At 67.6% G+C, this 229953-nt stretch carries 210 protein-coding genes, 2 pseudogenes and 1 riboswitch (2 of these 213 only partly in view); of the genes and pseudogenes, 105 read left to right on the forward strand and 107 right to left on the reverse strand.

Going from position 1 to position 229953, the window contains the following annotated elements:
- Positions 1–325 carry the 5' portion of an AraC family transcriptional regulator gene (locus tag AK36_RS08830; protein WP_045578294.1) on the reverse strand. Its footprint begins 488 nt before the window's first position, so 325 of the gene's 813 nt are visible here — the first part of the coding sequence; its start codon is at positions 323–325; its stop codon lies off the left edge, out of view.
- Positions 326–443: 118 nt separating this feature from the next.
- On the opposite strand from AK36_RS08830, the gene AK36_RS08835 reads away from it, so the two are divergent.
- The gene (locus AK36_RS08835) at positions 444–1103 is read left to right on the forward strand and encodes a glutathione S-transferase family protein (protein WP_045578295.1); all 660 of its coding nucleotides are present in this window, start codon (positions 444–446) and stop codon (positions 1101–1103) included.
- A gap of 203 nt (positions 1104–1306) precedes the next feature.
- A complete protein-coding gene (locus AK36_RS08840) occupies positions 1307–2791 on the forward strand; it encodes an aminotransferase class V-fold PLP-dependent enzyme (RefSeq protein WP_045578296.1) in 1485 nt (494 codons plus the stop codon).
- 89 nt (positions 2792–2880) lie between these two features.
- Here the strand turns inward: AK36_RS08840 and glyA are convergent, their stop codons facing one another.
- From glyA to AK36_RS08860, 3 genes are all read right to left on the reverse strand, one after another.
- Positions 2881–4128, reverse strand: a complete 1248-nt coding sequence (gene glyA, locus AK36_RS08845; RefSeq protein ID WP_045578297.1) for a serine hydroxymethyltransferase — start codon at positions 4126–4128, stop codon at positions 2881–2883.
- A 536-nt stretch (positions 4129–4664) separates the two neighbouring features.
- The gene (locus AK36_RS08855) at positions 4665–5096 is read right to left on the reverse strand and encodes a 2-oxoglutarate dehydrogenase (RefSeq protein WP_224383355.1); all 432 of its coding nucleotides are present in this window, start codon (positions 5094–5096) and stop codon (positions 4665–4667) included.
- 57 nt (positions 5097–5153) lie between these two features.
- Positions 5154–7013, reverse strand: a complete 1860-nt coding sequence (locus tag AK36_RS08860) for a S10 family serine carboxypeptidase-like protein (protein ID WP_045578300.1) — start codon at positions 7011–7013, stop codon at positions 5154–5156.
- A 248-nt stretch (positions 7014–7261) separates the two neighbouring features.
- On the opposite strand from AK36_RS08860, the gene AK36_RS32780 reads away from it, so the two are divergent.
- Positions 7262–7501 (forward strand): hypothetical protein, encoded by a 240-nt coding sequence (locus tag AK36_RS32780; RefSeq protein ID WP_124260295.1) that lies wholly within the window; start codon positions 7262–7264, stop codon positions 7499–7501.
- A 260-nt stretch (positions 7502–7761) separates the two neighbouring features.
- Here the strand turns inward: AK36_RS32780 and AK36_RS08865 are convergent, their stop codons facing one another.
- Positions 7762–9573 (reverse strand): ExeM/NucH family extracellular endonuclease, encoded by a 1812-nt coding sequence (locus AK36_RS08865; RefSeq protein WP_045578301.1) that lies wholly within the window; start codon positions 9571–9573, stop codon positions 7762–7764.
- Between the two features lie 216 nt (positions 9574–9789).
- Positions 9790–9925: riboswitch (yybP-ykoY riboswitch) on the forward strand.
- Positions 9926–10067: 142 nt separating this feature from the next.
- On the opposite strand from AK36_RS08865, the gene AK36_RS08870 reads away from it, so the two are divergent.
- Positions 10068–11078 carry a sodium:calcium antiporter gene (locus AK36_RS08870; RefSeq protein ID WP_034193685.1) on the forward strand — a complete coding sequence of 337 codons (1011 nt, stop codon included), beginning with the start codon at positions 10068–10070 and terminating at the stop codon, positions 11076–11078.
- A 43-nt stretch (positions 11079–11121) separates the two neighbouring features.
- Here AK36_RS08870 and AK36_RS08875 read toward each other — a convergent pair whose 3' ends face one another.
- Positions 11122–11760, reverse strand: a complete 639-nt coding sequence (locus AK36_RS08875; protein WP_045578302.1) for a glutathione S-transferase C-terminal domain-containing protein — start codon at positions 11758–11760, stop codon at positions 11122–11124.
- A 141-nt stretch (positions 11761–11901) separates the two neighbouring features.
- Here AK36_RS08875 and AK36_RS08880 point away from each other — a divergent pair, with 141 nt between their 5' ends.
- The 4 genes from AK36_RS08880 to AK36_RS08895 all read left to right on the forward strand — a co-directional run bounded on the left by AK36_RS08880 (position 11902) and on the right by AK36_RS08895 (position 15722).
- On the forward strand, positions 11902–12231 hold the full coding sequence (locus AK36_RS08880; protein WP_041494052.1) for a winged helix-turn-helix transcriptional regulator: 330 nt from the start codon (positions 11902–11904) through the stop codon (positions 12229–12231).
- Between the two features lie 46 nt (positions 12232–12277).
- The gene (locus AK36_RS08885) at positions 12278–12646 is read left to right on the forward strand and encodes a hypothetical protein (RefSeq protein WP_011881280.1); all 369 of its coding nucleotides are present in this window, start codon (positions 12278–12280) and stop codon (positions 12644–12646) included.
- A 223-nt stretch (positions 12647–12869) separates the two neighbouring features.
- Positions 12870–14261: an MFS transporter gene (locus AK36_RS08890; RefSeq protein WP_045578303.1), complete on the forward strand. Its 1392-nt coding sequence runs from the start codon at positions 12870–12872 to the stop codon at positions 14259–14261.
- 576 nt (positions 14262–14837) lie between these two features.
- Complete coding sequence (locus tag AK36_RS08895) at positions 14838–15722, forward strand: helix-turn-helix transcriptional regulator (protein ID WP_045578304.1); 885 nt, start codon at positions 14838–14840, stop codon at positions 15720–15722.
- Between the two features lie 40 nt (positions 15723–15762).
- Here AK36_RS08895 and AK36_RS08900 read toward each other — a convergent pair whose 3' ends face one another.
- On the reverse strand, positions 15763–15963 hold the full coding sequence (locus AK36_RS08900) for a hypothetical protein (RefSeq protein WP_034193691.1): 201 nt from the start codon (positions 15961–15963) through the stop codon (positions 15763–15765).
- A gap of 30 nt (positions 15964–15993) precedes the next feature.
- Entirely contained in the window at positions 15994–17313 is a 1320-nt protein-coding gene (locus AK36_RS08905) for a DUF3422 family protein (RefSeq protein WP_041494256.1), read from the reverse strand.
- Between the two features lie 160 nt (positions 17314–17473).
- Between AK36_RS08905 and AK36_RS08910 the strand changes: the two genes are divergently transcribed.
- Positions 17474–18349: a LysR family transcriptional regulator gene (locus AK36_RS08910; protein WP_011881275.1), complete on the forward strand. Its 876-nt coding sequence runs from the start codon at positions 17474–17476 to the stop codon at positions 18347–18349.
- Positions 18350–18379: 30 nt separating this feature from the next.
- Here the strand turns inward: AK36_RS08910 and AK36_RS08915 are convergent, their stop codons facing one another.
- The 4 genes from AK36_RS08915 to AK36_RS08930 all read right to left on the reverse strand — a co-directional run bounded on the left by AK36_RS08915 (position 18380) and on the right by AK36_RS08930 (position 22750).
- Positions 18380–18946: a hypothetical protein gene (locus tag AK36_RS08915; protein ID WP_014724365.1), complete on the reverse strand. Its 567-nt coding sequence runs from the start codon at positions 18944–18946 to the stop codon at positions 18380–18382.
- Positions 18947–19078: 132 nt separating this feature from the next.
- Complete coding sequence (locus AK36_RS34725; protein WP_174479782.1) at positions 19079–19567, reverse strand: hypothetical protein; 489 nt, start codon at positions 19565–19567, stop codon at positions 19079–19081.
- A gap of 594 nt (positions 19568–20161) precedes the next feature.
- Positions 20162–21883, reverse strand: coding sequence for a ubiquinone-dependent pyruvate dehydrogenase (gene poxB, locus AK36_RS08925; protein WP_045578306.1), 1722 nt, complete (start codon positions 21881–21883; stop codon positions 20162–20164).
- A gap of 366 nt (positions 21884–22249) precedes the next feature.
- Positions 22250–22750, reverse strand: coding sequence for an Lrp/AsnC family transcriptional regulator (locus AK36_RS08930; protein ID WP_011881271.1), 501 nt, complete (start codon positions 22748–22750; stop codon positions 22250–22252).
- A gap of 188 nt (positions 22751–22938) precedes the next feature.
- On the opposite strand from AK36_RS08930, the gene AK36_RS08935 reads away from it, so the two are divergent.
- Positions 22939–23955 (forward strand): 1-aminocyclopropane-1-carboxylate deaminase, encoded by a 1017-nt coding sequence (locus AK36_RS08935; protein WP_011881270.1) that lies wholly within the window; start codon positions 22939–22941, stop codon positions 23953–23955.
- 54 nt (positions 23956–24009) lie between these two features.
- On the opposite strand, the gene AK36_RS08940 is transcribed toward AK36_RS08935, so the two are convergent.
- The 4 genes from AK36_RS08940 to AK36_RS08955 form a co-directional block, all read right to left on the reverse strand.
- The gene (locus tag AK36_RS08940; RefSeq protein ID WP_045578307.1) at positions 24010–27390 is read right to left on the reverse strand and encodes an ATP-binding protein; all 3381 of its coding nucleotides are present in this window, start codon (positions 27388–27390) and stop codon (positions 24010–24012) included.
- Positions 27391–27483: 93 nt separating this feature from the next.
- Complete coding sequence (locus AK36_RS08945; RefSeq protein WP_011881268.1) at positions 27484–28158, reverse strand: response regulator; 675 nt, start codon at positions 28156–28158, stop codon at positions 27484–27486.
- A 334-nt stretch (positions 28159–28492) separates the two neighbouring features.
- Positions 28493–28681 (reverse strand): hypothetical protein, encoded by a 189-nt coding sequence (locus tag AK36_RS08950; RefSeq protein WP_085954502.1) that lies wholly within the window; start codon positions 28679–28681, stop codon positions 28493–28495.
- Between the two features lie 116 nt (positions 28682–28797).
- Entirely contained in the window at positions 28798–31863 is a 3066-nt protein-coding gene (locus AK36_RS08955; RefSeq protein ID WP_034193695.1) for an ATP-binding protein, read from the reverse strand.
- A gap of 638 nt (positions 31864–32501) precedes the next feature.
- Between AK36_RS08955 and AK36_RS08960 the strand changes: the two genes are divergently transcribed.
- From AK36_RS08960 to atsR, 3 genes are read left to right on the forward strand one after another with little or no spacing between them, the layout of a single operon-like run.
- Positions 32502–33377, forward strand: coding sequence for a response regulator (locus tag AK36_RS08960; RefSeq protein WP_014724356.1), 876 nt, complete (start codon positions 32502–32504; stop codon positions 33375–33377).
- A 48-nt stretch (positions 33378–33425) separates the two neighbouring features.
- On the forward strand, positions 33426–33926 hold the full coding sequence (locus AK36_RS08965) for a putative pterin-binding protein (RefSeq protein WP_045578308.1): 501 nt from the start codon (positions 33426–33428) through the stop codon (positions 33924–33926).
- Between the two features lie 9 nt (positions 33927–33935).
- Positions 33936–35750 carry a hybrid sensor histidine kinase/response regulator AtsR gene (gene atsR / locus AK36_RS08970; RefSeq protein ID WP_045578309.1) on the forward strand — a complete coding sequence of 605 codons (1815 nt, stop codon included), beginning with the start codon at positions 33936–33938 and terminating at the stop codon, positions 35748–35750.
- Between the two features lie 17 nt (positions 35751–35767).
- Here the strand turns inward: atsR and AK36_RS08975 are convergent, their stop codons facing one another.
- Positions 35768–36187, reverse strand: a complete 420-nt coding sequence (locus AK36_RS08975) for a secondary thiamine-phosphate synthase enzyme YjbQ (RefSeq protein WP_014724354.1) — start codon at positions 36185–36187, stop codon at positions 35768–35770.
- Between the two features lie 10 nt (positions 36188–36197).
- A complete protein-coding gene (locus AK36_RS08980; protein ID WP_011881262.1) occupies positions 36198–36524 on the reverse strand; it encodes a thioredoxin family protein in 327 nt (108 codons plus the stop codon).
- Between the two features lie 253 nt (positions 36525–36777).
- Between AK36_RS08980 and AK36_RS08985 the strand changes: the two genes are divergently transcribed.
- Entirely contained in the window at positions 36778–37110 is a 333-nt protein-coding gene (locus AK36_RS08985) for a DUF2322 family protein (protein ID WP_011881261.1), read from the forward strand.
- Between the two features lie 115 nt (positions 37111–37225).
- Here the strand turns inward: AK36_RS08985 and AK36_RS08990 are convergent, their stop codons facing one another.
- Positions 37226–37795: a hypothetical protein gene (locus AK36_RS08990; RefSeq protein ID WP_045578476.1), complete on the reverse strand. Its 570-nt coding sequence runs from the start codon at positions 37793–37795 to the stop codon at positions 37226–37228.
- Positions 37796–37982: 187 nt separating this feature from the next.
- Positions 37983–38441: an Lrp/AsnC family transcriptional regulator gene (locus AK36_RS08995; protein WP_009691375.1), complete on the reverse strand. Its 459-nt coding sequence runs from the start codon at positions 38439–38441 to the stop codon at positions 37983–37985.
- A 126-nt stretch (positions 38442–38567) separates the two neighbouring features.
- Between AK36_RS08995 and AK36_RS09000 the strand changes: the two genes are divergently transcribed.
- Both AK36_RS09000 and AK36_RS09005 read left to right on the forward strand, forming a co-directional pair.
- The gene (locus tag AK36_RS09000; protein ID WP_045578310.1) at positions 38568–39305 is read left to right on the forward strand and encodes an AzlC family ABC transporter permease; all 738 of its coding nucleotides are present in this window, start codon (positions 38568–38570) and stop codon (positions 39303–39305) included.
- Positions 39295–39597: an AzlD family protein gene (locus tag AK36_RS09005; protein ID WP_011881257.1), complete on the forward strand. Its 303-nt coding sequence runs from the start codon at positions 39295–39297 to the stop codon at positions 39595–39597. Before AK36_RS09000 ends, AK36_RS09005 begins: the two co-directional genes overlap by 11 nt.
- 159 nt (positions 39598–39756) lie before the next feature.
- Here the strand turns inward: AK36_RS09005 and AK36_RS09010 are convergent, their stop codons facing one another.
- Together AK36_RS09010 and AK36_RS09015 are read right to left on the reverse strand one after the other, a co-directional pair.
- Positions 39757–40578: an SDR family NAD(P)-dependent oxidoreductase gene (locus AK36_RS09010; RefSeq protein ID WP_045578311.1), complete on the reverse strand. Its 822-nt coding sequence runs from the start codon at positions 40576–40578 to the stop codon at positions 39757–39759.
- 69 nt (positions 40579–40647) lie between these two features.
- Positions 40648–41115 carry a cupin domain-containing protein gene (locus AK36_RS09015; protein ID WP_011881255.1) on the reverse strand — a complete coding sequence of 156 codons (468 nt, stop codon included), beginning with the start codon at positions 41113–41115 and terminating at the stop codon, positions 40648–40650.
- A gap of 297 nt (positions 41116–41412) precedes the next feature.
- Here AK36_RS09015 and AK36_RS09020 point away from each other — a divergent pair, with 297 nt between their 5' ends.
- The 3 genes from AK36_RS09020 to AK36_RS09030 all read left to right on the forward strand — a co-directional run bounded on the left by AK36_RS09020 (position 41413) and on the right by AK36_RS09030 (position 44116).
- Positions 41413–41889, forward strand: coding sequence for a GNAT family N-acetyltransferase (locus tag AK36_RS09020; protein WP_045578312.1), 477 nt, complete (start codon positions 41413–41415; stop codon positions 41887–41889).
- Positions 41890–42060: 171 nt separating this feature from the next.
- The gene (locus AK36_RS09025; RefSeq protein ID WP_045578313.1) at positions 42061–43074 is read left to right on the forward strand and encodes a hypothetical protein; all 1014 of its coding nucleotides are present in this window, start codon (positions 42061–42063) and stop codon (positions 43072–43074) included.
- Between the two features lie 232 nt (positions 43075–43306).
- A complete protein-coding gene (locus AK36_RS09030; protein WP_034193703.1) occupies positions 43307–44116 on the forward strand; it encodes a TlpA family protein disulfide reductase in 810 nt (269 codons plus the stop codon).
- An 18-nt stretch (positions 44117–44134) separates the two neighbouring features.
- Here AK36_RS09030 and AK36_RS09035 read toward each other — a convergent pair whose 3' ends face one another.
- Positions 44135–44539 (reverse strand): hypothetical protein, encoded by a 405-nt coding sequence (locus AK36_RS09035; RefSeq protein WP_034193777.1) that lies wholly within the window; start codon positions 44537–44539, stop codon positions 44135–44137.
- Between the two features lie 294 nt (positions 44540–44833).
- On the opposite strand from AK36_RS09035, the gene AK36_RS09040 reads away from it, so the two are divergent.
- Complete coding sequence (locus AK36_RS09040) at positions 44834–45709, forward strand: mechanosensitive ion channel family protein (protein WP_011881249.1); 876 nt, start codon at positions 44834–44836, stop codon at positions 45707–45709.
- Between the two features lie 179 nt (positions 45710–45888).
- On the opposite strand, the gene AK36_RS09045 is transcribed toward AK36_RS09040, so the two are convergent.
- Positions 45889–46926, reverse strand: coding sequence for a histone deacetylase family protein (locus AK36_RS09045; protein ID WP_045578314.1), 1038 nt, complete (start codon positions 46924–46926; stop codon positions 45889–45891).
- 124 nt (positions 46927–47050) lie between these two features.
- Between AK36_RS09045 and AK36_RS09050 the strand changes: the two genes are divergently transcribed.
- The 4 genes from AK36_RS09050 to dbpA all read left to right on the forward strand — a co-directional run bounded on the left by AK36_RS09050 (position 47051) and on the right by dbpA (position 49770).
- Positions 47051–47539 carry an Lrp/AsnC family transcriptional regulator gene (locus AK36_RS09050; protein WP_011881247.1) on the forward strand — a complete coding sequence of 163 codons (489 nt, stop codon included), beginning with the start codon at positions 47051–47053 and terminating at the stop codon, positions 47537–47539.
- 60 nt (positions 47540–47599) lie between these two features.
- Complete coding sequence (locus AK36_RS09055; protein ID WP_045578315.1) at positions 47600–47920, forward strand: hypothetical protein; 321 nt, start codon at positions 47600–47602, stop codon at positions 47918–47920.
- Positions 47921–48178: 258 nt separating this feature from the next.
- Entirely contained in the window at positions 48179–48376 is a 198-nt protein-coding gene (locus AK36_RS09060; protein ID WP_011881245.1) for a hypothetical protein, read from the forward strand.
- Positions 48373–49770: an ATP-dependent RNA helicase DbpA gene (gene dbpA / locus AK36_RS09065; protein ID WP_014724345.1), complete on the forward strand. Its 1398-nt coding sequence runs from the start codon at positions 48373–48375 to the stop codon at positions 49768–49770. The genes AK36_RS09060 and dbpA overlap by 4 nt, the downstream gene beginning before the upstream one ends.
- Before the next feature lie 39 nt (positions 49771–49809).
- On the opposite strand, the gene AK36_RS09070 is transcribed toward dbpA, so the two are convergent.
- Positions 49810–50634, reverse strand: a complete 825-nt coding sequence (locus AK36_RS09070) for a phosphate/phosphite/phosphonate ABC transporter substrate-binding protein (protein ID WP_034193706.1) — start codon at positions 50632–50634, stop codon at positions 49810–49812.
- A gap of 151 nt (positions 50635–50785) precedes the next feature.
- Positions 50786–50926 (reverse strand): hypothetical protein, encoded by a 141-nt coding sequence (locus tag AK36_RS33705; RefSeq protein ID WP_155121953.1) that lies wholly within the window; start codon positions 50924–50926, stop codon positions 50786–50788.
- 13 nt (positions 50927–50939) lie between these two features.
- On the opposite strand from AK36_RS33705, the gene AK36_RS09075 reads away from it, so the two are divergent.
- Positions 50940–51965: a fatty acid desaturase gene (locus AK36_RS09075; RefSeq protein ID WP_011881242.1), complete on the forward strand. Its 1026-nt coding sequence runs from the start codon at positions 50940–50942 to the stop codon at positions 51963–51965.
- Here the strand turns inward: AK36_RS09075 and AK36_RS32785 are convergent.
- Positions 51955–52176 carry a hypothetical protein gene (locus tag AK36_RS32785; RefSeq protein ID WP_124259667.1) on the reverse strand — a complete coding sequence of 74 codons (222 nt, stop codon included), beginning with the start codon at positions 52174–52176 and terminating at the stop codon, positions 51955–51957. The two genes, AK36_RS09075 and AK36_RS32785, sit on opposite strands and share 11 nt — an antisense overlap.
- Positions 52177–52223: 47 nt before the next feature.
- Between AK36_RS32785 and AK36_RS09080 the strand changes: the two genes are divergently transcribed.
- Positions 52224–53426 carry a benzoate/H(+) symporter BenE family transporter gene (locus tag AK36_RS09080; RefSeq protein ID WP_034193707.1) on the forward strand — a complete coding sequence of 401 codons (1203 nt, stop codon included), beginning with the start codon at positions 52224–52226 and terminating at the stop codon, positions 53424–53426.
- A 32-nt stretch (positions 53427–53458) separates the two neighbouring features.
- Here AK36_RS09080 and AK36_RS09085 read toward each other — a convergent pair whose 3' ends face one another.
- Positions 53459–54346, reverse strand: coding sequence for an NmrA family NAD(P)-binding protein (locus AK36_RS09085; RefSeq protein ID WP_045578316.1), 888 nt, complete (start codon positions 54344–54346; stop codon positions 53459–53461).
- A 221-nt stretch (positions 54347–54567) separates the two neighbouring features.
- Positions 54568–55443 carry an AraC family transcriptional regulator gene (locus AK36_RS09090; RefSeq protein ID WP_045578317.1) on the reverse strand — a complete coding sequence of 292 codons (876 nt, stop codon included), beginning with the start codon at positions 55441–55443 and terminating at the stop codon, positions 54568–54570.
- A 192-nt stretch (positions 55444–55635) separates the two neighbouring features.
- Between AK36_RS09090 and AK36_RS30860 the strand changes: the two genes are divergently transcribed.
- Positions 55636–55833 (forward strand): hypothetical protein, encoded by a 198-nt coding sequence (locus AK36_RS30860; protein WP_080938654.1) that lies wholly within the window; start codon positions 55636–55638, stop codon positions 55831–55833.
- Between the two features lie 49 nt (positions 55834–55882).
- Here the strand turns inward: AK36_RS30860 and AK36_RS09095 are convergent, their stop codons facing one another.
- Positions 55883–56845, reverse strand: coding sequence for a LysR family transcriptional regulator (locus AK36_RS09095; protein WP_011881237.1), 963 nt, complete (start codon positions 56843–56845; stop codon positions 55883–55885).
- 100 nt (positions 56846–56945) lie between these two features.
- On the opposite strand from AK36_RS09095, the gene AK36_RS09100 reads away from it, so the two are divergent.
- The 16 genes and pseudogenes from AK36_RS09100 to AK36_RS09170 all read left to right on the forward strand — a co-directional run bounded on the left by AK36_RS09100 (position 56946) and on the right by AK36_RS09170 (position 75738).
- A complete protein-coding gene (locus tag AK36_RS09100) occupies positions 56946–58304 on the forward strand; it encodes an NAD(P)/FAD-dependent oxidoreductase (protein WP_034193711.1) in 1359 nt (452 codons plus the stop codon).
- A gap of 317 nt (positions 58305–58621) precedes the next feature.
- Positions 58622–59056, forward strand: a complete 435-nt coding sequence (locus AK36_RS09105) for an HAD family hydrolase (protein WP_011881235.1) — start codon at positions 58622–58624, stop codon at positions 59054–59056.
- A 276-nt stretch (positions 59057–59332) separates the two neighbouring features.
- A pseudogene (locus tag AK36_RS34235) lies at positions 59333–59505 on the forward strand (histidine-type phosphatase); the annotation flags it as partial.
- A gap of 97 nt (positions 59506–59602) precedes the next feature.
- Complete coding sequence (locus AK36_RS09110) at positions 59603–59893, forward strand: hypothetical protein (RefSeq protein WP_011881233.1); 291 nt, start codon at positions 59603–59605, stop codon at positions 59891–59893.
- 445 nt (positions 59894–60338) lie between these two features.
- Positions 60339–61985, forward strand: coding sequence for an EAL domain-containing protein (locus AK36_RS09115; RefSeq protein ID WP_080938630.1), 1647 nt, complete (start codon positions 60339–60341; stop codon positions 61983–61985).
- Positions 61986–62196: 211 nt separating this feature from the next.
- Entirely contained in the window at positions 62197–63789 is a 1593-nt protein-coding gene (locus AK36_RS09120; RefSeq protein ID WP_034193713.1) for a PAS domain-containing hybrid sensor histidine kinase/response regulator, read from the forward strand.
- A 131-nt stretch (positions 63790–63920) separates the two neighbouring features.
- Entirely contained in the window at positions 63921–66287 is a 2367-nt protein-coding gene (locus AK36_RS09125; RefSeq protein WP_045578319.1) for a DNA polymerase II, read from the forward strand.
- Between the two features lie 478 nt (positions 66288–66765).
- On the forward strand, positions 66766–68832 hold the full coding sequence (locus AK36_RS09130) for an FUSC family protein (RefSeq protein ID WP_045578320.1): 2067 nt from the start codon (positions 66766–66768) through the stop codon (positions 68830–68832).
- A complete protein-coding gene (locus AK36_RS09135) occupies positions 68829–69053 on the forward strand; it encodes a DUF1656 domain-containing protein (protein ID WP_011881228.1) in 225 nt (74 codons plus the stop codon). The genes AK36_RS09130 and AK36_RS09135 overlap by 4 nt, the downstream gene beginning before the upstream one ends.
- A 2-nt stretch (positions 69054–69055) precedes the next feature.
- Positions 69056–69955 (forward strand): efflux RND transporter periplasmic adaptor subunit, encoded by a 900-nt coding sequence (locus tag AK36_RS09140; RefSeq protein ID WP_014724331.1) that lies wholly within the window; start codon positions 69056–69058, stop codon positions 69953–69955.
- Positions 69949–71361, forward strand: a complete 1413-nt coding sequence (locus AK36_RS09145) for an efflux transporter outer membrane subunit (RefSeq protein WP_045578321.1) — start codon at positions 69949–69951, stop codon at positions 71359–71361. The genes AK36_RS09140 and AK36_RS09145 overlap by 7 nt, the downstream gene beginning before the upstream one ends.
- Positions 71358–72395, forward strand: coding sequence for a transcriptional regulator CynR (cynR, locus tag AK36_RS09150; RefSeq protein ID WP_045578322.1), 1038 nt, complete (start codon positions 71358–71360; stop codon positions 72393–72395). The genes AK36_RS09145 and cynR overlap by 4 nt, the downstream gene beginning before the upstream one ends.
- A gap of 384 nt (positions 72396–72779) precedes the next feature.
- Entirely contained in the window at positions 72780–73094 is a 315-nt protein-coding gene (locus AK36_RS09155; protein WP_034193718.1) for a hypothetical protein, read from the forward strand.
- 37 nt (positions 73095–73131) lie between these two features.
- Positions 73132–74094: a LysR family transcriptional regulator gene (locus AK36_RS09160; protein ID WP_014724326.1), complete on the forward strand. Its 963-nt coding sequence runs from the start codon at positions 73132–73134 to the stop codon at positions 74092–74094.
- Between the two features lie 90 nt (positions 74095–74184).
- On the forward strand, positions 74185–74499 hold the full coding sequence (locus AK36_RS09165) for a DUF4148 domain-containing protein (protein ID WP_014724325.1): 315 nt from the start codon (positions 74185–74187) through the stop codon (positions 74497–74499).
- A gap of 135 nt (positions 74500–74634) precedes the next feature.
- A complete protein-coding gene (locus AK36_RS09170; protein ID WP_011881222.1) occupies positions 74635–75738 on the forward strand; it encodes a J domain-containing protein in 1104 nt (367 codons plus the stop codon).
- 41 nt (positions 75739–75779) lie between these two features.
- On the opposite strand, the gene AK36_RS09175 is transcribed toward AK36_RS09170, so the two are convergent.
- From AK36_RS09175 to AK36_RS09195, 5 genes are all read right to left on the reverse strand, one after another.
- Positions 75780–76685, reverse strand: a complete 906-nt coding sequence (locus AK36_RS09175; RefSeq protein ID WP_045578323.1) for a LysR family transcriptional regulator — start codon at positions 76683–76685, stop codon at positions 75780–75782.
- Positions 76686–76807: 122 nt separating this feature from the next.
- On the reverse strand, positions 76808–78052 hold the full coding sequence (locus AK36_RS09180; RefSeq protein ID WP_045578324.1) for an acyl-CoA dehydrogenase family protein: 1245 nt from the start codon (positions 78050–78052) through the stop codon (positions 76808–76810).
- Positions 78053–78124: 72 nt separating this feature from the next.
- A complete protein-coding gene (locus tag AK36_RS09185; protein WP_011881219.1) occupies positions 78125–78889 on the reverse strand; it encodes an SDR family oxidoreductase in 765 nt (254 codons plus the stop codon).
- Positions 78890–78947: 58 nt separating this feature from the next.
- Positions 78948–79979 (reverse strand): phosphotransferase, encoded by a 1032-nt coding sequence (locus AK36_RS09190; protein WP_045578477.1) that lies wholly within the window; start codon positions 79977–79979, stop codon positions 78948–78950.
- A 20-nt stretch (positions 79980–79999) separates the two neighbouring features.
- The gene (locus AK36_RS09195; RefSeq protein ID WP_014724320.1) at positions 80000–80674 is read right to left on the reverse strand and encodes a histidine phosphatase family protein; all 675 of its coding nucleotides are present in this window, start codon (positions 80672–80674) and stop codon (positions 80000–80002) included.
- Between the two features lie 200 nt (positions 80675–80874).
- Here AK36_RS09195 and AK36_RS30865 point away from each other — a divergent pair, with 200 nt between their 5' ends.
- Positions 80875–81030, forward strand: a complete 156-nt coding sequence (locus AK36_RS30865; RefSeq protein ID WP_011881216.1) for a DUF3309 family protein — start codon at positions 80875–80877, stop codon at positions 81028–81030.
- A gap of 128 nt (positions 81031–81158) precedes the next feature.
- Here AK36_RS30865 and AK36_RS09205 read toward each other — a convergent pair whose 3' ends face one another.
- The 5 genes from AK36_RS09205 to AK36_RS09225 form a co-directional block, all read right to left on the reverse strand.
- Positions 81159–83093, reverse strand: a complete 1935-nt coding sequence (locus tag AK36_RS09205) for an SMP-30/gluconolactonase/LRE family protein (RefSeq protein ID WP_045578325.1) — start codon at positions 83091–83093, stop codon at positions 81159–81161.
- A gap of 331 nt (positions 83094–83424) precedes the next feature.
- Positions 83425–84630: an MFS transporter gene (locus tag AK36_RS09210; RefSeq protein ID WP_045578326.1), complete on the reverse strand. Its 1206-nt coding sequence runs from the start codon at positions 84628–84630 to the stop codon at positions 83425–83427.
- 7 nt (positions 84631–84637) lie between these two features.
- Positions 84638–84829: a DUF1289 domain-containing protein gene (locus tag AK36_RS09215; protein WP_034193724.1), complete on the reverse strand. Its 192-nt coding sequence runs from the start codon at positions 84827–84829 to the stop codon at positions 84638–84640.
- Positions 84826–86124: a CDF family Co(II)/Ni(II) efflux transporter DmeF gene (dmeF, locus tag AK36_RS09220; RefSeq protein ID WP_011881212.1), complete on the reverse strand. Its 1299-nt coding sequence runs from the start codon at positions 86122–86124 to the stop codon at positions 84826–84828. Before dmeF ends, AK36_RS09215 begins: the two co-directional genes overlap by 4 nt.
- A gap of 11 nt (positions 86125–86135) precedes the next feature.
- Entirely contained in the window at positions 86136–86408 is a 273-nt protein-coding gene (locus AK36_RS09225; RefSeq protein WP_011881211.1) for a metal/formaldehyde-sensitive transcriptional repressor, read from the reverse strand.
- Positions 86409–86580: 172 nt separating this feature from the next.
- Here AK36_RS09225 and AK36_RS09230 point away from each other — a divergent pair, with 172 nt between their 5' ends.
- Complete coding sequence (locus tag AK36_RS09230; protein WP_045578327.1) at positions 86581–87558, forward strand: chromate resistance protein ChrB domain-containing protein; 978 nt, start codon at positions 86581–86583, stop codon at positions 87556–87558.
- Complete coding sequence (locus AK36_RS09235) at positions 87555–88733, forward strand: chromate transporter (RefSeq protein ID WP_014724314.1); 1179 nt, start codon at positions 87555–87557, stop codon at positions 88731–88733. Before AK36_RS09230 ends, AK36_RS09235 begins: the two co-directional genes overlap by 4 nt.
- Positions 88734–88855: 122 nt before the next feature.
- Here the strand turns inward: AK36_RS09235 and AK36_RS09240 are convergent, their stop codons facing one another.
- From AK36_RS09240 to AK36_RS32790, 3 genes are all read right to left on the reverse strand, one after another.
- Positions 88856–89176, reverse strand: coding sequence for a DUF4148 domain-containing protein (locus AK36_RS09240; RefSeq protein ID WP_045578328.1), 321 nt, complete (start codon positions 89174–89176; stop codon positions 88856–88858).
- Between the two features lie 213 nt (positions 89177–89389).
- A complete protein-coding gene (locus AK36_RS09245) occupies positions 89390–89848 on the reverse strand; it encodes an MEKHLA domain-containing protein (RefSeq protein WP_014724313.1) in 459 nt (152 codons plus the stop codon).
- 218 nt (positions 89849–90066) lie between these two features.
- Positions 90067–90489, reverse strand: a complete 423-nt coding sequence (locus AK36_RS32790) for a hypothetical protein (RefSeq protein ID WP_144410635.1) — start codon at positions 90487–90489, stop codon at positions 90067–90069.
- A gap of 371 nt (positions 90490–90860) precedes the next feature.
- Here AK36_RS32790 and AK36_RS09255 point away from each other — a divergent pair, with 371 nt between their 5' ends.
- From AK36_RS09255 to AK36_RS09270, 4 genes are all read left to right on the forward strand, one after another.
- Complete coding sequence (locus AK36_RS09255) at positions 90861–92795, forward strand: glycosyl transferase family protein (protein ID WP_045578329.1); 1935 nt, start codon at positions 90861–90863, stop codon at positions 92793–92795.
- A gap of 1 nt (position 92796) precedes the next feature.
- Positions 92797–94782: an NfrA family protein gene (locus tag AK36_RS09260; RefSeq protein ID WP_045578330.1), complete on the forward strand. Its 1986-nt coding sequence runs from the start codon at positions 92797–92799 to the stop codon at positions 94780–94782.
- A 50-nt stretch (positions 94783–94832) separates the two neighbouring features.
- Positions 94833–96053, forward strand: coding sequence for a non-hydrolyzing UDP-N-acetylglucosamine 2-epimerase (wecB, locus tag AK36_RS09265; RefSeq protein WP_045578331.1), 1221 nt, complete (start codon positions 94833–94835; stop codon positions 96051–96053).
- A 207-nt stretch (positions 96054–96260) separates the two neighbouring features.
- Positions 96261–96878: an outer membrane lipoprotein gene (locus tag AK36_RS09270; RefSeq protein WP_011881202.1), complete on the forward strand. Its 618-nt coding sequence runs from the start codon at positions 96261–96263 to the stop codon at positions 96876–96878.
- 151 nt (positions 96879–97029) lie between these two features.
- On the opposite strand, the gene AK36_RS09275 is transcribed toward AK36_RS09270, so the two are convergent.
- Positions 97030–97944, reverse strand: a complete 915-nt coding sequence (locus AK36_RS09275; protein ID WP_045578332.1) for a LysR family transcriptional regulator — start codon at positions 97942–97944, stop codon at positions 97030–97032.
- Between the two features lie 254 nt (positions 97945–98198).
- Between AK36_RS09275 and AK36_RS09280 the strand changes: the two genes are divergently transcribed.
- The 7 genes from AK36_RS09280 (at position 98199) to AK36_RS09310 (ending at position 105039) form a co-directional block, all read left to right on the forward strand.
- A complete protein-coding gene (locus AK36_RS09280) occupies positions 98199–98981 on the forward strand; it encodes a 5-oxoprolinase subunit PxpA (RefSeq protein ID WP_045578333.1) in 783 nt (260 codons plus the stop codon).
- A gap of 16 nt (positions 98982–98997) precedes the next feature.
- Complete coding sequence (locus tag AK36_RS09285) at positions 98998–99240, forward strand: acetyl-CoA carboxylase (RefSeq protein WP_045578478.1); 243 nt, start codon at positions 98998–99000, stop codon at positions 99238–99240.
- Between the two features lie 4 nt (positions 99241–99244).
- Positions 99245–100708, forward strand: coding sequence for an acetyl-CoA carboxylase biotin carboxylase subunit (locus tag AK36_RS09290; RefSeq protein ID WP_045578334.1), 1464 nt, complete (start codon positions 99245–99247; stop codon positions 100706–100708).
- Positions 100705–101580: a 5-oxoprolinase subunit B family protein gene (locus AK36_RS09295; protein ID WP_045578335.1), complete on the forward strand. Its 876-nt coding sequence runs from the start codon at positions 100705–100707 to the stop codon at positions 101578–101580. Before AK36_RS09290 ends, AK36_RS09295 begins: the two co-directional genes overlap by 4 nt.
- Complete coding sequence (locus AK36_RS09300) at positions 101570–102565, forward strand: 5-oxoprolinase subunit C family protein (protein ID WP_045578336.1); 996 nt, start codon at positions 101570–101572, stop codon at positions 102563–102565. Before AK36_RS09295 ends, AK36_RS09300 begins: the two co-directional genes overlap by 11 nt.
- Positions 102566–102759: 194 nt before the next feature.
- Entirely contained in the window at positions 102760–104115 is a 1356-nt protein-coding gene (locus AK36_RS09305) for a purine-cytosine permease family protein (protein WP_011881195.1), read from the forward strand.
- 417 nt (positions 104116–104532) lie between these two features.
- The gene (locus AK36_RS09310; RefSeq protein ID WP_045578337.1) at positions 104533–105039 is read left to right on the forward strand and encodes a GNAT family N-acetyltransferase; all 507 of its coding nucleotides are present in this window, start codon (positions 104533–104535) and stop codon (positions 105037–105039) included.
- 65 nt (positions 105040–105104) lie between these two features.
- Here AK36_RS09310 and AK36_RS09315 read toward each other — a convergent pair whose 3' ends face one another.
- Positions 105105–107099, reverse strand: coding sequence for a glycoside hydrolase family 28 protein (locus AK36_RS09315; RefSeq protein ID WP_045578338.1), 1995 nt, complete (start codon positions 107097–107099; stop codon positions 105105–105107).
- Between the two features lie 488 nt (positions 107100–107587).
- Between AK36_RS09315 and AK36_RS09320 the strand changes: the two genes are divergently transcribed.
- Positions 107588–108946, forward strand: a complete 1359-nt coding sequence (locus tag AK36_RS09320; protein ID WP_045578339.1) for an aspartate aminotransferase family protein — start codon at positions 107588–107590, stop codon at positions 108944–108946.
- Positions 108947–109180: 234 nt separating this feature from the next.
- On the opposite strand, the gene AK36_RS09325 is transcribed toward AK36_RS09320, so the two are convergent.
- From AK36_RS09325 to AK36_RS09345, 5 genes are all read right to left on the reverse strand, one after another.
- The gene (locus AK36_RS09325) at positions 109181–109798 is read right to left on the reverse strand and encodes a 3'-5' exonuclease (RefSeq protein ID WP_011881191.1); all 618 of its coding nucleotides are present in this window, start codon (positions 109796–109798) and stop codon (positions 109181–109183) included.
- A gap of 213 nt (positions 109799–110011) precedes the next feature.
- Positions 110012–111736, reverse strand: a complete 1725-nt coding sequence (locus tag AK36_RS09330) for a tannase/feruloyl esterase family alpha/beta hydrolase (RefSeq protein ID WP_105856880.1) — start codon at positions 111734–111736, stop codon at positions 110012–110014.
- A gap of 28 nt (positions 111737–111764) precedes the next feature.
- Positions 111765–112904, reverse strand: coding sequence for a porin (locus tag AK36_RS09335; protein ID WP_011881189.1), 1140 nt, complete (start codon positions 112902–112904; stop codon positions 111765–111767).
- Between the two features lie 67 nt (positions 112905–112971).
- A complete protein-coding gene (mhpT, locus tag AK36_RS09340) occupies positions 112972–114177 on the reverse strand; it encodes a 3-(3-hydroxy-phenyl)propionate transporter MhpT (protein WP_011881188.1) in 1206 nt (401 codons plus the stop codon).
- A 415-nt stretch (positions 114178–114592) separates the two neighbouring features.
- Entirely contained in the window at positions 114593–115087 is a 495-nt protein-coding gene (locus tag AK36_RS09345) for a MarR family winged helix-turn-helix transcriptional regulator (protein ID WP_011881187.1), read from the reverse strand.
- Between the two features lie 71 nt (positions 115088–115158).
- On the opposite strand from AK36_RS09345, the pseudogene AK36_RS34245 reads away from it, so the two are divergent.
- A pseudogene (locus AK36_RS34245) lies at positions 115159–115314 on the forward strand (RNA polymerase subunit sigma-24); the annotation flags it as partial.
- A 283-nt stretch (positions 115315–115597) separates the two neighbouring features.
- Here the strand turns inward: AK36_RS34245 and AK36_RS09350 are convergent.
- The 4 genes from AK36_RS09350 to AK36_RS09365 form a co-directional block, all read right to left on the reverse strand.
- Positions 115598–117358 carry an acyl-CoA dehydrogenase family protein gene (locus tag AK36_RS09350; RefSeq protein WP_045578341.1) on the reverse strand — a complete coding sequence of 587 codons (1761 nt, stop codon included), beginning with the start codon at positions 117356–117358 and terminating at the stop codon, positions 115598–115600.
- 10 nt (positions 117359–117368) lie between these two features.
- The gene (locus tag AK36_RS09355) at positions 117369–119273 is read right to left on the reverse strand and encodes a feruloyl-CoA synthase (RefSeq protein WP_045578342.1); all 1905 of its coding nucleotides are present in this window, start codon (positions 119271–119273) and stop codon (positions 117369–117371) included.
- 99 nt (positions 119274–119372) lie between these two features.
- On the reverse strand, positions 119373–120824 hold the full coding sequence (locus AK36_RS09360) for an aldehyde dehydrogenase (RefSeq protein ID WP_034193741.1): 1452 nt from the start codon (positions 120822–120824) through the stop codon (positions 119373–119375).
- Positions 120825–120857: 33 nt separating this feature from the next.
- Complete coding sequence (locus tag AK36_RS09365; RefSeq protein ID WP_011881183.1) at positions 120858–121685, reverse strand: p-hydroxycinnamoyl CoA hydratase/lyase; 828 nt, start codon at positions 121683–121685, stop codon at positions 120858–120860.
- 169 nt (positions 121686–121854) lie between these two features.
- Between AK36_RS09365 and AK36_RS09370 the strand changes: the two genes are divergently transcribed.
- On the forward strand, positions 121855–122748 hold the full coding sequence (locus AK36_RS09370; protein WP_011881182.1) for a 4-hydroxyphenyl-beta-ketoacyl-CoA hydrolase: 894 nt from the start codon (positions 121855–121857) through the stop codon (positions 122746–122748).
- Between the two features lie 25 nt (positions 122749–122773).
- Here the strand turns inward: AK36_RS09370 and AK36_RS09375 are convergent, their stop codons facing one another.
- From AK36_RS09375 to AK36_RS09410, 8 genes are all read right to left on the reverse strand, one after another.
- Positions 122774–123676, reverse strand: coding sequence for an SMP-30/gluconolactonase/LRE family protein (locus tag AK36_RS09375; RefSeq protein ID WP_045578343.1), 903 nt, complete (start codon positions 123674–123676; stop codon positions 122774–122776).
- Between the two features lie 51 nt (positions 123677–123727).
- On the reverse strand, positions 123728–124753 hold the full coding sequence (gene araH / locus AK36_RS09380) for an L-arabinose ABC transporter permease AraH (RefSeq protein WP_045578344.1): 1026 nt from the start codon (positions 124751–124753) through the stop codon (positions 123728–123730).
- A gap of 93 nt (positions 124754–124846) precedes the next feature.
- Positions 124847–126409: an L-arabinose ABC transporter ATP-binding protein AraG gene (araG, locus tag AK36_RS09385; RefSeq protein ID WP_011881179.1), complete on the reverse strand. Its 1563-nt coding sequence runs from the start codon at positions 126407–126409 to the stop codon at positions 124847–124849.
- Between the two features lie 20 nt (positions 126410–126429).
- Positions 126430–127434 carry an arabinose ABC transporter substrate-binding protein gene (locus tag AK36_RS09390; RefSeq protein ID WP_014724284.1) on the reverse strand — a complete coding sequence of 335 codons (1005 nt, stop codon included), beginning with the start codon at positions 127432–127434 and terminating at the stop codon, positions 126430–126432.
- Between the two features lie 80 nt (positions 127435–127514).
- Positions 127515–128444 (reverse strand): Gfo/Idh/MocA family protein, encoded by a 930-nt coding sequence (locus AK36_RS09395; protein ID WP_011881177.1) that lies wholly within the window; start codon positions 128442–128444, stop codon positions 127515–127517.
- A gap of 24 nt (positions 128445–128468) precedes the next feature.
- Complete coding sequence (locus tag AK36_RS09400; protein ID WP_014724283.1) at positions 128469–129398, reverse strand: dihydrodipicolinate synthase family protein; 930 nt, start codon at positions 129396–129398, stop codon at positions 128469–128471.
- Positions 129399–129448: 50 nt separating this feature from the next.
- Positions 129449–130807 (reverse strand): MFS transporter, encoded by a 1359-nt coding sequence (locus AK36_RS09405; RefSeq protein WP_014724282.1) that lies wholly within the window; start codon positions 130805–130807, stop codon positions 129449–129451.
- Positions 130808–130962: 155 nt separating this feature from the next.
- The gene (locus AK36_RS09410; protein ID WP_045578345.1) at positions 130963–132714 is read right to left on the reverse strand and encodes an IlvD/Edd family dehydratase; all 1752 of its coding nucleotides are present in this window, start codon (positions 132712–132714) and stop codon (positions 130963–130965) included.
- Positions 132715–132828: 114 nt separating this feature from the next.
- Between AK36_RS09410 and AK36_RS09415 the strand changes: the two genes are divergently transcribed.
- Positions 132829–133779: a LysR family transcriptional regulator gene (locus tag AK36_RS09415; RefSeq protein ID WP_014724281.1), complete on the forward strand. Its 951-nt coding sequence runs from the start codon at positions 132829–132831 to the stop codon at positions 133777–133779.
- Positions 133780–133871: 92 nt separating this feature from the next.
- Here the strand turns inward: AK36_RS09415 and AK36_RS09420 are convergent, their stop codons facing one another.
- Positions 133872–134348, reverse strand: coding sequence for an OsmC family protein (locus AK36_RS09420; protein ID WP_045578479.1), 477 nt, complete (start codon positions 134346–134348; stop codon positions 133872–133874).
- Between the two features lie 424 nt (positions 134349–134772).
- The gene (locus AK36_RS09425) at positions 134773–135807 is read right to left on the reverse strand and encodes a LacI family DNA-binding transcriptional regulator (RefSeq protein WP_045578346.1); all 1035 of its coding nucleotides are present in this window, start codon (positions 135805–135807) and stop codon (positions 134773–134775) included.
- A gap of 190 nt (positions 135808–135997) precedes the next feature.
- Here AK36_RS09425 and AK36_RS09430 point away from each other — a divergent pair, with 190 nt between their 5' ends.
- Genes AK36_RS09430 through AK36_RS09450 form a run of 5 tightly spaced genes read left to right on the forward strand, consistent with a single transcriptional unit; the run spans position 135998 to position 142340 of the window.
- Complete coding sequence (locus AK36_RS09430) at positions 135998–137146, forward strand: ABC transporter ATP-binding protein (protein ID WP_045578347.1); 1149 nt, start codon at positions 135998–136000, stop codon at positions 137144–137146.
- Between the two features lie 9 nt (positions 137147–137155).
- Positions 137156–139135: a beta-galactosidase gene (locus tag AK36_RS09435; RefSeq protein ID WP_045578348.1), complete on the forward strand. Its 1980-nt coding sequence runs from the start codon at positions 137156–137158 to the stop codon at positions 139133–139135.
- 58 nt (positions 139136–139193) lie between these two features.
- Entirely contained in the window at positions 139194–140453 is a 1260-nt protein-coding gene (locus AK36_RS09440; RefSeq protein ID WP_014724276.1) for an ABC transporter substrate-binding protein, read from the forward strand.
- 58 nt (positions 140454–140511) lie between these two features.
- A complete protein-coding gene (locus AK36_RS09445; protein WP_014724275.1) occupies positions 140512–141468 on the forward strand; it encodes a carbohydrate ABC transporter permease in 957 nt (318 codons plus the stop codon).
- A 20-nt stretch (positions 141469–141488) separates the two neighbouring features.
- Positions 141489–142340, forward strand: a complete 852-nt coding sequence (locus tag AK36_RS09450) for a carbohydrate ABC transporter permease (RefSeq protein WP_011881166.1) — start codon at positions 141489–141491, stop codon at positions 142338–142340.
- A gap of 305 nt (positions 142341–142645) precedes the next feature.
- Here AK36_RS09450 and AK36_RS09455 read toward each other — a convergent pair whose 3' ends face one another.
- From AK36_RS09455 to AK36_RS09470, 4 genes are all read right to left on the reverse strand, one after another.
- Complete coding sequence (locus tag AK36_RS09455; protein ID WP_144410636.1) at positions 142646–143326, reverse strand: hypothetical protein; 681 nt, start codon at positions 143324–143326, stop codon at positions 142646–142648.
- Positions 143327–143728: 402 nt separating this feature from the next.
- Positions 143729–143917 (reverse strand): hypothetical protein, encoded by a 189-nt coding sequence (locus tag AK36_RS09460; protein ID WP_014724274.1) that lies wholly within the window; start codon positions 143915–143917, stop codon positions 143729–143731.
- Positions 143918–144093: 176 nt separating this feature from the next.
- The gene (locus AK36_RS09465; protein ID WP_045578350.1) at positions 144094–145545 is read right to left on the reverse strand and encodes a DEAD/DEAH box helicase; all 1452 of its coding nucleotides are present in this window, start codon (positions 145543–145545) and stop codon (positions 144094–144096) included.
- A gap of 69 nt (positions 145546–145614) precedes the next feature.
- A complete protein-coding gene (locus tag AK36_RS09470) occupies positions 145615–147096 on the reverse strand; it encodes a nitronate monooxygenase (RefSeq protein ID WP_045578351.1) in 1482 nt (493 codons plus the stop codon).
- A 608-nt stretch (positions 147097–147704) separates the two neighbouring features.
- Between AK36_RS09470 and AK36_RS30880 the strand changes: the two genes are divergently transcribed.
- From AK36_RS30880 to AK36_RS09490, 5 genes are all read left to right on the forward strand, one after another.
- The gene (locus AK36_RS30880) at positions 147705–147917 is read left to right on the forward strand and encodes a heme-binding protein (RefSeq protein ID WP_011881160.1); all 213 of its coding nucleotides are present in this window, start codon (positions 147705–147707) and stop codon (positions 147915–147917) included.
- Positions 147914–150088, forward strand: coding sequence for a malate synthase G (locus AK36_RS09475; RefSeq protein ID WP_011881159.1), 2175 nt, complete (start codon positions 147914–147916; stop codon positions 150086–150088). The genes AK36_RS30880 and AK36_RS09475 overlap by 4 nt, the downstream gene beginning before the upstream one ends.
- Positions 150089–150532: 444 nt before the next feature.
- Positions 150533–152095 (forward strand): sensor domain-containing diguanylate cyclase, encoded by a 1563-nt coding sequence (locus AK36_RS09480; RefSeq protein WP_045578352.1) that lies wholly within the window; start codon positions 150533–150535, stop codon positions 152093–152095.
- 116 nt (positions 152096–152211) lie between these two features.
- On the forward strand, positions 152212–153594 hold the full coding sequence (locus tag AK36_RS09485) for a cache domain-containing protein (protein WP_034193757.1): 1383 nt from the start codon (positions 152212–152214) through the stop codon (positions 153592–153594).
- A gap of 32 nt (positions 153595–153626) precedes the next feature.
- Positions 153627–154271 (forward strand): response regulator, encoded by a 645-nt coding sequence (locus AK36_RS09490; protein WP_011881156.1) that lies wholly within the window; start codon positions 153627–153629, stop codon positions 154269–154271.
- A gap of 253 nt (positions 154272–154524) precedes the next feature.
- Here the strand turns inward: AK36_RS09490 and AK36_RS09495 are convergent, their stop codons facing one another.
- On the reverse strand, positions 154525–155121 hold the full coding sequence (locus AK36_RS09495) for an MlaC/ttg2D family ABC transporter substrate-binding protein (RefSeq protein ID WP_011881155.1): 597 nt from the start codon (positions 155119–155121) through the stop codon (positions 154525–154527).
- A 328-nt stretch (positions 155122–155449) separates the two neighbouring features.
- Here AK36_RS09495 and hpnN point away from each other — a divergent pair, with 328 nt between their 5' ends.
- Both hpnN and AK36_RS09505 read left to right on the forward strand, forming a co-directional pair.
- Positions 155450–158083, forward strand: coding sequence for a hopanoid transporter HpnN (hpnN, locus tag AK36_RS09500; RefSeq protein ID WP_045578353.1), 2634 nt, complete (start codon positions 155450–155452; stop codon positions 158081–158083).
- Positions 158076–159143 (forward strand): MlaA family lipoprotein, encoded by a 1068-nt coding sequence (locus AK36_RS09505; protein WP_045578354.1) that lies wholly within the window; start codon positions 158076–158078, stop codon positions 159141–159143. The genes hpnN and AK36_RS09505 overlap by 8 nt, the downstream gene beginning before the upstream one ends.
- A gap of 234 nt (positions 159144–159377) precedes the next feature.
- On the opposite strand, the gene AK36_RS09510 is transcribed toward AK36_RS09505, so the two are convergent.
- From AK36_RS09510 to AK36_RS09535, 6 genes are all read right to left on the reverse strand, one after another.
- Complete coding sequence (locus tag AK36_RS09510) at positions 159378–160541, reverse strand: GGDEF domain-containing protein (protein WP_045578355.1); 1164 nt, start codon at positions 160539–160541, stop codon at positions 159378–159380.
- 187 nt (positions 160542–160728) lie between these two features.
- Entirely contained in the window at positions 160729–161436 is a 708-nt protein-coding gene (locus AK36_RS09515) for a phosphorylase (protein WP_011881151.1), read from the reverse strand.
- A gap of 3 nt (positions 161437–161439) precedes the next feature.
- Positions 161440–163413: a squalene--hopene cyclase gene (gene shc, locus AK36_RS09520; RefSeq protein ID WP_014724264.1), complete on the reverse strand. Its 1974-nt coding sequence runs from the start codon at positions 163411–163413 to the stop codon at positions 161440–161442.
- Positions 163414–163428: 15 nt separating this feature from the next.
- Positions 163429–164685: a hydroxysqualene dehydroxylase HpnE gene (hpnE, locus tag AK36_RS09525; RefSeq protein WP_045578356.1), complete on the reverse strand. Its 1257-nt coding sequence runs from the start codon at positions 164683–164685 to the stop codon at positions 163429–163431.
- Positions 164686–164689: 4 nt separating this feature from the next.
- Complete coding sequence (gene hpnD, locus AK36_RS09530; RefSeq protein WP_045578481.1) at positions 164690–165538, reverse strand: presqualene diphosphate synthase HpnD; 849 nt, start codon at positions 165536–165538, stop codon at positions 164690–164692.
- Between the two features lie 251 nt (positions 165539–165789).
- Positions 165790–166122 carry a hypothetical protein gene (locus AK36_RS09535; RefSeq protein WP_011881147.1) on the reverse strand — a complete coding sequence of 111 codons (333 nt, stop codon included), beginning with the start codon at positions 166120–166122 and terminating at the stop codon, positions 165790–165792.
- Between the two features lie 211 nt (positions 166123–166333).
- Here AK36_RS09535 and AK36_RS09540 point away from each other — a divergent pair, with 211 nt between their 5' ends.
- Positions 166334–167218 (forward strand): alpha/beta fold hydrolase, encoded by an 885-nt coding sequence (locus AK36_RS09540; protein ID WP_045578357.1) that lies wholly within the window; start codon positions 166334–166336, stop codon positions 167216–167218.
- A 22-nt stretch (positions 167219–167240) separates the two neighbouring features.
- On the opposite strand, the gene AK36_RS09545 is transcribed toward AK36_RS09540, so the two are convergent.
- From AK36_RS09545 to AK36_RS09555, 3 genes are read right to left on the reverse strand one after another with little or no spacing between them, the layout of a single operon-like run.
- Complete coding sequence (locus AK36_RS09545) at positions 167241–168182, reverse strand: GGDEF domain-containing protein (RefSeq protein WP_011881145.1); 942 nt, start codon at positions 168180–168182, stop codon at positions 167241–167243.
- Complete coding sequence (locus AK36_RS09550; RefSeq protein WP_011881144.1) at positions 168179–168805, reverse strand: chemotaxis protein CheC; 627 nt, start codon at positions 168803–168805, stop codon at positions 168179–168181. The genes AK36_RS09545 and AK36_RS09550 overlap by 4 nt, the downstream gene beginning before the upstream one ends.
- Entirely contained in the window at positions 168798–169166 is a 369-nt protein-coding gene (locus tag AK36_RS09555; protein ID WP_011881143.1) for a response regulator, read from the reverse strand. The genes AK36_RS09550 and AK36_RS09555 overlap by 8 nt, the downstream gene beginning before the upstream one ends.
- Positions 169167–169634: 468 nt before the next feature.
- On the opposite strand from AK36_RS09555, the gene AK36_RS09560 reads away from it, so the two are divergent.
- Positions 169635–171881, forward strand: coding sequence for a hybrid sensor histidine kinase/response regulator (locus AK36_RS09560; protein ID WP_045578358.1), 2247 nt, complete (start codon positions 169635–169637; stop codon positions 171879–171881).
- 56 nt (positions 171882–171937) lie between these two features.
- On the opposite strand, the gene AK36_RS09565 is transcribed toward AK36_RS09560, so the two are convergent.
- Entirely contained in the window at positions 171938–172492 is a 555-nt protein-coding gene (locus AK36_RS09565; protein WP_011881141.1) for an NADPH-dependent FMN reductase, read from the reverse strand.
- Positions 172493–172853: 361 nt separating this feature from the next.
- Here AK36_RS09565 and AK36_RS09570 point away from each other — a divergent pair, with 361 nt between their 5' ends.
- Both AK36_RS09570 and AK36_RS30895 read left to right on the forward strand, forming a co-directional pair.
- Positions 172854–173450, forward strand: coding sequence for an RNA polymerase factor sigma-70 (locus tag AK36_RS09570; protein WP_011881140.1), 597 nt, complete (start codon positions 172854–172856; stop codon positions 173448–173450).
- Positions 173431–173640 carry a zf-HC2 domain-containing protein gene (locus AK36_RS30895; RefSeq protein ID WP_011881139.1) on the forward strand — a complete coding sequence of 70 codons (210 nt, stop codon included), beginning with the start codon at positions 173431–173433 and terminating at the stop codon, positions 173638–173640. The genes AK36_RS09570 and AK36_RS30895 overlap by 20 nt, the downstream gene beginning before the upstream one ends.
- Positions 173641–173821: 181 nt before the next feature.
- Here the strand turns inward: AK36_RS30895 and arsC are convergent, their stop codons facing one another.
- The gene (gene arsC, locus AK36_RS09575; RefSeq protein WP_014724258.1) at positions 173822–174178 is read right to left on the reverse strand and encodes an arsenate reductase (glutaredoxin); all 357 of its coding nucleotides are present in this window, start codon (positions 174176–174178) and stop codon (positions 173822–173824) included.
- Between the two features lie 1064 nt (positions 174179–175242).
- Here arsC and parA point away from each other — a divergent pair.
- Both parA and AK36_RS09585 read left to right on the forward strand, forming a co-directional pair.
- Entirely contained in the window at positions 175243–175905 is a 663-nt protein-coding gene (gene parA / locus AK36_RS09580; RefSeq protein WP_011881137.1) for a ParA family partition ATPase, read from the forward strand.
- A 23-nt stretch (positions 175906–175928) separates the two neighbouring features.
- Positions 175929–176990, forward strand: a complete 1062-nt coding sequence (locus tag AK36_RS09585) for a ParB/RepB/Spo0J family partition protein (protein ID WP_014724257.1) — start codon at positions 175929–175931, stop codon at positions 176988–176990.
- Between the two features lie 95 nt (positions 176991–177085).
- Here the strand turns inward: AK36_RS09585 and AK36_RS09590 are convergent, their stop codons facing one another.
- The gene (locus AK36_RS09590) at positions 177086–178450 is read right to left on the reverse strand and encodes a replication initiation protein (RefSeq protein WP_011881135.1); all 1365 of its coding nucleotides are present in this window, start codon (positions 178448–178450) and stop codon (positions 177086–177088) included.
- A gap of 1800 nt (positions 178451–180250) precedes the next feature.
- On the opposite strand from AK36_RS09590, the gene AK36_RS09595 reads away from it, so the two are divergent.
- Entirely contained in the window at positions 180251–181432 is a 1182-nt protein-coding gene (locus tag AK36_RS09595) for a DNA-binding protein (RefSeq protein ID WP_045578359.1), read from the forward strand.
- A 140-nt stretch (positions 181433–181572) separates the two neighbouring features.
- Here AK36_RS09595 and AK36_RS09600 read toward each other — a convergent pair whose 3' ends face one another.
- The 3 genes from AK36_RS09600 to AK36_RS09610 all read right to left on the reverse strand — a co-directional run bounded on the left by AK36_RS09600 (position 181573) and on the right by AK36_RS09610 (position 183803).
- Positions 181573–182586, reverse strand: coding sequence for a tyrosine-type recombinase/integrase (locus tag AK36_RS09600; protein WP_041494038.1), 1014 nt, complete (start codon positions 182584–182586; stop codon positions 181573–181575).
- 100 nt (positions 182587–182686) lie between these two features.
- On the reverse strand, positions 182687–183064 hold the full coding sequence (locus AK36_RS09605; RefSeq protein ID WP_011881132.1) for a DUF2471 family protein: 378 nt from the start codon (positions 183062–183064) through the stop codon (positions 182687–182689).
- Between the two features lie 127 nt (positions 183065–183191).
- Complete coding sequence (locus AK36_RS09610) at positions 183192–183803, reverse strand: helix-turn-helix domain-containing protein (protein WP_011881131.1); 612 nt, start codon at positions 183801–183803, stop codon at positions 183192–183194.
- Positions 183804–183963: 160 nt separating this feature from the next.
- On the opposite strand from AK36_RS09610, the gene AK36_RS09615 reads away from it, so the two are divergent.
- The 4 genes from AK36_RS09615 (at position 183964) to AK36_RS09630 (ending at position 188078) form a co-directional block, all read left to right on the forward strand.
- A complete protein-coding gene (locus AK36_RS09615) occupies positions 183964–185163 on the forward strand; it encodes a glycine C-acetyltransferase (protein ID WP_011881130.1) in 1200 nt (399 codons plus the stop codon).
- A gap of 13 nt (positions 185164–185176) precedes the next feature.
- Positions 185177–186205 carry an L-threonine 3-dehydrogenase gene (gene tdh / locus AK36_RS09620; RefSeq protein WP_011881129.1) on the forward strand — a complete coding sequence of 343 codons (1029 nt, stop codon included), beginning with the start codon at positions 185177–185179 and terminating at the stop codon, positions 186203–186205.
- A 719-nt stretch (positions 186206–186924) separates the two neighbouring features.
- The gene (locus AK36_RS09625) at positions 186925–187539 is read left to right on the forward strand and encodes a TetR/AcrR family transcriptional regulator (RefSeq protein WP_045578360.1); all 615 of its coding nucleotides are present in this window, start codon (positions 186925–186927) and stop codon (positions 187537–187539) included.
- A gap of 59 nt (positions 187540–187598) precedes the next feature.
- Positions 187599–188078, forward strand: coding sequence for a nuclear transport factor 2 family protein (locus tag AK36_RS09630; protein ID WP_045578361.1), 480 nt, complete (start codon positions 187599–187601; stop codon positions 188076–188078).
- Positions 188079–188370: 292 nt separating this feature from the next.
- Here AK36_RS09630 and AK36_RS09635 read toward each other — a convergent pair whose 3' ends face one another.
- Entirely contained in the window at positions 188371–189456 is a 1086-nt protein-coding gene (locus AK36_RS09635; RefSeq protein WP_034193772.1) for a tartrate dehydrogenase, read from the reverse strand.
- Between the two features lie 118 nt (positions 189457–189574).
- On the opposite strand from AK36_RS09635, the gene AK36_RS09640 reads away from it, so the two are divergent.
- The gene (locus tag AK36_RS09640) at positions 189575–190498 is read left to right on the forward strand and encodes a LysR substrate-binding domain-containing protein (protein WP_011881125.1); all 924 of its coding nucleotides are present in this window, start codon (positions 189575–189577) and stop codon (positions 190496–190498) included.
- Between the two features lie 216 nt (positions 190499–190714).
- Here the strand turns inward: AK36_RS09640 and argC are convergent, their stop codons facing one another.
- Positions 190715–191662, reverse strand: a complete 948-nt coding sequence (gene argC / locus AK36_RS09645; protein WP_011881124.1) for an N-acetyl-gamma-glutamyl-phosphate reductase — start codon at positions 191660–191662, stop codon at positions 190715–190717.
- 118 nt (positions 191663–191780) lie between these two features.
- Here argC and AK36_RS09650 point away from each other — a divergent pair, with 118 nt between their 5' ends.
- Positions 191781–192665: a LysR family transcriptional regulator gene (locus AK36_RS09650; RefSeq protein WP_011881123.1), complete on the forward strand. Its 885-nt coding sequence runs from the start codon at positions 191781–191783 to the stop codon at positions 192663–192665.
- Between the two features lie 64 nt (positions 192666–192729).
- Here AK36_RS09650 and AK36_RS09655 read toward each other — a convergent pair whose 3' ends face one another.
- From AK36_RS09655 to AK36_RS09670, 4 genes are all read right to left on the reverse strand, one after another.
- Positions 192730–193194: a hypothetical protein gene (locus AK36_RS09655; RefSeq protein WP_011881122.1), complete on the reverse strand. Its 465-nt coding sequence runs from the start codon at positions 193192–193194 to the stop codon at positions 192730–192732.
- A 57-nt stretch (positions 193195–193251) separates the two neighbouring features.
- A complete protein-coding gene (locus AK36_RS09660) occupies positions 193252–194469 on the reverse strand; it encodes a DUF3734 domain-containing protein (protein ID WP_014724249.1) in 1218 nt (405 codons plus the stop codon).
- Positions 194470–194599: 130 nt separating this feature from the next.
- The gene (locus AK36_RS09665) at positions 194600–195385 is read right to left on the reverse strand and encodes a 3-hydroxybutyrate dehydrogenase (RefSeq protein ID WP_011881120.1); all 786 of its coding nucleotides are present in this window, start codon (positions 195383–195385) and stop codon (positions 194600–194602) included.
- Positions 195386–195438: 53 nt separating this feature from the next.
- Positions 195439–196179, reverse strand: a complete 741-nt coding sequence (locus AK36_RS09670; protein ID WP_011881119.1) for an acetoacetate decarboxylase — start codon at positions 196177–196179, stop codon at positions 195439–195441.
- 435 nt (positions 196180–196614) lie between these two features.
- On the opposite strand from AK36_RS09670, the gene AK36_RS09675 reads away from it, so the two are divergent.
- Positions 196615–197196 (forward strand): undecaprenyl-diphosphatase, encoded by a 582-nt coding sequence (locus tag AK36_RS09675; protein ID WP_011881118.1) that lies wholly within the window; start codon positions 196615–196617, stop codon positions 197194–197196.
- A gap of 37 nt (positions 197197–197233) precedes the next feature.
- Here AK36_RS09675 and AK36_RS09680 read toward each other — a convergent pair whose 3' ends face one another.
- From AK36_RS09680 to AK36_RS09690, 3 genes are all read right to left on the reverse strand, one after another.
- Positions 197234–197458: a hypothetical protein gene (locus AK36_RS09680; RefSeq protein WP_045578482.1), complete on the reverse strand. Its 225-nt coding sequence runs from the start codon at positions 197456–197458 to the stop codon at positions 197234–197236.
- A gap of 117 nt (positions 197459–197575) precedes the next feature.
- On the reverse strand, positions 197576–198409 hold the full coding sequence (locus AK36_RS09685) for a siderophore-interacting protein (RefSeq protein WP_174479783.1): 834 nt from the start codon (positions 198407–198409) through the stop codon (positions 197576–197578).
- Between the two features lie 37 nt (positions 198410–198446).
- A complete protein-coding gene (locus AK36_RS09690) occupies positions 198447–199157 on the reverse strand; it encodes a PadR family transcriptional regulator (protein WP_034193433.1) in 711 nt (236 codons plus the stop codon).
- A 659-nt stretch (positions 199158–199816) separates the two neighbouring features.
- Here AK36_RS09690 and AK36_RS09695 point away from each other — a divergent pair.
- The 10 genes from AK36_RS09695 to AK36_RS09735 all read left to right on the forward strand — a co-directional run bounded on the left by AK36_RS09695 (position 199817) and on the right by AK36_RS09735 (position 210436).
- Complete coding sequence (locus AK36_RS09695; protein ID WP_011881114.1) at positions 199817–200329, forward strand: fimbrial protein; 513 nt, start codon at positions 199817–199819, stop codon at positions 200327–200329.
- 64 nt (positions 200330–200393) lie between these two features.
- Positions 200394–202871, forward strand: a complete 2478-nt coding sequence (locus AK36_RS09700) for a fimbria/pilus outer membrane usher protein (protein ID WP_045578362.1) — start codon at positions 200394–200396, stop codon at positions 202869–202871.
- Positions 202872–203609, forward strand: coding sequence for a fimbrial biogenesis chaperone (locus AK36_RS09705; RefSeq protein ID WP_045578363.1), 738 nt, complete (start codon positions 202872–202874; stop codon positions 203607–203609).
- On the forward strand, positions 203606–204643 hold the full coding sequence (locus AK36_RS09710; protein ID WP_011881111.1) for a fimbrial protein: 1038 nt from the start codon (positions 203606–203608) through the stop codon (positions 204641–204643). The genes AK36_RS09705 and AK36_RS09710 overlap by 4 nt, the downstream gene beginning before the upstream one ends.
- Before the next feature lie 414 nt (positions 204644–205057).
- Entirely contained in the window at positions 205058–206209 is a 1152-nt protein-coding gene (locus AK36_RS09715; protein WP_045578364.1) for a TDT family transporter, read from the forward strand.
- 104 nt (positions 206210–206313) lie between these two features.
- Positions 206314–207300, forward strand: coding sequence for a malate dehydrogenase (locus AK36_RS09720; protein ID WP_014724237.1), 987 nt, complete (start codon positions 206314–206316; stop codon positions 207298–207300).
- A gap of 61 nt (positions 207301–207361) precedes the next feature.
- Positions 207362–208168 carry a substrate-binding domain-containing protein gene (locus AK36_RS09725; protein WP_196480895.1) on the forward strand — a complete coding sequence of 269 codons (807 nt, stop codon included), beginning with the start codon at positions 207362–207364 and terminating at the stop codon, positions 208166–208168.
- Between the two features lie 82 nt (positions 208169–208250).
- Positions 208251–208433, forward strand: a complete 183-nt coding sequence (locus AK36_RS32795; protein WP_144410637.1) for a hypothetical protein — start codon at positions 208251–208253, stop codon at positions 208431–208433.
- Between the two features lie 505 nt (positions 208434–208938).
- Entirely contained in the window at positions 208939–209889 is a 951-nt protein-coding gene (locus tag AK36_RS09730; protein WP_045578365.1) for a helix-turn-helix domain-containing protein, read from the forward strand.
- Positions 209876–210436, forward strand: coding sequence for a DUF3331 domain-containing protein (locus tag AK36_RS09735; RefSeq protein ID WP_106919412.1), 561 nt, complete (start codon positions 209876–209878; stop codon positions 210434–210436). Before AK36_RS09730 ends, AK36_RS09735 begins: the two co-directional genes overlap by 14 nt.
- A 119-nt stretch (positions 210437–210555) precedes the next feature.
- On the opposite strand, the gene AK36_RS09740 is transcribed toward AK36_RS09735, so the two are convergent.
- From AK36_RS09740 to AK36_RS09765, 6 genes are all read right to left on the reverse strand, one after another.
- Complete coding sequence (locus AK36_RS09740; protein WP_011881104.1) at positions 210556–211464, reverse strand: LysR family transcriptional regulator; 909 nt, start codon at positions 211462–211464, stop codon at positions 210556–210558.
- Positions 211465–211560: 96 nt separating this feature from the next.
- On the reverse strand, positions 211561–211905 hold the full coding sequence (locus tag AK36_RS09745) for a DUF4148 domain-containing protein (protein WP_034193428.1): 345 nt from the start codon (positions 211903–211905) through the stop codon (positions 211561–211563).
- Positions 211906–212010: 105 nt separating this feature from the next.
- Complete coding sequence (locus AK36_RS09750) at positions 212011–213000, reverse strand: cytochrome d ubiquinol oxidase subunit II (RefSeq protein ID WP_011881102.1); 990 nt, start codon at positions 212998–213000, stop codon at positions 212011–212013.
- Between the two features lie 54 nt (positions 213001–213054).
- The gene (locus AK36_RS09755; RefSeq protein WP_045578366.1) at positions 213055–214449 is read right to left on the reverse strand and encodes a cytochrome ubiquinol oxidase subunit I; all 1395 of its coding nucleotides are present in this window, start codon (positions 214447–214449) and stop codon (positions 213055–213057) included.
- Positions 214439–216787: an FdhF/YdeP family oxidoreductase gene (locus AK36_RS09760; protein ID WP_045578367.1), complete on the reverse strand. Its 2349-nt coding sequence runs from the start codon at positions 216785–216787 to the stop codon at positions 214439–214441. The genes AK36_RS09755 and AK36_RS09760 overlap by 11 nt, the downstream gene beginning before the upstream one ends.
- A gap of 126 nt (positions 216788–216913) precedes the next feature.
- On the reverse strand, positions 216914–217267 hold the full coding sequence (locus AK36_RS09765) for a hypothetical protein (protein WP_045578368.1): 354 nt from the start codon (positions 217265–217267) through the stop codon (positions 216914–216916).
- A gap of 129 nt (positions 217268–217396) precedes the next feature.
- Between AK36_RS09765 and AK36_RS32800 the strand changes: the two genes are divergently transcribed.
- Positions 217397–217609 carry a hypothetical protein gene (locus tag AK36_RS32800; RefSeq protein ID WP_144410638.1) on the forward strand — a complete coding sequence of 71 codons (213 nt, stop codon included), beginning with the start codon at positions 217397–217399 and terminating at the stop codon, positions 217607–217609.
- A 45-nt stretch (positions 217610–217654) separates the two neighbouring features.
- Here the strand turns inward: AK36_RS32800 and AK36_RS09770 are convergent, their stop codons facing one another.
- Together AK36_RS09770 and AK36_RS09775 are read right to left on the reverse strand one after the other, a co-directional pair.
- On the reverse strand, positions 217655–218599 hold the full coding sequence (locus tag AK36_RS09770) for an aldo/keto reductase (protein ID WP_011881098.1): 945 nt from the start codon (positions 218597–218599) through the stop codon (positions 217655–217657).
- Between the two features lie 302 nt (positions 218600–218901).
- The gene (locus AK36_RS09775; RefSeq protein WP_034193423.1) at positions 218902–219522 is read right to left on the reverse strand and encodes a LysE/ArgO family amino acid transporter; all 621 of its coding nucleotides are present in this window, start codon (positions 219520–219522) and stop codon (positions 218902–218904) included.
- A 104-nt stretch (positions 219523–219626) separates the two neighbouring features.
- Here AK36_RS09775 and AK36_RS09780 point away from each other — a divergent pair, with 104 nt between their 5' ends.
- The gene (locus AK36_RS09780) at positions 219627–220520 is read left to right on the forward strand and encodes a LysR family transcriptional regulator ArgP (protein ID WP_014724227.1); all 894 of its coding nucleotides are present in this window, start codon (positions 219627–219629) and stop codon (positions 220518–220520) included.
- 50 nt (positions 220521–220570) lie between these two features.
- Here the strand turns inward: AK36_RS09780 and fnr are convergent, their stop codons facing one another.
- From fnr to AK36_RS32810, 3 genes are all read right to left on the reverse strand, one after another.
- Complete coding sequence (gene fnr / locus AK36_RS09785; RefSeq protein ID WP_011881094.1) at positions 220571–221317, reverse strand: fumarate/nitrate reduction transcriptional regulator Fnr; 747 nt, start codon at positions 221315–221317, stop codon at positions 220571–220573.
- A 125-nt stretch (positions 221318–221442) separates the two neighbouring features.
- Entirely contained in the window at positions 221443–221910 is a 468-nt protein-coding gene (locus tag AK36_RS09790) for a universal stress protein (protein WP_045578369.1), read from the reverse strand.
- A 180-nt stretch (positions 221911–222090) separates the two neighbouring features.
- Positions 222091–222354: a hypothetical protein gene (locus AK36_RS32810; RefSeq protein WP_144410639.1), complete on the reverse strand. Its 264-nt coding sequence runs from the start codon at positions 222352–222354 to the stop codon at positions 222091–222093.
- A gap of 238 nt (positions 222355–222592) precedes the next feature.
- On the opposite strand from AK36_RS32810, the gene AK36_RS09795 reads away from it, so the two are divergent.
- Positions 222593–222826, forward strand: a complete 234-nt coding sequence (locus AK36_RS09795) for a hypothetical protein (protein ID WP_011659947.1) — start codon at positions 222593–222595, stop codon at positions 222824–222826.
- A gap of 135 nt (positions 222827–222961) precedes the next feature.
- Complete coding sequence (epsC, locus tag AK36_RS09800; protein WP_034193451.1) at positions 222962–223882, forward strand: serine O-acetyltransferase EpsC; 921 nt, start codon at positions 222962–222964, stop codon at positions 223880–223882.
- 171 nt (positions 223883–224053) lie between these two features.
- Here the strand turns inward: epsC and AK36_RS09805 are convergent, their stop codons facing one another.
- From AK36_RS09805 to AK36_RS09815, 3 genes are all read right to left on the reverse strand, one after another.
- The gene (locus tag AK36_RS09805; protein ID WP_045578370.1) at positions 224054–224857 is read right to left on the reverse strand and encodes an SDR family oxidoreductase; all 804 of its coding nucleotides are present in this window, start codon (positions 224855–224857) and stop codon (positions 224054–224056) included.
- A complete protein-coding gene (folE, locus tag AK36_RS09810; protein WP_011881089.1) occupies positions 224857–225486 on the reverse strand; it encodes a GTP cyclohydrolase I FolE in 630 nt (209 codons plus the stop codon). Before folE ends, AK36_RS09805 begins: the two co-directional genes overlap by 1 nt.
- Before the next feature lie 111 nt (positions 225487–225597).
- On the reverse strand, positions 225598–226524 hold the full coding sequence (locus AK36_RS09815) for a LysR family transcriptional regulator (RefSeq protein WP_041494033.1): 927 nt from the start codon (positions 226522–226524) through the stop codon (positions 225598–225600).
- A gap of 116 nt (positions 226525–226640) precedes the next feature.
- Here AK36_RS09815 and pobA point away from each other — a divergent pair, with 116 nt between their 5' ends.
- The 4 genes from pobA to AK36_RS09835 form a co-directional block, all read left to right on the forward strand.
- A complete protein-coding gene (gene pobA, locus AK36_RS09820; protein ID WP_045578371.1) occupies positions 226641–227873 on the forward strand; it encodes a 4-hydroxybenzoate 3-monooxygenase in 1233 nt (410 codons plus the stop codon).
- Positions 227874–228015: 142 nt separating this feature from the next.
- Positions 228016–228729 (forward strand): 3-oxoacid CoA-transferase subunit A, encoded by a 714-nt coding sequence (locus AK36_RS09825; RefSeq protein WP_011881086.1) that lies wholly within the window; start codon positions 228016–228018, stop codon positions 228727–228729.
- Between the two features lie 68 nt (positions 228730–228797).
- On the forward strand, positions 228798–229454 hold the full coding sequence (locus AK36_RS09830) for a CoA transferase subunit B (RefSeq protein WP_011881085.1): 657 nt from the start codon (positions 228798–228800) through the stop codon (positions 229452–229454).
- Positions 229455–229542: 88 nt separating this feature from the next.
- Positions 229543–229953, forward strand: the 5' end (the start) of a protein-coding gene (locus AK36_RS09835) for a 3-carboxy-cis,cis-muconate cycloisomerase (RefSeq protein ID WP_011881084.1). Its footprint extends 948 nt past the window's final position; the window shows 411 of its 1359 coding nt (coding positions 1–411); the start codon lies at positions 229543–229545; its stop codon lies off the right edge, out of view.

Consider the following 229953-nt stretch of genomic DNA (forward strand, 5'->3'; position numbering starts at 1 on the left):
CGAAGAACGCGCGGAACGCGCCCGGCCGGAACCGCAGCCCGAGCACGCGTCCCGCGCCGACGAGCGTCGTCTCGAACGCGCCGGACACCACGCCGAAGATGCCCGTGCGCCGGGGATCGAACACGAGATTCACGCACGGATACGGCAGCGTACGCTGCACGTGCGGCGGCTGATCGCGCAAGTCCCACTCGACGATCCAGTGGTGGTCCAGCACGCCGGCGAGTTCGGCGCGCGGATAGTAGCGATTCAGGCGGAAGCGCTGATTGAGGGCTTTCGGGCCGACGACGCCTTTCGGCGTGTCGGTCACGTGACGCAAGGCGGTCATGGCGACGAACCGTTGGGGTGACCGCGCGATGATGCACCGCCACGGCGGGTTTTTCCAATACGGCGCCGCGCGATCGGCCTACATTGAGCGCTTGTCCCATCCCCCACCGGAGCCCGCGATGCCGCACGACCGCCACCTGACCCTCTATCACTCGCCGCGCAGCCGGTCGGCCGGCGCACGCATGCTGCTCGAAGAGCTCGGCGCCGACTATGAGATCCACGCGTTCGACCTGTCCGCCGGCAAGCAGCACGAACCCGAGTTCCTTCGCCTCAACCCGCTGGGCAAGGTGCCCACGCTGCGCCACGGCGACGTGATCGTCACCGAGCAGACGGCCGTCTATCTGTACGCGGCCGAGCTGTATCCGGAAGCCGGCCTGTCGCCGGCGCCCGGCGATGCGCTGCGCGGCCCGTATCTGCGCTGGATGGCGTTCTACGGTTCGTGCTTCGAGCCGGCCATCGTCGACCGCTCGATGAACCGCGCGCCGGCCGCGTATTCGACGTCGCCGTATGGCGACTTCGACACCGTCGTCGCCGCGATCGGCGCGCAACTGGCCGGCGGCCCGTATCTGCTCGGCGAGCGGTTTACCGCAGCCGACGTGCTGTGGGGCTCGGCGCTGAGCTGGACCACGATGTTCAAGCTGATGCCGGAAACGCCGCCCGTGCGCGCGTATATCGACCGCGTGCTGGCCCGCCCGGCGATCCAGCGCGTGCAGGCCGCAGATGCGGCGCTCGCGGCCGAACAGGATCGGGCGAAGGCGGCAGCCGCGGACGGCCGGTAGCGCGGCGGCGGGCGCGATCGTCGCGGGATGCGCCGCATGCGACGGTCCGTCCGCCGAACCCGCAAGAAAATAAATTCGCCATATTCGATAACGATAAAACGTTATTCCACATCGTTCTGAATCCACGGCTGAATTTGGATCCTTTTTCCCCGCTCACCCTCGTATCATTTCCTCCGTCACGAAAAGAACGAGCCGATCAGCACATGAGCGATACCACCCCGCTGCACTACCTCGACTACGCCGCCACCACGCCCGCCGATCCGCGCGTGATCGAAGCGATGATGGCCTGCCTCGGCGCCGACGGCATCTTCGGCAACCCGGCATCGAGCTCGCACGCCGCCGGCCGGCTGGCGAAGCAGAAGGTCGAGCACGCACGCGCCCAGGTCGCGGCGCTGATCGGCGCGGACGCCGACGAGATCGTCTGGACCTCGGGCGCGACCGAATCGAACAACCTCGCGCTGAAGGGCTACGCGGAAACCGCGACCGGCAAGCGCCACCTGATCACGAGCCGCCTCGAACACAAGGCGATCCTCGACACGACGGCGAACCTGTCGAAGCACGGAATGACGGTCACCTATCTGTCGCCGAACGCCGACGGCGAAATCACCGCCGACGCCGTAGCCGCGGCACTCAGCGCCGATACGGGGCTCGTGTCGCTGATGCTCGTCAACAACGAGCTGGGCACGCTGACCGACATCGGCGCGATCTCGCGCATCGTCCACGCGGCCGGCGCGCTGTTGCACGTCGACGCCGCGCAGGCGCTCGGCAAGACGCCGATCGACGTGCGCGCGCTCGGTATCGACCTGCTGTCGATGTCCGCGCACAAGGTATATGGCCCGAAAGGGATCGGCGCGCTGTTCGTCCGCCGCGACATCGCGGATCGCATCGCGCCGCAGATCCACGGCGGCGGACACGAGCGCGGCCTGCGTTCGGGCACGCTCGCGACGCATCAGATCGTCGGGATGGGCGTCGCGTGTGAATTGGCCGCCGACAAGCTCGAGCGCGAAGCCGCACGGATCGCGGCGCTCAGCGCACGCGTGAAGGACGCGCTGCTCGCGCTCGGCGACATCACGCACAACGCGGCAGCGGCGCGCCGCATTCCGCACACGATGAGCTTCACCGTCGACGTGCCGGGCTTCTTCCCGTTCATGCTCGGCGATGCGCTCGCGGTGTCGTCGACGTCCGCGTGCAACTCGACGAGCGGTGCGCCGTCGCACGTGCTGACCGCGATCGGCCTCGATGCCGCCGCCGCGAGCCGCACGGTGCGCATCAGCTTCGGCCGCTTCACGACGGAACAGGACGCCGAGTTCGCGATCGCGTGTTTCGCTCGCGCGCTCGAACAATGCCGGGCCGCGGCCGCGACCGGCTTCACCGCGTCGCGGCAGATCACGCCGGCCGAGCTGACGGCGATTCGTCATGCGGGCTTCCGTGCGGTGATCTGCAACCGGCCGGACGGCGAAAGCGCCGACCAGCCGGCATTCGACGAGATCGCCGCCGCGGCGCGTGAACTCGGGCTCGATGCGCGCTATCTGCCGGTCGAGCGCGACGGGATCGGCGATGCGCAGGTCGACGCGTTCGGCGCGCTGGTCGATGCGCTGCCGAAGCCGGTGCTCGCGTATTGTCGAAGCGGCAGCCGCTCCGCGCTGCTGTGGAACCGGCTGACCGAGCGCCGCGCGGTCACGGTTTGAACGCGGCCGCGCGGGCCGTGTAATGCGGCCCGCGCATTCGCGCTCGCGGTGTCACCCCAACCGGCGTCCCCGACACACCGGAACGCGCATCACCCGTAGACCGGGAAACGCTTGGTCAGCTCGGCCACTTGCGCGCGCACGCGCTCGAGCGTCGCCGCATCTTCCGGGTTCTCCAGCACGTCCGCGATCAGGTTGCCCACCTGCTCCGCTTCCGCCGGACCGAAGCCGCGCGTCGTCATCGCCGGCGAGCCCAGCCGCACGCCGCTCGTCACGAACGGCTTTTCCGGATCGTTCGGAATCGCGTTCTTGTTCACCGTGATGTGCGCCGCACCCAGCGCCGCTTCCGCCGCCTTGCCCGTGATGTGCTTCGCTCGCAGGTCCACCAGCATCACGTGGCTTTCCGTGCGGCCCGACACGATCCGCAGCCCGCGCTTCACCAGCGTCTCGGCCAGCACCCGCGCGTTCTCCACCACCTTTTGCTGATACGCCTTGAACTCCGGCGACAGCGCTTCCTTGAACGCCACCGCCTTCGCCGCGATCACGTGCATCAGCGGGCCGCCCTGGATGCCCGGGAAAATCGCCGAGTTGATCTGCTTCTCGTACTCCGCCTTCATCAGGATCACGCCGCCGCGCGGGCCGCGCAGGCTCTTGTGCGTGGTCGTCGTCACGAAATCAGCGTGCGGCACCGGGTTCGGATACACGCCCGCCGCGATCAGCCCAGCGTAGTGCGCCATGTCCACCATCAGGTACGCACCGACCGACTTCGCGATCTGCGCCATACGCGCGAAGTCGATCTTCAGCGCGAACGCCGAGGCGCCCGCGACGATCAGCTTCGGCTTGTGCTCCTGCGCGAGCTTTTCCGCCGCGTCGTAATCGATGTCTTCGTTTTCGTTCAGCCCGTAGCTCACCACGTTGAACCACTTGCCCGACATGTTCACCGGCGAGCCGTGCGTCAGGTGCCCGCCGTGCGCGAGGCTCATCCCCATGATCGTGTCACCCGGCTTGAGCATCGCGAAGAACACGCCCTGGTTCGCCTGCGAGCCCGAGTTCGGCTGCACGTTCGCCGCTTCCGCGCCGAACAGCTGCTTCACGCGATCGATCGCCAGCTGCTCGACCACGTCGACGTACTCGCAGCCGCCGTAGTAGCGCTTGCCCGGATAACCTTCCGCGTACTTGTTCGTGAGCTGCGAGCCCTGTGCGGCCATCACGGCCGGGCTCGTGTAGTTTTCCGACGCGATCAACTCGATGTGGTCTTCCTGGCGACGGTTCTCGTTCTGGATGGCGGCCCACAGTTCCGGATCGACGTTCGCGACGGTGCTGGTAGTGCGATTGAACATGATGATGGATCGAAAGAGAGTGATGGATGAACCGCGCAGGCGGCCGTGCCGAGGCGTTCGACGACGTCGACGGCCATGCCGCCGCGCGATGTCGGCTCGGCGGTCATGCGGCATCGCCATTCCAGCAGACGCCGATCGGTTCAGATAGAAGGATTGCGACAATCCGCTAGGACGCCTCGCGCGGCGCGCGGGCCTTTCGCGGAACGAATCATCGCCGGCGACGCGACGTGCAGCGCTCGCGTGGCGGAAACATCAGACATGAACTGCGGCCGGCGGCCGGCGTCGCCGACACGTGCAGGAGTGCAGCACGATGTCGGGCGAGCGGCAGCGGGCGCCCGCGCGCGACGCGAGACACGACCGGACGCGCGCCTCGGGCCGCCGACGTGCGCGACGGCGCGTCGATGAGGAAAGCCGCGGCCGAAGCTGCGCCGCGGCATGCCGGCGGCCGATCGTCGTGGTCGTCGCGCTCGCCACGGCCGGCCGATGCCGTCCCGGCACCGACCGTCGCGCTGCGCCCGCGCAAGACCGCTACGCGGTCACTCGTCGTCCTGCTGCTCCTGCTGCTCCTGCTGCGCCTGCACCTGCCGCTGCTGGATGAACTGCCGCACGTCGCTCATCGTCACGCGGCCGGTATGCTTGGCGTCGATCTCGTCGAAGTGCTTCGCGACGAAGCCGAGCCCGCTGCTCTGCGCCTGCGCCTTCGTCACCGCCGCGCCGTTGCTCAGCACCGTGTTGCCGCCGAGCCGCGCGTCGACGCGCTGCTGCGCCTGTTGCTGCAGCGTCGCGCCGGTCGAAGGCAACACCGGCGCCGCGCGCGTCGACGGAAAGAACGGGCCGTCGACGCCATGCGCGCCGCGCGGCAGCTTCACCGGCGCGACCGCCTGCGGCGGCAGCGCATACGCACCGCTCGTCACGGCGCCGACGACGATCACCGCAGCCATACGCCGCATCAAATTGATTGGAGACATGATCACTCGCATTCGATGGATGAATAGAAGATTCCTCGTTCGCAACGGGTCCGGCGCTTACGGCGCCGCGGCCGCTGCGGCCACCGTCGTCGCGGCGCTCGCGCCCGGCGCGCTGCCGGTCGGCGTGCCGGCCGGGTTCTCGTCCGGCCACGGCGGCGGCAGCGTATGCAGCGTCAGCGCGGTCGGAATCCGCCGGCCCTGATAGAAGATCCTCAGATCGCGCTTCATCTGCGGGCGCGCGACGTCGTCGAGATACGTCATGTGGCCGCCCTGGAAGAAATTCACCTGCAGCTTCGGATTCAAACCCTTCACCGTCTGCAGACGAGCGAGCTGCTTCTCGGTGTTGAAGAACGGCGTCGCCAGATCGTGCAGGCCGTTCTCCGCGAGCACCTGCAGCTTCGGGTTGAGCTGCAGCGCGCCGAGCAGATCGGGGATCGTGTCGGGCATCGGCTGGCCGTCGTGCGAGAAGTCCCACACCTGGATGATGTTGTCGTTCAGCGGCAGGTAGGTCGCGTTCGGCGCGGTATAGCCGAGGTAATCGGGCATCTGCGTCGCGAGCGCGTTCGTGAACGGCTGCGAGATCAGGATGTCCGACGGATCGCCGTCGGTCTGCAAGCGCGGATCGGAATTCGGCAACGACACGCGTCCGTCGTAGCGACCGATCGTCGTGCCGGGCAGCAGGCTCGTGCCGAACGGATTCGCGTTGAAGTAGCCGCGCAGCGCCTGCATCGTGAGGCTCGACGGGATCGACCACAGCCTGAGCGTCGCATCGCTCGGGAACACCGGCGTGCCGAGCGCATCCGGAATGCCGAGCTGGCTGAGCACCCACGACTGCGAATACCGCTGCAGCTGGTTGTAGATCAGCGTGGTGAACAGCTCCGTCTGCAACGCATACAGATACGGATTCACCGGCGTCGGCGACACCTGGTTGAAGTATTCGGCGACGGCCGCGTAGCCGGGCAGGTAACCGGCCACGGTATCGGTGTCGAGCAGCAGCCCGTCGGTCGACTGCGTGATCGCGACCGCTTCCACCGCATCGGCGAAGTAGTTGAGGATCGCCGACTGCAGCACGATGCCGGTCAGGTGCACGCCGGCCGATTCGAGCGCGAGCGCCAGCATGTCGGTGCGCGGCGTGCCGTACGACTCGCCGTACAGGTAGAGCGGCGACGCGCTGCGGCCGTTCACGTTCAGGTAGCGCTGGATGAAGTCGCGCATGATGTTGACGTCCGCGTCCGAGCTCCAGTATTTCTGGTTCGTGTTCGGCAACACGGCTTCGGACAGCCCGGTTCCGGGCGGATCGATGAACACGAGGTCGGTCGTGTCGATCAGGCTCTCCGCGTTGTCGACGAGCGGATAGTTCGGCCAGTTGCTGCCGAACAGCGGGTCGGGCGTCGCGACGCGCGTGGGCGCGAACGAGCCGAGCCGCAGCCAGATCGACGACGAGCCGGGCCCGCCGTTATAGACGAACGTGACGGGCCGCGGCTTGCCGTTCGTGCTGGGCGCGGTGTACGCGACGTACGACATCGACGCTTCCGCATTGCCGTTCGCGTCCTGCGCGGTCAGGTGGCCGGTGGTCGTCGTGTAGTCGATCGTGGTGCCGCCGGACTTCCACTGGTAGTGCATCACGGCCGCCTTCTCCGCGACTTGCGCGGGCGCGAGGCCGTCGGTCGCGTTCATCGAATAGGCGACCGGGTCGACGTACGGCTGGTTCGCCGCCGGCGTCGCATCGCTGCTCGCCTGCTGCGCGGCGGCCTGCTGGCTCGCGGCCGCCTGCGCGAGGCTCGATGCGCCGACCGACGACGAATCGTCGCCGCCGCAGCCCGCCAGCACGAGCGTCGCGACGGTCAATGCGCCTAGCGCGGCCAGCCGGGCGCGGCGTATGGCGCGACTGCGGGTACTGCTGCTGTCTGGTTTCATCTCTGTCCTTTGTGTCGGGTTGGATACCGCTTCACACAGGCCGTCGTCGCCGGCAACGAACGCACAGGCGCACCCGCCACTCGCGTTGCACGGTCGGCAGACGGCGGTTGGGGATTGGACTTCTTCGAGAGACCGAATTCGCTACGGACACGGCAAACTGCTGGCGGAGAATGATGCCGAGACGCCGCCCCCTTGCAGTTTTGAATACTTTTTTATTACGCGGTTTTACGACACCACAAAAATAGGCGGTGCTGCGCCGCGTTGTCAAAGATCATTCGGATATTAAAAAATCGCCGATGATGCAAACGGCCGTCAGTGTCTGGGATTTGAAAGACCGCGGCGCAGGCCCGCGTGGGCAGCGGCAGGAGAGCCGTTTCGTATTCGACGCGAGCGCCGTCACCCTTGTCGCACGGCGTTCTACGAAACGACGCATCGCGCGGCGAATGCTTTCAGATCGGCAAATCGTCTCTTTCGTTTTTATTATTTAAAACCGATTCGAATGGCGCGCTGATTTTAATCCGCGACCGCCCATAAAATACCGATTCAAATCGGTTTCAGGTTGGCGAGTGGAATTATTTACACGATGACGGAATCGCATCGCGAGCGACGCGGCATCGGCGACGCGGCTGAATGAACCGATATTCTCGTGAACCGTGGCGCATCGTATTGCGGATCGCCCGCGAATGACGCGGGCGACCCATGAAGCGGAGAAAATGGCGGCGATGTGCGGCGTCACCGCCGCCCACGCTCAGCGCGCGCGGCCCGGCAGCGCGATGTCGATCAGCACCGGATCGTGATCCGACGACCGATATGCATCGGGCGCGTAGTAGGTCTTCTGCTGGTCGGCCGACTTGTAGGCGAGCGTGTACTGCAGCGCGAGCGGCTCGTCCGCGTTGATGTGCCACTCGTGCACGGCCTTCACGTGCGCGGCGAGCGGCAGCGACGCGAGCGCGTGATCGAGATAACCGGCCTCGCCGTTGTACACGTAGCTGTACGCGTTCGCGCCGATCCAGCGCGACACGAGGTTGCGGTAGCCGCGCGATTCGAGCGTGCGGATCGGGTCTTCATGCGTGTAGCTGTTGAAATCGCCGATCAGCAGCGTGCCTTGCCCGGCGACGCCGGTTGGCGTGCCGGCCAGCCAGTCGGCGAGTTTCGCGGCCGCACGCGTGCGCGTCGCGTTCCAGCAGCCCTGGCCGTCGCCCTGGTCGAGGTCGTCGTTCGCCGCATCGGGGCAGTTCTTCGACTTCAGATGATTGACGGCGATCGTCAGCGCGTGCCTGCCGCCGATGCGGCGGAACGATTGCGCGAGCGGCTGGCGGTTCCGCTCGTCGATCGCCAGCGTCGCCGCGCGGCCGACCGGTTCGACCGTGCGGCTGTCGTAGATCATCGCGACCGCGATCGCGTCGCCGCCCAGACGCGACGTGCCCGGATCCACCACGCGCCAGCGGCTGCCGAGCTTCGCCGCGAGCTGGCGCACCGCGCCCAGTTCGCCGTAGCCGTTGTTCTGGATCTCCATCAGGCCGATCACGTCGGCATCGAGCGCCTGCAGCGCGCTGACGATCTTCGCCTCCTGACGCTGGAATTCCTCGTAAGTCTTCGCGCCGCGGTTGTTCGGATCGTCGAAGCCGCCGCCCAGCCCGTTGCCGTTGAAGTAATTGAGCACGTTGAACGACGCGACGCGCAGATTCGAGTTCGGATCGCGCGCGGGCGCGCGGGTGCGCGGGTTCGCACGCGCGTCGAACGCCGGCGCGGCCGCGCCGGGCAGCGGCTGCACGCGCCACGCGCCGTAACGCACCTCGAGCACGCCGTCGACGCCGCGCACCGTGTAGCCCGAGCGCAGCGTGTTCGCCGCCGACAGCGCGGGCGCCGGATACGGGACGCTCGCCGGGTTCTGCCGGTTCGAGCCGTCGTCGAGAATCAGCCGGTTGCGCGCGTTCGCGTCCATCAGCGTGCGCGCCTGCGCCGGCGGCACCACGCTCGTCGGCGTGCGCAGGCGGCCGTTGCTCAGCAGCACGCTGCCGTAGCGGCCCAGCTCGTAGTTGTCGGTGACGGTCAGCGTCTGCGGCAGGCGCACGCGCATCCCTTCATACGCGGCGAACGCGGCCGGGTTGTCGACCGGCAGCGTCAGCGTCGCCGGCGTGACCGTCTGGCCGTTCGCGCACACCGCGATCGCGCCGGCCAGCGTGAGCTGCGTCTGCCCGTATTTCTCTTCGACCTTGCCGGTCACGTGAACGAGATCGCCGGCCGTCGCGCGCGTCTTCGGCGCATAGACGAACAGCCCTTCGGACACGCCCGGCTGATTGCGCCGCTGCGCGTCGGCCTGCTGGACGAAGAAGCCGCCGAAGCCGTCCGCGCCGCCGAAGTCGGCGGTGACGACCGCTTCGATCGACACGTTCTGGCCGGCGAGCGGCGACGGCGCGCCGGGCCCCTGGATGTCGGCGATCGGCGTCGTGCTGCCGCCGCAGTTCGCGCTGACGGGCGCGGCGGTGGCGGCAACGACGGGCGCGGCGAGCGCGGGCAGCAGCAGGAGCGGCGCAAACAGGCGAAGTGTCGAGCGCATGACGGGAAACCCGGTTGTGAGTGTGCCGAAAGCTTAGCCGCGGTCGATGACAGTTGTTAGTAACCAAACGACAGATGGATGTAATGTGCGGCACGGCGCTTGCTCCGCGATACGGTACGCACGTTCGTCGGCAGCCGGCCCGCCGTGCAGGCCCGAATGCAGCCCCGAGCGCATGCCCGCACCAGCTTGCCGAAAGCATCGGGCTCGGCTAGACTGCCGTTCGTCTTTGGGGAGTAGCCTGCTTTCCGCTCTGGAAAGCGAACGTGTCAACATACTCGGCTTGCGGCCGTGGCGCGTTCGGCCGAATCGGCTTGGCGAGACCATCGACGCATCGCGCCGTTCCGGGTCGGACGTCGGCAGATGCGTCATGGTTCGTCAACGTCCGACCACGGAGCCCCCATGTCCTTCGTCCCTTTCCCGTCGCGCTTCGTCCGCTTCCGCCATCCCGCCAACGCCAACGCCAACGCCAACCCGCGCGCGTGCGGAGGTGCCGCATGACGTTGATGCTCGTCGAACTGGCGTTCATGCTGATCGTCATCCTGATCGCCGCCGAACTCTTCACCAATGCGCTCGAACATCTCGGCGAACGCCTGAAGATCTCCGAAGGCGTGACGGGTTCGCTGTTCGCGGCCGTCGGCACCGCGCTGCCCGAGACGACGGTGCCGCTGCTCGCGCTGATCGGCGGCACGTCGAACGCCGCGGTGAACGAGGAAATCGGCGTCGGCGCGATTCTCGGCGCGCCGCTGATGCTCGCGACGCTCACCACCTTCCTGATGACGCTCGCCGTGATCCGCTCGCGCGGCGTGACCGGCACCATCGCACCCGAGCGCAGCGGCTTCGTGCGCGACCTGAACTACTTCATCGCCGCGTTCACGCTCGCGACGGTCGCGATGTTCGTCCCGCATCACGTCTGGGCGGTGCGCGCGATGCTCGGCGCGATGCTGGTCGGCATCTACGTGATGTACGTGGTGATGACGCTGCGCGCGTCGACGCAGCTCGTCGACGCCGGGCACGGCACCGAGGCGCCGCACACGATGTTCCTGTCGCGCACCGGGCTGCCGACCAATCTGGCGACCATCGCGCTGCAGCTCGCCGTCGGCGTCGCGCTGCTGGTCGGCGGCGCGAAGGGCTTCATTCACGGCGTCGACGGCGTGTCGCAACTGCTCGGCATCTCGCCGCTGCTGCTGTCGCTGATCATCGTGCCGATCGCGACCGAGCTGCCGGAGAAGGTCAACAGCGTGCTGTGGATTCGCCGCTCGAAGGACACGCTCGCGTTCGGCAACATCACCGGCGCGATGGTGTTCCAGGGCACGCTGCTGCCGGCGATCGGCATCATGCTGACGCCGTGGGAGCCGCGCGCCGAAGTGCTGACCGGCGTGGTCATCACGCTCGCGGCGGCAGTGTGGCTGCGCGTCAATGCGCGGGCGCGCGGGCTCGCGATCTGGGCGCTGCTCGCGAACGGCGCCGGCTATGCCGGCTATCTGTACGTGACGCTCACGCGTTGAATGCGCGCGGGCCTCGCCATTCACGCCGGGGCCCGCGCGTCGGTCAGGCGGCGTTCGCCAGCCCGTCGGCCTGCAGCACCTGCTGTACGGCCGCCCGCGCCCGCACACGCTCGTACCAGCTGCGCAGGTTCGCATGGCGGCTCAGGTCGATGTCCGCGTCGTACACCGAGCGCAGCCAGCCGGCCTTGCCCCAGCCGGTCAGCGCGAACAGATACGCATCGGCGATCGTGAAGGTGTCGCCCGTCAGATACGTGTGGCCGTCGAGCTGCCGGTCGATCCATGCAAAGCGGCTGTCGAGCTTCCGGCGCACCGGATCGACGTATTTGCCCGCCTGTACCGCGTACAGCAACGGAATGAACCCCTTGTGGATCTCCGTGCCGAGGAAGTTCAGCCATTCCATCAGCCGGTAGCGCGCGAGCGCTCCGTATGCCGGCGCGAGTCCGGCTTCGGGGCGCCGGTCGGCCAGATACTGCGCGATCACGGGGCCTTCGCGCAGCGTGGTGCCGTCGTCGAGCACGAGCAGCGGCACGTAGCCGAGTTCGTTCACGGCACGATAGTCGCGGCCATCGTCGAACCGATGCCGGCGCGCGTCCACCGTGACGATCTGCGCGTCGAATTGCGCTTCGCGCAGCACGATGCAGATCGCCTGCGAGCAGCTGCCGGGAGCGTGATAGAGCTTCATGCGTTTCCTTGTGTGAATGTTTCGTATCTCTCTCGATTCGCCGCGACGCGGGCGCTAATATCTCGCATCGGCGCGGCGCTGAGAAGAAGGCAGTCGTTTGTGCCGTAGTCACAAAAAAGTTACCGACGCAGAGTCATCAGCATGAAAACGAGTGCGACAGGATGTTCCGTGGAAGAATCGATGCGGCTGCTCGGCGGCCGCTGGCGGCTGCTGCTCGTGTCGTATCTGCTCGATGGGCCGAAGCGCTTCAGCGATCTGCGTCGCGACATGCCGGGCATCTCGCAGCGGATGCTGACGCTCGACCTGCGTGCGCTCGAAGACGCCGGCCTCGTGCGACGCACCGTGTATCCCGAAGTGCCGGTGCGGGTCGAGTACGATCTGAGCGCGGACGGCGACCGGCTGCGCCCCGTCGTCGAAACGATGCGCGAATTCGGGCTGTGGCTGAAGGCGCGACACGTGACGGCGGATTGACGCGCATGCGCCGCTGCAGCGGTTTCCCTACCTCGAGAGAAACATCATGGAACTACACGCCACGCTCGGCGCCGCGACGGCCGACGTCGACGACGACGAGAGCTTCGCGAACCTCTACTGCTTCGACGCGGAGCAGGACTACTGCTTCTCGCTGCTGCGATTCCCGGACGACACGACGATCGAGGTGATGGTGCGCGACCAGCTCACCGCGCGCGTGGACGATCTGTCCGTCCGCCTGACGGAACGCACGCTCGAAGTCGAGCTCGACGAACGCACCGCCGCGCGACTCGACGGCAATACGCATTACGTGATTCATCTGGCGCCCGGCGAACATGATCGCGCGGTGCTGCGCGCCGCGCTGGCGGAAATCTTCGACGGCAAGCGCGGATATCGCGACGACACCGCGAGCGCGTGACGCGCCGACATCGGCGCGGGATCGCCGAGATATGACGCGCGGCGCGTATGACGAACCGCGCGCGCAGGCATCTCCACATATTGCGCGCGCAACGTCCCATTAATAGGGATGACTGTCCAGATGTTGACGCGCGCGGTACGCGGGCCATAACGTTGTTCCGATGCCATTGAATACGGCCGTCCCGTCACGCGGGCACGCGCCGCACAAGCACAGGAGACGACCCGTGGCCCATTCCGCGTCACGCACCCATGCCGCGCCGTCGGAGCAAGCGCGCGCGGGCGCCGATTCCGCAGCGCCCGACGCTCGCGCGTCCGCTGCATTTACCGCATCCACCGCGCCGGCCGGCCGCAAGCGCATGGTCATCCTCGCGCTGCTGTTCGTCACGGTGGTGATCAACTACCTCGACCGCAGCAACCTGTCGATCGCCGCGCCCGCGCTGTTCAAGGAGCTGAACATCGACCCCGTGCGCGCGGGCCTGGTGTTTTCCGCATTCGGGTGGACCTACGCGCTGATGCAGATACCGGGCGGCTGGCTCGTCGACAAGGTGTCGCCGCGCGTGCTGTATGCGCTCGCGCTCGCGCTGTGGTCGGCCGCGACGCTGCTGCTCGGCTTCGTCGGCTCGTTCGTCGGGCTGATCGTGCTGCGGCTCGCCGTCGGCGCGCTGGAAGCGCCGGCCTATCCGATCAACAACCGCGTGGTCACGACGTGGTTCCCCACCCGCGAACGCGCGGGCGCGATCGGCGGCTACACGTCCGGGCAGTTCGTCGGCCTCGCGTTCCTCACGCCGGTGCTCGCGTGGTTGCAGCAGCACCTCGGCTGGCACATGGTATTCGTCGCGACCGGGCTCGCCGGCATCGCGTGGGCCGCGATCTGGTACGCGCTGTATCGCGAGCCGCGCGCGTTTCGCGGCCTCAACGCAGCGGAGCTCGCGCTGATCCGCGACGGCGGCGGCCTCGTCGATCTCGAAGACCGCATCGCCGCGCGGCCCGAACGTGTGCCGTCGACGTGGCGCGACCTCGGCGTCGTGCTCGGGCGGCGCAAGCTGTGGGGCATCTATCTCGGCCAGTTCGCGCTGAACTCGACGCTGTGGTTCTTCCTCACGTGGTTCCCGACCTACCTCGTCAAATATCGCGGCATGGACTTCATCAAGTCCGGCTTTCTCGCGTCGCTGCCGTTTCTCGCCGCGTTCGTCGGCGTGCTGTGCTCGGGCGTGCTGTCGGACTGGCTGATGCGGCGCGGCGCGTCGCAAGGCTTCGCGCGCAAGCTGCCGATCATCTCGGGGCTGCTGATCTCCACCTGCATCATCGGCGCGAACTACGTCACGTCGACCGGCTGGGTGATCGCGTTCATGACCATCGCGTTCTTCGGCAACGGCTTCGCGTCGATCACGTGGTCGCTCGTGTCGGGCCTCGCGCCCGCGCGGCTGCTCGGGCTCACCGGCGGCGTGTTCAACCTGATCGGCAATCTGTCCGCGATCGCGACGCCGATCGTGATCGGCCTGCTCGTCGACGGCGCGGACTTCTCGCGCGCGATCACCTACATCGCGGCGATGGCGCTTGCCGGCAGCCTGTCGTACGGGTTGCTGGTCGGCAAGGTCGAGCGGATCGAGGCGTAAGGAGCGGCCCCGAACCGATCTTGTGGTCGCGCCGACGATCGGGCTGGGCGCGGCACGCCGAGCGAAGCGGTAGCTGCCGGCCTGCGTTCGGCCGCGTGGCCGCCACACGCACGGCGGCTGTCGTGCAGGCTTCCGACGCAGGGCTGTGCGAACGCGCGGATGCGTCGGTTCTCGGCCGGTACGGCAGCACGTCGTCATCGACTAACTGGATCGACTAAGGCACGCCGAGCGGGGCGGTAGCTGCCGGCCTGCATTCGGCCGCGTGCCGGCCACACGCAAGGCCGCTGTGGCGCAGGCTTCCCACGCAGGGCTGTGCGAACGCGCGGATGCGTCGGTTCTCGGCCGGTACGGCAGCACGTCGTCATCGAGTAATTGGATCGACTAAGGCTCACGCGCCGCGCTCGAAAACGCGCCGACGCCGCCGCTCCTTTACACTGCCCGTTACGCCGGCCTTCACGGCCGCCGGAACGCGTCGTCCGACGCGCGGAGCCATCGCCCGCCGCCCCGTGGTTCCCCGTGATGACGCCCGACGCCGCAACCGCTACAATCGCGCCCGCTTCCTACCGAGAGACCCGCATGCCGCTCGACATGAACGCCTGCCACCGCGACGACGACCGCTTCGACGTGTCGTTCAAGGCGCTGGGCAAGCTGATCGAGACGGTCGGCACGCCGCATTTCGTGCCGCACCTCACGCGGCTGCTGAACGACGTCGTGCCGCTCGACGTCGCGCACGTCGAACGCTCGCGCGTCGACGGCGCGATGCCGACCGGTTACCGCTGCGAATGGATCGGCAGCAGCGGCATCGGCACCGCGACCGCCGAAATCTCCGACGTGATGACGCTCTACTACGAGCGCTTTCTCGACAGCGACCCGCTGTTCGCCGGGCTACGCGGCAAGACCGGCACGATGCTGGTCGTGCGCGACATCGCGGCGATCCCGCCCGGCGAATTCCGTCAGCGGCTGTTCGACGACGTGCGTATCGGCCACGAATGCGTGCTCGCGCGCGGCACGCGCTACGCGCAGCATTCGATCGCGCTCGAACGCGGTCGCGACCGCCCGCCGTTCACGCTCGCCGAGATGAACCGCTTTCGCAGCATCAGCGACGTGCTGTTTCCGCTGCTCGAACTGCATGCGTCGACCACCGCCGCGCGCCGTATCGCGCATCCGGCCGCCGACCTGCATCCGCTCGCGCAGTTCGACGCGCGGCTCGCCGCCGACGGCGCGAAGCTGTCGAAGCGCGAATACGAAACCTGCAAGCATCTGCTCTCGGGCAAGACCGTGCCGGAGACGGCCGACATCCTCGGCGTGCGTGTGGCGACGGCCGAGTCGTACGTGAAGCGCGCGTTCGCGAAGCTGGGCGTGCGAACCAAGCGCGAGCTCGCCGCATGGGGAGCCGCCGCGCCGGGGTCCCGCCGCGCCGCGCGAGAGGCGGACGACGTGCCGCCCGCGCGGGGCGAATGATCGGTGCGAGCGACGCGCGCGCCCTATCGCCGAAGCCGCTTCAGTTGTAGCCGAGAATCGCGACCGCCGCGACCTCCGGCCGATCGACCGTGCCGCCGACGAGCGACGTCATCGGCTCCTGCAGCACCGCATGGTACGAGGTCGCGCGTACCTCTTGCGATGCGTCGGCGTCGTACTGCGGCGGCGCGTCGAATGCGTGACGACCTGCGACGTTGCCGGTTTGCGATTGCGTAAAAGTCATCTCCACTCCTTTTGATATGTCGTTGGTGTTCTAGCTCGCCCGTTTCAACACCGGCGCATGCGCGGCTACGCCGTCATGCGCGGTTTCGGCGCGCGCGAGCTGGGCGCGCGTGCGTCGCGTGACGTGAATCACCGCGAACACGACCGGTGCGATCAGCAGACCTTCCGCCAGCTCGGGATCGACCGGCAGGTTCATCACGTGCAACGCCTTGAACGCCGCGGTGGCGAGCGACAGCACGTAATACGAGATCGCGGCCACCGACAGCCCTTCGACCGCGTGCTGCAGATGAAGCTGGTTGCGCGCGGTGCGCTCCATGCCGACGAGCAGGCGCGTGACGTCCTGTTCCTGCGCCAAGTTCACGCGCGTGCGCAGCAGGTCGACCGCGCGCGCGATGCGCGCCGCGATCTGCTCGTGACGCGCCCACACGCTGCGGCAGGTTTCCATCGCCGGCGCGAAGCGCCGTTCCATGAATTCGGCGATCGTCGGCATCCCTTCGATGCGCTCCTCGCGCAACTCGTGAATGCGCGCCAGCACGAGCTTCTCGTACGCGCGCGACGCGCTGAAGCGCGCGCCCGAGCCGGACAGCGCTTCGACCCGCACCGCGAGATGCGTGAGCTTCACGAGCAGCGCGGCGTCGTCGCCGTCGGCGCCACCGGCGTCCATGCGCTGCATCAGCGCATGCAGCGCCGTATGGATGTCGTCGAGCTCGCGGCTCATGCGCCGCGCGACCGGCAGCGCGAGCAGCGCCATCATCCGGTACGTCTCGATTTCGTAGAGGCGCTGCAGCAGACGGCCGCCCTGCTCCTCGCGGAAATCCTCGTCGATCACGAGCAGGCGCATGAAGCCGTCGTCGCGCACGTGCCAGTCGCAGAACACCTTGCCGCCGCCGAGCACGCTGCTGCCGACCAGCGCCGGCCCGTCGATCCAGCGGCGCAGCTCGCCGCGCACGAGCCGCGCGGCATCGCCCGACAGCAGCTCCATGCGCACCGCGACGAAGCGGATGCCCGCGAGCCGCGCGAACCATGCAGGCGGAACGCCTTCGATGGCGAGATCGTCGAAATAGCCGGTGTCGCGGCGTGGCGCGACGAACGTGAAGGTCGAGAATTCGGTGTGACGCTCCCACTTCACGTACCAGCCGCACGGCGACTGCACCGCATGGTGGGTCGCACCTTCGTGCGGCGCGTCGAGGCCGGTATCGCGGCACAGCGCGTGCAGCAGCGTTTCGTGGATGTCGGGCTGGCCGTCCGCGTAGATCGCGTAGTGCGTGAGCGACACGGCTTCGGCGATCCGCAGGAACGGCCGCGCATGCAATTCAGCGGCCAGTGCGGCGCGCAACGGATGATCCATCATCGATACACCACTCTGTTCGGTTCGACGCGGCGTGCCGGCAGGCCCGCGCGATCGCCGCGCCGCATCGGGCGATACGGCCAGCGTGTTTTCACTATGGCAGACACGCTGCGACAATAAAAACGCATAATGCTGATCGTTACGTTCAGCTTTCCTGATACCGATGAAGATGCTCGATCACGAGGTTCTGGCCACGGTCGTCGCCGTTGCGGAAACCGGCAACATGACCCGCGCCGCCGAAGCGGTGAACCGCTCGCAATCGGCCGTGAGCATGCAGATCAAGAGCCTCGAGGAAGCGATCGGCCGACCGCTGTTCGTGCGCAAGCCGCGCAGCATCGTGCTGACGCGCGAGGGCGAGGTGCTGCTGGGATTCGCGAGGCGCATGCTGGCGTTGCGCGACGAAGCGTGGGCGGCCGTGGTGCGGCCGGAGGTGACCGGCAAGGTCGTGATCGGCGTGCCGGACGACTATGCGTCGTCGCTGCTGCCGTCGGTGCTGAAGAAGTTTTCGGCGACCTATCCGAAGGTCGAGATCCAGGTGATCGGGCTGCCGAGCAGCGCGCTCGCGCCGCTGCTGAAAGACGGCACCGTCGATCTGGTGTGCGGCACGCGGATCAAGGGGCTGTCGGGCGACTTCATCCGCCACGAGCCGATGGCGTGGGCCGCGATGACGAACGGGCCGCGCGTGTGGGAGGAGCGACCGTTGCCGATCGCGGTGTTCATGCCGGGCAGCGTCGCGCGGGAGAATGCGATCCGCAGCCTCGAACGCGCGAAGCTGCCGTTTCGCACGTCGTACGAAAGCCCGAGCCTGCTCGGGCTGCTCAGCATGGTGGAAGCCGGCCTCGCGGTCGCGCCGCTCGCGCGCTGCGCGATCCCCGCGCAGCTGTCGATGCTCGGCCGCTCGCACGGGCTGCCCGACCTGCCGCCGCTCGAGCTGATACTCGCGCGCAGCACGAAGTCGAAGCGGCCGCCGTGCGACTTTCTCGCCGAACAACTGATGGAAGACCTGCAGCGGCAAACCGGCCAGGCCGGCGACGCCTGAACGTCGGTCAGGCGCGCGCTGCGCCGGTCGTCACGACTCGCGCGGGCACGGCTGGCCGGCCACGGCGAGCGCCGCGTTGACGATGCCGGCCACCGCGTCGACGAGCGCTTCCAGCGTGTCGCCGTGCACGTGCCGCGCGGCCGGTGGAACGTATTCGTGGCGTCGGCCGCCCCACTGGGAGCCCGCCGTCACCGACAGCGTCGCGCCGAACCGGTTGCCGTGCCGCCGGCCGAAGATGCCGACGCGCTCGTCACCCAGATACGCCTGCTCCGGAAGAGACAGGCGGATTTCGGCCGCAACCTGCTCGGGATCGCCGGCGCGCGTCTGCGCATCGACCGTCGGCGCGAACACCTTCGCGATCCGGAAGGTCACGTGCGAATCCCATGCGGCCAGCGGGCCGCCGGCCGCGTCGACGCGCTCGAGGTCGACCGACCATTGATGACGATCCGGCAACCGGATCGCCTGACGCAGCAGCACGTCTGCCGCGCGCACCGTCATCAGCAACTGCCGGGCCAGCTGTGTGCCCGACGGCAGCGTCACCGCGCGCACGCGACGGCTTGCCGAGCGCGCGGTGTGCACTTCTTCTGTGAGGTACATGCATCCTCCGTGTCCAGGGCCAGCGCCGCGTACGACGCGACGCACAATCGTCCACCGCAGCCGGCCGAGGAAGGGCACGGCGATCGGCAAAAAGGTGGCGGATCCAACCAGCAATCGGCGTTCCCGGGGCGGCTAGGCTTGTTCCGTGCGGTCCGGGGGGCCCACGCGGTCCACGGGTCGGACGAGCGGACCGATGATCGCGTCGGTCTGCTGCGCCATCAGCATGTGCAGCGTGAAGTCCAGATCTTCCGGCGCGATCTCGAGCTGCACGCGGATCGCGTCGCGCCCGGCGGTCGCGCCGACGACATACGCGCCGAGCGGCGAATGCAGCAGCGCTGCGAGCCGCGCCGCATGGGCGCTCAGCGTGACCGGCAACTGCACGCGGGCGCGCGGCGACGTGAACGCCACGGCACTGCGGCAAGCTGGGGACGGCGAACGGGCGGAAACGCCGTCGGACGTGGAGACGGGAAGAATGAGGGTCATGGCGCGAGCGGGAGGCATCTCCGGCGATTGAACACGATCGAGCTTAGAGGCCCGCGCATAAACACCATGCAAAAAAACGGCACTGCGGTGCAAAAAACGGTACGCCGATGTCGATGGGCGGCGGGTGTCGACACGCAATCAGCGCGCCGGCCGGGGATCGCGCTTTGCCAAGCGTGCGGGGAATGGCAGGACAGCCGGTCGCGCCGGCGACGCTCACGCGGCTCGTCACGCCGGCCCGATCGCGCCCCGTTGCCGATGGCCCGCGCGGCCAGATGAGCTGTATCCCGATTGAAAGAAAGTCGGCGCTACGTCGCTCATTCGACGACGAATCCCCGCAGCATCACGGAAATGCCCCGCGACGTAGCGTTTCAACGGAACGCCGGCTCACCAACCGTCGAAATCTCGCCTGAACGCGCAGACGAACCCACCGTGCCGGCGCGGCTTGCTCGGCTCGGCTCGGCTCGGCTCAGCTCGCTTAGCTGGCTTGGCTTGGCTTGGCTTGGCTTGGCTTGGCTGGGCTTGGCTGGGCTGGGCTGGGCTGGGCTGAGCTTGGCTGGGCTGGGCTGGGCTGGGCTGAGCCGGGCTGAGCCGGGCTGGGCCGGGCTGGGCCGGGCTGGGCCGGGCTGGGCCGGGCTGGGCCGGGCTGACCTGGGCGTGGCGCGCAGCGTCGGCCGCCCGCCGGGCGCGCATCCGTCGCATCTATCGCGCCCCGCCGCGCCCCCACCCCGCCCCTCAGCGCAGATTTGTCCGCGCGAGTTCCACGATCTCGTCGCCGCGACCGCTCAGGATCGCGCGCAGCATGAACAGGCTGAAGCCCTTTGCATGCGCGAGTTCGATCTTCGGCGGCATCGCGAGCTCGTACTTCGACGTGACGACGTCGACGAGCGCCGGCCCGTCGTGCTCGAACGCGCTGCGCAGCGCTTGAGCGACGTTCTCCGAATGCTCGACGCGCACGCTGAAGATCCCCGCGCCTTTCGCGATCGCCGCGAAATCGGTCGCGCTCAGATCGACGTTGGTGTCGAGATAGCCGGCGGCCTTCAACTCCATCGACACGAAGCCGAGCAGGCTGTTGTTGTACACGACGACCTTGATCGGCAGATTGAGCTGGCGCGCGGTCAGCAGATCGCCGAGCAGCATCGACAGCCCGCCGTCGCCGGACAGCGACACCACCTGCCGCCCCGGATGCGCGCCCTGTGCGCCGAGCGCCTGCGGCATCGCGTTGGCCATCGAGCCGTGATTGAACGACCCGTGCAGCTGCCGCTTGCCGTTCATCGTCAGGTAGCGCGCGGCCCATAGCGTCGGCGTGCCGACGTCGGCCGTGAAGATCGCGTCCTCCCCAGCGATTTCGTCGACGAGCTTCGTCAGATACTGCGGATGGATCGCGCGGCCCGGCGGCTCCGGCACGGCGAGATCGTCGAGGCTCTTGCGGGCGGCCGCGTAGTGCTTCAGCGCGTTCTCCAGGAAGCGCCGCTGCGTCTTGCGCGTGAGGCGCGGCAGCAACGCCGCGATCGTCTCCTTCACCGTGCCGACGAGCCCGAGCGTGAGCGGCGCGCGGTGGCCGAGCTGCGAGCCCTTCCAGTCGATCTGCGCAATCTTCGCGTGGGCCGGATAGAACGGCCGATACGGAAAGTCAGTGCCGAGCATCAGCAGCGTGTCGCACGACTCCATCGCGTGATAGCCGGAGCTGAAGCCGATCAGCCCCGTCATCCCGACGTCGAAGGGGTTGTCCCATTCGACGAACTGCTTGCCGCGCAGCGCATGCACGACCGGCGCGCCGAGCATGTCGGCGAGCGCGACCACTTCGTCGTGCGCGCCCTGCGTGCCGCTGCCGCAGAGCAGCGTCACCGCGTCCGATTCGTTGAGCAGCGCCGCGAGCCGGTCGAGATCGGCGTCCGCGGGGAGGATCGACGGCGGCGCCGATACGCTCCACGACGGCGGCTCCTGCGGGCCGTCGCCGAGCGCAATGTCGCCCGGCAGCACGATCACCGCGACGCCGCGCTCCTCGATCGCGGTGCGCATCGCGCGCGCGAGCACGCGCGGAAACTGCGACGCGTTGGTTACGAGTTCCGCGAAATGGCTGCACTCGCGGAACAACTCCTGCGGGTGCGTCTCCTGGAAGTAGCCGAGGCCGATCTCGGTCGACGGAATGTGCGCAGCGATCGCGAGCACCGGCTGGTGGTTGCGATGGCAATCGTACAGGCCGTTGATCAGGTGCAGGTTGCCCGGCCCGCAGCTGCCGGCGCACACGGCGAGGCGCCCGGTCGACGCGGCGTCCGCGCCGGCCGCGAATGCCGCGCTTTCCTCGTGCCGCGTGTGCATCCAGCGGATCGAGCCCATCTGGGCGAGGCTGAACGACAGCCCGTTCAGGCTGTCGCCCGTCACGCCCCAGATGCGCTCGACGCCCGCTGCCGCCAGCGTCTTCGCCAGGTATTCCGCCATTGTTTGTCCAGCCATGGTGCCCTCGCTCGTTGATGGTCGTCGCACGAATGAATGATCCGGCTCGCGGCGGCACCGGCCGCCGCCGGGTCGAGCATACGCGAACGCCCAATTACGCGTCGTGACGGTGCGTGCGGGCCGCCGGCATGCGGCGGCGGCGTGATGACGGGCCATGCGGCGCTGTCGCGGCGGCCGGGCGCGGACGGCGTTAGCGTTGCGCGGCGGAAGCCACGCCGCGCTATATCGGCAACGCGTGCGTCGACAGGATTTCCTTGAGCACGATGGACGAGCGGTCCTGGCGCACGATGGTCGTTCCGTCGCTGTCGCTGTCGCGGCGGGCGGATGCGGGCGGCATTCGCACCGCGCGGCGAACGTCACGCGCCGCTATATCGGCAGCGCGTGCGTCGACAGAATTTCCTTGAGCACCATGAACGAGCGCACCTGGCGCACGCCGGGCAGATACAGCAGTTGCTCCGCATGCAGCCGATTGAAGCTCTCGTTGTCGCGCGTGCGGACCAGCATGAAGTAGTCGAATTCGCCCGTCACCACGTGACATTCGACGCATCCCGACACCTTCTGCGCAGCCTTCTCGAACGCGGCGAACGCTTCGGGCGTCGAGCGGTCGAGCACGAAACCGATCACGACCAGCATCCCGGCGCCGAGCGGCTTCGGGTCGAGCAACGCAACGATGCCGCGGATCAACCCCATCTCCTTGAGCCGCTCCACGCGCCGCAGGCACGCCGGCGCGCTCAGCTTCACGCGCGCGGCGAGGCGCACGTTCGAGATCGACGCGTCCTGCTGCAGTTGCTTGAGGATCGCGCGGTCGATGCGATCGAGCGCCGGCGCGGCATCGACGGGCGACGCGCGACCACGAGTTAATTTCATTGCGCCTCCTGGCGTTTTTACGAATCAGAATTGCTCCACGCATTGCAGTTTGAACGATAACGTAGGCCAACGCCCATTTACTTCGCAAGCTCATTTCTCGCGCTCTTGCCTATCATTTTTCGATCAGCGCGCGGCACAACACGCATCACGCCTCCGCGCTTCCGCCCACCGTCCTTCGGAGCCCGTCGATGAACCTGCAACGTTTTCCCCGCTACCCGCTCACGTTCGGCCCGACGCCGATCCAGCCGCTCAAGCGCCTGAGCGCGCACCTCGGCGGCAAGGTCGAGCTGTATGCAAAGCGCGAGGACTGCAACAGCGGTCTCGCGTTCGGCGGCAACAAGACGCGCAAGCTCGAATACCTGATCCCCGATGCACTCGCGCAAGGCGCCGACACGCTCGTGTCGATCGGCGGCGTGCAGTCGAATCAAACGCGCCAGGTCGCGGCCGTCGCCGCGCATCTCGGGATGAAGTGCGTGCTCGTGCAGGAGCACTGGGTCAACTACGACGATCCGGTCTACGATCGCGTCGGCAACATCCAGTTGTCGCGCATGATGGGCGCCGACGTGCGGCTCGTCGCCGACGGCTTCGACATCGGCATTCGCCGCAGCTGGGAAGATGCGATGGAAAGCGTCCGGCAGGCCGGCGGCAAGCCCTATCCGATTCCGGCCGGCTGCTCCGAGCATCCGCTCGGCGGGCTCGGCTTCGTCGGCTTCGCAGAGGAGGTGCGCGAACAGGAGGCGCAGCTCGGCTTCCGGTTCGATTACGTCGTGGTGTGCTCGGTGACCGGCAGCACGCAGGCGGGGATGGTGGTCGGCTTCGCGGCCGACGGACGCGCGGATCGCGTGATCGGCATCGACGCATCGGCAACGCCCGAGCGCACGCGCGAGCAGATCACCCGCATCGCGCGGCATACGGCCGAACTGGTCGAACTCGGCCGGCCGATCGCAGACGCGGACGTCGTGCTCGACACGCGCTACGCGGGCCCCGAGTACGGGTTGCCGAACGACGGCACGCTGGAGGCGATCCGGCTGTGCGCGCGTCTGGAAGGCGTGTTGACGGACCCCGTCTACGAAGGCAAATCGATGCACGGGATGATCGACATGGTGCGTCGCGGGGAATTCGAGCCGGGATCGAAGGTGCTGTATGCGCATCTCGGCGGAGTGCCTGCGCTGAGCGCCTACGCGGAGATCTTTCGCGACGGCTGAGCGGTGCGAGGCGCGTCGTGTCGCGAGCCGCCGACGCGTCGCGCCCCACTTGCTTCATGCGGGCTCGCTCCCTGTTCCCGAGCCGGCTGCACGCAGACGCTCGGCCGACCGCTCGATGGCCGCGCGACACGCCGGCCATGCCGCCCGCAGCGCGGCGGTTCGGCCCTGCGAGAAGATCCGCTCGGCATGCGCGCAAGCGGCGCCAGCGACGATATCGCCGGCCAGCGCGAAACCGCCGCGCATCGAATGCAGCTCCACGCGGATGCGCTCGACGTCTCCGCGCGGCAGCGCGTCGTCGATCAATGCCAGAGACAGCAGCGTCGCGGTCCGCAAATTCTCGCGGATCTCGTCGGTCATCGGCGGTATCGGCCGGTCGCCCGAATCGGCAGAATCGCCCGTAGACGACCGGGCCGCCGCAGCGCGCCTCGCGTGCCGCGTCAGCACCGCGTCGAGCGCATCGATCGACAGCGGCTTGAGCACCACTTCCACCGCACCGGCCTGCGCGCAGCGGCGACGGTCTTCGTCCGTGGCATGCGCGGTCATCGCGATCACCGGCACCTTCGCACCCTGTTCGCGCAGACAATTCGCGAGCGCGAAGCCGTCGAGTTCGGGCATGCCGAGATCGGTCAGCACCACGTCGAACGGCTGCGCGAAAAACGCGCGCATCGCTTCGATGCCGTTCGACACCAGCGTCGCATCGCAGTGCAGCGCGTCGAGCTGGTCGCGCAGCAAGGCGCGGCTCGCCGGATGATCTTCCGCGACGAGCACGCGCAGCGGCGTTTCGCCGTCGGCGCTGCTCTCTGGTGCCGGGGGCTGCGCGGGTGAGAGCGCCGACGTGGGGGTATGGGTTTCTGTCGGTTTGGGAGTCGCCGCGGGGCGGCTCGTTGCATTCATACGTATGGCAGCGGCCCTCGTTGCGGCCGCCATTGCGTCGGGTCCGGTTCTGTTGGCTTCTGTTCCGCTGGCTCCGGGTGCCTCGGCTTCCGTTCCCTCCGCGCCAGTTCCGTCGGCTTCCGTTCCCGTGGCCCCAGTTCCATCGGCTCCAGTTCCGTCGACCCGAGCCGCGTCGGCTCCCGTTACCTCAGCCTCAGTTGCCTCAGCGCCGGCCACCTCCGCGCGACGCGCCCCGGCCCCTTTCGCGCCGCTCGCCCTTGCATCAACCGCTGCGCGCCCCCGCAACGGCGCATCGGCCAGCGGCAGCGATGCCGTAAACACGGCGCCCGCCCCCGGCCGGCTTTCGACCGTCACGTCGCCGCCCATCAGCCGTGCGAGACGCCGGCACAGCGGCAACCCGAGCCCCGTGCCGCCGAAGCGCCGGTAAATCGACGCATCGGTCTGCACATAGACGTCGAACAACGTCGGCATGCTGTCCGGCTCGATGCCGATGCCCGTATCGCGCACCACGATTTCCACACCGCGCCCCGGCACGGCTGCCGGCAGCGCTTCGACCGTCACGCTGCCATGCTCGGTGAACTTGATCGCGTTGCTGACGAGGTTCGAAACGATCTGCCGCACGCGGGCCGGATCGCCGACGTACCCGTCGCCGAGCCCGGCCGCGATCACGCATTCGAGCCGCAGATGCTTCGCGTCCGCGAGCGCACGAAAAATCGCCGCAACTTCGTGCAGCACCGCGCGCAAATCGAACGGAACGGCTTCGAGTGCCATCTGGTTCGATTCCGCCTTCGACAGGTCGAGTACGTCGTTGATGGTGTGCAGCAACGCATCCGACGACGACATCACCGTCTGCAACCGTCGCCGTTCCGCCAACGGCAATTGCGCGCGCGCCATCAATTCGAGATTGCCGACGATCGCGTTCAGCGGCGTGCGGATCTCGTGGCTCATCGTCGCGAGGAACGTCGATTTCGCCTTGTTCGCATCCTCGGCCGCGGTGCGCGCCTCCTTCAGCTTGTCTTCGGTCAGCTTGCGCGCGGTGACGTCGGTCAGCGTGCACAGCAGCACGTCGACGCCGTGGAACATCGTCCGTACGACCTGCAATGCCAGATAAACCTTGCCGTGGTCCGCTTGCTCGACCGCCAGTTCGTGCTGCATCACGTCGAGCCTGCCGTCGCTGGCCGCCGCGCGCTCAAGGTACGCCTGCCAGATGCGCTTGCCGAGCCGCTGGCCGCCCGCGCCGCCGTCGTACGCGCGCACCGCGTCGTTGTGCACCATCGTCTCACCGTCCGCCGCCGACAGCAGCAACAAACCCGCGGGCGCATGACGGGCCAGCGTGCGGTTGAACGCCTCGCTCTCGATCAGGCGGATCGCACGCCGATGCGCGGGGCGCAGCGCGCGACGATCGAACAGCACGATCGCCGACCACAGCAGCACGATCCCGAGCAGCGCCGCGCCGAACGTGATGCCCAAGCCGACACGCATCTCCCGCACCATGCTGCGCCACGAGAAGCTCGTCATCATCACGAGGCCTGTGCCCGGCAGGCGATCGTAGACGACGAAGCGCGCGCCGACGCGCCGCACCGCGACGTGATCGCCGAGCGGCGCGCGCGCGTCGTGCAACGCGCGCTCGATCATCGACCGGTCGCGCTCGCGTCCGAACACGATGTCATGGCGCGCGTCGACGATCGCAACGTCTTCGTCGTCGGAACGCGGCGCCATCACGTCGTCGACACGATGCAAGCCGTTGATCACCAGCCAGCCGAACGGCCGGCCGGCCGCATCGTCGAGCCGGCGCGCGAAGCGCATGACGACCCGGCCCGACAGCGGATCGAGGCGTCGATCGAACACGAACGGACGGCTCTGCATCAGCGTCTTCTGCCGTGCGATGCCGGTCGGCATCAGCCCGTCGATCAGCGTGTGCAGGTCGGTGCCGGGCTCGAGCGTGTGCGCGCGCGGCACGAGTTCGGTGCCGAGCACGGCCAGAAACGGCGCATCGAGCCCGATCAGATAGCCACCGAGCGGTTCGCCGCCGGACACGAGCGCCGGCGGCAGCACGTGCCCGGATCGATCGTCCTGCCGGACCAGACCGAACAGCGCGCCGAGATAGCGCGCATACGATGGTGCGGGACGATCCGGCGTGAGCCGCGCGAGCGCGAGCAGCGTCTCGCTGCCGTCGCCGTTGCTCGCACCCAGCACGCCGCCGGCAGCAGAGAATTGCGCGAGCGCATCGGCAGACGGCCGCGCGCCCTGATTCCACAGCTGCTCGATCCTGCCGCCATAGGTCGCGAGCACCATGTCGGCCATCTCCAGCGTGCGGGAGAATTGCGCCTTGCGATAAAGGAACGTCAAACGGGCCTGCGCGCGATAGTCCTGCACGTCGAGCCGCGTGACGAGCAGCGCGCACATCAGGATGAACAGCGTCACCGCGAAGCCGCCGCCGTACAGCAGCAACTGCTGGTAGCGACGCGCGCGGCCGGGCTCGAACGGCTTGCGCCCCGCATTCGCGACCTGACTCGCGATGCGCTTCAGCTCGGCTGGCATGGGCGCTCCTTTACGCTGAACCGGAAGCCGAAGCCGAAACCACCGGCCGGGATGCGCCGCCGAATCGGCATCGTCGCAGCACGCATGCGGCGACTACGCATCGCTTACGGGTGCATCCGCCCCGCCCGCATCCGGAAGCTCGCGTTCGCTCGCATAGCGAATCAGGTCCGCGTCGCGCACGATGCCGAGCTTCTTCATCGCGCTCGACTTCTGCGAGCTGATCGTCTGCTTGCTGCGATGCAGCTGGACGGCAATCTCACCCACCGTCAGCCCGGCCCCGTACAACCGCACGACCTCGATCTCGCGCGCCGTCAGCGTCCGCGCGCCGGTCGGCGCTTCGGTGCAGGTCAGCAATTGCTTGACGACGGGAGACACATAGTTCGCGCCGACGTAAGCCGCATGCACCGCGCCCACCAGATGCGAAATCGCGTCGGACTTGCTGAGGATGCAGCCGACGCCCTGCCGTTGAATCGCATGCAGCACGCTCGGGTTGTCGATCATCGTGATCGTCACGAGATGCAGCGCCGGATAGCGCCGTTGCAGAAACGACAGCAACACGAGCCCATCGCCGTACTTGCCGCCCGGCATCACATAGTCGACGACCAGCACGTCGGCCTGCTGCGCGTCGAGCATTTCCACCAGATCGGTCGAATTCGAGACAGTGCCGAGCAACCGGATCGTGCTGCTCCCAGCGAGCGCCTGGGACATCCCGAGTGCTGACGCCGGATGATCGTCCGCCACCAACACTCGCACAAAAAATTCATCCATCTGCGTTCTTCTCCCGATACAGGCGCTCGACCTGCGATGTCGCACAATGCGTCGCAATTCGAATCGATTCCGCAACACGGTTCGTGTTACGGCCTTCGGCGGACCGAGCGGCGCGCGGTCCAATTCTAAAATAACGGGTGCGCCGCGCTTTGCGCCAACCGCACCTCGCGGCCTGCCGCAGCGAGGATCGCCACACGAACCCGTCGCGAGGCGAGATGACCGCGCAGGGCGTTGCGCCACGATCCGCCGCCGCTCGACGCTCGCGCAAAACCGATCGGCGGCGCCGACGACGCCGTCGATCCAACGTGCTGCGCGACACGATCGCCAGCAGTCGCTAATGTCCGGACACCGGCTCGTCCGGCTGCCCCGCTCGTTCGCCCGCGGCGTGCTGCCACTCGGCAATGACGCGCCGCCGCTGCGCCGGCGACATCATCATGAATTCGTTCAGCCTGGTCAGGAAATCCCGACGGGACTTCTCCGGCAACGTCGCGAACGCAAGCAGCAGCCCGAACACCTTTCCCATATAGCGCACGGCCGTACCCTTCCTTCAGTCGAAATCACACCGCACCCGCACGACGCGGCGTGTCTGCCTTCGATGATCGACGCCGACGGTCTGTGCCGCCGTGACGCGTCGGTTTCTTATCTTCCCGACATATCCGCGGTTGCCCGCGCCTTACCAACCACACAACGCTCGTTCATTGCGCCCACCAGCACACCGATCCCGCGCCGGCGTGCGATCCGCGTCAGACTGCGGCGCAGATCGGCGAGCATCACCGGCTTCGTCAATACGCAGTCCACCTTCACCGCGGCATAAAGCCTGGCGTCGTCGGGGCCCAGATGGGACGCGACGACGATCACGTCGCACGGCAGCGCGCGCGCATGGACGGCTTCCACCAGCTCCCGAGCGAGCATGTCGGGAAGCTCCGCGGCGATCAGCAGCACGTCCCAGTCGCCGCGCGCGAGCATGTCGAGCGCGGCCGCGCCGGACGACACGCAGTCGAACGGACTGCCGAGCACAGCCAGCTGCTCGAGGAAAATCGAGCCGTTGATCGCGGCATCGTCGGCGACCAGCACGCGCGGCAACGACTCCGCTGGCGCCGTCGCAGCCGCGTGCGGATCGGCAATCGGCGCATGCGGCGACTCGCCGCCGGCCCTCAGCGTGCGCTCAAGCGCCATGCGCAGCCCGTTCACCGAGTAGCTCGATACGCGAATCGTGCGGCCAGCGACATCCGGTTGCAGCGGGCCATCGGGCGTTGCCAGCACGATCGGCGTGTCGTGCCCGGCCCGGTCCAGTTCGTCGCGCCGCCATCGGTCGGCATCGCCGACGAGCACCAGCGCACGAGCGCGCGCGACGAGCTCGGCCGCGATCCCGACCGGGCTCGCGTGTACCGCGACATCGAAACCCCATGCGCGCAGATGCGCGGACGCGAACTTGCGCCAGGCCTCGTCCTGCGACACGACGAGTACCACGTGGCCGCGGCTCGCGTCGAGCGGGCGTGTCGGCGCGATGTCGGCCTGCAGCGGCAGATGAACGCTGAAGACGCTGCCCACCTGCGGCGTGCTGTCGACCGACAACGTGCCGCCCATCGCCGTCACCAGCCGATCGCACAGCGCCAGCCCGAGCCCCGTGCCGCCGTAGCGGCGCGTGATCGATGCGTCGACCTGCGAGAACGGCTTGAACAAACGCGCGCGTTGCGTGGGCTCGATGCCGATGCCGGTGTCCTCGACGCTCAGTTCGACCTCGGGCACGCCGCGCGCATCGGGCCACACTGCGACGCGCGCGGCGATATGGCCTTCGCTCGTGAACTTGATCGCGTTGCTCAGCAGGTTGCCGAGGACTTGTGCGAGCCGCGTCGGGTCGCCGCGCATGCGCTGCTCGACGCTCGCGTCGATCTCGACGAACAGCGGCAGCCCTTTCGCCTTCGCGATCGGCGCGAACGCGGCGAGCTGCTGCTCGATCACCGCGATCAATTCGAACTCGATCGACTCGACCGACATCGCGCCGGCCTCGATCTTCGAAAAATCGAGGATGTCGCTGACGATCGCGAGCAGCCCCTCGGCCGACGCGCGCAGCGTGCGCACGCGGCTCTGCTGCGACGCGTCGAGCGCGGTGCGCTCGAGCAGCTCCAGGTTGCCGAGGATCACGTTCAGCGGCGTGCGGATCTCGTGGCTCGTCGCCGCGAGGAACGACGACTTCGCCGCGTTCGCGGAATCCGCCGCGCGCACCGCTTCCTCCAGTTGCTGCACGAGCCGGCGCTGGGCGGTCGTGTCGGTGAATACGGCGATCAGCACGTCCTCGCCCTGATAGCGCGCCGCGTGCGCGATGATTTCCAGATGCAGCGGCGCATCGCCGTGAGCGTCGACCGCGAGCTCCGTCACCAGCGTGCGGCCGCGCCCCCCGTCGGCGACGAACGCGTCGTATCGCTCGAGCACGCGGGCCGACAGCGCGTGGTGATCGCCGCCATGCGGCAGCAGCATCTGCACGAGCGCGTCGCTCGCGAGCATCACGCGCCGGTCGGACAACGACACGAGGCCGATACCGACCGGCGCCATCGCGATCACGCTGCGGCACAGCGCTTCGCTGTCGAATACGCGCGCGGAGCGCGCGTAAACCGGCGCGAGCACGCGCCGGTGAAAGCGTACGAGCAGCAGCCACATCACGGCGATCGTCACGAGCGTCGCCGCGGCGAGCACCGCGGCCTGCACGCCGACGCCCAGGACGACGTCGCCCCACGACAGCACGTACGCGACGGTCCAGCCGGTCGTCGCGAGCCGGCTGCGAAATACGATCGAGCCGCTGCGAAACAGCGGCTCGCCGAGCGACTCGTCGCCGCGGGCGACGTCGAGCGCGAGCAGGCGCGCGTTCAGCGCGCCGGTGTGCTCGACGGCCGGGTCGATCGCGATGAGCCGGTTGTCCGCCGACGCCACGAAGAACCGGCCGGCCAGGCCGCGATCCGGCAGCCACGACAGCAGGTACTCCGGTGCGTATTCGGTGACGAGCACCGCGAACGCGCCGCCGCCCGCGCGGGCCTGGGCGGCGATGCGGATGCGCGAGCGGCCCGTCACGGGGTCGACATAAGGCGGCAGCCAGCGCACGCTCGGCCGGCCATCGCTCTGCGCGGGCATCGGCCCGTCGAAATCGACGTGCAGCGCCGCGAGCAATTGCGCGCGCGTGCGCGCGGTCGCGAGCGCCGGGTGGTCGCGCGCCGGGCGCGGCACGATGCCGAATACACCGGTACGCGTACTGTAGTGATAGCCCTCGACCGTGCATGCGCGATTGTCCGCACTCGTCGCGCACAGATGCGGCAGCATGAACGACAGCGCCAGATAGCGCGCGACCTCGTCACGCTGCGCGGTCTGGCCGGGCACGCCGACCACGAGCGATTGATACGGTGTGACCGCGAGTTCCTGGCCGTGTGTGAAAAAAGTGTCGACGACATCGGCAGGCGCCGGCGCCGTCTCGCTCCAGATCAGCTGCGCATTCATCACGTCGTTGACGAATGCGGTTTCGGCGACCTGCAGCTCCTCGGCGGTCTCGTCGACGCCGTTCAGGAAATTGCGCCGCTCGGCGTCCAGATAGCCGTACACGATCGACGAGATGCCGAGCCCGCAGGCGATCAGGATCAGGATCGTGACGACGATGCCGCCGCCGAACATCGAAATGCTCTGATAGCGGCGAATGAACTGGAGCGTGCTGTTTTGCATGGCGCGACGTGACGACGCCCGGGCGGCGGACTCGCGGCGCAACGGCGGCCGCGCCCGGCATGTCGACGGATAGATTCGGATGACGAATGCCGATCATGCCAAATGACGACGCGGAAATCCGTCGCGGATTATCCTTTTAGTACACGTACGACTCGTTCGAACGTTCGTTTTGAACTTGAACGATATTTCGTCGTCAAGTCGCCGGTGGGGCGGATCGGACGGGACCGATCGCGTGGTCGAATCGCGCGCGCACGCGCGTCGCTGCGCGTCACCGTGAACGTCGGCGAAGAATGCGTACTGCGAAGCGCACGCCGGCGCACGCGGCATGCGGTGCGCGCGCAGCGGGTGTGCGCGCGGCGGGGCGAATACAATTCACCCACGCCGACACGCAGTCCCAGCTTTTCTCAGGCTCTCTCAGGCTCTCTTCGGATTGTTTTGTCACCTGCGCAACGCCGGCTTCGCCGTGTCGATTGGTCGACATTCGGACTCCAAACCTGACGCAACAAACAATAGTGACGCGGTGGGCAATAATAATCGAGATAAATGACATGTCAAGGCGTATCTCGAATTAAAAGTTTGCATATCACGTCACTTTTGAATATGCTCTCGGTCGCTCAACCGCAGGAGACCCCTTCGAGATGTCCAATAGCGAGCAGGTCAACGTCGATCTCATCACCGCAACCAAGGTGCGCGATCTGCTGACGCGCAACGGTGTTCCGCCGCGCAGCCACAACACGACGATCGCCAACGTGCTGGGCCTCAGCTTCTCGGTCGTCACGCGCAAGATGAAAGGGCTGATCCCGTGGAACCTGTCGCAGCTGCAGGACATCGCGACGCACTTCGGCGTGCCGCCCGCGATCCTGCTCGACGACAAGGGCACGCAGCCGGCCGCCGCCGAGATGGTCGATGCGACGCTCGTGATCGCGTCGCGCCGCTTTCGCTGCCGCGCCGCGATCTCTGCGAAGGCGAGCAGCCAGATCGACACCGATTTCGTCGCGCTGCAATGGCAGGGCGAATGGATCGTCACCGAACGCGAGCACGCGCGCGAAGGCCGCACCTATCCGGTCGACGTCATCGAGCTGCGCTCGAGCCAGCCGACCGTCTATGCGGCGCGCATCGCCGTGGTCGACGATTCGGTGGACGTGGCCGAGACGGTGTGCGAGTACTTCCTCGAAAAGGGCGTCAACGCGATTCCGTACCACGACGGCGCATCGTTTCGCAAAGCGCTGGAAGTCGAGGATTTCGACGCGTACATCCTCGACTGGATGCTCGGCGACCAGACCGCCGCCGAGCTCGTGCGCGGCATTCGCTCGAGCGAGAACGGCGACGCGCCGATCTTCCTGCTGACCGGCAAGATCTCCACCGGCGAAGCGAGCGAGGACGAGATCGCGCACATCGTGTCGCACTACAACGCGCGCTGCGAGGAGAAGCCGGTGCGCCTGCCGATCCTGTTCGCCGAAGTGGCGCGCGAACTGAAGATCACGCTGCCGGCCGCCGCCGCGCCCGCGAACTGACATCCGGCGCAAGCCGGCCCTCACGCGAACCCGCCCCAAGGAACAGCCATGCGAATCTCGACTCTCTGGATGAAGACCCTGCTCACGGCCGGCCTGCTCGGCATGTCCGTCGCGTGCTGGGCCGCGTCGTTTACGTTCACCGTCGACGGCGACATCGGCCGCAGCAACCAGCCCGGCAAGACCACCTACGTGTTCTCCGAGCAGGCGCTGATGGCGCTGCCGCAGTACACGATCGTCACGTCGACGAGCTGGACGCCGAAGGCGTCGTTCACCGGCCCGCGCCTGTCCGACGTGCTGAAGACGGTCGATGCGCACGGCACGCAGATCGAGTTCCGCTGCATCGACGAATACACGTTCACGATTCCCGTGTCGGACGCCGACAAGTACGGCGTGATCCTCGCGCGCACGATGAACGGCAAGGTGCTCGGCAACGACAACTACGGCCCGTTGTGGATCATGTACCCGCGCGACGACTATCCGGACGAGCTCAAGACGCCGCTCGGCGAAGCGAAGTTCGCATGGCAGATCATCGGCCTGACCGTGAAGTAAGCGCACGACATGATGCGCGGGCAATGGAAGAACCGTAAGCTCATCCTGGTCCTCGGATCGCTGTGGCTGCTGGGCTTCGCGGCGTGGGCGTTCCTGTTGTGGGACCTGCTCGCGACGTCGGTCAACGAGGGCGTGCTCGAAGGCCCGCGTGAAGGCGTGTTCTGGACGGCCGCGCAATACCGCAACGCGTATACGCGCTTCGAGCGTCAGCTGATTCTCTACGCGACGCACGAGGACGACGACTTCGATCGCGTGCAGATGCAGCTCGACAGCCTGTCGGTATCGTTCGGCTTCCTGCAGCGGCCGTCCGAAGTGTCCGAATACTGGCTGCGCATTCCGCGCGCGCGCGACGAGATCGCCGAGCTCGGCGCCTTCATGGCGCGCCTCAAGCACGACGTGCCGCTGCTGCGCACGGCGCCGCACGACGACGCACGCCGCATGATCGACGACGTCAACACGTACTGGCCGAAGGTCAATGGCCTCGCGAACTACTTCCGCGCGATCGAGATGGCGCAGCGCGACTTCACGTTCCATCAGCTCAAGGAACGGCAGCGCGCGATTCTCGCGCTCGGCATCATCCTCGGCGTGATCCTGTGCGCGCTGTTCCTGCTGCTGTTCTACACGATGCGCACGCGCGACAACCTGCTCGCGCGGCAGCGCGCGGCGCTCGATGCCGAACGCAAGGCGTCCGAGCGTGCGTTCGAGATGATCGAGGCGAAGAACGCGTTCCTCGGGATGGTCAGCCACGAACTGCGCACGCCGCTGCAGGCGATCTGCGGGTCGATCGAGATCCTGCTCGCGCGGCCGCAGTCCGACGCCAACCTGAAGACGATCCGGCGGCTGCAGAACTCCGCGTCGTCGCTCGAGGCGCTCGTCAAGGACCTGACCGACTACATCAAGCTGCGCTCGACCAAGCGCCTCGCCGAAGCCGAAACCGTCGGCATCGCGTCGTTGCTCGCCGAGGTGCTCGATCCGTTGCGCGCGAAGATCGCGGCGAAGCAGATCGCCGTCACGCAGCGCGTCGAACCGCACGATCTGGCGATCCGCTCGGATCGGAAGCTGTTGCGGCAGGTGCTGTCGAACCTGATCGAGAACTCGGTGAAGTACACCGTCGGCGGATCGGTCGACGTGTCGGTCACGCTGGTCGACGCGCCGGCCGGGCGGCAATTGAAGCTGGTGGTGCGCGACACCGGCGCGGGCATCGCGCGGCAGCATCTGCCGAAGATCTTCGAGCCGTTCTACCGCGCGAACGACGCGGTCGGCCTGCACGTCGACGGCATCGGGATGGGGCTCGCCGTCGTGCGCGAAATCGTGACGACGCTGCGCGGCCATGTGGACGTGCGCAGCGTCGTCGGCGAAGGCAGCGAGTTCGTCGTGACGCTGCCGGCCGAGACGCCCGACGCCGGCGACGCGGCCGGCGACATGCCCGCGTGGCCCGCCGCCGCCGCGCATCGCAACCGCCGCGCGCTGGTGGTCGACGACAACGACAATGCGCGCGAAACACTCGGCGCGATGCTGTCGGCGCTCGGCATCGACGCCGATCTGTGCGGCACCGGCCACGAAGGCGTCGCGCGCTTCGGCGACGCGCATTACGACCTGGTCGTGCTCGACCTCGAGTTGCCGGACCTGAGCGGCTTCGAAGTCGCGCAGCGCATCCGCGCGGTCGCCCAGCCGGACGACGACGGCAGGCTCGTGTCGATCGTCGGCGTCAGCGCGTACGAGGCGGCGGCGCTGCGCGAGAACCCACAGGCATTCGATGCGTTTCTGCCGAAGCCCGTGCATCTGCACGAACTCGGCGCGCTCGTCGACACGCTATCCGGCTGACGGCAGTACGCCCGCGCCTACTCGCCGATCAGATGCAGCACGATATCGCGCCGGTGCGCCGCACGGCGATGCTCGAACAGGTAGATGCCCTGCCACGTGCCGAGCACCATGCGGCCATGTTCGACCGGGATCGACAGCTGCACCTGCGTGAGTGCGGTACGCAGATGCGCGGGCATGTCGTCGGATCCTTCGGTGTCGTGCTCGTAACGCGTGTCGTCCTCGGGCGCGAGCGTCGCGAAGTAGCGTTCGAGATCGCGCTGCACCGACGGATCGGCATTCTCCTGGATCAGCAGCGATGCCGACGTGTGGCGGCAGAACACGGTGAGCAGGCCGGTGCGGATCGCTTGCTGGTCGACGAACGCACGCACCTGCGGCGTGAATTCGACGAGGCCGCGGCCGCGCGCTTCGACGGCGATGTGCGTGATGGTCTGTTGCATGTCGACGGCCTCAGGCGAGTGCGGCGAAGCCGTCGGCTTCGATCTGCGTGGCGTCGGCCGGACGCACGACACGCGCGACTTCGACGCCGTCGCGCAGGAACACCAGCGTCGGCCACAGCTTCACGCCGAACGAACGGCCGAGCGGGCGGCCGGGGCCGTCCTCGATCTTGAGATGCCGCACGGCAGGATGCGCAGCGAACGACGCGGCGATCGCGGGCTGCGCGGCCGCGCAGATGCCGCACCAGTTCGCGCCGAATTCGATGACGGTGGCACCGGTCAGTGCGTCGACTTCCGCGCGCGTCGGCGCGTTGGCGGTGTAGCGTTGCTCGGTTTCCATCGAGGCCCTCGTGTGCATTGGCGGAACGGGGCCGCCGCGTGCCGGCGTGCGCGGCACGAGCGGCCGGTGATTTCTTACTGTAGCGGAAAAGCGCGCGGGATGCCGGCGGCGGGCGGGCCGGCGCGCCGGTCGATCCGGATGAGGCGGGACGGGCGATCCGCTGCCGCTACCGCTGACGCGCCCCGTTCTGCGGGATAGCGATCGGATAAGATACGGCCCGATTGGCCCATGACCGAACCGACGGAGTGTTTCAGTGATTCAACCGACCGCAGTATTCAAGGACAACCTCGCGCAACTGCCGGCCATCGACGGCATCGCACGCATCGACCTCGTCGGCGCGAACGGCGAGGTAGTCGCCAGCATCGAGAACCAGCCGGGCAAGCAAGGCTCGCTCGCCGTGTACAACTATCTGCAGCAGGCGTTCGGCACGCTCGACGCGAAAGCGGCCGAACACGGCCTCGCAGTGTTCGGCGAGCATACGGCCGATGCACGCAACCGCCCGGGCGCCCACCCGAACGTCGATCGTCTGCTGGCGATCGTCGCGGGCGGCGAAGCGCTGCGCATCGACGTGATCGCGCAGCACTGAGCGCGCAACGACGTAACGGCGGGTGCGCGAAGCCGGCTTCGGGCACCCGCCGTTACGCAGCCGCACGCCGCCACGCGCGGCGGCATGCGGCAACGGGCGAACCCGCGCGCGATCCTCAGCGATTCGCGCCGAGCGCCACGCGCAGCCGCTCCATCAGCGCCGTGTAGTGACGCAGCACGTCGGCCTTGTCGGTCACGTTCGCGGTCGCGAAGCGCTCGACCCATGCCGGTTTCCATTCGTACGCGCCGTGCACGCTGCGGTCGCCATCGGGCGCGTGGATCAGCGAACGAATCCGCGCGTCGCGGCCGGGCCCCGTGTGCATTTCGAACAGCGCGTGGATGAACGTGTGATACGCGTCGTAGACGTCGTCGTCGAACAGATAGCGATAGATGTGGAACGTGCGGTCCAGTTCGCGCTTCGCGCGGATCACGTCGTCCGGCGAGATGTCCTTCCAGTAGCCGATCCACGTGTAGAAGCACAGCAGCGCATTGAGCTGCGGCGCGACCGTGTCGTACAGCGCGAGCCGTTTCTCGATCAGCCGCTGGTTGGTCCACTGCACGAGCTCGAGCCGCTTCAGCCGGCGCGCGACGAGCCAGCCGAGGCACGCGACCGACAGCGGCGTCAGCACGCCGAGCACGAGCTTGACGATTTCCAGCGAATTCCACGGATCGTTGAGTGGCTGCATGACGGGCTCGACCAGAAGAACGCACCGCGCGGCGATCGTCGCGCGATGACGGTTAGTTGCCGGTGCAGCCGACGCGCGCATCGGCCGCGACGCGGCGAAACGAAACGAAACTGCATCGACAGTGTAGCGGGCGATCGTCACCGGCCGATGACGAAACGGCGATGCGGCGCGGCGCGTCCGCCGTGCGCTACGTCGGCAGCGCCGACGTGAGCTTCACCTTCTGCATCGGGATGTCGGTCTTCACGCTGAGGACGCCGGGGATGCGCGTCAGGTACTCCATCTGGAAGCGCCGGTAATCGTCGATGTCCGCCGCCACGACGCGCAGCAGAAAATCGCAATCGCCGGCCATCAGATGACATTCGACGACCTCCGGCATCTGCTGGACGGCGTCGGCGAAGCGATTCACGGACTCCGCGTCCTGCCCCTTGAGCCACACGCGCGTGAAGATCGTCAGCCCCTTGCCGACCTTCGCCGGGTTCAGCACCGCCACGTACTTCTCGATCACGCCGGCTTCCTCGAGCAAGCGCACGCGCCGCAGGCACGGCGACGGCGACAGCCCGACCTCGTGCGCGAGTTCCACGTTCTGCATGCGGCCGTCGCGCTGCAGAGCGCTGAGGATCCGTCGATCGATCGCATCGAGCTTCATTGGCATCCGATTCCAAAAAAATATCAAAACACGCGTTAAGTGCCAAATTCTCGGAAATATCTAGCTACAACGCAACCCGATTCGAGTCAAAAAAGCAGACAATCCCACTCCCCCGAAGGAGGAGTAATGAGCAGTAGCATTTCCACGTCGTCCGGGCTTCGCGACAAGCCCGCCTATGTCGCCGAGATGGGTCGCGGGCTGCGCGCGGCGCTGCCCGTCATGCTGGGTTTCGTGCCGTTCGCGCTGCTGCTCGGCGCGCAGGCGGCGCAAAAAGGGCTGAGCCCGTTCGAGGTGCCGATGATGACGGGCCTGAACTTCGGCGGCGGCTCCGAATTCGCGGCGATCCATCTGTGGACTTCGCCGCCGCACATCGCGCTGATCGTCGCGATGTCGTTCCTCGTCAATTCGCGCCACATCCTGATGGGTGCGGCGTTGGCACCGTACATCCGGCGTCTGCCGCGGCGCCGCGCGTTCGCCGCGCTGTTCTTCATGTGCGACGAGAGCTGGGCGATGTCGCTCGCCGATGCGCGCGCCCGATCGGCCTCGCACATCAGCGTGCCGTACTACGCGGGCATCTGCGCGGGGCTGTACCTGACGTGGATCTCGATGACGACGTTCGGCGCGGCGGTCGGCCCGACGATCGGCAACGTCGAGCAGTACGGCTTCGACATGGCGTTCACTGCCGTGTTTCTGGTGCTGCTGCGCGGCATGTGGAAGGGCGTGCGTGCGAGCCGCCCGTGGTTAGTGAGCCTCGTCGTCGCGGCCGCCACGCACATCGCGGTGCCGGGCGCGTGGTACGTCGCGGCCGGCGCGTGCGCGGGGCTGCTCGCCGCGCTGCTGTGGGAGCAGCACGATGCTGCCTGACGTCGCGACGGTCGCGACCATCGTGCTGATGGCGTCGACGACCTATCTGTCGCGCGTACTCGGCTATGTGCTGCTGCGCAACCGCACGCTGAGCCCGCGCATGGCGTCGGTGATGGAGAACGTACCCGGTTGCGTGCTGATTTCGGTGATCGCACCGGCGTTCGTGTCGACGCGGCCTGCCGATCTGGTCGCGCTCGCCGTCACGCTGGCCGCGGCGACGCGCCTGTCGATCCTGCCGACCGTCATCGCCGGGGTCGTGTCGGCGGGAGTGCTGCGGCAGTTGCTGGGGTAACGCGGTAACGCGGTGCGGGCTGCGGGCTCTGGTCGCTGCTACTCGGCTGCCCCGTTGCTTGTCGAAGCAAACCGAATGGTTGCGATCAGTACGCGCTCAAGGCGACGTCGCCGCGGCCACCGACACCGGTATCAAACGGCCTCGCCGCTCTCGCCCCCATCACGTCAGATTCAATCCCCCGTCGAGCATCACGATCTCGCCCGTCATGTAATCGGACGCGACGAGCATCGCGACGGTCTGCGCGATGTCATCCGGCGACGCGGCGCGACGCATCGGCGCGTGCTCGCGCCAGAGCCGCTGCGCATCGGTCCAGTCGGCCGTGAGCGGTGTGTCGACGAGCCCGGGCGCCACCGCGTTGACGCGGATCGCCGGCGCGAGCGTGCGCGCGAGCAATCGCGTCGTGTGATTGAGCGCGGCCTTCGCGGCCGCATACGGAATCGACGCGCCCTTCGGCCGTACCCCGGCATGCGAGCTGACGTTGACGACGCAACCGGCGCGCCCGCGCGACGCTGCGTCGAGCAGCGCGGGCTGGGCGAGCGCCACGAGCCGGAACGGCGCGATCACGTTGATCTCGTGCATCTCGCGCCACACGTCGGGCGTCGCGGCCGCGAGATCGTCATGTGCGATCACGCGGCTCACGCCGGCGTTGTTCACCAGCACGTCGAGCCGGCCGTGCACCGCGAGCGCATCGCGTATCAGCCGCACGCGCTCGGCATCGTCGGCGAGATCGGCCTGCACGTACGTGCCGCCGAGCTCCCGCGCCATCGCGCGCCCGGCGTCGACCGAACTGCGCGAATGCAGGATCACCGCATGGCCATCCGCCGCGAGGCGGCGCGCGATCGCCGCACCGATGCCCGACGTCGATCCGGTGACGAGCGCGACCGGCCGATGCACGCGCAGCGCGCGCGGCTCGACCGCGGTTTCGGTTTCGGGTTCGGTTTCGGAAAGCCGGTCGTTCAACGGCGGAAGCGGCGCGTCCATGGGATGCGATCCTGTCAGTGGCGTTCCCGCATCATAAGCGCGACGGCGGCCGCTGCGGGCACGCGCGGCTTATGGCTGGCCGGGCAGGTCGACGAAATCCTCGAGCGCGCCCGCGACGTGAAGCCGCTTGCCGATTCTCGGATACTCGCACACGTCGTGTTCCAGGCGCTGCCCCATGATCAGCAGTTCGAGCGGCGCGGCGCCGGTGTTCTGCAACGTGTGCGCTTCGCCGCCGCGCGCAAAGCCGAGAAAATCGCCCGGCCCGATTTCGTACGCACGCTCGCCGATCGTGGCCGTGCCCGTGCCCGACAGCACGTACACGCATTCTTCCTCGTACAGATGACGGTGATATTCGGCCGATTCGCGACCGGGCGTCAGCGTCAGCAGGTGCGCGCCGATCTGCGTGAGGCCGGTCGGGTCGCCGAGCTGGCGTTTCAGGCGGACCGCATTGGGGTTCAGCGGATGCACTTCGCGCGCCGGTTCCATCTTCGCGATATCGGCGGCTTTCAGCAGTGCCCTGGCAGGCGTCGGGGACATGGCAACCTCGTCGGCAGCAATGCAGCGGTTGAACGGGCTCGCCGAAGCGGCACGGCAAGCATGCGACGGTATTGTCGGACATTTTCGCGCACGCGCGTAGCGATACGCGGCCGACGCGCACGTGGCGGCGCTTCGCGCTTCACGTTCGATGCAACGCGGCATAATCGATCGTGTCCCGCGACGTTATACGCACCATTGGCCTGCACGAGTTGCCGCCCGAGTTTCCACCGTCACGGCCGTCTCCCTTTCCGGCCGCGCCCGCAACGCTTCGCTTCCTCCACGATGAGGTGCACGACAATGAACAGTTCAGACGCCGGCCTGACCGTACGCCCGGTCCGGGAAGACGATTACGACAACTGGCTGCCGCTGTGGGACGGCTACAACCGCTTCTACGGCCGCGCTGGCGACACCGCACTGCCGCTCGAGATCACGCAGCTCACGTGGTCGCGCTTCTTCGATGGCTACGAACCCGTGCATGCACGGGTTGCCGAACGTGGCGGCCAACTCGTCGGTCTCGTGCACTTTCTGTATCACCGCAGCACGACGCTGAAAGGCCCGACCTGCTACCTGCAGGATCTGTTCACGCTCGAAAGCGAACGCGGCCGCGGCGTCGGCCGGGCGCTGATCGGCGCCGTGTACGACGCGGCGCGCGCCCATCGCGCCGAACGCGTGTACTGGCAGACGCACGAGACGAATCACACGGCGATGCGGCTCTACGACACCGTCGCCGAGAAGACCGGCTTCGTGGTGTACCGGAAAGTCCTGCCGCGCTGAATGCGCATTGCGCGCTGCCGGTGCGGGACGATGCGGCACGGTACGCGAAACCAACGGCACGTCCGCGCCAGTTTCCGTTTCCCGCGCTGACGTTCTACAGTTACGGGACTGACCTGCACCGTTGCCCATCGCCCGCGTGGCGCGATACGCACCCCATTCCGAGGGACATCCATGCCGAGCATCATCGCCGGTTCCGCCGCCCTGCCGCCGAGCACCGTCGCCGCCGAAACGCGCATGGTGCACGACGTCGCCACGTTGCGGCCGTCCGACTACCGGTCGGCCGACGGCACGGCGTGGGTCATCGCGACCATCACGCCGGCCGCCGACAGCGGCGCGCCGGTGACCGGCCCCACCTACTTCGACACCGCGACCCGCCAAACCGTCGCGGTACCCGATGCGCGCAGGCGCTATGCGAACCGCGGCACCTGGCAGGTCGTCGCGACGTCGAGCCCCGCGGTGCCGGCCACCGGCCGCTACGACTGGCTCACGCTCGCGTGGCTGCCGATCAACCGGCGGCCGCTGCCGCAAACGCCCGAGCATCTGTATTCCCCGTTCATCCACGGCGGCACGATCGTCTATCGATGGAATCCGGCCGCGCAAGGCGGCGAGCAGTTCGGCAACGTGCGGATGATCTTTCCGGCGTGGCAGCAGCCGGTGGCGGACGTGCTGCGCAGCGCACCCGACGACGCCGCGCAGTTGGCAGCGAGCGCCGCTGCACCGGCGCTCGAGCGCGTGGTGCACGACGACAATCCGATGCTCGCCGTCGTCGACTTCGGTACCGCGCTGCAAGAAGAACCGGCCGAGCGGATCGCCGCGCGTCTGCCGGCATTGTTGCGGGCGCACGACCTGCACGAAGTGTCGGCGCTCGTGTTCCTGTGCATCGCCGAAGCGCGCGAAGCCGAGCGGCCGCGCCTCGTCGAAGCGATCAACGGGGCGATTTTCTCGATCGACGACGGCCCACGTCTGCTCGCGATCGCCTACGGCGCGTTCGCGGCCGGTCGCGCGAAGCAGCGTCCGTTCAGCGATGCCGCGCAGACCGCGCGCATCGGCGACGTGTTCGCCGCGTTGAAGCAGCGCACCACGGCACTCGGCGTGCCCGTCGGTCACGGCACGCCATGGGATGAGTTCTTCACGGCGTACCGGCTCGGCGGCACGTCGGCCGGCGTTGGCCGCGACATCCGGTAGTCAGGGCTGCGGCGCGAGCGCCGCGCGTATCGTCGGGCACGCCGCCGCACAGCGGCGAACGCGACGTCGTCCTGAACGATCGCATCCGCCATTCGAGCGGCCGCCGCAACGCGGCGCAGGCCGCTCGATCACGACGGGAACCGCAAGCGCCGCGCCGGGTCGAAACGCCGCATCACGCGTCGACCGCGTCGCGTTCACCGGTCGATCCCTCGTTCCCCGAAACTTTGCCTGCATGTTGAGCCTTGGTCCCTTCTCGATCCGCGTCGTCGCGGTAGCCGCCGCGGCATTGCTGGCGTGGCTCGTTGCCCGCCTGATTCAGCGCCGCCCGCCTGACGGCCAGCACAAGAGCGCGTCGAGCCTGATCCTCGACGTGCTGCTGCTGGGGCTCGTCGCCGCCCGTATCGGCTATGTCGCGCAATGGTGGCGCGAATACGCGGCCACGCCGCGTTCGATCGTCGCGCTCGGCGACGGCGGCTTCGACTGGCGGATCGGCCTCGCGGCCGCGCTGCTGTTCGCCGTGTGGCGGCTGCGCCGCCTGCCGGCGCTGCGCCGGCCCGTCGCCGCCGGCATCGTCGCCGGGCTGGCCGCATGGGGCATTGCGCTGGGCACACTCGCGACGCTGCAGCGCAATGCGCCGCCGTTCGCCGCAATGCAGTTGCAGGCGCTCGATGGAACGCCCGTATTGCCGCAACGCTTTGCCGGCAAGCCGCTCGTCGTGAATCTGTGGGCGACGTGGTGCGCGCCCTGCCGGCGCGAAATGCCGATTCTCGAACAGGTGCAGCGCGATCGGCCGGACATCACGGTGCTGATGCTCAATCAGGGAGAAAGCGCGTCGGCGGTACGCGCGTTCCTCGCGCAGCAGGGGCTGCGCTTCGACACCGTGCTGCTCGATCCGACGCTGCGCGCGATGCATGCGTACGGATCGCGCGGCCTGCCCACGACACTGTTCTTCAACGCGAAGGGCGAACTCGTCGAATCGCACATGGGTGAAATCACGACCGCACGGCTGAAGGACGCCGCGGCGCAGCACTTCGGCCAGTGATGCGCGCGGCGGCGACCGTCACGGCCGCGACATCACCATCACGCGCCCCGACACGCGCTGAAGCTTGAGCCAGCCGGTGTCGGCGGTAAAGCGGAGCTGCTGCAACGGGAAGTCGAACGACGCCTTTTGCGCCGCGCTGACCACCGCATCGGCGATCCACCGAATCAGTTCCTTGCCTTCGTCGGTGGTCTGGTGGCCGTTCTGCACGCCGTAGAAATAGCGATTGCCCGCGTTGACTTCGTTCTGCAGCTGCATCCAGTGGCCGGCCAGGCCGGCCAGCGTTCTGAACAGATCGGCGACGCGTTGCGTCGTCAGGCCGCGCGCCCACAACGCACCGTTCGTCGCCGGGCGCGCCAGGTTGTGTCGGTCTGCTTCCTGGGCCTGCTCCTTGATGTCGCCTCGCAGTGAGTCGGGTTTCGTCATCGCATTTTCCTCGTGAAGGCCCGTCGCGGGCCGGTTGATTGAAAAGCCGCTGAAACGCGCGCGCGCGCTGCCCGCACGATACCGCCAATCCGGAAAATGTTCGCCTGTCAGGTGTATCAGGCCGCGCACGCGCGCGCACGATCGGCGCGACACTGCATGCGTCCCGCCCGGTTGCGTTCGCGCCGCGCACGGGAAGGTTGTACAGTCGAGGGCTGCCGACGTGCGAGCGCAGCGCCGTCCGACGACGAGCCGTGCATCACGTCGCGCCTTTTGTCATCGAACCGGAATCCCGTCATGTTTCTCGATCATCTTCATCCGGAACGCTGGACGTTCCTGTGGAACGCGTTGTCGACGCTTTCGATCAGGCTTTGCGCCGGCCTCGCGTTGCTCGTCGTCGGCTGGTGGCTGTCGAAGCGCATCGGCAACTGGCTGAACCGTCTGCTCGCGAACAAGGAGCGCGTGGACGTCACGCTGCGCCCGATCCTCTGCGACGTCGCCGTGTGGGGCATCCGCATCGTCGCGATCGTCGGCGCGCTGTCGCAGCTCGGCATCGAAACCGCGAGCATCGTCGCGGTGCTCGGCGCGGCCGGCCTCGCGATCGGCCTCGCGCTGCAAGGCACGATGCAGAACATCGCGGCCGGCATCATGCTGTTGCTGCTGCGGCCGTTCAAGGTCGGCGACTACATCGACGGCGGCACCGGCGTCGCGGGCACCGTGGACGAGGTCGGCCTGTTCATGACACGGCTGACCAAACCCGACGGCATCTGCGAATACGTGCCGAACAGCGCGCTGTGGGGCAGCTCGATCCGCAACTACACGCGCAATCCGACGCGCCGTCTCGATCTCGAAGTGGAGGTGTCGGTGCACGACGACATCGATCGTGCACTCGGCGCGCTGCGCGCGCTGGCCGAAGCCGACCCCGACGTGCTGAGCGATCCTGCGCCCGACGTGATGGTGATGCGCTTCGACGACAGCACCGCGATCGCGAACGTGCGCGTGTGGACCCACACCGACAAGTTCTGGGCGACCCGCTGGCGTCTCGCGCGCCAGGTGCGCAAGACGCTCGACGATGCGGACTGCGCACTGCCGATCCGCACCCGCGAGCTGCATATCGTGCACGACGCCGAGCAGCAACGACGCGCCGATCCGCATCGCGCGCAGGTGTCGTGAGGCGGCGCGGTGCATGACCGCGCGTATCGCGCGAGGGCACGCCGCGCGATACGCTCCGGCATGCGCGGCGTCGCGTACGTCACGTAGTCCGTACCTCGATCGGTTGCCCGCATGGCCGCGCGGCTGATCGCCGAGGCGGCGGTGTAGCGGTTCAGCGGGTCAGCAACGCAGCGCAACCTCTACGCCCGTCCCTCGAAACCAAGCAACACGTTCACCGCATTCACGCCGATTTCGTCGACCATATACCCGCCTTCCATTACGAACAGCGTCGGCACGCGCAGCCGCGCGAGCGCCTCGCCGATGCGCAGGTAGTCGGGCGAGCGCAGCTTGAAGTGGCTGATCGGGTCGTGCTCGAACGTGTCGACGCCGAGCGATACGACCAGCAGATCGGGCGCATGCGCGGCGACCGCTGCCGCCGCGTGCTCGAGCGCGCGCGCATACGCGTCCCACTGCGTGCCCTTCGGCAACGGCAGATTCAGGTTGAAGCCGTCGCCCGCGCCGCTGCCGCGCTCGTGCGCGTAGCCGGAGAAGTACGGATAGCACACGGCCGGCTCGCCGTGGATCGACGCGAACAGCACGTCCGCGCGATCGTAGAAGATGTCCTGCGTGCCGTTGCCGTGGTGGAAATCGACGTCGACTATCGCAACGCGCGCAGCGCCGCTCGCGATGCCGCGCTGCGCGGCGATCGCCGCGTTGTTCAGATAGCAGTAACCGCCCATGTATTCGCGACCCGCATGATGACCGGGCGGCCGGCACAGCGCGAACGCCGCACGCGCGCCGCCGTTCGACAGCAGGTCCGCCGCGGTGAGCGCGGAATTCGCGCCCGCGCGCACGGCGTCCCACGTGCCGGCATTGATCGGCGCACCGGCGTCCATCGCGAAGAAGCCGAGCTTGCCGTCGATGAAATCGGGCAGCGCCGCCGCCGACGGCATCGCGCGCACCGGCCACACCAGCGGCAGCGCCTGGCAGCTGCGGCCGCTCGCGGCCCACTCGTCCCACGCACCGGCAAGAAACTCGACGTAACGCGCGCTGTGCGCGCCGGCGTAGCAGGCGGGGTCGAACGCGCGCGGCACGAGCACGTCGCCGAGGCCCGCCGCGCGCACCTGCGCGAGCACCGTCTCGGCGCGCAGCGGGTTTTCGAACGAATCGGTGATCGCGCCGTCTTTCAGTTCGACGCCGCGATGCAGATGGTGATCGCTGCTGTAGATCGTGAGCATGGTTGGCCGTTCCAGTGAAACGCGTGACTGAGGCGACAGTCTATCGACGCCCGATGGCGATTGTTTTGCTTTCGACTTCGCCGTTTCCTACAATTTCGAAAAAACCGCCTACGGAGATCACTCAATGAGCAAAAATCGCGCTCCGCTCGAACTGGACGGCGTCGACCGCGCGATGCTGCGCATGCTGCAGGACGACGGCGCGCTATCGAATGCGACGCTCGGCGAGCGCCTGTCGTTGAGCGTCACGCCGTGCTGGCGGCGGCGCAAGCGGCTCGAGGACGAACGGGTGATCACCGGCTATCAGGCCAATCTCGACCGCCGCGCGCTCGGAATGAACGTGTTCGCGTTCGTGCACGTCACGTTCAACATGCATTCGGACCAGGACGCCGATCATTTCGAGGACGTGATGCGCGGTCACGACGAAGTGACGTCGTGCCACAAGATCACCGGCGCGGCCGACTACATTCTTCAGGTGGTCGCGTCCGATCTCGACGCGTATGCCACGTTCGTCGAACGCGTGCTGAGGAAGCAGGCCGGCGTGTCGTCGATTCAGTCGAGCCTCGCGCTGCGCGAGGTGAAGTTCTCGTCGCGCGTGCCGGTGCCCGATGCGTAAGCGTCCGTTCCCGCCCGCGCCGGCATCCGCGTCGATCGTCATCCCATGGAGCACCCCGTCATGAAACCCGTCATGCCTTCCGTCTCGCTCGGCGCCGCATTCGCGCTTGCGCTCGCATTGACCGCCTGCACCACCGAACCGCCGTCGCCGCTTCCACCGGACGTCGCCGGACGGTCCGCGCCGAGCACGCAGACCGCCCAGGTCACGCCGCCCGCGCTCGGCGGCGATCGCGACGCGCACGGCTGCATCGGCTCGGCCGGCTACGCGTGGTGCGCGCACACGCAGCAATGCGAGCGTCCGTGGGAGCTCGCGCACGCGCACGGCTTCGCGAACAGCGCGCAGGCGTACGAGCAGTTCTGCGGGAACGGCGTCGCGAATTGACCTGAGGCAGGCGCGCCGTTGCGCGCTGCCGCCGTATCGGCCCGCTCGCCGCGCGCCCGCCCGAATGCCCGACTGCCGGTGCGCCGCATCCGCTAGAATTGCGGGCACGCGCGACGCCGTCGCCGCCCGCTCCACCCATCCGCATCGCCGCGGTCCCCGCGACCGCCGGTGCGGCCCGCGCCCGAGCCGCGCGAGCGCCGCACGCCGTTGCCGCGCCCGCCGGGCGCGCCACCAACCGAATTCAGCTGGAGAAAAACCGTGTTTACCTGCCGAAACCAGAGCTGCGGCACGCAGTGGGAGACGTCCGACGTCGTGATCAAGGACGAAGGCCAGGGGCTGCTGTTCCGCTGCCCGCTATGCGGCGCACGCAACTATCTCGAGCGCTTCGAAGCCGAAGACGGCACGGTCGTCTACGAGCAGATGGCCGGCCGCCCCTACCTCGGAGATGTCGAATGACGCAGCCCGCCGCCACGCCGTTCAGCGCGCTGCCGCTGACGCCCGCGACGCTCGCGAACCTCACTCAGCTCGGCTACGTCGACATGACGCCGATCCAGGCCGCGAGCCTGCCGATCGCGCTGGCCGGGCACGACCTGATCGCGCAGGCGAAGACGGGCAGCGGCAAGACCGCCGCATTCTCGCTCGCGCTGCTGTCGCGCCTCGACGCGCGTCGCTTCGACGTGCAGGCGATGATCCTGTGCCCGACGCGCGAGCTCGCCGACCAGGTCGCGCAGGAAGTGCGCCGCCTCGCGCGCGCCGAGGAGAACGTCAAGGTGCTGACGCTGTGCGGCGGCACGCCGATGCGTCCGCAGGCGCAGAGCCTCGAGCACGGCGCGCACGTCGTCGTCGGCACGCCGGGCCGCATCATGGACCACCTCGAGCGCGGCAACCTGAAGCTCGACGCGCTGAACACGCTCGTGCTCGACGAAGCCGATCGGATGCTCGACATGGGCTTCTTCGACGACATCGTGAAAGTCGCACGGATGTGCCCGGCGACGCGTCAGACGCTGCTGTTTTCCGCGACCTATCCGGACGGCATCGCGAAGCTGAGCCAGCAATTCCTGCGCAACCCGAAGGAAGTGAAGCTCGCGGAGCGCCACGACGACAGCAAGATCCGCCAGCGCTTCTACGAAGTGACGGACACCGAGCGTCTGCATGCGGTCGGCCAGTTGCTGAACCACTACCGGCCGGTCAGCACGATCGCGTTCTGCAACACCAAGCAGCAATGCCGCGACCTGCTCGACGTGCTGCACGCGCAGGGCTTCCATGCGCTCGCGCTGCACGGCGAGCTCGAACAGCGCGAACGCGATCAGGTGCTGATCCAGTTCGCGAACCGCAGCTGCTCGGTGCTCGTCGCGACCGACGTCGCCGCGCGCGGGCTCGACATCGCGCAGCTCGAGGCGGTGATCAACGTCGACGTGACGCCCGACCCCGAAGTGCACGTGCACCGGATCGGCCGCACCGGCCGGGCCGACCAGGAAGGCTGGGCGCTGAGCCTGGCGAGCATGGACGAGATGGGCCGGGTCGGCGCGATCGAGCAGGCGCAGAAGCGCGACGTCGAATGGCATTCGCTCGCGGAACTGAAGCCCGCCGACGAAGGCACGCTGCTGCCGCCGATGGAAACGCTGCAGATCCTCGGCGGACGCAAGGACAAGATCCGCCCGGGCGACGTGCTCGGCGCGCTGACCGGCGATGCCGGCTTCGACGGCAAGCAGATCGGCAAGATCAACGTGACGGAGTTCTCGACCTACGTCGCGATCGAGCGCGGCGTCGCGCGCGACGCGCTGCGCAAGCTCAACGCCGGGAAGATCAAGGGCAAGCGCGTCAAGGTGCGCCTGATGGACGACGAATGACCGCAAGCGGTGCGGCGCTTCGAGCGCCGCGCCGCCGCGTCATGCCAGCACCGGATAGCCGCGCGCCGACGCGCGCTGCGCGAACTGCGCAATCGTGTCGTATGCGTGCGGCGCCACACTCTCGAACCCCTTCAGCCTCAGCACGCGCGCGCGGTCGCGATCGACCGTGACCGCATGCGCGAGCGCATCCCGTAGCGGCTTCACCAGCCCGCCGTCGAGCGCCTTCGACGCAATCAGCGGCAACCCCGGCGCCGGCGCCGTCATGCCGACGATCCGGATCTCGTCCAGCAACGCCGGCAGCGCATCGCCCACGTACGCGAACGTCACGCAGTCGATCGCCGCGCAATCGGCTTGGCCGGCCGCGAGCGCGCGCAGCACGTTCAGGTGCGAGCCGAACGACGCGACCGAAGCGAAGAAACGTCCGTCATGCGCGTGCGGCGCGACTGCATCGCGCAACGCATTCATCCCGCTGTGCGAATCGTCGCCGTTGATGGCCGCGCGTAGGCCGCGACACGCGGCCAGCGTCGTCGCGCCGCGCGCCTGCGCGCGCGCCGACACGACCAGCACGCTGCTGTAGCGTGCGCCGTGGCAGCCGGGCGCATCGAACGCGGGCGTCGCGATCAGATGCACGGTTTCGTTCAGCCCGAGCATCCGGTACGGATAGCCGCACGTCTGGGACAGCAGCAGGTCGTTGCGGCGCCACAGCGCATTCAGATCGTCGAACGGCTCGCCGGGCAGCGCGACGTCGACCGGCCCGCCGGCGCGCGCGAACGCATCGAGCGCGTCACGCAGCAACGCGCGCCACAGCGCGCCGTGGCGCGGCGTCACGTTGTACATCGGCAGTGCGGCGATCCATTGGTTCATGCGCGCATTCTACGCAGCGGCGCTGCACCGCGGGAAGCACGCTCGATCGAACTTCCGCAGGCACCGAAACACGAGCGCGCGAACGATGCTTATGCGCCGCGCGGCGATAAGCAAATGCGAAACGCTTGGTTGGCGCGCCGACGCCGCGCCGTTAGCGTTCAAATGGCGCGGCGCCGTCGGATTCCGCCCTGGTGACGGCCGCCACCGGCGAAACACCTGCGGGCACATCGAGCGTGCGCTGCATCGACGCATTCGTCCGCTTGCCGCCTTTCGCGCCGACGGCGCACTTCATCCCGTTTCACACCATGGCCGAATACTTCGACGTCGACCACGCGCGCGCGATCGCCGCGCTCGACGCCCGCTTCACCGCCCGCACCGAGTGGCCGACCTGGCTGCTGATCGTCGCGATCTACGGCGGCTGGCTCGCCGTGCTGCTGCTCGTGCGCGCCGGCCATTTGTCGCTTGGGGCCGCGACGCCGCCGCTGATCCTGCTCGGCGCGTGGCACATGTCGCTGCAGCACGAACTGCTGCACGGGCATCCGACCCGCTGCGCGTTCGTGAACCGGCTGCTGGGCTATCCGCCGCTGACGATCTGGTATCCATACACGCTGTATCGCGACACGCACCTCGACCATCACCGCGACGAGGATCTCACCGTGCCCGGCGTCGACCCGGAATCGAACTACGTGTCGCGCGAGCAGTGGGCGCGGCTGCCGCGCTGGCGACGCGCGCTGACGGTGGCGCGCAACACCTTCGTCGGGCGCCTCGTGTTCGGGCCGCCGACGAGCGTTGCGGCGACGTTCGCCGACGCGCTGCGCAGGTTCCGGCGCGGCGACTTCCACTACCTGCCGATGTGGGCCGCGCACGCCGCGTGCGTGGCCGCACTGCTCGCGTGGCTGCAACGGGCGATCGGCATGCCGTGGTGGTACTACGTACTGGCCGTCGCGTGGCCCGCGCTGTCGGTCGCGATGATCCGGTCGCTGTTCGAGCATCGCGCCGCGCGGCAGCCGAAGGCGCGCATCGCGATCAACGAAGCCGGCTTCGCGATGCGCCTGCTGTATCTGAACAACAACTACCATCTCGTGCATCACGACCTGCCGAAGCTGCCGTGGTACGACCTGCCGCGTGCGTACCGGATGCGCCGCGACGCGTATGCGCAAAAATGCGGCGGCTTCGTGATCCGCGGCGGCTATCGCGAACTGCTCGCGCGCCATGCGTGGACGCCGACCGACGCGCCCGTGCATCCGTTCGAGCGCGGCACCGCATCGCTGTCCACAGGCTGCGGCGCGACGGTCGCCGTGGTCGACGGGTATCTCCGGATCAGTACCTGACGCACGTCATGCGCGCGAGCGCGTAGCGCGTCGGTCGCGTCGCGAAGCCGCCCGTTGCGGCGGCCGTTGCGCGCAACGGCGCGCCGTCCACGCCCCCTGCGCATTCCTTACGAAACGCCGACGCCAGTGCAATGCGGCGCTCCACCGCCGAATTGCCAATTGCGTCGGCAATGGCCAGAATGACGGCTCGTCCGGAGCCGCCCACGATCATTCGCTCCGCCTCCGCCCGCGGCCGCGCGCCGCCCTCTCCGAACGACGATGCAACCCAACTCCTCACCCGGCGCGGTCCGCTCGATCGGCAACGACTGGTCGGTGTCCGCGATCACCGCGGGCTTTCTGGCGGTGCTGATTTCCTATGCGGGTCCGCTCGCGATCCTGTTCCAGGCATCGCAGGCCGCGCACGTATCGAACGAGATGGTCGCGTCGTGGGTCTGGGCGATCTCGATCGGCGCGGGCGTGTCGGGCCTGTTCGCTAGCTGGAAACTGAAAGTGCCGGTGATTACCGCGTGGTCGGCGCCCGGCACCGCGCTGCTCGTCGGCCTGTTTCCGCAACTGTCGCTGAACCAGGCCGTCGGCGCCTACCTGACGGCCGCGGCGATCATGCTGGCGATCGGCGTGAGCGGCGGTTTCGACCGTCTGGTCCGCCATATTCCGCGCGGCATCGCGTGCGGGATGATGGCCGGCATCCTGCTGCCGTTCGGCATGCATGCGTTCTCGGCCGCGACCGCGCAGCCGGTGCTCGGCTTCGGGATGATCGGCGCGTACGTGATTTTCAGGCGCCTGCTGCCGCGCTACAGCATCGTGCTGGTGCTGCTGACGGGCGCCGCGCTCGCGACGCTGCTGGGGATCGCGCACATCGGCAACGTATCGCCGAGCATCACGCGGCCCGTGTTCATCGCGCCGGAATGGACGCTCGGCACCACGCTCAGCCTCGCGTTGCCGCTGGTCGTCGTCAGTCTCACCGGCCAGTTCCTGCCGGGGATGACGATCCTGCGCGTCTCGGGCTACCACACCAGCGCCCGGCCGATCATCGCCGCGACCGGCGTGATGTCGCTCGTCGTCGCCTGCTTCGGCGGGATCACGATCGTCGTCGCGGCGATCACCGCGGCGCTGTGCACCGGCAAGGATGCGCACGAGGATCCGGACCGCCGCTATGTCGCGGGCATCGCGAACGGGGTGATCTATCTGATCGGCGGGATCTTCGCCGGGACGATCGTCACGCTGTTCTTCGCGCTGCCGAAGGCGTTCGTCGCGATCCTCGCGGGGCTCGCGCTGATCGGTGCGATCGGCGCGAACGTGCACGGGATCTTCGAGGACGACGCGCACCGCGACGCGTCGGTGATCACGTTCCTCGCGACCGCATCGGGGATGACGTGGCTGGGGCTCGGGTCCGCGTTCTGGGGCATCGTGATCGGGTCGGCCGCGTATGCGGCGTCAAGCCGGGTGCGCCGCCACGCGTGACGCGACGCGCGCGCATCGGCGCAGACGTCGGCTCAGCGCGTGTGCTCGCGCAGCAGCGCCGCGATCGCCTGCTCCGGTGACGTTGCGCCGTAGACGCGCTCCGACACGCCGGCCTCGACGTCGATCTGCCCTGCGTTGTGCGCGTCGTAGAGATCGACGATCAGCTGTGCATGGCGCTCGCTGAGGCCGGCGCGCAACAGCGTCGCGGTCCATGCGTCGCGCGGCAGTTCCTGCGCGACGATCGCGCGGCCGGCGCGTTCGGCGAGCGCATTGGCGATGTCGCGCACGCTCGCGCGCCGCGGCCCCTCGATGCTGACGATGCGCAACGCCGTACGCGCCGCGGCCGGCTCGGCGAGCAGCCGCGCGGCCGCGATGCCCACGTCTTGCGCCCAGACCGTCGGAAACACCTTGTCGAGCGGATGATGAAAGCTCGGCAGCACGCCGGTGGCCAGCGCGACCGGCAGCACGCGCGCCCAGTTCTGCAGGTGTTCGGCCGAGCGCAGCAGCGTGAGTTGCGTCGGGATCGTCTTGAACGCCGCTTCGAGCCGATGAAAGAGCCGCGTGATGCCCGTGTTGCCGTCGCGCTCCGCGCCGTAGTCCGACAACGCGAGCAGCGCCGGCGGCCCAGCGGCGACGAGCGCGCCGGTCACGACGTCGATGATCCGCTCCATCGACGCGGCCGGGTCGCGCTCGGCGGCGGGCGCCGGACACAGCATCTGCACGGCCTGCGCGCCGTCGAGCGCCGCGGCGACGGCCCGTGCGTCGGTCAGATCGGCGATCGCCACCTCGCAGCCGAGTTGCACGAAGCGCTCGCACCGGCTTGCGTCGCGCAGGACGGCGCGAACCGGATGGCCTGCGCTGCGCAGGGCCGTGACGGCCGACAAACCGACATTGCCTGTTGCGCCGAAAATCACGAACACGATTCGCTCCTTGGGGGATGACGTTGCGGTGATTGTCGCGGTGCGCGACTCGGATGGCGCGCACGGATGGATGAAGCGAGCAGGAATGGATGACGCGATGGTCGGGGCGCGCGCGGGTGGACGGCGTGAGCTGCGGCTCGGTGGATGTTATCGGAGGCGCGCTGTCAGGTTGGCGTTGCCATTCACGCTGCCCTTACCGCCATCAACCTCCTAAGCCCGCGTCAGCCCGCCCTTCCCCCCGCGCGCGCAATTTCGGTCGGCGTCGCGCCGAGCACGCGATTCATCCAGTTCGCCATGTGGCTCTGGTGCGCAAAGCCGGCCTCGAGCGCGATCTGGCTGATGCTGAGCCGTCCTTCGAGCAGCAGCGTCTTGGCCCGCTCGACGCGCCGCCGCACGACGTACTGATGCACCGGCATCCCGAGCGTCGCGCGAAACAGCACCTTGAAATGCGGCACGCTGATCGACACGAGCGCCGCGAGTTCGGCGAGCGTCATGCGGCGTTCGAGGTTCGCCTCGACGTAATCGATCACGCGCGACGCCGCCTTCGGCGTCAGCATGGGCGTGCGCTCGCGTAGCGCCGGACGGCTGTCGGCCAGCCGCGCGACGAGCGCCGTGCACAGGCTCTCCGCATAGAGCGGGTCTGATGCGTCCGCCGCGTCGAGTTCGGCGGCCAGCGCCCACGCGATGTGCTGCAGCCGCGGATCGCGCACCTGCAGCCGCCGGCGGATCTGGGCGTGCGCGGGCTTCAGTTCGAGTTGCTCGAACGTGCTCCGCACGAACGTGTCGCTCAGCGCAATGTACAGGACCCGGCAATCGGCGCTGTCGGTCCACCGGCCCGGCAGCCCTGCGGGGATCACGTCGACGTCGCCATGCGCCTGGATGCGCGACACGCGCTCGCCGTCGCATACGCAATCCGCGCGCACGGGCGAGCCGACGTGCACGCCGATGCGGTGATGCTCGGCGGCCGGAATCCGGTACGTGCCCGCGCGTATTTCCAGCAGCGATGCGCCGAAGCCGCACCATCCGAGCCCCCGGCTGGAGCGCAGCGTGATGGGCACGCCTTCGTCGGGCGGCGCGGCGAGAATCGGATCGCTCATGATTTCACTCCACCGAAGCGGATACAGATCGCGCATTGTGACGCCTTTTCGGCGCGCTTGCCGGGCCTGCGCGGTCACTTCGACGTCGCGTCGGAAAAGATCATCCGTTTCTGCTCGGGCCAATCCTTGCATGCGCGCCAATCGCAGCCGCGCCGCCTACGATGCGCGAATCCGACACCTACGGAGACCGAGATGCCCCGTTCATGCCCGCTGCATGCGGCGTTTGCCGCCACTTCATCGTCCCGCGCAGTGCGCCTGCGTGCGCGCGGCGCGTCGCGCGACCACAGCACGACCCTTGCCGAACGCTGCCTGCGCATGATCGGCTGGCACCGGCTCGAGCGACTGCTCGCGTCGATTCCCGACAGCAACGACGACTTCGGCATCGTCTGACGGCGGCGCCGCATGGCGCGGCCCGTATCGGGCCGCTTGCATCACCCGCTCACATCGCCTGCTTCCGCCGCCGATCGTGCGGCGCGACCGTCGCGCCGTCGATCACCGGCGCGCCCTGCTTGATCAGGAAATCGCGGAACAGCCCGGTCACCTGCGAGATGCGGCGATCGGCGAGCGTGACCACGTACCACTCACGCTCGATCGGGTTGCCGGGAAACGGCAATTGCCCGAGCAGCCCCGTGCGCAACTCGAGCGCGCATGCGTGCAGCGACAGGAACGCAATGCCGAGCCCGGCTTCGGCCATCTGCTTGATCGCCTCGTTGCTCGACAGTTCCGAGCCCACGTGGAACCGGTAGCCGGCCGTCTTGAACAGCGTCTCGACGGTCGAGCGCGTGCCCGCGCCGCGTTCACGCACGAGCAGGTGGGCGGATTCGAGATCCTTCAGCGTGACGCGCTTGCGCTGCATCAGCGGATGCGTCGGCGCGGCGACGAACACCATCGGATGCTTCGCGAATTCGACCGCGTGCGTGCGCAGCTCCTTCGGCGCGCTGCCCATCACCGCGAGATCGATTTCATGCGTGGCGAGCATGCGGATGATGTCGTCGCGGTTGCCGACCTTGAAATAGGTCTTCACGTGCGGACGCGTCGCGGTGAATTTGACGAGCAACGGCGGAATCAGATACTCGGCGGTCGTGATCGCGCCGATGCGCAGCGTGCCGCCGAGATCGCCCGTCAGCGCGGCCACCTCGTCGCCGGCCTCGCTCCACAGATGCAGGATCTCGCGCGCGTAGCGCGCGACGATTTCGCCGGCCGCGGTCAGCTGCACGCCGCGCCCCACCCGCTGCAGCAAAGCGGCGCCCACCGCCTCCTCGAGCAGCCGAACCTGCAGCGATACGGCGGGCTGCGTCAGGTTCAGCTCCTCGGCCGCGCGGGACACGCTACCGAGCCGCGCAATCATGTCGAGCGCCTTCAACTGCCGGAACGTTGCGGTCTTTCCTATAAGTGAATACATATGAGTCGCTTATAAACATTAAATTGTTTGCGCAGGTTCGAAACTATATCGTCGGTTCCTGAGGAATGTCATTCGAATCATCATCAAGCGGGAGCCCAACATGAACCACAACACGCACACCGTTGCAACGGACCGCGCACCACCCACGCCGCGCATCGTGATCGTCGGCGGCGGGGCCGGCGGCCTGCAGCTCGCGACGCGCCTCGGCGACACGGTCGGGCGCCGCGGGCAGGCCGAAGTCGTGCTCGTCGACCGCTACCCGACGCACTTCTGGAAGCCGCTGCTGCACGAAGCCGCATCCGGCCATCGCGATCCGGCCACGCACACGATCGAATACGTCGCGCAGGCGAAGCGCCACGGCTTCCGGTTCGTGCAGGGCGCGCTGCAGGCGCTCGACCGCGCGACGCGCACGGTGACGATCGCCGCCGTGCACGACGCCGACGGCACCGAGATCCTGCCGCAGCGCGAACTCGGCTACGACGACCTCGTGCTCGCCGTCGGCAGCGTGACGAACTTTTTCAACGTTCCGGGCGCGGCCCGCCACGCGCTGCCGCTCGAAAACCTCGACCAGGCGGAAGATTTTCGGCGCAAGTTCCTCGCCGCATGCACGCGGGCCAACCACGCGGCCGAGCAGCATCCGGCGCGGCGCGCGGCACCGGTCTGCATCAGCGTGATCGGCGCGGGCGCGACGGGCGTCGAACTGGCCGCGGCGCTGCGTCACGCGGTCCAGCAACTGACGACGTATCGCTTCAAGGCGCTGGTGTCCACGCGCGACGTGCACATCCGGCTGATCGAAGGCGGGGCGCGCATCCTGCCGGCGCTCGACGAGCGGCTGTCGGCGCGCATGCATGCGCAGTTGCGCACGCTGAGCGTCGACGTGCTGACGGATACGCGCGTCGCGCAAGTCGATGCCGACGCGGTCACGACCGCGACCGGCGAGCGGCTGGCGAGCGACATCACGATCTGGGCGGCCGGCGTGGCCGGCCCCGCGATCCTGCGGGAGCTCGGCGGTATCGCGCTCAACCGGTCGAACCAGGTGATCGTGACCGACACGCTGCAAACGCCCGACGATGCGCACGTGTATGCGTTCGGCGATTGCGCCGCGTGCCCGTCGGCCGATGCGCTGAGCGTGCTGCCGCCGCGCGCGCAGGTCGCGCACCAGCAGGCCGTGTACCTCGGCGACGCGTTCGCGCGGCGCCTCGCCGGCAAGCCGGTGGCGCGCTTCGCGTTCCGCGATGCGGGCACCGTGGTGTCGCTCGGCCACACCGGCGCCGTCTATCAGGCCGACTTCGGCGCGCGGCCGCGCTCGGTGATCGTCGACGGGCTCGCCGCGATCGGGCTGTACAAGTTCCTGTACCGCAAGCATCTGTTCAGCGTGTACGGACTGAAGCGCGCGCTGTTCCAGTCGCTCGGGCACTGGCTGCAACGCCGCAACCAGCCGTCGATCAAGCTGCACTGAGCGCGGCTTGCACGGTGCCGCAACACCGCGTATCGCGCGCACCACGCGATACGCGGCCCGCTGCGGCGCACGGCCGTGGTGCAGCGATCGGCTGCGCATGTTTGGTGCATCGGGCGAAGGCCGTCGCGCCGATGCCGAACCTGCGTGTCGTGCTGCATCGCGCACTTCCGCACCAGTCATGGCCCGCGATGCCATTCATTAGTCGAATCGTATGGGTCGGATATAAATATTAATTGGTCGCATATTCCGGATCGACGCTAAGGTGTCGAGCATTCCCGTCCGCGAACGGATCGTCACGTGTCAGGAGAGGAATCACCGTGGTCATTGAAGCCATCGTCACCCGTCTCGATGCTGCATTCGCGCAGATCGAAGCGACACCCGATTCGCACGAAGCACGCAACCAGCGCGACGCCATCATCCAGTGGCTCGACAGCGCATCCGAGCAAGGCTATCGGCTCGGCCTCGTCACGACGCTGCCGGCCGCCCGCCTCAGCGACATGTTCGAGGGGCAGTTCGGCCGCGCGACCCTCGACCGCTTCGCGGTCGTCGTGACCGACGCCGATCAGCAGGATGCCGCAGCGAACCGCCATCCGTTCGACGTCGCGCTGCAAGCGCTCGGCGTACCGCCCGAATGCGCGGTGGGCGTCGCCAGCAGCGAGCCGGAGCGCCGCGAAGCCGAGATCTTCGGCCTGTCGCGATGCATGCGCGTCACCGATACGATGCACGCGCTCGCATCGGCAAGCGTGCACTGAACCGCGCGCGTTCATACGGATACACTCGGCTGGTCGGGCGCGATGGCGCGCCATGCCGATCATCGTCTGACGACGCACTGGCATTCTTGCCGTCAAAGTCGGCTGCGACATTCGCCGGCTTGATCGATTTCTTCCCGAGGCGGGACGGTGCGTGCATCGTCTCGCTCGTCGCGCAACGGCGCCGGTTCACCGATACACAGAAGGTTGTGACACCAAGACGAAGATCGCTGCGGCGGTCGACGCGGTGAACGGGCGGCGTCATCGGAAAGGCTGAACGTCCGCGACGCGGAGCCTGTCACGTACCGGATGACAAAGCGGCTGCATGACGATTTCTTCAACGTGGTCGATGCAATCGCACGCGGCGGCCCGATACGCGCCGCAACGCTGCGCTCCCATTCGCATCCGTCATGGGCCTGAAGAACGCTTTCATGGCAACGCCGCACGCGCGGCTACGGTCCAACGCGGAACCGCATGCGAACAGCCAGCGGCCGCGCCGAAACTCCGCCGACACCGCGAGGTCGAACGAGCATCGTCGGAGAAAGTGACATGAACCACACCGCCCCGCTCGCCATCCTGCTCGTGCTCGTTGCCGCCAGTTCGCCCGCATACGCCGACGCGAGCGCCAACATCCCCACCGCGCAGGTTCCGCCGCAGCAGAAGAACTGCGTGCCGTCCTCCAGCGTGCGTCAGCCTTCGAATCGGCCGCCGATCCGCGTATGCGTCGGCGATTCCGACACGCAGCTGAACCTGCCGTGGTTCGTCACCGACGTGCTCACCGCCGTGGACACGCGTCAATCGCCTCGCGCCCTGTTGCACCGGATGCGCGACGATTTCTGAATCCCGGCGCGCCGGACGCTTCGGCCTACAGCGCGCCATAACGCGGCGTTCCCGGATTGGCCGCGGTATCACCCAGATAACCGACGTTCATACGAGATAGGCGGCTGATGGCAACGTATACGCCGTCCCACGAATATTTACGATCACACGTTAATCTACGACACAGCATTCAATTAACAAACTACGATCAACAATTGAGGGATCCATCGTATACTTGCCGCACACCGTCCTCGTGCCAAGAGAAGGTGGGTTCCGCCCGGCCGCATTCGATGCGGCCGGGTTTTTTTACGCGCCATCAATATATATGCATAATCGATGTATGTTATGGAGAGCCGCGTCGAACCCGTGTCCCCGCATCGTTATCGCTTCGCGTGTGTCGCGAGCGTAGAATCGACTGACGTCCCGCTACCGGCGCGGACCGCCGCGCTCCGGCCAGGCACGGCGAATGCTTCGCGCCCATTCATCGACCGGTTCGACGAGCATGCCCATACGGACAACAACGAGCGCGACCCGACGAACGTCCGCGTCCACGCCGGGCGCGAAGCCGGTATTCCATCGCGCCGACGCCGCGCAGCACATCGTGTTGCCGATTGCCCTCCTCGCCTGCATCGTCGTGCTCGTCCTCGCGCTCGTCATGGCCGACCGCATGGCGCGCGACTCGGTCACGCGCCACGAGCGCACGGTCGCGACCGATATCGCGATCTCGATCGACCATATCCTCGACGGCGTGCGCTCACGGCATCCCGGCGAACTCGATGCGCTGATCGGCCGGCCGTGCGCCAGCGTGTCCAGAACGCTTGCCGAAGCGGCCACGCGGCTGCGCTACCTCCGTGCGGTCGGACTGGTCAACGGCGGCCGCGTCACCTGCTCGTCCGCGCTCGGCCCGGTCGATGTTCCGCTCGACGTTTACACGCGCACGCCGGCGTCGGCCGGCACGACGCTCGCGCTGCTGGAGCAGACGCCGTTTCAGCGCGGCGTGCCGGTGCTCGCGGTCGTGCGGGCGGCAACGCCGGGCTCGGGCGTGCTGTACCTGATCGAAGGCGACTATGTGGCCGACATGCTCGCGTACGGCGCGCGCTTCGGCGCGGCGACGGCCACGCTGTCGGTCGCGGGCTGGGGCGGCCTCGATCAGCGCGGCCGCTTCATGCCGCCGCACCCGGCGGCCGCGCCGGCGGGCAGCGCGATCACGTCGAGCGCGTGGCCGTTCACGGTGTCGGTCGCGGCGTCGCAACCGTACGTCTCGCAGGTGTATCGGCGCTATCGGCTCGTCTGCCTGACGATCGCGCTGCTCGTGAACGGTCTCGTCGCGGCCGCGTACCTGCTGGCGATGGCGCCGCGCCGGCTGCTGCTGAAGGCGGTCCGCCACGCGCTCAAGCGCGGCGAGCTTCACGTCGTCTACCAGCCGATCGTCGACGTCGAGACGCGCCGAACGGTCGGCGTCGAGGCGCTGCTGCGCTGGCAGCATCCCAAATGGGGGGCCATCGGTCCGGCGGCATTCGTCCCCGAGGTCGAGTCGAGCTCGATCCTGCCGAAGATCACCGAATTCGTGCTGCGCACGGCCGTGTCGGAACTGGCCGACCTGGCGCCGTCGACGCCGCTGCGCATCGCGATCAACATCGCGCCGCAGGACCTCGAACGGCCGCGCTTCGTCGCCCTCGTCGCCGAGGCGATTCGCCGGCTGCCGCCGGGATGCACGCTGGTGCTCGAAGTCACCGAGCGCGTCCTGCTCGAGAAGAATGCACGCACGACGGAGATGTTCGCCGCGCTGCGCGCGACGGGCGCGAAGTTCGCGATCGACGATTTCGGCACGCATCACAGCAATCTCGACCTGCTGTCGCGCTTTCCGTTCGACTACGTGAAGATCGATCGCCAGTTCATCTCGCAGCTGACGACCGGCAACGCCAGGCTGATCGAGGGCATCGCGGCGCTGGCGCGCCATTACGACGTGACCGTCATCGCCGAGGGCGTGGAGACGGAGGAGCAGCATCGCGCGCTACGCGCCGTCGGCGTGCAATATGCGCAGGGCTTTCTGTATCACCGGCCGCAAGGCCCGGAGAATTTGAAGCGCGATTTCGCGGCGATGCCGGCCTGAGCGCGCCGCGTCGCGCGCCCGCGTGCGGGCGCCGTCGCGAGGCGGCGCCGACGGGCCGCGGTGCTGGCGCTGGTGCTGGTGCAAACGCCCACGGGAGCATCAACGCCAACGCCGAAGCGAGCACCAATCCCCATCGCGGCCCAGCCAGCGACGAACCCACCGCACCGCGACCGAGCACGCGGCGCGATCGCCACGCAGAACGAGTATCCCGATGACGCCAGACCATCCGCCGCCCATCCCTTCGAACCGCGAGCCGGTCGCGCACGATCAGCCGCTGCTCCACCGCTACGCGGAGTTCCGGTTCCAGACGGTCGTCTCGTCGATCACCGACTATGCGGTGTTCATGCTCGACACGCACGGCAACGTCGCCACGTGGAACGCGGGCGCGGAGCGCATCAAGGGCTACCGCGAGGACGAGATCGTCGGCCGCCATTTCTCGCGCTTCTATCCGCCCGACGCGATCGCCGCCGGCCGCCCGGCTCAGGCGCTCGAAACCGCGGTCGCGTCCGGGCACTTCCAGGACGAAAGCTGGCGCGTCCGCAAGGACGGTTCGCGCTTCTGGGCCAGCGTGACGATCACGGCCGTGCGCGACGAGTCGAACACACTACGCGGCTTCATCAAGATCACGCGCGACATGACCGAGCGCAAGCGCGTCGAGGAACTGGAAACGGCCACGCGGCGGCTCGACGTGTTCATCGCGACACTCGCGCACGAGTTGCGCAACCAGCTCGCACCGCTGCAGCACACGATCGGCATCCTTCACAGCCTGCCGGCGGCCGGGCTCGGCCCCGCGCTCACGCAATGCAAGGACATCGCCGAGCGGCAGATCGGCCAGCTCGTGCGGCTCGTCGACGATCTGCTCGACATCGGCCGCATCAAGACCGACAAGGTGGATCTGCAGCAAGCGCCACTGAACGTGCGCGACATCGTCTATCGCAGCGTGCAGAGCATCCAGCCGAAGGTCGATGCACGCGGACAGCGCATCGTCGTGCGCCTGCCACCCGCGCCGGTGATCGTGCGCGGCGACGACGTGCGGCTCGTGCAGGTGCTGTACAACCTGCTCGACAACGCATCGAAGTATTCGCCGAACGGCGAGCACATCGAAGTCCACGTGCGCACCGAGGCGAGCGTGGTCGCGATCGACGTCGTCGATCGCGGGATCGGCATCGTCCCCGGCGCGCAGGAGTCGATCTTCGAACTGTTCGAACAGGACAGCAGCGCGGGCCGCCTTGCGGCCGGCGGGCTCGGTCTCGGCCTCGCGATCTGCCGCAAATTCGTCGGCCTGCACGGCGGCAGCATCACCGCCGACAGCGCCGGCATCGGCAAGGGTTCGTCGTTTACCGTGCGGCTGCCGCTCGCGCAGCCGGCCGAACGCGTCGAGCCGGCGCGCGTCGCACCGGCACCGCTCACGACGCGCCCGCTGCGCATCCTGGTCGTCGACGACAATCGCGAAGCGGCCGACACCCTCGCCGTCCTGCTGCAAACCAAGGGCCACACGGCGCGCGTCGCCTACCACGCGCGCGATGCGGTGCCGCTCGCGCGCGACTTCGCACCGCAGCTGATGCTGATCGACCTGAGCATGCCCGACGTCAACGGCTTCGAGCTGCTGCGTGAACTGAACGCGACACGCATCGCGCCCGATGCATTCCGTGTCGCGCTGTCGGGGCACGTGCGCTCGTGCGATCGCAAGGAAACCGCTGACGCCGGCTTCGACGACCATTTCGCGAAGCCGATTCCGATCGACGCGCTCGATGCATTGCTCGCGCGCGTCGACACCGCTGCGCAGCGCCACGGCGAAGGTTGAGCACGCTGCTCGATGCGGCACGCGCAACGCGCGGCCCGCCCGCGCCGCCTGACGCCATCGACGCACGCGCGGCGGCCGGCACGCGCAAGCGCTAAAATTCGCCGCCTGGGCATCCACGACGAGCGAGCGTTTTGACGGAGTTCGAGCAGGGTTTCATCCTCACCCGCCACTGGCGGGACACCGCGTCCGGCATCGAGATCGAGTTCTGGCTGGCAACCGAACACGGTCCGCGCCGGGTGCGGTTGCGCCCGCAGGAAGCCGTCGCGTTCGTGCCGGCGCAGCAGCAGGCGCTCGCCGAGCGCGCGCTGGCCGGCGAGCGCGATGCCGAATGGCGTCCGCTCGCGCTGCGCGACTTTCGTCAGCGCCCGGTGGCCGGCCTCTACTGCCGTCGCTACCGCCATCTGAGCGCACTGCAGAAGCGCCTCGCGTCGGCCGGCGTCGACGTGTACGAAGCCGACGTGCAGCCGCCCGACCGCTACACGATGGAGCGCTTCATCACCGCGCCCGTGCTGTTTCGCGGCGCCGTCGCCGCCGACGGCACGCTGACCGACGGCGAACTGAAACCGGCGGCCGATTACCGGCCGACGCTGCGCTGCGTGTCGCTCGACATCGAGACGAGCGTGAACGGCGAGCTGTATTCGATCGCGCTCGAAGGCTGCGGACAGCGACAGGTCTACATGCTCGGGCCGCCGAACGGCGACGCGCGGGCCATCGACTTTCGCCTCGACTACTGCGACAGCCGCGCCGAGCTTCTCGCGCGGCTCAACGACTGGTTCGCCGAGCACGATCCCGATGCGGTGATCGGCTGGAACCTCGTGCAATTCGACCTGCGCATCCTGCACGCGCACGCGCAGCAGTACGGCGTCGCGCTGAAACTCGGGCGCGGCGGCAGCCCGCTGGAATGGCGCGCGCACGGCCAGCAGCCCGATCACTTCTTCGCGGGCGCGGCCGGGCGCCTGATCCTCGACGGCATCGACATGCTGAAATCGGCGACGTGGACGTTTCCGTCGTTCAGCCTTGAATACGTGTCGCAGGCGCTGCTCGGCGAAGGCAAGTCGATCGACAACCCATATCAGCGGATGGACGAGATCCAGCGCCGCTTCGACCACGACAAGCCGGCGCTCGCGCACTACAACCTGAAGGACTGCGAGCTCGTCACGCGAATCTTCGCGAAGGCCGACCTGCTGTCGTTCGCGCTCGAGCGCGCGACCGTCACGGGCCTCGCGGCCGACCGCACGGGCGGCTCGGTCGCGGCGTTCACGCATCTGTACCTGCCGCGCATGCACCGGCTCGGCTACGTCGCGCCGAACCTCGGCGACGTGACCGGCCAGAACAGTCCCGGCGGCTTCGTGATGGATTCGCGACCCGGCCTGTACGACTCGGTGCTCGTGTTCGACTACAAGAGCCTCTATCCGTCGATCATCCGCACGTTCCTGATCGATCCGGCCGGCCTGATCGAAGGGCTCGCGCATCCGGACGATGCGGCATCGGTGCCCGGCTTTCTCGGCGCGCGCTTCTCGCGCACCGCGCATTGCCTGCCCGACATCGTGCGACGCGTGTCGGAAGGCCGCGACGAAGCGAAACGCCGGCGCAACGCGCCGCTGTCGCAGGCGCTGAAGATCATCATGAATTCGTTCTACGGCGTGCTCGGCTCGACCGGCTGCCGCTTCTTCGATCCGCGGCTCGCGTCGTCGATCACGATGCGCGGCCACGAGATCATGCATCGCACGCGCGAGCTGATCGAGGCACAGGGCTACGAGGTGATCTACGGCGACACCGATTCGACGTTCGTGTGGCTCGGCCGCGCACACGACGACGACGCGGCGGCCACCACCGGCCGCGCGCTCGTCGCGCAAGTGAACAGTTGGTGGCGCACGCATCTGCGCGAACGCTACGGGCTCGACAGCGCGCTCGAGCTGCAATACGAGCGGCACTACCACCGCTTCCTGATGCCGACCGTGCGCGGTGCGGAGGAAGGCAGCAAGAAGCGCTACGCGGGCCTCGCGCGCGCGGCGGACGGCGGCGACGATCTCGTCTTCAAGGGGCTCGAAACGGTGCGCACCGACTGGACGCCGCTCGCGCAGACGTTCCAGCGCGAACTGTACCGGCGCGTGTTCAAGCGCGAGCCGTACCAGGATTTCATCCGCGACTACGTCAGGCGCACGCTCGCCGGCGAATACGATGCGCAGCTGATCTATCGAAAGCGGCTGCGCCGGCCGTTGAGCGAATATCAGCGCAACGTGCCGCCGCACGTGCGCGCCGCGCGGATCGCCGACGAATTCAACCAGGCGCGCGGGCGTCCGCTGCAGTACCAGCGCGGCGGGTGGATCAGCTACGTGATGACGACCGCCGGCCCGGAGCCGCTCGAAACGATGCGCTCGCCGATCGACTACGCGTTCTACGTGAGCCGCCAGCTGCAGCCGGTCGCCGATGCGATCCTGCCGTTCCTGCGCGACGATTTCGAACGCGTGATCTCCGGCCAGGGGCAATTGTTCTGACGTCGCGCGGCTGCGCGAGCGGCCGTTCCTTCATACGGTTGCGCGTGCAACCGCCTCGCCTGTATCCGCCGTGTGCCGATCGGCATTCCGACGGCCGCGTGCATCGAGCGATAAGTAAAACCGATCGACCCGGTCGGAAATCCGACTTGGACGGCGCGCACGCCGCAGCGCACAATTTCGTCCATCGCAATCGAATGAAACCCTGATCCTTCGCAATGCGTTTTCGTGGCGCCCGCGCTGAACGACCGCGTATCGCCACACGCTTGAATAACAAGGAAAAGGCGCGCTCGCCGTGCTTGAAATGCCTCCAACGAACCATCCCTGCGTGCGCCGCCGCGTTCGCGCACGCTCCGTTTCCGTCCGCCGCGACGCATGCAGCCCACCGGTGCCGCACGACATGACGTGCAGCACGCCGCCTCCGGCGCCGTAACGCGCCCGCAGCAAACACTACTCCCCCGTCTCGCCCGAGGAAACCGACGTGTCGCAAGCCACCGTCGCGCCGCTACGGCCGCGCGACCCCTTCTCCATCGATCCGAGAAAGCTGCTGTTCTCGGTCACCACCTTCGTCGCGGCCGCGCTCGTGCTGCTGATCTCGTTCGCCGTCAGCTTTCCGCGCCCGTGGTGGGCGCTGCTCACGGTATACGTGACCGCACAGCCGATGGCCGGCACGTTCCGACCGAAGACCATCTATCGCGTGGCCGGCATCGCGACCGGCGCGATCGTCACCGTTGCGGTCGCACCCAATCTGCAGAACTCGCCGGCGCTGCTGGTGCTGTGCCTCGCGCTGTGGATCGGCTTCTGCATCTATCTCGCGGTGCTCGATCGTACGCCGCGCGCGTTCCTGTTCCAAATGGCGGCGTTCAGCTCGGCCGTGATCTGCTTTCCGTATCTCGACGATCCGACCAACATCTTCATTACCGCCGCGTCGCGCGTCGAGGAAATGTCGGTCGCGATCCTGTGCGTGACGATCGCGCACCGCGTCGTGAAGCCCGCGAACAACCGGCCGGTAATTCACGAACGCGCGCTGTCGTTTCTCGGCGATGCATGCCGCTGGACCGCCGAGGCGTTCGGCACCCGCCACGCGCGCCTCGAACACGCGCATCGCCGCAAGCTCGCCGCCGATGTGACGGAGCTCGGCATCATCGCGACGGCGCTGCCGTTCGATCAGCGCTTCGCGCTCGCGACGCGCGACACCGTCACCGCATTGCAGCACCGCCTTGCCGCGCTGCTGTCGATCGCGTCGGCCGCGGCGAACCGGCTCGACCAGCTGCGCGCGCTGAACGCGGTCGATGCGGACACCGCCACGCTCGTCGACGCGGTGATCGCCGACCTGCACGCGTCACAGGAGGTCGGCGACGCGCTCGACGCCGGCCTCGCCGCGCGCTGCCGCGCCCTTGCCGCCGAGCGGCTGCACGATTCGACGTGGACGTCGCTGCTCGCCGCAAGCCTGTTCGACCGCACCGCCGATTTCATTGACACGCTGCACGCGGCGCGCACGCTGGTGCGCAGCTTCGCCGCAAGCGACGCCGAGCTCGCGCGCCACCTGACGCCCGCGGACGCCACGCGCCGCTTCGCGCTCGCGCGCGATCACGGGCTCGCGCTGCTCGCCGGCGCGGCGACGGCCACCGCGATCGTCATCTACTGCGCGGTGTGGATTCTCCTCGCCTGGCCGAACGGGTCCGCGACCGCCGCCTTCGCCGCGCTCGTCACCTGCTCGTTCGCGGCGCAGGACGATCCGGCGCCGATGATCGGCCGCTACCTCGTGTCGACGCTCGTCACGTTTCCGCTCGCCGCGCTGTACCTGTTCGTGATCCTGCCGCGGGTCGACGGCGCCGGGATGCTGATCCTGACGCTCGCGCCGGCGCTCGTCTGGATGGGCTACATCCAGGCCGATCCCGCACGCACCGCGCGCGCGCTTCCGATGTTCTCCTGCTTCATCGTCGCCATGGGCTTTCTCGATCGTTTCCAGGCCGACTTCGCGCTGTTCCTCAACACGGGGCTCGCGCAGGTCGGCGGCATCGCCACGACGCTGGTCGTGAGCAAACTGTTCCGCTCGGCCAGCACGCGCTGGACCGCATACCGGATCGTGCGCCAGAACTGGGCCGATCTCGCGCAGATGGCCGACCCGCGCCGGCCGCTCGATGCGGCCACGTGGACGGCGCGCGCGATCGACCGGCTCGGTCAGGTCGCAACACGCATGGCGTTCGCCGATCCGGACGACGCGTTGCACGCGGTCGACGGGCTGAGCGACCTGCGCATCGGCCGCAACATCATCCAGGCGCGCGAGGGGCTCGATCGAGGCGACGCGAATACGCGCCCGGCAATCGAGGCCGCGCTCGCGCAGGTGTCGAACCTGTATCGCGCGCGCGCCGACGCCCGCCATCCGATTGCAGCCGACGCAACGCTGATGCGCGCGCTGAATCGCGCGATCGCGGCCGTCGCGCGCGACCCCGCCGGCCGCGACGACGCCACGCTGCTCGCGCTGGTCGGCATGCGCTGCAACCTGTTTCCGCATGTTCAACTCGTCGAAGGAACGACGCGATGATCGAAGAGATCCACATTTTCGGCATCTACATGCCATCCGCGCTCGCCTGGGCCGTCGTCGCGCTCGGCGTCACGTTCATGCTGCGCGGGATGCTGGTGCGGCTGCGCCTGCACCTGCTGCTGTGGCAGCCCGCACTGCTCGAACTGGCCGCCTTCTTCGCGCTGTGGTGGGGTATCGCCCGCATTGCCGACGCCTGTCTCCCGCATCGACTCCTCTCCTGAACATGAAGCGAATCATTCCGCTGCTGCGTACCGTGCTGACGGCCGCCATCCTCGCCGGCATCGTCGCCGCGATCTACGGACTATGGGTGCGTTACCAGATCGAGCCGCTCACGCGCGACGGCAAGGTGCGCGCCGACGTGGTGCCGATCGCGCCCGACGTGAGCGGCCTCGTCACCGACGTGCGCGTGCACGACAACCAGAAAGTGACGAAGGGCCAGGTGCTGCTGGTGATCGATCCGTCCCGCTACCGGATCGCGCTCGAACAGGCCGATGCGAACCTCGCGAGCGAGCAGGCCGAACTCGACGAGGCGATCCGCGAAGACCGCCGCAATCGCGCGATGCCCGACGTGGTGGCCGAGGAGTCGGCGCAACAGGGCGCGACGCGCGTCGAGAAGCTGCGCGCGGCGCTCGCGCAGGCGCATTCCGCGCGCGACCTCGCGGCGCTGAACCTCGAACGGACGCTCGTGCGCGCACCGGTCGACGGCACCGTGACCAACGTCGGGCTGCTGCCCGGCGTGTACCTGAGCGCCGGCAAGGGCGCGATGGCGTTGGTCAACGACACGTCGCTGCGCGTGGAAGGCTACTTCGAGGAAACCAAGCTGCCCGCGATTCACGTCGGCGATCCGGCCAGCATCTATCTGATGGGCGTCGCGAGCGAGATTCGCGGCCACGTGCAGAGCGTCGCGGGCGGCGTCGAGGACCGCGAGCGCGCGGGAGGCGACGCGCAGCTCGCGAACGTGAACCCGGCGTTCACGTGGGTGCGGCTCGCGCAGCGCATCCCGGTGCGCATCGCGATCGATTCGGTGCCGCCCGGCGTGCGGCTCGTGCCGGGGCAGACCGCGTCGGTCGAGATTCACGCACGCGCCGGCGACGTCACGGTGCGCCGGAGCCTGCCATGGTGAGCGTGCGCAAAGCGTGGATCGCCGCGCTCGGCCTCGCGCTCGCCGCCTGCGCGGAGGTCGGCCCGGACTATCGCGTGCCGCCTGCCGCGCTCGCGAACGCGCCGGCCGCCAGCGGCGCGTTCGTTGCGGGTGCAACGGCCGCGTCGAATGCGCCGTTGCCCGCTCGCTGGTGGCGGCTGTACGACGATCCGGCGCTCGACGCGCTGATCGAGCGGGCGCTCGCGAGCAACGTCGATCTGCGCGCCGCGCAGGCGAACCTCGAGCGCAGCAGCGCGCTGCTCGCGGCGGCGCGCACGGCGCGCGAGCCGAGCGCGGGCTTCGACGCGTCGACGAACTACACGCAGCAATCCGCCGCAGCGGTGCTGTCGCACGTTGAGCCGCCGCGGCACGAGATCTACAACATCGGCTTCACGATGAGCTACGACCTCGATCTGTTCGGCGGCATCCGGCGCGGAATCGAGGCGGCGTCCGCCGACCACGAGGCCGTCGCCACCGCGCGCGATCTGGTGCGCGTGAACGTCGCCGCCGAAGTCGCGCGCGCGTATTCGGACCTGTGCAATGCCGGAAACCGGATCGACGTGCTGCAGCGGGCGATCGCGCTGCAGCAGCAGCGCCTCGCGTTGACGCGCCAGTTGATCGCTAACGGCCGCGCGCCGAGCTTCGAAGCGCAGCGCGACAGCGGTGCGATCGACGACAGCCGCGCGGCGCTCGCGCCGCTGCAGGCGCGCCGGCTGAATGCGGCGTTCCGGCTCGCGACGCTGATGGGCGAGCCGCCGGAGAACTACGATCGCGCGCTGCTGTCGTGCCGCAAGCCGCTCGAACTGGCCGCGCCGATTCCGTCCGGCGACGGCCGCGCGCTGCTCGCGCGCCGTCCGGACGTGCGCGCGGCCGAGCGCCGGCTTGCCGCGTCGACCGCACGCATCGGCGTCGAAACCGCGGCGCTGTATCCGGACATCAAGCTCGGCGCGAGCATCGGCTCGACCGGCGGCGCGGCCGCGTTCCTCACGCCGTTGACGAACCGCTTCGCGGTCGGGCCGATGGTGACCTGGGATCTGCATCGCAGCGCGATCCGCGACCGCATCGACGCGGCCCGCGCCGACAGCCGCGCGAGCCTCGCGCATTTCGATGCGACGGTGCTCACGGCGTTGCGCGAAACGGAGACGTCGCTGAACACGTACGCTGCCGCGCTCGAACGCCTGCAACGTCTGCAAGCGGCGCGCGACGCCGCGCGCGACGTGATGGAGCGTACCGACGAACTGCGCCATGGCGGCCGGGTCGGCGGCCTCGTCGCGCTCGATGCGCGGCGCACGTGGCTCGCGGCCGAAACGGCCGTCGCCGCGGCACGGCAGCAGGTGAACGACGACCAGATCGCGACCTTCCTCGCGCTCGGAGGCGGCTGGCAATGAGCACCGTCGACGATCCGATGCTCGCGCGGCCGGCGCATAATGGCGGGATGCCCGCCCCACGCGACTCGCGAATCAATCCGCGCAAGATGAAGTTCACACAACGCAGCCCGCTGCTTCGCAACATCAGTTATTTGCTGGCGATCGACGAGCATCGCAATTTCACGCGCGCCGCCGAAGCGCTGAGCGTGTCGCAGTCGGCGCTGTCGCAGAAGGTGCGCCAGCTCGAGGACGAGCTCGGCGCGCAACTGTTCGATCGCAGCGGCCGCGTGGTACAGCTCACCGACTTCGGCAGCGTGTACCTCGAATACGTGCGCCGCGCGCACAACGATCTGGTCACCGCGCAACGCGCGCTGCACGACGTGCACGACCTGTCGCGCGGGCAACTACGGATCGGCTTCACGCCGACCTTCACCGAATACCTCGTCGCGCCGGTGATCGAGCAGTTCCACGAACGCTATCCGGGCATCGTGATCGAGATCACCGAGATGTCGCTCGATGCGGTCGAGACCGCCCTCGGCGACGACCAGGTCGATCTCGCGTTCGGCTTCGTCGATGTGCGCTCCGACGAAATCGAGGCCGAAGCGCTGTTTCCCGAACAGCTGATGCTGGTGGTCGGCCGCACGCATGCGCTGACCGCGCAACGCGAGCCCGTCACGCCGACGCAGCTCGCCGATACGCCGCTCGCACTGCTGACGACGAGCTTCGTGTCGCGCTTCTACGTCGACAGCTATTTCCAGTCGTACGACATGCAGCCCGACGTCGCATTGCAGGCCAATTCGATCAGCGCCGTGCTGAAGATCGTGAGCCGCGGCAAGATCGCGACGATCCTGCCCGGCACGATCGAGTTCGAGCATCGCGATCTGCAATACGTGCCGCTCGACCCGCCGTTCCCGGTGCGCACCGTCGCACTGCTGCGCCGCAAGGGCGCGTATCGCACGGTCGCGTCGACGGCATTCGCGGAGCTGGTGCGCGAGATGCTCGACCATGGCAGCCTGTCGTCGCTGCGTACGCTGACGGCGCGCGAGCAGGGCTGACGGCGGCGGCGCCGCAATCTCCACCGCAATCTCCAGATCGATCGTCCGCCGCATCACGGATGCGGTGGTCGTGCCATGCGTCGCCGTTTCGTTGCGCATGCATCGATCAACGATCGATCCGCCTTATCGACCGCATCGGAAATACGCCTTGGACACGCTCAGGGTTTTCCATCATTCTCCCCTCATCGATTCGATGTGAATCGGTCGCGCCGAATAGCGGCGTCGACGGGCCCGGCGCCCATGTCGCACGATCCTTCCGTAGCACGCCGACACACTCGACAAGAAGAATCTGACACGCTCCCGGCCATCGACGGCCTGCGTCGGCGATGCCCACGTCCCGAATCGAACGCGTGTGAAACCCGTTTGGTCTAATTGGAGTCCTGAATGTCCCGGTCCGCTTCCCTTTCCGTTCTCGCCACCTTCATCGCGCTTTGCGGCATCACGGTCACCGCACCCGCGTCCGCGCAACAGCAACCGGCGGCGCCCGCCTCGCAGCAGCAATCGAGCAGCATCGCCTCTGTCGTAGCGGTCGCCGCCGCGCATGCAGGCGATGACGCATGCGCACACGGCGCCACCGCAACGAAGGCCGTCGCCGCACCGGTGCGCGTCGCCCCGACCCGCACGCCCGATGCACCGAATGCACCTGAGGCCGGCTGCATCGGCCCGGCGAGCTTCTGCAACGTCTACTTCGGCAGCTGATCCGCCGCCGCCACCGCCCCTTCCAACAGGAATCGTCGTGAATCATCTGTTCAGTGCGATGCGGGTCTTTCTCAAGGTTGCCGACACGCATCACTTCTCCCATGCCGCTCACCAGTTGAACCTGTCGCCGTCGCTCGTGACGCGCTACGTCGGCGATCTCGAATCGCACCTCGGCGTGAAGCTGTTGCAACGCTCGACGCGCAAGACGGTGCTCACCGAAGTCGGCGTCCGCTATGCGCAAGGCTGCCGCTCGCTGCTCGCCGACCTGTCCGAGATCGAGTCGCGCGCGACGCAGGAATCGAGCCGGATCGGCGGCGATCTGAACGTCGTCGTGCTGCACAGCTTGATGTCGCCGGAGCTGGCCGCGCTGTTTGCCGAGTACCAGTCGCGCCATCCCGAGGTGTCGCTGCACATCACGCTGACCGAGTCGGAAGTCGATCTGCTCGGCGGTGGCTTCGACTGCGGGATCGTCGCCGATACGATGATCTCGTCGCTCTCGGTCGTGTCGCGCGCGCTGGCCCATGCGCCGCTCGTCGCGGTCGCATCGCCCGGCTACCTGCTCGCCATGACCGCGCCGCAGCAGCCCGCCGACCTCGCCGCGCACCGGATCGTCGGCGTCGCGACAGGCGCGAAGACGTGCCGGTGGGTTGCCCCGGACGGCACCGTGGACGCGCTCCACGTCGAGCCGCGCGTCACAGTGAACAGCGCGCTGATGCAGCGTCAGCTCGCGCTTGCGGGCGGCGGTATCGCGCTGCTGCCCGAATTCGCGGTGGCGAGCGATCTGCGCAGCGGCGCGCTGAAACGCGTGCTCGCCGATTACCGGCTCGTCAGCGACGGCGTCGCCGTGTCGCTCGTGTATCCCGGCCGCGAGTTCCTGCCGGGCAAGGTGCGCGCGTTCGTCGATCTCGCCGCCGAGCGCTTCAGGCTGCCGTCGGTCAGCATGCTGCGCGCGGTGGCGGCGCGACCGGACATGACCGTGGCGACGGCCGCCGCCGCGTGACGTGCGTTGCGTTCCACGCGTATCGATTCGTTTCGTCGCTGCGGCCCGCCGCGTGCGCGACGAACCGCAGCGAAACCCTCCGAGGAAATCATGAAATCCATCATCGTCACCTTCGCGACGCTCTGCGCGGCCGCGACCGTCCTGCTCGCCGCACCGCGCGCATCGTATGCGCAGTCGCCGCTCACCCGTGCACAGGTTCGCCAGGAATTGCTCGACCTCGAATCGGTCGGCTACGATCCATCCGCCGGCGACGCCGACAACTACCCGGAAGGCATCGTCGCCGCGCAGGTGCGCCTCGAGGAGAAGCGCGCCGCCGAACGCCGCAGCGGCGAAGCGGCCTACGGCTCGGGCGGCGCACCGCGCACGTCGTCGGGCGCAGCGGCCGTCGCGGCAGCGAACCGATGAGATGTGGGGTGCCGATGCGCAGTGCGCGCGTGAAGATCGACGCATGCGCGGGCACACCGCCGCACAGCGGCCTCTCGCGTCCAGCTAAAATACCGGCCTGCCGCGCGTCCCGCCGCGGCCGGAGGACCCCACATCATGACCGCACGCCGCGGTGCCGCGATTGCGATCGCGCCCGGTCACGAGACAGCCCGCCTGTCCGACGCCCAGAAGACCTTCAACACGCTCGTCGAGCGCATCGACAAGCGGCGCGAGCGCCTCGCGGCGTGGGACGCCGTCACGCCGGCGTTCCAGAAGAAGTTCGTGGACGCGCTGCTGCCGCTCGAACGCGAATCGACGGCGCTGCGCACGCGGCTGATTCATCTGCTCGACGACGCGTTCCTGCGTAGCGGACTCAGCAAGGCCGAGCAGCGCACGCTGTCCGACCTGATCGCGGACATGGCCCGCGACGTGCTCGACGCCGCCGACGACGCGGCGCTGCAGCGCGTCTACGATCGCCATCATGCAAGCGGGCCGGCCGGCAGCGCAGCGGCCGATCCGCAGCCCGCGCCCGGCGCCGACGCGGCAGACGATCTCGATGCCCTGTCACCCGACGAACTGGCGCAACGGCTCCAAGCCGAGCTCGACGCGCAGTTCGAGCGCGACATGGCCGCGCACGCGGCACGCGAGGCGCAGCGCGCGAAGCGCAGGAAGACGCCGAAGCAGACAGCCGCGCAGGCGCGCGCCGAAGCGGAGCAGGCCGAATCGAGCAAGTCGATCCGCGAGATCTACCGCAAGCTGGCCAGCGCGCTGCATCCCGATCGCGCCACCGATCCGCACGACCAGGAACGCAAGACCGCGCTGATGCAGCGGGTCAACCACGCCTATGCGAAGCGCAACCTGCTGCAGCTGCTGGAGCTTCAGCTTGAGATCGAACAGATCGACCGGCATGCAATCGCCGGCCTCGGCGAAGCGCGGCTGACGCGCTACAACGGCATCCTCGACGAGCAGCTGCGCGAGCTCGACCGCGAGATCGAACACGTGGAGAACGATTTCCGCCGAACCTACGGCATCGCGCCGTCCGTGAAGATCGCGCCCGACACCGTGGTGCGCCTGCTCGCGCGTGACATCGCCGGCATGCAGCGCAGCATTCAGGACCTGACCGTCACGCTGCGCGAGTTCGAGGATCCGGACAACGTCCGGCGCTGGCTGAAGGAGATGAAGCGCCGCCCCGCATCGGCGCGCTTCGACGAAGACCGTTAGCAAGCGGCGTGCACATCACTGCGGCACGTCACTGCGATGCATCACTGCAGCTCGCCGATCCCGCCCATCAGCGTCATCAGCTGCTCGCGCAACCATCGGCTGCCCTGATCCTGGTCGGCGCTGCGGTGCCAGTAGCAGAAGTATTCGAGCGCCGGCATCTCGAACGGCAGTTCGAGGATGCGGGCCGGATAGCGCTGCAGCAGCCGGAGCGGCGCGGTCAGCGCGAGATCGCCGCGCATCGCGATCAACGGCGCGACCATGTAGTGCTGCACGCGCATCTGGATGGTGCGGCGCAGCCCGAGGCGCGTCAGCTCCGCGTCGACGTGCCCGCTGCCCTTGCGGCGGCTCGACACGTGGATGTGCCCCATCGACAGGTAGTCGTCCATGGTCAGCGCATCGCGCCGGAACGGATGATCTTCGCGGATCATGCACGCGTAGCGGTCGCGCACGAGCAGCGCCTGGCACAGGTGCGGATCGCCGATCAGCGGCGCGTCGATCGCGATGTCGACGGAGCCGTTCGCGAGCGCGGTCGCCACTTCGCGGCGGTCCAGCGTATAGCTGCGCACGTGCATGCCCGGCGCATGCGTCTGCAGCAGCTCGCCGAGCGCCGGCAGCAGCAACGCCTCGGTCAGGTCGCTCATGCTCAACCGGAACACCCGCTCCGACGACGCGGGCTCGAACACGTCGCCCTCGTGCGCGCTCGAGTCGAGCAACTGCAACGCCTCGCGCACGCGGCCGACGATGTTCTCGGCCATCGGCGTCGGCATCATCCCGGCCGGCGTGCTGACGAACAGCGGATCGTTCAGCGTCTTGCGCAGCCGCGCGAGCGCATTGCTGACGGCCGGCTGCGTGAGGTTCAGCACTTCGGCCGCGCGCGTCAGGTTGCGCTTGTTGTAGATCGCATCGAATACGACGAACAGGTTCAGGTCAATCTTCGAAAGGCGCATTGCCGGATCTCCTTGCCGGCATCTTAATACGGCGCGCGCGTCGGGTTCGGCCACCTCGCGTCCGCTCGCGCGCGCTCGCCGCGACATCGCAGCGACATCGCAGCGACATCGCAGCGACACGTTCAGTCGCGCGGCGGGCGCGTCAGATACGGCTCGGTCGCGCCGCGCACGGCGCCCTTGATCTCCATCCGCGCGATCGACTGCAGATGCACCTCGTCCGGGCCGTCTGCGAAGCGCAGCGCGCGCCCCCAGCTCCACAGATCGGCGAGCGGCGTGTCCGGGCTCAGGCCCATCGCGCCGAACACCTGCATCGCGCGGTCGCACACGTCGGTGTACATGGTCGGCACGAGCGCCTTGATCATCGAGATTTCCTTGCGCGCGGCCTTCGCGCCGACCTTGTCGATCATCCACGCGGCCTTCAGCACGAGCAGCCGCGCCTGGTCGATCTCGATGCGCGAGCGCGCGATCCATTCGCCGACCGTCCCGTGCCGGTTCAGCGGCTTGCCGAACGCCTCGCGCGACTGCGCGCGATCGATCATCAGCTCGAGCGCGAGCTCTGCCGCGCCGATCGAGCGCATGCAATGGTGGATGCGCCCCGGCCCGAGCCGCGCCTGCGCGAGCGCGAAGCCGCTGCCTTCGTCGCCGAGCAGGTTGCGCGCCGGCACGCGCACGTTGTCGAAGGTGATCTCGCAGTGCCCTTCCGGCGCGTAGTGATTGACCACGGTGATGTTGCGCACCACCGTCACGCCCGGCGTGTCGCGCGGCACCAGGATCATGCTCTGCTGCCGGTGCGCTTCCGCCGCCGGGTCGGTCTTGCCCATCACGATGAAGATCTTGCAGTTCGGATGCGCGGCATTCGTGATGAACCACTTGCGGCCGTTGATCACGTACTCGTCGCCGGCGCGCTCGATGCGCGTCGTGATGTTGGTCGCATCCGACGACGCGACGTCGGGCTCCGTCATCGCGAACGCCGAGCGGATCTCGCCGTGCAGCAGCGGCAGCAGCCACTCGTCGCGCTGCGCCGGCGTCGCGAACATGTGCAGCAACTCCATGTTGCCGGTGTCCGGCGCATTGCAGTTGAAAACCTCCGACGCCCACGCGACGCGCCCCATGATCTCCGCGAGCGGCGCGTATTCGAGGTTCGTCAGCGCCGTGCCCGGCTCGTCTTCCTTCAGATGCGGCAGGAACAGATTCCACAGCCCTTCGGCCTTCGCGCGCGCCTTCAATTCCTCCATGAACGACACCGGGTAGTGCCCCGCATGCACTTCGTCGTTCCACTGGCGGATGCGCGGCACGATGTGCGCATCCATGAACGCACGCACGCGCTCACGCAGTTCTTCCATCTTCGGGGTATAGCCAAAATCCATGATCGATTCCTCGCAATTGCGCGTGTTCGTTCGGTTCAAAAGGCCCGCAGGCCGTCGTAGGTCGTCGCGCGCTCAGAGCGTGAGGCCGCCGTCGACGACGATGCATTCGCCATTCGTATAGCTCGCCGCGTCCGACACGAGATACAGCACCGTGCCGGCCATCTCGGACGGCTGCGCGTGACGGCGCAGCGGAATCTTCTCCATCCATGCCTGATAGATCTGCTGGTCGGCGAACAGCGCGCCCGCGAACTTCGTCTTCGTGAGGCCCGGCAGCAGCGCGTTCACGCGGATGCCGAGCGGCCCGCATTCCTTCGCGAACGCCTTCGTCATGTTCACGACCGCGGCCTTCGTGATCGAATAGATGCCCTGCCGGTCGCCCGGCTGCAGCGCGTTCACGGACGCGGTGTTGACGATCGCGCCGCCGCCTTGCGCCTTCATCAGCTTGCCGGCCTCGACCGACATGAAGAAGTAGCCGCGGATGTTCACGTCGACGGTCTTCTCGTACGCGGCCAGATCGGTGTCGAGGATGTGTCCGAAATACGGATTCGCCGCCGCGTTGTTCACCAGGATGTCGAGCCGGCCGTGCCGGCCGCGGATCGTCTCGAACGTCGCGGCGATGTCCTCCATCCGTCCGACGTGGCAGGCCAGCGCTTCGGCGCGGCCGCCCGCCGCGACGATTGCGTCCGCAACGGCCCGGCAGTCGTCGAGCTTGCGGCTCGACACGATCACGTGCGCGCCCTGCTGCGCGAGCAGCTTCGCGATTTCCTCGCCGATGCCGCGGCTCGCGCCCGTCACCAGCGCGATCTTGCCCGTCAGGTCGAACAGGTTCGTTGCCATGTTGCTGTGCTCCTCCATCGATGTGTTGTCGTGCGGCCGCGCGGCCGTGTTTGCGGCGTCAGCGCTGCGCGCCGATCACGTCGACGGCCAGCTCGGCCAGCCGGCCGGCCATCGCGCCGACGCGCAGCGCCTGTTCGCTCGACGCGTTGCCTTGCAGCGCGCGCGCCTTCACGCCCTGCGCGATCGCGGCGAGCCGGAAGAAGCTGAACGCGAGATAGAAATGCCAGTCGCGGATCGGCTCGATCCCGCGCAGCTCGCAGTAGCGCGCGACGATCGCCGCTTCGTCCGGGATGCCGAGTTCGGCGCGATCCTGGCCCGCGAGCCCGCGCACCTGAGTGCCGGCCGGCAGCCGCAGACACATGCAGAAGTACGCGAGGTCGGCGAGCGGATTGCCGAGCGTCGACAGCTCCCAGTCAAGCACGGCCTGCACGCGGTAGTCGTCGCGCGCGAACATCACGTTGTCGATCCGGAAGTCGCCGTGCACGAGCGCCGGACGCCCCGCGTCGTCGGGGCACGCTTGCGGCAGCCAGTCGATCAGCGTTTCCATCGCGTCGAGGCGCTCCGTCTGCGCCGCACGATACTGCTTCGTCCACACGCCGATCTGGCGCTCGAAGTAGTTGCCGGGACGGCCGTAGTCGGCGAGGCCCACCGCGTCGACGTCGACGTCGTGCAGCGCGGCCATCGTGCGGAGCAGCGCGTCGTAGCAGGTCGCGCGGTCGGCCTTCGGCAGCTCCGGCAACGCCGGATCCCAGAAGATGCGGCCGTCCTCGAAGCTCATCACGTAAAACATGCTGCCGATCACGTCGCGGTCTTCGCACAGGTGATACGGACGCGCGACCGGCACCGCAGTGCCCGACAGCGCGCTCAGCACGCGGAATTCGCGGTCGACCGCATGCGCGGACTTCAGCAGTTCGCCGGGCGGCTGGCGGCGCAGCACGTAGCGGCCGCTTTTCGCGTGCAGCAGGTACGTCGGGTTCGACTGGCCGCCGGCAAACTTCTCCAGGTCGAGCGGGCCTTCGAAGCCCGGCACGTGCGCTTCCAGATAGCGCGTCAGGCGGGCTGCGTCGAGGGGCGGGGCAGGATGGGTCATCGTCGCGATCGTTCGTTGGGTCAGCCGTAGGTGCGCCATGCGTGTCGTTCGGGATCGTCGAGATGCGGGATGCCGTTGAACGACGCCAGATGGAACGCGTCGGCGTTGAAGAAAAACTGCGAAAGACTGCTGTTGCGGATCTGCAGGTTCAGCGCGATCGCGCTCGCGGGCGGCGCGGCGAGCACCTGCTGGACGGTCACCGCGATCGGGCCGCCCGAACTCACCGCGAGCACGCGCTGGCTGCCGCCGTCGCGAATCGCCGCGCGCGCGGCGGCGACGCGCTGCTGGAAATGCGCCCAGGTTTCGGGCGCCGTGTCGCCGAGCCGGTCGTCGGCCCACAGATGCAGCACCTGCCGCAGCGCGCGGAAGTGCTCCTTCATCGAGCCGGCCGCGAGCCGCGCGATCTCCGGATAGTCGTGCGCGGCGGCCGCGAACAGCCCGTGGAAGTCATATTCGTTCAGGCCCGGATGGCGGTCGACCGTCACGCGTTCGCCGCCGATCCCGCGCAGGATCGCGTCGACCGTCTGCGCATGCCGGTTCATCGTCCCGCAGATCACCCGGTCGAAGGTCAGGCCCTGGCGCGCGAAATACTCGCCGAGCCAGACGCCCTGCTGCTCGCCGCGCGCGGACAGCCGGTCGTAGTCGTTCGTCCCGAACGACGCCTGCCCGTGCCGTACCAGAAAGAGTTCAGCCATTGCGTATCCATCGAAGCGGTGCCGAAAGACCAGCATAGCGATCGCGTATGCATTTTTGAAATTTATTTTCTGAATCTATCGGCATTCATGACGTGAATTCCACGTGCACGCACACGCCCCGCGACCGTCACGCCGCTCGTCGCGGCACAGGAATTGCGACGCCAGACATCGTCTTTTCCAACAATCTCAGGAGGGATGCGATGCTCGGTACGATCCTTATCATCGTTCTGATTCTGTTGCTCATCGGCGCGTTTCCGGCATGGCCGCACAGTCGGAGCTGGGGTTACTGGCCGTCCGGTTCGGTTGGCCTGATCGTGGTCATCGTCGTGATACTGGTGCTGCTCGGTCGCATCTGAATGGGAAAGCGCGTGCCGGCCGACCGGCGCGCGCTTTCCCGTTTCCTCGTCATCGCTTCTTTACAAACGCAAGCCATCGACGGCAACGCCGCGGCGGCGAAGTGAACGCTCGCGGCCGTCGCGCCGCCTCAAGGCGTCCAGCGATAGACGGTGATGCTGTTGCCCTTCACGTTGTTCTTCGTCACCACGTATTCGCCGTTCGCGCGGCGGTACGCGCGGACGCTGTACATCGCGTCGATCGCGCTACTCGTATCGACGGTCGCCGGGCTCGCATTGACGAGCGTCGTGTCGAGCCGGCCAGTGTCGAGATTGAACGCGTCGATGTTCGGCCACAGCGGGCCGCTGCTGCTGAACCAGTAACCCACGAACAGATGATTGCCGGCAGCGTCGATCGACTTCGCGCCGCTGTGCGGCAGCGTGATCACCGGGTTCGGCCTCGTCGTGTTGCCCGCGAGCCAGCCGTGATAGACCTCGATGCGCGTGCCGATCGAGGTCCAGTCGGTGCTGCCCACCACGCCCTGGGCGAGCACCATCGTATCGCTGTCGGCGAGATAGACGATGCGCGTGAGCGGCTGGATGCTGGCGGGAATCGGCGTCGGCACGCCCGCGCCCCATGAGGGCTTGCCGCTCGCGTCGAAGCTCGCGAGCGGATAGTGATAGATCGCGCCGGTGTGGTCGAGGCCGGCCCATACGCCGCCCTTGCTGTCGATGCTGAAGCCGGCCGACACGCGCCGCGTCGTGTCGAATGCCGGGCCCGGGATCGCTCCGTCGGGAATCGCGACGTAGCCGTTGGCCGCATCGAAATGGAAGAAGTAATAGACCGGCGGATTCTGCCCGGCCACGACGAGAATCCGGTTCGCGCCGACCGCCGTGAGCAGCCCGAAGTGCTCGTCGCGCTGCGGGTCGTTCATGTTGATGCGCGGGTCGGCCGGATACGCGAACGGATCGACGGTGTTCGCGACGAACGTGCCGCCCGCGGTGCCGCGGTACACGTGCGTGCCGCTGTAGAACAGCGCGCCGTCGGTGACCGGGTCGGGCGCGGCGATGCCCTCGAAGTTCAGCGACTGCAGCGTCCAGCGCAGGCCGCCGGTGCTGCCGTATGCGTGAAGGTCGGTCGCGCCGTTGCGGCCGAGATCCCAGCTGCCGCCCCACGGGTTGTTCAGCACGTACAGGTTGCCGCCCGTATCCTTGCCGATGCCCGCGATGCGCGTGAAGCGCTGCGCGCCGACCTGCCCCTTGATGCCGGTGGTCGTGTCGAGATAGCCGCCGCGCACGCCGAACGTGCCGACCAGCGCCGGCCGGCCCGTCACCGCATAGCGCTTGATGTTCATGTCGGGGCCTTCGTCGCCGACCATCAGTTGCCCGGCCGCCGCATCGAAATAGAGCGCCGACGGCTGCGACCCGGCCGGCAGCCGGATCGTGTTCAGCAGCGCGCCGGCCGGACTGTATTCGACGATCGTTCCCGCGCGCTTCTGCGCGACCCATACGTTGCCCGCGCCGTCGAGCGCGAGCGCGCCCGGCGCCGCTACGCCGATGTCGCGCTGCCATACGCCGTCGGTCGTGAACACGCGCACGCGGTTGCCGTAGAAATCGCTCGCGTAGAGCAGCGTGCCGGCCGTCGCAAGCCCGGTGACGACGTCGATGCGCGGCTGGTTCGTCGCGGCGGTGACCAGGATCAGCCGGTCGCGGTAATGCGTCGCGCGGTTGTAGCGCCCGACCGCGCCGCTGCCGTATCCGCTGCCCGGCTGCAGCGCGACGAACAACGACGTCGCGTTGCCGGTGATCGCGCTGCCCTGGAATTCGGCATGCGTGCCGATCGAGCCGATGCTTTTGCCGTTCTGGTAGATCGCGACGCCGCCCTCATACTCGTCCCACATCGATGCGGTGTAGATCACGCCTTCGGGCGCGACCCACATCGCCCGTGCGACGTTGCCGACGTGCGCGGCGAGCGTGCCGTAGGTGTTCGCGAGCCAGTCGGTGGTATTGCCCGCGTGGCCGGGCGGCGCGACCGCGGCGATCGACACGGCAAGCAGCACGGCGCGAAGCGATTTTCCGGCAACCATGGCAGACGCTCTCCTGAACGATGGAATCACTCATGTGAAGGGCGCGCCGGACGGTGCGTACCTCGGCGTTGCGTAAATACTTCCGCGGAATCGTCCGGCGCGGTCGGTATTACATCGCGCGTACATCCGATCTTCGACAACGCCGAGAATAGCGGCAGATAAATCGAAAAAAATTGCGGAGGGAGAGTTGCGGGTGGAGCGTGGCTCGACAGGGAGAGCACGGCTCAATGGCTGGGGATCGATTCGGCAACTGGGGGAAAGTCGCCGGTCGCGGATGCAGTCGCGGCTGTTTCAGCGCGAGCGCCGCCCGGCGCACGCGCAGTGCATCGCCTCACGCCGCCGGCGGCGCGACGCGCGGCATGAACCGGCACAGCGCGAGCGGCACCACGACCAGCGCCGCGCCGGCGACGAACGTGGTCGATGCGCCGAAGTGCGTCCACAGCGCGCCGGCGATGCTGCTGGCGAGCAGCATGCAGATCCCGCTGACCAGATTGAATACGCCGAACGCGGTGCCGCGCAGCGCGGCCGGCGCTGTTTCCGACACCATCGCGGCGAGGATGCCCTGCGTGAAGCCCATGTGCAGGCCCCACACGGCCACGCCGGCGAACATCGTCGGCATCGACCCGCCGAGGCCGAGCAGCAGGTCGGCCGCGATCAGCAGCACCATGCCCGCCGCCAGCAGCATGCGTCGGTCCATCCGGTCCGACAGGACGCCGACCGGCCACGCGGACAGCGCATACGCGATGCTCATCACGACCATCACGCCCGGAATCCACGCGACGTCGAGGCCCGTCTGCTGCGCGCGCAGCACGAGGAACGCCTCGCTGAAACGCGCGAGCGTGAACGCCGCGCCGCCCGCGACGACGAACCAGTACGCGCGCGGAAACTCGCGCAACGCGCGCCAGTGCAGCGGCGAACGGAAGCCGCGCTGCGGCGCCGCATGCTCGGGCTCGCGCACGCCGAACACGATCAGCGCGATCGCGACGAACGCGGGCACGACGGCGAACCACATCACGATCCGGATGTGGTCGGCGAACCCCAGCATCAGCACGATCGCGCCCATCGGGCCGAGAAACGCGCCGACGGTGTCCATCGACTGACGCAGGCCGAAACATGCGCCGCGGATCTCGGGCGGCGCGACGTCGGCCACCAGCGCATCGCGCGGCGCGCCACGAATTCCCTTGCCGACGCGATCGAGCAGGCGCGCGACGACGACCACGGCCGGCGTGGACGCCAGCGGAAACAGCGGCTTGGTCAGCGCCGCGAGGCCGTAGCCGACGAGCAGCAGCCCCTTGCGGCGCCCGAGCCAATCGCTGATCGCGCCGGAGAACACCTTGACGATCATCGCCGTCGCTTCGGCGGCGCCTTCGAGCACGCCGAGCGCGACGACGCTCATGCCCATCGTCGTCACCAGATAGATCGGCAACAGCGCATGGATCAGTTCGGACGACAGGTCCATGAACAGGCTCACGAGGCCCAGTGCCCACACGGTGCGCGGGATCGGCTGCTTGCGTCGAATCGGTGCGGGCGTGTTCATCGTGCGATCAATCGGGTGTGGCGCGCGCGAGCCTGGCATGCCGCCGCGCGCGGTCGTTGACGATCTGATGACGCCGGTGATCCGTCATCTTCTTCCAGCCGCGCGCTTCGTCGCGGGTGCGCAGGCACGCGACGCAGTAGCCGGTGCGGCCGTCGAACGAGCATACCTCGACGCACGGCGACTTGACTGCCATCGTCATTGCCCTCGCGGCACGGGCACGACTTCGACCGTCACGTGCGACAGGCTGCCGAAGCGTTGCAGCACGCGGTGGTAGTAGCGCGCATCGCGCTGCGGGTCGTCGGTCAGCACCGAGACGACCGCGCTCATGTGCCCCGGCCCGAGCCGCCACACGTGCAGATCGCGGATCCGGTCGCCGGTGCTTTCGAGCGCGGCGCGCACGCTGTCCGCCAGGCGGCGATCCGGATTCATGTCGAGCAGGATGCTGCCCGTGTCGCGCATCAGCCCGTACGACCAGTTCGCGATCACCAGCGCGCCGACGATGCCGGCGAGCGGATCCATCCACAGCCAGCCGAACGCACGCGCGAGCAGCAAGCCGGCGATCGTCAGCACGGACACCGCCGCGTCGGCGAGCACGTGGATGTAGGCCGAGCGGATGTTGTGATCGCGGGCCGCCGCCGAGGCGCCGTGCTCGTGCTCGCTCTCGGCGAACGTCAGCGCGTGCTCGCGGCCGTTCAGCCGGACGATCGCCGTGAACGCATGCGGCTCGGGGATCGTCTCGATGGACTCCAGATAGCCGTCGCGGCTTTGCATCGCGAACGTATGGCGGCTGCCGTCCGGACGCAGCGTCGTGATCGATACGGCGGCCGCGTCGACGAGCGCCGCGTCGTGCGTCGCCGGCGCGATCCGGAACACGGGCGGCACGCCGTCCTCGAACACCGATACGGCGAATGCGTGCTGCCCGTCGACGATCCGGTGCGCTTCCGCGTCGTGATGGTGGGCGTGCTCATGTTCGTGGCCGTGGTCGTGATGATGTCCGTGCGCATGCCCGTGATGATGGCCATGACCGTGATGATCGCCGCTCAGCAGCCACGCGCTCGCGATGTTCACCACCAGCCCGAGCACGGCGATCGGAATCGCTTCGCCGAAGTGAATCGGCACGGGCGCCAGCATCCGGCTGACCGCCTCGTACGCGATCAGCAGCGCGATCATCGCGAGCACGATCGCGCTCGTGAAGCCGGCGAGATCGCCGAGCTTGCCGGTGCCGAACACGAATCGCGGGTCGCTCGCATGCTTGCGCGCATAGGTATACGCAAAGGCGGCGATCAGCATCGCGCCGGCGTGCGTCGACATGTGCAGCCCGTCCGCGACCAGCGCCAGCGAGCCGAAGATCGACCCGCCGACGATCTCGGCCACCATCATCGCCGCGCACAGCACGATGACGGTCCAGGTCCTGCGCTCGTTCTGCTCGTGCGCGGCGCCGAGAAAAATGTGATCGTGCCCTGCCCCGAAGGCCTCATCGCTGAAACGGCTCATTGCGCCTCCGGTCATTTGAAGTAGCTGTGAACGACTTCGATCAGCTGCTCGCTCGCGCTGCCTTCGTCGTCATGACCTTCCGCGTCGACCAGATGGCTGCGGATGTGATCTTCCAGCACGACCGCGAGCAGGCCGTTCATCGCGCCGCGTCCGCTCGTGATCAGACGCAGGATCTCGTTGCAGCCGCGCTCGTCTTCCAGCGCGCGTTCGATCGCCTCGACCTGCCCCTTGATCCTGCGGACGCGGTTCAGCAGCTTCTGTTTTTCCTGGATGGTGTGGCTCATGGTGGTCCCTTCATATACCGGGGGGGACTATATATCAAATCGCGGGTTCGGATAGTGGGGAGGGGTATCTTGGCCATTGGTCCGACCAAACGATGCGCGCGCCCCGGAGCGTCAGGACGACATCGCAGCGAGAAACTTGTAGAGCTTGCGACACAGAAGTAGCATCCGCTACATGAACTCATTCACCACTTGGTCGCTGCTCGTGCTGACGCTTCCGACCCAGAACGCGACGGCCCGCATGCGGTTCTGGCGCGCCCTGAAGGCGAAGGGCTGCGCGGTGCTGCGCGACGGCGTCTACCTGCTGCCGCACTCGGACGAGCAGCACCGAACGCTGGACGAACTGGCGGACGCGATCGCCGACAGCGGCGGCAGCGCGCATCTGCTGCGCGCGCCGAGCGCCGATGCGGCGCAGGAGCAGGCATTTCGCGCGCTGTTCGACCGCAGCGACGACTACACGGCGTTCATGCGGACGCTCGCGGACGCCCGCAAGGCGCTCGCCGGCCAGCCGGCTTCGGAACTCGCGCGCCTGCTGCGGCGCGTGCGCAAGGATTTCGACGCGCTGCGGGCGAGCGACTACTTCCCGGGCGACGCGTCGACGCGCGCCGAAGCCGCGCTGCAGGACTTCGTCGCGCTGGTCGACACCGTGCTGTCGCCCGGCGAGCCGCAAGCGGCCGAGCGCCCGATCCGCGTGCTTGCGCTCGGCGAATATCAAGGGCGCACGTGGGCCACGCGGCGGCGCATGTGGGTCGATCGCGTCGCGAGCGCGTGGCTGATCCGCCGCTTCATCGACGCCCGCCCGCGCTTCGTGTGGCTCGCCTCGCCGACGGATTGTCCGGCCGACGCACTGGGCTTCGACTTCGACGGCGCGGCGTTCACGCACGTCGGCGAGCGCGTGACGTTCGAGGTGCTGCTGGCCAGCTTCGGCCTCGACGGCGACCGCGCGCTGGCGCGGCTCGGCGCGATCGTGCATGCGCTCGACGTGGGCGGCCCCGCGGCGCCCGAAGCCGCCGGCCTCGAAGCCGTGATGGCCGGCGCCCGCGAGCGCGCGCAGGACGACGAGCAGTTGCTCGACCAGATGGCCGTCGTGCTCGACGCCTTTTATGCGCATTTCACGTCGACCGGGACGACCGGGACCGGAGCCGGATCATGACCACCGCCACCGCCGCAACCGAACCGGCCTACTCGCTCGGCGAGCTGGTCGCCTACATGCTTCGACTCGGCACGTTCGGTTTCGGCGGCCCGGTCGCGCTCGCGGGCTACATGCGGCGCGATCTGGTCGAGCGGCGCGGCTGGATCACCGAAGCCGATTACAAGGAAGGACTCACGCTGGCGCAGCTCGCGCCGGGGCCGATGGCGGCCCAGCTCGCGATCTATCTCGGCTTCGTGCACTACCGCGTCGCCGGTGCGACGCTGGTCGGCTGCGCGTTCGTCTTGCCGTCGTTCCTGATGGTGGTCGCGCTCGGCTTCGCGTATGCGCATTTCGGCGGGCTGCCGTGGATGCACGCCGTGTTCTACGGCGTCGGCGCGGCGGTGGTCGGCATCATCGCGATGAGCGCGTACAAGCTCACGACCAAAACCGTCGGCCGCGACAAGCTGCTGTGGGCGATCTTCGCGACGCTTGCCGTCGTGACCTTCGTCACCGAGTCGGAGATCGCGTGGCTGTTCGTCGTCGCGGGCGTGATCGGCTGGCTGTGGCGCGCGCCGCCCCGCTGGTTGCGCGGCGGCGGGCTCGGCGCGGCGGCCGCGGCGAACCTGCCGGCGGCGAGCGGCGCGCTGAGCGGCATCGATCTGCCGCAGCTGCTGCAGCTCGGCGCGTTCTTCATGAAGGCCGGCGCGTTCGTGTTCGGGTCAGGGCTGGCGATCGTGCCGTTCCTGTATGGCGGCGTCGTCACCGAACATCACTGGCTCAACGACAAGCAGTTCGTCGATGCCGTCGCGGTCGCGATGATCACGCCGGGGCCGGTCGTCATCACGGTCGGCTTCATCGGCTATCTGGTCGCCGGCCTGCCCGGTGCGATCGTCGCGGCGCTCGGCACGTTCCTGCCGTGCTATCTGTTCACGGTCGTGCCCGCGCCGTACGTGAAGAAGTACGGCCACCTGCCGGGCGTCAAGGCGTTCGTGGACGGCATCACGGCCGCGGCCGTCGGCGCAATCACCGGCTCGGTGCTGGTGATCGCGAAGCGTTCGATCGTCGACGTGCCGACGGCCGCGCTGGCCGTTGCGACCGTCCTGCTGCTATGGCGCTTCAAGAAGCTGCAGGAGCCGGTGGTCGTCGCGGCGGCCGCGTTGATCGGGCTCGTCGCTTACCCGCTGCTCCATCGTTGAGCGCGCGCCGCTACGGCGCGCATCGCGGCCCGCGGCCCATCGGCATGCGGCCGGCCGCGCGGCGTCGAATCGTGCGTTCGCCCGCCGTGCAGCGCATGCCGGCCAAGTCTCGCGAGGTGCGCTCAGTGATGTTCGTACAGCCCCGACGTATCGTTCGACGCGTACGACACCGCCGCGCGTTGCGCGTCGGATTGCGACGCAACGGCGTGCGACTGCGCAGGCGATGCGTCCGGTCGTTGGGCGGCGACCTTCGCTTCGGCCTCCTGGATGTCGCTGGGGTAGAACGGGTCGTTGCCGATCGGACGGTACCCTGCCCGTTCGACGCGTGCGAGGTCGGCGCGCACTTCGGCACGCGTGACGGGACCGTTCGTGTTTTGCGCAAAGGCGACGACGGGCGCGCTCAATGCGCATGAGATCAGGACGGCGCGGATCAGATTCTTCATGAGGTTCACCTATTGGAGTGGTATGACCGTATCCGGGAGCGGTTTCGGTTCTTCGCTCTCCACCCAGTGCGATGAAGAGTGAGACTCCATTCTCGGTAACGGGCACTTTCGGCAAGGTGAGCCGTCGATTACGAATTCGTTATCTCGCCGGCCGGCGCAGGTTTCGGCATCCGGCCCGACCCGCGTCGCGCACGCGCGACGCACGCAACGGCATCAGCCGATCGGATGGATCTCAGGGATCATCGCCGCTTGACCGCAATGATTGCCGTCCGGGTCCGTGAGTTGCCACACGGTCGCATGCTCGATCCAGAAGCGCGTGCCGGACTTCGTGATGCGGATGCCGCGGTAGCCCGACACGAAGCCGTCCCGCGCCACCTGCTCGAGAAACCGCTGGCGCTCGCTGCGCTCCATCGGCTCCGCCGAGAACCGCGACGGCAACGCCGTCAGTTCGTCCCAGTCGTATCCGAAGATCGCCTGCGCGCGCGCGTTGCCGTAGACGAACACCGGATCCGCCGCGACCCCGTGCGCGAGAATCCCGAACGGCGCGGCTTCGTACAGCCATCGCGCGCCTTCGGCGGCGCTCATCCCCGCGGGCACCAGCGGCTTGCCGAGCAGCCGGCCGTAGCTGTCCGACAGGATGCGGAAGAAGGGAACGTCGATGTTCGGCGACATTGCGGGAAGCTCCATGGAAGGCTTGCGAATCGGAACGGGGCGGCGATTTTGCCGTGCGGGATTATAGGGCTGACAGTGGCCGGGCCGCAGCGTAGCGCAGTGCGTCAGTCGTCGAGGCCGTCGTCGTCCGGCACGCAAGGCCGCCTGCCGACAGGTTCATCTCCTCAGACGAATCAATGGTCTGAGGAGAATCCCCGCCGACTGCATTGCCTTTCGTATCAGCACGCCCGCGTCGCGGATGGAACGCGCGCATGCTGCTTGAGAAACGCCAGCGCAGCGTCGATCGTCATCACGTGCTGCTCGCCGCCCGTCATTCGCAGCGACACTTCGCGGGCCAGTACATGCGATTTCCATTTCGCTAACGGCACGATTTCGATAGCGCCACGAGTTGCCTTCCGATGGCAATCGTCACCCCGCTCGCGCGGCACTCGAACACGCAGAATTACACCTTTCCCGAATGCGGCGCGACGCAACGATTCATCACGTCGCGGCATCCGTGCACGTCGAAGTCCGGCGTGCGCGAGCGGGTCGTCTGCCGGGCCGCAACTCATGTTGTTGCAACGGCCCACAACGTCCGAGATCACGCCATCAGCGCGCCGTATCTCGGCTAACGCGGCGTAACCGCGGCGTCGATCACGCATCGAATTTCTCAGAGGAATTCGTCTGCTCCTCATCCTGCGATTTTCCCACTTCCGGTTGCAAACAAAAACCACATGTGGCGTGGAACACAAAGCGAAGAGAGGTGCGGATACACGGCAAACGATTGCCACGAGCGCCGTTGATCGACATCAATTGCGCAACGAAGCGCGCCCATAGATTCGAATCATTAAAGGAGCGACACGGTCTCGCGAAACCTTGCGGTGACGGCGCGATCGCTTCGAACGGGGAAGGCTATGAACACAAAAAATAACGACGGTGCGACCGAAATCGCACGGGGTGGAAATTTGCGGGCAGCGCGCTGCATGCGTGCGATTCGCCAACCGTCTCGCTTCGGCGGCGGGGGAACCGCACGATGACGTTGGCTCCCGCGCTTCATCCGCTGCAGGCGGCGTACTTCGATGCATTCAATGCGGTGGTCGTGGTCGTATGCACGGTCATCCTCGTGTCGTCGCTCGACGACCTGTACATCGACGCTTTCTATTGGATCCGCGCCGCGTACCGGCGCTTCGTCATCCACCGCCGCTATCCGCGGCTCACCGCTCAGGAATTGCGCGGCGAGGACGAGCGCTGGTTTGCGATCATGGTGCCCGCGTGGAAGGAGTACGCGGTGCTCGCGCAGATGATCGAGCACACCATCGCGACGCTCGAATATCGCAAGTTCGTCATCTTCGTCGGCACCTATCAGAACGATCCCGATACGACGATCGAAGCCGATCGCATGGCGCGCTGCTATCCGAACGTCGTGCGTCGGGCGATCGTCCGCAACGACGGCCCGACGTGCAAGGCCGATTGCCTGAACTGGATCGTCCAGTCGATTCTCGCCTACGAGCAAGAGAACGGCATGCGCTTTGCCGGCGTCGCGATGCACGATTGCGAGGACATCATTCATCCGCTCGAACTGAAACTCTTCAATCACCTGATCGAACGGAAGGAGTTTCTGCAACTGCCGGTGCTGTCGCTCGAACGCGACTGGAAGGACTGGGTGGGCTGCACCTATCTCGACGACTTCAGCGAGTGGCATTCCAAGGATCTGGTCGTGCGCGAAAGCCTGACGGGTTGCATACCGGGCGCGGGCGTCGCGTCGTGCTACAGCCGCCGCATCCTCGATCGCCTGCTCGAAGGCGCGAACAACCAGCCGTTCTGCACCGACAGCCTGACCGAAGACTACGACACGAGCTTCCAGATGAAGCGCATCGGCGCGCGTATGGCCTTCGTCTGGTTGCCGCTCGAATACAAGACGACACGTCGTCACATGTTCGGCGGCCAGCGTCGGCAAATCGACGCGCGCAGCATCATTGCGACCCGCGAACTGTTTCCCGGCACGTTCCGCACCGCGTACCGGCAGCGCGCACGCTGGATCATCGGCATCGCGTTCCAGGGCGCGCAGCGCCTCGGCTGGCACGGCTCGATCGCGACGAAGTACATGTATCTGCGCGACCGGAAGGGCACCGTCACGTCGCTCGTCACCATTCTGGCTTACCTGCTGCTGGTCAATCACCTGCTGCTGCGGTTCGCGATCGCGCGCGGTTGGCTGCCGGCCGGACAGACCTTGCTCGAGGCCTCGCCGAAATGGCTCGAGTACATGATGGCCGCGAATGCGGCGCTGCTCGTGAATCGCGTGCTCCAGCGCGTGTACTTCGTCACGAGGCTGAACGGATTTCATCAGGGGCTGCTGTCGATCCCGCGGCTGGTGGTCAACAACTTCATCAACTTCTTCGCGGTGTGTCGTGCGTGGCGATTGTTCATCGTGTCGACCGTGACCGGAAAACCGATCGGCTGGGACAAGACCAGGCATTCGTATCCGTCGCGCGAGGATCTTCGACTGGTGCACCGCCGTCTGGGAGAGCTGCTGCTCTCGTGGCATGCGATCAGCCAGGAGCAGCTCGACGATGCGCTCGAAATGCAGCGCGCCGACGCCGGCACGCGGCTGGGCGAACTGCTGGTCAACGAAGCCGGGCTCGATCCCGAAACGCTCGCCGACGCCGTTGCATGGCAGGCGGGATTGCCGCGTGTCGAGTTGGCGCGTCGCGACTGGCGGCCGTTCGCCACCCGGTTGCCGGACTTCATCGAAGTGCGGCATCGTGCGATTCCGTTCGGTATCGGCGAAGGATCGGCGCTCAACGTCGCCGTGGCGGCGCCGCTTTCCGATACGGCGCTCGCGCAGTTGCGGGCGGCCGCCGGTGTGGACGTGCAGTGCTTCATTGCCGCCGAGCACGAGATCGTCGCGGCGTTGGACGAGCTGCGCGCGTCGGCCGAATCGCACGGCACGCTGTCGGGGGTGGCCTGACATGAAAGTCCATGCACGACCGACCTGCATCGCGATCGCACTCGGTATCGCGGCCGGCAGCGCATGCGCGCAAGGCCAGCCCGACCGGCTGCTCGAGAGCTGCTATGCGCACATTCGCGCCGGGGACGACAAGGGCGCGCTGCAATTGTTCGAGACGAGCTTCGCTCGCCGTCGGGCGACCCCGCGTCAGTATGTCGATGCCGCCTATACGGCGCACCGTCTCGGGCAGAACGACCCGGCCTACGACAAGCAGGCGCTTCGGCTGTTCGAATCGAGCTTCGCGCAGCAGCCGGGTACCGCGCGGCAATATGTCGATGCCGCGTACACGGCGTGCCGTCTCGGCAAGAACGATCCGGCCTACGACCGGCAGGCACTCCAGCTGTTCGAGGCGAGCTTCGCCAGGCACGCAGGCACGGCGCTCGAATACATCGATGCCGCCTATATCGCGCGCCGCCTGGGCGACAGCGATCCCGCTTACGACCGGCAAGCGATGCGGTTCTTCGAAGCGAGCTTCGCGCTGCAGCCCGGCACCGCGTTGCAGTACGTCGACGCCGCGTACACGGCGCGCCGGCTCGGCAAGAACGACCCGGCCTACGACAAACTCGCGCTCCGCTACTTCGACGCCAGCTTCGCGCTGCAGCCGGGCACGGCGCTGCAATACGTCGATGCGGCGTACACCGCACGTCGTCTTGGCGAGAACGATCCGGCCTACGACAAACTCGCGCTCCGCTACTTCGACGCCAGCTTCGCGCTGCAGCCGGGCACGGCGCTGCAATACGTCGATGCGGCGTACACGGCACGCCGTCTCGGCCAGAACGACCCGGCCTACGACGAGCTGGCGGTCCGGTACTTCGAGGCGAGCTTCGCGCTGCAACCCGGCACCGCGCAGCAGTACCTCGACGCCGCCTATACGGCGCGCCGTCTCGGCGAGCGCGACCCGGCCTACGACAAGCTGTCGCTTCGATTCTTCGATGCGAGCTTCGCCGTGCAACCCGGCGCCGCGCATCAATACCTCGATGCGGCCTACACGGCCCGGCGCGTGGGCCGCGACTACCCGGCGTACGAGAAGGACGCGCTCCGCTATTTTGCGGCGGGCTTCACCCGACAGCACGAGTCCGCGCTCGAATATGCGGACGCCGCGTACACGGCGCGCGGCCTGGGCGAGAACGAACTTGCCGATCGGTTCTTTCACGACAGCATCGACGCGAACGCGCAGGCGCCGCAATACGACGCCGAACAGGCTTACGCATACCGACGCGCGGTCGACGACGCGGAGCGGCGCGTCGGCGCGATCGTCAACGTCGCGTATCAATCCGGCGGGTTCAGGCCTCAGGAAACCATCGGGATTCTGCAGGGCGGCACCGAGGTCTACTGGCAGCCGCCGAAGATCGGCTACGACAACGGGCGCATTTTCCAGGTGTTCGCGCGCCAGTACTCGACGCTGTACGACCGCAGCGGCGGCATCACCGGGTTGCCGACCTTGCAGTGGTCGGTCGGCGCCCGCTACAAGCCGCTTTCGTCGCAAAACCTGGTGTTCACCGCCGAGAAACTGATGACGGGCGGACGTTACGCGTATGACGACTGGCTGTTCCGCGTCGGTTACTCGATCGACGACGGCATCGATCTGCATCCCGTCAAACCCGACTGGACGACATGGCAGTTCTACACGGAGAGCGCGTACTTCGTGAGACAGCAACGGCTCGTTCAACCGGTCGAGCTGCGCTACGGCCATTCATGGCGGATCGATTCGATCAGCAGCCATCTGGTGATGTTCCCGCATGCGGCGATCGCCGGCGACTACGACACCCGCGCCTTGCACAAGCTCGCACTCGGCATCGGCCCCGGCATCGGCATGCGCTACTGGTTCCGCGAAAGCGCGTATCGGGCGCCGGCGAGCTGGATCGACCTCGACGTCCAGTATCGCGTGCGGTTGACCGACGCGGACCGCGCCAAAGGGTTGGTCGTTCGCGCAACGTTGTGGTTCTAGGCGTGTCGCGGACCGACGAGAAGACCGGAAATCAAATAGAGAAAATCGATATGCAACGAGTTTTGACCGTGTTCGGCACACGTCCCGAAGCGATCAAGATGGCGCCGCTCGTGCGCGCGCTGAAGCGGCACCCTGAATTCGACGTCACCGTATGTGTCACCGCCCAGCATCGGCAGATGCTCGACCAGGTGCTGTCGCTGTTCGACATCGTTCCCGACTTCGATCTGGATCTGATGCGTCAAAACCAGTCGCTGTCCGAGCTGACCGCGAACATCCTGAACGGCATCGGCCCGGTGTTCGATGCGGCCCGGCCCGACATCGTGCTGGTTCACGGCGATACGACCACCACCTTGGCGGCGAGCCTGGCCGCCTTCTATCGGCACATCCCGATCGGACACGTCGAGGCCGGGCTTCGTACCGGCAATATCTGGTCGCCGTGGCCGGAGGAACTGAACCGGCGTGTGACGGACGCCGTGTCTTCGTGGCACTTCGCGCCTTCGAAGCGCGCGGCGCAGAACCTGTACAGCGAAGGCATGACGCCGGAACAGGTGGTTCTGACGGGTAACACCGTGATCGACGCGCTGCTGCAGACGCGCGAGAAGCTGGCCGCTGACCCGTGGCTCTCGGAGCGCATCGCCGCAGGATTTCCGTTTCTGGATCCGGCACGGCGGCTGATCCTCGTCACCGGTCATCGCCGCGAAAGTTTCGGCGAGCCGCTCGAACATGTGTGCCATGCGCTCCGTGAGCTCGCGACCCGCCACGACGACATCGAGCTGGTCTATCCGATGCATCTGAATCCGAACGTGACGGGACCGGTGAAAGCAATTCTTGGCGACCTCCGCAACGTCACGCTCACCGGTCCGCAAGAGTATTTGCCGTTCGTGTATCTGATGTCGAAGGCACATCTGATCATTACCGATTCGGGCGGAATTCAGGAGGAGGCGCCGGCGCTCGGCGTGCCGGTGCTGGTCACGCGCGATACGACCGAGCGGCCCGAGGCATTGGAAGCCGGTACCGCACGTCTGGTCGGCACCGACCGCGGCCGGATCGTCGCGCAGGTCGAAGCGCTGCTCAACGATCGCCACGAGTACGAGCAGATGGCACACGCGGTGAACCCGTACGGCGACGGGCATGCAAGCGAGCGCATCGTCGCCGCGCTCGAAAAGCCGGGTCACTCGCCGTGCGAGCCGCACATGGGTCACGGCGATTCGTACCCGACGTCGACACGGGACGCATTGGCCACCGCGCCGGCTGCGATACGCGCTACGTGAGTATGGCGGGGCAGATCGGGGGATTGCGAAGCGGTGAGCGATGGAAGGGGCGGAGCGGCCGCGCGCCGCCGATTTCCGCCGCAACAGACTTTACACGTTGTTACCCGGCCGCACCGGACGCGCATCGGCCCTTTCCTTATACTCACGCCGAGTTCGCCACCCGTTCCGGCATTCGTCGGCGAACACGTAGCCGATGCAGGAAACATCATGATGCGCATGCCTTCCACGAAGACCGTTCTGTTCGCCTCGCTCGTCGCCGTGGCGGCGCTCCCGCTGACCGCGTGCGTCGCACCGGGCTACGGCCCCTACGGCGCCCAACCCTATCAACAGCAGCCGTACGCGACGCCGGGCTACGCGCAGCCCGCCTATGCGCAACCGGGCTACGTGCAGCCGCAGCAGCCGGCTTATCCGGCTCAGGCGCCGCAGTACGATCAATACGGCAATCAGCAGCCGTACGGCGGCCAGTACGGCAACGGCTACGGCACGCAATACGGCACCGTCTCGAACATCCAGCCGGTCAACGGATCGGTCGGCACGTCGGGTGTGGCCGGCACCGTCGTCGGCGCGCTGGTCGGCGGCGTGCTCGGCAACCAGTTCGGCCGCGGCCACGGCCGCGAGGCGGCCACCGTGATCGGCGCGCTCGGCGGCGCCGTCGCCGGCAACCAGATCGGCCAGCAGATGGGCGCCGCGCAGCCGCCGAGCAGCTACCGGATCGACGTGCAGGTCAGCGACGGCTCGATGCGCTCGTTCGACGTGCAGTCGCCCGGCGATCTGCGTCCGGGCGATCGCGTGCAGATCAACGGCAATCAGTTGTCGCGCTATTGAGCGGGCGGCGCGCGCCCGAACGGCTCGGGCGCACTGTCTGGTTGCGTTTACGGCTCCAGGCGTCGCCGGCATGGCTCGTCAGACGGATGGGATGCCCTATCCAGCCAGCACGGCAAAACGGATTCAGGCTTCGCGCAATCAGCCCCACCTACTACTTCCGCTTGGGCGGCCCACCGATTTCCGCTGGTCTGACGAAATAGTCGCGCAGCGCGTGCATCGCGGGGCTCAGCTCGATGTTCTTGCGCCACGCAAGGCCGACGCTCATCGGCGGCACCGGGTCGCGTAACACGATCGTCTCGATGCGCCGCCCCTCGAGCGACCACGGCCGATACACCATGTCGGACAGAATCGCGACGCCGCTGCCGTTCGCGACCATGCTGCGCACGGCCTCCACGGACGACGTGCGCAGGATCACGTTGGGCCGATACGGCGTCTCGCTCCAGTAGCGCAGCGCGGTCTGGCCGGCCTCGTCCACCGTCAACATCACGAACGGTTCGTTCGCCACCTCCGCGAACGTGACGCTCTCGCGCTTGAGCAGCGGATGATGCGCGCTGACCCACAACCGACGCACCGAATGGATCACGGGCTCCAGCACGAGTTCGGGGTTCGACACGTTCGACGTCAGCAGCACGGCCATGTCGTAGCGGCCCGCGATCAGCCCCTCTTCGATCGACTCGCGGTTCAGTTCGTGCAGGTTGATCGTCAGCCGCGGATAAAGTGTGCTCAGGCGCAGCACATGTTGCGGCAGAAAATAGCCGAGCACGGTGTAGCTCGCGGCGATCGCGAGCGTGCCCGTCACCGTGCTTGCGAGGTTCGGAACCCGCATCGCCTCGTCGACCGACGACAGGATGGCATACGCGTGATTGAGAAAGCGCCAGCCGGTGTCGGTGAGCGTCACGCCCGCGGACGTGCGCAGAAACAGTTGCGTGCCGAGGCTTTCCTCCAGCTCCTTGATCGCGCTCGTCACGGCCGACTGCGAGATCGTGAGCTGGATCGCGGCCTGCGAGATCTGGCCAAGCTCGGCCGTGGCGACGAAGTATTTGAGCTGTCTGAGGGTCAGGGCCATGGCCGACGGGAAGCGGAGCGGTGCGCAATAAATATCATATCGATCGCGCGACCGCCACCGGCGGGGATCCATGAAGGCCCCGAAGTCCAGCCGGGGCCGGCCTCGCGCCCGTTCTCGTCGATATCGAAAAAATCGATACGCCGCATACAAAAATAGAACTATTTTGACGTCCCGTGCGCGGCTAACCTCCTTTCGACACTGCTTCGGCTCGCGCAGCAGCGCGCATCGACCGAGAACCTGGAGGATCCCCAAGCATGAGCAAGCAAAGCGTCGACCTGAATTCGGACATGGGCGAAGGCTTCGGCCCGTGGACGATCGGCGACGGCGTCGACGAACAGATCATGCCGCTGATCAGCTCGGCCAACATCGCCACCGGCTTTCACGCCGGCGACCCGAACATCATGGCGCGCACGGTGCAGCTGGCGCGCGCCGCCGGCGTCGGCATCGGCGCGCATCCGGGCTTTCGCGATCTGGTCGGCTTCGGCCGCCGCGCGATCGCCGAAACGCCGCAGGCGCTCGTCAACGACATCGTCTACCAGCTCGGCGCGCTGCGCGAGTTCGCGCGGCTCCACGGCGTGCGCCTTCAGCATCTGAAGCCGCACGGCGCGCTTTACATGCACGCGGCGGCCGACGAGGCGTTCTCGCGGCTGCTGATCGAAACGCTGCAGCGCGTCGATCCCGGCCTGTGGCTGTACTGCATGGAAGCATCGGCGACGTACCGCGTCGCCGCCGAATACGGCCAGCCGGTGGTGCGCGAATTCTACGCCGATCGCGACTACGACCGCAGCGGCTCGATCGTGTTCACGCGCCGCGTCGGACGCCTGGATCCCGGCCAGGTCGCCGACAAGGTGCTGCGCGCCTGCATCGACGGCAAGGTGCATACGATCGAAGGAGACGACATCGACATCGATTTCGACTCCGTCTGCATCCATAGCGACACGCCGGGCGCGCTCGAACTCGTGCGCAGAACGCGCGACGCGCTGGTTCGCGAAGGCATTCGCACCGCCGCCCCGCTACCGCTCGCCGCACATCACTGATTCAAGGAGACGCATGATGGCATTGCACGATATCGTCAGCCCGCTGCCGGGCACCTTTTACCGCCGTCCGTCGCCCGACGCGGACTACTACGTCGCAGTTGACGCGCCCGTGATGGCGGGTGCGGTCGTCGGCCTCGTCGAAGTGATGAAGCAGTTCACCGAGATCGAAGCCGACGTGTCGGGGCGTGTTGCCGAGCTGCTCGTCGAAGACGGCGAGCCGGTGGACGCAGGCCAGGTGCTGATGCGGATCGAGGCGTGACGCGATGAGCCTCGCAACTTCCTCCGGCACGTTCTATCGCCCGTCGCGGATCCGGACCGTGCTGGTCGCGAACCGCGGCGAGATCGCGGTGCGCATCATCCGCGCCGCACACGAGCTCGGCATGCGCGCGATCGCCGTGGTCAGCGACGCCGACCGCGACAGCCTCGCCGCGCGCATGGCCGACGAAGCGATCCACATCGGCCCGTCGCATGCGGCGAAAAGCTATCTGAATCCCGCGGCCATCCTCGATGCCGCGCGCCGGTGCGGCGCGGACGCCATTCATCCCGGCTACGGCTTTCTGTCCGAAAACGCGGCCTTCGCCGCGCAGGTCGAGGCGGCCGGCCTGATCTTCGTCGGCCCCGACGCGCACGTGATCGCGACGATGGGCGACAAGGCCCGCGCACGCGAAACCGCGCAGCGCGCCAGCGTGCCGACCGTGCCCGGCAGCGACGGCGTCGTGCACTCGCTCGAAGAAGCGCAGGCAGTCGCTGCGCGTATCGGCTATCCGCTGATGATCAAGGCGGCCGCGGGCGGCGGCGGGCGCGGCATCCGCGTTTCGCACGACGCCGCGCAACTGGAGGCCGAGCTGCCGCTCGCGCAGCGCGAGGCGCAGGCCGCGTTCGGCAACGGCGGCGTCTATCTCGAACGCTTCATCGCACGCGCACGGCACATCGAGGTGCAGGTGCTGGGCGACGGCCGCAACGTCGTGCACCTGTTCGAGCGCGAATGTTCGCTGCAACGGCGACGCCAGAAGATTCTCGAGGAGGCGCCGTCGCCTTCGCTTACGCCGGCGCAGCGCGACGCGCTGTGCGAGTCGGCGACGCGTCTCGCGCGAGAAGTCGGCTACCGCAGCGCGGGCACGCTCGAATATCTGTACGACGACGCCCGCGGCGAGTTCTACTTCATCGAGATGAATACCCGCATCCAGGTCGAGCATCCGGTGACCGAGGCGATCACGGGCATCGATCTCGTGCGCGAGACGCTGCGCATCGCCGACGGCGAGCCGCTGCGTTTCGCGCAGCAAGACATCGCGATGCGCGGCGCGGCGATCGAATGCCGGATCAACGCGGAAGATCCGTTGCAGGATTTCCGTCCGAACCCTGGACGCATCGATACGCTCGTGTGGCCGACCGGCGCCGGCACACGCATCGACTCGCTGCTCTATCCGGGCTACGTCGTGCCGCCGTTCTACGACTCCCTGCTCGCCAAGCTGATCGTGCACGACGAGAGCCGCGCGGCCGCGCTGCAACGCCTCGCGCGCGCGCTGGGCGAGCTGCACGTCGGCGGCGTGAAGACCACCGCACCGTTGCACCTCGCGCTGCTCGCGGACGACGACGTGCGGGCCGGCCGCTACCACACCAATTTTCTCGAAGCGTGGATGCCGCAATGGCGCGAGGCCGTGACGGCCCGCGCCCGGCAACACGCGGATACGGAAGCAGACGCCGCGCGCGTCGGGGAGGCTCAGTGACGGCCCGTTATACCTTCGGCGGCGACGAGTTCGTGTTCGTCGAGATCAGCGAATCGATGTCGCTCGACGCCTTCTTCAAGGGCACGGCGATCACGCGCGAACTGCAGCGCCGCGCGGTGCCAGGCATCACTGAAATCTGTCCGGCGAACGCGTCCTACCAGGTGCGCTACGACCCCGACGTGATCGAGCCCGACGCACTCGTCGCGCTGCTCCAGACGATCGAGACGGAAGCAGGCGATGCGCCGCTCGAACTCGACACGCGGATCGTCGAGGTGCCCGTGCTCTACAACGACCCGTGGACGCACGAGACGATGATGCGGTTTCGCGAGCGTCATCAGGATCCGACGTCGACCGATCTCGAGTACGCCGCGCGCATCAACGGCAAGCGCGACGTCGACGAATTCATTGCCGCGCACTCCGGTTCGCCGTGGTTCGTGTCGATGGTCGGCTTCGTCGCGGGGCTGCCGTTCATGTATCAGATGGTCGAACGCGCGCGCCAGCTCGAAGTGCCGAAGTACCTGCGGCCGCGCACCGACACGCCGAAGCTCACGGTCGGCCACGGCGGCTGCTTCGGCTGCATCTACTCGGTGCGCGGCGCGGGCGGCTACCAGATGTTCGGCGTGACGCCGGCGCCGATCTTCGATCCCGCGCAGCGGCTCGACTATCTGCACGACTTCATGGTGTTCTTCCGGCCCGGCGACATCGTGAAGTTCCAGCCGATCGATCGCGCTGCGTACGACGCAGCAGTGGCGGCCGTCGACGCCGGAACCTTCTCGCTGCGGGTGCGCCCCGTGAAGTTCTCGCTCGACGCGTTCCGGCGCGGTCCCGATGCGTATAACCGTTCTCTCGTCGAGGTGCTGCATGCCGACTGATCCGCACGATCTGATCGAGGTTCTGAAACCGGGCCTCGCCACCTCCGTCCAGGATATGGGCCGGCAAGGCTGCTATCACGTCGGCATTCCGCCGTCGGGCTCGCTCGACCAGTACGCGTCGCGCGCGGCGAACCTGCTGGTCGGCAATCCCGAAGAGGTGGCCGTGCTCGAATGCACGCTGCTCGGCCCCGAACTGCTGTTCCATATGGACGCGCTCATCGCCGTCACCGGCGCCGAGATGACGCCGAAGATCGACGGCATCGCGCAAAGCTGCGACGTCGCGCTCCGGATTCGCGCGGGCAGCGTGCTGTCGTTCCAGTACGTGAAGGCCGGTGCGCGTGCGTATCTGGCCGTCGCGGGCGGCATCGACGTGCCGGTCGTACTCGGCAGCCGTTCGACCTATACGCTCGGCGCGATCGGCGGCCTTGCGGGCCGGCGCCTGCAGAAAGGCGATCGGCTGCCGGTCGGCGCCGTGCACGGCGCGCCGCGCGAAGGGCGCGAACTGCCGGCATCGATGCGCCGGCCGCTCGACAGCCAGGTCGCGCTGCGCGTGCTGACGGGCCTGTACCACCACCGGCTGACCGACGCGTCGGCGCAGACGTTCTTCGACGACGAGTGGACCGTCGCGCCCGAGGCGGACCGCATCGGCTACCGCTACAAGAACGGGCGGCCGCTGCAGTTTCGGCCGCGCGAACAACCGTTCGGCGCGGGCGCGGATCCGTCGAACATCGTCGACGCGTGCTATCCGGTCGGCTCGATCCAGGTGCCGGCCGGGCTCGAGCCGATCATCCTGCATCGCGATGCGGTCTCCGCCGGCGGCTACGCGACCATCGGCACGGTCATCAGCGCCGACATGGACCTGATCGGACAGATGCAGCCGAACCATCGCGCGCGCTTCGTGCCCGTGACGATGGCCGACGCGCTCGCGGCACGCCGCGCGTACCGCCAGCGCCTGGCGTTGCTGCGCGCCGCGCTTCAGGGCTAGACGCCGCGCGGCCCGGCGCCGCCGGCACCTTTTCTCGCTCCGCATTCATTCCCGCGCGACCGCGTGCCGCGCGGCGGATGCGTGCGCGCCGTTTCAGCCGGACCGGTTGCCCATCCGACGTCGGGGCAACCCTGCGGAAGCAGTTGCCGCGGCCAGGACGTCGTTCGCAGCTTTGCTCATCGAGGAGCACCACCATGGCCAACCTGGCTCATGCCGACGCCGACGAGGATCTCGACCTGTCGACGCTCGCCATTCCCGATCACGCGCGCATGCCGCCCTTCTCGCTGACGATGGCGTGGTGGGCCGTGTGCAGCGCGGTGTTCTACATCGTCGTCGGCGCGACGCTCGCGCTCAGCTACGGCGCCCGCAACGCACTGATCGGCATGGCGCTGTCGGTCGTGTCGTACGGCGTGGTCAATTCGATCATCAGCCGCTACGCGATTCGCACGGGCCTGTCGGTCGCGCTGTTCTCACGCGTGCTGTTCGGCAGCGCCGGCGCGGCGCTCGCCACCCTGATCTTCTTCGCGACGGCAATCTACTACGCGGTGTTCGAGGGTTCGGTGATCGCGGTCGCCGCGCATCACCAGTTCCCCGCGCTCGACTACAAGTGGGTCGCGCTGATCGTGGTGTGCTACAGCGTGCCGCTCGTGTTCGGCAGCGTGCAGCATTGGCTCGACAAGTTCAACGGCGCGCTGCTGCCGTTTTACCTGATCGGCCTGTGTGCCGCGGTCGGACTCACGACGGCGGAGTACGGCTACAACGCCGCCTGGCTCGATTTCGGACCGGCAGGCGGCGCGCCGGCCGGCGGCTGGTGGCAGTGCTTCGTCTACTACATGGGCGTGTGGGTGCTGATGATGTTCACGTTCGACTACGCGCGCTTCGGCCGCAAGGAGGACGCCAGCTATCACGGCCGCTTCAACTTCGGCATGCCGTTCTATCTCGTGACGTTCCTGTTGAACGGCGCGGTGGGCATCTACGTCGTCAGCACGACGCCGGGGCTCGGCACGCTGTCCGAAGTATCGGTCGTGCTCGCGCTGCTGAAGCTGATGGGCGTGTGGGGGCTGCTGTTCGTGTGGGTCACGCAGTCGCGCATCAACACCGCGAACTACTATCTCGCGACGGTCAACATGCAGGCGTTCTTTCAGAAAGTGGCCGGGCTGCGCGCACCGAAGTTCGTGTGGGCGGTCGTGGTGGGCGCGGTGGTGTACGGCTTGATGATGGCCGACGTCTTTTCCCGGATTCTGCAGGCGCTCGCGTATCAGGGCATCTTCGTCGTCGCGTGGGTCGCGGTCGCGCTCGCGCACATTCTCTCGGACCGTTACGGACAACTCGTGGGCGACGACATCGAATGCCGCGACGCGCACGTGCCGACCTTCAATCCGGGCGGCCTGATTGCGTGGTTCGCGGGCGCGTTCGCCGGACTCGCGCTGAACCAGGCGTCGGGATTCGCCGCGTCGCTATCGGCGCCGGCGACCTTCGTGGTGTCGTGGCTCGCGTATCGCGCGCTGCTGGGCGCGGCGAAGCGGACGTGGTTCGTGCGGAACGTGTAAGAGCGCGCATTGGCTGGTGTCGGGCGAGCGCTGTTTCAGCCGGTTTCGTTCTTCCGAAGGTGGATTGAACAGGCTGCTCGGTTCACTTTGCCCGCTGCCGACGTGACCCGACGCGGCGCGGAAATGCGGCTCGTCTCGCGCCTGGAAAGGACGAGCCGCGGAAAGCAAGGAGCGACCTGAACGGCACCGCCGGGTCGCCGAACGCACGCATGCCTGCTTTGCCGGCAGTTTCGGTAGACTATGCATTCGTTTCGAGCGTCATCTCGACGTTCTTGCTGCATTGCTCTCGCCGGCTACTGCCGTCATCTGCTCACGCTTCGTCGATGACCTGTGTCAGCCGGCCTTGGCATCGCAATGCGCTGCTGCGCGTCGCGCGCCGCAGCTACCCGTTCCGCAAACCAGCGACGACCCCGACCGATGATCACGATCCGCCTGCTCGACGCCGCCGACGCGGCGCAATTCAAATCCGTCCGCCTTCGCGCGATCGACACGTCGCCAACTTCGTTCCTGCCTACCCACGCCGAAGAAGTCGTGGTGCCGCTCGAAGCATTCGCAGCGCGCATCGCACCCACGCATGAGCGCGCGGTGTTCGGCGCATTCGACGGCGAGTCGCTCATCGGCACCACCGGCGTGTACCGCGATGCACGCGCGAAGGTCGCGCACAAGGCGACGATCTGGGGCGTGTTCGTCGATGCCGCCTATCGCGGGCGCAGCGTCGCGCAAACGCTGCTCGACAGCGCGTCCGCGCATGCGTCGCAGGCGTGGCAATGCGCGCAGCTGATGCTGTGCGTCAACGAGATCAACGGCGGTGCGCAGCGGTTGTACGAGTCGCTGGGATTCGTGCGGTTCGGCACGGAACCGCGCTCGCTGTGCGTCGACGGCCGCTTCTACGACGAACACCATATGGTCAAGATTCTCGCGTGATGCGATCGCGCGCGCACTGGCCGACGGCGCAATGCAGTGCGCGCGAGCACCGCTCATCGAACGTATCAGCGCCGATCCGTGATCGACGTGTCGACGACCTGCCCCGCGATCGTCACGTTCGCGAGCGTCATCGCGCTCACGTTGAACGCGTAGATCGGACCGGGCGACGTGACCGTCGCCGCTCCCGACGCGACCGGCGTGCCGAAGTCGCAGTTGCTGATCGTCACGCCGGAGATCGGCTGCACGGCCGGCGTCGGCGGCGCGCCGTTGTAGTCGAACGCGACGGGCCCCTGCGCGACGATCGCCTGGAAGCACGACGCGCTCACGCCGTTCAACGTCACGTTGCTCGCCTTCACGTCGGAGATCGTCACGTTCTGCACGACGGGCGGCCGCGTGCGCACCGCGTCGTTGGCCGGCTGATAGTCGCAGTCGAACGTGACGATGCCGCCCTGTGCGGCCGACGGATTGCCGGCCGCCGCCGTGACGACGCCGAGCGCGACGCTCGCGTTGATCGGGCTGCCGGCGAGCAGCGCGCTGCCGTAGCCGCCGCCCTTCAGGTTCACGCCGTTCGGCAGCACGACGCCTTTCACGTGGAAGTCCTTCACGTAACCGCCGCGGTTCATGTTGGTCTTCACGCGAATCGCGATGTTCAGCGGATTGGTCTGCCAGTTCGCGTTCAGCATCGACAGGTTGGTCGCATAGATCTGCTCGACGCCGCCGCCCATTTCGCTGCCGAGCGTAATCCCGCCGTGGCCGCTGTTCATCGTGCAGTCGCGAATCAGGTGTCGCTTCGCGGGCCCGTATTCGGTGTCCCGATCCTTGCCCGACTTGATCGCGATGCAATCGTCGCCGGTGTTGAACGTGCAGCGCTCGCACAGCACGTCGGTGCACGCGTCGGGATCGAAGCCGTCGTTGTTCGGACCGATGCTGTTGGTCGTCACGCCGCGGATCACGACGTTGCGGCTCGCGGTCGGATGATGCTGCCAGAACGGCGTGTTCTGCGTCTGGTAGTTCTCCATCAACACGTTCGTGCAGCCGATGAATTCGACCATGCACGGCCGCAGATAGTGGCCGAGCCCGAAGATGCGCCGCTCGACCGGCACGCCGGCTTCGGACAGTGCGGGCAGGTAGTTCTGGTCCTGCTGCCACGGCGTGACCGGCGAGGTGAGCAGCGCGTAGAGCGCGTCCGGAATCGCCGGTGCGACGAGCCGCAGATCCACGTTGTTCGGATTCGCGAACGCCTGGCTCGGCACGGACGCGTTCCCGCCATACGCGCCCGACGAGCCCTTGTAGGTCCACCAGCAGACGCTGCCGGCTCCGCTACCCGCGAAGGGCGTCATCGCCTGCCCGTTCAGCACCGACGTCGCGCCTTCGCCGGTCAGCGCGATGTTGGTCGCATTGCGCGCGTAGACGGGCGCGCCGTAGTTCAGACAGTCGTTCGCCTGCCAACGGCTGTAGTACAGCCGGCCGTTCGCGCCGCAGTCGACCGGGCCGTCCTTCGCGTAATCGGCCGGGTTCGGACTGAAGTAGATCGTGCAGTTCACGCTCAGATGGAAATTCACGTTGCTCTGCAGCACGATCGGCCCCGCGCAGTACCAGTTGCCGGCCGGCACGATCACACGGCCACCGCCTTCACGCGCGCATGCGTCGATCGCCGCGAGAAATGCCGGGCGCGAGTCGAACGCGCCCGGCGCGGTCGTCAGTTCGGCGCCGGGGCTCACCGGCGATTTGGCCGACGGGTACGGCGACGTCTGCGCGACGGTCGCGCACGAGCGCGCGCCATAGTGCGTCACGTCGAATTCGCGGTGGCGGAACGCGCGCCGCGACACATGCGCGAGCGATGCGGCGATACGCGCGGCCGCGCCGTGCTCGCCCCAGATCGCGTCGGGCGCAACATCGGCTGCGGCGACGTGGGCGAACGCACGGGTGGCCGCGAGTGGACCGCCGAACACTGCCCCGCCGGCGAGCGCGCCGGTCCAGCCGATGAAGTCGCGGCGCGTCAGCCGCTTCGAAGAAGGCGAACGGGCGGGCAAAGACGAACGGCGACGGCTTGCGGCCATGGGCATTTCTCCGGAAGGGGGTATCGGGTCGTGTGCGACGCGACCATATTCGTACGTCGTCGTATCATATGGGCAAGTCTAGGCGCGTTCGTGGTCGGGCATGTATTTGTCGTTTACCCTCGATTCTCGCTGCACAAATTCGGATGTGTGCGTGCACTCACGTGAGATCCGTGAGCGTCTGTGAGATATGTCGTCGTATGTTTATGCGCACAAATTGCTGCCTGCGCCCCCATCGCGTTCGATGAATCGGGACGGTTCTCGGGCACCTTCCGGCGTGCGAAAGACTCGAGCGCCACGTATGAACACCTTCACCGCGCCAACGGCTTCGCGTACGGCCGACATCTCGCCGTGTCGCCAATCGGCCATAACTCTGCAACACCTACGCGCAGCGCCCTTCGAATCGCCTACCTGCCTCCGTGATTCCGCCTCTGTTCAACGCCCCGCCCGGCGCGCTATCGTTGCTCCACCTTCACCACCAGGAGCTGCCTTTGCCTTCCCGCCACGGAGTCGACCTGACCCGCGCCCGCGCACTGTTCGATCGCGAGCGCCATACATTCACCGAAGCCATGCCGGTTTCCCGCGCGCTGTCCGCGGAAGCGTCCGAGCATCTGCTGTTCGGCGTGCCGTTGCACTGGATGCAGGACTGGTCGACACCGTTCTCGCTGGTCGTGAAGGAAGCGCGCGGCGCGACCTTCACCGACGTCGACGGGCATCGCTACGCAGACTTTTGCCTCGGCGACACCGGCGCGATGTTCGGCCATGCGCCCGAACCCGTCGCGCGGGCGCTCGCCGAACAGGCGACGCGCGGCTACACGACGATGCTGCCGAGCGAAGACGCCGCGTGGGTGTCGCGCGAACTCGCGCGCCGCTTCCGGCTGCCGGTCTGGCAGTTCGCGCTGAGCGCGAGCGACGCGAACCGCTTCGTGCTGCGCTGGGCGCGCGCCGCCACCGGCCGCAACACGATCATCGTGTTCAACGGCTGCTATCACGGCACGGTCGACGACGTGTTCGTCGACCTCGTCGACGGGCGCCCGGTGCAGCGCGACAGCCTGCTCGGGCAGTCCTACGACCTGCTCGCGAACACGCGCGTGGTCGAGTTCAACGATCTGCACGCGCTCGAAGCCGCGCTGAAGGACGGCGACGTCGCCTGCGTGCTCGCCGAACCGGCGATGACGAACATCGGGATGGTGTTGCCGGAACCGGGCTTCTGGGACGCCGCGCGCGCCCTGACGCGCCGTTACGGCACGCTGCTCGTGATCGACGAGACGCACACGATCAGCAGCGGGCCGGGCGGCTACGCGGCCGCGCACGGGCTCGAACCCGACGCGCTGGTGGTCGGCAAGCCGATCGCCGGCGGCGTGCCGTGCGCGGTGTACGGCTTCAGCGCCGAATTCGCGGAGCGCGCGAAGCAGGCGAAGCTGAACGCGCCGCCCGGCCATTCGGGGATCGGCACGACGCTCACCGCCAACATGCTCGCGATGCACGCGATGCGCGCGACGCTCGCGGAGGTCGCGACCGAAGCCGCGTACGCGCACATGTTCGAACTGGCCGCGCGACTCGCGACCGGGCTCGAGCAGACCATCGCGAAGCACGGGCTGCCGTGGTGCGTGACGCGCATCGGCGCGCGCACCGAATTCCAGTTCACGCCGGTGCCGCCGCGCAACGGCACGCTGGCGGGCGAACAGCTCGACAGCGAACTCGAGCACATCGTCCATCTGTACCTGCTGAACCGCGGCGTGCTGATCACGCCGTTCCACAACATGATGCTGGTGTGCCCGCAGACGACTGCCGACGACGTCGACAAGCTGGTCGCGCAGTTCGACGCGTGCCTGGGCGAACTCGTGTGATGCGGTGACGCGCGCTCGACGTCGCGGGAAGGTGCCGGCCGCGTCGAAGCGGCCGCACGTCGCGAAACGCGCGTGCGGCGTTCGGTGAGATCGACGAAGTCATGCGCTCAGTAGCGCGATGGACGTGACGCACGAGAATGCGCGCGAGAATGCGCATGAACGTTCGGCTGGCGGCGCTGGCGAGCCAACGTGAGCGGACCCACTCCACCGCGCTCCCCCCACCCGCAAGCAGAATCACCGCCCCGCCGCCGACAACGAACCGAAGAACGTCGCGACCTTCGCCTTGCTCGTCGTCTGCAGCCGCGACATGAGCCCGTGATCGACGTGCCGCAGCCCGTAAGTCTCGCCGATGTCGCGCTGCATCCGGCACCACAGATGGCTCGCGATCTCCGCGTCGACCATCGCGCGGTGCGCGCGGCCGGCCTGCGGCAAGCGCAGCAGGTCGGCGAGGCTCGACAGCCGGTGGCTGCGCGCATGCGGGTAGAGGCGCCGCGCCACCAGCATCGTGCACGCGAACGGATGATCGGCCGCGACGCCGAGCGAGCCGAGTTCGGCCTGCCAGAATCGCTTGTCGAACCCCGCGTTGTGCGCGACGACCGGATGGCTGCCGACGAACGCGGCGGCTTCCTTCATCACCTTCGACACCGGCGGCGCCGTGGCGATCATCTCGTTGGTGATCCCGGTGAGCGCGACGACGTCGGACGGAATGCGGCGTCCCGCGTTCATCAGGCTCTGATAGCGGTCGACGATCTCGCCGTCGCGCAGCAGGATCACGGCGATCTCGGTCGCCCTGTCGCCCAGGTTCGGGGAAAGCCCGGTTGTTTCGAAGTCGAGTACCGCTACGGTTTGCATGCGCGAATCAACGGAAAGATACGTGGCGTGTCGGTCGCGACGCGTCGCGCCGACGGAAAGGCGCCATAGTATCCCGGGACACGGCCACCGGCCGCAACTGCCGCGCACATACGCAGGCGCGGAGCCGCCGCCGTCGCCAGCGCGCACCCACAAGCAACCGCGGCGATGCTCGCGCCCATCGACCCGAGCGCCGCATCGCCGCTCACCGCTGCGTCAACGACAACTGAAGCTCGCCGCCGAATTCACGTCGCCCGAGCCGTTGTAGCGCGCGACCTGCGGATACGGACACAACGGACGCGTGCGGCCCGCGCCCCACGACGTCGGCACCTCCGCATTCGGCAGCACATTGCTCGCGTCGCGCGCAGTCGCGACGATCGCGGCCGGCGCCTGTCCCTGCTCGACCCACGCGACGAGCGGCGTCAGCATGTCGAACTGGTCGGCGGCCGGCCCGCCCGAGCAGTGATTCATCCCCGGCACCGGATAGAAGCGCGCGAAGCCCGACGCGTCGCCGCCGTTCGCCTGCGCGAGCCGCGCATACCAGTCGCTCGTGTCGTTGAACGAGAACACCGGGTCGCCGGTGCCGTGATAGACGAGCAGCTTCGCGCCGCGCGACTTCAGCGCCGCCAGGTTCGTCTCGTCGGGCGGCGTCATGAAGGCCCACGACGACTGCGTGTACACGCCGTTCGACGCGAAAATCGCCGGCGCGTCGCGGTCCATGTCGAAGCCGAGCGCGAAGCCGGCGAGATTCGCGAGCGTCGCGGCGGTCTGCGGCGGCGTCATGAACGTGAACGCCATCGCGGCCGGGTCGAGCACCACCGAATTCGACTGCTTCCACGCGGCCCATCCGCCGCCCGCGATGCCCGGATCGTACGGGAAGCTCGCGTAGAGCGCCGCGCCCGCGCTGTTTCGCGCGCCCGCGAACACGTTCCCGATCGCGCGCTTCTGCGCGCTCGTCAGGCACGCGCCGGTGCGCGTGTCGTTCGCGCAGGTCGGGACGTCCGTGTCGATGCTGAAATGCGCCTGGCACGCGGCGACGTCCTGCACCATCCCGTCGGCCGCGCCATCGAGCGCGTCGCACTTGTCGAGAATCTTCTGGCCGACGAGCCGGCGCTCCGCGTCGGTGAAGCCGCTGCGGATATCGGGCAAGCCATTCGTGCCGGTCGCCGACGCGATCTGCGCGAACTGCTGCGCGCCGTACATCTCGCCGATCGCCGCCTTCGGCAGATGGAAGCCCGGATCGCCGGCGATGATCCCGTCGTAGTCGCCTGCGTTGCGCACGGCGGTGACCATCGCGTGCCGCCCGCCGTTCGAGCAGCCGCCGAAATAGCTGCGATCGGGCGCCTTGCCGTACGCGAGCCGGATCACCTGCTTGGCCATCGGCGTGAGCGCGTCGACCGCGCCGTAGCCGTAGTCGAGCCGCGCCTGCGGATCGAGCCCGAACAGCGGGTTCTGCGCGGCGCTGTGCCCCGAATCGGAGCTGATCACCGCGAAGCCCTGGTTCAGCGCATTGGTCAGCGGCCCGCCGCCGCCCACCTCGCCCGTCGCGGTCACGACGTTGCCGTCGAGCCCGCCGTTCGCCTGGTAGAAGAAGCGACCGTTCCACGCCTTCGGCAAGCGCATCTCGAAGCCGATCGCATAGGTTTTGCCGTCCACCGCGCTCACGCGCTCGTTCATCTTCCCTTCGATCACGCAATGCTCGGCGATCGGCTTGCCGGCCACGGCGAGCGCGCCGGCGGCCGCGGTCGTCACCGACGTGAACGACGTGTTCGCATACGACAGCTTCGCGGCGAGCGCGTCGCAGGTCTGCGTCATCGCGGCCGGCGTCGCGGCGCTCAGGTGCGCCGGCGCGGCGTTGACGGAATCGTCGCCGCCGCAGCCGGCGAGCAGGGCCGCTGCGGACAGCGGCGCAATGCACAACAGTGCAGATTTGCTGTTCAAGATGGCTCCCATTCGTCAGGATCGCTGATCAGAACATGTGGCGCACGCCGACCATCGCGCCGAGCTGCCCCATCCCCGCGCCGGGCGTCGTGCCGGCGCCGCCGCCGCTGACCGCGTAGCGCGCATGCGCGCTGTTCCACAGATACGACGATTGCGCATAGACGGCCGTGCGCTTGCTCAGCAGATAGGTCGCGCGCAGCGTGGCCATCGTCGCGCGCGTGTCGTGCGCGCTGTTGACGATCCGGTAGCCCTCGCCGTCGACGATGAACGCCGGCTTCACCGCATACGACGCGCCGACGAAGAACAGGTCCGAATGCGCACCCGGCGCCGCCGGCGAACCGGTCGACACGCGCCGCCCGATCCAGCCCGCGCCGAGCCGCGCGCCGGCCGCCTGCGCATAGGCGCTCACGTGCGTGCGCGCATCCTTGCCGCCGCTGCTCGTGAACGGCACCGGCGCGACGCCGTCGAAGAAGTTCGCGGCCGCGCCCGTGCCGCCGCGCTGCTCCTCGTACGACGCCGCCGCGCCGAAATACGCGCTGTCGTACTTGAGCATCACCGACCAGTTGCGGCACTGGACGGCGTCGCCCGGCACCTGTCCCGCGCACGTGCCCTGCCCCGGCGAGTTGCCGGTGCCGGCGCCGTCGCGCCCGAACGAGTAGGCGGCGCCGAGCGTCACGCCGCGATACGTGCCGACGTAGGTCACGGCGTTGTCCGCGCGGCCGTTCGGCACGTAGGCGTCGAACGAGCCGAGCCCGTAGATGTCGGGGCCGATGATGTCGGCGCCCTGCAGCGCGAGATAGGTCATCGTGTACTGACGGCCGAAGGCCAGCGTGCCGAAGCCGCTCTTCAGCCCGACGAACGCCTGGCGCCCGAACAGCCGGCCGCCCTGGCCGAGATCGCCGCCGCGCACGTTGAAGCCGCTTTCCAGCGTGAACACCGCCTGATAGCCGCCGCCGAGATCCTCCGTGCCGCGCAGCCCCCAGCGCGACGGCAGTTCGCCGGTCACGCCGGGCATGCGCACGACGTGATCGCCGGCCGCGTTCGCGTGCGACACGAACTCGACGCCCGTATCGATGATTCCGTACAGCGTCACGCTCGACTGCGCGTGGGCGCCGGACGCGGCGAGCGCGCATGCGCCGGCCGCCAGCAAGGCTTTGGTGTGCTTCATGTCGATTGTCTCCATACCTGCGTCGAATTCGCGCTCTGACGGCGCTCGTGGTTGAAAGTGGAAAGCCTCAGTCCTGCGCGGCCGGGCGCCGGATCAGCACCAGCGCGGCGATGGCGGCCACCAGCGTGACCGGGATGCTCGCGCCGATCACGACCGACGCGCTGCGGCCCATCGCGAGCAGCTGGGCGGCGGCGAGCGGCCCGACGACCGAACCGAGCCGGCCGACGGCCACCGCGGAACCGACGCCGGTGCCGCGCATCGCGGTCGGGTAGTAGATCGCGGCGAGCGCATAGAGCACCGACTGGCCGCCGACGACGAACATCCCGGCCGCGAACGCGGCCACGGACAGCCACAGCAGCCCCGGCGCGATCGCCAGCGCCGCGAGCGACAGCACGATTCCCGCATACATGCCGCCGACCACGCGCGACGGGCGCAGCCGATCCATCGACATGCCGATGCCGAGCACGCCGAGGCCGCTGCCGATGTTGAAGAAGATCTGCACGATGCCGGCCTGACTGCGCGCGAGGCCCTTCGCGGCCATCAGCGACGGCAGCCAGTTCAGCAGGAAATACAGCACGATCAGCGTGCAGAAGTAGCTGAGCCACAGCGCGAGCGTCGTGCCGGTGCGCGCGCCGCCGAACAGCGTGTGCCCGACCGTCGGACGCGCGGCGCCCGAGGCGCTGACGTCGAGGAACGCGCGCGATTCCGGCAGCAGCGCGATCAGCACCGGCGCGAGCAGCAGCGGCCCGACGCCGCCGACGTAGAAGATGTGCCGCCATTCGGCGTCGCCGGCGAGCAGCACGCCGATCAGCGACGCGATCACGCCGCCGAACGGAATCCCGCAGTACATCACGGCGACCGCGCTGCTGCGCGAGCGCGGCTCGACCGATTCGGACGACAAAGCGATCAGGTTCGGCATCGCGCCGCCGAGGCCGAGGCCCGTGAGCGCACGCACCGCGACCAGCATCGCAAAGCCCGACACCTGCGCGGTCGCGATCGACAGCAGCCCGAACAGGCACACGGACGCGATCAGCACCTGCTTGCGGCCGATGCGGTCGGCGAGCCAGCCGCCGAGCATCGCGCCCGGCAGCAGGCCGAACGTGCCCGCGCTGAACGCGAGCCCCATCTGCGAAACCGACAACCCGAATTCGTGGGCCATGCGCGGCGCGGCGACGCCGACCGACTGCAGGTCGAGCCCTTCGAGCAACGCGATCGCGAAACACAGGCCGAGCGTCGTCGCGACGGCCGGCCTTGCGGCAACGGAAGTGTCCATGTCGTCTCCAAACCGCGCGGCATGCCGGAAGGCAGCCGCGGCGTCCTTGCTTGTTATGGTGGTCGGGCCGCGCTAATTTATCAGGTAGCCTGATTAACAGCCCGAAATAAAATCCCGTCGGGGACGCGATGATTTAATAACAGGTAACCTGATATTTCAAGTGCAGCGAGCGCGGTGTTAACCCGCAACGCAGCGGGAATCAAAGCCGCGTTGCATCGTGTTGCGGTGCGATGTGGGCAGCGGTGGGGTTGAGGGACGGGAAACTGCGAGGGGCAGGGGTAACGCGAGGGCGAGGGCGAGGGCGAGGGCGAGCGCGAGGGAAGCGGAGGCGGAGGCGATAGCGGTAGCGGTAAGAACAAGCGCCACGACGCGGCAACGGCTACGGCGGCCACGGCCGCCGTAGCCGCCGCGATACTCAGTCGCGCAAATTACGCACGAACAGTTCGAGCGTGCGCTGCACCTGCGCGACGTCGTCGCTGCTCACGTCGTCGCCGAGCATCCGGCGTTCGAGCGGCCGCAGCACCTGTTCGCATTCGCGCAGGATCGCCGAGCCGGCGTCGGTGAGGCGCAGCAGGATCACGCGACCATGGCTCGGATCGGCCTCGCGCGTCACGAAGCCGCGCGCGGCCATCGCGACCATCACCTCGTTCGCGGATTGCGGCGTGATGAACGAGCGCACCGCGAGCTGCGCATTGGACAGCGCGCCGCGCACCTCCAGCACCGACAACGCCGTGTACTGCGCGAGCGTCACGCCGAGCGGCGCGAGTGCATCGCTCATCTGGCGGCGCAGCAGCCGGTCGAGATTGCCGATCAGATAGGTGAGCCGCTGCTGCGCACGCATGCGCGGCCTGGCTTCGGTGGCGCGGGCCGTGCGCTTCGCGCCGGCCGGTTTGACGGGTGTCGAACTCATGAACGTGTCGGTAGGAGAATCGCGGGCCATCTTACCTCACCGGGGCGGCGTGACGGTCCGAGGATGCGCGGCTCGTCGATGCGCTGCGCGACGACCCGGCGCTCGCACGCTATCACTGGCTGCCGACGGTACGCGGCGACCTGCGCGCGAAGCTCGGCCGCGCCGCGGAGGCGACGCGCAACGCGCGCGAAAGGGCATTGCCGCTCGGACGCGTGGCCGATGCATGACCTGCGGTGGCGGATGCGGCACGTCGCGCGCGCGGGCCGCCTGCGCATGGCTGCGGCCAGCGGGCAACAGTCCGTGACAGGTGAAGCAGCGCGCCAGATTCAGACGCTCCACCCGGGACGTCCGAACGCGACGGCAACGACAACGGCGACTGCACCATGCCGCTGCGTGCGCCGTGCGGATGGCCCCGAAGCTCACCCACGAATCCCCCGCGCACCGACCCACAGGCACCCCGTCCCCGCCGCCGCCTCGCTCACCTTGGGCACACGGCAACGCAACGAGCCCCTACCCCGCCATAGCCGCCACACGCGGCAGCCCCGCGCGCAAGCCGGCATCGACCAACGCGAGCCGGTGCGTGAATGCCGCGAGCGGATAGTCGAAGAAGTACCCACCGACCTCGCGCTTGTCCGCACGAAACGGATCGTCCGCCGCCCCCACACCGACGATGCGCAGCGTGCGCGCCCACGCGAACGCGAGCAGCAGCCAGCCGAGCAGCGCGAGATAGTCGTCCGCGACGCGGTACGGCAGCTCGGGATCGCCGTCGCTCGCGTCGAGCAGCGCCGCGCTCACGCGCTCGACCTCCGCGCACAACGCGGCCACCCGCGTTCCAGCGGCGCGCGTGAGCGGGTCCGCAGGCGCGTCGCTGCATGCGGCCGCTTCCGCGCGAATTCGCGCCAGCAGCGCGCCGAGCGCGTCGCCGCGATCGCCGAGCACCTTGCGCACCAGCAGATCGATCGCCTGAATCTCGTTGGTGCCCTCATACAGCATCGACACGCGGCAATCGCGCAGCGTCTGCTCGATCCCGTATTCGTGCACGTAGCCGTAGCCGCCGAACACCTGCAGCGCATTCGACGCGGTCGCGAAGCCGTTCGCCGTGAAGAACGCCTTCGCGACCGGCGTGAGCAACGACGCGAGCTTCGTCGCCGCGTCTCGCGCCGACGCGTCCGGGTCGTGCGCGGCGACGTCGAGCCAGTGCGCGATCCAGTAGCCGATCGCACGCTCACCTTCGACCGTCGCACGCGCATCGAGCAGGATGCGGCGGATCGCCGGGTGTTGCGCGATCGGCGCCGCGCGGCCCTGCACGCGTTCGCCCGCATACGCGGACGCAGCCTGCCACGCGCTGTGCGCGTGCCCGACGCCCTGCATCGCGACCTGCAGGCGCGCCGCGTTCATCATCACGAACATCGCGGCCAGCCCGCGATGCGCGTCGCCGACGAGCCAGCCGAGCGCCGCGTCGAAGCGCATCGTGCAGGTCGGGCTCGCCTTCAGCCCCATCTTGTGCTCGATGCCGTCGCACCAGATGCCGTTGCGCACGCGCCCGCCCGCCGCGTCGAGCCACTTCGGCACGACGAACAGCGACAGCCCCTTCGTGCCGGCCGGCGCATCGGGCAGCCGCGCGAGCACCAGATGCACGATGTTCTCGGTCAGATCGTGGTCGCCGCCGGTGATGAACAGCTTGCTGCCGCTGATGCGGTAGCCGTCGCCGGTCGGGTCCGGCGCCGCGCGCGTGCGCAGCAGCCCGAGATCGCTGCCCGCCTGAGGCTCGGTGATGCACATCGTCGTCAGCCATGCGCCGCTGGCGATCTTCGGCAGGATGTCGCGCTTCACGCGCGCGCAGCCGTGCGCGCTCACGCAGGCCACCGCGCCGTGCGTGAGCCCCGGCGACATCAGCCACGCGTGGTTCGCGCCCGCGAGCATTTCCTGCAGCGCGACGTCGAGCAGATGCGGCAGCCCCTGGCCGCCGCACGCCGGATCGAGCGCGAGCGTCGGCCAGCCGGCCGCGACGTAGTCGCGATACGCGTCGCGAAAGCCGGCCGGCATCGTCACGTCGGCGCCGTCGAAACGGCAGCCTTCGACGTCGCCGCTCGCATCGAGCGGCGCGATCCGCTCGGCGACGAAACGCGCGGCTTCGTCGAGCACCTGCTCGGCGACGCTTACGTCGAGATCGGCCCAGTCCGGCACGCGGCGCCACAGCGCCGGCGCATCGAGCCATTCGCCGATCACGAACAGCATGTCGCGCAGCGGCGCGCGATAGGTGGCGCTCATCGTGCGCCCCTCATGCGCGGCGCGGCGCGCTGGCGACGATCACGCCCGCGTCGGCCGCATCCGGCCCGTACATCGCGTCGACCACCGCCGCGCGATGCGCGAGCACCGCGCGCTGGTTGATCGAGCCCTTGTCGGTGATCTCGCCGAGATCGAGCGACGGCGGCGTGTCGAGCACGCACAGCCGCGTGACGAAGCTCGCGCTGCCGGTCGCATCGCGGTTCAGCCGCGCGAGCAAGTCCGCGAAGAACGCGCGCACCGCGCTCGCCTGCAGCACGGTGCGAATGTCCGCGTCCGCCGCCGCGCCGGCCAGGCGACGGCAATCGTCGATGCGCGGGAAGATCATCACGCCGACGTCGTCGCGGTTCATTCCGGTGATCACCGCGTCCTGCACGTACGGCGCGCCGTTCGACACGATGCGCGCGCGCATCGGCCCGACGCTCACGAACGTGCCCGACGACAGCTTGAAGTCCTCCGCGATGCGCCCGTCGAACATCAGGCCGATCTCCGGGCGCGCGGGATCGACGAAGCGCACCGCGTCGCCGCTGCGGTAATAGCCTTCGTCGTCGAACACTTCGCGCGCGTCGTCGCCGCTCGCGCGCCAGTAGCCGGCCATCACGTTCGGCCCGCGAAAGCGCGCTTCGAGCTTGCCGTCGATCGGCACCAGCTTCGCGTCGCAGCCGGGTGCGGGCAGGCCGATGTAGCCGGCGCCCGACATCGGCCCGGTCGTGAACATGCACGACGGTGCGGCTTCGGTCATCCCGAGGCCCGCCATGATGCGGATACGCTCGCCGCAGTGCGCGAGCGTCACGCGCTCGAGCCGGTCCCACGCCGCCTGCGACAGCCCCGCGCCCGCGAAGAAGTACATCCGGACGCGCGAGAAGAACGTGTCGCGCAGCGCGGCGTCGGTCTCGAGCGCGGCCGCGAGCTCCTCCCAGCCTTTCGGCACGTTGAAGTACACGGTCGGCGCGATCTCGCGCAGGTTGCGCAGCGTCTCGGCGAACTTGCCGGCGACCGGCTTGCCGTCGTCGATGTACAGCGTGCCGCCGTTGTACAGCGCGATGCCGACGTTGTGGCTGCCGCCGAACGTGTGATTCCACGGCAGCCAGTCGACCAGCACCGGCGGCTCCAGCCCGAATTGCGGGAAGGTTTCGAGCAGCATCTGCTGGTTGCTGCACAGCATCCGGTGCGTGGTGGGCACCGCCTTCGGCAGCCGCGTCGATCCCGACGTGAAGAGGAATTTCGCGATCGTGTCGCCGGTGACCGCGTCGTGCGCGGCATCGACGCCCGCCGGCCGCGTGTCGAGCAGCGCCGAGAACCGCGTGACGCCGTCCATTCCGTCGGGCGCCGTCACGACCACGCGCTCCACGTCGCTCGGCACCGCGGCGTCGAGCGCGGCGCGGAAGGCCGCGCCGTCCGACGCGAACACGAGCCCCGGCGTCAGCAGCGCGAGCGCATGGCGCAGCTTGCCGTAATCGCTCGACACGAGCGAATACGCGGGCGACAGCGGCGCATGCGGAATGCCGGCCCACATCGCGCCGAACGCGAGCTGCAGATGCTCGAGGTCGTTGCCGGACAGGATCGCGATCGGCCGCTCGGCCGACAGCCCGCGATCGAGCAGCGCCTGGCCGATCGCGCGGGCGCGCTCGAGCATCTGCGCATAGCTGATGCCGATCCACGCGCCGTCGGGGCCGCGCCGCGCGACCAGCCAGCGGTCCGGGTGCGCCTGCGCGCCGCTGACGAGCCGGTCGGTGAGCCGGCGCGGATACGCGCCGAGCGCGCTCGCCGCGCGCAAGGTCCAGCAGCCGTCGCGTTGCGCGATCTCCGGCGGCGCCGTGCCGATCGCCACGGGGCGATAGCCGGCGGGGACGGGCTGCACGACGGCCGCGTCGCGCAGTTGGGGTCGTTCCGCATCCACGTTCTGTCTCCGTTCGACTCCGCCCGGCGCGCTCGCGCATGCGGGCGGAGACTTCGTTGTGTCGTTATAGAGTGGCGGCGCCGCGGCGCCGGGTGCTGCTCAAATCGGGTAATGGCGCGGCGTGGTCTGGACGGTGATCCAGCGCAGGTCGGTGAACTCGGCGATCGACGCCTTGCTGCCGAACCGGCCGTAGCCGCTCGCCTTCACGCCGCCGAACGGCATCTGCGCCTCGTCGTGCACGGTCGGCCCGTTGATGTGGCAGATGCCCGATTCGATCCGCTTCGCGAGCTGCATCGCGCGCGCGATGTCGCGGCTGAACACCGCAGCCGACAAACCGTATTCGCTGTCGTTCGCGGCCGCGAGCGCCGCTTCGTCGCCGTCGACGCGCTGCACGGTCACCACCGGCCCGAACGATTCGTCGGCGTAGAGCTGCATCTCGCGCGTGACGCCGTCGACGATGGTCGGCTGCATCACCGCGCCGTCGACCTCGCAGCCGAGCGGCAGCGCGGCGCCGTGCGCGTGCGCATCGGCGACCATCGCGGCGATCCGCTGCGCGGCCGCCGCGCTTTCCAGCGTGCCGAGCACGACGCCCGGCGCGGCCGGGTTGCCGGCCTTCAGCGTGCGCGCCTTGGCGACCAGCCGTGCGACGAACGCATCGGCGACCTTGCGATCGACGATCACGCGCTCGGTCGACATGCAGATCTGCCCCTGGTTGAAGAACGCGCCGAACGCGACCGCATCGACCGCCGCGTCGAGATCGGCGTCGTCGAGCACGAGCACGGGCGCCTTGCCGCCGAGTTCGAGCAGCGCCGGCTTCAGGTGCTGCGCGGCGAGCGTCGCGACGATCCGGCCCACGCGCGTCGAGCCAGTGAAGTTCACGCGCCGCACGGCCGGGTTCGCGATCAGCCGCTCGACGATCGCCGGCGCATCCTGCGGCGCGTGCGTGATCACGTTGACGACGCCGTCGCCGAGCCCCGCGTCGTGCAGCACGCTGCCGATCAGCCGGTGCACGCCCGGACATCCTTCGGAGGCCTTCAGCACGACCGTATTGCCGCACGCGAGCGGCATCGCGAGAGCACGCGTCGCGAGGATCACCGGCGCATTCCACGGCGCGATCCCGAGCACCACGCCGCACGGCTGGCGCACGGCCATCGCGATGCTGCCCGGCACGTCGGACGGAATCACCGCGCCGTCGATCTGCGTCGTCATCGCGGCGGCCTCGCGCAGCATGTTGGCGGCGAGCATCACGTTGAAGCCGTACCAGTTCGCCATCGCGCCGGTTTCCGCGCGGCCGGTCTCGATGAATTCGCCGGCGCGTGCGTCCATCCGGTCGGCCGCCGCCAGCAGCCGGCGGCGGCGCTCGGTCGGCGCCAGCGCCGCCCACGCGGGGAACGCGCGCGCGGCGGCCGCGACCGCGGCATCCGCATCGGCGAGCGTCGCCGCGGCCGCGCGCGACGCGACCTGCCCGGTCGCCGGGTCGATCCGGTCGAACGTCCCGCCGTCCGACGCGCCGCGCGACACGCCGTCGATCAACAAACTCACTTCGTGCATTTCGGTGTCTCCTCTCAGGTCTGGCCGCGCGCGTCAGCGCTTGTACGCCTGCAGGCCCGGCTTGATGCTCTTGTCGTCGAGGAACTGCTTGAGGCCCTGCTCGCGCCCGCCTTCCGGGTCGCGATAGTTGGCCTGGTCGAGCTTCGCGTACAGGTAGTCCTCGTTCTGCTCCCAGGTCAGCTCGCGGCAGCGCTTGAAGCCGTGCTTCGCGTTGCGGATCACGACCGGGTTCTTGTCGAGCAGCTTCGCGGCGAGCGCGCGCACTTCGTCACGCAGCTGCGCGCGCGGCACGCTCTTGTTGACGAGCCCCATCCGCGCGGCCTGCTGGCCGGTGAACGTATCGCCGGTCATGATGTAGTAGAGCGCCTCGCGGTGCCCGACGGTGTCCGCCATCGCCTTGCTGACGAGGTTGCCCGGCGGGATGCCCCAGTTGATTTCCGACAGCCCGAACACCGCCTCGTCGGCCGCGATCGCGAGGTCGCAGGCGACCAGCGGCGAGAATCCGCCGCCGAAGCACCAGCCGTTGACCATCGCGATCGTCGGCTTCGCGTACATGCGCAGCAATTGCCACTGCCAGCGGCTCGCGTCGCGGCGAATCTTCTCCTGCAGGATTTCCGGGCCCGCGTCGATCTCGCGGAAGTACTCCTTCAGGTCCATCCCGGCCGTCCATGCATCGCCTTCGCCGGTCAGCACCAGCACCTGCGCGTCGGCGTCGAGCTCGATCGCCTCGAGCACGTCGATCATCTCCGTGTTCAGCGTCGGGCTCATCGCGTTGCGCTTTTCCGGACGGTTCAGCGTCACCCATGCGATGCCGCCCGCGACCTCGACCTTCACCGTTTTCCAGCGCCCTTCGTAACCCATCTTCGTTCTCCAATGACAGTGCCGCCCCGTGCGACTCGCAACCAATTTACTATCAGGTAACCTGATATGTAAAGTAGAATGGAAGCGGCTCGGGACAAACCCCTAAACGGGCGCGCAAGGCGGTTTTGGCGCGGCGCCGGCCGGCCGCTCACGACATGAGGAGACACGCTTGGACATCGACAACCTGATCGCCATCGACACGCACGTGCACGCCGAAGTGTCGTGCTGCCAGCCGCCGGACCTGTTCGCGAAGGCGTTCGACGACGCGGCCGACAAGTATTTCGGCACGGTGCTGAAGCAGGGCCGCCGGCCGACGATTCCGGAGACGATCGCGTATTACCGCGAGCGCCGGATCGGCTTCGTGATGTTCACCGTCGATTGCGAGAGCAACATCGGGCGGCGGCGCATTCCGAACGAGGAGATCGCGCAATTCGCGCAGGACAACGCGGACGTGATGATCGCGTTCGCGAGCATCGACCCGCACAAGGGCCGCCTCGGCGCGCGCGAAGCGCGCCGGCTGATCGAGGAACACGGCGTGCGCGGCTTCAAGTTCCATCCGACGATGCAGGGATGCTTTCCGAACGACCGGCTCGCGTATCCGGTCTACGAGGTGATCGCCGAATACGGGCTGCCGGCCGTGTTCCACAGCGGGCATTCGGGAATGGGGTCGGGGATGCGCGGCGGCGGCGGGCTGCGTCTGAAGTATTCCGAACCGATCCATCTCGACGACGTCGCCGCCGACTTCCCCGACATGAAGATCGTGATCGCGCACCCGTCGTGGCCGTGGCAGGAACAGGCGCTGTCGATCGCGCTGCACAAGCCGAACGTGTACATCGACCTGTCCGGCTGGTCGCCGAAGTATTTCTCGCCGGAACTCGTCAAATACGCGAACACGTTGCTCAGGCACAAGGTGCTGTTCGCGTCCGATTTCCCGCTGATCCGGCCGGACCGCTGGCTGGAAGACTTTCACGGCGCCGGGTTCCGGCCCGACGTGCATCCGCTGATCCTGAAGGACAACGCGGTCGCGCTGCTGGCGCTGCGTCAGGAAGCGGCGCAGGCGTGACGCGGCACGCCGCGCCCGGCCGCGCTCAGCGCGCGCGCTTGCCCGCGAAGCGCGCGGTCGGCAGCCCCGCGTAGCGCGTCGCGGCGACGAACACGCCGCCGGCTGCGGCATCGTCGGCGAGCGCCGCGTCGTCGAGCCCGACGCGCGCGCTGGTCACGTACAGCCGGCCCTCGCCGTCGAGCGCCGCGCAGCTCGGCTGCGCGGTCGGCACGGCGACGCGGTCGGTCTCGACGCCGTCCGGCCCGTAGCGCACCACGCGCCTGCCGCCCCACTGCGCGTTCCACAGCCCGCCGTCGCGGTCGACCGTCGAGCCGTCAGGATCGCCGTGCGCATCGGTCAGCCGCGCGAACGCGCGCACGTTGGCCACGTCGCCGCCCGCGCGGTAATCGCAGACGAAGATCTCGCGCACCAGCGAATCGCAGAAGTACATCTTCGCGCCGTCCGGCGAGAACGCGATGCTGTTCGCGATCGCCGCGGGCGGCAACGCGAGCCGCTCAAGCGTGAGATCGGCATCGAGCCGGTAGAACCCGCCGAGCGCGCGCGGCGGCTCGCCGCCCTCGTCCTTCATGCCGAACACGAACGCACCGAATGGATCGCAGCGGCCGTCGTTCAGCCGCGTCGGCAGATCGGGCTCGACGTCGACGATCCGCGTGAACGTGCCGCTGCGCAGATCGAAGAACGCGAGATGGGTCGCGAGCCCGACCAGCAGCACGTCGGACTCCTGCGTGAGCGCGAAGCACGCGAGCCGTTCGGGCATCGGCCACTGCGCGAGTTCGGAGCCGTCCGCGCGGCAGCGCCACAGCCGCGCGCCTTCGATGTCCGTCCAGTACAGCGTGTGCGTCGCGTCGCACCACGTCGCGCCTTCGCCGAGCGTATTGCGGCTGTCCACCAGCAGCTGGGCCGCCGCGCCCGGATGAGTCTGTTGCATGCCGTCTCCCGATATCTGTCTCGTTCGCAGGCGGCCGCGCGTTCGCGTCGGTCACATCTTCATCGCGCGCCGCTGGTTGCGACGATACTGGTCGAACAGCACCGCGAGCAACAGAATTCCGCCGCGTATCAGATATTGGTAAAAGGTCGGCACGTTCAGCAGGCTCATCGCGTCCTGCACCGAGCCCATGATCAGCACGCCGACCAGCACGCCGGAGATCGTCGCGACGCCGCCCGTCAGCGACACGCCGCCGAGCACGCACGCGGAGATCACGCCCAGTTCGAGGCCGACCGACGTTTTCGGGTCGCCGAGGCTCATCCGCGACGCGAGCATCACGCCGGCGAAGCCGGTCACGAGCCCCTGCAGCACGAACACCATGATCTTGATGCGCATCACCGGCAGCCCGGCGAGCAGCGCGGCCTCGCCGTTGCCGCCGACGGCCAGCACGTTCTTGCCGAACACCGTCTTGCGCAGCAGGAAGCCGAACACGACGAAGCCGACGATGTTGCTCCAGATCGGATACGAGATGCCGAGGAACGAGCCGCCGCCGAGATCGAAGAAGCGCTCCTCGGAGATCATCACCGCATCGCCGTTCGACGTGATGAACGCGAGGCCGCGCACGACCTCCATCATCGCGAGCGTGACGATCAGCGAGTTGATGCGCCAGCGCGCGATCAGCACGCCGTTGACGAGCCCGACCGCGCCGCCCGCGAGCACGCCGGCCACGACGCCGAGCACGACGCTGTGCGTCGCCGTGATGAGCGTCGAGGCGACGACGCCCGAGAACGCGACGATCGACGCGACCGACAGGTCGACTTCGCCGAGCGCGAGCACGAACATCATCGTCACCGCGATCGAGCCGATCAGCGTGACCGACAGCAGCAGGCCCTGGATGTTGCGCGGCGTGAGGAAGTCCGGCACGGTCGCGGACAGCACCGCGAACAGCATGATGAACACCATCACGATGCCGGAGCGGTTGATCAATTGCCACGCGCCGCCGCGCGCGCGCGGCGGTACGGCCGCGGCCGCGGAATCGGGGGACGGAGAACTACGTTGGGGTTGCATTGCCTGGCTCATATCGATTGCTTCCGGTTGACTGCGGGCTAGGGCCTGTTCACGCCAATAACGGGCTTGCGCCGGCCCCACGACCGAATTTTTTCCAAACAGGCCCTAGCGCGGCAGCGCGAGCTTGATCAGCGTGTCGGGCGTGGCCTGCGCCTTCGCGACCTCGCCCGCGATGCGCCCTTCCTTCATCACGATGATGCGGTCCGCCACGCCGATCACTTCGGCGAGATCGCTCGACACGATGATCACGGTGCGGCCCGCTTCCGCGAGTTCGTAAAACAGGTTGTAGATTTCGGCGCGCGCGCCGACGTCGATGCCGCGCGTCGGCTCGTCCATCAGGAACACGTCGATGCGCTCGGCCAGCCAGCGCGCGAGCACGACCTTCTGCTGGTTGCCGCCCGACAGCGCGCCGATCGGCGTGTCGCCGTCGCGCGTCTTGATCGCGAGCCGCTCGATGTACTTCTGCGCGAGCTCGCGCTCGCGCCGCCCGTCGAGCAGCATGCGCGCCGGGCTGAAGTGGCGGCGCGCGCTGATGTTCAGGTTGTCGGCCACCGACGCGATCGCGACGATGCCCTCGTGCTTGCGGTCCTCCGGACACAGCGCGATACCGGCGCGCACCGCGTCGCGCGGGCTCCTGAACGCGACGCGCGCGCCGCCCAGCTCGACGTGCCCGCCGGTCGGACGCACGGCGCCGTACAGCAGCTTCATCAGCTCCGAGCGGCCTGCGCCGACCAGCCCGAAGAAGCCGACGATCTCGCCGCGCCGCGCGGCGAACGACACCGGCTCGGACAGGCCGGGGCCGGTCAAGGCCTTCGCCTCGATCATCACGTCGCCGGCCGCGCGCGGCCGGTAGCCGTAGACGTCCTCGATCGAGCGGCCGACCATGCAGCCGATCAGCCGGTCGCGGTCGAGATCGGCGACCGACTCGAACGTCTCGATCCGCCGGCCGTCGCGGAACACCGTCACGCGATCGCACAGCGCGTCGACCTCCTCCATCCGGTGCGTCACGTAGATGATCGCGCGGCCCTGCTCGCGCAGCGAGCGAATGATGCGGAACAGCTGCGTCGTCTCGCGCGCCGACAGCGAGCTGGTCGGTTCGTCGAATGCGATCACGCGCGCGTCGCGCATCAGCGCCTTGCCGATCTCGATCATCTGGCGCTGGCCGATCGACAGGTACTTCACCGGGATGTCGGGATCGATGTGCTCGCCGAGCCGCTCCAGCGCGTCGAGCGCGCGCACGGCGAGCGCGCGTTCGTCGACCACGCCGAGCCGGCTCGGCAGCTGGCCGAGCATCAGGTTTTCCGCGACCGTCAGCTCCGGCACCAGGTGCAGTTCCTGATAGATGATCGCGATGCCGGCCTCGAGCGCCGCGCGCGTCGACGCGAAACGCTGCTCGGTGCCGTTCAGCGTCAACGTGCCGGCCTGCGGCTGGTTCACGCCGGACAGCACCTTCAGCAGCGTCGACTTGCCGGCGCCGTTCTCGCCCATCAGCCCGTGCACCTCGCCCGCGCGCACCGCCAGCGACACGCCGTCGAGCGCGCGCACGCCCGGGAACGTCACCGTGATGCCGTCGAGCGCGAGCAGCGCGCCGCCGGCGAGCGGCGTCGCGGCGCCGGGCGTGGCCGCAGCGCCGTTGCCGGGCACGGCCGTGATCGTCTGCATCGTCATCGCGTCGTCGCCCCGCACGTTCAGATGCCCAGCTCGGCGCGCACGGCCTGCCAGTTCGCGCGCGTCATCAGCTTGCCGCTCGTCTGCGTGTCGGCCGGCGGCATCTTGCCGTTGCGGATCCAGTCGACGAGGTTCTGCGTGCTGTCCTTGCCGTGGTTCGTCGAGCTGACCGCGATCGTCCCGTAGAAGCCGGTCGGCTCCTTCTTCTGGAACTCGGCGAACGCCTCGCCCGCACCGTTGATGCCGACGCCGATCACGTCCGCGGCCGGGATGTGCAGCTGTTCGGTCGCGCGCACCGCGCCGAGCACGGTCTCCTCGTTGAGCGCATAGACGACCCATTTCTTCACGTTCGGATGGCGCGCGAGCACCGGCGCGGCCGCGCTGAAGCCGCCTTCGTCGTCGGTCGTCTTCTGCGGCGCGTCGAAGATGTTCTCCTTGCGGAAGCCGTTCGCGAGCAGCGCCTGCGTCGCGCCGTCGGTGCGCAGCTTGGCGGTCGGCAGCTCGTAGTTGGTGATGCGCAGCGCGCCGACTTCCTCGGGCTTCCAGCCGCGCCGCTTCATCTCGTCGGCGATCGCCTGGCCGACCTGGTTGCCGATCTTGGTCGCCGACATGCCGAGGTGCGGCACGTTCGGCAGCGGCTTGCCGGTCGAGTCGACGAGCTGGTCGTCGACCGTCACGAACTTCATGTTGTAGCGCTTCGCGCGCGCGGCGATCGCCGGCCCGAGGCGCACGTCCGGCGCGCAGATCACGAAGCCCTGCGCGCCCTGCGAGCCGAGGTTGTCGATCGCGGCGAGTACCTTCTCGCCGTCCGGCGTGCCGATCTTCACGACCGAGAAGTTCTCCTTCTGGCCGAGCGCGGCGGCCGCGTTCTGCTCGTTGATGAACCATGCCTGCTCGGGCATCTTCACCAGGAAGCCGATCTTCAACGGCGCGTCGGCGTGGGCGGCGCCCTGCATCCCGAGCGGCGCGATGCAAAGCGCGGCGAGCAGCGCGCGCAGGGTGTGTCGGCGAATCGTGCGGTTCATGCGTGTCTCCTTGTATTGGCTTGGGTCTTCAAGTTGCTTCGTGCGCGGCCGCGCGCAGGATGGCGCGCGCCGGCACGGGTTCAGCGGCCGAACGCGTCGGTGCCGACGCGTCGCCCGAACAGGAACGCGTCGGCGACGAGCCGCAACGGCCGCGCGTCGACGTCGCTTGCACCGCGCGCGATCAGCGCGTGGAACTGCGCATACAGCGCCGCATATTCACGCTGCGGCCCGAGTTCGACCGGCTCGCCGGCGATCGACAGTTGCGCGCCGCCGCGGCTGATCGCGAGCACGCCGTCGGACGTGTCGACCGCGATCTCCCACTGCTCGACGGGGCCGTGCCGCCAGTCGAATTCGGCGTGGACGGGCACGCCGTCCGTATCGGCGCAATCGAGTTCGGCCGCGATCGGCATCTGCGCGTCGCTCGGCACGTACAGCGTCGCCTCGCGCAGCACCAGCTCGCGCGGCAGGATCCGCGTGACGATCGACAGCGCATTGATGCCGGGGTCGAACACGCCGAGGCCGCCCGGCTCCCAGATCCATTGCTGGCCCGGATGCCAGCGCCGCACGTCCTCCTTCCAGCGCACCTGCACCGCGCGGATCGTGCGCGTCGCGAGCCACGCGCGCGCCGGTTCGACGGCGCTCGCGCAGCGCGAGTGCCAGGTCGCGAACAGCGTGAGGCCGCGCTCGCGCGCGAGCGCGTCGAGTGCGGCCACTTCGCCGAGCGTCGCGCCCGGCGGCTTCTCGAGCATCACGTGCTTGCCGGCTTCGAGCGCCGCGCGCGCCTGCCCGTAGCGCACCTGCGGCGGCGCGCACAGCGACACCGCGTCGAGTTCCGGCTCGGCGGCCAGCAACGCGGGCAGGTCCTGATAGTTGCGCACGCCGTTGACTTCCGCATGACGGCTCGCGCACGCGGTCAGCGCGAACCCCGGCTCGGCGGCGATCGCCGGCAGATGCTGGTCGCGTGCGATCTTGCCGATCCCGACGACGCCCAGCGAAATCACCTTGCTCATCTGCGCTTCTCCTTTGCGGTTCGGTCAGTGCGCCCAGCGCAGCACGAGCGGATCGAGCCGGCGCGCGATCGCGATCAGTTCCGCGCGGGTGTCCGGATGCAGCTCGGGCATCGGATGGCGCGGCCGCTCGCATGCGATCACGCCGCCTTCCTTCATCAGCGCCTTGGCGGTCAGGATTCCGGACTGGCGGTTCTCGTGGTTGATCAGCGGCAGCCACGTCTGGTAATGCGCGAACGCTTCGTCGTGGCGGCCGTCGCGGAACGCTTCGAGGATCGGCCGGATGCCGTCCGGAAAGCCGCCGCCGGTCATCGCGCCGGTCGCGCCCGCGTGCAGGTCGGCGAGCAGCGTGATCGCCTCCTCGCCGTCCCACGGCCCTTCGATCGCGTCGCCGCCGAGCCGGATCAGTTCGCGCAGCTTGTTCGCGGCGCCCGGCGTTTCGATCTTGAAGTACGCGACCTGCTCGATCTCGCGCGCCATCCGCGCGAGCAACGGCGCGGACAGCACGGTGCCGCTCGCGGGGGCGTCCTGGATCATGATCGGGATGTCGATCGCATCGGACACGCGCGCGTAGAAGTCGAAGATCTGCGCTTCGGGCACGCGAAACGTCGCGCCGTGATACGGCGGCATCGCCATCACCATCGCCGCGCCGAGCTGCTGCGCGCGCAGGCTGCGCGCCGCACAGACCTGCGTGCCGTAGTGCGACGTCGTGACGATCACCGGCACGCGGCCGGCCACGTGTTCGAGGATGGTGCGCGTGAGCACGTCGCGCTCGTCGTCGGTGATCGCGAACTGCTCGGAGAAGTTCGCGAGGATGCACAGCCCGTCCGAGCCGGCGTCGATCATGAAATCGACCGCGCGCTTCTGGCTCGCGAGGTCGAGTTCGCCGGTGTCGGTAAACGTCGTCGGGACGACGGGGAAAATGCCGCGATAGCGCGGCGTGCTGCTCGATGTCATGGTTCGGTCCTGCGTCGGTCGAAGCGGCGGTCAGCCGCAAAACAATCCATTCATGATTCGCGGGCGAAGGCGCGCGCGGCCGGTTCGGGCGTGCGCAGCGCCGCGCGCACGACGAACGTCATCAGCACCGCGAACAGCAGCGTCGCCGCGAGAAAGTACAGGCCGGCCGCGAGGCTGCCGGTCGCCGCCTTGATCAGGCCGATGCCGTACGGCCCCGCGTAGCCGCCGAGATTCGCGAGCGAGTTGATCGCGGCGATACCGACCGCCGCGCTGGTGCCGCTCAGGAATTCGCCGGGCAGCGCCCACACGACCGCCTGGATCGAGTAGAGCGAGAACGCGGTCAGGCAGATGAACGCCAGCTGCAGCGCGGGCTGCCGCACCCATGCGCTCGCGGCCATCGTCAGCGCGGCCGCCGCCGATACGACGACGATGTGTCCGTAGCGCTCGCGCTTGCGGTCCGAATGGCGCGGCACGATCAGCAGGCCGAGCACCGCGAACAGGTACGGCACCGCGGACAGCAGCCCGGTGGCCGCATCGCCGGCGCCGAATGCGTGGATGATCGTCGGCAGCCACAGCGACAGCCCGTAGATGCACAGCGGAAACGGCAGGAACAGCGCGGCGAGCAGCAGCACGCGGCGATCGCGCAATGCGGCGAGCGGGTTGCGGTGCGAATCGGGGCGATACGTGTCGCGGTCGGCGGCGAGCTGGTTCGCGATCCAGCGGCGCTCGACGTCGTTCAGCCAGCGCGCGTGCGCGGGCGACTCCGGCAGCAGCCGCAGCGTCGGCCACGTGAGCAGCACGGCCGGCAGGCCGCTGACGACGAACAGCGTCTGCCAGTCGGACAGGCCGAACAGCCCGTGCGTCGACAGCAGCCAGCCGGCCAGCGGGCCCGTGACGATGCCGGCGAGCGGCTGCGCGAGGACGAGCAGGCCGATCACGCGCGCCCGGTCGCGCATCGGGAACCATTGCGTGAGGAAGTACAGGATGCCGGGATAGAGGCCGGCTTCGGCTGCGCCGAGCAGGAAGCGCAGCACGTAGAAGCTGGTGGGGCCTTGCACGAGCGCCATCGCCATCGTGATCACGCCCCACGTCGCGAGGATGCGTGCGAACCACACGCGTGCGCCGAAGCGGCCGAGTGCGAGGTTGCTCGGTACTTCGCAGAGGAAGTAGCCGATGAAGAAGAGTCCGGCGCCGAGGCCGTACGCGGCGTCGCCGATGCCGACCGCCGCGTTCATGTGCAGCTTCGCGAAGCCGACGACCGTACGGTCGACGTACGCGACCACGTAGATCAGCGCGAGGAACGGCACCAGCTTGCGCGTGAGCAGGCGGGTCAGCTGCCGCTCGTCGACGGCTGCCGGCGAATCGGACTGTTCCGCCGCGGGGTGCGCGGGCGTGTACTGCGTCGTCATCTTGTCTCCTGTCGGTCCACGTTGGCGCTTCAGCGCCTACGTGGACCCCATGCTTCGCGGTCGGTCCGCATTGGCGCTTTTGCTCGCACCGGGCGCATATCCCGATCTCCACCCGACCGCACCGCGCTCCTCATCCCTACGCCGCCACCCGCCGTTCAATGCGAATGGCTCGGCACGTCCGCGCCGCGCGTGCCGACCAGGAAGTCGAGGTCGCAGCCCTCGTCGGCCTGCATCACGTGATCGATGTAAAGCCGCGCATACCCGCCCTTGCCGAGCTGCGCGGATACACCGGGCGCCGCGGTCGGATCGACGTCGGACAGCCGCCGCTGCAGTTCGTCATCCGTAATGTCCAGATGCAGCGTGCCGGCCTCGCAGTCGAGCTCGATCCAGTCGCCGTTGCGCACCGCCGCCAGCGGGCCGCCGGCCGCCGCTTCCGGCGCGACGTGCAGCACGACCGTGCCGTACGCGGTGCCGCTCATCCGCGCGTCCGAGATCCGCACCATGTCCTTCACGCCCTGACGCAGCAGCTTCGGCGGCAGCCCCATGTTGCCGACCTCGGCCATCCCCGGATACCCGCGCGGCCCGCAGTTCTTCAGCACCATCACCGAGCTGGCGTCCACGTCGAGCGATTCGTCGTTGATCGTCGCCTTGTAGTGCTCGAGGTTCTCGAACACCACCGCGCGACCGCGATGCTTGAGCAGCTCGGGGCTCGCCGCCGACGGCTTCAGCACCGCGCCGCGCGGCGCGAGATTGCCGCGCAGGATGCAGATGCCGCCGTCCGCGATCAGCGGCCGGTCGAGCGGACGGATCACCTCGTCGTCGTAGTTCGGCGCTTCGCGCACGTTGTCCCACAGCGACTTGCCGTTGACCGTCAGCGCGTCCGGATGCGGCAGCAGCCCGCCTTCGCCGAGCCGGCGCAGCACGGCCGGCAGGCCGCCCGCGTAATAGAACTCCTCCATCAGGAAGCGCCCGGACGGCATCAGGTCGACGATCGTCGGCGTGTCGCGGCCGATGCGCATCCAGTCCTCGAGCTCCAGCGGCACGCCGATGCGGCCCGCGATCGCCTTCAGGTGGATCACCGCATTGGTCGAGCCGCCGATCGCCGCGTTGGCGCGGATCGCGTTCTCGAACGCGGCGCGCGTCAGCACCTTCGACAGCACGAGCCCTTCGAGCGCCATCTCGACGATGCGGATGCCCGACATGTGCGCGAGCACGTAGCGGCGCGAATCGACGGCCGGAATCGCCGCGTTGTGCGGCAGCGCGACGCCGAGCGCCTCGGCCATGCACGCCATCGTCGACGCGGTGCCCATCGTGTTGCAGGTGCCGGCCGAGCGCGACATCCCGGCTTCGGCCGACAGGAAGTGATGGAGGTCGATCTCGCCGGCCTTCAGCGCTTCGTGCAGTTGCCACACGGCCGTGCCCGAGCCGATGTTCTTGCCTTCCAGCTTGCCGTTCAGCATCGGGCCGCCCGACACGACGATCGCCGGCACGTCGCAGCTCGCCGCGCCCATCAGGAGCGCCGGCGTGGTCTTGTCGCAGCCGGCGAGCAGCACGACCGCGTCGATCGGGTTGCCGCGGATGGCCTCTTCGACGTCCATCGATGCAAGATTGCGCGTGAGCATCGCGGACGGCCGCAGGTTCGATTCGCCGTTCGAGAACACCGGGAACTCGACCGGAAAGCCGCCCGCTTCGAAGACGCCGCGCTTCACGTGCTCGGCCAGCTTGCGGAAATGGGCGTTGCAGGGCGTCAGTTCGGACCATGTATTGCAGATGCCGATGATCGGCCGGCCGTCGAACTCGTGATCGGGGATGCCCTGGTTCTTCATCCAGCTTCGATACATGAAGCCGTTCTTGTCATTGGTGCCGAACCATTCGGTGGAGCGCAGCCTGGGTTTTGTTGCCGACATCGTCAGTCCTGTGGTGACGGGATACCGGCGCAGTCTAGGCAGAATTTTGATAACTCGCTAATGACGTTTTAGGCGATTACGATATCGATTCCGATATCGATATAAACCCGTACGATGACCGAAGCCAGCCCGTGGGGAAACCGCAATCGCCTGAAGACGCGCCAGTTGCTGCTGGTCGTCGCGCTCGCCGACGAAGGCAGCATTCACCGCGCGGCGGCCGCGCTGAGCATGACGCAGCCGGCCGCGTCGAAGCTGCTGCGCGAGCTCGAGGAGTCGATCGGCGCGGTGCTGTTCGAGCGGCTGCCGCGCGGGATGCGGCCGACGCTGTACGGCGACGCGCTGATCCGCCACGCGCGCGCCGCGCTCGGCAGCCTCGATCAGGCGCGCGAGGAGCTGGCCGCGCTGAAGGCCGGGCATCTCGGGCATGTCGCGGTGGGCGCGATCACGTCGCCGGGCCTGCGGCTGGTGCCGCCGGCCGTCGCGGCCGTGAAGGGCACGCACGCGAACGTGCGCGTGTCGGTCGCGATCGACACCAGCAACGCGCTGCTCGAGCACCTCGCGCAGGACAAGCTGGACATCGTGCTGGGCCGGCTGTCGGCCGAGCACGACAAGCTGCATCTGCGGTACGAGCCGCTGACCGGCGAGCCCGTCGCCGCGGTCGTGCGGCCGGGCCATCCGCTGCTCGCGCAGGCGCCGCTGTCGCTCGCCGATGTGCAGCGCGCCGCGTGGGTCATGCCGCCGGCCGGCAGCGTGCTGCGCCATCGCTTCGAACTGGTGTTCCAGCGCGCGAGCCTCGCGCCGCCCGTGAACGTGGTCGAGACGGCCGCACTGCTGTTCATCACGCAGCTGATCGAGCAGAGCGACATGATCGCGGTGCTCGCCGAGGATGTCGCCACGTACTACGCGCGCCACGGGATCGTGTCGGTGCTGCCGCTGCAGATGGATTGCCGGATGGACGATTTCGGGATCATCACGCGCACCGACCGGCTGCCTTCGCCGGCCGTCGAGGTGATGGCCGATGCGCTTCGGGCAGCGGCGCGCGACGTTTATGGCGTCGCGCTCTGAGGCGGAGGGGCGGGTGGGCGGGGCTGGCCGGCAGGTCGGCGGGCGCGGGTGGCAGGCTTGCCTTGTCGCGCGCCGCCGTCAAGCATCAAGCGTTACGCGGCCGCGAACTCGATCACCGGTTCGCAGCGGATCGGAAAGTTCACCGAGTTCGCGATATAGCACTTCGCATGCGCATCGTGATGCAGACGCGCCGCCAGCTCGCGATCGTCGCCCGCGCGGATCGTCACATGCGGATGCAGCACGATTTCGCTGAAACAACCGTGATCGGGGCCGTCGAGCATCGTTCCGTGCGCGTCGTCGAGATACGCGAGCACGCGGACGCCGGCCTCCGCGCAGAGATGCAGATACCAGAGCTTGTGGCACGCCGACGCCGACGCCACCAGCAGATCCTCGGGGTTCCAGCGCTGCGCGTCGCCGCGGAACGCAGGATCGGACGAGCCCGGAATGTCGGGCTTCGAACCCGCGCGAATCACGTGATCGCGGCCGTATTCGCGATACCCGGACGTGCCGCTGCCGCGGTTGCCGGTCCACTCCACAGCCACGCGGTACTTGTGTTCGCCATGCGCCATTTCGATCTCCTCGGTGACGGAACGTGAGGCCGCCATTGTGACACCGGAAGGCGGGTGATTCGGCGGGCGGGTGCGCGGTTGGTCACGCGGTCGGTCACGACGGCGGGTTTAGGCTTCGTGAGCAGCCATAGCGCGGGCGGGCCGATGGCGTGCGCGGTCTGGCCGTCTGGCCCGTTTCCCGAAGCGCCCGAAGCGCGGGCATACCGCGGCACTCGTGCGTCGCGCGTCGTGCGTCGTGCGTCGTGCGTCGTGCGTCGGGCTTCGGGCTTCGGGCTTCGGGCTTCGGGCTTCGGGCTTCGGCCATGGGCATCGGCATCGGCATCGGCATCGGCTTCGGCTTCGGCTTCGGCTTCGGCTTCGGCTTCGGCTTCGGCTTCCGTCATCGGCTTCGGCTTCGGCTTCAGCCATCGACTTCACCCACCCCCTACCCATCCACCCGCCTCCCCGGCACCGCACTGGTCGTCCCGCGCACGACCAACCGCGGCGCCGACGCGATCCGCACGCGCGACCCGTCGTCGATCCGGCCGCCCGCCTCGCGCAACGTATTGAGCAACTCGACCGCGAGCGCCGCCGCCTCGGCGGTCGGAATCGCGACCGTCGTCAGCGTCGGCCGCGTGTCGCGCGCCAGGTGGATGTCGGTGATGCCGACGATCGACAGGTCGTCGGGCACGCGCCTGCCGCGATCGGCCGCCGCGTGCAGCGCGCCGATCGCGGGCAGATCGTTGGTCGCGACCAGCGCGGTCAACTCGGGATGCGCATCGAGCAGCCGGCCGGCCGCGCGCACGCCGCCTTCGATCGAATCGGGCTCGGCCGCGACGATCGACGCGTCGAGCCCCGCTTCGCGCATCACGTCGACGAAACCGTCGTAGCGCGCCGCCTGCACGCCGCTCGCCGAGCCGCCGACGATCACGCCGATCGCCCGATGCCCGAGCTCGACCAGATGCCGCGTCGCGATCCGCCCCGCCTCGCGGAAATCCACCGCCACGCACGGCAACCCGTCGGGCGGCGCATCGGGCCGCTCCCACAGACACAGCACGACCGGCACGCCGCGGCGCGCGACGTCGGCGAGGTCGGGCAGATGCAGGTTCGCGTTCGTCACCAGAATGCCCTCCGAAATCGTGCCGGCGATCTGGTCGAGATACGCGCGCCCCTGCAACGGATCTTCATTCGTGTTGCAGACGATCAGGAACTGCCCGTTGCGCCGCACCGCGCGCTCGACCGCCAGCGCGAACTCCGGATAGAACGGGTTCGCGATGCTCGACACCATCAGCGCGACCGTCGGAGCGCGCCCTTCGGCCAGCGCGCGCGCCGCCAGATGCGGCCGGTAGCCGAGCGCCTGCACGGCCTCGAGCACCCGCGCGCGCGTCGCTTCGCCGACCCGCCCGCGATCGCGCAGCACGTTCGACACCGTCGCGGCCGTCACGCCGGCGCGACGCGCCACTTCGTCGAGTGTCGCCATGATTTGCCCACTATATGAGAGGTGAATCCAGTATTTGCTTCGCTACCCGAAGCAGCGCACTATCGCCGCACACCCTGCCGCTCGACCAACGAGCGCGACTCGGCCGCGATCGCAATCGCCTATTTTTTTGATCGCGATGATTAAGCGCTTAAGCATCGATCGAAGCGCATTAAAACATGGAGCGGAGACAATGGCGAGCATCTCGATGCGTCGCGTGCAGAAGGCTTATGGCGAGCACGCGCCGGTCATACGCGACGTCGATCTGGACATCGGCGCGCACGAGTTCTGCGTGTTCCTGGGCCCGTCGGGCTGCGGCAAGTCGACGTTGCTGCGGATGATCGCGGGCCTCGAGGATCTGAGCGACGGCGAGCTGTCGATCGACGGCCGCCGCGTCGACGACGTGCCGGCCGCCGAGCGCGGCGTCGCGATGGTGTTCCAGAGCTACGCGCTGTTTCCGCACATGACCGTCTACGAGAACATGGCGTTCGGCCTGAAGCTCGCGCGCGTGCAGAAGGCCGAGATCGACCGCAAGGTGCGCGACGCCGCGCGGATCCTGCAGCTCGACACGCTGCTCGAGCGCAAGCCGAAGGCGCTGTCCGGCGGACAGCGGCAGCGCGTCGCGATCGGCCGCGCGATCGTGCGCGAGCCCGGGGTGTTCCTGTTCGACGAACCGCTGTCGAACCTCGACGCGGCATTGCGCGGCCAGACGCGCATCGAGATCGCGAAGCTGCATCGGCAGTTCGAGCGCGCGAGCGTCGTCTACGTGACGCACGACCAGACCGAGGCGATGACGCTCGCCGACAAGATCGTGCTGCTGCACACGGGCGCCGACACCGCGCGGCACGGCAGCATCGCGCAGGTCGGCGCGCCGCTCGACCTCTATCACCATCCGGCCAGCCGCTTCGTCGCCGGCTTCATCGGCTCGCCGCGGATGAACTTCCTGCCGGCCGTCGTCGTCGCCTGCGACGCGCGGCGCACGACCGTCACGCTCGTGGCGTCGGGCGAATCGTTCACGCTGCCGCGCGACGGCTCCGCGCTCGCACCGGGCGCAGCCGTCACGCTCGGCATCCGCCCCGAACATCTGACGCTCGGCGCCGCGCCCGACGCGACGACGCTCGCGCGCGACGTCGCGCTGGTCGAGCGTCTCGGCGAGCAGACCTACGTGCATCTCGATCAGCCCGGCGGCACGCCGCTGATCGCGAAAGTGCCCGGCGACGCGGCCGTGCACGCCGGCGAGCGCGTGCACGTGCATGCAGCGGCGGCCGCGTGTCATCTGTTCAATGAAGACGGCCGCGCGGTGCCCGCGTGCGCCGACCTTCCCGTCCACCATTACGCATAAGGATCGGGCATGCGCCTCGGAGTCTGTTACTACCCGGAACACTGGCCGGAATCGATGTGGGCCGACGACGCCCGCCGCATGAAGGCGCTCGGCATCGCGCAGGTGCGGATCGGCGAATTCGCATGGAGCCGCATCGAGCCGTCGCCGGGCGAATACGCGTGGGGCTGGCTCGACCGCGCGATCGACGTGCTCGGCGCGGCCGGCCTCGAGATCGTGATGTGCACGCCGACGGCGACGCCGCCGAAATGGCTCGTCGATCGTCATCCCGACATCCTCGCGATCGGTGCCGACGGCCTGCCGCGCAAGTTCGGCTCGCGCCGCCATTACGACTTCTCGTCGCCGACCTATCTGGAAGCGTCGCGCCGCATCTGCACTGCGGTGGCCGAACGCTACGGCCGCCATCCGGCCGTGCGCTACTGGCAGACCGACAACGAGCTCGGCTGCCACCAGACCGTCGTCAGCTACTCGCCGGCCGCGCTCCTGCGTTTTCGCGCCTGGCTGAAGGCGCGCTACGGCACGATCGACGCGCTGAACCGCGCGTGGGGCACCGTGTTCTGGAGCATGGAGTACCGGCATTTCGACGAGGTCGATGCGCCGGTGGGCACCGTGACCGAAGCGCATCCGTCGCATCGCCTCGACTACCGCCGCTTCGCGTCCGACGAGCTGGCGCGCTATCACCGGATGCAGGTCGACGTGATCCGCGCGCATTCGCCGGGCCGCCCCGTCGCGCACAACTTCATGCAGCTGTTCACCGAGTTCGACCACTATGCGGTCGCGCGCGACCTCGACGTCGCGACCTGGGACAGCTATCCGCTCGGCGCGCTGGAGGAGCTGTGGTTCGCGCCCGACGTGAAGGCGCGCTGGCTGCGCACCGGCCACCCGGACTTCGCATCGTTCAATCACGACCTGTATCGCGGCATGTCGAAGCAGCCGTTCTGGGTGATGGAGCAGCAGCCGGGCCCGGTGAACTGGGCGCACTGGAACCCGGCGCCGCTGCCGGGGATGGTGCGTCTCTGGAGCTGGGAAGCGTTCGCGCACGGCGCCGGCTGCGTGTCGTATTTCCGCTGGCGGCAGGCGCCGTTCGCGCAGGAGCAGATGCACGCGGGCCTGCACACGCCCGACGATCGGCTCGACGAAGGCGGCCGCGAAGCGCAGCGGGTCGCGGGCGAAATCGCCGCCGTGCTCGACGCCGATGCCGACGGCGCGGTGCGCGCCCCCGTCGCGCTCGTGTTCGACTACGAAGCGAAGTGGCTGCTCGAAGTCCAGCCGCAGGGCGCCGATTTCCACTACCCGCGCTTCGCGTTCGAGTATTACTCGGCGCTGCGCGCGCTCGGCCTCGACGTCGACATCGTCTCGGCGCACGCGCCGCTCGACGGCTACCGGCTCGTCGTCGTGCCGCCGCTGCCCGTCGTGCCGGACGACTTCGCGGCGCGGCTCGCCGCCTCGGGCGCGCATGCCGTGTTCGGCCCGCGCACCGGATCGAAGACCGTCGACCTGCAGATTCCGCCGGCGCTGCCGCCCGGCCCGCTCGCGTCGCTCCTGCCGTTGCGCGTGTGGCGCGTCGAATCGCTGCGCCCGAACGTGACCGAGCGCATCGACGGCGCGCTGCGCGACGGCTCGCCGCTGAGCGGCGACGCGCGCCACTGGCGCGACCTCGTCGAGCTGCACGACGAGGCGCGCAGCGTCGTGCACGCGCGCTTCGCCGACGGCCATCCCGCGTGGGTGTCGCACGGCGCGTTTCACTATTGGGCCGCGCTGTTCGACGATGCGACCGCGTTGCGCGGGTTCGCCGACGTCGCGGCCGAAGCGGGCCTCACGCCGACGCCGCTTGGCGACGACGTGCGCGTGAGCCGGCGCGGCGGCCTGACCTACGTGTTCAACTACGGCAGCACACCGCACACGATCGATGCGGTGGCGCCGTCCGCGTTCGTGGTCGGCGCCGCGCAGGTCGAGCCGCAAGGCGTCGCCGTGTATCGAAGCCGTCCGTAGCATCGCCCCCGGCGCACGCGCCGGTCACGCACAACGACATACAGGAATGGAGACAGACATGACACATCGCCCCCTTCGCGTCGCCGCCCGGCTGGCGAGCGCCGCCGCCATCGCGTTCGCCTCGCTCGGCGCCGCGGCGCCCGCCGACGCCGGCACGCTGACGATCAACATCGCGTTCAAGGGCGCGAGCCAGCGCGCGGTCTGGCAGTCGACCATCGACGCGTTCCACAAGGCGCATCCGGACATCGACGTGAAGCCCACCTACGTCGACGAGGAAGCGTACAAGGTGCAGCTTCCCGCATGGCTCACCACCGTCGCGCCCGATGTCGTCAATTGGCACGCAGGCGAACGGATGGCGTACTACGCGCGGCGCGGGCTGTTCGAGGACCTGAGCGGCGACTGGAAGAAGAACGGCTGGGATGCGATGTACGCGTCGACGCGCAGCGCATCGTCGTACAACGGCAAGCAGTACGCGGCGCCGACCGTCTACTACTCGTGGGGCCTCTTTTATCGCAAGGACCTGTTCGGCAAGGTCGGCATCGCCGACGAGCCGAAGACCTGGGACCAGTTTCTCGATGCGTGCAAGAAGCTGAAGGCGGCCGGCATCACGCCGATCGCGGTGGGCGGCCGCGACGCATGGACGCTCGCCGGCTGGTTCGACTATCTGGACCTGCGCCTGAACGGCAACGCGTTCCACCAGCAGTTGATGGCCGGCGACGTGCCGTACACCGACGCGCGCGTGAAGAAGGTCTACACGACGTGGAAGTCGCTGATCGACGCGGGCTACTTCATCGACAACGCGCTGTCCTACGATCTCGACGGCGCGCAGCCGTTCCTGTTCCAGGGCAAGGCCGCGATGATGCTGATGGGCACCTTCATCGCGGCGGGCTTTCCGCCGAACGTGAAGCAGGAGATGGGCTATTACCGCTTCCCCATCATCGACCCGAAGGTGCCGACCGCCGAGGACGGCCCGGTCGAATCGCTGCACATCCCGACCAAGGCGAAGAACAAGGCCGATGCGCATACGTTCCTCGCGTTCGTCGAGACGCCGGAGATGGGCGCGAAGCTCGCGGAAGGGCTCGGCTCGTTGTCGGCGAACAGCAAGTCGCCGGAGCCGGCCGATCCGATCTCGCGGATCGGTTTCCGAATCCTCGCCGACACCAAGGGCGGCGTCGCGCAGTTCTACGATCGCGACATGACGAAGGAAATGGCCGACGAAGGGATGAAGGCGATGCAGCAGTTCGTCTCGAACCCCGCGCAGCTCGACAGCGTGCTCGCGCAGCTCGAGCAGACCCGCAAGCGGATCTACAAGAAGTAACCGTGCGACCCGTGCGGCGGCCCCGCGCCGCCGCATCCGTTGTTTCAGGAGGCTTGCCGTGTCCAGTCCGACCACGTCCCGATCCGTTCGAACGCCTGCCGGCGGGGCCGCCGCACCGCCGGCGCGCGGGCCGAGCGCCGCGCTGCCCGCGCGCCGCCCGTCGCCTGCCGCGCGGCGGCAGCGGCGCGCCGCCTGGCTGTTTCTCGCGCCGGCCTGCGCGATGGTGGCCGTCTATGTGATCTGGCCGATCCTGTCGACGCTGTGGTTGAGCCTGTGCAACTGGGACGGGATGACCGAGCGCACCTTCGTCGGCCTCGCGAACTACGCCGAGCTGCTGCACGCGCCGACGTTCTACACCGCGCTGCGCAACAACGTGATCTGGCTCGCGATGTTCATGCTCGCGCCGCCGCTCGGCCTCGCGCTGGCGCTGTACCTGAATCAGGCCGTGGCCGGCATCCGGCTCGTGAAGTCGCTGTTCTTCGCGCCGTTCGTGCTGTCGGGCGTGGTCGTCGGGCTGATCTTCTCGTGGTTCTACGATCCGACCTTCGGGCTGCTCGCGCTGATCGCCGGGCACGGCATTCCGGTGCTCGGCGATGCGCGCTACGCGACGTTCGGCATCGTGCTCGCCGCACTGTGGCCGCAGACCGCGTACTGCATGATCCTGTACCTCACCGGCCTCACGTCGGTGAACCCCGAGCAGATCGAAGCGGCGCGCATGGAAGGCGCGCGCGGCTTCGCGCTGCTGTGGCACGTCGTGCTGCCGCAGTTGCGGCCGACCACGTTCATGGCGATCGTCGTCACGGTGATCGGCGCGCTGCGCAGCTTCGACCTGATCTCGGTGATGACGGGCGGCGGCCCGTTCGAGAGTTCGACCGTGCTCGCGTATTACATGTACGACCAGGCGATCAAGTACTACCGGCTCGGCTATTCCGCGTCGATCGCGGTCGTGCTGTTCGCGATCATGCTCGTCTACATCGTGTTCCAGTTGCGCCGCATGCTGCGCAACGAGCAGTGACTTTCGGGAGTTCACTCATCATGTTTCCGACACCCGTTGCCCAGTGGAAGCCGGTATCGCGCCGGCTGTACAAGCTGTCGCTGCCCGTCGCGCTCGTGATCTGGCTGCTGCCGATGATCGCCGTGTTCGTCACGTCGGTGCGCTCAACCGAGGAGCTGGTCGAAGGCCACTACTGGGGCTGGCCGCGGCATTTCTCGATGATCGAGAACTATCGCGATGCGCTGACCACGTCGCCGATGCTGCATTACTTCTGGAACAGCGTGCAGATCACGGTGCCGTCGGTGCTCGGCTCGATCGCGCTCGCGGCGATGGCCGGCTTCGCGCTCGCGACGTATCGGTTTCGCGGCAATACCGCATTGTTCGGCACGTTCGTCGCGGGAAATTTCGTGCCGGTGCAGGTGCTGATGATTCCGGTGCGCGATCTGTCGCTGCGGCTCGGGGTGTTCAATACGGTCGAGGCGCTGATCCTGTTTCACGTCGCGTTTCAGACGGGCTTTTGCACGCTGTTTCTGCGCAACTTCATCAAGCAGCTGCCGTTCGAGCTGATCGAGGCGGCGCGCATCGAAGGCGCGGGCGAGTGGACGGTGTTCTGGCGGATCGTTCTGCCGTTGATCCGGCCGGCGTTGGCCGCGCTCGCGATTCTGGTGTTCACGTTCGTGTGGAACGACTACTTCTGGGCGCTGTGCCTCACGCAAGGCGACGAGGCCGCGCCGATCACGGCGGGCGTCGCGGCGCTGAAGGGGCAATGGACGACGTCGTGGAACCTCGTGTCGGCCGGGTCGATCCTCGCGGCGTTGCCGTCGGTCGCGATGTTCTTCGCGATGCAGAAGCACTTCGTCGCGGGGCTGACGTTCGGGGCGACGAAGGGGTGAGGGTGGCGCGGTGCGCGGTGCGCGGTGCGCGGTGGCGGTGGCGGTGCGCGGTGGCGGTGCGCGGTGGCGGTGGCGGTGCGCGGTGGCGGTGGCGGTCGCAGATCAGGAGTTCGTCCTCTTCATCGAGAGGTTGCCCGCTTCGGCGGGCTTTTTTCTGGCGATCCGGGGAACGTTATCGATTTTCGACCGAGGACACCAGAGTAACTGTTGAGCGCTATCACGAAGCCACGCTAGCCAATTGCTACTCATGTCTGCGGCCGACCGTACACACATTCTTGAAATTGTCCGTACATCCCGATGCTACGTCAGTAATGGAAGCCATGACTTCTTACACCATCGGAGTCCCCTCTCATTCCACGATAAAAATCCGATAATCCCAGCAATTTCATGATTTTTTTCGTCCTCAAAACTCCGAACAATTCATCCCTTAAGGTCGCAAGAAAAAACAGTGTGCTGATGGAAATAGTCGCCACAAACAACATGCAGATCACCAAACGCAGTTCATTCCACGAATTTATCGCGAATGAAAATAATATCAACGCGCCAAAAAATAGTATCGTATTCACTATCAAAAACATGTAGAAAACCATCTTGCCAAAGCCATTTTTCAACACTTCGGGCAGGCCCGGCGCGAACACGATAACCCGCTGCTCGGGATTATTTACTGCGACCAGATGGCCCTCGCCTTTAAAGACAACTGCAACTTTATCCCCATCCTTGAAGGGAACCGTCTCAAACCATCCACGCATTAGCTTCCCGGCCATCTCCATCTCGATCCAATACCCTTCAGGCAACTTCGGGCGTGCCCTATCGGAATCATTTGCTATCGCACTGTTTAGCGCCATCGCATCATCGCCGATCGCCGCAAGCATCAAAGGCGCGACTTCCCTAGCCACATCTTCGAAATCACCAAATTTAGATCGTTGATAGTGGGCGCGCGTTGAGCGCAGGTTCGATACAACGCAACCAAGCGAATGAAAAATCATTGTTCCTCCCAGCGATGGCGGCGACTTATTTTACTGTTGCAGCGCAGCTTGAAGAGCGATGCACGCATACGGACCAAGTTAATGCGGCGGTGCCACCAGTCGAGGACGGCGGGAGGTATCAGCATCCCCGACGGCGCGACACGCCTCTGCGATACACCTCGGCGCAGCTACGGAAACGCGCCGCGCGTGACTCGACTGCGATGGCATAGCGCATCGCAATTCGCTGGGTACATGCTTGTCCGCGCGCTGGGTGGCGGCTGGAATGTCCCGGCATGAATTTGGCGTCCGCATCGGTAGCATCCCGGGGCACTCGACGGCCTGCGCTAGCGGGCATCACCGTGGCCCGCCCAAACAACACCACACCGCACCGCCATCACCGGCCGCTCACCATCGACATCCGCATCAGCGACGCGTCATATCGACGGACAGGATTTCGAACCCCGGTTCGGCGTGTTCGTTCGCCGCCGCGAGTGCTTCGTCGTAGGACAAAAAGGACATGGCGTCCTCGATCACGGGCGCGAGGCCGATGTCGCCGTCCTCGCCGGTGCAGAGGAATTGCTCGCCGGTTTTAACCACGTAGATGTTCGCCATGTGGCCCTCGATGGTTTGCATGGGGGAACTTCCAGTCTAGCTGTCATGGTCCGGTTCGCAACTTCGACGGCAGGCCGGCCAGCCGGATTGCCGCCGCTGCCTGGAAGAACCTTGCGCCCGTATGTACCCGCCGCAACGCGTACGAGCCTTCGCCCGAACGCGGATCAGCAACAGGCTCAGCCTTTGCCGCGCCCACCCGTCGCTTTGCCCGCCGAGCCCGAACCACCGCCCGGCTTGCCGCCCGATTTACCGCGCGGCTTCTGCACGCTGAACGGGCTGCCGCTGATCACGCTTTTCGCGCCTTTCCCGCTTGCCGCACCCGCGCCGCCCGCGCGCTTCGCCCCCGGCTTGCCGCTCCCTTCCCCACTCCGCGGCCGCGCCTGCTTGCCCGGCATCGGCTTGGCGGCCGGCGCGGCCTGCAACACTTTCGGCTTCTTCGGCTTTTTCGGTTTCTTGATGAGCTGGCCCGTCGCGCTGGTTTCCGGCACGCGATGCTCGGCTTCGAATCCAGGCTCTTCCTCGCGGCGCAACGTCTTGCCGATCAGCGCCTCGATCGCAGCCAATTGCGGCGCTTCGTCCGCGCACACGAGCGACACCGCGACGCCGCTCGCACCCGCACGCCCGGTCCGGCCGATGCGGTGCACATAGTCCTGCGCGACGATCGGCAGATCGACGTTGATCACCATCGGCAGATCGTCGATGTCGAGGCCGCGCGCCGCCACATCGGTGGCGACGAGCATCTGCACGTCGCGCGCCTTGAAGCGCTCGAGCGCGCACAGACGCGCCGGCTGCGGCTTGTCGCCGTGAATGGTGTCGACCGCATAGCCGGCCTCGTCGAGCATGGCCGCCAGGTAATCGACGCCCGCGCGCGTCTTGACGAACACCAGCGCGTGCTCCCACTTGTTCTCCGCCACCAGATGCATGAACAGTTCCGGCTTGTTGCGCTTGTCCACCGGCACCACCCACTGCTTGATCCGGCTGGCCGTCGTGTTCGGCGGGCTCACGCTGATGTTGACGGGGTTGCGCAGAATGGTCGCCGCCATCGCGCGGATGTCGTCGGTGAACGTCGCGGAGAACAGCAAGGTCTGACGCCGGGCCGGCAATGCGGCGAACACGGCGTTGAGCTCGCGGGCAAAGCCGAGGTCGAGCATGCGGTCGGCTTCGTCGAGCACCAGCGTTTCCACCTGATCGAACTGCACCGCGTTCTGGCGGTTCAGGTCCAGCAGACGGCCCGGCGTGGCGACCAGCACGTCCACGCCTTTGCGCAGCTTCATCATCTGCGGGTTGATGCTGACGCCGCCGTACGCGGCCAGAAAGCGCAGGTCCAGGCCCTTGCCGTATTCGACGAAGCTCTGCAGCACCTGCTCGGCCAGCTCGCGCGTCGGCACGAGGACCAGCACGCGCGCGCGGTTGCTCGACACCGCCGGGCCATGCTGCACCAGCCGCTGCAGCAACGGCAGCGCAAAGCCGGCAGTTTTTCCGGTGCCGGTTTGTGCCGCGGCCATCACGTCCTTGCCGCCGAGCACCGCAGGAATCGCGTTGGCCTGCACCGGCGTCGGTGTCTGGTAGTTGAGATCCTGCAGAGTGCGCAGCAGAGGATCGATCAGGCCAAGCGAGGCGAAGGACATGGACGTATTCCGGGCTAAAACCGCAATTCTAGCGGTTGCCGCGCCGCCGGCCCGCGGCTGCGCGCATTCCTACGCGCGGCCCGCGCCCGTCTTCCGCAGCCGCATGTCGACCGCGCCGACGTTCTTCTCGTGCGCGACCAGCATCAGCGACAACGCGTGATGGATATCCGGGTTCGCGAGCGTGGGCAGCAGCGCCTGCAGCCTGCGCACGACCCAGCGCTGCCCGCGGTTCAGGAACGCCATGCGCTCGCCCAGATCGTCGATCGCCATCGCCTTTTGGTAGAACGCGCCGGTCGCACGCGTCGGCGTGGCTCCGAGCGTGCGGATCGCGTCCACCAGCACGCTGCACCAGTGCGCTTCGTCCTGACGAATATGCGCGATCAGCCGATGCAGGTCGGGATCGTCGTCGATCTCGGCCGCCGTCTCCGATGCGACGCGTGCGCCCGCGCGCTCGGCCTCCAGCAGTTCGTCGAGCGCGGCCAGCAACGCGCTGCGGTCGGCGTCCGCGTCGGCCGGGCGCGCCGCGCCGGTGCCTTGGCCGAGGCGCGCCGCCGCATCGAGCGCGATCCGGCGCAGCACGTCGCCGGCCGGCTCGATCGCCCGGATGCGGCCGACGCCCGTGCCCGCATACAGCGCCATCGCCTCGAAATCGCCGGTCATCGTGCGCAGCGGAGAATCGGTGCTGAACAGATAGATCGGCCGCCCTTCCTCGTCGCCGATCACCACGCGCGCGTCGCCGAACGGATCGCCGCGCTCGCCGCGCGTGACGCTCGACGGCAACACGCGCACGCGCGCGCCGCGCGGCCAGTTGATGTGAAAGACGTCGGTCAGCAGCGTGTCGCCGTCGCGTGCGTCGACGATCCGCTGCTGGTGATATGGATGCGCGAACGACTCGTGCGTCGCGATGAACGCGGTGCCGATCACCGCGCCCTGCGCGCCGAGCGCCATGGCGGCGGCCACGTCGGCACCTTCGGCGATCCCGCCCGCGGCCAGCACCGGCAAGCGCGTCGCGCGCACCACCTGTGGCAACAGCTCGACGAGCGGCCGATCGCCGCGCACATGCCCGCCGGCCTCGTGCCCCTGGACGATCAGCGCGTGCGCGCCGGCCGCGTCGGCCGCCTGCGCGTCGTCGAGCGAGCCGACCTGATGAACCACGCGCACGCCCGCATCGCGCAGGCGCCGCACGACGTCCGGCATCACGTCCCAGAACAGCGCGACGACCGGCACCCGCAATTCGATGCATGCATCGAGCTGCGCGTCGAGCAGTTCGCGCGGCGTCGACGCCGGAATCAGGTTCACGCCGAACGGTTGCGCGGTGGCCGCGCGAACCCGCTCGACCTCGCGCCGGATCAACGCGACCGGCTCACGCACCATCCCGAGAAAACCGAACCCGCCGGCGGCGCTCACCGCACTCGCCAGCTCGGCCCGCGCGACACCGCCCATGCCCGCGAGCACGATCGGCCAGGCACAGCCGAGCAGGTCGCACACGGGGCGATGCAGAATCTCTACGGCGCGGGCGTCGAGCCCGTCGCCACGCGTCGGAATCGACATGCAGCGTCCTCCTTTCTGGATCGGCGGCGCACCACGGCCGACCGCCCGCGGCGCGCATTGCGCGACAGCGAAACGGAGCGTGGCGAACCGCACATCGAATTGCTCACATTGTGACATATCCGACCGTTCGGCCGCGGCGGCAACCGGTATTGCCCGATATTCGTCGCTACAGCGGCGGCGGCGCATCGGCCCGCTCGATGCGAGTCATGTCGATCACGACAGCGGCAACTGTCGACCGCATCACACACTGCGATTCGTCGCGCTCGCAGGTGCAGCCAACGCACGCTCGGACATGCTCGCGCAGCAGCGCTGCCGGCCCTGACCGAAGGGATGCGCCGTCACCGCATTGTAGAACCGCGCACGCCAGAGATCGTTCCGCCTCCACAGCCGCATGCGGCGATGAAGCGCGCTGATGTCGCGCCGGCCAGCCCGAAGGCCACGATCGGCCTCGCCCCCGGTCTGCGCACCGACGGAGGCAGGCGCTGCACCCACCGGCGGCACGATCGACGACAGTAGCACGTCAGCGCATACCGGAACTTGACGCGCCGCCGGGCACGATCGCGCCTGGGCTTGACGCCGCCCGGGGCGCTACGCGCGCGTATGGGGATATGATCCACAGTGGCCGCACCGCGTTTCCGGGCGCGCCGCGCGCGGGCTTGCCCGAAGGCGGCGCGCCGGTCACGGCGGGCGGCCGTATTGCGGGCGCGATCGGTGTGTCCGGCGTAGAGTCCGGACCGGATGCACGGCTCGCCCGCGCGGCATACAAAGCGTCGCGGCCTGATCCGCGCGCGTTTTCCATTCCCCGGGAGGAATCACGATGATCGACCAAGCAGGACTGCAAGTCGCGCCAGCGCTGAGCCAGTTCATTGAAGACGAAGCACTGCCGGGCACCGGCATCGACAAGGCCGCATTCTGGAGCGGTTTTTCGGCGCTGGTGCACGAGTTCGCGCCGCGCAACCGCGAATTGCTCGCGGAGCGCGAGCGCCTGCAGCACGAACTGGACGCGTGGCACCGCGCGCACCCCGGCCCGGTACGCGACCATGCCGCGTACCGCGCATTCCTCGAACGAATCGGCTACCTCGTGCCGGTCCCGTCGAACGTCGCGGCAGCCACCGCGAACGTCGACAGCGAGATCGCGACGCAGGCCGGCCCACAGCTCGTCGTGCCGCTGTCGAACGCGCGCTACGCGCTGAACGCCGCGAACGCGCGCTGGGGCAGCCTGTACGACGCGCTGTACGGCACCGATGCGCTGCCCGAAGACGGCGGCGCCGAGCGCACCACGGCCTACAACCCGACGCGCGGACAGCGCGTGATCGACTACGCGCGCAACGTGCTCGACAACGCGGCGCCGCTCGCGAGCGGTTCGCACCGCGACGCGCTGCGCTACCGCGTGGAGGACGGCCAGCTCGCCGTCGAAACCGCCAGCGGCGTCGTGCACCTTGCGCAGCCTGCGCAGTTCGTCGGCTACCAGGGCGCAGCCGGCGCGCCGTCCGCGATCCTGCTGAAGCACAACGGCCTGCACGTCGAGATCCAGATCGATGCGTCCACACCGATCGGCCGCGCGGACCTCGCAAACGTGAAGGACGTCGTGCTCGAAGCGGCGGTCAGCACGATCATCGACTGCGAGGATTCGGTCGCGGCGGTCGACGCCGACGACAAGGTCCAGCTGTACCGCAACTGGCTCGGGCTGATGCAGGGCACGCTGGTCGAGGAAGTCGCGAAGGGCGGCAAGACCTTCACGCGCCGCCTGAACGCCGACCGCGAATACACGACGCCGGCCGGCGGCACGCTGACGCTGCACGGCCGCTCGCTGCTGTTCGTGCGCAACGTCGGCCATCTGATGACCAACGGCGCGGTGCTCGATCGCGACGGCAACGAGATCCCGGAAGGGATCCTCGACGGCGTCGTCACGACGCTGTGCGCGCTGCACGACCGGAAGGCCAAGCGCAACTCGCGCACCGGCTCGATCTACATCGTGAAGCCGAAGATGCACGGCCCGGTCGAGGTCGCGTTCGCCGACACGCTGTTCGCGCGCATCGAGGATCTGTACGGGCTGCCGCGCAACACGCTGAAGATGGGCATCATGGACGAGGAGCGCCGCACCAGCGTGAACCTCGCCGCCTGCATCGCGGCGGCGGCCGGGCGCGTGGCGTTCATCAACACCGGCTTCCTCGACCGCACCGGCGACGAAATGCACACCGCGATGGAAGCCGGCCCGATGATCCGCAAGGGCGACATGAAGTCGTCGGCGTGGATCGCCGCCTACGAGCGCAACAACGTGCTCGCGGGCCTGTCGGCCGGCCTGCGCGGCCGTGCGCAGATCGGCAAGGGCATGTGGGCGATGCCCGACCTGATGCACGCGATGCTCGAGCAGAAGATCGCGCATCCGCGCGCCGGCGCGAACACCGCGTGGGTGCCGTCGCCGACCGCGGCGACGCTGCATGCGCTGCATTACCACCTCGTCGACGTGCAGGCCGTCCAGCAGGCGCTCGAAAAGACGCCGTACGCGAGCGAGCGCGACGCGCTGCTCGAAGGGCTGCTGACGGTCCCGGTGGTCGAACGCGCCGAGTGGAGCGACAGCGAGATCCTGAGCGAAGTCGAGAACAATGCGCAGGGCATCCTCGGCTACGTCGTGCGCTGGGTCGAACAAGGGGTCGGGTGCTCGAAGGTGCCGGACATCCACGACGTCGGCCTGATGGAAGACCGCGCGACGCTGCGCATCTCGAGCCAGCACATCGCGAACTGGCTGCGCCACGGCGTGATCACCGAGGCGTTCGTACTGGACGTGTTCAAGCGGATGGCGCGCGTCGTCGACCAGCAGAACGCGGGCGATCCGAACTACCGGCCGATGGCGCCCGACTACGAGCAGTCCACCGCGTTCGCCGCGGCATGCGCGCTCGCGCTGCAGGGCACGTCGCAGCCGAGCGGCTATACCGAGCCGCTGCTGCATCGGTTCCGGCTCGCGTTCAAGGCGCAACAGCAAAGCGCGTAAGCAGCCGCACGCGGGATTTCCCGCATGCGTTTTGACGAGACGGGTGGCCGATTTCGGCCGCCCGTTTTTCAATATGAATATCGCGGCTCGCGTCCGCGCAATCGGTCACCCAATTGCCTTCCGCGCGCAATTTGCAAGTAGAGGTTAAAACCCCAATTTGATCCGAATCAACGGTGCGCGACATATTCAGCGCCACTTGATGCGCGCGTTATACTCGGACCCATCTGCGGCACGATTCGTACGACCTTCGATTCACGAATAAACCCATCCGCGAACGCAATCTGATCGGTTCGCCCGGATGCGATTGCCGATGATCGGCATTCGTCTTTCGATGGTCCGTCAGCGCGGGCGCCCCGGGGGCGCGTATCGGACCGCCACCCACATGTCACACGAATAAACGCATCGGCTCGCCGTCCGGCCGCGATGCCCATCGTTCCACGCACCATGGCTGAAACCGACTACGCAGTGCCCAGCGAATCCCGCCGGACCGGCCGCGTCGTCGCTCGCGTGCGCCGTGCGCTGCTGCCGCACCTGATCTTCTACTCGGGGCTGCTGATCGGTCTGCTGCTGTTGCTGCTGTGCGCGATCGTGCTGTACGAAGGCCGCATCGACGCGCGCGACCGCGCCCGCACCACGCAGCAGAACATCGCGCTGATGGCGTCGTGGGACATCGAGCGCAACATCGAAATCTACTCGCTGTCGCTACAGGCGGTCGTCGACGGCGCGAACGACCCGGCAGTCGCGAATCTGCCGATGCCGCTGCGGCGCCAGGTGCTGTTCGACCGCGCGACCACGGCCAAATACCTCGGCGGCATCTACGTGCTCGACGCGAACGGCGACATCGCGGTCGACGGCAAGACCGACATCCCGCGCAAGTTCAACTTCGCCAACGAAGCGTATTTCGCCGTCCATCGCGATCATCCGGACGTCGGGCTGTACGTGAGCGACCCTTACCATTCGCGGCTGCGCGACGGCTCCCTGAGCATCGCGCTCAGCCGACGGATCACGCGGCCCGACGGGTCGTTCGGCGGCGTCGCGGTGATGTCGATCCGGCTCGAATATTTCCAGAACCTGTTTGCGCGGCTGGCGCTCGGCGATCGCGGCTCGGTCGCGCTGATCAAGACCAACGGCCGGATGGTCGCGCGTCAACCGTACGATCCGTCGATCGTCGGCCGCGACATCAGCCATGCAAGCACGTTCCGCCATTTCATGACGGCAAGCGAGGGCAGTTTCACCGACACCGCGACGATCGACGGCGTGCGCCGCCTGTACGTGTTCCGCCACCTCGAGAACCTGCCGCTGATCCTGATGGTCGCGCGCTCCGAAGCCGACACCTACGCCGCGTGGTACGACCGCGCGATCCCGATCGGCTCGGCGATGGTCGCGCTCGCGATCGGCTTCATCGGGCTGTCGCTGCTGCTCGACGTGCAGTTGCGCAAGCGCCAGCGCGCGGAAGCCGAGCTGCAGGCGCTGGCGCGCACCGACGGCCTCACCGGGCTCGACAACCGCCGCATGCTCGACGTCACGCTCGCGCGCGAATGGCGGCGCGCCGCGCGCTCGCAGCACGCGCTGTCGCTGCTGTTCGTCGACGTCGATCATTTCAAGCGCTACAACGACACACAGGGCCATCAGGCCGGCGACGATGCGCTCGCCGCGGTCGGCCGCTGCATCGCCGGCTGCCTGCGCCGGCCGGCCGATTACGCGGCCCGCTACGGCGGCGAGGAATTCGTCGTCGTGCTGCCCGACGTCGACACGGACGGCGCCGTCGCGATCGCCGAGACGATCCGCACCGGCATCCTCGATCTCGGCATCCGCCACGATGCGGGCATGTGCGGCCGCGTGACCGCGAGCATCGGCGTGACGACCTGCTATCCGGAACGCGGCGACACCATCCAGGCCGCGCTGAAACTCGCCGACGACGCGCTGTATCGCGCGAAGGCGAGCGGGCGCAACCAGGTCGTCGTGCACACGGCGGCCGACGGCGAGCGCGCACCGCGCCGCGCCTGAGCGGCGGCCGGCCGGCACCGACCGTCGCCGCGCACCGCAAAATCGCCGACAATGTCGGCTCGCCGCGCCGCCGCGCGCAGCACGCGTGCGCACCGCCGCGCCCGCTTCGGACCACCATGAGACTCAAGGCGAAGATATTCCTCCTGGCCATCGTGCCGTTCCTGCTCGCGATCGCCGGGATCGGCTTCGGCGTGCGCCAGCAGGCGACCTCGCTCGCTCGCACGCAGCACGCGACGATCGAGGCGGCGTATCTGGCGAGCAAGGAAGGCGAGCTCAAGCATTACGTCGAGCTCGCGACCAGCGCGATCATGCCGCTGTACGAAGCGAGCGGCCGCAACGGCCGCGACGACGCGATGCTGCGCACGCAGGCGCTCGCGATGCTGCAGAAGATGGACTTCGGCCCGGACGGCTATTTCTTCGTATACGACCTGCACGGCAATTCGCTGATGCATCCGCGCGAGCCGGAGCGGGTCGGCCACAACTTCTGGTCGATGCGCGACCCGCAGGGCGCGCTGACGATGCAGCAGCTGATCGGCGCCGCGTCGCACGGCGGCGGCTACGTGCGCTACGCGTGGCAGCGGCCGTCCACCGGCAGGATCGCACCGAAACTCGGCTACGTCGTCGCGCTCGATCGCTGGGGCTGGATGCTCGGCACCGGCATCTATCTCGACGACGTCGACACCGCGCTGCAGCGCATCGACGCGCGCGCGTCGGCGAACATCGAGCGCACGATGAGCTGGCTCACCGCGATCGCGCTGACCGGCGCCGCGGCGATCGCCGTGTGCGCGCTGGTGCTCAACGTCAGCGAGTCGCGCAGCGCCGACGCAAAGCTCAAGCAGCTCGCGCAGCGCGTCGTCGAATCGCAGGAACAGGAGCGCGAGCGCTTGTCGCGCGAGCTGCATGACGGGATCAGCCAAATGATGGTGTCGGCGAAGCTGATGCTCGAATCCGCGCTCGCGCGCTTCGAGCGCGGCGCGACGCGCATGCCCGCAGCCGAGCAGGCGCTCGCGTCGGGCATCGGCCGGCTCGGCGACACGCTGCGCGAGGTGCGGCGCATCTCCCATGCGCTGCGCCCGGCGATGCTCGACGATCTCGGCCTCGCGGCCGCGCTCGAGCAGCTCGTGCGCGAACTCGGCGAGCAAAGCGGCATCGACATCGGCTACACGCAGGTCGCGCACAGCGGCGCGCGGCCGTTGCCGGCGCCCGTCAACACGGCGCTGTTCCGGATCGCACAGGAAGCGCTCAGCAACATCGTGCATCATGCGCATGCGTCGCGCGCGGCCGTCACGCTCGACGTCGGCGCGCATGCGGTCACGCTGAGCATCGCCGACAACGGCTGCGGCTTCGATGCCGAGCGCACGCAAACCGACGCGCGCCGCGGAATCGGGCTGCGCAACATGCGCGAGCGCCTCGACGCGCTCGGCGGCACGCTGACGATCGCGTCGCAGGTCGGCCATACCGTCGTGGCCGCGCGCGTGCCGCTGCGCGCCGCCGCGTGACGGCGCGCCACCATAACCGGAGACCTTTGCCGATGAGCCCACCCGACACCGCCCGGCCCGCCGCCCGACTGCTGCTCGTCGACGATCACCCGCTGGTGCGCGACGGGCTGCGGATGCGGCTCGAGGCCGCCGACCTGTCCGTGGTCGGCGAAGCCGGCAACGCGGACGAAGCGCTCGCGCTCGCCGCGTCGCTCGAGCCCGATCTCGCGCTGATGGACGTCGGCATGAACGGGATGAACGGCATCACGCTCGCCGGCGTCTTCCACGAACGCTTTCCGGCGATTCGCGTGCTGATGCTGTCGATGCACGACAACCTCGAATACGTGACGCAAGCGGTGCGCGCCGGCGCGAGCGGTTATCTGCTGAAGGATTCGCCGGCGAGCGAGATCGTGCGCGCGATCGGCGCGGTGCTGGCCGGGCAGACGTTTTTCAGCGAAGGGCTGGCCGCGCGCATGATCCACGCGAGCGCGACCGCGTCGCCGCTCGACCGGCTGACGCCGCGCGAACGCGACATCCTCGACGCGCTGGCCGAGGGGCTGTCGAGCAAGCAGATCGCGCAGCAGACGGGGCTGTCGGTGCGCACGGTCGAGACGCACCGGCTCAATCTGAAACGCAAGCTCGACATCGAAGGGCAGGCGGAGCTGATCAAGTTCGCGGTCGAGCATCGGCGGCGGTAGCGGGGCTGGGCAGGGCGCGCGCGTGCGTCGCGTGGCAGTTCCACCGTCGCGCAGTGGCCATGTGCGGCGGCGGCGACCGCAAAAGGAGGTCGTCGCCTGCCGAGCGGATGGCCCGCCACGGCATCGCCCCGTTCACGCGACGTATATCACCCCGTCGACCGCTTGCGCACGCCAGCTGGATTTCGGCCGCACGCCAATGAAAAAGGGCGCCCTGGAGCGCCCTTGATTCATACGGACCGACCGAGCGCGTCGCTCAGTTCGTGCGCGCGTTGTGCTTCTGCAGATACGCGATCAAGCCGTCGATGCCGCCCGACGCGAGCTGGCTCTTGAACTGGCCCTGATAGACCTGGATCAGCCATGCGCCCGACATGTCGATGTCGTAGATCTTCCAGTCGTTGCCGACCTTGCCGAGCCGGTAGCCGACCGACTGGCTGTCGCCGGGCGTCGTCACCGTCGATTGCACCAGCGCATCGGCGCCCGATGCACCGCCGGCCTTGAACGAGAACTTCGCGTCCTGGCTGCCGAGCTGCGCGAGCGACGCCGCATAGGTGCGCGTCATCAGCAGCTTGAACTGCTTGTACAGCTCCTGCTGCTGTTGCGGGTTCGCCTGCTTCCAGGCGTCGCCGACCGCGATGCGCGTCGTGCGCTCGAAGTTCGTCGCGGGCAGGAAGCGCTGCTCGACGACTTGCGTGACCTTCGCCATGTTGCCGCTGCGCGCGACCGGATCGGCCTTCATCGCATTGACGGTGCCTTCGACCGCATTGCGGACGACGTCGACCGGCGCGCTCTGCGCGAAAGCGGAAACCGACACGGCGGCCGCCGCGACGAAAGCAAACAGATGACGTTTCATACGGATATTCGCACTCGATGAGAAAAAACGGCCGGCGCATTGCACCGATTGCAGCGGCCGGTGGGTCGAAGTATAGCGGCCCGCACGCGCGCCTGCCGTGCCGTGACCGACTGTTACCTTTCAGCCCCCTTTGTCACAGCCGCTGCATAGCGCGGCGAGGCGTGCCGATTATTAAGCACACGCTTACCAATTGCCGGTGCGCGGGGCCGATTCCCGCTATGCGGAGCAAATATCCTTCCCGCCCCTTTACGAGCCATCGTCACGACCGAGCGCACGTTGCGCCGGTATACTCGTTGCTTTGCCCTTGCCAGCCGCTCCCCACCGCCAAATGGTGACATCTCTCATCATCCGACTCGTTGCATGGTCGGTACGCCGCCCCGTCCTGGTCGTCGTGCTGTCGCTCGTCATTGCCGCATGCAGCGGCGTGTACGTGGCACAGCACTTCAAGATCAACACGGACATCAGCAAGCTCGTCGATGCCGAGCCGCAATGGGCCGCGCTGGGTCAGGCGGTCGACAACGCGTTCCCGCAACGTAACGGCACGATCCTCGCGGTCGTCGAGGCGCCCGCGCCCGAGTTCGCGACGGCCGCCGCGCACGCGCTCACGGGCGCGCTGCAAAAGCAGTCCGACGCGGGCCGCATCGGCCAGGTCGCCGAGCCCGGCGGCGGGCCGTTCTTCGAGCACAACGGCCTGTTGTTCCTGTCGCCGCAGGAAGTGTCGGACACGACGACGCAACTCGCGAGCGCGCGGCCGCTCGTCAACGAGCTCGCGAAGAACCCGAGCCTGACGGGCCTCGCGACGACGCTGTCCACGCTGCTCGGCCAGCCGCTGCTGACCGGCCAGGTAAAGCTGCCCGAGATGGCCAAGCTGCTCGCGCGCAGCGCCGCGACGGTCGACGACGTGCTGGCCGGCAAGCCGGCCGCGTTCTCGTGGCGCGGGCTGGTCGACGCCGACGCCGCACGGCAGCCGGCGCGCGCGTTCGTCACGGTGCAGCCGGTCGTGAACTACGGCGCGCTGAAGGCCGGCGCCCAAACCACGCAGGTGATCCGCGACACCGCGAAGGCGCTCGACCTCACGCAACGCTATGGCGCGGTCGTGCGCATCACCGGCGAGCAGCCGCTCGCCGACGACGAATTCGCCTCGGTCGAAGACGGCGCCGCGCTCAACGGCGTGCTCACGCTGCTCGCGGTGCTCGTGATCCTGTGGCTCGCGCTGCGCTCCAAGCGGATGATCGGCTCGGTGCTGGTCACGCTGTTCGTCGGCCTCGTCGTGACGGCCGCGCTCGGCCTCGCGATGGTCGGTTCGCTGAACATGATCTCGGTCGCGTTCATGGTGCTGTTCGTCGGCCTCGGCGTCGATTTCTCGATCCAGTACGGCGTGAAGTACCGCGAGGAACGCTTCCGCGACCCGCGCATCGATCACGCGCTGATCGGCGCCGCGCACTCGATGGGCATGCCGCTCGCGCTCGCGACCACGGCGGTCGCGGCGAGCTTCTTCTCGTTCATTCCGACCGCCTATCGCGGCGTGTCCGAGCTCGGCCTGATCGCGGGCGTCGGGATGTTCATCGCGCTGCTGAGCACGCTCACGCTGCTGCCGGCGCTGCTGCGCCTGTTCGCGCCGCCGGGCGAATCGAAGACGCCGGGCTTCCCGTGGCTCGCGCCGGTCGACGATTTCCTCGATCGCCATCGCAAGCCGATCCTGATCGGCACGCTCGGCGTCGTGATCGGCGCGCTGCCGCTGCTGCTGTTCCTGCGCTTCGACTTCAACCCGCTGCACCTGAAGGATCCGCACAGCGAATCGATGGCGACGCTGCTCGCGCTGAAGGATTCGCCCGAAGCGGCCGTCAACGACGTCACGCTGCTCGCGCCGTCGCTGGCCGCGGCCGACGCGGCCGCCAAACGCCTCGACGCGCTGCCGGAAGTGGGGCGCACGACCACGCTGTCGACCTTCATTCCGACCGACCAGCCGGAGAAGCGCGCGGCGATCGCCGCGGCCGCGAGCGATCTGCTGCCCGCGCTCACGCAGCCGGCCGCGCCGCCCGCCACCGACGCGCAGCGCGTCGCCGCGCTCAAGCGCGTGTCGGACCTGCTGAGCTACGCGGCGGAAGATCATCCGGGCCCGGGCGCGGCCGCCGCGCAGCACCTGTCGGCATCGCTCGCGAAGCTCGCCGCAGCCGACGCCGCGACGCGCGATCGCGCCGAACACGCGTTCGCCGACACGCTGCGCATCGCGCTCGAGCAGCTCGCGACGCTGCTGCAACCGCAGGACGTGACGCGCGAATCGTTGCCGCCGCAACTGGTGCGCGACTGGGTCGCGCCGGACGGCCACGCGCTCGTGCAGATTTCGCCGAAGGTGCCGAAGGGCGTCGACCCGAACGACGACACGATGCTGCGCCGCTTCGCGAAGGCCGTGAAGGCGGCCGAACCGGGCGCGATCGGCGGCCCGATCTCGATCCTGCATTCCGCGGAGACGATCATCAAGGCGTTCCAGCACGCGGCGCTGTGGTCGATCATCTCGATCACGATCCTGTTGTGGATCACGCTGCGCCGCTTCGGCGACGTGCTGCGCACGCTGGTGCCGCTGCTCGTGTCGGGGCTCGTGACGCTCGAGATGTGCGTCGTGCTCGGCATGTCGCTGAACTTCGCGAACATCATCGCGCTGCCGCTGATGCTCGGCGTCGGCGTCGCGTTCAAGGTGTACTTCGTGATGGCGTGGCGCGCCGGGCAGACGGGGCTGCTGCATTCGAGCCTCACGCACGCGGTGCTGTTCAGCGCCGCGACGACGGCGACCGCGTTCGGCAGCCTGTGGCTATCGCACCATCCGGGCACGTCGAGCATGGGCAAGCTGCTCGCGCTCGCGTTGACCTGCACGCTGATCGGCGCCGTGGTATTTCAGCCCGTTCTGATGGGCAAACCGCGCGTGAAGCGCGTCAAGAACCAATCGCAAGGAAACAATGAATAAGGTGCGAATCATGACGGTGACCGTCGCCGCCGGCGCTCTGCTGAGCGGCTGCGCGACGGGCCCGAACCGCAACCCCAACGACCCGTTCGAGCCGGTGAATCGAGCGGTGTACACGTTCAACGACACGGTCGACACGCACATCGCCCAGCCGATCGCGAAGGGCTATCAGAAGATCACGCCGACGCCGCTGCGTACCGCGATCAGCAACTTCTTCTCGAACCTCGGCGACCTCGGCAACATCGCGAACAACCTGTTGCAGCTGCGCATTACCGACGCGACGCAGGATCTGATGCGCGTCGCGATGAACTCGGTGTTCGGCGTCGGCGGCCTGATCGACATCGCGACGCCCGCAGGGCTGCCGAAGCATCACCAGGACTTCGGGCTGACGATGGCGCGCTGGGGCATGCCGGCCGGTCCGTACCTGGTGCTGCCGGTGTTCGGGCCGAGCACGATCCGCGACGGCGTCGGCCGCGCGGTCGACGTGCGCTTCAACCTGCTCAACTACATCGAGCCGGCCGTGCGCAATCCGATGTACATCGCGCAGTTCGTCAGCGCGCGTTCGGACCTGCTCGGCGCGACCGATCTGCTGAAGCAGGCGGCGCTCGATCCGTACTCGTTCGTCCGCGATGCGTATCTGCAGCAGCGCAAGTCGCTCACGTTCCACGGCGAATCGGCGTCGGCCGAAGCGCCGAACTACGCGCAGCCCGATGAATCGGGCGCGGCGCCGGCGGCCGCGCCGTCCGCGCCGGGGCTGCCGAATTACGAAGATCCGGGCGACGCGGGCGGCGCAGCGGGTGCAGCGCCGAACAATGCGCCGGCCGCGGCCGGCTTGCCGCAGTACGACGATCCGGGCGCGGACAGTGCGATGCCTGCGAGCCCGGCGGCTGCTTCTGCCGTGCCTGCCGCGTCCGCCGTGCCTGCTGTGTCTGCAGCACCCGCTGCGGCGCTGGCAACGCCTGCATCGGCGTCGACCGGCGCAACGACTGCGCCGGCCGCCAACGGCGCACCGATCGCGCCGGCAATGCCGACGCTCCCCGCGAGCGCGCCTGCCGCGCAGTAACGCGGCACCGCGCCGGCCGCAATGCCGGCGAGCGCTGCATCATGCAGCGCTCGAACCGTCGACGAACCCCATGTTTCTCGGAACATGGGGTTTTGTTTCTTGGGCGGCAGCATGGTTGACGCGGTATGGCGCGATCCGTTCGAGCAAGCCCGCGAGATCGCTACCAGGTCGCCGTCACGAAGCCGTGTAGAAGCCCCCGCACGCGTGCCCGACGCGCAGCGCAACCGCTCGCCGTTACACGATGGCGAGGTCCCCGTGAAGGCACACCCGGTTGCGTCCCGAGCGCTTCGCCTCGTAGAGGGCTGCGTCCGCTCTCGCGCTCAGGTGGTCCAGGGTTTCGCCCGCTCGCCAGCCGGCCACGCCGCAACTGATGCTGTATCGACACGGCCCGGCGGCGGTCGTCATGGGCTGGGCGGCGACTGCATGGCGCAGTCGCTCCGCGATGGCCCGCGCGTCGTCCAGCGCCGTTGCCGGCAGCAGCACGGCAAATTCTTCGCCGCCCATGCGGCCAAGCACGTCGCCACGCCTCAGTTGCATCTGCGTCACGCGGACGAATTCGCGCAGCACGGCGTCCCCGCCAGCATGGCCGAGCGTATCGTTGATCGCCTTGAAATGATCGAGATCGACGATCAGCAGCGCGGTCGGCGAACCCTGCCTGCCCGCTTCCGCCAACTGGACGTGTGCAACGGCTTCAAAGCCCTTGCGCGAAAGCGCGCCGGTGAGGAAGTCGCGGTTCGCGGCCTCGCGCGCGTCGGCGAGCAGTACGTCGTGCACCATCATCATCGAGGACATCGATAGCGTCGGCATGATCGCCGCGGCCGCGACCAGCAAGATCACGTTGCCGGTGGAGGCGAACATCAGCGGGCTCGACGCTTCGTCCAGCGTCATGAAATAGATCCCGCGCGCGATCTGGCATAACGCGAAGAGGAATGCCATCGCGGCGGTCACGCGATAGGAATAGGCCGAGCGTCCGGACGGGCGGTGCCGGAGCACCAGAAGCGCGACCGCGATGCAAACCGCAGCAGTGAACAGCGTGGTGACGAGTACACGAAGCGGAATGCTGTCGACCGCATAGCGCCAGTAGACGAGCGCGATTCCCAGCGGCAGAAGGGAGACCATCAGCACCGGCCAGTGGGCCGGACGCCCCAGAAAACGGGCACAGCCGGCATAGTAGGCGACGGCCGCCCATGCCATCAGCATGTTTGCAGCAACGACGGACAGGGTATCCGGAATCCTGAACCGCATCAGGAACAGCGGCAGAGCGATGACGGTCGCGACATTGGCGGCGAACCATTCGAGCACGCCCGGTATCCCCGATCGGAGCAGCGAACCGAGCAGCACCAGCAGCACCGCGCTCATGAGTGCGGACGTGGCGATAGCCATGGCAGGATCGAGCATGTCAGTCGTAGACCAAATCGGGGTTCGCCAGATTACCGCGGAACGCGGCGCGAATCTCGACGACGATGTGCTGCTCATCGCGGCAGCCGCAATCCCGACGCTCGATTTTCCGCGAACGACGCTCGTGTGCGCGTGCGCGAAATCAGGCAACGCAGCGGCACGAGAAACGAAACGCGGCGCGCGCCGCTCAGACCATCCGCATCGCGCCCGCACGCTCGAACGCGTGCCGCGCCTGGATCAATGTCGTGCGCGCCGCGCGCGCGTCGGCGGCCACCTGCAGCAGCGGGCCGAGCTGCGACGGCTGCTTCAGCAGTTCGCGCAGGATCGGCAGGATGGCCGTGCTGCCGTCGTCGCGCAGCCCGGCCGTCGCCGCGCGCGGCAGCGTGCGCCAGGCGGGATCGACGATCGCGCGGCACACCGCGAACGGCACGCCGCGCGACGCCGCGAACGCGGCTGCGATATGCGATTCCATGTCGACCGCGAGCGCGCCCTTGGCGCGATGCAGCGACGTCTTTTCCTGCTCGCTGACCACCGGTGCGCCGACGGCCGCCATCGTGCCGCGCGTGACGCGCGACCACACCGGCGTGTCGTGCAACGCGGCGACGAGCCGCGTGCTCCACGCCGGATCGGTCTGCACGCGGCCGAACGGCCCGTCGATCGCGTCCGCGATCACGAGCGCGCCCGGCGCCAGATCGGGCGCGAGCCCGCCCGCCGTGCCGAAGCTCACGATGCCCGCACAACCGCGCGCGGTCGCCTCGGCGAGCGCGCGCTCGAGCCGGTCGGCGCGCGCGGCGAATACGGCCTCGACGCCGTGACCGCGCGCGATGCGCGCCTCGAACGCCATCCCCGTGACGGCGATGACGGGCAACGTGCCGGTGTGCAGCGTCGCAGCCACGCGTCAGATCCCGACCGTCACGCGCGTCGCGTTGGCGCGCTTCAGGTTGCGGTAGCGCGCGAGCGCCCACAGCGGGAAGAACTTGCGATAGCCGTGGTAGCGCAGATAGAACACGCGCGGGAAGCCGGTGGCCGTGAAGCGCGTCTCGTCCCACAGGCCTTCGTCGTTCTGCTGCGCGATCAGGTAGCCGATCCCGCGCTCGACCGCCGGGTGGTTCACTTCACCGGCGGCCATCAGGCCGAGCAGCGCCCACGCGGTCTGCGACGCCGTGCTCGGCGCCGGTTCGAAGCCGCGGTAGTTGAGCTTGTAGCTGTCGCCGTCCTCGCCCCAGCCGCCGTCCTTGTTCTGGATCGACAGCAGCCACTGTGCGGCGCGCTTCACGCGCGGATCTTCCGGCCCGAGGCCGGCCGCGTTCAGCGAGCACAGGGCCGTCCACGTGCCGTACACGTAGTTCATCCCCCAGCGCCCGTACCAGCTGCCGTCCGGCTCCTGCTCCTTGAGCATGTAGTCGAGCGCGCGGCGGGCCGGCTCGCTGCTCAGCGCGCTTTCGCCGAGCTGCGCCAGCATCGACAGGCAACGGCCCGACACGTCGGCCGTCGGCGGATCGAGCAGCGCGCCATGATCGGAGAACGGGATGTTGTTCAGGTAGTACTGCGTGTTTTCCGGCTCGAACGCGCCCCAGCCGCCGTCGCTGCTCTGCATGCCGACGACCCATTCGCGCGCGCGCGCGATCGATTCGCGATACGTGTCCGTGTTCTGCAGCTTCTGCGCGCGATCCATCGCCATCACGACCACGGCCGTGTCGTCGACGTCGGGGTAGTGCGCGTTCGCGTACTGGAACGCCCAGCCGCCGGGGCGCACGTTCGGACGGCGCGAGATCCAGTCGCCGCGCACGTCGAGGATCTGCAGCGGACGCAGCCAGTCGAGGCCGCGCAGCACAGCTTGCTCCGCACGCGCGTCGCCGGTTTCGAGCAGCGCATGCGCGACGAGCGACGTGTCCCACACCGGCGACAGGCACGGCTGGCAATACGCTTCGTCGTCGTGCACGACGAGCAGCTTCTCGATCGACTTGCGCGCGATCGCCCGATTCGGATGATCTTCGGGATAGCCGAGCACGTCGTACATCATCACCGCGTTGGCCATCGCCGGATAGATCGCGCCGAGCCCGTCCTCGCCGTTCAGGCGCTCGTCGACGAACGACACGGCCTGGCGGATCGCGCGTTCGCGCGTGTAGCTCGGGAACAGGCCGTCCGCCGCGCGCAGCGCGTGGTCGACCACGCGGAAGAACGCGAACCAGCCGGGGCTCTGGTGGCCCTGGCGCGGCAGCAGCCCGGCGTTGACCGGCGGGTCGATGAACAGCTCGTCGATCCGCACGCCGCGCGGGTTCTTCGCGAGCGGCCGCTTCGCGTTCAGCACCAGCAGCGGCACGATCACGGTGCGCGCCCAGTACGACACCTTCGACAGGTGGAACGGGAACCACTGCGGCAGCAGCATGATCTCGACCGGCATCATCGGCACCGCGCGCCACGGAATCGCGCCGAACAGCGCGAGCTGGATGCGCGTGAACACGTTCGACATCTCGGCGCCGCCCATCGCGTGGATCGCGCGCCGCGCGCGCTGCATGTGCTCGGCATTCTCGTCGTCGCCGATCACCTTCAGCGCGAAATACGCCTTCACGCTCGCGCTGACGTTCGGCGCGCCGTCGGTGAACAGCGGCCAGCCGCCGTCGGCCTGCTGGATGCGGCGCAGATAGCGGCCGATCTTCTGTTCGAGCTCGAGATTCGGCGTCTCGCCGAGAAAGTGGACGAGCAGCACGTATTCGGCGGGAATCGTCGAATCGGCTTCGAGTTCGTAGACCCAGTGTCCGTCCGCGTTCTGTGCGGCCAGCAGCGCGTCGGTCGCGCGGGCGACGGACGCGTCGAGTCCGGCCGGCACGGTGCCGGCGGACAGGTTAGCCATATCGGTGAGATCGTTCATCGGTCCCTCTGTTGCTTACTGTGTCTGGAGCACGTCCGCGGCCAGCTGGCCGGAACGGATCGCGCCCTCGATCGTGGCGGGCAAACCGGTGGCAATCCAGTCGCCCGCCAGCACGAGATTGGTCCAGCGCGTGCGCACGGCCGGACGTTTCATTTCCTGCGACGGCACCGCCGCAAAGCCCGCGCGCGGCTCGACCACGAGCTGCCACGCGGGAAGCGGTTCCGGACGCGCGCCGCTCACGCGCGCGACATCTTCCCAGATGCGCCGCGCGAGCGCATCGCGCGGCATGTCGAGCCAGCGGCCCGCATCGCGGATCGTCGCGGCGAGCGCGCCGGCGCCGCTGCGCACCGCGTCGACGACGCCGTTGATCACCGTCGTCTGCAGCGCACTGCCTGCCTCCGGCGTGTCGTGCGCGAAATACGCGGTCACGACCGCGCTGAACGCATCGGGCGCGGTGAGCTCGGGCACGAGCGGCTGCGCGACCTCGGGCGGCACGGCCAGCACGACCGCGTCGCCCGGCGCGAGATCGATGCGCTCGCCGCCGATCGCGACCGCGTCGAGCGCATTGCCGTGCGCGCCGAATTCGAGTGCATCGAGCCGCGAGTTCAGCCGGATCTGCGCGCCGCCGTGCTGCAGCATCCGCAGCGCCGGCTCGACGAACGCGCTGCCGAGCCCGTGGCGCGCGACGAGCGGCCGGCAGCCCGCGCCGCCCGCGGCAAACATCCCGCACAGCACCGCAAGCGCGAGCTCCGCGCTCGCGTGGCGCGGCTCGACATTCAGCGCCGCGAGGAAATACGGCCGCAGCCAGCGGTCCCACAGCACGCCGTCGCATCGCATCGTCTGCGCGAGCGAGCGGCCCGGGCGCGCGAACGCGAGCGCAGCGAGCGCCGCGTAGTCGAGCGGTGTGGTGCCCGGTGCGCGCGAAGCGGCGTCGAACAGCCAGGCCGGCCAGTGTCCGGTGCCGAAGCGCAGCGTCCAGCGCTGCTGCGACGCGACGTCGACCACCGGGTATTCGGCGAGCGCCGGCCCCGTCAGCTGGTCGGCCGCGCCGATCCCGCGCAGATAGCGCTGCGTCGCCGTCTGTCCCGCGAACACCTGATGCAGCCCGCTGTCGAGCGTCGTGTTCAGCATCCCGTCGAACCACGAGCGGCAACGGCCGCCCGCCTGCGCATGCGCGTCGTGCAGCACGATGCGCCGCCCGCGGCGTTGCAGCTCGACGGCGGCCGACAGGCCGGCGAGTCCTGCACCGATCACGTGGACGGTTCTGGGCATCGGCTCAGAACAGCGCGTAGCGCGCGGCGATCATCAGCATGCGCGCCTTCGGCTTGCGCAGCGGCGCGCGCGGATACGCGAAACCGCGCGCGATCGCGGCTTCCAGAATGCAGCGATACGCGCCCGACATGATGCGCGGCGCCTTCACCTGCGCGCGCGTGCAGGTGTCCATCACCGCATCGGCGGCGCGGAAGTGCGCGAGCGCGCGTTCGACGAGCGTCGCGCACACGCGCGGCAGCGCCGGGTCGCGCACGATCGTCGCGGGATCGGCGATCGCGATGCCCTCGCGCGCGAGCAGCTCGCGCGGCAGATAGCAGCGGTTGATCGCCGCGTCGTCGTCGATGTCGCGCAGGATGTTCGTCAGTTGCAACGCGCGGCCGAGATGGTGCGACAGCTCGATGCCTTCCGCTTCGGGGATCCCGAAAATCCTCACCGACAAGCGGCCGGCCGCGCTGGCGACGCGATCGCAGAACAGGTCGAGCGTCGGGTCGTCGGGCGCGCAGATATCCTCTGCGGCGTCCATCGCCATGCCGTCGATCATGGCGTGAAAGTCTTCGCGGCGCAGGTCGAACGCGCGGATCTCGCGCTCGAGCGCAACCAGATGGCGCGGCGGCTGGCCGGCGAAGCACGCGTCGATGTCCGCGCGCCAGCGGTCGAGGCCCGCGTTGCGCTCGGCGCGCGGCAGGTCGCTGTCGGCGATGTCGTCGACGGCGCGGCAGAACGCGTAGACCTGGAACATCGCGTCGCGCTGCGCGGCCGGCAGGATGCGCATCGCCAGATAGAAGGAGCTGCCCGATGTGACGGCAGCGGCGTCGGTTTCTTGTTCGTCCACGACGAGATTGGAAACGGCCAAGACGAGCTCCACGGAGACACCCACGCGGGGCGATTGAAGAGGCCAGGCCCGGCTGGGTTGGTCAGGGCGTCGGATGCGTGCGAGATATGCGAACGATCGACGCAGACAGGCATAAATTACCGGCCGGAAGCCGGAATTGGGCGAAAGTATAGCAATCTTTGAAGTTCGATGGCGGAGACTCTCCGCGCGTCGCGGGCCGCCGCGCGGGGCCTGCGCGGCGGGCGCCCGCGTGCAATGGCATCGGGGCGGCCTCAGCCGTAAACGATGTCGCGCTGCAGGTCGAGCGCGATGAGGCCCATTTCCCGCGTGAGTTGCAGCATCGCGCGACGGTCGAGCCGCGAACCCATGAAGCTCGTCACGCGGCCGTCGGGCTCCGCGGTGAACTGGAACGACGACGCGCCGGTGCCGAACCACGCGCCGGGCACGTCGGGCGATTCGTGCCAGTCGATCTCGTCGAACACGCGCGTGATGCCCGCACGCACGGCGTCTGTCGGGCCGATCGGTGGCGCGACGTCGCCGAGATCGTCGAGGGAATAGGGGCCGGGCTTGTCCGGCTTGCGGTAGAAGAGATAGTCGACGTTCATGGGGCGCAATCGGAACGAAAGCGCCAAATTGGCGCGCTTCGTGACATATTGAAATCAGATCACTATGAAATGTGATCTGTACGACACAAAATAGCGCCATTTCGCGCGCAACGCAACGGCGGGGCGGGCGCGTGCCGCGATGTGCGTCCGCATGCTTGCACGCGCGCCGCATCGTCTAAGATGGACACCTCTCTCGAACAAGACGAACGCCATGGAGACGAACGTAACCGCCGCCCAGCAGTCCGACCATCCCGTTTTCGTGCTCGTGCACGGTGCGTGGCACGGCGCATGGTCCTATGCGCCGGTCGCGGCCGCGCTGGCCGCGCGCGGCTATCTGTCGATCGCGCGCGACCTGCCCGCGCACGGCATCAACGCCCGCTTTCCCGCGTCGTATCTCGCACGCCCGCTCGACAAGGACGCGTTCGGCGCGGAGCCGTCGCCGGTCGCGAACACCACGCTCGACGACTACGCGACCCAGGTGCTGCAGGCCGTCGACGACGCGTATGCGCTCGGCCGCGGCAAGGTCGTTCTGGTCGGGCACAGCATGGGTGGCCTCGCGATCACGGCCGCCGCGGAACGCGCGCCGGAGAAGATCGCGAAGCTCGTCTATCTCGCGGCGTTCATGCCCGCCTCGGGCGTGCCCGGCCTCGACTACGTGCGTGCGCCGGAGAACCACGGCGACATGCTCGGCGCGCTGATGCTGGCGAGCCCGCGCGTGGCCGGCGCGCTGCGGATCGATCCGCGCAGCGGCGATGCGGCCTATCGCGCGCAGTTGAAACAGGCGCTGTACGACGACGTGCCGCAAGCCGATTTCGACGCAGTCGCGAACCTGATGACCTGCGACGTGCCGGCCGCGCCGTTCGCGACCGCGATCCCGACCAGCGCCGCGCGGTGGGGCGCGATCGATCGCCATTACATCAAGTGCCTGGCCGACCGCGTGCTGCTGCCCGCGTTGCAACAACGCTTCATCGACGAAGCCGATGCGTTCGCACCCGGCAATCCGACCCACGTGCATCAGCTCGACAGCAGCCATTCGCCGTTCATGTCGCAGCCCGCCGTGCTCGCCGGCGTGCTGGCGGATATCGCGAAAAGCTGAGCGGCGCGCAGCGCCGCCGCGCTCAGCCGAACGCGACCGAGCGGTCGCGTCCGAGCCGCTTCGCACGATACAGCGCGGTGTCGGCCCCGTTGACGAGCACGTCGCACGATGCAAGCCCAGGCGTCGCGTACGCGGCGCCGACGCTCGCGGTCACCGCCACGCTGACGCCTTCCGCCTCGACCGGCGTGCTGCCGATCGCGTCGCGCACCTTGTCGGCGACGAGCAGCGCCTCGTCGAGATTCGTGCAGGGCAGCAGCAGCGCGAATTCCTCGCCGCCGAAGCGGCCGAACGTGTCCTGGGCGCGCACGATCGACGCCACGCGGCGCGCGGTCTCGCGCAGCACCGCGTCGCCGACGGCATGCCCGAAGCGGTCGTTGATCGTCTTGAAGTGATCGAGATCGAACAGCAGCACCGACAGGTCGCCGCCGTAGCGCTGCCAGCGCGCGAATTCGTCGCCGAGCCGCGCCTCGAAGTAGCGCCGGTTCGCGATGCCGGTCAGGCCGTCGACGTTCGCGTGTTCGCGCAGCTTCGCGACCGCCTCCTCGCGCTCGCGCTGCATCACGCTCACGTGCGTGACGTCCGAGATCGTCACGCACACGGCCTCGACGTCGCGGCCGCGCGTGAGCGGCATGAACGTGCAGTCCTGCTGCATGTAGTCGACGCCGCCGGTGATCGGCCGGTCGTGCTCGAAGCGAAACAGGTAGGGCCGCTGCTCCCACGAGCTGAACGCGAAGCTGCCGAGCTGGAACACGCTCTGGAGCTTGCGCTCGAGCCACGCGCGCGGCAGATCCGGAAAGCAGTCGAACAGGTTGCGGCCGATCACGTCGGCGGCCACCGTGCCGCTGTGGTCCTGCATGAAGCGGTTCCACATCAGCACGTTCATCGCGCGATCCAGCACGAACAGGCCGAAACCGACCCGCTCGATCACGAGATCGCTCAACGACGGCGTGCCGGCGGTATTCATAGCGCGGACAGCAACGCGTCGAGCGCGTCGCCCATCAGCCGGATCGAATCCTCGGCCATCAGCATCACGAAGTGCGCGCGGAACCCGTGATCCTCGAGGCCGAAGTTCACTTCCAGCAGCAACGCGACGCTCCATGCGAGCGCGTTCGGCTGGAATACGTCCTCGAACGACACGTTCGCGCCCAGCAGCCCGGGCGGGAAGAACACCGGCTTGCGGCCGAGTTCGTCGAGAATCGACGCGACGCACGCGCTCATCAGCACGTTGGCGACGTCGAACACGAGTTCGTCCTGCGTCGCCATGCCGGCATACACGCCGTCGCCGAACGTGCGCTCCATCAGCGACATGAGCCGCGCGACGCCGGCGGTGCGGCACAGCACGATCGCCTCGCCCTTGATGTCGGAACGGAAGCCCTGGCGTACGGCCGTCACGTTCTCGTGAATCCCCGTCATCTCGCGCAGCGCGGCGCCGGCTTCCGACGCCCCGACGACCCGCACGCGCGGGACCGACAGCTCGATGAAGTGGCCGAGCAGCAGCGCGAGCCGTGCAGCGGCACGACCCATCGCGAGGTTGGCGATTTCCTGCAACGCGTCGCGTTGCTCCGCCGTGAACACCGATTCAGGCATACAACCCATACTCCTTGAGAATGGGCAGCAATGCCTCCGACGTCACGGGCTTGGCTACGAATGCGATCGCGCCGAGTTCGCGCACGCGGGCTCGCGCCTGCGGCTGAATATCGGCGGATACCACGATCACGAACGTGTTCAGATCTTCGTGGCGCAGTGTCTCGAGGACCTGATAGCCAGTCATGTCGGGCATCGTCAGGTCCAGAAACATTACGGAAGCTTTGCCGTCACGATAGAGCGCCAGGGCCTCATGACCATTCGCCGCATATGCTACGTCAACGTCCCAGTCTCCCGGCAACGCCTTGGTCAAAAGCTTGCGGGCGAGCAAGGAGTCGTCGGCGATCACGATCGGCAAAGGCATGGCAGCGAAGCGGTGTACGGAATGGTCTCTCTCGCGTTAACGACCGCTCGGCGCCGTTCTTGAGGCGCCGTGCAATCAAACGCTGGCACCGCCTTGCAATCGCACGCGGGCGGCGCGGCACGAAGCACGCGACACACCGCGCCGCAATCGCCGGCGGGCGCATGTATCTGTCATAGGGAAAGCAAGGGGCGATTCTCGGAGTAAACCGGAGGCGGTGCAACTCGCCATTTTCACCATTTCGAACAGAATCGGTCCGATCTCCGCGCGTTGTCGAAACAGGCTCGATCATTTTCGAGATAAGCACGCAAAATTTTTCCTTGTGTACGTTTGCGCTGCCGGATTCATAGCGTTTTCATTCTTTCAATGCAGCCCTGTCGGATTCGACAGGTTTGCGGGTGCGTCCGGGCGAGACGGTGGGCGTGCACAACTCGTTTATGATGGGGCACTCCAGCCTCGTCGCCCTGTTCAATGACGTCCGAACGTCCCGCCGATTCCCGCCCTCCCGCCGCCACACCCGCCGACGACTGGCAGGACGACGGCGCCTACGCGTCCGGCGCGCCCGAGCACGATTTTGCGGTCCGGCGCGTGACGCTGATCGTGCTGCTGGTGGCGGCGATCGTGCTGCCGTGCATTTACGTGTCGGTGATGGCGTACAACGACCTGAAGGCGCGCGAAGCGGCAGCGAGCGACGTGACGATGCGCACCGTGCGCGTGGCGGAAGAACATGCGCTTAAAGTGTTCGATCTGACCGAGACGCTCGATGCGCGCATCGTCGATCTCGTGCAGGACATGGACGACGCGACCGTGCGCCGCCAGGAATCCGACATCCACGAGGCGTTGAACACGATCGGCGGCGGCTATCCGCAGGTGGCGGCCGTGTCGATCTTCGGCGCGAGCGGCATGCTGCTCGCGAACAGTCTCTACTATCCGGCGCCGTACGCGTCGATCGCGAACCGCGACGATTTCGTCGGCATCCGCGACGGCAAGGTCATCGAACACATCTCGCGGCTGATGATGGGCCCGCTCAAGCTCGAGAACATCCCCGTGTTCAACACGGGCGTCGCACGCCGACACAGCGACGGCTCGTTCGCCGGCATGGTGTCGATCGCGCTGAAGTCGTCGTATTTCAATGCGTTCTACCGCAACCTGCTCGGCGGCTCGGCCACCCCGATGACGATGGCGCTCGCGCGTTCCGACGGCGCCGTGATCGCCTCGTATCCGCCGCCGCCGTCGCTCGCGCACACCGATCGCACGGCCACCTTCGGCAACCCGCACAACGATCCACGCGCGGGCGTCGTGCGGGTCGGGCACGACGGCGCCGGCAGCGAGATCGTCGCGTACCGGCAGGTCGGCAGCTATCCGGTGTACGTCACCTGCGCGTATCGGACCTCGGCGATCTGGCACGAGTGGTACGAGCATCTGAGCGTGCTGTTCATCTCGATGTTCGCGCCGTCGATCGCGCTGTGGTGGGTGATCTGGCTGTCGCTGAAGCGGTTGAAGGCCGAAGAGCAGGCGTGGGACCGCTGGCAGGCGGAGGCGTCGATGCGGCGCTCGATCGAATCGGCGTACCGGCAGTCGCGCAAGATGCAGGCGCTCGGCAACCTGGTCGGCAGCGTCGCGCACGACTTCAACAACCTGTTGATGATCATCTCGAGCAACGTGCAGATCGTGCGGCGGCGCGGCGTCGCGCAGCTCGACAAGGAACTCGGTGCAATCGAGCGCGCGTTGAAGAACGGCCAGTCGCTCACGCGCCAGCTGCTCGGCGTCGCGCGCAAGCAGCCGCTGCACAACGAGACGATCGACGTCGGCCAGTGGCTCGGCACGTGCCGTGAACTGCTGAAGACGTCGCTCGGCTCGAAGTCGTCGCTGGTCGTCGCGATCGAGCCGGGCGTGTGGCCCGTGCGCATCGACGTCGCGGAGCTCGAGCTTGCCGTCATCAACCTCGCCGTCAACGCGCGCGACGCGATGCCGGCCGGCGGCCGCTTCACGGTCGGCGCACGCAACGTGACGCTGCGCCGCGAGGACGGCTTTCCGCTGACCGGCGACTTCGTGCAGATCTCGCTCGACGACACGGGCATCGGCATGGCGCCCGACGTGCTGGCGCGCGCGTTCGAGCCGCTGTTCACGACGAAGGGGCAGGGAATGGGCACCGGCCTCGGGCTGCCGCAGGTATTCGCGTTCTGCGAACGCTCCGGCGGCCTCGCGACGATCGACAGCGCGGTCGGCGCCGGCACGTCGGTGCGTCTCTATCTTCCGCGTGCGCGCGCCGAGGACATCGTCGTGCGGCCGCCGGCCGCGGTACACGACGGCGGCGCGCTCACGGGCCTGCACGTGCTGCTGGTGGAAGACAATGGCGAGGTCGCGGCCGGCACCGAGGCGCTGCTCACGCTGCTCGGACATCGCGTGACCTATGCACCCACCGCCGACGACGCGTTGCGCCTGATCGAGGGCGTCGCCGCGAATGACGCATTCGATCTGGTGATTTCGGATATCCACATGCCGGGCCGCCTGAACGGCATCGACCTCGCCGAGGCGGTCGGCAAACGCCCGAACAAGCTGCCCGTGATCCTGGTGACCGGTTACGCCGAGGAGCTCGACCGCACGCGCACCGTCAATGTACGCGTACTGTCGAAGCCGTTCGACATTGCGCTGCTCGACGAGATTCTGCTGGGCATTCGCGACGCGCGCGACGATGCGCGGCACGACGGCCGCTGACCTGCGCGCGAGGAGCAAGCCGCGCATGGGTGCCGCTCGCGGGACGGGCAACGCGGTCAGGCGGCCTTGAGCGTGCGCACCCAATCGGCGTAGCGGTCGACGAAGCCTTGCAGGAACGTACGCGTGTCGTCGCTGACGATGCGGCCTTCGTCGTCGATACGTGACGGATCGTGCTTGATGAACATTTCCGGTTGCGTGAGCATCTTCACGTCGAGATACGCGAGCACGTTGCGCAGGTGCTGCTGCGCGAGCGCCGTGCCGACCGCGCCCGGCGACGTGCCGAGCACCGCGCCCGGCTTGCCCGACCACGAGTTGTGCCCCCACGGGCGCGAGCCCCAGTCGAGCGCGTTCTTCAGCACGCCGGGAATCGAGCGGTTGTATTCGGGCGTGACGAACAGCAGCGCGTCGGCCGCTTCGATCGACTGTTTGAAACGCTTCGCGACTTCCGGAAAATCCGCGTCGTAATCCTGACTATAGAGCGGCAACTCGCCGATCTCGACGAACTCGAACGAGAAATCGGCGGGCGCGAGCGAAATCACGGCGTGCGCCAGTGCGCGATTCCACGAACCGCGACGCAGACTGCCGACGACGACCGCAATGCGATGAGACATGGCTTTCTCCTTCCGATGGGTAGGGAATCCGCTCGATTGCTTCCGAGCAGGCGACAAAGGTCTGTTTATAGGCAAGCCAGCCCGTGAGCCATCCCACGGGGCCGGGCGGCCGGCTTTCCACAAGGTTTTCCACAGAAATTGTGGATAACTTCGGCGTTAAGGTCTGATGTTACCCACCGCTCGCCGCCCGAATGCGCGGCACGCTGCGCGGGTTAGGGCAAGCATAGCGTAGTGGGCCGAGACGGATCACGAGTGCGCGACGGAAGATTGCCGCGCGGTGCCGCGCCCAGTAAGCTGCTGGCACCGCGATGCGCCGGGCTCGCCGGACGCAATCGGTACAAGAGACTTTCGACCCGCCGCCATGCCGTCCACGTACGACGATCCCGTTTATCTCGCCCAACTGCGGCGCGACCTGTTGCGCTTCGCGCGGCTGCAACTGCGCGACGCCGATGCGTCCGAGGATGCCGTGCAGGAGGCGCTGGCCGCCGCGTGGTCGCATGCGGGCGACTTCGCGGGACGGTCCGCGCACAAGACCTGGGTGTTCGGGATCTTGCGCAACAAGCTGGTCGACATCCTGCGCGCGCGGCAGCGGACAGTGAGCCTCACCGCGCTCGATGCGGAGCTCGACGGCGAATCCGTGCTCGATCGCGAATTGTTCCAGGACAACGGACACTGGGCTGCGCACACGAAGCCGCGGCCGTGGCCTCGCCCCGAGACGCTGCTACAGCAACGGCAGTTCTGGACGCTGTTCCAGGCGTGTCTCGACCATCTGCCGGAAAACATCGGCCGCGTATTCATGATGCGTGAATTCCTCGATGTCGAGATCGACGACATCTGCAGCGAACTCACATTGACCGCCAATCATTGCAGCGTGCTGCTGTATCGGGCGCGCACGCGCCTGCGCACGTGCCTCAGCGAAAAAGGACTGACGACCGAAGATGCTGCCGGGGAAATGTAAGGACGTGACGCGCCTGCTGTCGGATGCGCTCGACCGTCCGTTGACGCTTCATGAGCGTATGCGCGTGCGCATGCATCTGCCGGGCTGCAGCGGATGCAGGGCCTATCGCGGGCAGATCGCAGTGCTGCGGGTGGCCGCGCGTGCGGCGGCGGGGGGCGAGGGCGGCGCGCCGGGTGGCGGAGAAGGGTGACGGGCCGCGTCGTCGTTTTTGTCGACAGGCGCGCGTCGGTGGTGGGTTTGGGCTGTTGCTGCCGTTGTTGAAGGCGTCGCGGCCGTGCCGTGCCTCAGCAGGTGGAGTCGGTGCATGCTGCACATCAACCGGGTGTCTATGCGCCTGGTTGATGTGATATGTCGAATATGCGTTATAGAAATTATTCGAAAAGCGCGCGCACCAACTCGGGCGGACGACCAATGGCGGCCTTGCCTCCATATACGACGATCGGCCGCTGCAGCAACACCGGATGCGCGGCGATGGCTTCATAAGCCTCCGCGTCCGTCAGGTTTGCGCGGCCCAGGTCCAACGTCTTGTACGGCTCCTCGCCGTCGCGGAGCATGTCGCGCACGGCGCAGCCGAGCTGGCGATGCAGGGCTTCCAGTTCTTCGACCGTAGGCGGCGTTTTCAGATATTCGATGACGTTCAGTGGCATGCCAGCGGCATTCAACGACTCGACGAGCGCGAGCGTTTCGCGGGATTTTGAGCAGCGTGGGTTGTGGTAGATCGTGATCATCGTTCAGAAGGGCTGCGGGAGAGGGAGGGGCGTATTGTAGCTAGTCTCGGTGCAAGCGCTTCAGGCAGGCTGTAGGGGATGGGAGGCCGCGTTTCGCGTGGCGAGACGTCTGCCTGGAGAGATGGGGCGCTTGTGCGATGGGTTTATGCGCATAAAGCGGAAAGCGGGGGCGCTGTCCGCAGGTGTCTCACCTAGTCGTTGCGACCAATGTGGCGAACGTTGCGCGCAATTGCTACGAGCCTCGATGATTGCGCGAGTGCCAACGATGACGCGCCAGCGCGCCGTACGCCGGCCTTATGCGCATCGAGCGCCCCTACGCCGAGGTGTGGTGCTTCGCCGGATACGTCATCCAAGCCATTGGGTGACGCGCAACCGCCTAGCGTGTCCTCACGGCGACCGGAGTGCCGTACGCGACGGCCGATTTATATATCGCGCCGGGAAACGACCGTTGACGGCAAGCACGCTCGCCGGTTTATGCGCATAAACGCCCGGAAGCGTATGCGGTTTGGCGAGCCGTGAAAGCGATCCAAACATTGCTGTCGTCGTCGTTCCGCAGCCGCCGTCGTGGGCGGCTCGATGACTTGCCAGTACATTGCCTACTTCGAACCGAAGGCGCGTCGTCGGCCGTCGCCAGGAGCGGCGGAAGTTTATGCGCACAAACCCACGCATTCGCGCGCGGCGCCGGACGCAACCTGGCAGTTACGGAAACACCGTACCGATGGCGGCAATCGGCCCCCCTCCATTCGGGCAGCAACACGCTACCCCGCAGCACCTGCAGCATTCGCTCGCATCGCTGGCGCGCGAACATCCTCCTTGGCTATCCATCCGTCGCCCCGGCCCGTTTATGCGCATAAACCCGCCTTCCAAATGCGCTCCGGCGACCCCACGATTCGCGTGAATCGTTGACCCAAACCTCCGTTCTTGGCTACCCGCCCGTCGCCTCAGCCGTTTATGCGCATAAACCTACCCTGCCAAATGGCTAACGCACATCTTCGGAACCACAATTTCATTGAAATATAAATATCGTGCGGTAGAATTCCAACGACCAAAAACAGGAGTGAAAATTGGCCGCGGAAATCATTGCAGTCACTCAACAAAAAGGCGGTGTCGGGAAGAGCACGATTGCCATGCATCTCGGCGCGGCATTCCATGAAAAGGGCAAGCGGGTCCTCGTCATCGACGCAGACGGTCAAAACACACTGGTTCACTGGTCGAGTGCATCGGGTGACAGCGACGCAGGTATCCCGTTCCCCGTCGTCAACCTTGCGGAAGCCGGCGGCCAGATCCATCGCGAGATCAAGAAGTTCATCAACGACTACGACATCATCGTCGTCGACTGCCCTCCGTCGATCACGGAAAAGGTTTCCGGTGTCGTGCTCCTCGCGGCCTCCATCGCCGTGATTCCGACGTCGTCGTCGCCTGCCGACTATTGGTCGAGCGTCGGGCTCGTCAAGCTGATCCAGCAGGCGCAGGTGATGAACGAAGACCTGCGTGCCGTGTTCCTGCTCAACAAGACGGAAGAGAAGCGCATGCTGACCCGCGAGCTCAAGCGGGCTCTCGAGGAACTCGGCTTCCCGCTGTTGAAGACGCAAATCCCCACCCGCGAGGCATACAAGCAGGCGATGGCGCTTGGCCAGACCGTGCTGCAGATGAACGATCGCGGCGCGCGGCTGGCCGCCGCGGAAATCCGCGCATGCGCCGACGAAATCGTCGCCATGCTGCCCTGACTTTATGCGCATAAAGGATTCACATGAAACCCTCCCAATTTGCAAAGGGCTTCCAGGCGCGCCCGGACATCACGACGAGCGAGAAGCGCACGGCGCTTGATCGACTGAATGCCATCGACGGTATCGTCAAGTCCGAGACGGCTACGCCGGCTGCAACGAAATCCGCTCGAAAAGAGACGCAGCAGGCTGCGGCTCCCGAGTTCCTGCTCGACGCGTCGACCGACGAGTCGCCGCAATATCGCGCTTGGCGCCTCGAGCACCGCTATGCGCCCGGCCAAGTGATCGAACTGCCGCTGAAGGCAATCAAACATAGTCCGTTCAACCCGCGACATTTCTATTTGAAGTCGTCGATCGCCGAACTCGCAGTGAACCTCGCGAAGCAGGGTCAGCAGCAGGCGATTCACGTGATCCCCGACTACGACAATCCGGGCTCGTATTTCGTCAGCGACGGCGGCCGCCGCGTGCGCGCGCTGAAGGAGGCGAACAAGGAATCGGTCAAGGCGATCGTGATCGACGTGCCTATCGGGATCCAGAGCTACAAGCTCGGCTACGATCTGAACGTGCAGCGCGATTCGCAGACGGTGTTCGACAATGCCGTCGTGTGGCGACGCTTCCTCGACGACAAACATTTCCAGAGCCAGAAGGAACTGTCCGAACATCTCGGCCTCGATGAATCGACGGTCGCGGTTGCGCTGTCGATCGGCAAACTGCCGGAGTCGGTCATGCAGGAAATGGTCGCGCGTCCGGATCGCTTCGGCTCGAACATGGCGTATCAGGTCGGCCGCTATCACAATGCACGCGGCACCGAGGCGACGCTACGGCTGATCAACAAGATCGTGTCCGACGATCTCAGCACGCGTCAGGTATCGGACATCGTCAAAGGTCGCGTCGCGGCGCAGGAAACGCCGAAGCCGGCGGGCCGCCAGCGCTATGCGCAGCGCTTAGAGATCAAGCTCGGCGGCAAATCGGTGGGCGACCTCAAATCGTACGGCGACGATCGCATCGAACTGCGCCTGCGCGGCCTGCCGAAGGAGAAGCGCGACGCTATCCTCGAGCAACTCGAGCGGATGCTGTTGTCGGATTGACCGAGCCGGCCGGCAGGGCCTCGAGTCGCGCGGCCCGCTCGCCGCTGGACATGAGGCCGCCGGCCACGGTCAGTCGGAGACGCTGCAGGCGGGCCTCAGGCGGCCCGCGATTGATTCAGGGTAAAGGACAGCAGGTCGCCGTCCGTCGGCTCGCCCCAGGTCTTCTGGGCCAGCCAGTCGAAAAACGCCGTCTCGGCCAGCTTGGAATCGAGGCCGCGCTTGCGCCAGTCGTCACGCAGGTGCGAGCCCATCGTCGGCAACACTTCCGCCTCGAACGACTCACGCGCCACTTCGCGCTCCGCGTCGCCCTGCTCCTCGTACAGCACCTTCGCTTCCTTGCGGCGGAACGCGGCGAATTCGCTCAGCAGGCGGGCCTTCAGATCGTCGGGCTGCGCACTAACGGCCTTCATGGACGGCGTGCCGGCCGGTAGCGTGTCGACCGACTCGACCGGCGGCGCATACCCCTTCTTCAACGCGTCCTTGAACAAGGCCGGCGCACTGCGCACCGGCGGCAGCGTCGTGCTGCGCATCCGCTGCTCGGTCATCTGCAGCGCCGCGCGAATCCGGTTTTCCTCGCTGTCGGCGTAGAGCGTCTGCGCTTCCTTGAGCGGGATGCCGAGCTTCACCATACGGTCGACCAGCGTGCTGTCGAACACGTTCGGATGCTCGTCGAGCGCGAGCATCGGCTGCTTGCGCTCGGTCACACGGAACTGGATCTCGGCAACTCGCCGGCCTTCGCGATGCTCGATCAGCTCGACGAAGATGTTGGTGACCGCATTGACTTCGGCGATCGCCGGACGCAGATAGTCGCGCTTGAAATACTTGTACTCGCGCTTCGCCTCGTCGCCGGCTTCCGTGTCCGGCGTGCCGGACAGGATCGGGCGCCACCACTCCCACGGCTCGCGCATCGTCAGGTGGCTCGGGTTCGTCAGGTAGCGTACGCAGATTTCATACAGCGCCAGGCCGGCGCTGCTGCGCAACTGGCTCTGAAACTGCAGGCTCAGACGCGCGTACTGCACCGGATCCAGCAGCTTCTTCTTGATCTTCGGCGCGAACGAGAACTCGACCCATACGCGGCGCGTCGACGGATCCTCGAGGATTTCCGCATCGGCGATCAGCGTCGAGATCCCCCACTTGCGGCCGGGCTTCTGGCTCGACGTGCCGGTGCTCCACTCGACCTGGACCGACACCATGCGACGCAGGTGTTCCTTCACCAGGGCGGTGTCGTTCGAGTCGAAGGCGGAATTGGCGACGATGTCCGACAACAGCGCGCGATAGGTATCGCCCGAGTCGTCGGCCTGCTGCGCGACGGCGAGCAGTACATTGAACAGCTTGCGGGTCAGGAGGGTGATCTTGCCGCTCTTCGGCTGAATCGCGATCGCCTCGACGGCCTTCCGCAATTCGGCTGAACTGGCACTCACCACATCCACATCGGTCTTCTTGGCGCGCTTCGTGGCCATGCGTCGGGTCGGAGGAGAAGTTTCACGGAAGGATAGCGCCTGTGGTGATGTGCGTCCAGAACGAGATGCTCACCATACGCGGTGATGCAGACGTGTCACGCCGCACTCACCCCAACCGACTCCCGAAAACTCTCACCAGTCCGGATTTACGGCGTTTCGGGCCAATCCAGATGTGTCGCGGGATGCGGCAATTTCACAGATTTTCACCTGTGCCGGACGCGTGCGCAACTTGCTCCCGTATCGGCTCACCTTTCGATTTGTCGTAATTTTACGACTCAGCGGGACCCGTGCCTCACCGGGACGTCAGCGGATGCTTCTGTGGATCCTGTATGCATGTACAGCGACGCAAACCGCACCCGCGAAGTCCGTCCGACGTAACGGCGATACCAGCCGAGGACCGCTCCCACAAGCCTGCCGAGATCGTTTCGCAACCGCGGGCGCGCATTGTACAGCGCCTGGAAACCGGATGTTCCCGAAAACGCTCACCTTATGGACTCCACAGACTGTGCGCGAGGAGCCGGGGCATCCCCGACACATCTAGGCTCAGGTATTCGCTCCTCCCGAAAACGCTCACCTTTTCGACGAATTCGACGTCGGAACTGCCACCAACGTCACTCCCGAAAAACCTCACCGTAACCGTCGCAGTATCAAAAATGTCAATCGCGCCCGGTACTTACGAGATCCTCTGGCTCACAAGTTCGGCGACACACCCTCCCGCAAAACCTCACCTGTAGCACCTATGAATCGGCACGGTGCCCCGATGGCCGCTCCCGAAAAATCTCACCTTTGCCAAAAAGAGGCACAGCAAAAAACCGATTTTCGCCGCCTCCCGTGGGCTTTCCGGCGAATCAAGACCCTCCTGGGTCCCGAAAAAGCTCACCTCTGATGCCTTTTTGTGCAACTGACACTCCTGAAAAGGCTCACCTTTGAAGTGCTCCTCCGGCCTGTGACTCGTCCCCCGAAAAACCTCACCTCAACGGAATCCCGCCCGGAAACCCCGCACTTCGCTCCCGAAAAGACTCACCTTTCCCCGGCCACAGGCGCTCGAGCGCACTTTTTCTGTGCAAAAACACCGTAGACTCCCGAAAAACCTCACAGTAAAAACCTGTGACGTCCCGTGAAACCTCACCTTTTGTCGGAATTGCCTAAAAGATGGGCAAAAACAGGGCGGGAAACGGAACCCGCAAGTTCTCACCCATCGCTGCACAGGCAGACAACTGTGTATGCAGGCGCCATGAGGGTTCTGGGGATGCGAGCTCCCGAAAAGCCTCACCTTGGCCAAATTTAATGTTTTACTGTGATCCCGAATCCGCTCACGACCTTTCCCGCATCGGCTCACGCAGCTCCCCGAACCCCATCACTTCAGCTCCCGCAGAAGATCACCTTGGCTCCCGTAAAACTTCACCTTGTCGCCTCGAAAGCCTTGCTGCATAAGAATCTGCGGTGGCGTTAACGTTTTTAACTAAGGGTTCAAGGGTGTTTACTTCTAATACTCTCAAGACTCAGCTCACCGAGTTTTCCACAGAGACGCTACTCGCCGAACACCGACCGTAGCCCGGATGCGCCAGCATGTGAAACATATCGGTGTTTTGGATGGCTTCCGATATATCCCGATGAAACAAGGACTTGGCGGTCAATCTTCGCTTTGTTTCACGATATGTACGCTCTCTATCAACGAAAACGACGCACAGCCACGCCTGCCATACAAATTGACGTAAATTCGCTACGGCCAACCAAATAACGTATCAAAGAACACGTATTTCGTTATGATCGCAACATCGAACACCGACGAACTCCATCATGACGCTGGATGAAATACGTGAAGCTATCCGACGAGAGCTGGAATCGCTGCGCGCAAGCGGTGCACGGCGCCAGGAACTCTCGCTACACGCGTGCAAGCGCTTGTTCTTCGATCTTGGTATTCGGCCGTCGGCCGCGAACGTTCGCGACCTGACGCAAACCGGCAGCGCGAGCGACATCCCGAAGGACATCGACCATTTCTGGGAACGGATTCGCGCCGCGTCGAAGATCAAGCTCGACGGCGCAGCGATTCCCAAAGCAGTCGAAGAGAAAGCCGGGGCTTTGCTCTCAGCGCTCTATGACGAGGCGCTGAAGGCAGCGAAGGAGAGTCTCGATGGCGATCGCGAGCAGATCCGCTCGAGCATGGTCGACGCGGAACAAAGGTTACGCGACGCCGCCGTCCGCCAGGAGACGCTAGAAGCCGCACTGGCACGCAGCGAAAACCGCAACGATCAGTTGCAGGCGCGCCTGACCGAACTGGAAGTACAGCTGGCGTCGCAGTCGACGCACGGCTCGGCGAACGAAGCCACGCTCCTCGCCACCATCGCACGGCTCGAAAAAGAACTGGCCGCGACGACGGGCCGAGTCGATGCCGAGCAGACGCAAAACGCTGCGCTGCGCGACCGAATCGACGCGCTGCAAGCCGAGTTGCAGCAACGCACCGAGCATTACGCGCAGCAAATCAAGGATGCGGTAGCCGAAGCCGAACGCCGGGTCAAACCGATGCTGGTGGAGCTGGACTCGCTACGCAGCATGGCGTCGACCTATCAGAGCGGCTTGCGCGATGTGCAGCGCAAGGAGTTCGATTTCCTCCAGCAGCTGAGCGCGGCGAAGGCGCGCGCCGATCGCCTCGAGGAACAGTTACGCAGCCAGAGCGACGAGCTCGAGCGCGCAACGCGTGACGCGAACACGTTACGCGCGAGCCGCGGGATGAGCCCCGAGATTTCGGCGCTGATGCGGCGTCTGGCTGATGCGGGTCAACTGGACGCCGACGCGTTTTCCGCAATTGGGACGTCGCTGGATCACGAGGTGCCTGTACCGAGCCGGTGCCCGCGTTGCGATGGCGAGCCGGAGTTGTCGCATGGCGACAACGGGTTCGAAGTGTCGTGCCCCGAATGCGACCATGCATCGGGATTCTGGCCATCCCGTTTCGAAGCCGCTACGCGGTTTGCACGCGACTGACACCGCGAAGCCGCACAGCCGTCGCGCAAGGTGAGGTAATTCGGGATCATCAAGGTGAGATTATTCGGGAGCTGTGCAACGGTGAGGCCCAGTGGATCAAGGCTGCTCACGGATCACTTCCGTGAGCAGCCGGCCGCCCTTCAGTGAGTTTCGTCCCGATCCGCCTCATCACCGTTGAGGAGTTCCTCTCGCCAGTTCTTCCACGCACGGTGCAGCCGGTTCGATGAAATGGGCCGCACGAAGCCGAGCCATTTGCCGACACGTTCCGGCGGTACATCGTGCTCGAACAGCTCCGCGGCATACGTGTTGCGGAGCGTCTGCGGACTCGCGCGCGCAGTGCGCGACGATGCGAGGCCCGCTGATTCCACGATCGCGTCGATCGCACGCAACATCGTCGCCTTGTGCATCGGTCGCCCGGCGTGTGATGCGGGGAACACGAGATCGCCGGCGATGTTTTGGTGCTTGCGCTCGACGAGCCAGGCTTCGAGCAGCGCGATCGCAAATGACGCGAGGTGGGTTTCACGTGCGAAATCCGGATGCGTCGACGGGATGTGCAGCGATGTCCCACTCGTGTTTATGCAACTAATAGTAAGAACCCGTGCTTCGCCGGTTTTCACGCCGGCGCCGAGAAACGCAGCGACGAGCGCGCGGTCGCGACGTTCCTTCCAGTACGCGGAGCCCGACACGCCGATGGGCGAAAACAGGTAGGCCAGCAACTTCGCGCGTTCGGCTGGCGTCAGGAAACCGGTCGGCTCGTTGTCGCGCGCGTGGCGCCACGTCGCTTCGCCATCCTGAGCGATGAAGCGGGCCGGGTTGGTCGAGGCCAGTTCGGTTTGCCGGATGTGATCGAGCACGCGTTCGATCAACCGCAAATAGCGCATGCGCTGCGTTTTTCGGATCGGTAGTTCGCCGACGAAATTTGCAATCGACGCGGTATCGACGGTGGCGAGGTTTTTCTGATTGGCGCGCAGCCAGGCCAGAAAGGCCCCCCATTGTGCGCGATAGACGTCGGCCGATGAGCGGCGGTATTCCTGCATGGCAAGCCACGCGTCGAATGCGGTGTCGGGCGAGACGATCCAGTCGGATGCGCCGCGGTCGAACAAGTCCTTTTCCTCAGGGCGTGCCGGGGTGTCGGGGCATGTGGGGAGAGACATTTGATTTATTCCGTTAGTTGCGTGCATGGTAGCCCTTTGCGCAACATCGCGGGCAGTAGCCTGGGCGAGCGCCGGCAGTCCGCGCTTCTCATGGCGAATATCAGTCGCCCCACGCCTTCGACGGACGGTGGACGCGCTCGCGGGCTGCATGGTTCTGCGCTTTGTCCGCTGCCTCGTACGCTAGCACCGCGAACGAGAACACCGCGGGCAGGGCGTTGGAACGGCCGAAGTCAATCGGATCGTCCGTCTCGGGAAAGGTCATGTCCGACGGTCTTTCGAACAGCTGCCGCATGCCGGCATCGTGCCGGCTCGCAAAGCCGAGATCGGCCAGCGCCTCGGCTTCGATGGCGTGCAGCAGGCGCCACGACAGCGGTACACCGTGGCGGATATAGCGCTCGGCTATGTGCCGAACGATCAGTTCGAGGTCGTGCGCGGCAGCCTTGAAGCTGAGCGCGGCCAAATCTTGTTCTTCTGTCATCGCAGGCTCCTGTCGACCGGAACGGGCGCCTCGGTGCGCCAACCCCGGCCATGCGTGGCGGAATGTTCGTACTGTACAAACATACAGTATTTTCCGCAACTGGCCAGTTGGCCGACTATCGGCAGCGTCAGCGATGGATCACGATCAGAAGTGCGCGCGCTTCGGCCTTGCCTGGATTGCGGATCGCGTGCGGTGTGTCGGCCGGGTAGCGGGCGGTGTCACCGGCTTTCAGGCGTCGGGTGGCCGCGGCGGCTTCGATTTCCATCGCACCCTGCAACACGGTCAGGTGTTCGCGGGTACCGGGCTCGTGTGCGTTCGATACGAGCGCGCCGCCGCTCGGTAGCGTCAGCTCGTACCACTCGAACTTGCCGGCGAGGTCGATCGGGCCCCATACGCGCAGCTGGTAGCGGCCGTCGTGGCCTGCGAGCGTCGGGATGTCGTGCGGGCCGTCCACGCGGATCGTCTCCGGCGCCTTGGGTTGCGAGAACAGCTCGTCGAGCGTAATGCCGAGCGCGTTCGTGAGCCGCCATGCAACGGCGATGGTCGGATTGGCCTTGTCACGCTCGATCTCGGAAAGCATCGATTTCGATACGCCGGCCGCGCGTGACAGATCGTCGAGGGTCAGCTTGCGCTCGTTGCGCAGGCGCTGGATCTGCTCGCCGACGCGGGGCGGCGTCGCGGCCGGCGGCTGCGGTGCGGCGCCGGCGGGTGTGCGTCGCGGCGCGGAGGAACTTGCCATTTGTTTTCCGTTCGCTTAGAGTTGTTCGATATTCCGAATTTAAGTTCGGAATATCGGATAAATGCGGTCAACCGAACGACCGACTATAACAGTAGCAGCCCGTCGCGCTGCCGCCACGAGTGGCGTGCGACGGCTTGCGAACCCTGTCAGGAGCTTTGCGATGCGTGATGCCTTTCTCGCCCAGGTGCGCGGGACGCTCGATCAGATCCGCGCGGACGGTTTTTACAAGACCGAGCGCGAGATCGCGAGCCCTCAAGCTGCCGCGGTGCGGCTGGCCGGCGGTGCCGGTGTGCTCAATTTCTGCGCGAACAACTATCTGGGTCTGGCGAACGATCCGCGCCTGATCGCCGCCGCGAAGGACGGCCTCGACCAGGACGGCTTCGGCATGGCATCGGTGCGTTTCATCTGCGGCACGCAGACCGTGCACAAGCAGCTCGAAAGCGCACTCGCATCGTTTCTCGGCACTGAGGACAGCATTCTCTATTCGAGCTGCTTCGACGCGAACGGCGGCCTGTTCGAGACGTTGCTCGACGAGAACGACGCCGTCATCAGCGACGAGCTGAATCACGCAAGCATCATCGACGGCATTCGCCTCTGCAAGGCGAAGCGTTTTCGCTACAAGAACAACGATCTCGCCGATCTCGAGGCCAAGCTGAAGGAAGCCGACGCGGCCGGTGCGCGTCACAAGCTGATCGCGACCGACGGCGTGTTCTCGATGGACGGCATCATCGCCGACCTCAAAGGCATTTGCGATCTCGCCGACCGATACGGCGCGCTGGTGATGGTCGACGATTCGCACGCGGTCGGCTTCATCGGCGCTCATGGCCGCGGCACGCCCGAGCACTGCGGCGTCGACGGGCGCGTCGACATCATTACCGGCACACTCGGCAAGGCGCTGGGCGGCGCATCGGGCGGCTACGTCGCCGCGCGCCGCGAGATCGTCGAGCTGCTGCGCCAGCGTTCGCGCCCGTACCTGTTTTCGAACACGCTCACGCCGAGCATTGCCGCGGCGTCGTTGAAGGTGCTCGAACTGCTCGGCAGCGATGAAGGCGCGAAGCTGCGCGAGCGCGTCCGCGAAAACGGCGTGCGCTTCCGCGAGCAGATGACGGCTGCAGGCTTCACGCTCGTGCCCGGCGCGCATCCGATCATCCCGGTGATGCTCGGCGATGCGCAGCTCGCCACCAACATGGCCGACAAGCTGCTCGCCGAAGGGGTGTACGTGATCGGCTTTTCGTTCCCGGTCGTGCCGCGCGGGCGCGCACGGATCCGCACGCAGATGAGCGCCGCACATACCGCCGAACAGATCGACCAGACCGTGGCCGCGTTCGTGCGCGTCGGCAAGTCGCTCGGCATCGTCTGACGGAGGTGCGACCATGAAAGCACTGGCAAAGCTCGAACGCGCTCCGGGTCTCACGTTGACGCGCGTGAAGCGTCCCGAGGTCGGACACAACGACGTGCTGATCAAGATCCGCCGCACGGCGATCTGCGGCACCGACATCCATATCTGGAAGTGGGACGACTGGGCGCAGAAGACGATCCCCGTGCCGATGCATGTCGGCCACGAATACGTCGGCGAGATCGTCGAGATGGGGCAGGAAGTGCGCGGCTTCGCGATCGGTGACCGCGTGTCCGGCGAAGGGCACATCACCTGCGGTTTCTGCCGTAACTGTCGTGCGGGGCGTCGGCATCTGTGCCGCAATACCGTCGGCGTCGGCGTGAACCGCGAGGGCGCGTTCGCCGAATATCTGGCGATTCCCGCATTCAACGCGTTCAAGATTCCGCCGGAGATCTCCGACGATCTCGCGTCGATCTTCGATCCGTTCGGCAACGCGACGCATACGGCGCTGTCGTTCAACCTCGTCGGCGAGGACGTGTTGATCACCGGCGCGGGGCCGATCGGCATCATGGCCGTCGCAATCGCGAAGCATGTCGGCGCGCGCAATGTCGTGATCACCGACATCAACGACTATCGGCTGGAGCTTGCGCGCAAGATGGGCGCGACGCGCGCTGTCAACGTCGCGCGCGAGTCGCTGCGCGACGTGATGGCCGAGCTGCGCATGACCGAAGGCTTCGATGTCGGGCTCGAGATGTCGGGCGTGCCGAGCGCATTCACGAGCCTGCTCGAAGCGATGAATCACGGCGGCAAGGTCGCGCTGCTCGGCATTCCGCCCGCGCAGACGGCAATCGACTGGAATCAGGTGATCTTCAAGGGGCTCGAGATCAAGGGCATCTACGGCCGCGAAATGTTCGAGACCTGGTACAAGATGGTCGCGATGCTCCAGAGTGGGCTCGACCTGTCGCCGATCGTCACGCATCGCTTTGCCGTCGACGATTACGAGAAAGGCTTCGCCGCGATGCTGTCCGGTGAAAGCGGCAAGGTGATTCTCGACTGGACCGCGTGAGCGTCTGCAGCGGCACGAGCGGCGCGTTTGACGGCCGCCGCGCCGTTTCGTCTCGAGCGTTTGTCGAAGCCTGCCGCGCCGACAGACGCTTGAGGTGAGGATATTCGGGAGCCGCAATGGCATCTCGTATGACGCTGTAATCACCGTGCGCGTGCGTCATGTACGAGTGGTTGATCCGTGGCCATGATGCATGCGTCACGGCTAGGCAGCGACGCTTCGCGCGCCGCCGCGCTTACGCGTCACTCCTCTATTCAACTTGCGGTGCTCGAAGGGCGCATGCTTTCCGCGTCATCACGCCGGCATGCCGTCGATTCGCCACGCCACGTCGAGCGCGAGCAGAGCGACCGTATGCGAGCTCACCATAAGGCACGCCGGCCCGCATCGAACGGCGAGCGGTGAGCCGGCTGCGATTCGGTCCACTCACCGCTCAACCCCCTCGGTTCCAGCGACAGGCTCGGCACGACGAGCCAGCGTTTCGGGCATCGCAGAGTGCGATGTCCGGTCGTTCACTATCCACGCCGGATATACGTCGAAGAGTCCGCGGCGCATCGCATGCCGATACGCAAGCGATGCCTCTGCCTCGAGCCGGAAACCGACACTACAAAAATACGCTCGCGCGTATCCGCTCCTCATCCCACGACCGAAGCAACGCCCTGCCAGCCGCAGGTGTACTCGCTCCCGAGCTTGACGAGGTAGAACGATCGTTCTACCGTAAACGCATGAACACGCCCCAAGACCTCACCCCAGAACTACCCGTGCGCGACCGCCTGCTCGACGCCGCCGAGGCGCTGATCTACTCGGGCGGCATTCATGCCACGGGCGTCGACGCGATCGTGAAGCGCTCCGGTGCCGCGCGCAAGAGCTTCTATTCGAACTTCGAATCGAAGGAAGCGTTGGTCGTGGCCGCGCTCGAGCGCCGCGACGCGCGCTGGATGACCTGGTTCGTCGACGCGACGCTGGCGCGCGGCAAGTCGCCGCGTGCGCAGTTGCTCGGCATGTTCGACGTGCTGCGCGAATGGTTTGCGCAACCTGACTTCCACGGTTGTGCGTTCCTCAACGCGTCCGGCGAGATTGCGGACCCGGACGATGCGGTGCGAGTCGTCGCGCGGATGCACAAGGCGCGGTTGCTCGCGTTCGTGCGCGAGCGGCTCGACGCGTATGCCGATGAAGCGGCGATCGAGCGCCGCGGGCTCGCGCGCCTCGCGCGTCAGTGGCTCTTGTTGATCGACGGTGCGATCGGCGTGGCGCTCGTCAACGGTGATCCGACCGCCGCGCGTGACGCACGCGCAACCGCCGAACTGTTGCTCGACACGGTGTCGCGAGCAGCGAATTAGCGTTTCCCGACCGGCTGCGCGCGACCGCATGCAGCCTGAACCCTCCACAGGAGCATCCCATGTCCGTTTCCCCCGAAGTCCGTCCGCCCGTACCGCCGTTCACGCTCGAGACGGCGCGCCAGAAAGTGCGCGCCGCCGAGGATGCGTGGAACACGCGTGATCCGCAACGCGTGTCGCTCGCATACACGCCGCAGAGCCGGTGGCGCAATCGCGCCGAATTCGTGACGGGCCGCGACGAGATCGTCGGCCTGCTGCAACGGAAATGGGCGCGCGAGCTCGACTATCGTCTGATCAAGGAGCTGTGGGCATTCGACGGCAATCGCATCGCGGTGCGGTTCGCGTACGAATGGCATGACGACGCGGGCAACTGGTTCCGCTCATACGGGAACGAAAACTGGGAATTCGACGAAAACGGACTGATGGCGCATCGCCATGCGAGCATCAACGATCTGCCGATTCGCGAAGCGGACCGGCTGTATCACTGGCCGCTGGGCCGTCGCCCGGACGATCATCCGGGGCTGTCCGATCTCGGGTTGTAACGCAACACGCAGGAAGACGCGCGGCGTTCGTGTTCAACGGTGAGGGAATACGGGAGCCGCGCTGAGGTGAGCGTTTTCGGGAGAACATGGCTTTAGCGCGCGACGGTGTGACGACTCGAGCGCGGCGACTCACCGATCGATCTTCGCAGCCAACGGTGCGATTGCGCGGACGCGCAAAGCACGCGTATCGACCAGACATCGACACCGTGCCTTCCGCCCAAGGTGCGCGACGACCGATCGTGCATCTCACCGCCGACGATCTTGCGCGCCGCGCGCCTTCCACGGAGTCCGATCAGCCGGCGATCCGCGCGGCGATCGCCTCGCCGACTTCCTGCGTTGCCGCCTGGCCGCCGAGATCGCGCGTGCGCGGCCCGTTGCGCAGTACGTCCTCGATCGCCGCGACGATCGCATCGTGCGCTTCGCGTTCGCGGCCCGCGCCGTTGCCGAGGAAGTCGAGCATCATCGCCGCCGACCAGATCATCGCGATCGGGTTCGCGATGTACTGGCCCGCGATGTCCGGTGCGGAGCCGTGCACCGGTTCGAACAGCGACGGAAACGTGCGGTCCGGGTTCAGGTTCGCCGACGGCGCGATGCCGATCGTGCCGGTGCAGGCCGGCCCGAGGTCGGACAGGATGTCGCCGAACAGATTCGACGCGACCACGACGTCGAAACGATCCGGCTGCAACACGAAGCGCGCACACAGGATGTCGATGTGCTGCTTGTCGACCGCGATATCGGGATAGCGCTCGGCCATTTCGGCAGCGCGTGCGTCCCACCACGGCATGCTGATCGCGATGCCGTTGCTCTTGGTCGCGACGGTGAGCCGCTTTGCGCGGCGCTGCGCGAGCTCGAATGCGAACTTTAGCACGCGCTCGGTGCCGTGGCGCGTGAAGATCGACTGCTGCATCACGACTTCGCGCTCGGTGCCTTCGAACATCGTGCCGCCGACCGACGAATATTCGCCCTCGGTGTTCTCGCGCACGATCATGAAGTCGATGTCGCCCGCCTTGCGGCCGGCGAGCGGCGACGGCACGCCGTCGAACAGGCGCGCGGGCCGCAGATTGATGTACTGGTCGAATTCGCGCCGGAATTTCAGCAGCGAGCCCCACAGCGAGATATGGTCGGGCACCGTCGCGGGCCAGCCGACCGCGCCGAACAGGATCGCGTCCACGCCCGACAACTGCGCCTTCCAGTCGTCCGGCATCATCTTGCCGTGCTGCGCGTAGTAGTCGCAGCTCGCCCAGTCGATCTGCTCGAACTCGAACCGGATGCCGAAGCGCGCGGTCACGGCTGCCAGCGCGCGCAGGCCCTCGGGCATCACTTCTCGGCCGATGCCGTCACCGGGAATGACGGCGATTCTGTAGGTGCTGTCGGACATGCAAGTCTCCTTTACTGATGAGGGGCGCCCGCGGCGTGCGCAGCGGGACATGCGGCCATTCTATTTATTTCCATTCAGATTAAAATCGCTCGAAAGGTTAATCCACTTTCCACGAATCGTGAACAAATCACCGAACCTCGACGACCTGCGCGTGTTCAGCCTGGTCGTGCGCCTGACGAGCTTCAGCGCGGCCGCCGAGCAGCTCGCGGTGTCGCCCGCGTACGTGAGCAAGCGGATCGCGCTGCTCGAGGCGCAGCTCGGCACGCGCCTGCTGCATCGTTCGACGCGCCGCGTGACGGTCACGGACGCCGGTGAACGCGTGTTCGCGCGCGCCGAGAAGATTCTCGACGACGTCGATCATCTCGTCGAAGACGTGTCGACCACGCGCACGGTGCCGCGCGGCACGCTGCGCATCTCGAGCAGCTTCGGGTTCGGGCGGCATGTCGTCGCGCCGGCGCTGCTGGATTTTTCCGCGCGCTATCCGCAGCTGAACGTGCGGCTCGATCTGTTCGACCGGCTCGTCGATGTCGTGGGCGAAGGCTACGACGTCGACGTGCGCATCGGCGACGAGATCGCCGATCACCTGATCGCGCGCCGGCTCGCGGCGAACTATCGCGTGCTGTGCGCGTCGCCCGAGTACCTCGCGCGGCGCGGCACGCCGCGCACGCTCGCCGATCTCGCGTCGCACGACTGTCTCGCCATCAAGGAGCGCGACCATCCGCTCGGCGTGTGGCGGCTGAACGTGCGCGGCGAAACGGCGACGGTGAAGGTCGGCGGCGCGTTGTCGACGAACCACGGCGAGGTGGCCGTGCAATGGGCGCTCGCCGGACGCGGGATCGTGCTGCGTTCGATCTGGGAAGCGGGTCCGTTGATCGAGCGCGGCGAGTTGCGTCGCGTGCTGCCGGACGCAATTCAGCCGGCGAACATCTGGGCGGTGTATCCGGAGCGTGTGGCGGCTTCCGCGAAGGTGCGCGTGTGCGTCGACTTTCTGGCGGATGCGCTCGCCGGGTTGAATGCCGCGGCGGGCAACGATGCGGGCTGAAATCGGCGAAAGGTGAGCTTTTACGGGGGCATGAGTGCCATCGGCGAATCATGCTCGCCTGCCGACTTGCCACCACGTACAGGTGCGACGGCCTGCGGCGGGCGCCGACGCGCGATCAGCGGCGAAGCACCCTGCAGGCTGACGATTGTGCCTGCCCTCAACCCAACGCCGAAGGCTCAAGCGCAGGACACCGGGTTCAAAGCCCAAACCTAAAGCTCACGTCCCCTGCGCCACACTCATCGCCCCGAGCATCAGATCGAGATTCTGCACGGCCGCGCCGGACGCTCCTTTGCCGAGATTGTCGAACACCGCGGACAGCAGCACCTGGCCGTGCTCCTCGTTGACGAACACACCGAGCCGCAGGTCGTTCGTCCCGTTCAGCGCTTGCGGATCGAGATGCGCGATCGCGCGGGTGTCCGCGAGCGGCATGACGTCGACGTGGCGCGCGCCGGCGTAATGGTGCGCAAGACAGGCTTGCAGCGTCTCACCGGTCACGCCGGCGGACAGAAGGCGCAGCTCGATCGGCACGGTGAGGACGATGCCCTGTCGATAGGCACCGTAGGCCGGCACGAACAGCGGTCGGTGCGCGAGGCCGGCATGTTGCTGGATTTCGGGCACATGCTTGTGCGCGAGCGTGAGGCCGTAGATCTGCAGCGGTTTCGCGCGGGCAGCGTCGTTCGATTCGAACGCGTCGACGGCAGCCCGGCCGCCGCCCGAGTAACCCGACACCGCATGGATGCTCACCGGATAGTCGCGTGGCAGCAGTCCGGCCTGCTGCAGCGGCCGCAGCAGGCCGATCGCGCCGGTCGGATAGCAGCCGGGGTTGGTCACGCGCCGCGCGCCGGCGATGGTCCGAGCGTGTCCGGCGGCCATCTCGGGAAAGCCGTAGACCCACTCCGGGTCGGTGCGATGGGCTGAACTCGCATCGATCACGCGTACGGCCGGATTGCGGATGAAGCCGACCGCTTCACGCGCGGCCGCGTCGGGCAGGCACAGAATCGTGAAGTCCGATGCGTTGATCGCTTCGGCGCGCCGCGCGGGATTCTTGCGCTCGGCATCGGGCAGCGTGACGAGCCGCAGGTCGGTGCGATCGCGCAGGCGCTCGTGGATCTGCAAACCGGTCGTGCCTTGATCGCCGTCGATGTAGACAGTGGCGTGATTCATGATCGTCGTGTTCCGCGTTTCGGGCATCGGGAAAGCCGTATCGTCCACTGAACGCCTAGAATTGGAAAAGTTGAATTTTCTGACCACAGGATTCAGAGTTCCTGAACGAGAGGTGGGAATGCGGGAGATCAGTCTGGACCGGCTGCGCACGCTCGTCGCGATTGCCGACCAGGGTTCCTTCGTCGCCGCTGCGCAACTGCTGCATCTTGCGCCGCCGACGGTCAGCCTTCATGTCGCCGAACTGGAAAGCAGGATCGGCGCGCCATTGCTGTCGCGCACGCGCGGCAACGTGCGGCCGTCGGCCATCGGCGCGGTGCTGGTCGAGCGAGCGCGCCGCCTGCTGGCCGACGTCGAAGCGACGCTCGACGACGTTGAGCGGCAAGTGCAGGGGCTGACCGGGCGCGTGCGGCTCGGCGCATCGACCGGCGCGATCGCGCATCTGTTGCCGCAGGCGGTGGCGCGGCTGCGCGAGCACCATCCGGACATCGACGTGCAGATCGCCGTGCTCACGTCGCAAGACACGCTCGCGCGTCTTGCGCAGGGCACGCTCGACGTCGGGCTCGTCGCGTTGCCGCAGCCGGCGGTCGCGGGGTTGTCGATTCGCGCGTGGCGGCGCGATCCGGTGCTCGCGTTTCTGCCCGCCGACTGGCAAGCGCCGGCGCGGGCGACGCCGGCGTATCTGGCCGCGCGTCCGTTGATTCTCAACGATGCGACCACACGCTTGTCGCGGCTCACGACGGAATGGTTCGCGCTCGGCGGCCACCGGCCCGAGCCGCGCATCGAACTGAACTACAACGATGCGATCAAGAGTTTGGTCGCCGCGGGTTACGGCGCGACGCTGTTGCCGCACGAGGCCGGCGCGCCGCTGCCCGATGCGCGTATCGTCATGCGGCCGCTACGCCCGGCGTTGCGGCGCGAGCTCGGGATCGCCCATCGTGCCGGCCCGGTCGAGCGGTCGACGCAGCACGTGCTCGACGCGTTGTGGGCGCTCGGCGCGCGATAGCAAGTCGCGGGGGGTAAGCCTCCACTCGAAAGCAACGCATCGAGAGCGCCGCCGTGGCCGGCCATTACAGCCGATGCTCCTTCGCGAGCATCAGCACACGCGCCCAGCGCTGCGCATCGCGCCGGTCCATCATCGGCAACTTCCACTCGCTTCGCACTCCGTCGCGCACGCGCACGAGCAGATACCAGCGGCCGTCGCTCGGCTCGGCGTCGCAGCCGTCGAGCTGCGACAGCGTATAGCGGCCGTCCGCGCCGTCGTGCGACAGCCACAGCAGCCCTTGCGTCGCGGACACGCGCAATTCGCCCCATCCGCGCTGTTCGATATGGGTCCAGCCCGGCTCCCGCGTATTCGGTGCGATGTCGCGACGGCGCTTGAGCCACCACGCAATCAGCGCGATCACGGCGACGGCGGCGAGCACCGCGGCCGCGATCGCGACCGGCTGGCCGAACTGTGCGGCGATCACGTGAAACAGATGAACGGCCCCCCATCCGAGGGCGATGAGCGCAAACAGCGCAAGAAAAATCGGCATGTCGAATCGGAAATGAGAACGGGCCGGCGCAGCGCGCGCGGCCCGTTGCAGACGGCATCACCGGTGGCGGTGAATGTCGTGCGTGACGAAGCCTGCGTCGTTGACGGGCAGCGCGAGGCCGTCCTTGACCGCGAGCGTCTTGCGGATGTCGTCGAGACCCGCGGACCAGTGGTCGCGCATCGTCGACAGACCGAACTGGTAGTCCTTGTAGTGATGCTCGTAAGCCTTCTGCTGATAGATCAGATGTTGAACGTTGTACTTCTTGCCGCTCGACATCGCTTCGGCTTCGACGCACCACGGATCGTTCTTGCGCTGCGCTTCGGGCACCTGTTCGAGCACGTGCCGCAGCACGTTGCGAAAGCGCTGTTCGCGTTGCAGCGTATCGGTGACCAAACGCGTGCGGCTCGAATACTGCACGTCCTTCGTGCGTTCCGCGACGTCGGCCATCGTGCGCGGCAGCGGCCCGCGAGCGCTCCACAGATCGACCTGGAACGCGAGCGTGTCGCGGCGCGGATGCGCGCGCAGCACCTCCATCAGCGGCGTGTTCGACACGATGCCGCCGTCCCAGTAGTACTCGCCGTCGATCTCGACCGGCGGGAACGCCGGCGGCAATGCGCCGGACGCCATGAAGTGCTCGGGCTCGAGCCGGATGCGCGCGTTGTCGAAGTACACGAAGTTGCCGGTGCCGACGTTGACCGCGCCGACCGACACGCGCGTCTCGCCCGAGTTGATCCGGTCGAAGTCGCACAGCTTGAGCAGCGTCGCGCGCAGCGCGGACGTGTCGTACCAGCTGATCTTCTCCGGATGATCGGACACGCCGGGCAGCGGCGGCGGAAAGCGCGGCACGAAGAAGCCCTGCTGGCCCTGCATCATCGCGCTGGCGGCCTGCGATGCAGTGAAGAACGTGCGGATCTGGTCGATGCTGTTGAACAGCGCGAATTCGAATGCGGCCGGCATCGCGGGAAAGTACGCGGGCTGGCAGATCGTCTCCCAGAATTCGCGCAGCCGTTCGACGCGATGTTCGGGCGCGTTGCCCGCGATCAGCGCGGTATTGAGTGCGCCGATCGAGATGCCGGCGATCCAGTCGAGCGGAATGCCGGCCTCGTGCAGCCCTTCGAATACGCCGGCCTGGTAAGCGCCGAGCGCGCCGCCGCCCTGCAGGACGAGCGCGATCGTTTCGTATGGCAGCGACCGCGCCGTTGCCGGTGCACCGGCCTCGTGTCGCAGGTCCGTCGCATCGACGGCCTGCTTTTCTGTACGCGCGTGCGGTTTCATCAGTTGCTCCGGGAAATCCGCCGTCGACGGCGGGGATGAACGGAGCGACGTCGACCGACGCGCTCCGTTGCGAGAATAAGCCGTGGTTCGCGATGCGCCTCCGTTCCGGAGGCGCGCAAGGCGCGCGACGTTATTGCATGAACCAGCCGTGGCTGACGACGAACGACTGGCCGGTGAGCGCGGCGCTCGGGAACGCCGACAGGAACAGCACCGTCTGCGCGACGTCCTGCACCGTCGTGAACACGCCGTCCACCGTGTTGCCGAGCATCACCTTCTTCACCACTTCTTCCTCGCTGATGCCGAGCTCCTTCGCCTGCTCCGGAATCTGCTTGTCGACCAGCGGCGTGCGCACGAAGCCCGGACACACCACATGCGAGCGCACGTTGTGCTTCGCGCCTTCCTTGGCCAGCACGCGCGCGAGCCCCAGCAGCCCATGCTTGGCCGTCACGTACGCCGACTTCAGCGGCGACGCCTCGTGCGAGTGCACCGAGCCCATGTAGATGACGACGCCGCCGCGATCGTCCTTGTACATGTGCTTGAGCGCAGCCTTGGTCGTGAGGAACGCGCCGTCGACGTGAATCGCCTGCATCTTCTTCCAGTCGGCGAACGAGTAGTTCTCGATCGGGTTGACGATCTGGATGCCCGCGTTCGACACCAGGATGTCGACCGAGCCGAACGTCTCGGCGACCTTGTCGATGCCGCTGTTCACCGCGTCCTCGCTGGTGACGTCCATCGCGACGCCGATCGCCTTGCCGCCGGCCTTGTTGATCTCGTCGGCCACCGCGTTCGCGCCGTCCTGGTTCAGGTCGGCGATCGCGACGGCCGCGCCGGCCTTCGCCAGCTCCAGCGCGATTTCCTTGCCGATGCCGCTCGCGGCGCCCGTGACGACTGCGGTCTTGCCATTCAGGTTGCTCATTTCGAATTTCCCGTGGTGAAGGATGGACAGGGGAGGCCCCTGGGACGTGCTGGTTACTGAGCCAGATAATCGTAGACGACTTCGCCGAGCCCGAGCGTCAGATCGGCGACGATGTGACGAGCCTCGACGATCTCGAGCACCGGCAGGTCGGCCACCGGCGCCAGCGCGTGCGGCGCCAGCTCGAGCGACGCGGGGCCGGTCCACGCGCCTTTCATCTTGATGTCCTGCAGGTAGTAGCGCACCAGTTCGCACACGCGCGCGGAGCCGTCGACGTGCGGGATGATCTTCAGCAGGAAGTTCGGGCCGGCGAGACGCTTCATCTGCTCGTCGAGGTCGAGTTCCTTGTGCTTGTAGCCCATCGTGCCGGTCGCGACGCGCACCTTGCCGTAGTCGAGCGTGCCCAGGATGTGATCGGTGTTCACGTGCAGCGTCGGCGACGCGAGTTTCTTCGGAAAGCCCCACAGTTCGCGGCCGCCGGCGATCGGCGGATGATCGTCGAGATACATCGCGAGCGTGTAGCCGCCGGCCTGCCCGTTGTATTCGACCGGAATCACCTGGCCGCTTTCGGTGTAGTCGCCGAAGCCGGTCGAATCGGCCATGCGGATGAATTCGTAATGCACGAGCGGCTCGGCAATCTGTAGCGGCTCCGGGACGACCGCGCGCAAGCGCTCGGGATCGGTGCGGTACGTGATGATCACGAACTCACGGTCGACGAAACGATACGGGCCCATCGGAAAGGCCGGGCTGGTCAACGGCATCGCAAACGCTTTGGATCGGACATCGCTGGGCTTCATGCGGACTCCTTGTTGTCGAGCGCTACGTGGATGAGTGGGCCTAATCGTATGCCTGTGCGTTGCCGTTGTGCGATGCCGCATCGGGAATTAATTGTTGCCGATTTCGGATCCGTTGCGGCGTAAATGTTGAGATGAGTGAGTTGAACCACGGCGATCGCCCGCGATGGCCGCATTTCCGGGGCACGCAGCGATGCCGCGATATGAAAAAGGTGAGTATTTACGGGAAGGTAGGTGAGCCTTCGCGGGCGAAGGCGGCGCGGGAATATGTCAATTGTGTGAACTCTGGCTGCGGTGCACGTTCTAAGTGCGTTCGCGCGCGGGCCGCTTCGGCTGCCGTCGCCGCGCGTTAACGATCACTTAAGCGAGTGAGCACTAGCATCGTTCGCATCCGACCGGCGCGCCGGTCTCCCCATCGGCCCACACCTGACCGGATTCATGCAGAACCTCAATCTCACCCTGTTCGACGCCATCAATGCCGGCGCGGCGCCGCACCCCGCGGTGGCGCGCGTCGCCTTTTTCGCCGCCGACTGGCTCGTTTATGCACTGCCTGCGATGCTGCTGCTGACGTGGATCTTCGGCGAGCGCCCGACGCGGCGGCAGGCCATCGAAGCCGGCGCCGGCGCGTGCGTGGCGCTGGCGCTCGCGCAGGTGGTCGGGCATTTCTGGTTTTCGCCGCGGCCGTTCATGGTCGGCGTCGGTACGCAGCTGATTCCGCATGCGCCGGACAGCTCGTTTCCGAGCGATCACATGACGTTTGCATGGAGCCTCGCGGCCGGCATGCTGCTGGCCGGTACGACGCGGCTCACCGGGTTCGTGATGGCCGCGATGGCCGTCGCGATCGCGTGGGGGCGCGTGTACGTGGGCGTTCACTGGCCCTACGACATGGTCGGCGGCGTGCTGGTGGGCACCGCCGGCGCGCTGGCTGCGCACCTGTACGGTTACCGGGCCGTCGATCTGCTCGAACGCATCGGCGACGCTGTGCACGCGGTCATGATGGGGCGCGAGCGCACGCCGTGAGCGGGCTGCGGCGCGCGGGAAGCGCCGGCTGCCGACGTCAACCGGGCGTCTTGGCCGTGTCGACCGACGCCGACGTGCCGCCGCCCGCTTCGTGCAGTTCGGGCGTTTCGCCCGTGTGTCGGGCGGCGTCGCGTTCGAGCGAACTTTCCTTGAGGATCGCGCACATCGCGACGAACAGCGCGAGCGCAACGGCCGCCAGGCCGCAATAGCCGGCGATCTTCAGGTGGCGAAGGAAAGGCGAAGCGGGGTTTGCTTTTGTCATGACCGGGCGCTCCTGGGCGGACTGCGGCGGCTGTCGCGCGACAGCGGCGTCGCAGACATACATATATACCAGCCGCGGCGCCGATGCCAAGCCCGCTGCGCGAAAGCCCCCGTTGCGTCAGTCTTCCAGCGTTTCATGCACGGCCGCTGCGCCGCGCTTCCAGTATGCGGCCGCGCGGATGCGCGACTTGTCGATCCCGCGCTCGCCGCTCAGATGCTGACGCACCGCGCGCATCGATTGCGCTTCGCCTGCGGCCCACACGTATCCATCGCCGGAGGACGGCAGCGGCAGCTCGCGCACCGCATTCAGCAGCGCATCGCCGTCGGTTGTGTCGGTTGTGTCGGCTTCGGCGCGAAAGCGCCAGATTTCGTGCACGTCGGCACGCGTGTCGAACGCGATTTGCGCGGTGCGATCGGCCACTTCCAGCACCATCGCCACGCGCGCGCCGGCCGGCAACTCCTCGAGGCGGCGTGCGACGGCCGGCAGCGCCGTGTCGTCGCCGATCAACAGATGCCAGTCGAAGTCGGTCGGCACGACGAACGAGCCGCGCGGCCCGCCGATACCGAGCCACTGGCCGACGCGTGCCTGCGCTGCCCATTGCGATGCGGGGCCTGGATGGTTCAGCACGAACTCCAGGTCGAGTTCGCAGGCGGCGCGGTCGAAGCGGCGCGGCGTGAAATCGCGCGCGACCGGTTTCGGCTCGCCTGCCGGGAATTCCGGGCCGTTCGCGCCGAGCGTCGGCAGCGCCGGTCGCTCCGCGCCGGGCGGCGGGAAAAACACCTTCACGTGGTCGTCGAACGACGACGATTCGAAATCCGCGAGGTCGGCGCCGCCGAGCGTGACGCGCAGCAGGTGCGGCGTGATCGCACGCACGCGCACGACTTGCAGCAAGCGGAGTTTGAGCGGATGGCGCACGCGGGTCACGGTGCGCTCCGGTGTGTTCTGTATCAATCCGTGCTCCTGATGGTTTGTGGTGGTGCGGCATGGGTTACGCGCCGCTGCCGCCTTCGATTTCGGCCGTCGCGCGGCGCATGATCGCTGCGATGCGACGCTGCTCGTCGGCGTCGGCGGCGCTCTTGTGCAGCAGCGCGCGCTTCAGTGCCAAGCGAGCCGCGACGAATTCCGGCAGCCAGCCGGCTTGTGCATCGTCCGCTGCTTCGCTGCCCGCCGATTCGCCGGCGAACGCACGCCGCATGAATTCCATCTTGCGGGCGAGGTGCGTGAGACGCGCGAACAACGTGTCGACCCGTTCGCGCTGCGCCTCGAGATGCGCGCGGCCGGCGTCCGTCAGCGCGTAGCGTTTGCGGTTGCCTTCTGCTTGCGAGACGACGAAGCCGACTTCCTCGAGATAGGTCAGCGCCGGATAGACCATGCCGGGGCTCGGGCTGTAGAAGCCGTTCGAGCGCGTGTCGAGCGCCTTGATGAGTTCGTAGCCGTGGCTCGGTTGTTCGGCGACCAGCGCGAGCAACAGCAGTTGAAGGTCGTCGGAGCTGAACTGGCGGCCGCGCGGCATGCCGTCGTCACCGAAATCGCCAAAGCCGCCGCGTCCGCCACGGCCGCCGAACGGGCCGCCGCCGAAGGGATCGTGGCCGCGGCGATGACGGCCGATCGCGTGCCGCAGGCTGGCGAACCACTCGAGGCCGGGATGATGGCCGTGGCCGCGGCAGCGGGCGTCGCCATCGAAAGGGGTGTGTCGCATGATCGTGTCCTATGTGTCGGAAAACATATCTAAAGATATATATCGAAAGATAGGGTGTCAAGGGTGGGATTTGGGGTTGGATGGGTTTGAAGGGTGGGGCTCCACGAATGGGGCTGCTCCTCGCCTATTGATGTAAGGAATTGCAGCGCCGCGGCGCGCGACTTTACGCGTGCCGGTTGCCCTCGCATTCGTGCCGAGTGCAGGGAGGTCGCTTGCCGTGTCGCTCGCGTGCTGGCCGACCGCGATTGCGCATCGTCCGGACGCGATCGCGCCGAAGCCGCTCGGCCGCGACCGTGGCGTTCGCATTGACCGCCGTACTGCCATACCGATGGTTGTCGATAATTCGCCGACTGCCGTCGCCAACTGTTCGGCGCATCCGATACTCATCCCGTCTGACCCATACGAATCCATGCGATGAACACGAGTGCGGCTCTCTCGGCCGCGATGTGATCGACCAAATTCGATGTCTCGTTGGCCATGGTCCAAAACGCGGCCAAACGCAGCCCTTAGCGCACGCATTTCGCGAGCACCAGACCGTTCGCGATACCGCCCATCGCATTTCTCACTACTAAGATTCCGCCGCCGATCCGTGGTCGAGACAATCCGCTCCGTACGCAATTTTGCGTGCATTCAATTCGACAAAAGTTACGGATAGGAAAATGAAAAAGATTTTGGCAGCAGCGGCGCTCGCCGCAGTTTCGGCATCGACGTTTGCGGCGGCGACCCCGGGCACGATCCGGTTCCAGGGCGAGATCGTCGCCGGCGCATGCGGCATCAGCCAGGAAACGCTCGACCAGACCGTGTCGCTCGGTCAGGTTCCGTCGCACGTGTTCAAGAAGGTCGGCGATCGTTCGGAGGCGAAGAATTTCAACATCGTGCTCACCGACTGCGATACGTCGACGCAGACCAACGCGTTCTTCACGTTCACGGGCGCGTCCGACGCCACCAACGCAGACCTGATCGCCACGACCGGCAGCGCGAGCAACGTCGGCATTCGCCTGCAGGCGGGCGCGAACGATTACCTGAAGAACGGCACCGAGCAGTCGTCCCCGGTTGTGCTGTCGAAGAGCGGCAACACCGTGACGTTCGGCGCGATGTATGAGGCGACGGCCGCAGCGGTCACGCCGGGTATCGCGAACGCGGTCGCCAACTTCACCGTGCGCTACCAGTAATCGCCGGGAGCTCCTGGGGGGAGCTCGGCTCCCCCCGTTCCACGCATTCGTCCGGCTGATCAATGTGAACACCCCCCGTCGCCTTCTCGGCATCCTCGTCACCTGCCTGCTGACCGCCAAAACCGCGCACGCCACCGAATTCAACGCCGACTTTCTGGATGTCGACGGTGCGAAGGACGTCGACCTCGCGCAGTTCACGCACGCCGACTACACGGTGCCCGGCACCTATTTGCTGGACGTGGTCGTCAACGGCAGGCTGCTGGCGGCGCGTGCCATCGACTATGTCCCGGGCAACCAGCTCGGCACCAGCGTCGCTTGCGTGCCGGCCGACCTCGTCGCGCAGATCGGCCTCAAGCAGACGTTGCTCGCCACGCTGCCGCGCACGTACGACGGCCGCTGCATCGACCTGCTTGCGATCGACGGCGCATCGGTGCGGCACGACCGCGCATCCGCGCGCCTGCGGATCGCGATTCCGCAGATTGCGTTCGAATACAGCGATCCCGACTACATACCGCCCGCCGCATGGAGCGACGGGATCCCCGGCGCGTTGCTCGACTATCGCGTGATCGGCAACACGTCGCACGGTCACGGCACGCATTCGAGCACGGTGCAAAGCTATGGAACGATCGGCGCCAATGCCGGCGCATGGCGCTTGCGCGGCGACTATCAAGCGCAGCTCTCGTCCGGCGGCAACGCAAACTTCGGCGGCAGCTCCAAGACGTTCCAGTTCAACCGGCTATACGCGTTCCGGGCGTTTCCGCAGATTCGCTCGACGGTATCGCTCGGACAGAGCTATCTGAATTCCGACATCTTCGACACGTTCGCGCTCGACGGCGCGACGCTGCAGAGCGACGACCGCATGCTGCCGCCCGGCATGCGCGGCTATGCGCCGCTGATCACGGGTGTCGCGCATTCCAACGCGACGGTGACGGTGTCGCAGCAGGGGCGCGTGCTGTATGCGACCCGCGTGCCGGCCGGTGCGTTCGCGTTGCAGGACTTTTCCGCGAGCGTGCAGGGCACGCTCGACGTGACCGTGCAGGAAGAAGACGGCAGCGAGCAGCGCTTCACGGTGCAGAGCGCGGCCGTGCCGTTCCTCGCGCGCGCAGGTGAATTGCGTTACCGCACGGCGGTCGGCAAGCCGCGGCTGTTCGGCGGCGCGGGTATCGATCCCGCATTCGGTTTCGTGGAAGCCGCATATGGCTTGCCGCACGAGATCACGATCTACGGCGGGGCGCTCGGTGCGTCGGGTTATGCGGCGCTCGCGTTCGGCGTCGGCAAGAATCTCGGCGCGTTCGGCGCGGTGTCGGCCGACGTGACGACGGTGCGCGCCCGGCTGTGGTGGAGCGGTGAAACGCGCGTCGGCCGCTCGTATCGCTTCAACTATTCGAAGCACTTCGATTCGATCGATTCGGATGTGCGCTTTTTCGGCTATCGGTTCTCCGATCGCACCTACACGTCGTTTCCGCAGTATTTCGGCGATCCGACTGCCGCTGGCCTCGCGCCCGGCAAGCAGCGCTACTCGATCAGCCTCGCGAAGCGCGTGATGGACGTGTCGACGTTCGTGTCCTACGACCATACGAGCTACTGGAATCGCCCGTCGGACGAGCGGATCGGCGTGACGGCCGCGACGACCGTGCGGATCGGTTCGCTGCGCAACGTCTCGCTGAACCTGTCGGCGTACCGCACGCGCGGTGGCGGCGGCAGCGGCAACCAGCTGTTCGTGTCGGCGACGATTCCGTTCGGTTCGCGCCAGACGGTCACGACCAGCGTCGCATCGACCAGCGGCGGCGGCACGAACGTGACGGCCGGCTATATCGGCGGCACCGACAAGGGGCTCTCCTATTCGCTGTACGCGGGGACGACCAACGGCGCCGCATCGGCGAGCGGCAATCTGCGCAAGCAGTTCAGCTCGATCATCGCGAACGTGCAGGCGGCAGCCAATACGCGCTCGAACACGTCCGCGTCGATCGAACTCGATGGCTCGTTCGTCGCGACGCAGCACGGCGTGACCGCGCATGCGAACAGCTACAACGGCGATACGCGCCTGCTGCTGTCCACCGACGGCGTGCCGGACGTGCCGTTCTCGGGCACGCAGGCGAGTTCCGACGCGCGCGGCTACGCGGTGATCGGCGCGGTATCGCCGTTCAGCACGTTCGACGCGCGGGTCAACACCAATCGTGCGTCGTTGCAGACGACCGTGTCGAACCCGGTGCAGCGCGTCGTCCTGACCGACGGCGCGATCGGCTACGTGCATTTCGATACGACGCACGGCCGGAACGCGCTCGTCGTGCTGCGCTTGCCGTCAGGCAAGGACGCGCCGTTCGGCGCATCGGTGGTCGACCGTCGCACCGGCAAGGAAGTCGGCATCGTCGGCGAACACGGCGTGACCTATCTGACCGGTGTACGCAAGGACGCCGAGCTGGTGGTGCGCGTGGTCGACCGCGACATCTGCCGGCTTCCCGTCCTTCCTAAATCGATGACGCTCGGCGCCGATCCGGTTCCACTCGATTGCGCCGAGCCCGACACACTTTCCCGGAGATAAATGATGAATTCGAACCCGTTGATGCGGCTCGCGGCCGCCGTCGGCGTGACGATGCTGATCGCGGCTGCGACCGTGCATGCGGCCGTCGTGCCCGACCGTACGCGCGTGATCTACGACGGCGATGCGCAGTGGCAGAGCGTGACCGTGGCAAACAAGAGCGAGAAGTACCCGTACGTCGTCCAGTCGTGGATCGAGGACGAGCACGGCAAGAAGATCACGTCGCCGTTCATGGTGCTGCCGCCGCTGCAGCGGATCGAGCCGACGGAGCGCAACGTGTTGCGAATCGTCCGGTTGCCGGGCGATGCACTGCCGAGCGATCGCGAGTCGGTGTTCTATCTGAACATCCGCGAGATTCCGCCGAAAACGGATGCCGTCAATGCGCTGCAGATCGCGCTGCATTCGAAGCTGAAGCTGTTCTATCGCCCGAAGGGGCTGCAGCCGGCGGCGGACGAAGATCCGACGCTGCCGATGACGGTGCGTCTCGATCCGTCGACGCACAGGCTCGTGCTGGACAACCCCACGCCGTATCACGTCACGGTGGTCAAGCTGTTCGCCGGGGAGAGCAAGACACCGCTGAAGTTCGGTGGCCTGATGGTGGCGCCGATGTCGGCCGCGACCACCGACGTGGCAGGCCCGCTGCCGACAACGCTGTCGGTCGTGCACATCAACGACTCCGGCGGCGAAACCGCCGTCAGGTACGCGTGCGATGCATCCGCTTGCCGGAGCCAACCGAAATGAGCGCGGCGATTTCGCGCCGCGGCGTGCGTGCCCGTCTCATCGGGCTGTTCTCGCGCGCAATGTTGCTGCTCGGCTGCCTGGTCGTCGCGCAATCCGCGTGGGCCGTCCGGTGCGTGACGAGCGACGGAGTCGACCGGTTCGTCCAGCCGATCGGCTCCGTGCAGACCTATCCGATCAACGCACCCGACGGCTATGTGATCTGGATCTCGCCGACGCGCACGACCACCGGCTACTGTTACAAGGATCTTGGCGGCGAGTCGCTGACGTTCGACGATCCGATTTCGTTCTACGCGAACCCGAACGGCGAGAGCCCGCTGGCGTGGGGGCTCGAGATTGGCATCCGCTATCGCGGCGTCGACTATTTCGGGGCGGGCAACCAACCGGGCACGGGGGTGCCGACCGGAATCGTCGTGCCGCCCTGTAGCCGTCGGGATTTTAATAAGTTGGGGGGATGCCCGAGGATTCCGGTCAGCATCACGTATCAGGTCGTCATCAGGAAGGCGGGGACGTGGGTGGGGATTCCGCAGGACAGCTATGCGGCGTTCCAGTTCGACGGCGTGAAGGGGATCAATGCGCGCAACACGAGCTTCCGGTACACCCTGAGCGGAATGCAAAACCTGAAGCCGTCACCCTGCGTCGTCGACGTGACCGTGACGCCCGAGCCGGGCCTCGTCGATTTCGGGAAAGTGAAGGCGACCCCGACGGGTTTTTCTCCGGAGACGCCGACTCAACCGTTCTCGCTTGCGCTGGACAAGCGGCAATGCGACACGCCTGTGAAGATTCAGGGGTACTTCGACACGCCGAATCCGGTGCAGGGCAACGTCGTCCTGCCGTCAGCCGACAGCGGCTTCGGCGTCGAGATTCTCGACCGCAACGGGCGCCAGGTGCCGCTGCGCGAGCCGTTCGATCTTGCGAACTTCTCGGCGACACAAGCGCGTATCGACGTGCCGATGAGCGCGGTGCTGAGGTCGTTGGGGACACCGAAGATCGGTCCGTTCACCGTGACGGCGACGGTGCAGATTCTCTACGATTGAGGTCGTCGGACACCGCGGAACGCGTCGCTCGCGCTGCGGGTGGTGAAGACGACGAAAGCGGTCTCTTCGTTATCCGCAGCGCGAGCGCCGGCTTGCCTCCCACGTCGGCGACGCACTTCCGCACGTGGCAACTGAGGACGGTACGCGCGTCCATCGTGTTCCCGACGTTCCGACGCCGGCTTTCTTTCGACTACGTCGACGTCTACCGCAGCAAATCCCAGTCGCTGCTCGGCTACCGGCTGCCCGGCAGCCAATCAACACTCCGCCGATACGCATCGGGCCGCTCCAGCCCATTTCGCCCAGTCCGCCGCGACACATAAATATAAAGCATGCCAGGCATGCGAAGTATGTATTTTTCCTATGCTTCGCACGCACCTACATTGTCGATATTCGATCCCTTTCGAGAGAACAGCGATGAATCCGACAAGGCCAGGCACGACGGCGGGCCACAGCCGACAAAATCTCGCCGACAAGATTCGGCAGTTCACCCCGAACTGGTTCGCGATGACGATGGGCAACGGAATCGTATTCCTCGTCCTTGCCGGATTGCCGTGGCACTTCGCAGGGCAGATGGCGTTGGCCCATACGCTGTGGGTGGCCGACAGCGCGCTCTACATGGTGTTTGCCGGCATGCTGTTGGCGCGCTGGATCTTCTATCCGGAAACGATCCGCCCGATGCTGCATCACCCGCTGCAGTCGATGTTCCTCGGCGCCGTGCCGATGGGGCTCGCGCCGATCATCAACGGACTGGTCATGTTCGCCGGCTCGCATGCGGGCGAAGCGGCGAGCCAACTGGCCTACGGCTTGTGGTGCGTCGATGCGGTACTGGCGCTCGCCGTCGCAGTCGGCGTGCCGTACATGATGTTCACCGCGCAGGACCATGCGTTCGAGCGCATCACGGCCGTGTTGTTGCTGCCGATCGTCGCGCCTGAAGTGGCGGCGTCGAGCGCCGCCGTCCTCGCGCCGCATGTCGACGCACACACCGCGCGCTTCCTGGTGGCCGCCGGTTACGTGCTGTGGGCCGTGTCGGTGCCGCTCGCGTTTTCCGTGCTGACGGTCGTGTTCTTCCGGTTGGTGATCCACAAGCTGCCGCATCGCGATCTCGGTCCGTCGAGCTGGCTGACGCTCGGGCCGATCGGAACGGGCGCGCTGGGCCTGCTCGCTCTCGGCCACGTCGCGCCCGACGCGTTCGCCGGCACGGCATTCGAGGCGACCGCGCTCGTCGCGCGCGAGATCGGCGTGATCGGCGGCTTGCTGCTCTGGGGCACCGGCCTGTGGTGGCTCGCCACGGCGATGCTGTTCACGCTGCGGTATTCCCGCGACGGGCTGCCGTTCAATCTCGGATGGTGGGGCTTCACGTTCCCGCTCGGCGTCTACACCGTCGTGACGTTCAGTCTCTATCGGACCACGGGCTTTGCCGCGTTCGCCGTGCTCGGGATGGCGCTGGCGGCGCTGCTCGGCAGCCTCTGGTTGATCGTGCTGTCCCGCACGCTGCGCGGCCTCGCCCGCGGCGAACTGTTTCACGCCCCGTGTCTCGTCGTCCGCGCGCAGCCCGCGCTCGGTTGAACCCGTCGTCGAACCGCTGCCGCCGGCGGCACGTGCAACACGCGGCCGGTCGCAGCGCAGCTTTCCATCCGCGTCACCGAACCCAACCTCGAAGGAGATCCAGCATGTCCAAACCTGCCCGCCGTGTCGCCGTGACCGGAGCCGCCGGTCAAATCGCCTACTCATTGCTGTTTCGAATCGCCCGCGGCGATCTGCTCGGCGACGATCAGCCCGTCATCCTTCAGCTCCTGGAATTGCCGCACGCGCTGGACGCGCTGCGCGGCGTGGTGATGGAACTGGAAGACTGCGCCTTCCCGCTGCTGCAGTCGGTCGAAATCAGCGACGATCCGCGCGTCGCGTTCCGCGATGCCGATTACGCGATGCTCGTCGGATCGCGCCCGCGTGGCAAAGGCATGGAACGGCGCGATCTGCTGGCCGCGAACGCCGCCATCTTCCGCTCCCAGGGCGAGGCGCTCAACGAAGTGGCGAACCGGCAGGTGAAGGTGCTCGTCGTCGGCAACCCGGCCAATACCAACGCGTGGGTGGCCCGCCACTACGCGCCCGACCTGCCGGCGGATGCGATTACCGCGATGATCCGTCTCGACCACAATCGCGCCGTGTCGAAGCTGGCCGCCCGATGCGGCGTAACGGTCGATGCCGTCAGCCGCATGGCGGTGTGGGGCAATCATTCGCCGACCATGTTCCCCGACTACCGTCACGCGCTGATCGACCAGCAGCCCGCGCCGATGCGTGTCGGCGACGAGCGCTGGTATCTCGACACGTTCATCCCCGAAGTCGCGCGCCGCGGCACGGCGATCATCGAAGCGCGCGGCGCCTCGTCGGCGGCGTCGGCCGCCAATGCGGCGATCGACCAGATGCGCGACTGGATTCGCGGCAGCGGCGGGCGCTGGGTGTCGATGAGCATCGTGTCCGGCGGCGAGTATGGCATTCCGCGCGGCCTGATGTTCGGGATGCCGACGATCTGCAGCGAAGGCCGCTATCGCGTCGTCCCGGATCTCGAGATCGACGCGCTGGCGCGCACGCGCATCGATGCGTCGGTTGCGGAACTCGTGGACGAGATGCGGGCCGTGCGAGCGATTCTGGCGCTGTAGCGCGATCCGAAGCGCATCGAAGCCGACTACCGCTCGAACGACCCCCCTAAAGGAATCCATCGTGCTGAACGCATTGAAAAAGAACATGGCCATGTCATTGGCGTTACTGCTGTTCGCGTGCGGTGCGTCCGCCCACGAAACGGCCGATCCGACGATACGGCGCGATGCGCGCGACGGCGTCGTGCGCCTGTACGGCGCAGGCGGCCCCGATACCGCATTCGCGAAAGTCGCGAAGGTCTTCACCGACGAAACGGGCATCAAGGTGGCAGTGACCGGCGGACCGGAGCCCACGTGGAGCCGCAAGGCGCAGGCCGATGCCGACATTCTGTGGGGCACCTCCGAAGAGGATATGGCCGGGCTGCTCGAAACCTACACGGTGTTTCGATGGGGCGACGTGACGCCGATCTATGTCCGCCCGGCCGTCATCGCCGTGAAGAAGGGCAATCCGAAACACATCCACGGCTTCGACGATCTGCTCGCGGACGGCATGCGCATCGTCGTCACCGAAGGCGCGGGCGTGGCGAATACGTCCGGCACCGGCACGTGGGAGGACATCGCCGGCCGCATGGGACGTCTCGACGACGTCAGGCGGTTCCGGCGGAACATCGTCGGATTCGGCAAGGGCAGCGGGCCGAGCTTCAGGATGTTCGTCGACAAGGACGCGGATGCCTGGATCACCTGGCCGGACTGGCCGATCACGCATCCCGACCAAGCCGATTACGTGAGCTTGTCCGCGAACCGGGCGATCTGGAGAGACGTCAACGTTGCGCTCGCCCCGGATGCCGATCCTGAAGCGAAGCAATTCCTCGATTTCCTGAACAGCGATCGTGGCGCCGCCATCATGAAGACCGAGGGCTGGGTGCGTTGAGCGGATGACGGAGCGCGACGGCGGAACGTGCGTTCCGAGGCGAGCGCCCCGTGGCACGTATGTCTTGCCGCAGTCGATATGCATGGCAGCCGCGCAGCCACTGCCCGTTTTCAACACACGCGATGACTACCTCACCTCATCTCGGGACGGTCACGTACGCACCATCGCACGCCGGGATACGCCGGTAGCCGACAAGCAGCCCCGGTTCATCCGCGCGTGTGGCTGCGGCGCAGATTTCAGTTTTGTCATCCGCGTGTTCGACTGAGGTCAAGTCGGATCATCACAATGGGAGCACTGAACAACGACCGTATCCGGCGACGTGCCTCGTGATCGCCAAGGATGCGCACCTCACCGCTTATGCAAGGTGTCAGCGATGAACGACCTGATCCACGAACCAACGGCCACGCTACGGCGCGCGGAATCATCCGGCGATGGAGCGAGGAGCGCACCGGTTTCGCGCGCTTGCCGATACGTCCGCACGGCTCGGGCCACCGGTTCGTGGCGCGACGACCCGCGAGCGATGCCGTTGCCGCGCGCGGCAGGTGTCTCCCGTGACGGGAGATCGGCCGCCGGCGTTCCGGCCGCGAACGCGATGGCGTTCGTTTGCAGCCGCGCCGCATCGTGAATTGAACGTCGATATGACCGGCCTCATCCATCGATGAGGTTCGAGCAACCCTTTGTATAACTGGTGCAACGCGTGTCGTTTCGATACCGTGGATTCACTGCACCGCTCGTGCGTAACGCTCCATGTTCCCGTCAGGTAGCCAGCCATGATTCTTTCGTCGTCGAGTCCTTGCAAGACAGCCGCCGGTTTCAACGTGCTTGCCGGTGCGCGCGCGTCCAGCCCTATTGCTGCGGAGCACGCGTGGCGCGAGCCGGGCGTCGGCCGCGATATCGATATCGCCCTTTCGCGCTGGACACGCAATGGCGCGCAGACGCTCGAAGTGGCGAACGACTGCGGCGAGAACTGGCACTGCATCGGCATCAACCTCAAATGCACGTCGCTGACTTTTTCGCACGCGGGCCGCACGCTCGTCGAAGGCCGGTTGACGGCCGGTACCGCGCAGATAACGGCGCCCGGCGTCGCGTGTTGCGCCGTGTTCGGCGCGCCGAGCGACGTGCTGCACTTGTTCGCCTCCCAGACGGTATTGGCCGAGTGCTACGCCGACCTCTTCGGTCGCCCCCATGCGGGCGACATCGTCATCGACGATCCGCGGCTGATCCGCGATCCGGCGCTCGAGCGGCTCGGTCAGGCGCTTGCCGTGTCGCACACGGAGCACGCGGCATTGGGCAAGGTGTTCGCCGACAGCATCAGCCTCGCGATCGTGTCGCGCGTGGTCCTTCGCCACTTCTCGACCAACCGGAGCGAGGTGCGCGGTGCGGCTGCGCTGCCGTCGTGGCGCATGCGTCGCGTGGTCGAGTTCGTCGAAGCGAACCTCGCGGAGCCGATCGGCCTCGCCGACATGGCCGAGAGTGTCGGGCTGACGCGGATGCACTTTGCTGCGCAGTTTCGTCGAGCCACCGGGTTGCGGCCGCACGAGTATCTGATGCGGCGGCGCATCGAGCGCGCGCAGCAGCTGCTGCTCGAATCGCGCGACGGGCTGCTCGACGTCGCACTGGGCTGCGGCTTCCGCTCGCAAGCCCATTTCACGACGGTGTTCAAACGCTTCGTCGGAGAGACGCCGTTTTGCTGGAGGGCGAAGACGAATGTCGATCAATGAACGGGTCACGGCTTTCCTGGCCGTCAGCGATGGATTTCTTCGCGGCGCATCGAGCGACGCGCGCGCGATCGCGCAGCACGCTCGCCGCAACGGTTCAACCCATGACGCAATGAGGACGACGATGAACGTCTCGACCGATGTGATCGCGCTGGATCCGTGGCAGCAAACGCTGAGTCTGCTGTCCCAACTGTGCCGTGACGATCTGCGATTGCGCGCGCCGGCGCGCGAGCCGCTGCGCGCGCGCGGGATGGCGCATCGTGCAAACGTGCGAGCGAGCGATGCCGAGCGCCGAGCCGTTTCGGTGAGTTTCGTCGATCGTGTCAGCTCGACCGTGGTTACGATCGCATGGCGCGATTCCACGCACTGCTCGTATGGCGACCAGACCTGGCACGTGACACGCGCCCGCGCCAGCGGAGTGTGTGCGCTCAGCGGCGAACCCGTTCGCATCGGCGACGCCGTCTATCAACCGCGTGCGCGTCCGAAGCCGCTCAATGCCGGGGCGATGATTCTGGAGTCGGTGCTGCACGAAGCCGAAGCCGATCGCTGACGTCGGCGGCGACGCGGCAAGCACCCGATAAACGCAACACCCGCGTACCCGCCCGCCGCGCGCAACGCCGTGCGAGCCCCGCGCGGCGCTGAACGCGCAACGCGGCGGCACGCAGCAGGCTACTCGGCGCCCGCTGCGATCGCGGTGTTCAGCGTGCCGCTCGCCACGAGGTCGAACAATGCCTGGCCGCTGGGGGACAGCGAGCGCCCTTTCGCCCAGACCATGTGCAGCGGCCTGACGATCTTCATGTCGTCGACTTCGATGACGGTCAGCTCGCCGCGTCGCAATTCGTCCGTTACGCTGAGCGTCGAAATGTAGCCGAGCGCGTGCTGGGACAGCAGCATCCGCTTGATCGCCTCCGTATGGCTCACCGACATCAGCGGCTCGATTTCGAGGCCGGCGCGACGATAGGATTCTTCGACGATCGCGCGCGTGCCGGACCCCGGCTCACGCATGATGACGGCGCGTTCGGCCAGATCGCGCGCCCGTACTTTCTTGCCCGCAAGCGGGTGACCGGCCGCTGCGATGACGGCAATTTCGTCGGAGCCGATACGGCGGGCATGGAGAATGGACTCGTCGAACGGCCCTTCGATGAAACCGATCGTGAAGGTCAGGTCGTGCAGGCCCGCTTCCACGCGTTCGGTGTTCGTGACGGTCAGATCGATCGCGACACGGGGATGCAGCGCATTGAACCGCGCAATCGCTTCGGGGACGAAAAACACGCCGAGCGTGCCGCTGGCGCCGATCTTCATGTGGCCCGACCCGAGGCCCGCCAGCTCCGCGAGCTCTTTCTCGGCCGTATCGGCGAGCGTGAAGATGCGGCTCGCATACTCGTAGAGCAGCTTGCCGCCTTCGGTCAGCGCGACGCCGCGCGGCAGCCGGTCGAACAGCACGACGCCGATGCGATCCTCGAGTTCGCGGACCTCGCGGGTGACAGCCGGCTGACTGACGTGCAGTCGTTCCGCACCTGCGCTGATACTGCCGGCGCGCGCGACTTCGTAAAAGGCGAGAAGGTGAGTGAAGTTCATAGAGTGCGGGACAGGTGCCGGCTGCCCCGCGCGCCACGTATCCGGGCCGGGCTGCCCGGCGGGCGGCATCGGCTGGACGGTGTACGGCACGTGCGGTCAGCTGCCGAAATAGGGATTGCAGAAGCTCGCCGGGCCGACGCACGACGCGCTTGCGCGCGTAGCCGCGTGAATGCGCTTGCCGCTTGCCGAGGTGCCGTCCGCCGGCGCGCCGCCGAAGCCGCTCGCCGCCTGCTGCTGCGCGGCGACCGTCGCTTCGGCTGCCTGGATGTCCGACGGATACCGAGGATCGTTTCCGGGTGCCGGATTATAGCCAGCGCGTTCGACGCGGACCAGATCGGCGCGGACTTGTGCGCGCGTGAGCGGCGTGTTGCTTTGCGCGAAGCCCGACGCAGGAGCGGCGAGGGTGCCGAGGACGAGCGCGATGCATGCGAGCGTTTTCATGATGAGACTCCTTCGGTTCGGTTGAGTACGCCGCAACGATCCCCGCCTCCCCGCGTGGGGCGACGTCGAGACCCGCCGAACGATCGTCGTGCCGCGCGGAGCGGGTCAGTCGCCCGCTCGGGCCGTCCCCGTCACCTTGCCGCGAAAGACCGAGTACTGATAAAGGTTGTAGCCGATCATCACCGGAAAGATGAAGCCGATGCCGATCAGCATGAACACGAGCGTCGCCGTATCCGACGAAGCCGCGAGAATGGCGAGCCTGCCGGGCACGAAGTCGGGATAGACGCTGACCGCGAGCCCCGTGAACGAGACCACGAAGAGCGCCACGGCGGCGCGAAACGGCCCGCGCACGCTGCCCAGATAGAGCGACGCGACCAGCCACGCGAACGACAGTGCGGCGCACAGGGCCAGTGCCGCGAGCACCGGGAACACGCCGGGCTCGAGCCACCGCTCGCGTCCCACCGCGCTGCCGGCCCAGGTGGCCGCCGTCAGCACGGCCGCCGCCGCCACGGTGAGCACGGCGCACAGCAACGCGATACGACGAGCCCACTGTTCGAGCGCGCCCACCGTCTTCTTCGCGACGTAGGTGGCGCCGAGCAACGCATAACCCGTCACCACGCCGAGCGCCGCGACGCCGGAAAACGCGACGCCGAACGCGCCGGGCGCGAGCCCCGTGACGATGCGGCCGAGCATGACGCCCTGCGAAATCGCGGCCACCAGGCTGCCCGCGCCGAATACCGTATCCCACGCCGGCCCGTGCCGGTCGCCGTGACGAAATTCGATCGCCGCGCCGCGCATGATGAGTCCGGCGATCATCGTCATCACGGGCACGTAGAGGCTCTGCATCAACAGCGCGTAGGCGGCCGGAAAGGCGCCGAACAGTGCGCCGCCCACCACGACGAGCCAGGTCTCGTTCGCATCCCACACGTGGCCGATCGTCTCGACCATCACGTCGCGTTCGTCGCGCGTACGTTTGAGCAACGTGAGCATGCCGACGCCGAGATCGAAGCCGTCGGTGACGACATAGAAGACGAGCATCAGGCCGATCAGCGCGAACCACGTGAAGGCCAGCATCGAATGAGCGGAAGTGTTCATCGTCATTTCGCCCGCAGGGGCGCGCAAAGAGGTCGATAAGAGGTCGATAAGAAATCAATAGGTCACGGCGCTCGCCTGCTCGCGGACCGCGACGGCGCCGGGCAGCGGCGCGGCGAGGTCGGGGCCGCGCTTCAACCAGCGCCGCGCGAGCGCGAAGAACGTGACGATCAGCACCACGTAGAACGCGGCGAACATCGCGAGGCTGCCCGCCACCGGGGCGGCCGCCACGGCCGACGCGGCGTCGCTCGTGCGCAGCAGCCCGTAGATCACCCACGGTTGCCGCCCCACCTCGCGCACGATCCAGCCGGCTTCCACGGCGACGTACGGCAGCGGAATGCAGAGCACCCACGCGATGAGGAGCCTGCGCCTCGCGAGCAGCCGGGCCAGGTCGCCGCGCGCCTGATACACCGCGTACGCCGTCCACCCGGCGAGCAGCGCCAGCACGAAGCCGATGCCGGCCATCGCGCGGAACGCGTAGTAGATCAGCGGGATCATCGGCGGCTGGTCGGCGCGCGGGAAGTCGGCGAGGCCTTTCACCTGCCCGTGCAGCGAATGCGTGCCGATGACGCTCAACAGCCCCGGGATTTCGATCGACCAGTCGTTGCGCTGTCGCTGCTGATCGGGCCACGCCAGCAGCGACCACGGCGCGCCGGTGCCGGGTGCGTTGGTGGTCCAGTGGCCCTCGATGGCCGCGCCTTTCGCCGGTTGCGTCGCGAATACGCTGACGCCGCTCGAATCGCCGAGCCAGATCTGCAGCGGTGCCACCACGGCGAGCATGACGAGCGCGAGCTTGAACGAGCGCGCAAAGAACGCGGGCTCGCGGCGGCGAAGCATCTGCCATGCGGAGATGCCGGCGATCACGACCATCCCCGTCTCGATCGCGGCCACCCACATGTGCGACACGCCCCATGCCATGTCCGGATTGAAGATGGCGGCCACGTAGTCCGTCACCACCAGCTTGCCGTCCACCAGCTTCACGCCCGCGGGGGTTTGCATCCACGAATTCGCCACCATGATCCAGAACGCGGAGAGCGTGGACCCCAGCGCGACCATCGACGTGGCGAACAGGTGGACCTTCGGCGACACGCGGTTCCAGCCGAGCATCATCACGCCGACGAACCCTGCTTCGAGCATGAACGCCATCGCGCCTTCGAAGCCGAGGATGTTGCCGAAGAACGACCCGCTGAACTGCGCGAACCCGGCCCAGTTGGTGCCGAACTGGAACTCCATCGGAATGCCGCTCACCACGCCCACGGCGAAGTTCAGCACGAGCAGGCGGCTCCAGAAGCGCGCGTGGCGGTAATACAGCGCGTCGCCGGTGCGAATCCACAGCGCTTCGACCAGCAGCAGAAACGCCGAGAGGCTGATGGTCAGGATCGGCCACAGGATGTGGAAGATCGCGGTCATGGCGAACTGCGCCCGCGACAGGCTGACGACGTCACTGAGCATGATCGTGCTCCCCGGCGTTGAGCGCCACGGCGAACGCGGCGGAGTCCGGCCCGACCGCGGCCGCGCGCACCACTTTGACCGGCACCGACTTGTACGACGGCGTGCGGCTTTGCGGATCGAAGGCGTCGAGCGGCACGAGCGGGTTCGCTTCCGGATAGTAGGCGCCGCAGCAGCCGTCGGGCAGCGAGTATTCGACCACCTTGAAGCCGCGCACGATGCGTTCGATGCCGTCGGCCGCGAGCGCCACGATGTCCACTCGTTCGCCGGGGTGCAGGTTGCGTCTGCCGAGCTCGCGCGGATTCATGAACACCACGTCGCGCTGCCCGAACACGCCGCGATAGCGGTCCGAATGCGAGTAGAGCGTGGTGTTGTACTGGTCGTGGCTGCGCATGGTCGTGAGCCGCAGCGCATCGGGATCGTCGTGATGAAGGTCTTCGTCGAGGCCGCTGAACACGAAGAAATTCGCGCGTCCGCTCGGCGTGGCCCACACGCGCTCGCGCGCCGTGGAAGCCAGATGGAAACCGCCCGGCACGCGAATGCGTTCGTTGTAGGCCTGGAAGATCGGCAACACGGTTTCGATGGCGTCGCGAATGCGGTCGTAGTTCGCGACCAGCTGCTCCCAGGGCACGCGCGACGCATGACCGAGCGTCGCGCGGGCGATGCCGGCGACGATCGCCGGCTCGCTGCGGAGGTGGGCCGAGGCCGGCGCATTGCGCCCGGCGGACGCGTGGACCATCGACATCGAATCCTCGACGGTGATCGATTGCGGCCCGTCGGCCTGCAGGTCGATTTCGGTGCGGCCGAGACACGGCAGGATCAGCGCGTCCTTGCCGTGCACGAGATGGCTGCGGTTGAGCTTGGTCGCCACGTGCACGGTCAGGTCGAGCGTGCGCATCGCGGCCTGCACGCGGACCCAGTCGGGCACGGCCGCCGCGAAGTTGCCGCCCAGCGCGATGAAGACGCGCGCGTAGCCGCGCATCATCGAATCGATGGCGGCCAGCACGTCGTGGCCGTGCGCGGCGGGCGGGCGAAAGCCGAAGGCGCGCTCGATGCCGTCCATCAGCGCGGGCGTGGGCTTTTCGGTGATGCCGACCGTGCGGTTGCCCTGCACGTTCGAGTGGCCGCGAACCGGGCAGATGCCCGCGCCCGGACGGCCGATATTGCCGCGCAACAGCGCCAGATTCGCGATCTGCTGCACGTTCTCAGTGCCCCGCCGATGCTGCGTGAGCCCCATGCCGTAGACCAGAATCACGTTGCGCGCCTGCATGTAGACCTGCGCGGCGTTCGCGATGTCGGCTTGCGAGAGCCCGGCGTGGCGTTCTATCGCGTCCCACGACGTGGCGCGCAGGTCGGCCAGCAACGCGTCGATGCCGACGGTGTGGCCGGCGATGAAAGTGGTGTCGAGGATGCGCGGCGCGCCTGCGGCGAGCGCGGCATCGTCTGCTTCGACGAGCGCTTTCATCATGCCCTTGAGCACGGCCACGTCGCCGCCCACGCGCACCTGATAGAGGAACGTGCTGATGGGCGTGGAGCCGAGCGTCGCCATTTCGAGCGGGTCTTGCGGCGCGGCGAAGCGTTCCAGCGCGCGCTCGCGGAACGGATTGAACGAGACGATTTTCGCGCCGCGCCGCGACGCCGCATGCAGATCGCTCATCATGCGCGGGCTGTTCGTGCCGGGGTTTTGTCCGAAGATGAAGATGGCGTCCGCGTGCTCGAAGTCTTCGAGCAGCACGGTGCCTTTGCCGACGCCGATCGACTGCGGCAGCCCGACGCTCGTGGCCTCGTGGCACATGTTCGAGCAATCGGGAAAATTGTTCGTGCCGAATTCGCGCACGAACAGCTGATAGAGGAATGCCGCTTCGTTGGAAGCGCGGCCCGACGTGTAGAAGTCGGCCTGGTCGGGATGGTCGAGCGCATTCAGGTGCTCGCCGATCAGCGCGAACGCCGCGTCCCACTCGATGGGCACGTAGCGGTCCGATGCGCGCTCGTAGACCATCGGGTGCGTGAGGCGCCCGGCCATTTCGAGGTCGTAGTCGTCCCAGGTTTCGAGTTCCGCCACGCTGTGCGCGGCGAAGAACGCCGGCGTGCAGCGCTTCGCCGTGGCTTCCCAGGCCACGGCCTTGGCGCCGTTCTCGCAAAACTCGAACGACGACGTGTGCTTCGGGTCGGGCCACGCGCAGCCGGGGCAGTCGAACCCTTCGGGCTGGTTCATCTGCAGCAGCGTCTTCGCGCCCGACACGGCGATGCCCTGCACCGCGAGCGCTTCGCCGGTTGCCTTGAGCGCACCCCATCCGCCGGCGGGTTCGCTGTAGATGCGTACGACTTTCTTGGGAGCCATGTCAGATTCCTCGTTTCGATAGCCTCGATCGTCGTCGATTCGCGTTCGGCGCGATTGAGCCGTTGCCTTGCGCATTGCGGATTCGCACGTTGCGGTGCGTGTCGGCGTGCGTCGTGTCGGGCGGGTTCAGATCCAGTTTTTCGAAGCGCCGGCCGCGGGCCGGTCGGCCGGCGCGGAATGCGACGCGCGATGTGTCGCGCGCGGGGGCAGCGCATCGCTCGAACCGGTCAGCTGCGCCGCATGCGTCGCGGCGGCGCGCGCCGCGGGGCGATACGCTGCGCTTTCGGCCGGGGCGGATGCGTCCGGCGCATCGCTTGCGATGCGTTCCAGCGGCAACTGCATGTCGGCGCCGACGGAAAGCACGGCGTCGTCGAACGTCGGTAATCCGGCGACGTGCGTGAGCGCCGCGGCCATGGCCGCCACGGCCGCCAGCGCGACCGCGCGCAAGGGCTTCATGGACCTGATGTCGATCGGCTTCATGTCAACTCTCCGGGCAGAACGGACGCCGATGCGAGCCGGCGTGGGCGAGCGGTGAATGCATGAGCCGATGTTGCCGGTTCGCGTGCGCGAGGGCTTTCGAATTCGCCCGGCGTGCGGTCGATTTGCACGATGGCGGGCAAGGCGAGGGCGCGAAGCCGCACAACCGGCGCGGGTGGCGACCGAGCCGAGCGGAAAAATGCAGGCTTGCGACGAAAAGGCGGCGGCCGGTTCGATACCGATGCGGTGCGTGACAGGAGCGGCGTCGAACGCCGCTCGCAGTTTGTGGAGGATCTGGCCGCGCCGTTTTACGGATTCAGCCGGGGCGGCGCGCGCCTGCCGTAGCGCATGGCGGATGCGTTCCGGTACGCGTGCATGCGGCGCGCGATATCAAACCGCGCTGGCCTCGTCGATCTTGCGGATATCGTCGTCGTCGAGCGTCACGCGCATCGCTTCGCCGAGCAGCGCGAGTTGCGCGAGCGAGGTGGCGCTCGCGATCGGCGCGGTGATCGTCGGGCGCGCGATCTGCCATGCGAGCGCGATCGCGGCCGGCTCGGTGCTGTGCTTCGCCGACACCTCGTCGAGCGCTGCGAGGATGCGCAGGCCGCGCGCATCGAGATAACCGGCGACGCGATCGCCGCGCACGCTCTTCTTCAGATCCGCCTCGCTGCGATACTTGCCGGACAGGAAGCCGCTCGCGAGCGCGTAGTAGTTCACGACGCCGAGTTTCAGCTCGCGCACCACCGGCTCGAGATCGCGCTCGTATTCGGCGCGGTCGACGAGGTTGTATTCCGGCTGGATCACCTGATATGCGGGGAGCCCGTGGCGCGTGCTGATGTCGGCGGCTTCGCGCAGCCGCGCGCCGCTGTAGTTCGACGCGCCGATGATGCGCACCTTGCCCGCGTCGATCAGCGTCTGATACGCGCCGAGCGTTTCTTCGAGGGGCGTGTCGGCCAGATCGCGGTGCGAGAAATACAGGTCGATGTAGTCGGTCTGCAGGCGGCGCAGCGAATCGTCGGCGGCCTTCAGGATATTGTCCCGGCTCAGTCCCTCGCGCGCCTTGAGCATGCCGACCTTGGTCGCGATCACGACGCGCTCGCGCTTGCCCGAGCGCTTGAGCCACTTGCCGATGATGGTCTCCGACTCGCCGCCGCGGTTGCCGGGCGCCCAGGCCGAATAGACGTCGGCGGTATCGATGAAGTTGATGCCGGTGTCGGCGAGCGCATCGAGCAGCGCAAACGATGCGTTCTCGTCGACGGTCCAGCCGAATACGTTGCCGCCGAAGGCGAGCGGGGAAACCTGAATGTCAGACGTGCCGAGGGTGCGTAGTGCCATGCTGTTCTCCGGAATCTGCGGGATGGGCCCGGACCGAATCCGACGCGATGGCGAACGATCGAACTGCCTGCGTCGGTGTCGCGGGGCGCACGAACATTCTCGCTGATCGGCTCGGAACGTGCAGCGCGTGCAGCGCCGTCGACACGGAGAAATGGCGGTGAATGGCGGTGAATGGCGGAGGATTCGTCCACGATGGACGCAATACTTGCTGCTGCGGCAGATGCGTCAGCCGCCGCGCCCGGCCGAGGCGGTATGAAAACCGGCAAGCCGCCACCCGTGCGCAGCGGCTGATCGTGCACTCGCTATCGAAGTTGCACGGCCGCCAGAAACAGCACCATGCTGCCGATCGCGCCATCCAGCACGCGCCACGCGACGGCCTTGCGGAACCATGGCGCGAGCAGTCGCGCGCCGTATCCGAGCGCCACGAACCAGACGATGCTCACCGACATCGCGCCGATCGCGAAGGCGAGTCGCGCGCCTTCCGGCTCCCGCGCGCCGGCCGTGCCGATCAGCAGGAACGTGTCGAGATAGACGTGCGGGTTGAGCCACGTGAACGCCAGCGTCATCAGCACGATCGACACCGCGCGTTGCGGCGGCGGCGCGACCGCGTCGCCGCGCACGTCGAGCGTGTCGTGCCCCGGCTTGAGCGCACGGCGCAGCGCATTGACGCCGAACCACGCGAGATAGGCGAGGCCCACGTACAGCACCACGTGAACGAAGGTCGGATAGCGCTCGACGAGCACCGACGCGCCGCCGACGCCCGCACCGATCAGGATCATGTCGGACAGCGCGCACAGCAGCACGATCTTGCCGACATGCGAGCGCATGATGCCTTGCCGGAGCACGAACGCGTTCTGTGCGCCGATGGTGACGATGAGCGACCCGCACAGCGCGGCGCCGTGGGAAAAGGCAATCCAGTTCATGATGGGGAATCGAGGCAGTAGACGGGTGAATCGGTTGGCGCTAGTCTGCGGGCAGCGTCCAGATAAGAGAAGCTAATTCACCTAATGCGGATTAAGGAAATCTAATGCTCGACTACGCGTTGCTCGACGCCCTCGCGGCCGTGATTCGGCACGGTTCGTTCGAACGGGCGGCGAAGGAGCTGAACGTCACGCCATCGGCCGTATCGCAGCGCGTGAAGCTGCTGGAGGAGCGCGTCGGCAGCGTGCTGGTCAAGCGCGGCCAGCCGTGCGTCGCGACGACGTCCGGCGCGCTGCTGTGCCGGCACACCGAGCGCGTGCAACTGCTCGAAGCCGAGCTGGGCGGCCGGATGCCGGCGTTGCCGGGCCAGATTGCGGGCGCATGGCCGACGTTGCGCGTGGCCGTCAACGACGACAGCGTCGCGACGTGGTTCATCGATGCGGTCGGGCCGTTCTGCACCGAGCGCGAGACGCTGCTCGATCTGGTGATCGACGACCAGGACTACACGGCCGCACGCATTCGCGACGGCAGCGTGCAGGGTGCGGTGACGGCGCAGGCCGAACCGATCCAGGGATGCAGGTCGATCCGGCTCGGGCGCATCCGTTATCGCGCGGTATGCTCGCCGGCGTTCCACGATCGCTACTTCGGCGCGGGCATCACGCGCGATGCGCTGCGTCGCGCGCCGTGCGTGATGTTCAATCCGAAGGATGGGCTGCAGGCGCGTTTCATCCGGCGCGTGACGCGCGCGGATCTCGATCCGCCGCAACACTGGATACCGCACGTCGCGGGCTATCTGCGCGCATGCGAAACGGGGCTGGGATGGGGTATGTGCCCGGACCGGATGGTCGATCGCCAGCTCGCCGGCGGCGAACTGGTCGACATGTCACGCGGACGGACCGTCGATATCGAGCTGTACTGGCAGAGCTGGCGCCTGTCGATCGGCTGGCTCGACGATTTCAGTGCGGCGCTGAAGGCGCGCGCCGCTCTGTTTCTCGACTGAGCGGCGCGGCAAGGCTGCGGGCGGCGCGCGTGTCGTGCGCCGCCGCGAGATCAGACGTGATGCAGGCCGTCGAAGTCGACGATTTGCACGAGGCGACCGCGCATTTCGATCAGGCCGCGCTTCTGGAATTTCGACAGCGTGCGGCTGACCGTTTCGAGCGTCATGCCGAGGTAGCTGCCGATGTCTTCGCGCGTCATCCGCAGGTTGAACTCCGACGGCGAGTAGCCGCGCTTCAGGTAGCGCGACGACACGTCGAGCAGGAACGCGGCGACGCGCTCCTCGGCGTTCAGCGAACCGAGCAGCATCGTCTGCGTCGTTTCGCGCACGATCTGCTCGCTCATCAGCTTGTGCATGCGCAACTGCACCGAACCCGCTTCCGAGCACAGCGACTTCAGCGCGCTGTACGGAATCACGCAGACGGAGCTGTCTTCCAGCGCGACCGCGGTACGCGGGTGCGTGTCGTCGCAGATGCCGTCGAGGCCGAGCGCTTCGCCGGCCAGATGCAGGCCGGTGACCTGCTCGCGGCCGTCGTGGCGCGTGGCGACGGTTTTCAGCGAACCGGAGCGCACGGCGAACAGGTTGTCGAAGTTGTCGCCCTCGCGGAACAGCGCTTCGCCGCGCTTGACCGGACGGGATGCGCAGATCACCGACTCGAGACGGCTGAGCACTTCGGGCGCCAGGCCCTGCGGCATGCACAGGTGCCGCATCGCGCACGACGAGCAGTGCGGTGCCTGACGGGGAGCCCAGTTGGCCGCAGCAGACGTGGCGGCGGGACGCGTGGCGACGGGCGTCAACATGATCGTTTACTCCGGCTTTGAATTGATGAAATCATTGTCCCACCGCAAGCTCGGGCTGTCGGGTGACAAAACGTCGCGATGGCGCGCACCTGCCACGGACGTCGCACGCGGTGGGCGCGCATCGTTCAGCTGTGCTGTTCGTCCGCGTGCGCGGCGGCCGGGATCAGCAGCACGGGCAGCGTCGCATGGCGCACGCACTGTTCGGCAATGCTGCCGAGCACCAGCCGGCGGAACCCGCGGCGCCCGTGCGTGCCGAGTACCAGCAGGTCGGCGCCGAACGCCTTCGCACCGTCGAGGATCAGCGCCGACACGTCGTTCAGCGACGATGCCTCGTTGATCCGCGTGGCGCCCTTCACGCCGGCCGCCTCCATCTGCTTCGAGAACTCCGCCGCGAGCGCGTTGCCCTGGGCGAGCAACTGGTCGCGCAGCACGGACGGATCGTAGCCCGGCACGTTGTAATAGATCGCGGCGTTTTCGACGACGTAGAACGGTTGCAGTTCGGCGCCGTGTTCCTTCGCGAGCGCGAGGGCTGCGTCGAATGCGTGGCGGGACGTGTCGCTGCCGTCGATGGCAACGAGGATGCGCTTGTACATGGTGTCTCCGAGTGGCGGGTTGAACGACGAAAGCCGGCCGGATGGCCGAGCCGACCGTGCACGGCTGCGGGGCAGCGTAAACCAACGGCCGTGATTCTGCAGCGTCGTGCCGGGCGGCGCGCGCCCATGAGTACGCAGCGTTCATTGAATCGCAATAATCTCGCGCGGATATGACGTCGATCAATTCCGGTGCATCGAAACCGGCGCGGGCGGGGTGTCCTTCACGGACGATGCCGATATTGCCGGATGTGTCGGCACGGCGCTGGATGGGCGTGTGTGGCGGGTGCGGCGACAGGCAGCGTTTCGAACGTTCGATTGAAACGCGAGGGGCTTGCCGATGGCGCCGCCGGGCGTGTCGACGTCGTTGAATTCGATGCCGGACGGTGCGGGAAGGGCGCTCGCGCCGACGCTTTTCTCGCGGCGAAGTGTGTCGAATCGAAGCAAATCCCGTTCCGGACACGACGGGAAAACGGTGGGTGGGCGGTCGCCACAGTCGTGCGGCGTGCGCTGATTTGTCCTGATTTATTTCAGCTAGAACCCGCGTTTCCTACAGAGTATGATTCCTTTCCTGCGAAGCGGCGACAGGGGACGCAGTCTCGCCGCCTCTGCCCGCACCGGGGCGCCGCAACACCCTTAACGACGGGCAGCGAACAACAAACAAGGGACTAGAGGTGGCGGATTCATGCAAGCGACTACTGCCTTCACGCACCGCGGTTATTTGTTGAACTGCGCGCCCGCGCGCGCGAGCGACGGTTCATTCAAGCCCTACGTCGTGATCTCCCGATCGAGCGACGGGGAGCTCGTCGCTAACCGTTTCTTTCCGACCGAGCTCCAGTTCAACGACGAAGGCGACGCGATCGCGCACGCGCGCGACTGGGCCGTGCGCTGGATCGACGCGAGCAGCATCACGATCTGACGTCGCAGGGCGGCAATCGCGTCGGCCATCCGGCCGATACCCTGGCGTGCCGCCGCCGATCGAAAACGCGGTAATCTTGCGGAACCCGTTACTTCATGAGCGGCCGCGCCGATGCGCGGCCGCCTGCATTGGCATATGTCGACATCACCCGCCCGTCAGTGGGGCCTCGAAGAAATCGTTGCCGGCTTGCGCGAATCGCGCGAGGAACTGCATCGCACCCGCCATCCGCGCGGCATCCGTGAACTGCCGTCGCGCGACGCGATCTGCAAGATCGTGACCGGCCTGCGCGCGTCGATGTTTCCGACGCATTACGGCGCGCCGGATCTCACCGACGAAAGCGTCGACTATTACGTGGGTCATACGCTCGAGAGCACGCTGCGGATCCTCTCCGAACAAATTCGCCGTGCGTTGCCGTTCCTGCCCGAGCACGCGGACACGCCGTTCGTGGCACTCGACGAACGCGCGTTCGAGATCGCACGCGAGTTCGGGCGGCAGCTGCCGTCGATTCGCGCGCTGCTGGTGAGCGACATCCAGGCGGCGTACGCGGGCGATCCGGCCGCGCAGCACATCACCGAGATCCTGCTCTGCTATCCCGGCGTGCTCGCGATGATGCACCACCGGCTCGCCCATGCGCTGCACCAGCTCGGTGTGCCGCTGCTCGCGCGCTTCATCAACGAGATCGCGCATTCGGCCACCGGCATCGACATCCACCCCGGTGCGCAGATCGGCCCGAGCTTCTTCATCGACCACGGCACCGGCGTCGTGATCGGCGAAACCGCGATCATCGGCGAGCGCGTGCGCGTGTACCAGGCCGTCACGCTCGGCGCGAAGAGCTTCCCGGCCGACGGCGACGGCGCGCTGGTGAAGGGCAACGCACGCCATCCGATCGTCGAGGACGACGTGGTGATCTATGCGGGCGCGACCATTCTCGGCCGCGTGACGATCGGGCGCGGCTCGGTGATCGGCGGCAACGTGTGGCTCACGCACAGCGTGCCGCCCGGCACGAGCGTCGCGCAGGGCAAGGTCCGCGAGGGCGGCAGCGCCGAGAAGCCGTAACGCGGCGGGCGAGCGGGGCCGCGCGCGGTCGCGCGACATCCGACGCAGCGGCCGGCGCGGCGGCCGACGACCGGCCTCGCGGTCAGCGAAGCGACATGCGTTTCATCCCGGATACCGGCTCCCGGCTGGCAGCGGCTGCGGGCAGCGCGCTGCGCCGCCGCTCCTCCGGCGTCAATGCTTGCCGGCCGGCGATCGATGCTTGTACAGCACGTCCTGATCGACGCGGATCAGGTTCTGCCCCGCATCGACGACGAAATCCACGCCGTTGTAGGCGCTGCCGGTGAGCAGCAGGATCGCGCTCGCGACGTCGTCGGGGCCGGCGATGCGCGCGAGCGGCGTCGACGCGCGGCTCGCGTGTTCGAAGTCGGCCTGCGTTTGATCGTCGCTCGGCAGCATCAGCCCCGGGAACACCGCATTCACGCGCAGCACCGGCGCCGACGAAAGCGCGAGCATCTGCGTGAGGTTGCCGAGCGCGGCCTTCGCGACCGTGTAGCTGAAGTGGTCGCGGTGGAAGTTCTCCTTGATCTTCTGATCGACCACGTTGACCACGACGCCCTGCGCGCCGGCCGCGCGCGCCCGCTCGTAGAAGGCACGCGTGAGCAGGATCGGCGCGCGGCAGTTCACGGCCCACGCCTGATCGAACGCCGCGAGTTCGAAGCTCGGAAAATGGTCTTGCCAGAACACCGACGCGTTGTTGACCAGCACGTCGAGGCGGCCGAAGCGCGCATACACCTGATCGATCAGCGCGCCGATCTGCGCGGCATCCGACAGGTCGGCCTGCAGCGCGACTGAATCGTGCCCGCGTTCGGCGATCGCGCCGGCCGCCGTATGGGCGGCGTCGGCCGAGCGATCGTAGTGGATCGCGGTGCGGTAGCCGTGATCGGCGAAATACTCGGCGAATGCGCGCCCGGCCCGGCGCGCGGCGCCCGTCACGAGCACGACGGGCGTGTTCGCCGCTTGCTTCCGGGGCTGCATTACGTGTTGGTGAGGTTGACTGAAGAAGGATTCGCGACGATCGACAGGAATTCGCGCCGCGTCGACGGATCGGTGCGGAACGTGCCGAGCATGCGCGATGTGACCATTTCCACGCCGGGCTTGTGCACGCCGCGCGTCGAGATGCACTGGTGCGCGGCTTCGAGGATCACGCCGACGCCCTTCGGCTGCAGCACGTCGAACAGCGTGTCGGCGATCTGCACGGTCATCTTTTCCTGGATCTGCAGGCGCTTGGCGAAGGCATCGACGAGGCGCGCGAGCTTCGAGATGCCGACGACGCGATGGTTCGGCAGATAGGCCACGTGCGCACGGCCGATGATCGGCACCATGTGATGCTCGCAGTAGCTCTCGAAGCGGATGTCCTTCAGCACGATCATTTCGTCGTAGCCGTCGACTTCGCTGAAGGTGCGCGCGAGGATGTCGCGCGGCTCCAGCGCATAGCCGGCGAAGAACTGCTCGTATGCGCGCACGACCCGCGCCGGGGTGTCGAGCAGGCCTTCGCGGGCCGGATCGTCGCCGGCCCAGCGCAGCAGCACGCGAACGGCATCCTCGGCTTCTTCCCGGGTCGGCCGGGAGGCGGCCGGTTCGGGCCGCGTGGTTTTCTTACCCATCTTCTGATCGCTCCATCGAATGCGGCCGCCAGCGGCGGCGCGGATATCCGGACATTGTTTCATGCTTTGGCCGCCCGTGCGTACGTGCGTACCGCCTGCCGTGGGCGTCCGCTACTTCGGCCATTCGTCCTGCTCGTCGTTGAACAGCGACGCGACGACGCCGCGCAGCCACGCGGTGCGCGGATCGTTGTGGAACTTGCGATGCCAGTGCTGCTTCAGGTCGAAGCGCGGCAGCGGCAGCGGCGGCTCGACCGGCACGATGAACGCGTGCTCGGCCGCATACGCGTAGCCGATCGCATGCGGCACGGTCGCGATCAGGTCGGTGCGGCTCAGGATGAACGGCAGGCTCATGAAGTGCGGCGTCTCGAGCACCGCGCGGCGCTGCATGCGCTGCTTCGCGAGGTGTTTCTCGAGCACTTCCTGGCTGCGGCCTTCGGCGCGCACCACCGCATGTCCGCAGCCGAGGAACTGCTCGATCGTCAGCGGGCGCGCGTGTTCGAGCGGATGGCCGCGCCGCATCAGGCAGACGAACCGGTGCGTGAACAGCCGCTGCTGGAAGAAGTTGTTGCCGTCGAGATCGGGGAAATAGCCGACCGCCAGATCGATCGAGCCGGCTTCGAGCCCGCGGCCCACTTCGTCGTGCGACAGCGATACCGAACGCAGGTTCGCGTGCGGCGCCAGGCTCGCGAAGGCCTGCAGCAGCTTCGGCAGGAACACGATCTCGCCGACGTCCGACAGCGCGATCGAGAACGTATGCATGCTCGCTGCCGGATCGAAGTCGTGCGGCGCGACCAGGCCGCGCTCGATCTGCGCGAGCGCGTCGCGCGCGGCCGGCAGCAATGCCAGCGCGCGCGGCGTCGGCTCCATCCCGCGCGACGTGCGCACGAACAGCGGATCGCCGAAGTAGGCGCGCAGCCGGCCGAGCGCCGTGCTCACGCGCGGCTGGCTCACGCCGAGCAGGTCGCCGGCGCGGCTCACGTTGCGCGTGTCGTCGAGCGCGACGAGATAGGGAATCAGGTTCAGATCGAGCGCGTCCATCGCCGGGCCAATATCTTGAAAATGAATAGAACATATCCGCTGAATCGCGTTGCCGGATAGTCGGGAAAGCGCTGAAATGTGTTCCACGATTCGAATTAATGTTCAGGAGACGAACAATGCGCACCCAGGTCGCCATCATCGGCGCCGGTCCTTCCGGCCTTTTGCTTTCCCATCTGCTGCGCCTGCAAGGCGTCGATTCCATCCTCGTCGAAGCCCGCTCGCGGGAATACTGCGAGAACCGCATTCGCGCCGGCGTGCTCGAGCAGGGAACGGTCGACACGCTGAACGAAGCCGGCCTCGGCGACCGGATGCGGCGCGAGGGGCTCGAACATCACGGCATCGAGCTGCTGTTTTCCGGCCAGCGTCACCGGATCGACCTGAGCGGGCTGACCGGCGGCCGCGCGATCACCGTCTACAGCCAGCACGAGGTCGTGCGCGACCTGATCGCGGCCGGCGATACGCACGGCCATCAGATGCACTTCGACGTCTCGGACGTGGCGCTGCACGACGTGGAGAGCGACCGTCCGTTCGTCACGTTCACCCACGCGGACGGCCGCGCCGAGCGCATCGACTGCGACTACATCGCCGGCTGCGACGGCTTTCACGGCATCGCGCGGCAGACGGTCCCCGCCGAGAAGCTGAACACGTTCGAACGCGTCTATCCGTTCGCGTGGCTCGGCATCCTCGCGGATGCGGCGCCGTCGCTCGACGAGCTCGTGTACGCGCATCACGACAACGGCTTTGCGCTGTTCTCGATGCGCTCGCCGACGGTCACGCGCCTTTATCTGCAATGCCGGCCCGACGAAGACCTCGCCGAATGGTCCGACGCGCGCATCTGGGACGAGCTGCACACGCGTTTCTCGAACGACACCGGCTGGACGCCGACCGAAGGCCCGATCACGCAGAAGAGCGTGACGCCGATGCGCAGCTTCGTGTCGGAGACCATGCAGCACGGCCGGCTGTTCCTCGCCGGCGACGCCGCGCACATCGTGCCGCCGACCGGCGCCAAGGGGATGAACCTCGCGGTCGCCGACGTGCGCGTGCTGTCCCGCGCGCTCGGCGCGCGCTACCGCGATGGCGACGCCGCGCCGCTCGAGCGCTACTCGGCGACCTGCCTCGAACGCATCTGGCGCGCCGAGCATTTCTCCTACTTCATGACGAACATGCTGCATTCGTCGCCCGACGATTCGCCGTTCGTCAATCGCCTGAAGTTCGCCGAGCTGAAGTACGTGACGCGCTCGCGGGCCGCCGCGCAGTCGCTCGCCGAAAACTACGTCGGCCTGCCGTTCGACGACCAGCTCGCCTCCGATGCAACCCGCCTTGACAACGCGCTGTGCGCGACTCTATGATCGGCAATCGTTCGCTAATCGAATCAAGGTTCGATAGTCGAACAAAAGCCGAGGGTCGACGACGGCCTGCGGCGCGGCACGCGCTCCGCGTGTCACTTCGACAGGCCGCGCATCGTGCCGCGGGTTCGTATCAGGAAGAGACATGGTCAACAAGATTTTCGAATCGCTTCAAGCGGCGGTGGCGGACGTTCACGACGGCGCGACCATCATGATCGGCGGCTTCGGTACGGCGGGCATGCCGTCCGAGCTGATCGACGCGCTGATCGAGCAGGGCGCGCGCGGCCTGACGATCGTCAACAACAACGCGGGCAACGGCGAGACGGGGCTGGCGGCGCTGCTGAAAGCCAAGCGCGTTCGCAAGATCATCTGCTCGTTTCCGCGCCAGAGCGATTCGCAGGTGTTCGATGGGCTGTACCGTGCGGGCGAGATCGAGCTGGAGCTCGTGCCGCAGGGCAACCTCGCCGAGCGGATCCGCGCGGCCGGCGCCGGCATCGGCGGCTTCTTCACGCCGACGGGTTTCGGCACGAAGCTCGCCGAAGGCAAGGAAACGCGCGTGATCGACGGCAAGTCGTACGTGTTCGAAACGCCGATCCATGCGGACTTCGCGCTGGTGAAGGCGTACAAGGGCGACCGCTGGGGCAATCTCGTCTATCGCAAGACGGCGCGCAACTTCGGGCCGATCATGGCCAGCGCGGCGAAGGTCGCGATCGTACAGGTGTCGGAAGTCGTGCCGCTCGGCGCGCTGAACCCGGAACACATCGTGACGCCGGGCATTTTCGTGCAGCGCGTCGTCGAAGTGCCGCAAGCCGCGCATGCGGCCGAGCTGGCTGCTGAACGCGCCTCGCAAGCCGCCTGACGGCCCGAACCTCGTATGGGACCGGCGTTCGCGCGGCAGCGCCCGCGCCGGTCGACAGGAGAACCGAAATGAAACGACTGACCCGCGATGAAATGGCCAAGCGCGTCGCCCAGGACATCCCCGAAGGCGCGTACGTGAACCTCGGCATCGGCGTGCCGACGCTGGTGGCGAACCACCTCGATCCGAGCAAGGAAATCTTCCTGCACAGCGAGAACGGCCTGCTCGGGATGGGCCCGGCGCCCGCGCCCGGCGCCGAGGACGACGAACTGATCAACGCCGGCAAGCAGCACGTGACGCTGCTCACCGGCGGCGCGTATTTTCACCATGCAGATTCGTTCGCGATGATGCGTGGCGGCCATCTCGACTACTGCGTGCTCGGCGCGTTCCAGGTGTCGGCGGACGGCGACCTCGCGAACTGGCATACCGGCGCGCCCGACGCGATTCCGGCCGTCGGCGGCGCGATGGACCTCGCGATCGGCGCGAAGCAGGTGTTCGTGATGATGGAGCACCTGACGAAGCAGGGCGAGAGCAAGATCGTGGCGCAGTGTTCGTATCCGGTGACGGGCGTGCAGTGCGTGAGCCGCATCTATACGGATCTCGCGGTGCTCGACGTGACGGCCGACGGTCTCGCGGTGAGCGAGATCTTCACCGACCTGTCGTTCGACGAACTGCGCAAGCTGACCGGCGTGCCGCTGATCGACGCGACGCGCAAGGCGGCGGCCTGAACGGCAAGCGGGCCGGCGTGCGCGTTCGATCGCACGCCGACCCGCTTCGGTAGACAATAGCCGCACGCCGTTTTTCCACTCTGACGCCATGCTCGAAGACAGCGCCCGCCTCACTTCCCTCATCTGCGGCACCGAGCCGCTCAACCGGATCTGGTCGCCGCGCGCGACGATCCAGCGGATGCTCGACGTCGAGGCGGCGCTCGCCCGTGCGCTCGCCGCGCAGCAGGTGATTCCCGCGGCGGCGGTCGCGCCGATCGAACGCGCCTGCGACGCCGGCCGGCTCGACGGCGACGCGCTCGCACAGGGCGCCGCGCTCGGCGGCAATCTGGCGATTCCGCTCGTCAAGCAGCTCACCGCGCTGGTGAAGGCCGACGACCCGGAAGCCGCCAAGTTCGTGCACTGGGGCGCGACCAGCCAGGACATCATCGACACCGCGACCGTGCTGCAGCTGCGCGACACGCTCGACGTGCTCGAGCCGCTGCTCGACGAAGCGTGCGCG

Source organism: Burkholderia vietnamiensis LMG 10929, assembly GCF_000959445.1.
GTDB classification, from domain to species: domain Bacteria; phylum Pseudomonadota; class Gammaproteobacteria; order Burkholderiales; family Burkholderiaceae; genus Burkholderia; species Burkholderia vietnamiensis.

Coding starts and splice junctions, on each gene's coding strand:
- AK36_RS08835 (WP_045578295.1), top strand. CDS start 444: ATGCCGCACGACCGCCACCTGACCCTCTATCACTCGCCGCGCAGCCGG.
- AK36_RS08840 (WP_045578296.1), top strand. CDS start 1,307: ATGAGCGATACCACCCCGCTGCACTACCTCGACTACGCCGCCACCACG.
- glyA (WP_045578297.1), bottom strand. CDS start 4,128: ATGTTCAATCGCACTACCAGCACCGTCGCGAACGTCGATCCGGAACTG.
- AK36_RS08855 (WP_224383355.1), bottom strand. CDS start 5,096: ATGTCTCCAATCAATTTGATGCGGCGTATGGCTGCGGTGATCGTCGTC.
- AK36_RS08860 (WP_045578300.1), bottom strand. CDS start 7,013: ATGAAACCAGACAGCAGCAGTACCCGCAGTCGCGCCATACGCCGCGCC.
- AK36_RS08865 (WP_045578301.1), bottom strand. CDS start 9,573: ATGCGCTCGACACTTCGCCTGTTTGCGCCGCTCCTGCTGCTGCCCGCG.
- AK36_RS08870 (WP_034193685.1), top strand. CDS start 10,068: ATGACGTTGATGCTCGTCGAACTGGCGTTCATGCTGATCGTCATCCTG.
- AK36_RS08875 (WP_045578302.1), bottom strand. CDS start 11,760: ATGAAGCTCTATCACGCTCCCGGCAGCTGCTCGCAGGCGATCTGCATC.
- AK36_RS08880 (WP_041494052.1), top strand. CDS start 11,902: ATGAAAACGAGTGCGACAGGATGTTCCGTGGAAGAATCGATGCGGCTG.
- AK36_RS08885 (WP_011881280.1), top strand. CDS start 12,278: ATGGAACTACACGCCACGCTCGGCGCCGCGACGGCCGACGTCGACGAC.
- AK36_RS08895 (WP_045578304.1), top strand. CDS start 14,838: ATGCCGCTCGACATGAACGCCTGCCACCGCGACGACGACCGCTTCGAC.
- AK36_RS08900 (WP_034193691.1), bottom strand. CDS start 15,963: ATGACTTTTACGCAATCGCAAACCGGCAACGTCGCAGGTCGTCACGCA.
- AK36_RS08905 (WP_041494256.1), bottom strand. CDS start 17,313: ATGATGGATCATCCGTTGCGCGCCGCACTGGCCGCTGAATTGCATGCG.
- AK36_RS08910 (WP_011881275.1), top strand. CDS start 17,474: ATGAAGATGCTCGATCACGAGGTTCTGGCCACGGTCGTCGCCGTTGCG.
- AK36_RS08915 (WP_014724365.1), bottom strand. CDS start 18,946: ATGTACCTCACAGAAGAAGTGCACACCGCGCGCTCGGCAAGCCGTCGC.
- poxB (WP_045578306.1), bottom strand. CDS start 21,883: ATGGCTGGACAAACAATGGCGGAATACCTGGCGAAGACGCTGGCGGCA.
- AK36_RS08930 (WP_011881271.1), bottom strand. CDS start 22,750: ATGAAATTAACTCGTGGTCGCGCGTCGCCCGTCGATGCCGCGCCGGCG.
- AK36_RS08935 (WP_011881270.1), top strand. CDS start 22,939: ATGAACCTGCAACGTTTTCCCCGCTACCCGCTCACGTTCGGCCCGACG.
- AK36_RS08940 (WP_045578307.1), bottom strand. CDS start 27,390: ATGCCAGCCGAGCTGAAGCGCATCGCGAGTCAGGTCGCGAATGCGGGG.
- AK36_RS08945 (WP_011881268.1), bottom strand. CDS start 28,158: ATGGATGAATTTTTTGTGCGAGTGTTGGTGGCGGACGATCATCCGGCG.
- AK36_RS08950 (WP_085954502.1), bottom strand. CDS start 28,681: ATGGGAAAGGTGTTCGGGCTGCTGCTTGCGTTCGCGACGTTGCCGGAG.
- AK36_RS08955 (WP_034193695.1), bottom strand. CDS start 31,863: ATGCAAAACAGCACGCTCCAGTTCATTCGCCGCTATCAGAGCATTTCG.
- AK36_RS08960 (WP_014724356.1), top strand. CDS start 32,502: ATGTCCAATAGCGAGCAGGTCAACGTCGATCTCATCACCGCAACCAAG.
- AK36_RS08965 (WP_045578308.1), top strand. CDS start 33,426: ATGCGAATCTCGACTCTCTGGATGAAGACCCTGCTCACGGCCGGCCTG.
- atsR (WP_045578309.1), top strand. CDS start 33,936: ATGATGCGCGGGCAATGGAAGAACCGTAAGCTCATCCTGGTCCTCGGA.
- AK36_RS08975 (WP_014724354.1), bottom strand. CDS start 36,187: ATGCAACAGACCATCACGCACATCGCCGTCGAAGCGCGCGGCCGCGGC.
- AK36_RS08980 (WP_011881262.1), bottom strand. CDS start 36,524: ATGGAAACCGAGCAACGCTACACCGCCAACGCGCCGACGCGCGCGGAA.
- AK36_RS08990 (WP_045578476.1), bottom strand. CDS start 37,795: ATGCAGCCACTCAACGATCCGTGGAATTCGCTGGAAATCGTCAAGCTC.
- AK36_RS08995 (WP_009691375.1), bottom strand. CDS start 38,441: ATGAAGCTCGATGCGATCGATCGACGGATCCTCAGCGCTCTGCAGCGC.
- AK36_RS09000 (WP_045578310.1), top strand. CDS start 38,568: ATGAGCAGTAGCATTTCCACGTCGTCCGGGCTTCGCGACAAGCCCGCC.
- AK36_RS09005 (WP_011881257.1), top strand. CDS start 39,295: ATGCTGCCTGACGTCGCGACGGTCGCGACCATCGTGCTGATGGCGTCG.
- AK36_RS09010 (WP_045578311.1), bottom strand. CDS start 40,578: ATGGACGCGCCGCTTCCGCCGTTGAACGACCGGCTTTCCGAAACCGAA.
- AK36_RS09015 (WP_011881255.1), bottom strand. CDS start 41,115: ATGTCCCCGACGCCTGCCAGGGCACTGCTGAAAGCCGCCGATATCGCG.
- AK36_RS09020 (WP_045578312.1), top strand. CDS start 41,413: ATGAACAGTTCAGACGCCGGCCTGACCGTACGCCCGGTCCGGGAAGAC.
- AK36_RS09025 (WP_045578313.1), top strand. CDS start 42,061: ATGCCGAGCATCATCGCCGGTTCCGCCGCCCTGCCGCCGAGCACCGTC.
- AK36_RS09030 (WP_034193703.1), top strand. CDS start 43,307: ATGTTGAGCCTTGGTCCCTTCTCGATCCGCGTCGTCGCGGTAGCCGCC.
- AK36_RS09035 (WP_034193777.1), bottom strand. CDS start 44,539: ATGACGAAACCCGACTCACTGCGAGGCGACATCAAGGAGCAGGCCCAG.
- AK36_RS09040 (WP_011881249.1), top strand. CDS start 44,834: ATGTTTCTCGATCATCTTCATCCGGAACGCTGGACGTTCCTGTGGAAC.
- AK36_RS09045 (WP_045578314.1), bottom strand. CDS start 46,926: ATGCTCACGATCTACAGCAGCGATCACCATCTGCATCGCGGCGTCGAA.
- AK36_RS09050 (WP_011881247.1), top strand. CDS start 47,051: ATGAGCAAAAATCGCGCTCCGCTCGAACTGGACGGCGTCGACCGCGCG.
- AK36_RS09055 (WP_045578315.1), top strand. CDS start 47,600: ATGAAACCCGTCATGCCTTCCGTCTCGCTCGGCGCCGCATTCGCGCTT.
- dbpA (WP_014724345.1), top strand. CDS start 48,373: ATGACGCAGCCCGCCGCCACGCCGTTCAGCGCGCTGCCGCTGACGCCC.
- AK36_RS09070 (WP_034193706.1), bottom strand. CDS start 50,634: ATGAACCAATGGATCGCCGCACTGCCGATGTACAACGTGACGCCGCGC.
- AK36_RS33705 (WP_155121953.1), bottom strand. CDS start 50,926: ATGAAGTGCGCCGTCGGCGCGAAAGGCGGCAAGCGGACGAATGCGTCG.
- AK36_RS09075 (WP_011881242.1), top strand. CDS start 50,940: ATGGCCGAATACTTCGACGTCGACCACGCGCGCGCGATCGCCGCGCTC.
- AK36_RS32785 (WP_124259667.1), bottom strand. CDS start 52,176: ATGATCGTGGGCGGCTCCGGACGAGCCGTCATTCTGGCCATTGCCGAC.
- AK36_RS09080 (WP_034193707.1), top strand. CDS start 52,224: ATGCAACCCAACTCCTCACCCGGCGCGGTCCGCTCGATCGGCAACGAC.
- AK36_RS09090 (WP_045578317.1), bottom strand. CDS start 55,443: ATGAGCGATCCGATTCTCGCCGCGCCGCCCGACGAAGGCGTGCCCATC.
- AK36_RS30860 (WP_080938654.1), top strand. CDS start 55,636: ATGCCCCGTTCATGCCCGCTGCATGCGGCGTTTGCCGCCACTTCATCG.
- AK36_RS09095 (WP_011881237.1), bottom strand. CDS start 56,845: ATGTATTCACTTATAGGAAAGACCGCAACGTTCCGGCAGTTGAAGGCG.
- AK36_RS09100 (WP_034193711.1), top strand. CDS start 56,946: ATGAACCACAACACGCACACCGTTGCAACGGACCGCGCACCACCCACG.
- AK36_RS09110 (WP_011881233.1), top strand. CDS start 59,603: ATGAACCACACCGCCCCGCTCGCCATCCTGCTCGTGCTCGTTGCCGCC.
- AK36_RS09115 (WP_080938630.1), top strand. CDS start 60,339: ATGCTTCGCGCCCATTCATCGACCGGTTCGACGAGCATGCCCATACGG.
- AK36_RS09120 (WP_034193713.1), top strand. CDS start 62,197: ATGACGCCAGACCATCCGCCGCCCATCCCTTCGAACCGCGAGCCGGTC.
- AK36_RS09135 (WP_011881228.1), top strand. CDS start 68,829: ATGATCGAAGAGATCCACATTTTCGGCATCTACATGCCATCCGCGCTC.
- AK36_RS09140 (WP_014724331.1), top strand. CDS start 69,056: ATGAAGCGAATCATTCCGCTGCTGCGTACCGTGCTGACGGCCGCCATC.
- AK36_RS09145 (WP_045578321.1), top strand. CDS start 69,949: ATGGTGAGCGTGCGCAAAGCGTGGATCGCCGCGCTCGGCCTCGCGCTC.
- cynR (WP_045578322.1), top strand. CDS start 71,358: ATGAGCACCGTCGACGATCCGATGCTCGCGCGGCCGGCGCATAATGGC.
- AK36_RS09155 (WP_034193718.1), top strand. CDS start 72,780: ATGTCCCGGTCCGCTTCCCTTTCCGTTCTCGCCACCTTCATCGCGCTT.
- AK36_RS09165 (WP_014724325.1), top strand. CDS start 74,185: ATGAAATCCATCATCGTCACCTTCGCGACGCTCTGCGCGGCCGCGACC.
- AK36_RS09170 (WP_011881222.1), top strand. CDS start 74,635: ATGACCGCACGCCGCGGTGCCGCGATTGCGATCGCGCCCGGTCACGAG.
- AK36_RS09175 (WP_045578323.1), bottom strand. CDS start 76,685: ATGCGCCTTTCGAAGATTGACCTGAACCTGTTCGTCGTATTCGATGCG.
- AK36_RS09180 (WP_045578324.1), bottom strand. CDS start 78,052: ATGGATTTTGGCTATACCCCGAAGATGGAAGAACTGCGTGAGCGCGTG.
- AK36_RS09185 (WP_011881219.1), bottom strand. CDS start 78,889: ATGGCAACGAACCTGTTCGACCTGACGGGCAAGATCGCGCTGGTGACG.
- AK36_RS09190 (WP_045578477.1), bottom strand. CDS start 79,979: ATGACCCATCCTGCCCCGCCCCTCGACGCAGCCCGCCTGACGCGCTAT.
- AK36_RS09195 (WP_014724320.1), bottom strand. CDS start 80,674: ATGGCTGAACTCTTTCTGGTACGGCACGGGCAGGCGTCGTTCGGGACG.
- AK36_RS30865 (WP_011881216.1), top strand. CDS start 80,875: ATGCTCGGTACGATCCTTATCATCGTTCTGATTCTGTTGCTCATCGGC.
- AK36_RS09205 (WP_045578325.1), bottom strand. CDS start 83,093: ATGGTTGCCGGAAAATCGCTTCGCGCCGTGCTGCTTGCCGTGTCGATC.
- AK36_RS09210 (WP_045578326.1), bottom strand. CDS start 84,630: ATGAACACGCCCGCACCGATTCGACGCAAGCAGCCGATCCCGCGCACC.
- AK36_RS09215 (WP_034193724.1), bottom strand. CDS start 84,829: ATGACGATGGCAGTCAAGTCGCCGTGCGTCGAGGTATGCTCGTTCGAC.
- dmeF (WP_011881212.1), bottom strand. CDS start 86,124: ATGAGCCGTTTCAGCGATGAGGCCTTCGGGGCAGGGCACGATCACATT.
- AK36_RS09225 (WP_011881211.1), bottom strand. CDS start 86,408: ATGAGCCACACCATCCAGGAAAAACAGAAGCTGCTGAACCGCGTCCGC.
- AK36_RS09230 (WP_045578327.1), top strand. CDS start 86,581: ATGAACTCATTCACCACTTGGTCGCTGCTCGTGCTGACGCTTCCGACC.
- AK36_RS09235 (WP_014724314.1), top strand. CDS start 87,555: ATGACCACCGCCACCGCCGCAACCGAACCGGCCTACTCGCTCGGCGAG.
- AK36_RS09240 (WP_045578328.1), bottom strand. CDS start 89,176: ATGAAGAATCTGATCCGCGCCGTCCTGATCTCATGCGCATTGAGCGCG.
- AK36_RS09245 (WP_014724313.1), bottom strand. CDS start 89,848: ATGTCGCCGAACATCGACGTTCCCTTCTTCCGCATCCTGTCGGACAGC.
- AK36_RS32790 (WP_144410635.1), bottom strand. CDS start 90,489: ATGCGTGATCGACGCCGCGGTTACGCCGCGTTAGCCGAGATACGGCGC.
- AK36_RS09255 (WP_045578329.1), top strand. CDS start 90,861: ATGACGTTGGCTCCCGCGCTTCATCCGCTGCAGGCGGCGTACTTCGAT.
- AK36_RS09260 (WP_045578330.1), top strand. CDS start 92,797: ATGAAAGTCCATGCACGACCGACCTGCATCGCGATCGCACTCGGTATC.
- wecB (WP_045578331.1), top strand. CDS start 94,833: ATGCAACGAGTTTTGACCGTGTTCGGCACACGTCCCGAAGCGATCAAG.
- AK36_RS09270 (WP_011881202.1), top strand. CDS start 96,261: ATGATGCGCATGCCTTCCACGAAGACCGTTCTGTTCGCCTCGCTCGTC.
- AK36_RS09275 (WP_045578332.1), bottom strand. CDS start 97,944: ATGGCCCTGACCCTCAGACAGCTCAAATACTTCGTCGCCACGGCCGAG.
- AK36_RS09280 (WP_045578333.1), top strand. CDS start 98,199: ATGAGCAAGCAAAGCGTCGACCTGAATTCGGACATGGGCGAAGGCTTC.
- AK36_RS09285 (WP_045578478.1), top strand. CDS start 98,998: ATGGCATTGCACGATATCGTCAGCCCGCTGCCGGGCACCTTTTACCGC.
- AK36_RS09290 (WP_045578334.1), top strand. CDS start 99,245: ATGAGCCTCGCAACTTCCTCCGGCACGTTCTATCGCCCGTCGCGGATC.
- AK36_RS09300 (WP_045578336.1), top strand. CDS start 101,570: ATGCCGACTGATCCGCACGATCTGATCGAGGTTCTGAAACCGGGCCTC.
- AK36_RS09305 (WP_011881195.1), top strand. CDS start 102,760: ATGGCCAACCTGGCTCATGCCGACGCCGACGAGGATCTCGACCTGTCG.
- AK36_RS09310 (WP_045578337.1), top strand. CDS start 104,533: ATGATCACGATCCGCCTGCTCGACGCCGCCGACGCGGCGCAATTCAAA.
- AK36_RS09315 (WP_045578338.1), bottom strand. CDS start 107,099: ATGGCCGCAAGCCGTCGCCGTTCGTCTTTGCCCGCCCGTTCGCCTTCT.
- AK36_RS09325 (WP_011881191.1), bottom strand. CDS start 109,798: ATGCAAACCGTAGCGGTACTCGACTTCGAAACAACCGGGCTTTCCCCG.
- AK36_RS09335 (WP_011881189.1), bottom strand. CDS start 112,904: ATGAAGCACACCAAAGCCTTGCTGGCGGCCGGCGCATGCGCGCTCGCC.
- mhpT (WP_011881188.1), bottom strand. CDS start 114,177: ATGGACACTTCCGTTGCCGCAAGGCCGGCCGTCGCGACGACGCTCGGC.
- AK36_RS09345 (WP_011881187.1), bottom strand. CDS start 115,087: ATGAGTTCGACACCCGTCAAACCGGCCGGCGCGAAGCGCACGGCCCGC.
- AK36_RS09350 (WP_045578341.1), bottom strand. CDS start 117,358: ATGAGCGCCACCTATCGCGCGCCGCTGCGCGACATGCTGTTCGTGATC.
- AK36_RS09360 (WP_034193741.1), bottom strand. CDS start 120,824: ATGCACGAAGTGAGTTTGTTGATCGACGGCGTGTCGCGCGGCGCGTCG.
- AK36_RS09365 (WP_011881183.1), bottom strand. CDS start 121,685: ATGGGTTACGAAGGGCGCTGGAAAACGGTGAAGGTCGAGGTCGCGGGC.
- AK36_RS09375 (WP_045578343.1), bottom strand. CDS start 123,676: ATGCAACAGACTCATCCGGGCGCGGCGGCCCAGCTGCTGGTGGACAGC.
- araH (WP_045578344.1), bottom strand. CDS start 124,753: ATGAGCCAGGCAATGCAACCCCAACGTAGTTCTCCGTCCCCCGATTCC.
- araG (WP_011881179.1), bottom strand. CDS start 126,409: ATGACGATGCAGACGATCACGGCCGTGCCCGGCAACGGCGCTGCGGCC.
- AK36_RS09390 (WP_014724284.1), bottom strand. CDS start 127,434: ATGAACCGCACGATTCGCCGACACACCCTGCGCGCGCTGCTCGCCGCG.
- AK36_RS09395 (WP_011881177.1), bottom strand. CDS start 128,444: ATGAGCAAGGTGATTTCGCTGGGCGTCGTCGGGATCGGCAAGATCGCA.
- AK36_RS09400 (WP_014724283.1), bottom strand. CDS start 129,398: ATGACATCGAGCAGCACGCCGCGCTATCGCGGCATTTTCCCCGTCGTC.
- AK36_RS09405 (WP_014724282.1), bottom strand. CDS start 130,807: ATGACGACGCAGTACACGCCCGCGCACCCCGCGGCGGAACAGTCCGAT.
- AK36_RS09410 (WP_045578345.1), bottom strand. CDS start 132,714: ATGTCGGCAACAAAACCCAGGCTGCGCTCCACCGAATGGTTCGGCACC.
- AK36_RS09415 (WP_014724281.1), top strand. CDS start 132,829: ATGACCGAAGCCAGCCCGTGGGGAAACCGCAATCGCCTGAAGACGCGC.
- AK36_RS09420 (WP_045578479.1), bottom strand. CDS start 134,348: ATGGCGCATGGCGAACACAAGTACCGCGTGGCTGTGGAGTGGACCGGC.
- AK36_RS09425 (WP_045578346.1), bottom strand. CDS start 135,807: ATGGCGACACTCGACGAAGTGGCGCGTCGCGCCGGCGTGACGGCCGCG.
- AK36_RS09430 (WP_045578347.1), top strand. CDS start 135,998: ATGGCGAGCATCTCGATGCGTCGCGTGCAGAAGGCTTATGGCGAGCAC.
- AK36_RS09435 (WP_045578348.1), top strand. CDS start 137,156: ATGCGCCTCGGAGTCTGTTACTACCCGGAACACTGGCCGGAATCGATG.
- AK36_RS09440 (WP_014724276.1), top strand. CDS start 139,194: ATGACACATCGCCCCCTTCGCGTCGCCGCCCGGCTGGCGAGCGCCGCC.
- AK36_RS09450 (WP_011881166.1), top strand. CDS start 141,489: ATGTTTCCGACACCCGTTGCCCAGTGGAAGCCGGTATCGCGCCGGCTG.
- AK36_RS09455 (WP_144410636.1), bottom strand. CDS start 143,326: ATGATTTTTCATTCGCTTGGTTGCGTTGTATCGAACCTGCGCTCAACG.
- AK36_RS09460 (WP_014724274.1), bottom strand. CDS start 143,917: ATGGCGAACATCTACGTGGTTAAAACCGGCGAGCAATTCCTCTGCACC.
- AK36_RS09465 (WP_045578350.1), bottom strand. CDS start 145,545: ATGTCCTTCGCCTCGCTTGGCCTGATCGATCCTCTGCTGCGCACTCTG.
- AK36_RS09470 (WP_045578351.1), bottom strand. CDS start 147,096: ATGTCGATTCCGACGCGTGGCGACGGGCTCGACGCCCGCGCCGTAGAG.
- AK36_RS30880 (WP_011881160.1), top strand. CDS start 147,705: ATGATCCACAGTGGCCGCACCGCGTTTCCGGGCGCGCCGCGCGCGGGC.
- AK36_RS09475 (WP_011881159.1), top strand. CDS start 147,914: ATGATCGACCAAGCAGGACTGCAAGTCGCGCCAGCGCTGAGCCAGTTC.
- AK36_RS09480 (WP_045578352.1), top strand. CDS start 150,533: ATGGCTGAAACCGACTACGCAGTGCCCAGCGAATCCCGCCGGACCGGC.
- AK36_RS09485 (WP_034193757.1), top strand. CDS start 152,212: ATGAGACTCAAGGCGAAGATATTCCTCCTGGCCATCGTGCCGTTCCTG.
- AK36_RS09490 (WP_011881156.1), top strand. CDS start 153,627: ATGAGCCCACCCGACACCGCCCGGCCCGCCGCCCGACTGCTGCTCGTC.
- AK36_RS09495 (WP_011881155.1), bottom strand. CDS start 155,121: ATGAAACGTCATCTGTTTGCTTTCGTCGCGGCGGCCGCCGTGTCGGTT.
- hpnN (WP_045578353.1), top strand. CDS start 155,450: ATGGTGACATCTCTCATCATCCGACTCGTTGCATGGTCGGTACGCCGC.
- AK36_RS09505 (WP_045578354.1), top strand. CDS start 158,076: ATGAATAAGGTGCGAATCATGACGGTGACCGTCGCCGCCGGCGCTCTG.
- AK36_RS09510 (WP_045578355.1), bottom strand. CDS start 160,541: ATGCTCGATCCTGCCATGGCTATCGCCACGTCCGCACTCATGAGCGCG.
- shc (WP_014724264.1), bottom strand. CDS start 163,413: ATGAACGATCTCACCGATATGGCTAACCTGTCCGCCGGCACCGTGCCG.
- hpnE (WP_045578356.1), bottom strand. CDS start 164,685: ATGCCCAGAACCGTCCACGTGATCGGTGCAGGACTCGCCGGCCTGTCG.
- AK36_RS09535 (WP_011881147.1), bottom strand. CDS start 166,122: ATGAACGTCGACTATCTCTTCTACCGCAAGCCGGACAAGCCCGGCCCC.
- AK36_RS09540 (WP_045578357.1), top strand. CDS start 166,334: ATGGAGACGAACGTAACCGCCGCCCAGCAGTCCGACCATCCCGTTTTC.
- AK36_RS09545 (WP_011881145.1), bottom strand. CDS start 168,182: ATGAATACCGCCGGCACGCCGTCGTTGAGCGATCTCGTGATCGAGCGG.
- AK36_RS09550 (WP_011881144.1), bottom strand. CDS start 168,805: ATGCCTGAATCGGTGTTCACGGCGGAGCAACGCGACGCGTTGCAGGAA.
- AK36_RS09555 (WP_011881143.1), bottom strand. CDS start 169,166: ATGCCTTTGCCGATCGTGATCGCCGACGACTCCTTGCTCGCCCGCAAG.
- AK36_RS09560 (WP_045578358.1), top strand. CDS start 169,635: ATGACGTCCGAACGTCCCGCCGATTCCCGCCCTCCCGCCGCCACACCC.
- AK36_RS09565 (WP_011881141.1), bottom strand. CDS start 172,492: ATGTCTCATCGCATTGCGGTCGTCGTCGGCAGTCTGCGTCGCGGTTCG.
- AK36_RS09570 (WP_011881140.1), top strand. CDS start 172,854: ATGCCGTCCACGTACGACGATCCCGTTTATCTCGCCCAACTGCGGCGC.
- AK36_RS30895 (WP_011881139.1), top strand. CDS start 173,431: ATGCTGCCGGGGAAATGTAAGGACGTGACGCGCCTGCTGTCGGATGCG.
- arsC (WP_014724258.1), bottom strand. CDS start 174,178: ATGATCACGATCTACCACAACCCACGCTGCTCAAAATCCCGCGAAACG.
- AK36_RS09585 (WP_014724257.1), top strand. CDS start 175,929: ATGAAACCCTCCCAATTTGCAAAGGGCTTCCAGGCGCGCCCGGACATC.
- AK36_RS09590 (WP_011881135.1), bottom strand. CDS start 178,450: ATGGCCACGAAGCGCGCCAAGAAGACCGATGTGGATGTGGTGAGTGCC.
- AK36_RS09595 (WP_045578359.1), top strand. CDS start 180,251: ATGACGCTGGATGAAATACGTGAAGCTATCCGACGAGAGCTGGAATCG.
- AK36_RS09600 (WP_041494038.1), bottom strand. CDS start 182,586: ATGTCTCTCCCCACATGCCCCGACACCCCGGCACGCCCTGAGGAAAAG.
- AK36_RS09605 (WP_011881132.1), bottom strand. CDS start 183,064: ATGACAGAAGAACAAGATTTGGCCGCGCTCAGCTTCAAGGCTGCCGCG.
- AK36_RS09610 (WP_011881131.1), bottom strand. CDS start 183,803: ATGGCAAGTTCCTCCGCGCCGCGACGCACACCCGCCGGCGCCGCACCG.
- AK36_RS09615 (WP_011881130.1), top strand. CDS start 183,964: ATGCGTGATGCCTTTCTCGCCCAGGTGCGCGGGACGCTCGATCAGATC.
- tdh (WP_011881129.1), top strand. CDS start 185,177: ATGAAAGCACTGGCAAAGCTCGAACGCGCTCCGGGTCTCACGTTGACG.
- AK36_RS09625 (WP_045578360.1), top strand. CDS start 186,925: ATGAACACGCCCCAAGACCTCACCCCAGAACTACCCGTGCGCGACCGC.
- AK36_RS09630 (WP_045578361.1), top strand. CDS start 187,599: ATGTCCGTTTCCCCCGAAGTCCGTCCGCCCGTACCGCCGTTCACGCTC.
- AK36_RS09635 (WP_034193772.1), bottom strand. CDS start 189,456: ATGTCCGACAGCACCTACAGAATCGCCGTCATTCCCGGTGACGGCATC.
- argC (WP_011881124.1), bottom strand. CDS start 191,662: ATGAATCACGCCACTGTCTACATCGACGGCGATCAAGGCACGACCGGT.
- AK36_RS09650 (WP_011881123.1), top strand. CDS start 191,781: ATGCGGGAGATCAGTCTGGACCGGCTGCGCACGCTCGTCGCGATTGCC.
- AK36_RS09655 (WP_011881122.1), bottom strand. CDS start 193,194: ATGCCGATTTTTCTTGCGCTGTTTGCGCTCATCGCCCTCGGATGGGGG.
- AK36_RS09660 (WP_014724249.1), bottom strand. CDS start 194,469: ATGAAACCGCACGCGCGTACAGAAAAGCAGGCCGTCGATGCGACGGAC.
- AK36_RS09665 (WP_011881120.1), bottom strand. CDS start 195,385: ATGAGCAACCTGAATGGCAAGACCGCAGTCGTCACGGGCGCCGCGAGC.
- AK36_RS09670 (WP_011881119.1), bottom strand. CDS start 196,179: ATGAAGCCCAGCGATGTCCGATCCAAAGCGTTTGCGATGCCGTTGACC.
- AK36_RS09675 (WP_011881118.1), top strand. CDS start 196,615: ATGCAGAACCTCAATCTCACCCTGTTCGACGCCATCAATGCCGGCGCG.
- AK36_RS09680 (WP_045578482.1), bottom strand. CDS start 197,458: ATGACAAAAGCAAACCCCGCTTCGCCTTTCCTTCGCCACCTGAAGATC.
- AK36_RS09690 (WP_034193433.1), bottom strand. CDS start 199,157: ATGCGACACACCCCTTTCGATGGCGACGCCCGCTGCCGCGGCCACGGC.
- AK36_RS09695 (WP_011881114.1), top strand. CDS start 199,817: ATGAAAAAGATTTTGGCAGCAGCGGCGCTCGCCGCAGTTTCGGCATCG.
- AK36_RS09705 (WP_045578363.1), top strand. CDS start 202,872: ATGATGAATTCGAACCCGTTGATGCGGCTCGCGGCCGCCGTCGGCGTG.
- AK36_RS09710 (WP_011881111.1), top strand. CDS start 203,606: ATGAGCGCGGCGATTTCGCGCCGCGGCGTGCGTGCCCGTCTCATCGGG.
- AK36_RS09715 (WP_045578364.1), top strand. CDS start 205,058: ATGAATCCGACAAGGCCAGGCACGACGGCGGGCCACAGCCGACAAAAT.
- AK36_RS09720 (WP_014724237.1), top strand. CDS start 206,314: ATGTCCAAACCTGCCCGCCGTGTCGCCGTGACCGGAGCCGCCGGTCAA.
- AK36_RS32795 (WP_144410637.1), top strand. CDS start 208,251: ATGGCAGCCGCGCAGCCACTGCCCGTTTTCAACACACGCGATGACTAC.
- AK36_RS09730 (WP_045578365.1), top strand. CDS start 208,939: ATGATTCTTTCGTCGTCGAGTCCTTGCAAGACAGCCGCCGGTTTCAAC.
- AK36_RS09735 (WP_106919412.1), top strand. CDS start 209,876: ATGTCGATCAATGAACGGGTCACGGCTTTCCTGGCCGTCAGCGATGGA.
- AK36_RS09740 (WP_011881104.1), bottom strand. CDS start 211,464: ATGAACTTCACTCACCTTCTCGCCTTTTACGAAGTCGCGCGCGCCGGC.
- AK36_RS09745 (WP_034193428.1), bottom strand. CDS start 211,905: ATGAAAACGCTCGCATGCATCGCGCTCGTCCTCGGCACCCTCGCCGCT.
- AK36_RS09750 (WP_011881102.1), bottom strand. CDS start 213,000: ATGAACACTTCCGCTCATTCGATGCTGGCCTTCACGTGGTTCGCGCTG.
- AK36_RS09755 (WP_045578366.1), bottom strand. CDS start 214,449: ATGCTCAGTGACGTCGTCAGCCTGTCGCGGGCGCAGTTCGCCATGACC.
- AK36_RS09760 (WP_045578367.1), bottom strand. CDS start 216,787: ATGGCTCCCAAGAAAGTCGTACGCATCTACAGCGAACCCGCCGGCGGA.
- AK36_RS09765 (WP_045578368.1), bottom strand. CDS start 217,267: ATGAAGCCGATCGACATCAGGTCCATGAAGCCCTTGCGCGCGGTCGCG.
- AK36_RS32800 (WP_144410638.1), top strand. CDS start 217,397: ATGGCGGGCAAGGCGAGGGCGCGAAGCCGCACAACCGGCGCGGGTGGC.
- AK36_RS09770 (WP_011881098.1), bottom strand. CDS start 218,599: ATGGCACTACGCACCCTCGGCACGTCTGACATTCAGGTTTCCCCGCTC.
- AK36_RS09775 (WP_034193423.1), bottom strand. CDS start 219,522: ATGAACTGGATTGCCTTTTCCCACGGCGCCGCGCTGTGCGGGTCGCTC.
- AK36_RS09780 (WP_014724227.1), top strand. CDS start 219,627: ATGCTCGACTACGCGTTGCTCGACGCCCTCGCGGCCGTGATTCGGCAC.
- fnr (WP_011881094.1), bottom strand. CDS start 221,317: ATGTTGACGCCCGTCGCCACGCGTCCCGCCGCCACGTCTGCTGCGGCC.
- AK36_RS09790 (WP_045578369.1), bottom strand. CDS start 221,910: ATGTACAAGCGCATCCTCGTTGCCATCGACGGCAGCGACACGTCCCGC.
- AK36_RS09795 (WP_011659947.1), top strand. CDS start 222,593: ATGCAAGCGACTACTGCCTTCACGCACCGCGGTTATTTGTTGAACTGC.
- epsC (WP_034193451.1), top strand. CDS start 222,962: ATGTCGACATCACCCGCCCGTCAGTGGGGCCTCGAAGAAATCGTTGCC.
- AK36_RS09805 (WP_045578370.1), bottom strand. CDS start 224,857: ATGCAGCCCCGGAAGCAAGCGGCGAACACGCCCGTCGTGCTCGTGACG.
- folE (WP_011881089.1), bottom strand. CDS start 225,486: ATGGGTAAGAAAACCACGCGGCCCGAACCGGCCGCCTCCCGGCCGACC.
- AK36_RS09815 (WP_041494033.1), bottom strand. CDS start 226,524: ATGGACGCGCTCGATCTGAACCTGATTCCCTATCTCGTCGCGCTCGAC.
- pobA (WP_045578371.1), top strand. CDS start 226,641: ATGCGCACCCAGGTCGCCATCATCGGCGCCGGTCCTTCCGGCCTTTTG.
- AK36_RS09825 (WP_011881086.1), top strand. CDS start 228,016: ATGGTCAACAAGATTTTCGAATCGCTTCAAGCGGCGGTGGCGGACGTT.
- AK36_RS09830 (WP_011881085.1), top strand. CDS start 228,798: ATGAAACGACTGACCCGCGATGAAATGGCCAAGCGCGTCGCCCAGGAC.